Source organism: Rathayibacter sp. Leaf185 (genome assembly GCF_001423885.1).
GTDB lineage: Bacteria > Actinomycetota > Actinomycetes > Actinomycetales > Microbacteriaceae > Rathayibacter.
In genome coordinates this window covers 1,071,085-1,289,592 of the sequence record NZ_LMPP01000001.1, presented here as the reverse complement: position 1 = coordinate 1,289,592, position 218,508 = coordinate 1,071,085, and the positions used below count along the sequence as shown (strand labels likewise).

Below are 218,508 nucleotides of genomic sequence, written 5' to 3'. Positions count from 1 at the left end.
GGCGGCGGCCCCGACCCCCCTCAGCACCGACGACTCGCAGAACCGGATCCGCATCCCCGGACTCCGCCTGCACACCCGCGCCCCCGCCGCGCAGGGCCCCACCCACTTCGAGCCCGCCTCCGAGGACTACCTCGACGAGCTCATCGAGGAGGACCGCCGCCGGCACCTCCGCCGCCGCATCACCTGGCTGGTCGGGCTCTCGCTCGTGCTGATCGCCGGCTTCCTCGGCGTCCTGCTCGCCTACGACTGGACCCAGTCGCGCTTCTACGTCGGCACCGACGGCGACACCGTGATCATCTACCAGGGCATCCAGCAGACGGTCGGCCCGCTCTCGCTCTCCTCGGTCAAGGAGGACACCGGCATCCCGGTCGACTCCCTCCGCGAGTACGACGTCGAGCAGCTCGAGCAGACCATCAGCGCCGACTCCTACGCCGGCGCCGTCGACGTCGTCGAGCGCCTCACGGACGCGAACGGAGCACCGTGACCGCCGCCGTGACGACCGCCGCCCCGAAGCGCGAGCGCCCCCGCTTCCTCCGGCAGCGCCTGCGCAACCTCGAGCTGCTGCTCCTGATCGGCGCCTGCCTGATCGACGCGTCCGCGATCCTCTTGGTGCAGCTCGGCGCCCTCGGCGCGATCGACACCACGCTCGTCTCGCTCGGCGCCGGCCTGTCGGCGCTGGTGCTGATCGTGCACGTGGTGCTGCGGTTCGCTGCTCCGGAGGCGGATCCCTTCCTCCTCCCGATCGCCACGGTGCTCAACGGCCTCGGCGTCGCCGAGATCTACCGCATCGACATCGCCGACGGAGCGACCGGCTGGGAGTCGACCGCGGTGCGCCAGATCATCTGGAGCGCCCTGGCGATCGTCGCCGCGGTCACCGTGCTGCTCGTCATCCGCAATCACCGGATCCTGTTCCGCTACACGTACGTCGCGGGCTTCGTGGCGATCGTGCTGCTCCTGCTGCCGCTCCTGCCCTTCATCGGCAAGGAGGTCAGCGGCGCCCGCGTCTGGATCGGCATCGGCGACTTCTTCAGCTTCCAGCCCGGCGAGATCGCGAAGATCGCGCTCGCGGTGTTCTTCGCGGGCTATCTCGTGCGCAACCGCGACTCGCTCTCGATGGTCGGCAAGACGTTCCTCAGGATGCGCTTCCCGCGACTGCGCGACCTCGGACCGATCCTCGTGATCTGGGCCGTCTCGATGGCCGTCATCGTGTTCCAGCGCGACCTCGGCACGGCGCTGCTCTACTTCGGCCTGTTCCTGGTGATGATCTACGTCGCCACCGGGCGCACCAGCTGGGTCCTGATCGGCGTCGGCCTGTTCCTCGGTGGCGCGATCCTCGCGAGCCAGACGCTCGACTACGTCGGCAACCGCTTCGCCAACTGGCTCGACGCCTTCTCCCCCGACCGCTACGGCGCCGATCCCGGAGGCAGCTATCAGCTCGTGCAGGGCCTGTTCGGCCTCGCGCACGGCGGTCTGCTGGGCACCGGACTCGGTCAGGGCATGCCCGACATCACGCCGGTCCCCCAGTCGGACTACATCATCGCGAGCCTCGGCGAGGAGCTCGGCCTCGCCGGCCTCTTCGCGATCTTCGGCCTCTACCTCCTGCTCGTGTCGCGCGGCTTCCGCATCGGGTTCGCGGGGCAGGACGACTTCGGCCGCCTCCTGGGCGTCGGGCTCTCGTTCGTCATCGCCCTGCAGTGCTTCATCGTCATCGGAGGCGTCACCCGCGTCATCCCGCTCACCGGCCTGACCACCCCGTTCCTCGCCGCGGGCGGCTCGTCCCTCGTCGCCAACTGGATGATCGTGGCCGTGCTGCTGCGCCTGTCCGACACAGTGCGCAATCAGCCCCGTCTGGTGGTCTGACCCACCATGAATCGGGAGCCCGCATGAACAGAGAACTCAAGCGCGTGAGCCTCGTCGTCCTGACGATGTTCGTGGCCCTCTTCCTGTCGACGACGACGATCCAGATGCTGCAGGCCGACACCCTGTCCGAGGATTCGCGCAACACGCGCACCCTCTACGAGAGCTTCTCGACCGAGCGGGGCGCGATCCTCGCGGGCGGCCAGCCGATCGCCTCGTCGACGCCGTCCGACGACGTGTACAAGTTCCAGCGGCAGTACGCGAACGGGCCGCTGTACTCGGCCGTCACCGGCTACTTCACGCTCAACCAGGGCACGACGGGCATCGAGCGCTCGCTCAACGACTACCTCTCGGGCACCTCGAACTCGCAGTTCTTCGACGAGATCGACAATCTCGTCTCGGGGCAGGACCCGAAGGGCGCCTCCGTCGAGCTCTCGATCGACCCGGTCGCGCAGCAGGCCGCGTTCGACGCCCTCGGCGACTACACCGGAGCCGTCGTCGTCACCGAGCCCGCGACCGGCCGCATCCTCGCGATGGTCTCCAAGCCCACCTTCGATCCGACCGCGCTGGCCTCGCACGACACCGACGACGTCCTCGCCGCCTACGCCGCGCTGAACGACGACGCGACGGAGCCCCTCGTGAATCGCGCCATCGGCGGCTCGCTCAATCCGCCCGGCTCCGTCTTCAAGCTCGTCGTCGCCTCGGCGGCCCTCGAGTCCGGCCGGTTCACCCCCGACTCGAGCTTCCCGAACCAGCAGGCCTACACGCTGCCCGGCACGAGCACGCAGGTCACGAATTCCGGAGGCGGTCTCTGCGGTTCGGGAGACACGGTCACGCTCGCCACGGCCGTCTCGCTCTCGTGCAACGTCCCGATGGCCGAGATGGGCGTGCAGCTCGGCGCCGATGCGATCCGCGGGCAGGCCGAGAAGTTCGGCTTCGACACCGAGATCGAGATCCCGATGTCGGTCGAGGCGAGCACCTACCCCCAGACCACCGACGACGCCCAGACAGCGCTCACGGCCTTCGGACAGTACGAGGTGCGGGCGACTCCGCTGCAGATCGCCATGGTCTCCGCGGCCATCGCCAACGGAGGAGAAGTGATGCAGCCGAACCTGGTCGACGTCATCCGCTCGCAGGATCTCAGCGTGCTGCAGAAGTTCGAGGAGCGCTCGCTCGGGCGGGCCGTGAGCCAGCAGACGGCGGACGCCGTGAAGGCCATGATGGTCGCCAGCGTCCAAGGCGGCGCTGCGACGAATGCAACAATAGGTGGCGTCACCGTGGCCGGTAAGACCGGTACCGCCGAGAACGGCGGGGACGACCCTTACACCCTCTGGTTCACCGGATTCGCGCCTGCGGACGACCCGCAGTACGCCATCACCGTCCTCGTGGAGGACGGTGGGGGGCTCGGCCAGACCGGGTACGGCAACCTGATCGCCGCACCCATCGCACAACAGGTACTAGAGGCGGTGCTGAACAAATGAGACCCACTACAGGGCTCACCTTCGGGGGACGCTACGAGCTGCAGTCCCGGATCGCCATCGGCGGCATGGGAGAGGTGTGGCAGGCGACCGATCTGGTGATCGGCCGCACCATCGCGATCAAGATCCTGAAGGACGAGTACCTCGGCGACCCCGGCTTCCTCGAGCGCTTCCGCGCCGAGGCCCGTCATGCCGCGCTGGTCAACCACGAGGGCATCGCCAACGTCTACGACTACGGCGAGGAGGACGGCTCGGCCTACCTCGTGATGGAGCTGGTGCCCGGCGAGGCGCTGTCGACCGTCCTCGAGCGCGAGCGCGTGCTCTCGACCGACAAGGTGCTCGACATCGTCGCGCAGACCGCGCTGGCGCTGCACGCCGCGCACGCCGCCGGTCTGGTGCACCGCGACGTGAAGCCGGGCAACCTGCTGATCACTCCCGACGGTCGCGTCAAGATCACCGACTTCGGCATCGCCCGCATCGCCGACCAGGTCCCGCTGACGGCGACCGGCCAGGTCATGGGCACGGTCCAGTACCTCTCGCCCGAGCAGGCGAGCGGCCAGCCCGCCTCCCCCGCCACCGACATCTACTCGCTGGGCATCGTCGCGTACGAGTGCCTGGCCGGGCGCCGCCCCTTCACGGGCGAGTCGCAGGTCGCCATCGCCATGGCGCAGATCAACGACACCCCGCCCGAGCTGCCGGTGACGGTCGCCGAGCCGGTGCGCAACCTCGTCTACTCCTGCATCGCCAAGAAGCCGGCCGACCGCCCCGCAACCGCCGCTCACCTCGCGCGCGCCGCGCAGGCCCTCCGCTCGGGCGACGTCCGCGGTGCGGCCGTCGCCGTGCCCGCGGTACTCGGCGACCTGCCCGCCACCCAGGCCACGACGGTCCTCCCGTCGTCGGGCGGCACGACGCAGGCGACGACGGTGCTCCCCTCGAACGCAACGGCGGCTCTGGGTGCCGCGGGCGCAGGCGCCCTCATCGGAGTCGATGAGGCGCAGGACGTCGTCGACGAGCCGCGCAAGCGCAGCCCCTGGACCTGGCCGCTGATCGCCCTGATCGTCATCCTCGCTGTGGTGATCGCCGGCACGATCTTCGCGCTGACCACCGGTGACGATACGGAGGCCCAGCCGACGCCGAGCGTCTCGCAGAGCACTGCTCCGCCGACGACCCCGACACCGTCGCAGACCCCCACGCCGACGCAGACCTCGAACACCGAGGTCATCGAGCGGGCGGCCTACATCAACCGTCCGTTCGACGAGGTGCAGGCCGAGCTCACCGAGCTCGGGATGGGCGTCTCGAAGGAGGACGGCCCGAGCGCCCCCTCCGCCGACCAGGTCGGCTACGTGCAGGACGTGAACCCGACGGCCAACGTCGTCAAGGGCACCACGATCGTCGTCACCGTCTACACCGAGGTCGCGGTCCCGGATGCGCCCAGCGCCGTGCCGACCGTCACGCCCGCCGCGTCGTCCGTCGAGACCGGCGCCACGTTCAACGTCACGTGGAGCAACTACAACCAGTGCCCGAGCGGTACCTCGGTGACCGGCTACCGCGTCTCCGCCGCGGGTGACGGCGCGTCGGTGACGAGCACGAACCCGTCGACCTCGACGACCGCCACCATCCAGGCCGGAGCCGCGGCCGGCACGATCGACGTCACCTACACCGTCCTCTGCGGCGAGACGGAGTCGGCGGCCTCGCCCACCCTCACCGTCACCGTCGCGGCGCCGGCACCGGAGCCCACCGAGACTCCCTCCGCGACTCCCGGTGCCGGCTCCACCCCGAGGCCCACCGCCACCGACTGACGCCGGGCGCCGCGCCCCCGCAGGAACTCGCGGGGCCCGAATGTACACTTGCCGTGGCTCCCCGGGGGGTCGAGCCGAACGGATGGACAGGGGAGCGTGCGCGTGACGGATGAGGGTCGCCTGATCGCTGGTCGGTATCAGGTCGGACCCCGGCTGGGTCGCGGCGGGATGTCCGAGGTGTACCTCGGCACCGACAACCGCCTGGGTCGCACGGTCGCCATCAAGGAGCTGAAGCTCTCCCTCTCCTCCGATTCCGCGTTCCGCCTCCGGTTCCGCCAGGAGGCGCAGGCCGCCTCGCGCATGTCGCACCCGACGATCGTCCGCGTGTTCGACGCCGGCGAAGAGGTCACACTCGACGAGAGCGGCGCCGAGAGCCGCCGTCCGTTCATCGTGATGGAGCACATCGAGGGGCGCCTGCTCAAGGACGTCATCTCGGAGGGCCCCGTCGACCTCGACGAGGCCGTCCGCATCACCGAGGGCATCCTCACCGCCCTCGAGTACTCGCACCGCGCAGGAGTCGTGCACCGCGACATCAAGCCCGGCAACATCATGATCACCCCGGCGGGGCAGGTGAAGGTGATGGACTTCGGCATCGCCCGCGCCGTCTCCGATTCTGCCGCCACCGTCGCCCAGACGACGGCCATCCTCGGCACCGCGGCCTACTTCTCCCCCGAGCAGGCGAAGGGCGAGCAGGTCGACGCCCGCAGCGACCTCTACTCGGCGGGCATCGTCCTCTTCGAGCTCCTCACCGGCCGTGCTCCCTTCCGCGGAGCCACGCCCGTCGCGGTCGCGTACCAGCACGTCAGCGAGACCCCGCCGGCCCCCAGCTCGATCAACCCCGCCGTCACGCCCGCGCTCGACGCCGTCGTCGCCCGCGCCCTGTCGAAGGACCGCTACGAGCGGTTCCAGGGTGCTGCGGAGTTCCGCGACGATCTCCGCGACGCCGCGGCCGGCCGCCTCCCGGATCACCGCCCGATCGACGAGCTGACGACCTCGCTCTTCGCCGCGCGCAGCCAGGGTGGGATGAACGACTCAGAGCTCGCCCTGCGCCAGCTCGCCGAGGACAACTCGATCGTGCGCACTCAGCGCAGGCCCCCGGTGCTCTGGATCTGGTCGTCGATCGTGGTGCTCGCCGTGATCGTCGCCGCTCTGGTCATCTGGGTGCTGACGCTGCAGCCGACCACGACGCTCCCCTCGCAGTCGCGCGAGGTGCCCGCGCTGGTCGACACGAGCTACGACAGCGCCCAGTCGACGCTCACCGCCCTCGATCTCGTGCCCAGCCAGCTCACCGAGTACAGCGACTCCGTGCCCGCGGGCCAGGTGACGCGCACCGATCCCGGCTCGGGCACGATCGTCGCCCCCGACACGGTGATCCGGGTCTACGTCTCGCAGGGCCCCCAGCCCGTCGCCGTCCCCGCGACCGCCGGGACCGCTCTGGCCGATGCGGTCGCCGCCCTCACGGGCGCCGGGCTCGTCGAGGGCTCGCAGACCCGCCAGAACTCCCCGACCGTGCCCGCCGACGTCGTGATCTCGAGCACCCCCGCCGCCGCCCAGGAGGCCGCTCCCGGGACTCCGGTCGACCTCGTTGTCTCCTCGGGCAACGTCACGCTCCCCGATCTGGTCGGTCAGTCGCTGAGCACCGCGCTCGCGACCCTCGCGGGCGAGCAGCTCCAGCTCGTGGGCGAGGAGGCACCCGACGAGACCTGCGACTCGGTCCGCGCCAACCCGCCGATCACCACGCAGTCCGTCGCACCCGGAGACGTTCCCCAGGGCTCGACGATCGTCCTCGGCTACTGCGCGGGCTGACCGCCGAGCGGCAAGTCACCCGTCCGCCGGCCTGACGGCGGCTCCCGGGCCCGCTGGTCGAGCAGCCCCGCAAAGGCAGATCGAGACCCACCTCCCCACGGACGTGGACTCGTCCCCGGAACCAGCCTCCGCCGGCGGTGACCGACCGCTCTCAGGCGCGCTTCGCGTCGGACAGCGCCGGTGAGAGCCGCAGCACGTTGTCCTGCGCGCTGTGCTCGCCCGGCAGGGCCGTCCGGCCGCGGATGTCGCTCGGGGTGAGGCCCTCGCGGCGCTTCAGGGCCCGGCGCAGGTGGTCGGCCGAGGAGAAGCCGGACGCCGCCGCGATCGTCTCCAGCGAGATCTCCCGCGGCCGCCGACGCAGCAGCTCGACCGCGCTCGCCACCCGGGCGCGCTCGATCTCGCTCGCCACGGTCGTCCCCGCATCCTCGAACAATCGCTGCAGCGAGCGCGTCGACACGTTGACCGCGTCGGCCACCGCCTCCGGGGTGCACCGAGGAGTGCGGTGCGTCCGATCGATCACTGTCCGGGCTCGGCCGAGTGTCGCTGCGCGCACGCTCGTCGTGCCGGGCTGCGTACCCACTGCCGAGAGGAAGGCACCGACGAGCAGCTGCTTGACGACGTGCGCGAAGCCGCCGACCTCGCTGTCGCTGGGAAGCCCCGCTCCCGCATCGGCCGCCAGCGCGAAGGCGGTGGTGAAGGCGAAGGCGGCGCGGGTCGAGCGCGCGTCCGGATCGAGCGCGTACAGACCGGCCTCGGTGTCGAATCCGTAGCGGCGCATCTCCTCCCGCCGGAGCGAGAGCTGCAGCAGGGTCGCCGGAGTCGTCGACTCCGTCGTGAAGGTCGTCATGCCCGCCTGATACGAGATAGACCCCGGCCGCAGCAGGACCGTCCGCTCCGGTCCGACCATCCGCACGAAGCCGTCGATGAGGAAGCAGAAGTTCAGGACGGAGCAGTCGTCAGCACCCCAGGTCCCGCGGAGCACGCGCAGCGGGGAGGTGGAGATCAGGGTGGCGGTGAGGTCGCTCGACGAGAATCCGGCGCCCGACAGACGGGGGACAGTGCCTGGCTTCACGACGACGCGCGGCCCGAGAGTCTCGAGCTCTCTTATTCCCGAATAGGACCAGGAAATCGAGTCCACCATGCGATCTCCCGAAGAGTCTGTGTGCGCTCGACCCCCTGTCGACGCCCTTTGATTATGCATGGAGAGAGCGCTCTACTCTCCGCCAACTGTCCGTCATATCGCGACACCACCTTGGGGGGCTTCACTCGGGAGCAAATGTGTGTAGCCCCGTCACGGCGCCGATCCATCTCGGTTGCACCACCTGCATAGCGCTTTTCTGGCGCAATCCGCATCTACCCTGACGCGGATATCCTACCCCCGTTCGCGGTACAACGTGCGGGCGGACGACTCGTTGCTCTCGTCGGAAAAGGCCGGATGAGAATCGAAAGGATTAGCCGACGAGTCATCGGATGATAAGCAGAATCCCTCCTCCTCGGACATTGAGGGGAAGAGATCATGTGATGTTCTCGCCCACCTCGACGAGCCAGTTCGTGATGAGCCGGCGCCCGTTGTCGGTGAGCACCGACTCGGGGTGGAACTGCACGCCGAGGACCGGTGCGGTGCGGTGCCGGAGCCCCATCACCACGCCGTCCGCCGTGGCCGCGGTGACCACGAGCGCTTCGGGCAACGACGCCCGCTCGACGGCGAGCGAGTGGTAGCGCATGGCCGAGAAGCCCGAGGGGAGGCCGGTGAAGAGCGGATCTCCCTGGTGCAGGACGGCCGACGTGCGTCCGTGGACCAGTTCCGGCGCCTCCGACACTCTGCCGCCGAGCGCCTGCGCGATCACCTGATGACCGAGGCACACTCCGAGCAGCGGGCGACCGGTGGCGACAGCGTGGTGGACGAGCGCGATCGACGCTGCGACATCGCCCGGCCGCCCCGGACCCGGCGAGAGGAGCACGCCGTCGACCCCGTCGAGCACCTCGACATCGCCCACGACGAGGTCTGCCGCCTCGACGAGCTCCACCTCGGCGCCGAGCTCACGCAGATACGCGACCAGAGTGAAGACGAAGCTGTCGTAGTGATCGATCACGAGGATCCGGGTCATCCCGATCGACCCCCGATCACGCTCACTCCTGAACGGTGACGTTCTGATCGAGCACGATCGACTGCACCCACGGGAACACCCACTCGGCCAGTGCGGCGAGCACGAGAACGAGGAGCACCAGCAGGAGGATCAGCCGGACCCACCAGGGTCCGGGGAGGACACGCCACAGCGCCGCGTACACGATCAGCCCTCCTGTGCCAGCGAGGCCGCGATCTCAGCGGGAGGACCGGCCGATCGGGGCTGCCACGAGTCGAAGACGCCGTACGCGATGATGCGCTCGGCCGTCGAGTAGAGCGGATTGCAGCTCGTCAGGGTGATGAGCCGATCCGTGGGCACCACGTCCGTCGTCCACGGCACCGGGTCGATCACCTGCACGTCGGACGGCTGCACGTATTCGAGGTTGCGGAACCGGTAGGTGTACCAGCCGTCGGCCGTCTCGATGTAGATCGCGTCGCCCAGCTGCAGCTCGTCGATGAGGTGCATCCCGCCCCCGTACGCGCTCCGATGGGCGGCGAGCGCGAAGTTGCCGGCCTCGCCGGGCATCTGCGTGCCGGGGTAGTGGCCGATGCTGCCCTCGTCGAGGACGTTCGCGGCGTCGATCCCCTCGGCGATCGTCCGCACCCAGCCCTCGCCGTAGCGGGGGATGTAGAGGTTGCCGAAGGAGGTGTCGAGAGCGGCGGCCGAGGCGACCACCGGGGTGCCGAAGTCGGCCGGCGCCGCCTCGGCGGCCTCGGTCGGCGCGGGGACCGGATCGGAGGGGCCCCAGCTGTCGCGCAGCTCTGCCGCCTCCGAGGTCTGCTGCCCCGCGATCACCGCGTCGTTCCACCACAGCTGCCAGCCGAGGAAGAGCAGGACCAGAACGCCCGCCGTCGTGAGCAGCTCGCCGAGAACACCGAAGAACGAGAGTCGGGTTCGCGGACGCACGCGCCTGCGCGTCGAGCGCGGGCGGAGGGGAGCTGCCCCGGGCGGCTGGTCGGACATGCCCCGAGTCTAAGCGGGGGCCGTGAACCGCGGACCCGGCTGTGAAGGCTTGTGGACAGCTCTCCACAGGTCCCCCTCAGGCCGCGCGCTCCCGGTCCTCCGCCCTAGCCCGGTACAGTGGTCGGCATGGCACGAGCGACGAAGAGCCCGAAGCCCGAGCGCGAAGAAGCCCGTGCCGGTGAGCCCACTCCCAACCCGGTCTGGTTCAAGCCGGTGATGTTCGGCTTCATGCTGCTCGGACTCGCCTGGATCATCGTCTTCTACGTGAGCCAGGGAGTCCTGCCGATCCCCGATCTCGGCAACCTCAACATCCTGATCGGGTTCGGCATCGCGTTCATCGGCTTCCTGATGACGACCCGCTGGCGCTGATCCCCTCTCGTTCATGAACGACGCCCCGTCCGGCCCGCCGACGGGGCGTTCGTCGTCGGTGGCGAGGCTGCGCGCCGTCGGCTGCGTCTTCGCGGAGGAGGAGGCCGGCCTCCTCGAGGAGGCCGCCGTCGATGACGAGCCACTCGAGGCGCTCCTGCGCCGGCGCGAGGCCGGCGAGCCGCTCGAGCAGATCCTCGGCTGGGTCGCCTTCCGCGGGCTGCGCATTCCTGTGATGCCCAGTGTCTTCGTGCCGCGGGTGCGCACCGAGTTCGTCGTCGACGCGGCCCTCCCGCTCCTCCCCTCCCCCACCGCCGTCGTTCTCGACCTCTGCTGCGGAGCCGGCGCGATCGGCCGCTCCCTGCTCGAGGAGCGCCCGCGACTCCGGCTGCTCGCCGCCGACGTCTCCCCTGCGGCCGTCGCCTGCGCGCGCCGCACTCTCGACGGCCTCGCCCCCGTCTACGAGGGCGACCTCTTCTCCGCGCTGCCCGACTCGTTCCGGCACCGCATCGACTTCGTCGTCGTGAACGCCCCCTACGTGCCCACCGAGGCGATCGCTCTGATGCCTCCCGAGGCCCGGCTGCACGAGCCCGTCGAGTCGCTCGACGGCGGCGCCGACGGCCTCGAGCTGCACAGGAGGATCGCGCTCGAGTCGCGCGACTGGCTGGCTCCTCGGGGCGGAGTCGTCATCGAGTCGAGCCGTGAGCAGGCGGAGGCGAGCGGTGCAGCCTTCACCACCGCAGGCTTCGAGACCCGGATCCGCTACGACGACGAGCGGGAGGCGACGGTCGTGATCGCGCTCCTCGCGGGAACTACACGCGTGTAATTATCCCCAGGTGTGGAAACTCCTGTGGAGAACTCCCGAGCCGTCCCAGAACGGAGACTCGCAGCGGCCGCAGCGCCGCATCGGCGCCACGACTGCCGATCGGCAGCCCGGATCGTCCTGCTCCCGCGCGGCGTCCGAATCACACTGGCGTAGTTCTCCCCAGTGTTAACAACTCTGTGGATAACTCCGTCCACAGCTGTGAAGAGCCGTTGTGGACGGGGCAGCCGCCCCGGTGACGAGTAACCGAATCAGGAGGTGTCGGGAGTTGCGGCGCGTCTACGCGAGGACGTACGCCGCCGCGGTGACCGCGACGAGACCTGCGCCGATCAGCCCGACGAGGAGATTCTGGGTGCGGCGCTGCGACCTCTGCCGCGTGCGCGTGTAGACCAGCCCGATCAGCGCCCCGGCGACCAGGCCGCCGACGTGCGCCTGCCAGGCGACGTTCATGCCGGGCAGGAAGCCGATGACGAGGTTGAGCCCGACCAGCACGAGCAGCTGCGAGGCCTGACCGCCCAGGTGGCGCAGGATCACGAGGTACGCGCCCATCAGGCCGAAGATCGCTCCGGAGGCGCCGAGCACCGGGGTCAGCGGGTTCGACAGCAGTAGCACCCCGACCGATCCCGCGAAGCCGCTCAGGAGGAAGAGGGTGAGGTACCGCCCACGGCCGAGCATCCGCTCGAGAGCCATGCCGAACACCCACAGCGTGTACATGTTCAGCACGAGGTGGAACGGGATGACGAAGAAGAGGGACGTGCTGTGCAGGAACACCGAGGTCAGCATCCGCCACGGCTCGAACCCGGCACCGAAGCCGGGGAGCGTGTAGGCGGGGGCGTAGAGCAGCCCGCCGATGACGGTGTTGCCCACGAACGGGAGGATCTCGAGGATCCATACGACGATGCAGAGGGCGATGATCGCGTAGGTGACCGTCGGCTGGTCGGCCCGGGTCATCGCACGCACACGCGAGAGCAGTGGTCCGCGGGTGCGCGGGGCGGAGGCGCGCTGCTGCGCCATGTCGTCGGGGCAGATCACGCCGACAGGGGCCGGAGTCTGGCACTCGCCGCAGATGGTTCGGCCGCAGCGCTGGCAGCGCACGAAGCTCTGCCGGTCGGGGTGGCGGTAGCAGGCGTACGCGCTGCTCGGCGGGACCTGGGTCACGGACGTGCCTCCGGTGAGAACGAGGGCCGGGCCCTTCCGGACCCGGCCCTCGAGAGGATGGTGATGGACGAGGCGATCAGGCCTCGGTGATCTCGACGCTGTCGATCACGACGTCGTCGAGCGGCTTGTCGCGACCGTCGGTCGCCACGGTCGAGAGCGACTGCACGAGTTTCTTCGACTCCTCGTCGGCGACGGCACCGAAGATGGTGTGCTTGCCCTGCAGCCACGTCGTCGGAGCGACAGTGATGAAGAACTGCGAGCCGTTCGTGCCACGGCCCGCCTGCTTGCCGGCGTTGGCCATCGCGAGGATGTAGGGCTCGGTGAAGTCCAGCTCAGGGCTGATCTCGTCGTCGAACTGGAAGCCGGGGCCGCCGATGCCCTGGCCGAGCGGGTCGCCGCCCTGGAGCATGAAGTCGGGGATGACGCGGTGGAACACGGTGCCGTTGTAGAGCGGCTCGGTGGTCTTGGCGCCGGTGGCGGGGTGGGTCCACTCGATCTCGCCGGTCGCGAGACCGACGAAGTTGCGGACCGTCTTGGGAGCGTGATTCCCGTAGAGGTTGACGACGATGTCGCCCTTGTTGGTGTGGAACGTCGCAACTGCGGTGTGCAAAGGCATGGGTGGATTCTCGCACAGCGCGTATGTAGGGCTCCGCAACGCCCGGTGTCAATGCGCTGGGTGCGCGATGCGGACGCCTCGCGATGAGTGGCAGTATTGACGCGTTCGCTGCTCGTAGCCGATGGAGGACCAAGTGGGTCTGTCACGTAAGCACAAGAAGGATCTCAAGCGTCTCCGCAAGAACGCCGAGGCGGTCTGGAGCGAGCAGCAGGAAGTGCTGGCGCACGCCGCCTCTGTTCTCGAGAAGAGCCGCCGTCACGCGACCAAGTACGCGAAGAAGGAGGTCGTGCCCCTCGTCAAGGACACGTACCAGTCCCGCGTGCGGCCGGTCTACGACAACGGCGTCTCGGCGGTCGAGGGCACGTACTCCTCGGCTCGCGACGCCTACAAGCACAAGGTCCTGCCGACCTTCGCCGCTGTCGGCGGCACCGCCGCGGCCGCGTTCGAGGCCGCGAAGGACTCGAAGAACCGCGCGAAGCTCGCCGAGATCTCGAAGGCGCGCTGGGAGGAGCTGACCACTCCCCCGAAGAAGAAGAACAAGGCCGGCACGGTCTTCGCGATCGGCGCCGCTCTCGTCGCCGTCGGCGGGATCGGCTACGCCGTCTGGCAGACGTTCCGCGCCGACGACGAGCTGTGGGTCGCCGAGGACGAGCCGGCCAGCGCCGCGCAGTCCCCCGCGTCGACCGCCTCCTGATCGACGGACTCCCGGACCGGATCTCGCCCCGCGAGGTCCGGTCCTTCCGTCTGTCCGGAACCTCGCGGCTCCGGGGTTAGGCTTCTCCGATGGACATCCGGGTCGCCGCGTACGGCGTGATCATCGACGGCGACCGCATGCTCCTCGCTCACTGGAGCCAGGGACCGTGGGAGGCGTGGACGCTTCCCGGCGGCGGGATCGACGAGGGCGAGTCGCCCGCCGACGCCGCCGTCCGCGAGATCTTCGAGGAGACGGGCTTCCACGCCGAGCTCGAGGCCCTGATCGGGGTCGACTCGCACGTGATCCCCGCGCACCGCCGCAGCGTGCCCGAGGCCGGGCCCCTGCACGCGATCCGCGTCGTCTACCGCGCCCGTATCGTCGGCGGCGAGCTCACCCACGAGGTCGACGGCTCCACCGACGCGGCCGCCTGGTTCCCACTCGCCGAGGTCGAGGGTCTCGAGCGCGTCGAACTGGTCGACGTGGCGCTCGGGATGAACGAGGCGTGGCTCCTCCGCTGACCGTCCCGGGAATCACCGGGTCGCGCACGGCGTTGGCCCTCCCATGATCATCGAGCTGTACACCTCCGCCTTCTGCGGCGCCTGCAACGCCGCGCGCTCGGTGCTCGAGCGTGCAGCCGAGCTCGTCCCGTCGGCCGAGATCCGCGAGTCGGACGTCGCGTTCCACCCCGCCGAGGCCGAGGTCGCCGACATCCGCTCCACCCCGACCGTGATCGTGCGCAACGCGGAGGGAACGGCCGTGTTCCGGGCCGAGGGAGCGCCGTCGCTCCCCCAGGCACTCTCCGCCCTGGCTCTCGCCCTCCCGGCCGTAGGGTGACCTCGGGAGGTCCCATGCGCAACGGCATCGCTGCCACCGGAGTCGCGCTCGCGACGCTCGCCTCCCTCGCCCTGTCCGGATGCGCGACCGAGCCCGTCTCGAGCGCCGTCGTCGGCATCGGACGGGGCGGCCAGTACGGCCAGGTCCTCGGGGTCGTCGTGGTCTGCTCGGGGAGCGTGGACGGACTCGACCTCGCCACCGAGGACCGTGCTCCTCTGATCATCGGCGACGGGCAGCGGAGGATCACCCGCTGGGTCTCCCCCGAGGCCGTCACCGAGCTCGGTGCCACGGATCTGGTGGGCCGCACCGTGTGGCCGGCCGACACCGTGATCGACCGCTTCGCTCCGGGAATCGACTACTCGCTCGGCGCCTACGCCGACGGCCGCTCGATGTCGGTGCGTCCGGTGGTCTTCACCTCGGACCAGTTCGACACCCTCTCGGTCGGCGAGATCATCGTCGGCGACATCCGCGACGGCACATCCGAGACCCTCTCCGTCGAGAACTTCCTCGGCCTCGCCTGCCAGCCGGCCTGACGCCGAGCCATTCCAAGATCGTTCCGCGCCTTATTAAAGCTTAGATCTTCAAGCTTGAGTAACATGGCCGCATGGTGATGGAAGGCAAGGGGGAGCAGCGACAGCCTGCGTGGCCGCGCACGACCTTCGAGTCACGACCCTGGCAGCGAAGCGGAGACGAGGTCGCCTCCCGCCGGAGGATCCTCGCTGCCGCCGGACCGTACGAGGCGGCCGTCCCGGCCTTCATCGCGGAGCTCGATCTCTCACTGCCGGATGAACTCGTCGCACTCAGCGAGGACGCAGGACGGGAGCTCACCCGGTTCGACGCCGAAGTCGGCTCTCTGGCCGCTCCGTTCGCCTCGATCCTGCTCCGCACCGAGAGCGCCTCGAGCTCCGAGGTCGAGCACCTCACGTCCTCGGCCAAGCAGGTGGCGCTCGCGGAGCTCGGCGACTCGACTTCGGCGAATGCGAAGCTGGTGGTCCGCAACGTCGCAGCGATGGAGGCGGCGGTCGCGCTGTCTCACGACCTCGACACGGCCGCTGTCCTGACGATGCACAAGGCCCTTCTCGAGGAGTCGAACCCCGACATCGTCGGGCAGTGGCGTGACGATCAGGTCTGGATCGGCGGTGGCGGGCTCTCGCCCCACGCCGCCGCCTTCGTCCCACCCCACCACGATCGTGTTCCGGCTCTGATGGACGACGTGATGGCCTTCGCGCGACGAGTCGATCTGCCGCTGATGGCCCAGCTCGCCGTCGCGCACGCGCAGTTCGAGACGATCCACCCCTTCCCGGACGGGAACGGTCGCACCGGGAGAGCACTTGTGCAGGGCATGCTGCGCGCGAGCGGCGTGACGAGGAATGTCACCGTCCCCGTCTCCGCGGGTCTCCTCGGGGACACGGAGCGGTACTTCCGCGCTCTGAGCTCCTACCGGGAGGGAGACGTCCGGCCGATCGTCGAGACGATGTCGGAGGCGGCGTTCGCCGCTGTCTCGAACGGGCGCATCCTCGAGCAGGACATCACACGGATCGGATCCCGATGGGACGACGTGATCCACGCGCGCAGTGACTCCTCAGCACACCGACTGAAGCGGATGCTGCTGCGACAGCCCATCGTGACGGTGCCGATAGTCGCCCGCGAACTCGGGGTCAGCTTCCCCGCTGCTGACGCCTCCGTCCGGACTCTCGTTGAGGCGGAGGTACTGTCGCGCTGGGGTACGGGCCGCCGCAACCGCTACTTCCAGGCGACGGAGGTCCTGGTGGCACTCGACGCCTTCGGTGCACGTGCGAGGCGACGCAGCCCGAGACGCTGACGGCCGGCGTTCACCGATCAGCCGGCACGACGGCAGCCGCGGAGCGCTGCTGGACTATGTGGAGCCTGGGAGAATCGAACTCCCGACATCCTGCTTGCAAAGCAGGCGCTCTACCAACTGAGCTAAGGCCCCGGATCAGCGAGCCGATCAGGAGGGTTCTACCGCCGGATGAAGGCGGGAGGCGAGAATCGCGTTCCAGCGATTCTCGGCAGCCGACGCGACCCGCTCCATGGGAACGGGCCACCTCGACAAGCCGACCGCGGATCGCCGCGCGAGGAGCGGCGATCACAATCGGCACAGTGGGGGTACCAGGACTTGAACCTGGGACCTCTTCATTATCAGTGAAGCGCTCTAACCGCCTGAGCTATACCCCCGAAATGGCCAGAGGAGACGTTACCTGATCTTGCGTCAGAATCCCAATCGGCCGCTCCGTGCCGCCCTACTGGTTGGTGAAGCCGACCAGCAGACCGCCGGTGATCTTGACGCTGAGGTTGTACAGCAGCGCCACGATCGCTCCGAGGGCGGTGGTGACGATCGTGTTCAGCACCGCCACGACGACCGCGAAGCCCATGATCTGGGGCAGCGAGATGATCGTGTTGAGGTCGAACGCCTCTGCGCCGGCGATGTCCTGCACCAGGCCATTGACCTGGTCGAACACGCCCGTCTGCGCGAGCACCGTGTAGACGAGGTAGACGACCACGATCGTGATGATCGCGAGCGTCAGCCCCAGCAGGAACGACAGCTTCACGGACGACCAGAAGTCGACGTACACGAGCTTGAGTCGGACCTGCTTCGCCGCCGGGCTCTTCGCGGACTTCTTGGCGAGCTTCTCGGCGACGCTGCTACTCATCTACGGACCCATCCTCCTCCGACACCGGGCCGGATTCGGAGGACGCCGCTGCGGCGTCGGGATCCTCGTCCGGGGCGTCGAGATTGCGTTCGGTGTTCTTGGCGAGTGCGATGATGCGGTCGTCCTCTGCGAATCGTGCGAAGACGACTCCCATGGTGTCGCGACCCTTGGCCGGTACCTCGGCCACGGCAGAGCGTACCACCTTGCCGCTGGCGAGGACGACGAGGACCTCGTCGTCCTCTCCCGTGATGATCGCACCGACCAGGTCGCCGCGCTTCTCCTCGAGCTTGGCCACCTTGATGCCGAGCCCGCCGCGGCCCTGGAGGCGGTACTGGTCGACCGCGGTGCGCTTGGCGTAGCCGCCCTCGGTGACCACGAACACGTAGCCCTCGTCGCTGACGACGTTGGCGTCGAGCAGTCGGTCGTCGCCGCGGAACGACATGCCCATGACTCCGGAGGTCGACCGGCCCATCGGGCGCAGCGCCGCATCGGAGGCGGTGAAGCGGATCGACATGCCCTTGCGGGAGACGAGCAGCACGTCGCTGTCGTCCTCGACCAGCATCGCCGAGACCAGCTCGTCGCCCTCGCGGAGCTTGATCGCGATGATGCCGCCGGTGCGGTTGGTGTCGTACTCGAGCAGGGCCGTCTTCTTCACCAGTCCGTCGCGGGTGGCGAGCACGAGGTAGCGGGCCGCCTCGTAGTCGCGGATGTCGAGGATCTGCGCGATCTGCTCGCCGGGCTCGAGGGCGAGCAGGTTCGCGATGTGCTGGCCCTTCGCGTCGCGGCCGGCCTCCTGCAGCTCATAGGTCTTGGCGCGGTACACGCGTCCGGTGTTCGTGAAGAACAGCAGCCAGTGGTGCGTGGTGGTGACGAAGAAGTGCTCGACGATGTCGTCGGCCTTCAGCTGCGCACCGCGCACTCCCCGGCCGCCGCGGTGCTGCGCGCGGTAGGAGTCGCTCTTGGTGCGCTTGAGGTAGCCGCCGCGGGTGACGGTGACGACCATCTCCTCCTCGGGGATGAGGTCCTCGACGCTCATGTCGCCGTCGAACCCGAACAGGATCTCGGTGCGGCGGTCGTCACCGAAGCGCTCGACGATCTCGTCGAGCTCGTCGGAGATGATGGTGCGCTGGCGCTCCGGGCTCGCGAGGATCGACTTGTAGTCCTCGATCTCGGCCTGGATGCGGTCGTGCTCGTCGATGATCTTCTGGCGCTCGAGCGCGGCCAGGCGACGCAGCTGCATGTCGAGGATCGCGCGAGCCTGGACCTCGTCGATCTCGAGGAGCTCCATCAGGCCGTCGCGCGCCTCCTCGACGGTGGGGGAGCGGCGGATGAGGGCGATGACCTCGTCGAGCGCGTCGAGCGCCTTGAGGTAGCCGCGCAGGATGTGGATGCGCGCCTCGGCCTCGTCGAGGAGGTACTGGGTGCGGCGGACGATGACCTCGACCTGGTGGTCGACCCACGCGCGGATGAAGCCGTCGAGGGAGAGCGTGCGCGGGATGCCGTCGACGATCGCGAGCATGTTCGCGCCGAAGTTCTCCTGCAGCGGGGTGTGCTTGTAGAGGTTGTTCAGCACGACCTTGGCGACGGCGTCGCGCTTGAGCACGACGACGAGGCGCTGACCCGTGCGGCCGGAGGTCTCGTCGCGGATGTCGGCGATGCCCGAGACACGGCCGTCCTTCACGAGCTCGGCGATCTTGATCGCGAGGTTGTCGGGGTTCACCTGGTACGGCAGCTCGGTGACGACGAGGCAGGTGCGACCCTGGATCTCCTCGATCGAGACGACGGCGCGCATCGTGATCGAGCCGCGACCGGTGCGGTAGGCGTCCTGGATGCCGCGGACCCCGAGGATCTGCGCGCCGGTGGGGAAGTCGGGGCCCTTGATGCGCTGCAGCAGCGCGTCGAGGAGCTCCTCGCGCGACGCCTCCGGGTTCTCGAGCGCCCACTTGGCCCCGGCCGCCACCTCGCGCAGGTTGTGCGGCGGGATGTTCGTCGCCATGCCCACGGCGATGCCGACCGAGCCGTTGACGAGGAGATTGGGGAAGCGCGCGGGGAGGATCGCCGGCTCGCGGGTGCGGCCGTCGTAGTTGTCCTGGAAGTCGACAGTGTTCTTGTCGATGTCCTTGACCATCTCGAGGGCCAGGGGGGACATCTTCGTCTCGGTGTACCGGGGGGCCGCCGCGCCGTCGTTGCCGGGGGAGCCGAAGTTGCCCTGACCGAGCGCGAGCGGGTAGCGGAGGCTCCACGGCTGCACGAGACGCACGAGGGCGTCGTAGATGGCGGAGTCGCCGTGCGGGTGGAACTGGCCCATGACGTCGCCGACGACGCGCGAGCACTTCGAGAACGCCTTGTCGGGGCGGTAGCCGCCGTCGTACATGGCGTAGATCACGCGGCGGTGCACGGGCTTGAGCCCGTCGCGCACCTCGGGGAGGGCGCGGCCGACGATGACGCTCATCGCGTAGTCGAGGTACGAGCGCTGCATCTCGAGCTGCAGGTCGACGGGCTCGATCTTGTCGTGCCCGTGGATCACGACACCGGTCTCGGTGACGATGTCCTCGCCCTCGTCGGGTCCGGTGGGGGTGGTGGGTTCGTCTGCCATGAGTCTCTGTCTTCTCAGGTGGGCCAGGGCCTCGGGTGGTCATCGAGGGCGAGTGCGCTGGGTGTCAGTCGTTGTGGTGGACGGCGGGCCGGTGTCGGTGTTCTTGTCGGTGGTGCGGCCCATTGAGGGCCGCCGTCACGTTGTCGAAGTGGTTGCTTTCCGCGGCCGTGTGCCGCGGGGCTGCCGCCTTTCTCGACATCCGAGATCGCGATGCGATCTCAAATATCGAGGAACCTCACGTCCTTCGCATTCTTCTGGATGAAGGAGCGGCGGGATTCGACGTCCTCGCCCATCAGGGTCGAGAAGATCTCGTCTGCCGCGGCCGCATCGTCGAGCGTGACCTGGAGGAGGGTCCGCGTCGCGGGGTCCATCGTGGTCTCCCACAGCTCCTTGTAGTCCATCTCGCCGAGACCCTTGTAGCGCTGGATCCCGTTGTCCTTCGGCATCCGCTTGTTGGTCGCCGAGCCGTGCGCGAGCAGAGCGTCGCGCTCGCGGTCGCTGTAGACGTACTCGTGCGGCGAGTTCGACCACTTGAGGCGGTAGAGCGGCGGCTGTGCGAGGTAGACGTAGCCGAGATCGATCAGCGGACGCATGTAGCGGAAGAGCAGCGTCAGCAGCAGCGTCGTGATGTGCTGGCCGTCGACGTCGGCGTCGGCCATCAGGATGATCTTGTGGTACCGCGCCTTGTCGGGGTTGAAGTCCTCGCCGATGCCGGCTCCGAAGGCCGTGATCATCGCCTGGACCTCGTTGTTGCCGAGAGCCCTGTCGAGACGGGCCTTCTCGACGTTGAGGATCTTGCCGCGGAGGGGGAGGATCGCCTGCGTCTCGGGGTTGCGGCCCTGGACGGCCGAGCCGCCCGCCGAGTCGCCCTCGACGATGAAGATCTCGGAGATCGACGGGTCCTTCGACTGGCAGTCCTTGAGCTTGCCCGGCATGCCGCCGCCCTCGAGCAGCCCCTTGCGACGGGCGGTCTCGCGGGCCTTGCGGGCGGCCATCCGCGCGGACGCGGCCTGGATCGCCTTGCGGATGATGTCCTTGGCCTGGTTGGGGTTGCGATCGAACCAGTCGGCGAGCTGCTCGCCGGCCACCCGCTGCACGAACGCCTTGGCCTCGGTGTTGCCGAGCTTGGTCTTCGTCTGGCCCTCGAACTGCGGCTCTCCGAGCTTGATCGACACGACGGCGGTGAGGCCCTCGCGGATGTCGTCGCCGGAGAGGTTCTCGTCCTTCTCCTTCAGGAGGTTGTTCGCGCGGGCGTACTTGTTCACGAGGGTCGTGAGTGCCGCGCGGAAGCCCTCCTCGTGAGTGCCGCCCTCGTGGGTGTTGATGGTGTTTGCGTAGGTGTGCACGCTCTCCGTGTAGGCCGTGGTCCACTGCATCGCGACCTCGAGCGAGATGCGGCGCTCGGTGTCCTCGGACTCGAAGTCGATGATCTCGGAGTGCACGAGATCCGACTTCTTCAGTGAGTTGATGTACTCGACGTAGTCGACGAGACCCTTCTCGTAGAGGAACACGTCACTGCGCGGGCCGGACGTCTCGTCCTCGCCGACGCCGTCGAACTCGACCTCGTTCTCGTCGGTGAGCGCGATGCGCAGGCCCTTGTTGAGGAACGCCATCTGCTGGAACCGGGCGCGCAGCGTCTCGTAGTCGAACTCGACGGTCTCGAAGATCTCGGCGTTGGGCCAGAACGTGATGGTGGTGCCGGTCTCGTCGCTCGCCTCGTCCTGGCTGAGCGGCGCCTCCGGGACGCCGTCGGCGAAGGTCATGCGGTACACCGCGCCCTGGCGCTTGACCTCGACCTCGAGTCTGCTCGAGAGGGCGTTGACGACGGAGGAGCCGACGCCGTGGAGACCGCCCGAGACGGCGTAGCCGCCGCCGCCGAACTTGCCGCCGGCGTGCAGCACGGTGAGGACGAGCTCGACGGTCGAGATGCCCTCGGTCGGGTGCATGTCGACGGGGATGCCGCGGCCGTTGTCGGTGACCCGCACGCCTCCGTCGGCGCGCATGACGACCTCGATGTCGTCGCAGTAGCCCGCGAGCGCCTCGTCGACGGCGTTGTCGACGATCTCGTATACGAGGTGGTGCAGACCGCGCGGGCCCGTCGATCCGATGTACATGCCGGGGCGCTTGCGCACCGCCTCGAGGCCCTCGAGGACCTGGATCTGGTTGGCGCCGTAATCGCCGGAGGACTTCGTCGACATGCTCTCGTGGGGAGCGGTCTGTTCACCGGCACCGGGCTCGACGGCACCGGGCTCGACGGCACCGGGGCCCGAGGAGCCGGTCGCGTCCAGGTCGTTCGTGGCGGGTGACGTGGAGTCGGTCGGCTCGGGGGTCATAGCTGTGGAGTTCTCCTCTGACGGTCCGACACGACGCATCGATAGTCGGAAGATCTCGGCGCGCAAGATCTTGCGGACGGGGCGTCCCTAACGGTTCGGCGGCCCTCCATTCTACCTCGGAACCGGGTCGGCTCGAGGCGCTGAGCGGCGATCTGACGGCCGAACATCTCGTGGTCGACCTAAAATGCGTCCTCAGCCGTAGGTATCGCGCGGACCACGCCCTGGAATCGACCTGGGGCCCTTTTTCCAGTTCGGGACGTCGGGGCCCTGGAAACGGATCGCGGAGATGCCCGCGTCGGAGTAGTTGACCGCGATGTGATTCATGATCTCGATCCTCATCAGCCGCAGCTGCGTCGACCAGGCCGTCGACTCGCACGCGACGGTGAGCACGCCGTCGACGACACCGAGCGGAGTCGAGTGCTTGGCCGTCTCCTCGCCCGCGATCGCGGTCCACGACGAGATCAGGTCGCCCTGCGCCAGAGGAGCGGTCCAGCCGAGCTTCTTGGTGAGCCCGTCGAGGACGTCCCCGAGATCGTGCGGGTCGCGGCCCTTGCCGAACGGGATGGCATCGCCCCGGGGCTCCGCGCGCTCGACGGTCCTGCGGACGCGGCGCGGGCCGTCGCCTCCGAAGACCTCCTTGAGGTGCCGGTAGACGCGGGATGCCTCGGAGTCGGGGGCCGGGGCGCCGCGACGCGCGGAGTCAGCCACGGTCGGGCTCCTCGGCGGGGGACTCCGGCTCCTCGGCGTCGGGCTCGGTCTTCTCGGTCCGCCCGGTCTGCTCCTCGGGGACCACGATGCTGCCCGCCTCGATGCGCACGGTGTGCGCCGCCAGGTCGGCCGGCACGTCGTCGAGCACCGCGGCCGTGATCAGCACCTGCTCGTAGTCGGCGACCACGGAGGCGAGACGCTCGCGCCGGCGCGCATCCAGCTCGGCGAAGACGTCGTCGAGCATCAGCACCGGATCCCCCATGGGGGAGTCGCGGCGGAGCAGCTCGGCGGCCCCGAGCTTGAGCGCGAGCGCGAACGACCAGCTCTCGCCGTGGCTCGCGTAGCCCTTGGCGGGCAGGTCGTTGAGCTCGAACTGCACGTCGTCCCGGTGCGGGCCGACGAGCGAGACGCCGCGGTCGAGCTCGCGGCGGCGCACCGAGGCCAGCGCCGTCGCGAAACCGTCGGCGAGTGCCCGCCCGTCGGGTGCAGCGGGGGAGTCGGCGGCCTCGAGCGGCTCGCCGTCGTCGTCGACGGCCCCCTCGATGCTGAGCCGGGAGCGGAGGAGGGGCCGCTGGTCGGCGCCGGCCACCGCCTCGTAGGCTCCGCGGACCGGACCGCTGAGCTCGTCGACGAGCGTCAGACGCGACTGCATGATCTCGGAGCCGAGCGCGATCAGGCGCTCGTCCCAGATGTCGAGCGTGCCGAGCTTCGAGGTGTCGCGGATCCCGCTCGCCCGAGCCGACTTGAGCAGCGAGTTGCGCTGCCGGAGCACGCGCTCGTAGTCGGCCTGCACCGCGCTCATCCGCGGGGAGCGGAGGACGACGAGCTGATCGAGGAAGCGGCGGCGGGCGGAGGGATCGCCGCGGATCAGGAGGAGATCCTCCGGTGCGAAGAGCACGCTCGAGAAGAAGCGGGGCAGCTCGCGCGGCTTGATGCCGCCGCGGTTGATCTGCGCGCGGTTGGGGGAGGAGCGGTTGATCTGCACCTCGGCGAGCAGCTCGCGCTCGGCGTTGCGGAGCCGAGCCCGGATCACCGCGCTGTCGCGGCCCGCGCGGATGAGCGCCTGATCGGTCGAGACCCGGTGCGACCCGAGGGTGGAGAGGTAGCCGAGCGACTCGACGAGGTTCGTCTTGCCCTGCCCGTTGCGCCCGACGAACAGGTTCGGCCCCGGCACCAGCTCCACATCCACGGAGGCGTAGTTCCGGAAGTCGCTCAGCGCCAGCTGCACCACCTGCACGCCGCCACCTCCTCCACTCCTCCGCCGCCCGGCGACCTGCTGACTCCGGTGGGTCTCGATGTGCCCTCTGCGCGGCCTGCTCGACCAGCATGCAGTGCAAACGAGCCACCCCCGCGGAACTTTCCTGCCCGGTTCCAGCACTGAAGATGCGGCAGCCTCCTCAGAAGCTGGCGGCCGCAGGCTCACCACCGGAAGAAGTCGCGGCAGCCGCCGTAGGGAGCAGGCGGCCGTAGGCCCGCCGCCACCGTGAGAGCATCCTGTGCCTCACGGTGGCGGCGGGCCGCAGGTCGCCGTTCGCAACCGGCTCTACACGGCGCTACCGCTTCGAGAAGCCGACCGCCGCGAGGCCGGGCAGGGACCGGCCGAGCCCGTCGATTGAGCGCAGCTCAATCGACGGCTTTGACACTGTGCCCGCCGAACTGGTTGCGGAGCGCTGCGACCGCCTTCATCGCGGGGGAGTCCTCCTGACGCGACACGAAGCGGGCGAAGATCGACGCGCTGATCGTGGGCACCGGGACGGCGTTGTTGATCGCCTCCTCGATGGTCCAGCGGCCCTCTCCGGAGTCCTGGACGAAGCCCTCGATGTTCTTGAACTCCGGGTCCTGCTCGAGAGCGCGGACGAGGAGCTCCAGGAGCCAGGATCGGACGACCGTGCCGCGCTGCCACGCCTTGAAGGTGCCGGTGACGTCCTTGATGATGTCGTCGCGGGTCTCGAGCAGCTCGTAGCCTTCGGCGAACGCCTGCATCAGCGCGTACTCGATGCCGTTGTGGACCATCTTCGCGTAGTGGCCGGCTCCGACCTCTCCGACGTGGACGAAGCCCTCCTCGCGGGGGCCCTCGGGGCGCAGCGCGTCGAAGACGGGCATCGCGTACTCGACGAGCTCCTTCGGGCCGCCCACCATCAGGCCGTAGCCGTTCTGCAGGCCCCACACGCCACCGGAGACGCCGGCGTCGATGTAGTGGATGCCCTTGGGCTTGAGCAGGGCGTCGTGCTTGAAGTCCTCGGTGAAGCGGGAGTTGCCGCCGTCGATGACGAGGTCGCCCTCGCTGAGCTTCTCGGAGAGGTCCTTGACGACCGCATCCGTGATGTCGCCGGCGGGGACCATCACCCAGACCACGCGGGGCGCGGGGATCGCGGCGATCATCTCGTCGAGGGAGGCGGCGTCCGACACGTCCGGGTTGCGGTCGTAGCCGGTCACCTCCACTCCCTTCTCACGGAGGCGGGAGCGCATGTTGTCGCCCATCTTGCCGAGTCCGACGAGTCCGATGTGCATGGTGAACCTTCCTGGAGTTCGATCTCCGGCGGGCGGGCGCTCGTCGGCAGCGGTGCGGTCGCGACGGTGCGAGGGAGGGGTGGCCGGCGCCGGTCAGCGCAGCAGCAGGTTGGGCTGGAGCAGGTAGCGGTAGCTGTCCGTGCCCGGCTGGTCGCGCGACGTCTGCGCGGTGATCAGCACGGGGCCGGGCTTGTTGGGGTTCTCGGTCTTCGTGAAGGCGATGCGCACGAACTCCGAGTGCACGGCGGCGAGCCCGTCGAGCAGGAACTGCGGCTTCAGCGACACGACCACGTCGGTCCCGGTGACGATCGCGTCGATCGTCTCGGACGCCTGCGCCTGCTCCGACCCGATGGCCTCGAGGGTGAGGCCGTCGCTGCTGAAGCTGAAGCGCAGAGCGGCCTCGCGCTCGAGCACGAGCGATACGCGACGAGTGGCCTCGATGAGGTCGCTCGTCGACATGACCGCGTAGTTCTCGACGGAGGCGGGGAAGAGGCGCTTCACGGGAGGGAAGTTGCCCTTGATCAGCAGTGACGTCACCGTCTTGCGGTCGGCGGTGAAGGCGATCAGCTCGCGCTCGTCGCGGTTCGTGATCGAGACCGACACCGTGCCCGAGTGGCCGAAGGTCTTGCCGACCTCCTGCAGTGTGCGCGCGGGAACGAGAGCGGTCAGGGGCTGACTGGGTGCGGGGTTGTCGCCGTTGTCCCAGTCGATCTCGCGGACGGCGACGCGGTAGCGGTCGGTCGCGACGAGTCCGATCGTGTTGTCGGTGATCTCGAGCTGCACGCCGGTGATGACCGGAGTGACGTCGTCGCGCGAGGCGGCGACGGCGACCTGCGAGATCGCTGCAGAGAACGCGTCCGCCGGCACGAGACCGGTGGAAGCGTCGATCTCGGGGATGCTCGGATACTCCTCGACAGGCATCTGCAGCAGCGTGAAGTGAGCCGAACCCGCCGAGACGGAGACGCGCGACTCGTCGGTCGAGATGCGGACGGGCGCGTTGGGCAGACGGTTCGCGATGTCGGCGAGGAGCCGGCCCGAGACGAGGACAGTGCCGGTCTCCTCGACGTCGGCGGCGATCTTCGTCTGCGCCGAGACCTCGTAGTCGAACGACGAGAGGGTGAGGCCCTCGGTCGTGGCCTCGATGAGGACGCCCGAGAGGATCGGCAGTGTCGTCCGCTGCGGAAGCAGCTTGACCGCGAAGGACACCGCCTCGCTGAAGACATCGCGGTTGGCTTGGAACCTCACGAGTTACACCCCTGACGAGTCGTGGACGAAGACCGACGCCCATCGTACTCGTCAGCCTCGCCGTGCCCGGATGCGGGAACGGGCCGCCGTCCGATCCGAGCCCTGTGGAGAGGTTGTCGTTCGCCCCTCATTAAAGAGAGAACTGCGTTAACAGTGTTAACACGTGTGGAAACTGTGGAAAACCCTCGAGGCCCCTACTCCGGCCTGCGATGCGGACCTCCTCGCTCTGTGGAGGAGGTGTGAGCGCGTCGGTGGACGCCCTGGGGATGGATCGGCGCGACCCCTCGTCATTCCACAGGGGAGGCCGACGGGCGCACAGATCGGAGGCGGTTGTCCACAGTTATCCACAGGTTGCTCACACGTGTGGAAATCGTCCGGAATCGTTCGATCCGTCGAACGCGCGCGGCGCGGCGAAGCCTTCTGAGCGGGGGGATGTCGATACGCCCGCTGCGCGGGCCACTCGATCAGCACGGTGGGCTGCGGCGGGCAGCCCGACGCCCTAGCGGTTCGTCTTGATGCGGGTGGTCAGCTCGGTGACCTGGTTGTAGATGCTGCGGCGCTCCTTCATGAGCTCCGAGATCTTCTTGTTGGCGTACATCACGGTGGTGTGGTCGCGGTTGCCGAACAGCTGGCCGATCTTGGGCAGCGACAGGTTCGTCAGCTCGCGGCACAGGTACATCGCGATCTGGCGCGCCGTGGCCACCGCCTGCGAGCGCGAGGAGCCGTAGAGGTCGTCGACCGTCAGCTTGAAGTAGTCGGCGGTGTGGTTGATGATCTCGACCGGCGAGATGACGTTGTCCTCGTCGAGCGTGATCAGGTCCTTCAGCACCGTCTGCACCAGCGACATGTCGACCGGCGTGCGGTTCAGGCTCGCGAAGGCGGTGACGCGGATGAGCGTCCCCTCGAGCTCGCGGATGTTGCTCGACACCTTCGACGCCATGAACTCGAGGATGTCGTCGGGCACCAGCAGCTTCTCGCTCACGGCCTTCTTGCGGAGGATCGCGATGCGGGTCTCCAGGTCGGGTGCCTGCACATCCGTGATCAGGCCCCATTCGAATCGCGAGCGCATGCGGTCCTCGAAGCCGGTGAGGGCCTTGGGCGGCAGATCCGACGTGATCACGACCTGCTTGTTGTGGTCGTGCAGCTGGTTGAAGGTGTGGAAGAACGCCTCCTGCGTCTCGGCCTTGCCCTGCAGGAACTGGATGTCGTCGATGAGGAGGATGTCGACGTTGCGGTACCGCCCGTGGAAGGCGTTGCCGCGGTTGTTCGCGATCGAGTTGATGAAGTCGTTCGTGAACTCCTCGGAGGAGACGTAGCGCACCCGGATCCCGGGGTAGAGGCTCATCGCGTAGTGGCCGATGGCATGCAGGAGGTGTGTCTTGCCGAGTCCGGAGTCGCCGTAGACGAACAGCGGGTTGTAGGCCTTCGCGGGGGCCTCGGCCACGGCGACCGCGGCGGCGTGCGCGAAGCGGTTGGAGCCTCCGATGACGAAGTTGTCGAAGCTGTACTTGGGGTTGAGGCGGGTGTCGGTCGCGGGGACCGTCCGCAGCTCCTCGACGACGCGCGTCGGGGTGATCGCCGCGGAGGCGCCGGTGATCGGCTCGAACGGGTTCATCGACTCCGACTGCGAGGGCGAGGTCATCGGCTCGTGCTCGATGTCGGGGTTGACCACGAAGGCGAACGTCGTGACGCCGAACGAGTCGTCGAGAGTGCCGATCGCGCTCAGGAGCGGGACGCGGACACGCTGCTCGAGCATCCCGCGAGTGAACTCGTTGGGGACCTCGAGATAGAAGGTGCCGGCCATGATGCCCTTGGGCTCGACCAGCGAGACGAAGCCGTACAGGGGAGCGGTGATCCGCTCGTCCTGCGACAGAGCCCCGAGGATCACGTTCCACGCGTCGACCATCGACGTGTCGTCTGCCATCTGTCCTCGGTCCTCGTCGCTGTCTGCATCCCGGGTCTCGCCCGGTTCGTGGTGTCGCGGTGCCTGTCGTCGCCGTGCTCGATGTCGCCGTGCCTGCTGCCGCGGCGGGAGTCCTCGACGCCCGAGCGGTCGTCGGCCGCGGAGCTCCCGATCGGATCTCGTGCTCGACGCGGGCGGGCGCAGGGCTGCGCATCGTCGTGCTGACCGACCGGTTCGGGGCTCGATCCATGCACAGGGTTATCCACGGGCCTGAGCCGATACCAGCGCGGACGCGGGTCGTGGCCGTTCGTGCCTGTGGATAACTGCGGCTCAACACGGTAACGAACGGAGCCGATGGGAGACAAATCCACCACAGCGACACCCGCGTGTCAATGCGCGGAAGGCGCGGTGACGCGTGCAGAATCGAGGTTTCGCCCGCGCCACATTTGACCGACGGGAGTGCAGGCCGTAGTTTTAATCAGTTGACGCCTGCCCGGGGTCGCGCGCCCGGTCCTCGCGGATCGTGCCGAATCGGATTCGGGCACCCCCCTCTTCCCGGGAGACCGGAGCCCAGCGAGGCTCCGACTCACTCGCGGAACACGTACGTGGAGATTGAACTATGAGCAAGCGCACCTTCCAGCCGAACAACCGTCGTCGTGCCAAGAAGCACGGCTTCCGTCTGCGCATGCGCACGCGTGCCGGTCGCGGCATCCTGAGCGCTCGTCGCGCCAAGGGCCGCACCGAGCTCTCGGCGTAGAGCGCGCGATACCGTCCAGCGGTGCTGGCCAGAGCGAATCGCATCGTCCACGGAGGCGAGTACCGGACAGTCGTCCGTCGCGGTGTGCGGTCCACAGGACCGCACACCGTCACGTATGTCCGGAAGACCTCAGGGTCCTCTCCTGCGCGGTTCGGATTCATCGTGGCCAAGACCGTGGGATCGGCTGTCACCCGCAACACCGTTCGTCGCCGCCTCAAAGCGGTGGCGTTCGAGATGGTCGGAACCACCGCGCCGGGGACCGAGATCGTGATCCGCGCGCTGCCGAGCAGCGCCGATGCACCGTGGCCGGCGCTCCGCGAGGAGGTCGTGGCTGCGATGGCCCGGACCTCGCGCTCGGCGAAGGACCGATCATGACCACGGCCGCTGCTGCAGTGCAGTCCGCGTCGTGGCCCTCGCGCCTCGGCTGGGGCGTCCTCCTGATTCCCCGCAACGTCGGGATCGCGCTCCTCCTCGTGTACCGCGCCGTCGTGTCGCCTCTCTACGGTGACGTCTGCCGCTACTACCCCTCGTGCTCCGCGTACGCGCTGCAGGCGGTCCAGCTCCACGGGCTCGTCCTCGGCATCGTCCTCGCGGCCCGCCGGCTCCTCCGCTGCCACCCCTGGGCGGCCGGCGGCGTCGATGACGTACCGACCTCGATCCCCCTGCACCGACCGGCCCCCGGCCGAAACCGCTTCGCTGTGACGCGACTCGGATTCGTCGTCGGCCCTCGAAAGGACTGACCCCCTCCTATGGACCTCCTCGGCACGATTCTCTGGCCCCTCAAATGGGCGGTCGAGCTGATCCTCGTCGCCTTCCATCAGGTGCTCACCTTCACCGGCCTCGACGCGGCGGCGGGCATCACCTGGGTGCTGTCGATCGTCGGGCTCGTGCTGGTGATCCGTGCGGCTCTGATCCCGATCTTCGTCAAGCAGATCAAGAGCCAGCGCCGGATGATGGAGGTCGCTCCGCAGCTGAAGAAGATCCAGGACAAGTACAAGGGCAAGCGCGATCAGCTCTCCCGCGAGGCGATGTCCCGCGAGACCATGGAGCTCTACAAGCGGACGGGCACCAATCCGCTCGCCTCGTGCCTGCCTCTGCTGATCCAGATGCCGATCTTCTTCAGCCTCTTCTCGGTGCTGAACGACGCGCAGCGCAGCGAGCGCGGCGTCGGACCTCTCGATGCGAACCTCGCGCGCCAGTTCGGTGAGGCCAACCTCTTCGGCATCGCCCCGCTGCACCAGTCGATCCAGGGCGCGCTCCAGGAGGGCGGCCAGGAGCTCGTCGTGGTGATCGCCGTCATCATGGTGGTCCTGATGACCGCGTCGCAGTTCATCACTCAGCTGCAGATCGTCTCGAAGAACATGTCCCCCGAGGCGAAGGCCTCGCCGACGTTCAAGCAGCAGCGCATCCTGCTCTACATCCTCCCGCTGGTGTTCGCCTTCTCCGGCTTCGCCTTCCCGCTCGGCGTGATGTTCTACTGGCTCACCTCGAACGTCTGGACGATGGTCCAGCAGTTCATCGTCATCAGGAACATGCCCACCCCGGGCAGCGAGGCCGCCAAGGCCCGCGAGGAGCGCCTGCGCCGCAAGGGGAAGCTCGTCGAGGAGACCAATGTCGCCGGCGAGACCACCCTCGTCGAGAAGAAGGCGATACAGCGTCAGCAGCCCGTCAGCAAGAGCCGCGCCAAGAAGCAAGCCGGAAAGTAGAAGCACCGACATGACCGATCCGACGCAGACCTTCACCGACGAGTCCGAGCTCGCAGCAGTGCCCGCCGAGCAGCCCGAGGGCGCTCCCGAGTCGACTCTTTCGCAGCTCGAGGACGAGGGCGACGTCGCGGCCGACTACATCGAGGAGTTCCTCGACATCTGCGATCTCGACGGCGACATCGACATCGAGGTGCGCAACGGCCGCGTGTACCTGTCGGTCACGGCGTCGGGCGACACCAACCTCCGTGTGCTCTCGCGCCCCGACGCCGTGCAGGCTCTGCAGGAGCTCACGCGCCTCGCGGTGCAGACGAAGACGGGTGCTTTCTCGCGCCTCATCCTCGACATCGGCGGTTCGCGTGACGCGCGTGAAGCCGAGCTGGCGCAGCTGGTCGACCGCGCGATCGAGCGCATCGAGGAGGGCGCCACGTCGGCGTCCCTGCCTCCGATGTCGTCCTACGAGCGCAAGCTCGTGCACGACATGGTGGGCGAGCGCGGCTTCGTGTCGGAGTCGCGTGGCGAAGCCCGCGAGCGGCACACCGTCATCACGCGCGGCTGACTGTCGTGGAGCCGACTCTCGAGCCGGAACCCGCGGCCGCGGAGACGATCGCAGGCGACCGCCTCGAGGTTCTTCGGCGCTTCACGGCGTCACTGGCCGAGCAGGGCGAGGAGCGCGGTCTCATCGGGCCCCTCGAGCTGCCGCGCCTGTGGACCAGGCACGTGCTCAACAGCGCCCTGGTCGCCCCTCTGCTGCGCCCTGGGCTCGTCGGCGACGTGGGAAGCGGTGCGGGCCTCCCCGGGGTCGTCCTGGGCATCCTGCGGCCCGACGTGCGCTTCGTGCTGATCGAGCCGATGGAGCGCCGGGTCGTCTGGCTGCAGGAGCAGGTCGACGAGCTGGAACTCGACAATGTCTCAGTTCTCCGCGCTCGGGCGGAGGAGGCGAAGCTCGACGAGCCGCTCGATCAGGTCACGGCACGAGCGGTGAGCGCTCTGTCGAAACTGATCCCATTGACCGCGCCGCTGGTGCGCCGCGGGGGCGAGCTCGTGCTCCTGAAGGGGATCAACGCGGAGAAGGAGATCGGGGCTGCGGAGAAGCAGATCCGGCGCTTCCGGCTGTCGCCGCCGGAGGTCATCGTCCTGGGTGACGGCGTGCTCTCCGAGGTGACGAGAGTGGTCCGAGCTACAGTGGGTTGATCGCCTCGGCAGCCGTAGAGATCATCTGGATTCCTGGCGCCGGTCGTCGCGGTACTCCCTCTGACTGAACTGCCGAGCGAAGGTTTCACGTGAAACATCCCGATCCTGCTGGACTGCCCGGCGGATTCGACTCCTCGACTCCCCTCGCTCGCGAGATCGCCGAAATGACCCGTCGCCGCGCGTTGCTGAACGCACAGCCGCTGCCGAAGCCGGAGTCGACGCGCGTGATCACGATCTCGAACCAGAAGGGTGGGGTCGGCAAGACGACGACCACGGTCAACCTGGCGGCCGGGCTCGCGCGCGGCGCGGCGAAGGTGCTGGTGATCGATCTGGATCCCCAGGGCAATGCCTCCACCGCGCTCGGTATCGAACACCGCGCTGAAACGACGAGTGTCTACGACGTGATCGTCAACGACACCCCACTCGCCGACGTCGTGCAGAAGAGCCCGGAGTTCGACACGCTCTACGGGGTACCGGCAACGATCCATCTCGCCGGCGCCGAGATCGAGCTGGTGTCGCTCGTCGCTCGCGAGCAGCGGCTCCGTCGCGCACTCGACCGCATGCTTGAGGCGATGGACGAGCCGTTCGACTACGTGTTCATCGACTGCCCGCCGTCGCTCGGCCTTCTGACGATCAATGCCTTCGTCGCCGCGCGTGAAGTGCTGATCCCGATTCAGTGCGAGTACTACGCGCTGGAGGGGCTGAGTCAGCTGTTGAAGAACATCGATCTGATCGAGCGGCACCTCAACCCGAATCTCGGGGTCTCGACGATCCTCCTGACGATGTTCGACGGACGCACGAACCTGTCGCACCAGGTCGCAGCGGAGGTGCGCGAGCACTTCCCGAAGGAGGTGCTCAAGGCCGTGATCCCGCGTAATGTGCGCATCTCGGAGGCGCCGAGCTACGGGCAGAGCGTCATCAGCTACGACCCGCAGTCGTCGGGCTCGCTGGCCTATCTGGAGGCGGCTGCCGAGATCGCCCGACGAGGTGCACGATCGACAACAGAGACCGCGACCGAAGGGGAGGCCCGCTGATGGCTGCCAAGCGAACCGGACTGGGCCGAGGCATCGGCGCACTGATCCCCACCGGAGACGACACCCGTGCCCGGCCGGTAGACGTGTTCTTCCCCGACCAGAACGCAGGTACGTCGGAGTCGGACGCACTGCTCGAGGTTCCCGGAGCGCGGCTCGCCCGCCTGCCCCTCGGCGAGATCATCCCGAACGCTGCACAGCCGCGCTCGGTGTTCGATCAGGACGATCTGGCCGAACTGATCCACAGCATCAGCGAGTACGGAGTGCTGCAGCCGATCGTGGTGCGCCCGATCCAGGGCCGCGGCGCTGCGAAGTACGAGCTGGTGATGGGGGAGCGTCGGTTCCGAGCCTCCAAGGCCGCTGGTCTGGACACGATTCCTGCGGTCGTCAAGGACACCGCCGACGAGAACATGCTGCGGGATGCGCTCCTCGAGAATCTGCACCGCGCGGAGCTCAACCCGCTCGAAGAGGCGTCCGCGTATCAACAGCTCCTGAGCGACTTCGGCATCACGCAGGAAGCACTGGCGGCACGTCTCGGGCGGTCGCGTCCGCAGATCTCGAATACGCTCCGTCTGCTGAGACTTCCGGCTGATGTGCAGGCGCGCGTCGCTGCGGGCGTTCTCAGTGCTGGTCATGCGCGTGCAGTGCTCTCGCTCGAGAACGTCGATGCGATGCGGCGTCTCGCCGACAAGATCGTGAACGAGGACCTGTCGGTGCGGGCTGCGGAGGCGGCCGCGGCGCAGATGAAGGCACCGCGCGCGACGAAGCGAGACGCACCGGAGGAGCAGGGGGGACACGTCGGGCACCTGAGCTCGGTCGCGGATCATCTCGGAGACCGTCTCAATACCCGCGTGAAGGTGACCCTCGGCGCCCGGAAGGGGCAGATGGTCATCGATTTCGCCAGCATTCAGGACCTCAATCGCATCCTTGCGGAGATCGGCGAGCCTACCGAGGTCTCGCTGGCCCCGTAGCCTCGATGTTTCACGTGAAACATCACAAGCGTATCCAGTGCTCCGGTCCGGTCACCAGCTCGCTCTTCTGCGCGCGGAGCCGCCAGCGTTGATCGAGTTGCCCGCGAAGCGTTTCGCGATCGGCCGCTCCTACAACAGCCGATCAGCGCCATGATTCACTGAACGCGGTCGGTCTGGATACGCCGATGCATGGTGATTCGATCAGCAGGGGATGCGGCCGCAATCAGCCCGCGCCGAGTCTTCCGATACGCCGGATCCTGCTCGGCGGAGGCGAACGCCGATGATGGCCTGGTCTGTCGAGAACGTCCCTCGCAGTCGACATACGACAGCACGCCGGTCCGTTCGCCAGCGCGTGTGCAGTTCACGGGTAGCTCTACGCCCCTGCACGCTCAGTGACAGCGAAGGACTGCCGCGAGCGAGACGCTCCTTCGACGAACAGCGGCTTCCCGCCCACGGAATCGAGGGCGCGATGCCTCCGACGCGGCGATACCTCGCGGAACGCGACGGGACAACCGATCGCGCCACGTGCTGCGTCCTACTCGATGTTTCACGTGAAACATCGGCAGGAGGTCAGTGGGAGGAGGCAGCGAGCTTGGCGAGGTTGGAGTAGACATCGCCGAGGTAGCGGCCGGACGCCTCGATCGCCTGGGGGACCGTGGAGGTCTCGGTCATCCCGGGAAGCACGTTCGCGTCGAAGAACCAGGGGAGGCCGGCGGCGTCCACGATGAAGTCGATCCGCGAGAGGTGACGGAGTCCGAGGAGTTCGTGAACGGCCACAGCGACACGGGAGACCTCCGCGAGAACAGCCTCGTCCAGACGTGCCGGGGTGTAGAAGCGCGTCTCGCCTGCGTTGTAGCGTGCCTCGAAGGTGTATCGGCCCTCGACGGGCTCGATCTCGACCGGAGGCAGGGCGAAGGCGCCGTCACCCAGGTCGAGGACTCCTACGGCGACCTCGGTACCGACGATGAACTGCTCGATGAGCACGACCTCACCGTAGGTGTAGGCCTCGACCATCGCGCGGGGGAGCTGGTCGGACTCCGACACGATACTGACGCCCTGCGCAGATCCGCCCTGCGCCGGCTTCACCACGAGGGGACCCGGGAGGTGTGCCTCGACCTGACCGAGGATGCCTGCCGCACCGAGCTCACGGAATGTCTCTCGGGGGAGGGTCACTGACCGCGGGGTCGACAAGCCGGCACGGCCGACGAGTGTCTTGGCCGTCGGCTTGAACCAGGCGAGCCGCGCCGCATCCGTGCGCGAACCGACGTAGTCGAAACCCGCAGCCTCGAGGAGTCCGAGCAGAGCGCCGTCCTCGCCACTGGCCCCGTGTACCGCCGGCCAGACGACGTCGGGTCGGTGCTCGAGGAGGAAGGAGAGGAGCCCGGCGTCGGGCTCGCGCATCGAGACCCGGTGACCCATCGCCGAGAGTCGATCGGCCACGCGGCGGCCCGACCGGAGCGACACGTCGCGCTCGTGGCTGATCCCTCCGCTGATCACGACGATGTCGAGAGTGCGATCGAGGACAGAGAAATCAGTCATGACCAGGCCTTTTGTGAATCGAGCTTAGCGGAGGCGGGCAGGTCAGGCGATGTTCGGCGGAAGGGCGCTGTCGCGCTGCTCCACGTCGATGGAGGCCATGGACCCGGTGCCGGCGAAAGTCGACAGGAGGTCGAGCTCGCCGTTGATCACCGTGGCGAGGCGACGGATGCCGTCGCCGATCCGCTCGGGCGTCGGGTAGCAGAACGAGAGCCGGATGTTCTGGCGCCCATCGCCGTTGCCGTAGAAGGCCGTGCCGGGCGTGTAGGCGACGAGCTCTTTGACGGCGCGCGGGAGCATCGCCTTCGAGTCGAGGTTGTCGGGAAGCGTGAGCCAGACGTAGAAGCCGCCGTTGGGGTTGGTCCACGAGAGCGACGGGAGGTGGGTCTGCAGCCCGCGGATCATCGCCTCCTTGCGCTCGCGATAGACGCCGCGGAAGGTGTCGATCTGACCGCGCCAGTCGGCCGTCTCGAGGTACTTCGAGATGACCAGCTGACTGAACGAGGACGGGCTCAGCACAGCGGCCTCGTTGGCAAGGATCAGACGTTCACGTATCGCGTGGGGTGCGAGTGCCCAGCCGACCCGGAATCCGGGCGCCAGCGTCTTGGAGAACGTCCCGAGGTAGATGACGCCGTCCTCCTCGAGGGAGCGCATCGCCTTCGGCGGGACCTCCTCGAAGTACAGGAGACCGTACGGGTTGTCCTCGAGGACGAGGATCCCCTCGGACTTGCAGATCTCGAGGATCTCGACGCGGCGCTCCCAGGAGAGCGTCACTCCGGCCGGGTTGTGGAAGGTGGGGATCGTGTACAGGAACTTGATCGTCTTGCCGGCGGCGCGCACGCGAGTGATGTGCTCGCGGAGGGCGGCGGGGATCAGTCCGTGCTCGTCCATGGCGATGTGCTCGATCTGCGCCTGGTACGAGCGGAAGATGACCATCGCCGTGACATAGCTCGGCCCCTCCGACAGCACCACGTCGCCGGGGTCGAGGAACAGCTTGGAGACGAGCTCGAGAGCGTGCTGCGAGCCGGTGGTGACGACGACGTCGTCGGCGCTGGCCGAGATCCCCTCGAGCGCCATGACCTCGAGGATCTGCTCGCGCAGGACGGGGACTCCCTGACCGGAGCCGTACTGGAGGGCAACAGGGCCCTGCTCGCGCATGACCGACTCGATGGCGCCGGTCACGAGGTCCTGAGGGAGTGCGGCGACGAAGGGCATTCCTCCGGCCAGAGAGACGACCTCGGGGCGTGACGCTACGGCGAACAGGGCTCGGACCTCGCTGGCGGCCAGGCCGGCCGTGCGCTCCGCGTAGGAGTCGTACCAGGGGTCGAGATTGGTTCCGCGGTTGGTCACGATGGGGTCGCTTCGCTCGGAGGACGGGGAGGCCGGGAGGAAGGCCCGGGTCTGTCCACTGTACCGGCCGGGTCGGGGAGTGGGCGGGGAAGGGGGAGCCAGTCGGTGGTGGGTGGATCGGGCAGCGCGTAAGGGGGTGCGGGAATCTCCATACGCGCTGCGCGCTGCTCCCTCAGCGAGGGCGGAGGGGGAGCCGCGAGTGGTACGAGCCTCCACCGTTTCACGTGAAACGCCGCCGGATGCACGAAGCCCCCGCGACCCGGAGGGCGCAGGGGCTTCGTGTGCTGATCAGAGGATCAGAGGAAGGCGGCGAGGTCGGCCTCGAGAGCCGGCTTCGGCTTGGCGCCGATGACGGTCTTGACGACCTCACCCTTCTGGTAGACCTTCATCGCCGGGATCGAGGTGATCTGGTACTTGGCGGCGGTCTGCGGGTTCTCGTCGACGTTGAGCTTGACGATCTCGATCTTCTCGCCGTGCTCGGCCGAGATCTGGTCGAGGATCGGCGAGACCATGCGGCAGGGGCCGCACCACTCGGCCCAGAAGTCGACCAGGACGGTCTTCTCGGAGTCGAGGACGTCGGCCTGGAACGACGCGTCGGTGACGCTCTTCGCGGTGGACATGGCGATATTCTCCTTCGTGGGCCGGTCGTGCCGGCTCCAGTGGTGGGTGACTAGACGATCAGAGGGCGAGTAACTCGGCGTGTGGCGTGCCCTCGGTCGACGCGGTGCCGTCGGCGAGCGCGGCGAGGTAGTGCTCCGCGTCGAGGGCGGCGACCGTCCCGGAGGCGGCTGCGGTGACGGCCTGACGGTAGGTCGGGTCGATCACGTCGCCTGCCGCGAAGACGCCGGCCACAGAGGTCTGCGAGGAGCGGCCGACGACCGAGATGTTGCCCTCGGTGGTGAGGTCGAGCTTGCCGTGCACGATGTGCGTGCGCGGGTCGTTGCCGATCGCGATGAAGAGGCCGTCGAGCTCGAGGCGCGACTCGGTGCCGTCGACCGTGTCGCGCAGCTTCACTCCGTTGACGTGGCTCTCACCGGTGATTCCGATGACCTCGGAGTTGTAGACGAACTCGATCTTCTCGTTGTCGAAGGCGCGCTTCTGCATGACCTTCGAGGCGCGGAGCGTGTCCTTGCGGTGGATGATGTAGACCTTCGCCGCGTGCTTGGTGAGGAAGGTCGCCTCCTCCATCGCGGAGTCGCCGCCGCCCACCACGGCGATGGTCTTGCCCTTGAAGAAGAAGCCGTCGCAGGTGGCACACCATGAGACACCGTGTCCCGACAGGCGCTCCTCGTCGTGCAGACCGAGCTTGCGGTACGCGGAGCCGGTCGCGACCACGACGGTCTTGGCCTCGATGCTCTCGCCGGACCCGAGGTGGACCGTCTTGACCTCGCCCTCGAGATCGAGCGAGGTGACGTCGTCGTAGAACGTCTCGGCACCGAACTTCTCGGCCTGCGCCTGCATCGCCATCATCAGCTCGGGACCCATGATGCCGTCGGCGAAACCGGGGAAGTTCTCGACGTCGGTGGTGTTCATCAGGTCGCCGCCGATCTCGACGGAGGACGCCACGACCACCGGGTGCAGCTCGGCGCGTGCCGCGTAGATGGCGGCGGTCCAGCCGGCGGGGCCGGATCCGATGATGACGATGTCGCGCACGGCAACTCCTCGAGGTCTGTGCTGAGCGGTGGTGGGACGGTGTCGGACCACCTGTGGGTGATCTGCGGGGCGCGGACCGGTCGCTCGGTCCGTCCGCGGCTCCGAGGTCTACAACACATCCTAGGTGGGGGCTATTCCGCACGGCCCCGCGCACTCGGGTGGCGATCAGGGTCGGGAGGACGAGCCGGTGGCCGACTCGCCGAAAGATCCTCTGACCTGGGCTTCTTATCGAGTAGCGCCGAAGCGGCGTCTGCGCCGCGACACCCACACCGTCGCTGCGGCGACCGCGCCGAACACGGCGGTCAACCCGACGACGTAGAACACGACGGCGACCGTCCCCCCGGGGATGAGCGGCGGGTCGGCGAGGCGCGGGTCGAGGAAGGGGTACGGGTACCAGACCTGCTCGTGCTTCATCTGGTCGTAGACCAGCGGCGCGCGCACCGTCGTGTAGACGAACCAGGCGACCGGGAACACCAGGATCCCGGGGACCACCGCCCAGGAGAGTCGCCGACGGCCCGGCGCGAACAGCCAGTCGAGGATCAGGGCGAGTGGGGCGACGACGTGCATGACCTCGTTCGTCCACTCCTGGGGGGCGCCGGCGCCGGTGACCACGGTCCCGCGCAGGAGGAGGTTGTAGACGACTCCGATGACCACCATGCTGCTGACGGTGCCGGCACGCAGCCAGGCGTACCAGCGGGGCTCGGGGATCGCGCCCCGAGCGAGCACGACCGCGCCGATCAGCAGCACGATCGCGGCGATCAGACAGGTCTCGACGGTGATGTAGCTGAAGAAGTTCACCACCAGCGTCGTGCGGTCGCGGAAGCGGGCCTCGACCCAGAAGGCGTAGGAGTCGGCGAAGCTCGTGACGGTCGCCGCCAGCACGGCGATCGCGACGATCACGCGGAGCAGGATGAAGGTGGTGCGCATCATGCCTTCCGGTCGGCGGGTGGAGGGCGGCTCTGCCGGAGGACGCCCCCACCCTTCCACGTCGACCCGGCATTCGCACCTCGCTTCGGCGACGTCTCAGAGGCGCGCCACCGAGCGCTCAGGAACGCGCGGGCGACTCAGCGACCGAGACGGCGGAGGAGCGGGGCGGCCATCCTCCGCAGCTCCGGAACCCGGAGCAGCCAGAGTGCGCCGAAGTAGACGACCGCCATGACGACCCCGGTGAGCACCATCGAACCGAGCGCCACCGCCAGGATCGCGAAACGGTCCGCCGTGGCGTCGGGTCGGTACGGCGCCAGGAAGAACATCACGAGCACTCCGGCGCCGATCGCGGGAAGAGTCGCGGCAGCGTAGGTCGCGAAGCGGAACACGATGCGCGTCCCACCCCAGCCGCCGAGCTTGCGTCGGAGCATCAGGCAGGCCAGGAGCGCCTGCACGGCGACTCCGGCCGAGATCGACAACGCCACGAAGAACGTGGTCGAGTCCTCGGGCAGGAGGAAGGCGATACCGCAGCCCGAGACGATGATCACCGTCTGAACGACGGTGTAGAGGAACGGTGAGCGCCCGTCGTCGAGCGAGTAGAACGCGCGCTGCACGATCGACAGCGTCGAGAAGAGGGGCAGCACGATCACGTGCGCGATGATGATCATCGCCATCTGCTGGGCGGCGACCGGGTCGGTGGGGGCGAAGATCGTCGCGAACGACTCAGCGCAGACGACGAGCGCCGCGGCCGCGAAGAAGAGGAACAGGCCGACGATGCGGATGGACGTGGAGATGTCGCTCCGGAAGTCCTTCATCTCGTTGCGCGAGGCGTGACCGCTCATCTTCGTGTAGTAGGCGGTGGCGATCGAGACCGCGATCACCGAGTGCGGGAGCATGAAGACGAGCCAGGCCTTCTGCAGTGCCGTCGCCGACGCGTTGTCACCGGACGGCCCGCTCACCGTGCTGTTCTCGATGAAGCCGGCGGCGACCGTCAGCAGCAGCGTCGCGAAGGTCCATCCGGCGATACGGCCGGCTCGGCCGAGACCGACACCGCGCACCGAGAAGTCGGGGCGGTAGCGCAGGCCCACGCGCCTCCAGAAGAAGACGAGCAGGATCGCCTGCAGCGCGACTCCGAGCGTCGCGGATCCGGCGAGGACGGCGATCATCTCGGGCGTCCACGCCGTCGCCAGGCGCTCACCGCGGCCGTCCGAGCCGAAGAGCGCCTGGAAGGCGAAGAGGCCGCCGATCGTCACGACGTTGTTGACGACGGGGGTCCAGGTGAACGGTCCGAAGGAACCTCGGGCGTTGAGGACCTCGCCGAGGATGGTGTAGAGCCCGTAGAAGAAGACCTGGGGGAGGCACCAGTACGCGAAGGTGACCGCGAGTCGCGTCTGCTCGGGGCCGTACTGAGCGGCGTTCAGCTGCACCAGAAGGGGAGCCGCGAGCGTGGCGACGACCGTCGCGCCGAGGAGGACCAGGAGGGCGAGGGTCAGCAGCTTGTTGATGTAGCGCTGCCCGCCGTCCGCCTGCAGGCCGGCGCGGACGATCTGCGGCACGAGGACCGCGTTGAGCGCGCCTCCCGCGATGATCGCGTAGATCGTGTTCGGGAGGCCGTTCGCGACGGTGAACGCGTCCGCGCCCTGGCCCACGAGACCGATCGTCTGCGTGAAGACCAGCGACATCACGAATCCGAGGACTCGCGAGACCATCGTGCCGGAGGCGAGGACGGCGCTCGCGCGTCCCAGGGAGAAGCTAGCCACGCGGGTCCGTTCGTTCGTCGTCGAGGCCGGGCTGGACCGCGAGCGGTGCGTTCGGGTCCTCCTCCTCCTCGACAGGGTCACCGCGGCGGCGGCGCCGGATGTTGCGGAGGATGCCGGCGCCGAAGACGACGACGAGCACGATGCCGAGCAGGAGGGTCCCGACCGTCTCCCAGTCGGCGCGGACGCTCGTGAGCACGCTCGTCGGCGTGCCGATGGCCGTGCCGTCGAGGGAGGTGAGCTGCATCCGGAGGCTGGTCTCGCCGTTGCCGACGCGGGCCTTCACCGGGATGAGGACGCGGCCCTGCGAGCGGGCGTCGATCATGGTGGGCTCGACCGAGGCCTCGTCGATGTCGAGCACCGCGTTCGAGGTCGAGGCCTGGATGCGCACGGACACCGGCCACGGCAGGTCGTTGCGCACGTAGACCGGGATGCTCGAGTCGTGCGAGAGCTGCAGGATGCTGTCCGATGCCTCGATCGAGACGGAGGAGAGCGTCGAGACGGTGAGGTCCGCGCTCGCCGCGACGGCCTCGCCCCAGCCCGCCTCGTCCTCGCGCCAGGTGACGGCGAGCAGCGCCATGAGGTCGTTGCGCCGCTTGCCGCTCAGCAGCTCGGGCTCGGTCAGGACCGCCGAGAACGCCTCGACCCGGGCGGCGGCTGTGAGCAGGTCGGAGACGCTCCCCAGCCGCTGCTCCGACTCCGGTGCGTCGACGACGGTGACGCCCGGGGTCTGGGGGACGGTCAGCGCGACGGCGAGGGAGGTGCCCTCGGCCCAGGGCAGGGCGTCGATCGCGTCGAGGGTCTGCGAGAGCCGCGCGCCGTCGATCGCCGCGCCGCGGTCGAGCGCGAGGACGATGTCGGGAGTCTCGCCGTCGCGCTGCACCGCGGCGAGCCCGGCGGTGACAGTGGTCATCCGGGCGCGCCACTCGGAGTCGGTCGGCGATCCCACCGCGTCGTCGAGAGCGCTCGAGAGCGCGCTGTCGGCGACCACCACGTCGCGGCCGTCGATGCTCGCGGTCGTCGCGGTCGAGACGGAGGTGGGGAGCGCGAGGTTCGCTGACGAGATCACGGTGCGGTTCATACCGCTCGCGGCATAGACGGCGAGGTCGGCACCCCGCACGGTGAGGTCGTCGGGCCAGGCGAGCGAGCCGACGGTGGGCGACCAGTCGAAGGCGGTGAGCGACTCCGTCGTCGGCCGGGTCGGCAGCTCGTCGCCCTGCTCGGGTGCTGGGGCCGAGGTCGCCGGGCTCGGAGTCCCGGTGCTCGCCGGCTCGGCGAAGAGGGTGCTGTCGATCGCGTAGTCGAACGACGTCGGCGTCAGGAGCGTGGAGAGTCCCGACTGCGCCTGCGCGGCGACGTCGGCATCGGCGTAGGGCAGGGCGAAGACCTCGTTCGGCGCGGACTCGAGCCGGTCGAGCCACGCCAGGGCGGAGTCGGGAGCCGAGTCGCCGAGGATCCGGATCGACGCGAGGATGCGCGGATCGACTCCGATGGTCACGGCGCGGCCGATGACGGAGTCGAGCTGACGCGAGAGCGTGCCCGTGCTCTGCGTGTAGTCCTGCAGTGTCTCGACGGGGATGAGGCCGTCGGAGGTGTCGGGCACGGTGAGCGGGACGAGCACGCTGACGCCGGTCTCGCGCTCCTCGGGGACGCCGTCGGTGAGCTCGACGGCATTGCGGGCGGTGGCGATCGTGCCGCCGGGGCTCGTCACGGTGACGGCGACGGCGTGCGATCCGAGTGCGGAGGGGTCGGCCGAGAAGGGGATGGCGGCCGCGGGGATCGTCAGCGTGACCTGGGCTGAGCCGGAGGGGAGGAGGCGGAGGTCGGCGCCGTCGCCGGCCGGAGAGCCCTCGTCCTCGGACTCGCCGTCGAGCCAGTCGTCGAGCTCGTCGCGCGAGTCGAGGGTGCCGGAGTCGAGCGTGACCTCGACGCGGGCGCCGTCGATCGACTCCGTGGTGCCGTTGCGGACCGAGATCGAGAGCTGGAGGTCCTGCCCGGGGAGGAGGACGCCGTCGTTCGCGGCACCGACGGTGGCCGTGACGCTGCTGCTCGAGGCCTGAGGAGTCGCCTCAGGAGTCTCTGCGTGGGCGGGAGTCGCGAGGGCGATCAGAGCGATCGACAGAGCGGCAGCGCCGGTGGAGCGGAGGAGCTGCGGAACTGCGCGCCGTCGTCGCGGGCGTTCAGGAGGAGTGAGGACGCGCCGATGCATCGAACTCACTCGGCCTCCATGCGGGTGATTCTACGGGCAGGCCCCCGTCGGCCGAGGGGCGGGTCCTCCGAGGGTGTGCACCGAGTCGTAACTGCCGGATATGGTTACCGCGCCGTTCCGCGGATCGGAGCCGGTCGCGCGTCATGGGCGCCGACTAGGATCGTGCGAATGCACAGCGTCCAGACCGCTCTCGAGACCCTCCGCGCCCTCGCCGCGACGCCGACGGTCTCCCGCCTCGCGGAGGCGTTCGCCGCCCGGGGACACGAGCTCGCCCTGGTGGGTGGACCGGTGCGCGACGCCTTCCTCGGCCACGGGGTGCACGATCTCGACTTCACGACGTCGGCGCGTCCGGACGACATCGTGAGCATCGTCGCGCCGATCGCCGAGGCGCACTGGGACATCGGCCGCGCATTCGGGACGATCGGCGCCCGTCTCGCCGGCGAGACCGTCGAGATCACCACCTACCGCAGCGACAGCTACGACGGAGTGAGCAGGAAGCCGGAGGTGGAGTTCGGCGATTCGCTCGAGGGCGATCTCGTGCGCCGCGACTTCACGGTCAACGCCATGGCGCTCCGGCTGCCCGAGGTGGTGCTCGTGGATCCGTCGGGGGGAGTGGAGGACCTGCTGGCGGGTCGCCTGCGCACCCCCTCCTCGGCCGATCTGTCGTTCGGGGACGACCCGCTGAGGATGCTGCGCGCCGCGCGGTTCACCTCGCAGCTCGGCTTCCGGACGACCGACGAGGTCGAGTGGGCCATGGCCGAGCTCGCGGTCCGCATCCGGGACGTCTCGGCCGAGCGGGTGCAGGAGGAGCTGCGGAAGCTCCTCGCGACCCGGGCACCGCGGGCCGGGCTCGAGCTGCTGGTCGACACCGGTCTGGCCGGTTACTTCCTCCCCGAGCTGCCCGCCCTGCGGCTCGAGCAGGACGAGCACCACCATCACAAGGACGTCTACGTGCACAGCCTGACGGTGCTCGAGCAGGCGATCGCGCTCGAGGAGTCCCGCCACCCCGGCGCCGCACCGGACGTGGTGCTGCGCCTGGCCGCGCTGCTGCACGACATCGGCAAGCCGGCGACGCGGCGCCTGGAGCCGGGCGGCGCGGTCAGCTTCTACCACCACGACATCGTCGGCTCGAAGCTCGCGGTGCGGAGGCTGCGCGAGCTCAAGCTCGACAAGCAGACGATCACCGAGGTGGCTCGGCTGATCGAGCTCCACCTGCGGTTCTTCGGCTACACGGAGGGGGCGTGGACAGACTCCGCCGTGCGCCGCTACGTCACGGACGCGGGGCCGCTGCTGGAGCGGCTGCACATCCTTACCCGCGCCGACGTCACCACGCGCAACCGGCGCAAGGCCGACAGGCTGGCGCACGCCTACGACGACCTCGAGCACCGGATCGGGGAGCTCGCCTCGAGGGAGGAGCTCGCCTCGAAGCGGCCCGACCTCGACGGGACCCGGATCATGGAGATCCTGTCGCTGCCCCCCGGACCCGAGGTGGGACAGGCGTACCGGTTCCTGCTGGAGCTGCGGCTCGAGGAGGGCCCGCTCGGCGAGGAGGAGGCCGCGCGGCGGCTCCGGGAGTGGTGGGCCTCGCGCGCCTGATCTCGGTGGATCCCGGCGCGTCGAAGCCCTCGAATGGTAGGGTCGTCAGGTTGTCCACGACCAGACGCACTCGCGTCCGCGGGAGTGGGCAGATGCTACATACCCTCCTGTCACGGAAATACCGTGGCCGTTCAGTCCGAAGGAGGTGGGTTAGTGACGCATCAGTACGAACTCATGGTCATCCTGGATCCCGAGATCGATGAGCGCACCGTCGCTCCGAGTCTCGACAAGTTCCTCAACGTCATCCGCACCGATGGTGGATCCATCGACAAGGTCGACGTCTGGGGCCGCCGTCGTCTGGCGTACGAGATCAACAAGAAGTCCGAGGGCATCTACGCCGTCGTCGACTTCACGTCGACCTCGGCCGCCGCGAACGAGCTCGACCGTCAGCTGAAGCTGTCGGAGGCCGTCATGCGCACCAAGGTGCTGCGTGCCGAAGAGGGCATCGCCCAGGTCGCCGCCGCCAAGAAGCTCGCCGACGAGAAGGCCGCCCGCAAGGCTGCCAAGGCTCCGGCCGCTCCCAAGGCGTAGCGCTCATGGCCGGCGAGACGATCATCACCGTGGTGGGCAACCTCACGGCCGACCCCGAGCTGCGCTACACGCAGGGCGGGCTCGCGGTCGCGAACTTCACCATCGCCTCAACGCCCCGCACCTTCGACCGTCAGGCGAACGACTGGAAGGACGGCGAAGCGCTGTTCCTCCGGGCCTCCGTCTGGCGCGAGTTCGCCGAGAACGTCGCCGGAACGCTGACCAAGGGGAGCCGCGTCGTCGCGACCGGCCGCCTGAAGCAGCGCTCGTATGAGACGAAGGAAGGCGAGAAGCGCACCAGCATCGAGCTCGAGATCGACGAGATCGGCCCCTCGCTGCGCTACGCGACCGCACAGGTCACGCGTGCGAGCGGTGGCGGCGGAGCTGGTGGCGGACGCGGCCAGGTCGGCGGCGGTCAGGGCGCGAGCCAGGGCGGCTTCGGCGGCGGCAACCAGGGAGGCTCCGGCGGCAACGCGGGAGGCAACCGCGGTGGCCAGGCCGAGGAGCCGTGGGCCCCGAGCGCACCCGCCGGTGGCGACGTCTGGAGCACGCCGGGCAGCTACAACGACGAGACGCCGTTCTGAGCCTCAGGCTCGGACGCGCCCTCACCTGAATCACGCCTCGATCGCCCTGCGCTGTAGCGCCGGCCGATCAGGGGGCGAACCAGAATCTCAAAGGAAACCACTATGGCTGGAAAGAGCAGCGGCGACCGCCGCAAGCCGATCCGCGGCAAGGGCGCGAAGAACGCGGCCCCCGCGAAGTCGGTCCGCGTGGGCGTCATCGACTACAAGGACGTCCCGACCCTTCGCAAGTTCATCTCGGAGCGCGGGAAGATCCGTGCCCGTCGCATCACCGGCGTCTCCGTCCAGGAGCAGCGCCTCATCGCCCGTGCCGTCAAGAACGCCCGTGAGATGGCGCTCCTGCCCTACGCCGGCAGCGGAAGGTAGGTAACGGTATGTCCAAGGTCATCCTGACCCACGAGGTCGACGGTCTCGGCTCCGCCGGTGACGTCGTCGACGTCAAGAACGGGTACGCCCGCAACTACCTCATCCCGCAGGGCTTCGGCGTCGCGTGGAGCCGCGGTGGCGAGAAGCAGGTCGAGCAGATCAAGACCGCTCGTGCCGCTCGTGAGCACAAGACCATCGAAGAGGCCCAGCACACCAAGCAGGTCCTCGAGGCCAACCGCGTGAAGCTGACGGTCAAGGCCGGCAAGGACGGCCGTCTCTTCGGCTCGGTCAAGACCTCCGACGTCGCGAACGCGGTGGCGGCGGCCGGCTTCGGCGAGCTCGACAAGCGCAAGATCGTGATCGCCAACGCGATCAAGACGGTCGGCGAGCACGAGGCCGTGGTGCGTCTCCGCGACGACATCCAGGCCACCGTGAAGCTGCAGGTGGTCGCGGCCAAGTAAGGCCGCGAGAACGCCGCGAAGGGCGGTGCAGCAGGGCTTCCGGGCCCTGCCGCACCGCCCTTCGTCGTTCCGTTCTCCACAGCTTCATCCACATACACCCTTTCCGGCGGTCAACCTTCAATGTGGTCTGGAGACTCTTTTCCACACACACCTGTGGAGAGCGGGAAAGGCCTGATCAGGGCTACTAAAAAACTTCTGGAACGACCCCGTTCCCACAGGGTTGTCCACATGTTGCCCACAGTGGATGCGGCGTTTCCCGCGAGTTGTCCACAGCGCTCTCCACAGGCCGGTTTGACCCTGGCTCCCGGCGGTCCGTAGGGTGGCGCAGCGCCCCGCGAGGGGAGCGGGACGGGCGTTCGCGTGCGTTGTCGGAGGTCGCTGGTAGACCGGACCCGACAGCATCGCGGAGGCACTCCTCCGCTCTGCGAGGCACCCGACAGGAGGAGGCGAAGGCATGACTATCGCGCACCTGGCGGTACCCGGCTCGGACGGACGAGACGGTCGGGGCGATGCTCCGCGGACCAACGAGCGGACGCCTCCGCACGACCTGCTCGCCGAGCAGTCGGCCCTCGGCGGCATGCTGCTCTCGAAGGACGCCGTCGCCGATGTCGTCGAGAGCGTCAAGGCCAACGACTTCTACATCCCCAAGCACGAGATCGTCTTCGAGGCGATCCTCGCGCTCTACTCGCACGGCGAGCCCACCGACGTCATCGCCGTCACCGACGAGCTCACCAAGCAGGGCGAGCTGCAGCGCGCGGGCGGCGCCGACTACCTGCACTCGCTGACGGCGATGGTGCCGACGGCGGCGAACGCCGGCTACTACGCGTCGATCGTGGCCGAGCGGGCGCTGCTGCGCCGCCTCGTCGAGGCGGGCACGCGCATCGTGCAGATGGGCTACCAGGGCGAGGGCGAGGTCCTCGACCTGGTCAACACCGCCCAGGCCGAGATCTACAACGTCACCGGGTCCGAGACGGCGGAGGACTACGTCCCCCTGACCGACGCGGTGACCGTGGCCATCGACGAGATCGAGGCCGCCGCGCACAAGGACGGCGCCTTCACCGGAGTGCCCACCGGCTTCGCCGACCTCGACGACCTGACCAACGGTTTCCACCCCGGCCAGATGATCATCGTCGCGGCGCGGCCCGCGCTCGGCAAGTCGACGCTCGCGCTCGACTTCGCCCGAGCAGCCGCGATCAAGCACAACATGGCCACGATCTTCTTCTCGCTCGAGATGGGTCGCAGCGAGATCGCGATGCGCCTGCTGTCGGCCGAGGCCTCGGTGCCGCTGCAGCACATGCGCAAGGGCACGGTCGACCAGCGCGACTGGACGACCATCGCCTCCACCCGCGGTCGGATCAACGACGCGCCGCTCTACATCGACGACTCGCCGAACCTCACGCTCGTCGAGATCCGCGCCAAGTGCCGCCGGCTCAAGCAGCGCATCGGGCTCAAGATGGTCGTCATCGACTACCTGCAGCTGATGACCTCGGGCAAGAAGGTCGAGAGCCGCCAGCAGGAGGTCTCGGAGTTCTCACGTGCGCTGAAGCTGCTGGCGAAGGAGCTGCAGGTTCCGGTCATCGCGCTGTCGCAGCTGAACCGAGGGCCTGAGCAGCGCGCCGACAAGCTCCCCGCGATCTCCGACCTCCGCGAGTCGGGATCGATCGAGCAGGACGCCGACATGGTGATCCTCCTGCACCGCGAGAGCGCCTACGAGAAGGACAACCCGCGCGCGGGCGAGGCCGACCTGATCGTGGCGAAGCACCGCAACGGACCGACCCGCACGGTGACCGTGGGCTTCCACGGGCACTTCTCGCGGTTCGCCGACATCCCGGCGGTGTAGCTCCACGCTCGTTCCGTAAGTTGAGGAGACGAACACGTTTCGATGACGTGTAAAAAGTCCCCGTCTTTTTTGACACGTCGGACGAACCTGTCGTTCTTGTTTACACATCGGTGCGGTGTCACTCGGCAGACCGCCGCGAAGTAGTTGGGAATGCTGGCCCAGCGCGGCGTCGTCAGGGACCTCAAGGTCGGTCGCGAGAGGTTGTTCGTCAACGAGAAGTTCCTCTCCGTCCTGACGAGAGACGAGAAGCCGACCGGGGATGTGACGCTGTTCTAGGCACGGCGGGGGAGGAGGAGAGTGGATCCGTCCCGCCCCGCGACTAGCATTTCAGGATGGCTTCGCAGACTCCGATCGACGACGTCCCGCTCGACGGCGAGTCCATCCGTCTCGGTCAGTTCCTCAAGTTCGCGGGGATCCTCGACTCGGGTGGAGAGGTGAAGGAGGCCGTCGCGGAGGGTCTCGTCACCGTGAACGGCGAGGTCGACGATCGTCGCGGGCGGCAGCTGGTCGTCGGCGACGTCGTGGGGTTCCAGGGGCGCAGGTTCCGCGTCTCGGTGTGAGGTGCGCGGTACCGACACGGCGCCTCGTCCCTAGCGGCCGAGGCTCGCCTGCATCATGCCGACGCCGACGCCCCAGATGGCGAGGGCCAGGACGGCACCGAGGAGCGGCATCCACCACGACGTCCTCCTCCGGGCGATGCGGAGGAGCGTCCACACGGTGGCGCCGATGAAGACGACCGGCGGCGCCAGGAGGGCGATGAACCAGCCCACCGTCATGAGCCCGTAGTCGCACTGATCGAAGCAGCCGTCCGAGACCATCGCCAGCAGGAGCGAGACCATCGCGAGCAGCGCGAACCCGATGACGCCCGCCACGAGGAGGACCACCGAGACGGTGACGTCCGCGATCCGCGCACGGGAGGCGGGCGGCCGCATGGGAGCGGCACCCGGCGGTGGAAGGGGCGCCGCAGCATCCGGAGCGGTCATGCTGCGACTGTACCGGCGCGTCGGTTCAGCGGCCGAGCGCATCAACGCTGGATGTTCCGTCGTCCGGACTAGGCCCGGCCGTCGGCAGGGAAAGCTCTCAGGTCGTCGAGTCGCCGTGAGAGCGCGTGACAGGCTCGGAGGACACCGACGTCAGGAGCTCGCATGCAGGTAGGAATCCACTTCATGAACTTCACGCTGCCGGGCGGCAGTGCAGGGATCGCTCCGATCCTCGGGGCCACGGCGAAGACGGCGGAGGACATCGGCTGCGAGTGGTTCACGCTGATGGACCACTACTTCCAGATGGAGCAGTTCGCCACCAGCGAGGACCCGATGCTCGAGGGGTACACCTCGCTCGGCTTCGTCGCGGGGCGCACCGAGCGCCTCCGTCTGGGGCTCCTCGTGACCGGAGTGACGTACCGGCACCCGGGGCTGCTCGCGAAGATCGTCACGACGCTCGACGTGCTGTCGGGCGGGCGGGCGATGCTCGGGATCGGTGCGGCCTGGTACGAGCGCGAGCACCTCGGGCTCGGGGTGCCGTACCCGGCGCTGAAGGAGCGGTTCGAGCGGCTCGAGGAGACGCTGCAGATCTGCCGGCAGATGTGGAGCGAGAACGACGGCCCGTTCGACGGGACGCACTATCAGCTGGCCGAGACGCTGAACCACCCGGAGCCGATCCAGCAGCCCGGCCCGCCGATCCTGATCGGGGGCAGCGGCGAGAAGAAGACGCTGCGGCTGGTCGCCGAGTACGGCGACGCCTGCAACCTGTTCGCGATCGGGGCGGAGGGAATCGCGCACAAGCTCGACGTGCTGCGCGGGCACTGCGACGATCTCGGGCGCGACTACGACTCGATCACGAAGACGATCATCGGCGGCGGCGACCCGATCGGCGACCCCGACGGATTCGTGCGGGCGATGGAGGAGTACGCGGCGCTCGGGATCTCGCTGGTCGAGCTGGCGCCGCAGGGCCCGGACCCCGAGGGGTACGTGGCGCAGCTGGGCGAGAGCGTGATCGGGCGGCTCGCGGCCATCGGCTGACGCGGGGAGCCCATCGGCTGATGCGGGGCGGCCCTGGCGGCGCGGGGAGCGCCTCCGGAACGACCTTCGGCTCGTGAAATCGAGTTCGGCTCGCGGGAATCGGCGGTTTTCGCGAGCCGAACGTGTTTCTGCGAGCCGAAGGTGCCTCGAGTCGGAGGTGCGTCGAGGAGTGGGCAGCGCCGGGGGAACCAGTTCTCGGCGAGGTGCCGCGTTCTGGGCGGTGTCTCGGCGAGAACTGGTTCCGTCGCCGGACGGGTCAGGGGGTGGGTGGGCAGCCGCAGGTCTCGCCGACGACGAGGGTCGTGGGGAGGCGGACGTGGCGCGGAGCCGAGCCGGTGAAGGACTCATCGAGGAGCTCGAAGGCGATGCGGGCCATGTCGCGGACGGGGACGGCGACGGTCGTGACGCGGACGCCTCCGAGGAGCGCCTCGCGGATGCCGTCGAAGCCGACGACCGCCAGCTCGGAGGGGACGTCGATCCGCTCCTGGGACGCGGCACGCAGGAGCGCGAGTGCGTGCTCGTCGGTGGTGGCGAAGACCGCGCGGGGGCGCTCGGTGCGGAGGATGCGGCGCAGCTCCTGCTCGGCGGAGACGCGGTCCATCGGGACGCGGTGCAGGCGGGCGTCGACGGAGCGCCCGGCCTCGGTGACGGCCTCGGCCCAGTAGCGGGCGCGGAGTCCGGACGGGCCGAAGTCATCGGGTCCGGTCACGCAGTGCACGTCGTCGTAGCCGTGCGCGAGCAGGTGCTCGACGGCCGCCCGGGCGCCCTGCGCGTCGTCGAAGACGACACTCGGCTCGGCGTCGGTGGGTGGTGCGGAGTGCATGAAGACGCGGGGGGCGGAGTCGGCGGCGCTCGCCGGGTCGATGGTCACGAGGAGCGTGCCGGCAGTGCGGAGATCGGCGAAGGTGCGCTCGTAGCCGCGCTCCACCTCCGGGTCGTACTCGGTGTTGCCGAGCAGGGTCAGCAGCGAACGGCTGCGCGCCTCGTGCTCGACATGGCGCGCGAGTTCGCCGAAGAAGGCGTTGGAGGAGTCGGGGACGAGCAGGCCCACGAGGCTGGAACGGCCGACACTGAGGGCCTCGGCGAGGGAGTTGCGGCGGTAGCCGAGCTCGGAGATCGCGTCCTCGACGCGGGCGCGCAGTTCGTTCGACACCGGACGCGGGCCGTTGTTGACGACGTAGCTCACGACGGTGGCCGAGGTGCCCGCCGCGCGCGCGACATCGGCGAGGGTCGGGCGCCGGGGCCGGGGGGACATCCGGTCAGCCTAGGACACGGGTCGAGGCGGAGGAGCGGGGTGCGGGAGCATCGCGACAGACCCCCCGAAAGAGTCACTTCTCATCGCGAACCGGCGGAAAGCCGCGGATATCGAACAGGTGTCGGGCTGATGTTCCTGTACCTCGGAACCTGTGGGCGCTTACTCTGCGATCCACTCATCTCGGGTGTACGGGCTCACGCTGACGTGAGCAGATCGCTGGCCTTGCATGCCGCACATGTCCGAACGTCACCCGTCCGATCGCGCCAGTGAGCGCCGGCGGCTAGTGCACCGAGCGAGGGGTGCCGTCGCGGCGACCGCAGGGATCGCCGTCCTCGCCGTCGGCTTCATCGTCGGCTCGCCCGCTCAGGCGGCCACGAAGCCGGACCTCGGCACCGCGGGCGCCTTCTCGGTGCTGGGCGGCTCGACCGTGACCAACACCGGGCAGACCGTGCTGCCGGACGATCTGGGCGTCAGCCCGGGCACGGCCATCACCGGGTTCCCGCCCGGTGTCGTGAACGGGACGACGCACGCCGCGGACGCGGTCGCGATCCAGGCGCAGTCCGACCTCGTCATCGCCTACGACCAGCTCGCCTCCCAGGCGCCCGATGACGACATCGCCGGCGATCTCGTCGGACGGACGTTCCTGCCGGGCGTCTACAAGTCCTCGGGACCGATCGGGATCACCGGAACCGTGACCCTCGATGCGCAGAACGTGCCCGGATCGATCTTCGTCTTCCAGGTGGCGAGCGCTCTGACGACGGCGACCGCCAGCTCGGTCTCGCTCGTCAACGGGGCGCAGGCGTGCAATGTGTTCTGGCAGATCGGCAGCTCGGCGACACTCGGCACCGGCTCGAGCTTCTCGGGCTCGATCCTGGCGCTGGCCTCGATCACCGTGACGACGAGCACCACCGTCGACGGGCGCGCGCTCGCGAGGAACGGTGCGGTGACTCTCGACAACAACCTCTTCCGGACCTCCGCCTGCACGGCGGCGCCGGAGCCGACCGTGACGCCTACCGTGACTCCGACGGTGACGCCGACGGTGACGCCTACTGTCACTCCGACGGTGACGCCGACCGTGACGCCGACGGTCGCTCCGACCGTGACGCCGACGGTCACTCCGACGGTGACGCCTACTGTCACCCCGACCGTGACGCCGACGGTGACGCCTACTGTCACTCCGACGGTGACGCCGACTGTCACGCCGACGGTCACCCCGACGGTCACCCCGACGGTCACCCCGACGGTGACGCCGACGGTCACCCCGACCGTGACGCCGACGGTCACCCCGACGGTGACGCCTACCGTTACCCCGACGGTGACGCCCACGGTCACCCCGACCGTGACGCCTACCGTCACTCCGACGGTGACGCCCACGGTCACCCCGACCGTGACGCCCACTGTCACCCCGACCGTGACGCCTACCGCCACCCCGACGGTGACGCCCACGGTCACCCCGACCGTGACGCCGACGGTCACGCCGACCGTTACTCCGACGGTCACCCCGACGGTGACGCCCACGGTCACCCCGACCGTGACGCCTACCGTCACGCCTACGGTGACGCCTACCGTCACTCCGACCGTGACGCCTACCGTCACGCCGACGGTCACGCCGACCGTGACTCCGACCGTCACGCCCACCGCGACTCCCACGGTCACCCCGACCGCGACGCCCACGGTGACCCCGACGCCGCGGCCCACCGTGACACCGACGGCAACGCCGACGCCGACCGCCACGCCGACCGTGACGCCGACGCCGACCAGCACTCCGACGGCTGTGGCACCCGTGCCGACGACCCGACCCTCCGATTCGCCGTCGCCGACCGTCCCCGTTCGCGGCGGACACGGACCGCAGGGACCGCAGGCGAGTCTCGCCTCGACCGGCACCGACGGCGCGGCGATGGCGATGACGGGCTCGGCCGCTCTCCTGGTCCTGCTCGCCGGCGCGGGGATGCTGCTCCTCGCCCAGCACCGAGGACGTGAGAAGCACCTGAAGAGCTGATCGCAGATCCGACGGAGGCGATGCGCCGGCTCCCCGAGAGGGGGTCCGGCGCATCGCTGCGTGAGGGGGTCCCGTCGAGCGGAAGACCGACGTCCGCAGTGAGGTGGGTCTCGATGCGCCCCTACGGGGCTGCTCGACCAGAAGGTCGGTGCCGGGCCGCTCCCTGCCCTCGCCGAATGTTTCACGTCGTCGTAATAAACGAGCGTGCCACCGAAATACGACGCGACTATGGTCACACGCTAACCGCTTAGACCATCGCGCCGACCACGAGCGCGGGCCCCGACTCCTGGAGCGCCGATGACCGCCACCCTCACCCCGCCGCGCCGCGAGCGCGAGCGCGCGCTCCTGGACGCCGCCCCGCTCGCGGACGCCTCCGTCTCGCGCGTGGTCACGGCCGTCTCGCGCACCGCCTGGGCGCAGGCCGTCGTGCGGGCGACCGCGAGCGCGAGCAACCTCTCGTTCGCGCAGACCCGCATCGCGGTCCTCGGCACCGGACCCCTCGCCTCCGAGCTCGCCACCCGTCTCGGGGCGGTGGGCGCACGCGTGGTCGTCGTCGGCGACGATCCGGTGGCGCTGGTCGAGTTCGCGCAGCGCGGCGTGGCCATCGCGAGCACGGAGGCGCCTCGCCTCGGCGACGCGGTCCTCGCCTTCGCGACGGGGGAGCTCGCCGAGCCCATCACCGCGCGTGCCCTCGGCACCGGCGGTCCCCTCCTCCTCGTCGACGCGGCCGAGACCGAACCGGCGGTCGTCGCGCTCACCGATCCCTCCTCCGGACGCCCCGGTATCGCGCGGCTGACCGAGGCCGACCGCGAGGCCTTCGTGCTCGTCGCGCGCGAGATCGCCGACGGGTCGGCCCGCCGCACCCGCGAGGCCCTCACCGCGAGATTCGCGCGAGCCCTGCACCGGGCCACCGCGGAGGACCCGGCGGCATCGCCCGACGATCTGCACCGCCGCGCCGACCGCGCCCTCGCCGAGGAGCTCCTCCGATGAGCATCCGCGACGCGTCGCTCTGGCAGCAGGGCCGGGACAAGATCGAGTGGGCCTCCCGCTTCATGCCGGTGACCCGCGGAGTCGCCGGGCAGCTGCGCGAGAGCGGCAGCGTGCGGGGTCTGCGCATCGGGCTCGTCCTGGTGCTGGAGCCCAAGACCGCGACCCTGGCGCTGGAGCTCGCCGCGGCGGGCGCCGACGTGAGCGTGATGTGCGGAGCCTCCAACACCCACGACGACACGGCTGCGGCACTGCAGCATGCCGGGATCGCCGTCTTCGCGCGCTCCGACGCGACCGCCGCCGACGACCGCGGTTTCGCGCTCGCGCTGCTCGATCAGCAGCTCGACATCCTCGTCGACGACGGCTCCTCCGTGACCCGGCTCGCGCACACCGACCGGCCCGCCGTGTTCGACAGACTGCGCGGGGCGACGGAGGAGACCACCAGCGGTCTCCGTCCCCTCCGGGTGATGGAGCGCGAGGGCGCGCTGCGCATCCCCGTGCTCGCGGTCAACGACGCGCGCTGCAAGACGCTGTTCGACAACCGGCACGGCACGGGGCAGTCGACGCTCCTCACGATGCTCGATCTCCTGGCGACTCCGCTCGACCGCGCTCACGTCGTCGTCGCGGGCTTCGGGCCGGTGGGCCGCGGAGTCGCGCAGCACGCCCGCGCGCTCGGCGCCCGGGTGACGATCTCGGAGGTCGACTCGGTGCGCGCCCTCGAGGCCGTCTTCGCCGGCTACGACGTCGACACCCTCGAGAGCGCTGCCTCGACGGCGGATCTGCTGATCTCGGCGACCGGGATCGCGCACACGATCGACGTCGAGCACCTCCTGGCGCTGCCCGAGGGTGCGGCCGTGGCCGTCTCGGGCGGCGTCGCTCAGGAGATCGCGATCGACGCGGCGCTCGCCGCGGGCGCGACCCGCGAGAGCATCGGGCACGCGCTCGAGAGCTTCCGGCTGCCGAACGGCCGCTCGATCGTCGTCCTCGACGACGGCGGCTGCATCAACTGCACGGCCGGCGAGGGCAACCCGATCGAGATCATGGATCTGTCGTTCGGGGTGCAGGCCGCCGCGATCGACGTGCTGGCGCGCGAGTCGGGGAGCTTGGCGCCCGCGGTGCACCTGCTGCCTCCCGAGGTCGACGACCGCGTCGCGCGCATCAAGCTGGCGTCGCTCGGCGTCGCGATCGACCGCCCGAGCGTCGCGCAGCAGGAGTTCCTCGGCAGCTGGACGTCGACCGGCCGCCGCGCCGCTCCGCAGCGGGACGGAGCGCGCTCGTGACCGAGCTGCTCCGCCTCGAGGGCGTCGGGGTGACCTACCGCAACGCCCAGCGGCCGTCGCTGGTCGACGCGACGTTCTCGGTGTCGAGCGGCGAGATCGTGCTGGTCGCCGGCCCCTCCGGCTGCGGCAAGAGCACCCTGCTGCGCGTGCTCAACGGTCTGGTCCCGCGCTCGTACCGGGGCGAGGTGACCGGCCGCATCGAGATCGAGGGGCGCGAGGCGACTCCGCTCGCGCTGCGCGACATCTCGGAGGTGGTGGGCACCCTCCTCCAGGACCCGTCGAAGCAGGTGGTGGGCCACAGCGTGCTCGCCGAGATCGCGTTCGGCCTCGAGAACCGCGGGACCGCGCCCGCGGAGATCCGCGAACGCGCCCACCGTGTCGCCGAGCGGCTCGGGCTGACTCCCCTCTTGCAGACTCCGCCGCACGAGCTCTCGGGCGGGCAGCTGCAGCTGGTCGCCTTCGCAGGGATCCTGGTGCTCGAGCCGCGCGTGATCGTGATCGACGAGCCGCTGGCGAACCTCGATCCCGACGCGGCCGACGTGCTGCTGCGGGCGGTGCGCGACTACGTCGACGGAGGCGGTGCCGCCGTGATCGTCGAGCACCGGGTCGACGAGGTGCTCGCGCTCGCTCCCGACCGGGTGGTGTACCTCGAGGAGGGGCGGGTCGTCTTCTCGGGCGACGTCGCCGGGTTCCTCGAGGTGGCGTCTCCGGAGTCGGTGAAGCTGCCGTTCTCGGCGCTCCTCGCGCGCGATCACGGCGCGGAGGAGGCGGTGGGCGAGACCGCGCCGACTCTGCCGGGCGACGTCGCGCGCCTCCACTTCGAGGGCGCGGAGCTCGGCTACGGCGCCCGCACCATCGTCGCCGCCGTCGACCGCCGCTTCGAGGCGGGCGAGCGCGTCGCAATCCTCGGCCGGAACGGCGCGGGCAAGTCGACGCTGATGCGCGCCGCCGTCGGGCTGGTCGCCCCGCGCCGCGGCCGCGTGCTGATCGACGCGCGGCCGGTGCACGAGCTGAGCGCGGCCGAGCTCGTCTCGACCTGCGGCTACCTCTTTCAGAACCCCGGGCAGGCGCTCTTCAGCGAGTCGGTCGAGGCCGAGCTCGCCTTCGGTCCCCGCAATCTCGGGGTCCCGGAGGAGGAGATCCCGGCGATCGCGGCCGCCGCACTGCGTGCCGTCTCGCTCGACGACGTGCCCGACATCCTCACGCGCCCCCCGCGCACGCTCTCGTTCGGGCAGCAGCGCCGGCTCGCCGTTGCACTCGCGCTCACACTGCAGCCGCGGACGCTCATCCTCGACGAGCCGACGGCCGGGCAGGACGAGAGGTCGTCGCGCCACTTCCTCGACGCCGTCTGGGCGATCGACGGGATCGACAGCGTGTACTTCATCACCCACGACATCGACATGGCGCTCGCGCGGGCCGACCGCATCGTGGTCGTCGACGGCGGCGGGATCATCGCGGACGCGACTCCGGCCGAGATCGTGAACGACTCCGGCCTCTGGCACGTGCCGGGCGCCGAGGCGGAGCAGCCCCGTGCGGTGCTCCGCGAGACCGACTTCGTGCGCGCCGCCCGGCGCCACGGACCCCCGAGCGGACGCCTCCCCCGCCCGCTCGACCTCGCTCGGCGCCTCCGCCGTGCCGAGGAGACCCCCCTCGAAAGGACGCACCCGTGACCGCCTCCTCCACGACCGCCTCGAAGACGGGCCCCTGGGCCGTCTCGTCGCGCACCATCGTCTTCGGTGCCGTCGGCGCCGCCCTCTACGGCGCACTCGGCGCCCTGAGCTTCGTGATCCCCGGCACGATGATCTCGATCCGGCCCGCGATCGCGATCATCCCCTTCGTGGGCCTGCGCTTCGGACCGGTCGCCGGCTTCTTCACCGGCGCCGTCGGCAACGCGATCGTCGACCAGATCATGGGATACGGGTTCCTCACCTACTGGAACTGGAGCATCGCGAACGGTCTCGTCGGCCTGCTCGCGGGCCTGATCGGCTACTACGCGAAGGAGCCGCGCACCACCGGCCGTCAGGTCGTCTGGGCCGCCGCGATCGCGGTCAGTGCCGTCGTCGTGGGCCTGCTCTTCACGATCACCGACTGGGTGCTCCTCGGCCAGACCTTCGAGTACTGGTTCTTCGGCTCCTACCTGCTCGCGATCCTCGCGACCGGCATCACCGCGGTGATCCTCGTCCCCGTGCTCGATCGGGTCTGGAAGCCGCTCCAGAACCTCGCCGGACGCTGACGGGCGCGCGAGATGGAGGTATCGCCTCGATATCTCGGCGGTGACTCCTTCCTCGGGCGCCGGGATCCGCGCGTGCTGATCCTGGTCCCGGTGATGTTCGTCATCGCCGCGAGCCAGGTGCGCGATCTGCGGTGGATGGCGGCGCTGCTCGTCGTAGCGCTGGCGTACTACTTCAGCGCGCGGATCCCGTTCCGCGAGGTCCGGACGAACTGGGCGGTCGTCGCCGTGTTCGTCGTGGTCTTCGCGGGGATCAACGGACTGATCGTCGGAGCCACGAGCCCGGGCGATCCCGGCGCGACCCTGCTCACCGTGCCGCTGATCGGGCTGCCGATCACGGAGGGGGCGGTGTCGTACGCGGTGAACCTGCTGCTGCGCTTCATCACCCTGGTCGCGGTCGGCTTCCCGCTGGCGTTCGCGATCCGCCCGGGCGATCTGGCGGTCGCGTTCGCGCGGCTCGGGCTGCCGGCGCGCTTCGCGTACGGCATCGACCTCACCTTCAAGTTCCTGCCGAGCGCGGCGGCGAACCTGCAGGAGACGGCCGCGGCGCAGCGCCTGCGCGGCTACGAGCGGTCGGCGACGCGGAATCCGGTGCGACGCCTCCGCGAGATCGCGCCGCTGATGGTGCCGGTGACGATCACCTCGTTCGTCGATGCCGAGGACACGGTCGACGCGCTCGACCTGCGCGGCTTCGGCACGGCCAAGCGCACGTGGCTGCGCGAGATCCGGTACACCCCGACCGACTGGGTCGTCACCGGAGGCGCGGTGCTGCTGGCCGCGGCCGCGAGCGTCGCGAGCATCGCCGGCGTCATGCCCTCGGCGTGGCTGCCGTGAGCGCGGTGCTGCACCTTGCTCCGTGGGTGGTGCCCGTGCTCGGCGAGCCGATCCACCGCGGAGGCGTGCTCGTGCGCGGAGAGCGGATCGTCGCGGTCGGCACGGGCGACGAGCTGCGCGCGCTCGACCCCGACGCGACGGTGACGGAGTGGGACGGCGCGATCGTGCCGGGCCTCGTCAACGCGCACTCGCACCTCCAGTACACCTGCATGGCGTCGGTGGGCGCCGGGCGCTACGACGGCTTCGAGGACTGGTCGCGCGCGTTCCAGATCGTCTACGAGCAGCCGCACGACTGGGGCGCCTCGGCCGCCGACGGCCTCGAGATCGCGGTCTCGACCGGCACCACGGCCATCGCCGACATCGTCACCGACCTCGGCGCGCTGGGCGTGCTCGAGGCGGGCGGGGTGCACGGGATCGCCTACTGGGAGCTGATGAGCCTCCTCGAGGACGACTGGCGGGGGAGCGGGCGCGCGATCACCGCGGAGCTGGTGCGCACCTCCGGAGTCACCCGCATCGGCCTCTCGCCGCACGCGCCGTACTCGCTCGACACGCCTGTCTTGAGTGACCTGACCCCGCTGTCGCAGGAGCTCGGCGTGCGCCGGCACCTGCACCTCGCCGAGTCGGCGTGGGAGGCGGAGTACACGATGCACGGCCGCGGTGACCTCGCTGAGCAGTGGCGGCGCTGGGGCTACGACGGCTTCCACCTGCTGCGCAACGGCGGCAGCGCCCTGCGGCCGGTCGCCTACGCCGAGACGATCGGTGCGCTGGGCGACGATGTGCACATCGCGCACGGGATCTACGTCGACGCGGACGACCGGGCGACGCTGCGGCGCACCGGCACCTCGGTCGCGCTCTGTCCGCGCTCGAACGCGGTGATCGGCCTCGACGAGGCTCCGGTCGCCGACTACCTGCGCGAGGGCAACGCGATCGCGGTGGGCACGGACTCGCTGTCATCGACTCCGTCACTCGACCTGCTGGGCGACGTGGCGGAGTTGTACCGGATCGCGCGCTCGCAGGGGTACGCAGAGCACGATCTGCACCGGCGGCTGCTGACGGCGGCGACGCTCGGCGGGGCCGTGGCGATGGGGGAGGCGGAGTCGTTCGGCACGCTGGTGCCGGGACTGCTGGCCGACTTCGCGGTGCTGGGTGTCTCCGGTGCTGCTCCTGACGACGTGGTCGCCGCGATCGTCGAATCCGGCGAGGGAACCGCCCTCGCCACGATCATCTCGGGGGAGATCCGATGGCAGAGCTGATGAACGAGCTGGTCGACCGGCTGAGCGTCGACGGACGGGTGCTCGAGCGCGTACGCCGGCCCGAGCTCGCGGTGTCGATGGGGCTGGAGCCGCATCCGGAGGGCGGCTGGTATCGGCGGACGTGGACGTCGCCCGAGCGGGTGACGCTTCGTGACCCGGACGGCTCCTCGCGCGAGCGTCCGGCCGCGACGCTGATCGTCTTCCTGCTGCCGGCGGGAGAGTGCTCGGCCTGGCACCGGGTGTCGTCGGCCGAGACGTGGATCTGGAACGGGCCCGGACGGGTGGCGCTGCAGTACGGCGGCCTCGGAGCGGAGCCGGTGGACGGCGAGACGGTGGTGCTGGGGTCGGCTGTGGAGGGGCTGCCGGTGCAGGCGCTCGTGCCGGCGGACGTGTGGCAGCGGACGCTGCCGTCGGCGGAGGACGCGGTGGTGAGCTGCATGGTGTCGCCGGGGTTCGACTTCGCCGACTTCTCAATGCCGGAGTGACGGCTCAGCTAAACGATGGAACCAGTTCCGACGGTCGATGGGTACGACGCTGTGCAGGTCTCGACCAGTGATCGCATCCGACGCTGTGACCGACTTGATCAGCTAACACGGTGAGGTCGGGAAGGACCTCGGCGGGCAGCTGCAGCCATAACTGGAAGTTTCATCCACAACGCCACACGCCTCAACCCGTCCGCTTAGAACGCACGCAACCTCAGGTGTCGTGGGCCAGGTTTCCCGGCCGGGCCGTCTCAGTCCCGGCTCGATCGTCGATAGGCGCGGCTTTGGCCCGTTCGGGTGTGCCGCAGGCGAAGAGGCGCGAGGGTCAGCATCAACAGCGCCGCGCTTAGGACCAGCCACAGACCGAAGTGCACATTCGGTACTGCGAGACCCCCGACGATGAGAGCGGCGATCGACAGGGCCAAGCGCGAGGAGTTCATGACCAAAAGATGCGGCACGCTCCGACGTACGCGGACGACCGTGTCCGACGGAATGTTGAGCGCCTGCCGGACCGTCGGCGACACCCAGACGCGGAGGTGCGCGGGGGTCCTTAGCCGGGACTCGACGTGCGCCGACGGCGTGGACGCACGCACCTGCTGGCCAGTAGTCTCGGAGAACTGCTCCTCCATCCTGGCTCTGGTGAGTTCACTCTGTAGAAGCACCCGCGCGTGCACGCTTCGCGTCCCCCAGGTGACGACGACGGTCCCGCCCGATTCCACTCCGATGAAGTCGAGAGCTCCGGGATCGACCCGGATAACGGGTCGTCCCTCGTCGCCGACCAAGGCCTCAGTAGCTCGAAGAGCCATAGCCGGAGCGCCGAAGAGCCATTCGCCGGCGGTTCGGAAAGGAGTGAGCAGCCTCTCCGCCCAGTTGGCGGGCGCCGCCCGCATGCTCTGCACCTGAATGTCGCGTGCCTTGTCGTAGGCGAACAGGGTTCGGGCGGCGTAAGCGACCCTTATATTATCATCTGAAACGGACTTTCTGGCGACAACTCGGACAGGACCGACCACTCCCTCACTGATCAGCAGCGCCCACTTCCCGATATCAGTAGCGACGGCTATCGGGACGTGTATGACATCGCTGTCCGGAAGGTCCTCTGAAGCTCCGTTCTCCCGCTTGAAGGGACGGATGTATTCAATCTCGACGGCCAGAGGCCGCTGGGTTGGGTCGAGTTCAGGGTAAAGTTTCTTCAGCCTCCGATATGCCTGCGGACTAATGGTTGCGTCATTCGTATCCTCGAAAAATACCCAGACGGACACTTCGGCAAGACCTGCGTAAAGAGTCCCCTGAGCCATGTTGACGGAGGCCGCCGCGCCGCTGTAACGCTTCGGTATCGTGACGGAAGTGACGCCACGTGATTGCGTCGATGTCGTTAAGAGCCCGCTCCATCTGACGGAGCGCTCGGGTCGTGCATTAATCAGGGACCCGTTCCAACCAAGTCCTAGGGTGAGCGGATCAGGGATGTTATCGGATTGGCTAGGATCCAGCGTCAGTCCGGCTCGCACTCGGTCGAGGTAAGCCGCGGACGGTGGCGACATCTCGAGCAATCGCGAGGTTGTCAGCGTGTAGGCGGGTCGCGAGTCAGGACCGTCGGGCAAGCGCAGAAGCGCATTGTATTTTCCTTTGTATCCGTCGCTGTCCAATCCGACCGGCAATGGGGCCCATGCTCCGATTGAAATATCCAGTGTATTGATTGGATCGGGGATTTGATCGAGGCCGTTCTCGCGCCCGGCGATCTGGAACATTTGACGCACACTGATGAGGTAGGAGCGTCCTCTCGCCCGTTTAGATCCGGTAGCGCCGGTAAGAGACACGAAAGCGACAGGGCCCTTCCATGTCTTCGAGGCGCCGGCAAAATACAGTTCGTGCGGAATGTCGACCCATTCGGATGGAAGGTTCACACCTTCCAATTCCTCGGTGGCGTGCGCCAAGTGGCGTTCGCCGGTCGGATCGGTGAGATAGTGCCGCATCCCGGACAGCTCCATATTCGAGCCGTAGGCGACGTACCAAACTGGATCATCTAGCTGCATGGCGAAAGGGTACCCGCATCACGCAACTCCTCCTGGGTGTGGGGCCAGCTCGAAGGTTTGTGCTGGCCTGGACAGGTGATCATGGGGCGTCCCCACCTCAGCTGACCCGCGATCAGCGTCGGACCTTGCGCACCCTGGGTGGTATCGCCAGCTGAGACGTCGAATAGAACTCGTCCGATGGCGTGGCCGGCGATCTCCTTTGGGTAGCACGGTCGATGCCCTACGAGCGCTGCCGAGCCATGGAGTAAATTACGCGCCGTCACACCCTCCGAGAAGCACTCGGTAGAGCTCGCCGGAGGGGACTTCGAGCCTTAACGGGGGGTCCACGCCGCGCCAGCACCCTGTCACGCTGAGGCCGATACCCCGCGCCCTCGCGCGGGAGCACCTCCCCGGGAGTACACAGTGGCCCTGACGGCGATCCGCGGCACGTTCCTCGACTTCATCGACGACCCGTGGAAGCACGTGGGCGACGAGGAAGCGGCGACCAGGTTCCACGCCGACGGGCTGCTCGTGCTCGAGGACGGCATCATCGTCGACTTCGGCCCGTACGCCGAGCTGGCGAGCAAGCACTCCGGCGTGCCGGTCACCGAGATCCCCGACCGGATCATCGTGCCCGGCTTCATCGACGGCCACATCCACCTGCCGCAGACGCGGGTGCTCGGGGCGTACGGCGAGCAGCTTCTGCCGTGGCTGCAGAAGTGGGTGTTCCCGGAGGAGCACAAGTACGCCGACCGCGACTACGCGCTCGAGGGCACGACGCACTTCTTCGACAATCTGCTCGCCTCCGGAACCACCACCGCTCAGACCTTCACCACGGGCAGCCTCACCTGCAACGAGGTCTTCTTCGAGGAGGCGGCCAAGCGCAACATGCGCATGATCGGCGGTCTCACCGGCATCGACCGCCACGTGCCCGACTACTTCGCGAACACTCCCGAGCAGTTCTACGCCGACAGCACGGCGCTCATCGAGAAGCATCACAGGGTCGGCCGCAGCCTCTACGCCGTCACGCCCCGCTTCGGCTTCGGCGCCTCGGAGGAGCTGCTCGACGCGTGCCGGCGGCTCAAGGAGGAGCACCCCGACGTCTGGATCAACACCCACATCTCCGAGAACCCGGCCGAGATCCACGGCGTGCTCGCGCTGCACGAGGACTGCCACGACTACCTCGCCGTCTACGAGAAGTACGACCTCGTCGGCCCGAAGTTCACCGGCGGCCACGGAGTCTGGCTCTCGAACGACGAGTTCCGGCGCTTCTCGCAGTCGGGCGCGTCCGTCGCGTTCTGCCCGTCGTCGAACCTCTACCTCGGCTCCGGCCTGTTCCGCCTGGGCCGGGCGACCGACCCCGAGCACCGCGTACTGCTCAGCCTCGGAACCGACATGGGCGGCGGCAACCGCTTCAGCCTCCTCAACTCGCTCGAGGACGCCTACAAGGTGGGCATGCTCAACAACACGATCCTCGACGGCAGCATCGTGCCCAGCGAGATGGATCTCGCCGAGTCCGAGCGCAACAAGCTCTCGCCCTACCGCGCCTTCTACTCCGTGACGAAGGGCGGGGCGGAGGCGCTCTACATCGATGATCTCGTCGGCAGCTTCGACATCGGCAAGGAGGCGGACTTCGTCGCGCTGGACTGGACGGCCGGGCCTCCCGCCTCCGCCTGGCACCAGAGCCTCGCGCACGACGGCGGCGAGCTGACGCAGGACGCGGTCCGCGAGCTGCTGTTCGGGATCATGATGGTCGGCGACGAGCGCGCCGTCGACCAGACCTGGGTGATGGGCGAGCTCGCCTACCAGAAGGCCTGACGGTGACGGACGCCATCACCTCGGCTCCCGTCTCGCTGGTCGCGCACCGCCGCCTCGCCGAGGCCGACTACGCCCGGTACGAGGCGTGGCAGGAGTCGGTCGGCGAGCGGCTCGAGGGCCGGCCCGGCTTCCTCGGCCGCGAGGTCCTCCGCCCCGATCCTCCGCACCAGGTCGACTGGATCGTCGTCGAGCGCTTCCGCGACCGCGACGCGGCGCGCAGCTGGCTCCAGAGCCCGGAGCGCGCGGCCCTCCTCGAGGAGATGGACGGGGTGCTCGTCGGCAACGACTCGGTACACCTGTTCACCGAGGAGACGAGGCACTCCTCCGAGGCGGCATCGGTGCTGATCACCAGCCGGGTGGCACCGGAGGACGAGGCCGCGTTCCTGGCGTGGCAGCGCCGCATCTCGGCGGCGGAGTCGCACTTCGAGGGCTTCGTCGGGCACCGGGTCGAGCGTCCGATACCGGGTGTGCAGGACGACTGGGTCGTCGTGCTGAGCTTCGACACCGAGGCCGACCTGAACCGCTGGATCGAGTCGCCGGAGCGCACGGCGCTGCTCGCCGACGGGGCGGCCTACAACCAGCAGCTCTCGCTGACCCGGGCGAGCTACGGCTTCGGCTTCTGGGCCGGCCGCGACAAGCCGGTGCCGGATCCGGTGTTCAAGAGCAATCTGCTGGTGCTGCTGATGCTCTACCCGATCGTGTTCCTCTGGGGCTACTTCATCGCCGACCCTCTGTTCGCCGCGCACGGCGTGCCGTTCTGGCTGTCGCTGTTCATCGGCAACGTCGTGTCGACGCAGCTCCTCGGCTGGATCTTCGTGCCGTGGGCGTTCCGGCGCTTCAGCTGGTGGACCGCGCGGGGCCGCCCTGCACGCGTGTACGTCGCGGGCTACGCGATCATCGCCGGCTGCTACCTGCTGTCGATGGCGCTGTACGCCTGGCTGCTCGCGCTGCGGGGCTGAGCGGGGACGCCCGGACGGTGCGTCAGCGCGACTCCGTGCGCAGTGCCTCGCCGTCACGGGACGGTCGCGTGGTGATCCCCTTGATCCAGCGGGTGAGGCGGCCCCGCCGGACCTCGAGCACGAGGACGACGACGAGGATCAGGCCCTGGACGATCTGGTAGATGTACGGGCTGATCTGCAGGCCGTTGAAGCCGCTCGAGATGCACTGCAGGACCAGGGCGCCGATGCCGACCCCGACGATGGGCGCGCGGCCGCCGGTGGGGTTGGTCCCACCGAGCACGGCGATCGTGATCGCGAGCAGGAGGTAGGAGGATCCGTAGTCGGCGGTGGCGCTGGCCGAGCGCGCCGACATCATCACGCCGGCGATGGCGGCGACGGCGCCGCTCGTCGCGTAGGTGCTGAGCAGCACACGGCTGCGTCGGATGCCGGTGTAGTCGGCCGCCTCGGGGCTCGCTCCGACGAGGATGATCCGCAGGCCGAGACCCGTGCGGTTCATCACCGCCCACAGCAGGGCGACGGCGAGCACGAAGAGCCAGAAGGTGACCGGGACGATGGCGATCGTCGCGATGCCGAGATCGAGGATCGTGTCGGGGAGGCCGTAGACCGGCTCTCCGCGGGTCAGCACGAGTGCGGCCCCCGTGAAGACCGTCATGGTCGCGAGCGTCGCCAGGATCGGCGCGATCCGGAGGCGGGAGACGAGCAGGCCGTTGACGAGACCGCAGACCAGTCCGACGACGACGGCCACGGCGATGCCGGCGACAGCGGCCGTCGGATCGGGAGCTCCGCTCTGCAGGAGCGCGATCGACGTCGTCGCCATCGCGAGAGCCGCGAGGTTGGCGGTGGCGACGATCGACAGGTCGATCCCTCCGCTGGACATCGTGATCGCGACAGCGAGGGCCAGCAGCCCGACCTCGGGGACGGCGTACCCGATCGACTGCAGGTTCAGTGCCGTGGGGAAGATCGACGGGTTCAGGAGGCTGAACACGATGATGACGACGACGAGCAGGATGCCGAGGTTCCCGGTGTGCCCGGCGGAGTCGACCGCGCGGCGGAAGCCTGGTCCGGACAGGCGGCCGGCGGGCCGCTCGACGGTTCGTTCGGTGGTCATGCGACCGCTCCTTCGAGAACGCGGGAGCGCGCCTGCCGCAGTCGGCGGGTCTGCGCTTGGATGGCGACGCCGGCGAGGATCACGAGGCCGACGACGAGGGTGTGCCAGAAGCCCGGGATGCCGAGGCGCACGAGCGAGTTCTGGATGAGGGCGAGCAGGATCACGCCGAGTGCGACGCCCTGCACCGATCCGCGACCGCCGGTGTCGGCGGCTCCGCCGATCACCACCGCGGCGATGACGTTGAGCTCGGTGCCGACCAGTTCGAAGGGCGACGCGTGGCCCACGAGCGAGACGTGCACCATCCCCGCGAATCCGGACAGCGCGCCCGCGACGATGTAGATGATCGTCTGCACGCGACCCACGCGGATCCCCGCGCGACGGGCCGACTCGGGAGCTCCGCCGATCGCGTAGACCGAGCGCCCGAACATGGTCTTCCGCAGCACCAGCGCGAGGCCGACGGCGAGCAGCGCCACGGGGACGATGAGCACGCTGACCGCGGACCCGTCGACGGTCGCGAGCCGTGCGTTCCCGACCGCGGCGAGGGAGCCGGGCAGGGTCGACAGGTAGGTGGCCCCGACGAAGGCGAGCAGGGCGCCGCGCACGATGCCCTGCGTGCCGAGCGTCGCGATGAGGGTCTGCAGATGGAAGCCCGCGACGAGGACGGCGTTGAGGATCCCGACGACCGCGCCCACGGCGGTGGCGCCGGCGAACGCGAGGAGCGCGTTGTCGATCCCGCTCGACTGCATCACGACGACGGTCAGGTAGGCGGCGAAGATCGCGATCGCGGTGAAGGACACGTCGATGCCGCCCGAGACGATCACGAGCAGCAGCCCCAGCGCGAGCGCCATGTTGACGACGGCCCCGCGGAGGATGTCGGCGGCCATGCCGACGCTGAGCGTGCCCGGGCTGATGACGGCGATCACCAGCACGACGAGCACGATGATGCCGAGCAGGATGCCCTCGTTGTTGCGGCCGCGCAGGCGGGCCAGGGCGCTGGGCGCGTGGAAGGTCGTGGCGCTCACGCGATGCTCCGTTCTCGCACGGCCTCGACCGTGACGGTGTCCGAGGTGATCTCGTCGACGAGTCGGCCGCGCCGCACCACGAGGACGCGGTGGCACACGCTCACCAGCTCGGGGATGTCGTCCGAGATGAGGAGGACGGTCATCCCCGCCGCTGCGCGATCGCGCAGGATCTGGAGGATGGCCGACTTCGAGCCGATGTCGACGCCGACGGTGGGGCCGTTGAGGACGAGCACCTTGGGGTCGGTGGCGAGCCACTTCGCCAGGACGACGCGCTGCTGGTTGCCGCCGGAGAGGGTCGAGACGGGATCCGACGGCTGGCCGATCTTGAGCTCGAGGTCGGCCACGAGGCCGTCGACGCGGCGGGCGACCGTCTTCGGGCGGAGCCAGCCGAGGCGGCTGGTCACCCGTGAGATCGACGAGGCGATCATGTTGCGGCTGATCGGCTGCTCGAGGAACACGCCCTGCGTGAGGCGGTCGGCCGGGACGTAGGCGATACCGGCGTCCATCGCGCTGGCGACCGAGCCGCTGCGGACCCGGCGCCCGTCGACCTCGACCGATCCGCGGGTGAAGGGGATGATGCCGAAGACGGCATCGGCCACCTCGCTGCGGCCGGAACCCATGATGCCCGTCAGGCCCACGATCTCGCCGGGCGAGACGTCGAAGGAGACGTCCTCGAAGAGGCCGGGCGCGCTGAGGTTCTGCACGCGGAGTGCCGGACGGACGTCCGCGGGCAGATCGGCGACGATGCGCTCCTCGAGCTCCTGCCGGCCGATGAGCGCCTCGACGAGCGAGTCGCGGTCGAAGTCCGTCGCGTCGCCGGCGGCGACCATCCGCCCGTTGCGGAGGACGGTGATCCGGTCCGAGAGGGCGAAGACCTCCTCGGTCTTGTGACTGACGAAGACGATCGACACCCCGTCGCTCTTGAGGGTCCGCACGACCCCGAACAGCGTCTCGACCTCGTTCCAGGTGAGCGCCGTCGTCGGCTCGTCCATGAAGAGGACCTTCACGTCGTTGGCCAGCGCGCGGCAGATCGCGACGAGCTGGCGCTGGGCGACAGGGAGCTCCTCGAGGAGCGCATCGGGGTCGATCTGCAGTCCGAGACGCGCGGTGACGCGCTCGGTCAGCGCTCGGGCGGCGGAGGCGGAGACGATCTTCCGCCCGCCTGCGACGCGTGTGGTCATCGCCATGTTCTCGGCCACCGTGAGGTTGGGGAAGAGCGAGAGGTCCTGGTAGATGACCTGGATGCCGCGGGAGATGGCGTCGATCACGCTGAGACGACCGACCTCCTCGCCGCCGATCTCGATCACGCCCGCGTCGGCGGTCTCCACTCCGCTCAAGATCTTGATGAGCGTCGACTTGCCGGAGCCGTTGGCCCCGGCGAGGCAGTGCACCTCGCCCGCGCGGATCTCGAGGTCGACTCCGGACAGGGCGTGCACACCGCCGTAGGACTTCTTCACGGCGCTGGCTCTCAGCACCACAGGTGTGTTCGGCATCGTGCATGCCCCTCCTGGTGCGGCCGTCGTCGCGAACGGGACGGCCGCACCTGCTGTGTTCTCGGTGAGGTGGATGGATCAGAACGGGTAGTCGGCCGCGTTCTCCGCGGTCACGTCGACCCAGGCCGTCCCGTAGAACGTCGTGTCCGAGGTGTCGCTCTGGACGAGGGAGTCGTAGCCCTCGATCTCGAGGTCGTCACCCGCGGCGACGGTCTCGCCGTCGACGAGGCGCTGGGCGATGGTCAGCATCGCCTTGCCCGCCAGCGCCGGATCCCAGAACGTGATCGTGTCGATGGCGCCCGTGGTGAGCTGGTCTCCGGCGATCGAGGGCAGCGAGGTGCCGATCACGCAGACCTGGTCCTCCTTACCGGCCTCGGCGATCGCGCGTCCCGCGCCGACCACGTCGGTCGACGCCGAGCCGAGGATCCCGCGCAGGTCGGGGTAGGTGGCGAGGAGCTCCTTGGTGCGCTGGTAGGCCGTGTCCGCGCTCTCGTCCGTCGACAGCGGGTCGCCGATCGGAGTGACACCGGGATACTCGGCGGCGGCGCGTTCGGCCGCTGCCGTCACCCAGGTGTTGTGGCTCGTGACGGTCAGGCCGCCGACGAAGTGGGCGTAGGAGCCGCCCTCGTCGCCCATGCACGAGGCGAGCAGGTCCATCTGGTGCGCGCCGTACTCCTCGTCCTTGAACGCCTCGATGTCGAGGTCGGTGTTCTCGATGCCCGCGGCCTCGTGGGTGACGACGACGATGCCGGCGTCCTGCGCACGCTTGAGAACGGCCTCGATGCTCTCCGGGGCGTTCGGGACGACCGTGATGGCGGCCGGGCGCTGCGGGATCACGTCGCTGATGACGGCGATCTGCTTCTCGGGAGTGGAGTCGTCGCCCGCGGTCTGGGTGACCGTGAAGCCGGAGTCCTCCGCCCACTCCTGGTTGCCCGTCTCCATGCGGTTGAACCAGTCGCCGCCCGCCAGCTTGACGATGTTGACGAACGACGTCGAGGCGCTGCCGCTCGCATCGGCGCCGACGCCCGACCCGCAGCCCGCCAGAACGGCGGCGGCGGTGACGGCGAGGGCGGTCACGGGAAGGACCTTCTTGAGTCTGATCACGGGAGATCTCCTTACAACGTTGTGGGATCGGGGTGGTGGGTGATGCGGAAATGCTCGCGAGCCGTCTCGGCCCGGAGGTTCATTCGAGGTTGGTGTGGCGTGCGCGCATGTCGCCGATGCTCTCGGCGACACCGGCGCGCACGCGGTTGGTGATGAGGTCGACGAGGATGAGCTGCGCGATCTCGAACGCGCTGCCCATGGGGAGCACCGAGACGGAGCCGGAGTCGGACGCCATGGTCTGCGCGTCGATGACGACGACGTCGTCGAACAGGCCCTCCGGCACGAGTTCCGGCTCCGCCGTGAGGCACATCGTCCGCGCACCCGCCTCGTGAGCTATCCGCGCGAGCGTCTCGATCGTCGGCAGGCGTCCGGGGCCGAGGGACAGGATGGCCAGGTCGCCCTCGCCGACAGCGGGACAGGTCATGTCGCCGACGACGTGAGCGCTGACTCCGGCGTGGAACAGCCGCATGACCAGGGCCCGCATCATCAGGCCCTCGCGGCCCGCGCCTGCGCCGATGATCGTCCGGGCCTCCAGGATGCGGCCGGCGATCCGGTCGAGATCATCGTCGCTCACACTGTGGACGGCGACGTCGAGCTCTCGCAGCGCGATCGTCGCCTCCCGCGGTGCGGGCCGATGCTCACCGGCCGGGAGCGGGGCAGTGCTGGCGTTCATGGACGTCCTCCTTGACAAGAAATCACGCTATCACCATATATCGGCAAAAGGTTCGACTGGTGGGTAACCCGTTCGTGGGCGACAATGGGGACGTCCGGTCGGACGGGCTACGGGAGCACGAGGAGAGGCACGCGGTGGGGGAGCGATCGAGGACTCCCGCGGTGACGAACGCTGTCGCGGTGCTGTCGCTCCTCGGGGAGTGGCGGAAGCCGGCGACCGTGACCGCCATCGCCCGAGAACTCGACCTCCCGCGGACGAGCGTCGACCGCATCTGCGAGACGCTGAGCGCCGAACGCCTCCTGTCCCGCGGAGTCGACGGCACCTTCTGGCTGGGCCCCCAGGTCGCGGTCTTCGGAGCGGTCTCCCGCGGAGCCCGACCGCGCTCACTGCGGCTGGGCGTGCTGGTGCCGGACCTCGGCAACGCGTACTACGGCACCTTCATCACCGCGGTGGAAGCCGATGCACGGGCTGCCGGTGACGAGGTCACGGTGCACGATGCCCGGGACGACATCGAACGGCAGCGTCGGCAGTGGCAGGAGCTGCTCGATGACGATGTCGACGTGATCCTGGTCGACTCGGTCGCCACGCACGGCTTCGACGACCTCGTGCGAGCGTCGAGCGAGCAGGGAGTGCCCGTCATCGCCATCGGCACCCGGATCGCGGGCGTCGACGTCTCCGTGACCAGCGACAACACGCAGGCAGGCCTCCTCGCCGGGTTGGAGCTCGCGCAGCACCTCCCGCCGGGGTCGCGGCTCGCGATCGTCGACGGCCTGCAGAAGAACGCGAACGCCGAGCGGATCGCGGGGTTCCTCGACGCCCTGAGCGACTACCCCGAACACCATGTCGTCGCCCGCTACCGAGGCCGAGTGGAGGACGAGGAGTCCGGCCGCGACGCGGTCGAGCGCCTCCTGGCCGAGCACGGCCCCCTCGACGGGGTCTTCGCCGTCTGCGACCCTCTGGCGCTCGGCGTCGCCGACCATGTCAGAAGACTTCCGCACCGGACGGCCATCGCCTCCGTCGACGGACGGTCCCGAGCGGTCGAGCAGATCCTCGCCGGCGGCGCGCTTCTCGCGACCGTCGCGCAGGACCCGGCGAAGCTCGGTACGACCGCTCTGGCGTCCGCGCGCGACGTCTGCGAGGGATTCTGGCCGCACCAGCGGGTCATCTCCCTCCCCGTGCACCTGGTCACCCGGGCCGATGCAGAGAGGTACGAGGCCTGGGGATGACCGATCCGACTCTCGTCCCGGCCATCCGGCGCGCTGTGGCCATCGTCGACTTCGTCGCCTTCGTCGGCGTCGCCACCCCTGCCGCGATATCGGCACATCTCGGGCTCGCCAAGAGCTCCATCGCCGACATCGTCGGCACGATGCTCGACACCGGACTCCTGCAGAAGGTGGGCGAGGGCCTCATCGCCGGGCCGGCCTTCTCGCGACTCAGCGCCGGATTCGTCGGTGGGTCCGCTCCGATCGAGAACCTCCGACGACTGTGGCAGCGCCATCCTGTGCTGCACGAGCACACGATCAGCCTCCAGACCCTCATCGGAACCCGCAACCTCTGCGTCGATGTCAACCTCGGGATCCATCTGCTCCCGTACAACCCCCGGCCGGGGATGCGCACCACCGTCTGGAACGGCTCGGGTGGAGACCCCATCCTCCACAGCCTCAGCGCCGACGAGATCATCAGCGGGGTGGAGCGGTTCCACGCGTACACCTCACTGGCGCCGCAGGCCCGAGCCGATCTCGGCGACTGGGTGCAGGAGCACGCACGAGGAGCGCAGACGGAGCTGCTGCTGTCGCAGACGGGGAACCTCGAGATCAATGTCGCGCTGGCGGGCAGTGGAGCACCACCGCCGTCGGTCCTGACACTTCATCTGCCACGGGAGATGCATGCCGACTTCCCGTCCCTCCGGACCGCCCTGGCACAACTCGCGGGCAGGCTCGCGGAGGCGGCCCGGAACTCCTCCCCGGTAGCGAGGACCGGTCGGCTGGAGGATCCGCATCATCCTGGAGTTCCCGGCAGCGAGTAGCTCCGCCTCGATACGGACCGCGGCCTCCGAGGGACGAGCGAAGCGTCGGAAGACGTCGTCGACCCGGTGCTCGGCGATGCGATCGACGCCGCCGGCAGGAGCCGGACGGTCATCGGTGTGCGGAGACTCCTCCTCGTGGAGCCGCCTCAGCCCGACGACTCCCGCGGCACCAGCCGCACGGGCATCGAGCGGACGCCCGCCGTCGCGCGCCCGTGGATGGCGTGCGACAGCTCCTCCGCGGCGGCGCGGCCCAGCGTCTCGAGCTGCATGTCGATGCTGGTCAGCGGCGGGCGGGCGGCCTCGACGAGCAGGTCCCAGTTGTCGAAGCCGACGACCGCGACGTCGCGGGGGACCGACCGGCCGGTCTCGCGGAGGTGGTCGAGGGCGCCGCGCGCGATCTGGTCGCTCGCGCAGATCAGGGCATCGAGATCCGGATGCGCGTCGAGCAGCGTCTCGGCGCACTGGCGCCCCCAGCTCTCCGACCACTGGCCGTAGAGCACGTCGCCGCCGACGAGCGGCAGGCCCGCCTCGGTCAGCGCCTGCTCCACTCCGCGGGCGCGGTCGTGCGCGGCGGAGTAGCTGGGCTCGCCGTTGATCAGCGCGATGCGCCTCCGCCCCCGCTCGATCAGATGGCGGGCGGCCAGCACCCCGGCGAGCGTGTTGTCGGGGGTGAACGACGAGTCGCGGTCGTCCTCCGACGGCGCGTAGGCGTAGACGACCGGCACGGGGATCGTGGCGGTGATCGAGGGCCGCGGGTTGGTGGTGCGGCCGAGCACGACGATCCCGTCGACGCGCTTGGCCAGCAGGTTCTTGATGTGGTGCTGCTCGCGGATGGAGTCGCCGCGGGCGTCGCAGAGGAACACCGAGGTGGATCCGGCGCCGAACGCGTCCTCGGCGCCGAGCAGGACCGGCAGCACGAAGCGGTTGTCGAGATCGTTGGTGAGCATCCCGATCGTGCCGGTGCGGCGCGAGTTGAGGGCCTGGGCGAACGGGTTGGGCGTGAACGACAGCGCCGCAGCGGCATCGAGCACCCGCTGGCGCGTCTCGGCGCGCACCTGGTCGCGGCCGTTGAGGGCCTTGGAGGCGGTCGCGATCGAGACCCCCGCCTCGCGGGCGACGTCGGTCAGCGTGATCGTGCCCGTCGGCTTGCGTGCGGCGATGACGTCCTCCGGTCCGACGGCACCCTTCGCGCGTCAGTGCTGATCCTGGCACAGGAGTGGAGAGAACCGAAAGTCAACCGAAAATCTGGCTTCTCTTGACGCGAGATCCGCACCATGTCTACTTTGAACCCGCAGAAAGTAGTTTCGGTCCGGTGGACAACCCGGGCTCGGCACCATCACCCGTCAACGACGAAGGGAACATCCGCGATGAAGAGGAAGCACTCACGGGGCCTCGCCGCCGCCGTCCTGCTGGGCACGGCCGCGGCCGCGCTGACCGGCTGCGCGAGCGGTTCCGGAGGCGACTCCACCGACTCCGCCGGCGGCACCTACACGTTCTGGGATCCGTATCCCCAGTTCGACGAGACCTCCGACTGGTCGAAGCTCATCGACTCGTGCGGCACCGAGGCCGGCGTCACCATCGAGCGCACCGGCTACGACACCACCGACCTCACCAACAAGGCGCTGCTCGCCGGGCAGCAGGGCAACTCGCCCGATCTCCTGCTGGTCGACAACCCCGTGGTCTCGACGCTCGCCGAGTCGGGCATCCTGACCACCACCGCCGACAACGGCCTCGACACCGGCGACATCGACGCGAACATCCTCGCGGCGGGCGAGATCGGCGGCGACACCTACGGAGTCCCGATCGGCGCGAACACCCTCGCGCTCTACTACAACAAGACCGTCCTCGCGAAGGCCGGCGTCGACGTCTCGTCGATCACCGACTGGGCGAGCCTCACCGACGCGCTCGCGAAGGTCACCGCCTCCGGAGGCAAGGGGATCACGTTCTCGGGCATCGGGACGGAGGAGGGGAGCTTCCAGTTCCTCCCGTGGTTCTGGGGTTCGGGCGCCGACCTCACCGAGCTCGACTCGGCCGACGCCGTCGACGCGGTCTCGCTGTGGGCCGACTGGCTGAAGCAGGGCTACGCGCCCAACTCCGTCATCGGCAACACCCAGACCACGAGCTGGCAGGAGTTCGAGACCGGCGAGTACGCGTTCGGCGAGAACGGCACCTGGCAGCTCGCCAACGCGAAGGCGTCGGGCATCGACTACGGCATCCTCTCCATCCCCGCGAAGGACGGCGGTTCGGCGCCCGCACCGACCGGAGGCGAGTTCCTCACCCTCCCGGTGCAGAAGGACACGGCGCGCTACGAGACCTCGAAGGCGATCGCCGAGTGCCTCACCTCGACCGACAATCTGGTGACCACCGACAACACGCTGTCCTACATCGCTCCGACCGCCGACGCGCAGGAGGCGCAGGTCGCCGAGAACGCCGACCTCGAGCCGTGGGTCACCGCCGTGCAGGCCGCGAAGGGCCGCACCTCGGACGACCTCGGCACGAAGTACCCGAAGATCTCGGAGCAGCTCTGGGGCGCGGTGCAGAACGCGCTCAGCGGCTCGCAGTCGCCCGAGGACGCCCTGAAGGCCGCGCAATCGGCAGCCGCATCCGCCACGAAGTAGTCCCTGCCGCCTGGTCGGTGCCGAGCGCACCGGCCGGGCGCGACACGATCGCTTGCGCGGTCAGGAGAGACCATGACCACATCCCTCGAGACGCCGCGGCTGCCCCGCCGCGACCCGTCCGCCTCGGCGCCGGCGATCGAGACGCCCCGCAGACGGAGGCGGCCCGAGGCGGGGCAGCTCATCGCGTGGGCCTTCCTCGCCCCGCTCGTCGTCTACCTGCTCGTCTTCTACGCGTTCCCGCTCTACCGCAACCTCGAGCTGAGCCTGAAGGACTACACGGTCCGCTCGTTCGTGCAGGGCGACGCTGCGTTCATCTGGTTCGACAACTACATCCGGGTGTTCCAGGATGCGACGTTCGGCCCGGCGCTGCTGCACACGGCGGTGTTCACCGGGGTGTCGATCGCCTTCCAGTTCACGCTCGGGCTGGCGCTTGCGGTGTTCTTCTACCGCAGGTTCCCGCTCGCGACGACGCTCCGCGCGCTGTTCCTCGTGCCGTGGCTCCTGCCCCTGATCGTGTCGGCGTCGACCTGGTCGTGGATGCTGAACAGCGACTCCGGGATCGTGAACGCTTTTCTCGAATCGTTCGGGATCGGCCAGATCAACTGGCTCACCTCCCCCTCGACCTCCCTGATCGCGGTGCTCATCGCGAACATCTGGATCGGGATCCCGTTCAACCTCGTCATCCTCTACTCCGGTCTGCAGAACATCTCGCAGGAGCTCTACGAGGCCGCCTCGCTCGACGGCGCGACCGGCGCCCAGCAGTTCTGGCGCATCACGCTGCCGCTGCTGCGCCCGGTCTCGGCGATCACGATCCTGCTCGGCCTCGTCTACACGCTGAAGGTGTTCGACATCATCTGGATCATGACGAAGGGCGGTCCGGCCGACTCGTCGACCACGCTCGCGACCTGGACCTACCAGCTCGGCTTCGGCTCGATGCTGCCCGACTTCGGACCGGCGGCGGCGGTCGGCAATCTGCTGATCATCCTCGCGCTGGTCTTCGGCCTCGTGTACATCCGCGTCCAGCGCAAGCAGGCCGACTCGTGACCGCGCGGCGCCCCTGGTGGCTGACCCTCGTGGGCATCGTCCTCACTGCGATCATGCTGTTCCCCGTCTACTGGATGATCAACGTCTCCCTCACGCCGACCGGGTCGATGCGCAAGGATCCGCCCGACTGGTTCCCCTTCTCGCCGACCTTCGCGGGCTACCAGGCCGTCGTCAGCGAGCAGCTGCCCTACCTCGGCACGAGCCTGATCGTGGGCCTGGGCACCGTGCTTCTGACCGTCGCGATCGCGGCGCCGGCCGCCTACTCGCTCGCCAAGCTGCGGCCGCGCGGCGGGCAGGGGCTCTCGTTCGTGCTCCTGATCGCGCAGATGATCCCGGCGATCATCATGGCGATGGGGTTCTACGCGATCTACCTCAACCTCGGGCTGCTCAACTCGATCCCGGGCCTGATCGTCGCCGACTCGACCATCGCGGTGCCGTTCGGCGTGCTGATCTTCACCGCGTTCATGTCGGGGATCCCCGACGAGCTGACCCAGGCCGCGCGGATGGACGGCGCGAGCGCCTGGCGCACCTTCACCTCGGTGATCATGCCGATCAGCCGCAACTCGGTCGTGACGGTGTCGCTGTTCGCGTTCCTCTGGGCCTGGTCGGACTTCATCTTCGCCTCGACCCTCGACAGCGGAGGGAAGCTTCAGCCGATCACGCTCGGCATCTACAAGTACATCGGCAACAACAACCAGGAGTGGAACTCGATCATGGCGACCGCCGTGGTCGCCTCCATCCCGGCCGCCGTCCTCCTCGTCGTCGCCCAGCGGTACGTCTCGGCGGGTGTCACCGCCGGTGCCGTCAAGGACTGACCCCCCTCATTAGGAGACCCCTGTGACCATGACCGTCACCACCGCCCTCGGCGGACCCGTCGCCCCGTCGACGAGCGCCCTCCGGCCGCTGCGGCAGGACGAGATCCGCCTGACCGGCGGATTCTGGAAACACCACCAGGACCTCAACGCGCACGCGGTGATCAGCCACTGCCTCTCGTGGATCGAGCGGGTGGGCTGGGCGGGCAACTTCGACCGCGCCTCCGCCGGCACTCTCTCGACCGAGACGGGAGGCGACCAGCACGTGGGCATCGAGTTCGTCGACTCGGAGGTCTACAAGCTGCTCGAGGCGATGGCGTGGGAGCTCGGCCGCTCGGGCGACCCGGAGCTCTCCGGGCAGTACGAGGCGATCGTCGCGCGCGTCGCCTCCGCCCAGGAGGCGGACGGCTACCTGCACACGAGCTTCGGCCGGCCGGGGCAGCCCGCGCGCTACTCGAACCTCGAGTGGGGGCACGAGCTGTACTGCTTCGGGCACCTCATCCAGGCGGCGGTGGCCCGGCTGCGCACCGGGCACGACGACCTGCTGCCGGCGGTCGCGCGGCGTCTGGCCGACCACGTCTACCGCGAGTTCGGACCGGAGGGGCGCGTCGCGGTCTGCGGGCACCCCGAGATCGAGCCGGCGCTCGCCGAGTTCGCGCGGGCCACGGGGGAGGGGCGGTACCTCGAGCTCGCCCGGCTGTTCGTCGAGCGACGTGGGACCGGCACGCTCGGGCCCGTTCAGTACGGGCCCGAGTACTTCCAGGACGACGTGCCGGTGCGCGACGCGGAGGTGCTGCGCGGGCACGCGGTGCGGGCGCTCTACCTCGCGTCGGGCGCGCTCGACGTGGCGGTCGAGACGGGCGACGCGGCGCTGTCGGAGGCGGTCACCCGGCAGTGGGCGGCGACCGTCGCGCGCCGAACCTACGTCACCGGCGGGATGGGCTCGCACCACCAGGACGAGGCCTTCGGCGCCGACTACGAGCTGCCGCCCGACCGCGCCTACGCCGAGACCTGCGCGGCGATCGCCTCGAACATGCTCAGCTGGCGCCTCCTGCTCGGCTCGAACGATGCGCAGTACGCCGACCTGATCGAGCGGACGCTGCTGAACGCGGTGCTGCCCTCGACCCGCGAGGACGGCCGTGCCTTCTTCTACACGAACACCCTGCAGCAGCGGGTCGACGGAGTCGCGCCCGACGAGTCGGTCGAGACCGATCGCGCGCAGTCGAGCCTCCGGGCGCCGTGGTTCTGGGTGTCGTGCTGCCCGACGAACATGGCGCGCACGCTCGCGAGCGTCGAGCTGGGCTTCGCCACGGCGACGGAGCAGGGCGTGCAGCTGCACCAGTACGGGTCCTACCGCGTGAACGCGAACGGCGTCTCGCTCGAGGTCGAGTCGGAGTATCCGAGCGACGGCGAGATCGTGGTGCGGGTGCTCGAGGGAGCGTTCGACCTCTCGCTGCGGATCCCTCCGTTCGCGCGCGGCGTGGCAGTGCTCGATGGAGCGCCCGTCGACCCGGCGCTGTCGGTGGTGACCGTCGAGGTCGCGGCGGGTGACGTCGTGCGGCTGTCGCTGCCGATGACGGCACGGTTCGTGACTCCGCACCCCCGGATCGACGCGGTGCGCGGCCAGGTCGCGGTGGAGCGCGGGCCGTTCGTGCTGGCGCTGGAGTCGGTCGACCTGCCGGACGGACTCGACACGGAGCACGTCGTGGTCGACGCCTCGGTCGAGCCGGTGGCGACCGTGGAGGGCGCCACGGTGAGGCTGGTGCGCCGCGATGCCTCCGCTGACGGCTGGCCCTACGACGTCCCCGCGCAGGCCGGCGAGCGGTTCGACGCCGAGTTCCGCCCCTACTACCGGTGGGCGAACCGCGGCCCGTCGACGATGCGGATCTGGACGCCGACGAGCTGAGGCGCTCCCTCGTCGTCAAATTACTGTCCTGCAAGACAGTAATCTGCTACTCTCGTCGTGAGGAGACCCGCTCGGGACTGCGGGACCGGACTCGCGGAGGCGCTCGCCGTCCGGCTCCGCCTCCTCTTCGACGAGAGAAGAGACGAACCATGACCACCCTCACCCTGCCCACGGCCGTCGACGCCTTCGTCGCGGCGACCAACGCCCACGACGGCGACGCTCTGTTCGCCGTCTTCGCACGCGACGCCGTCGTCGTCGACGACGGAGCCACCTACTCCACGCCCGACCGGGTGCGCGAGTGGCTCACGGTGCACCAGATCGAGCCGAGGGTCGTCATCACGCCGTCCTCGTTCGAGGACGGACGACTGGTGGCGTCGGTCGACGGCGACTTCCCCGGCGGCCCGCTGGCGTTCGTCTTCCGCTTCGCCACCCGCGACGGCCTCGTCACCGAGCTGACGATCGAGCAGGCATGACCGAGGTGCCGGCGGGCGAGCCGGTCGCGACTCGCGCTCATCCCCTCGCCGGACGCCGCGCGGTCGTCGTCGGAGGCACGAGAGGGCTCGGCGCCGCCGTCGTGACGCGACTCGCCGAGTCCGGGGCCCGCGTCGTGGCGGTCGGGCGATCGACGCCCGAGCACACCGACGCCGCCCGAGTGGTGCTGTCGGACGTGACCCGACCGGAGGCGGCGGGCGTCATCGCGGAGGCGGTGGCGGACGAGGGCGGCATCGACATCCTGGTGCACGTCACCGGCGGATCGTCAGCGCCGGCCGGTGGCCACGCGACGATGACCGATGAGCACTGGGCGGCCGAGCTCGAGCTCAACCTGCTCGCCGCCGTGCGGATCGATCGGGCACTGACTCCGTCGATGCTCGAGCGGGGCCGCGGCGCGATCGTCCACGTGGGGTCGATCCAGAGCCGGATGCCGCTGCACGACGGGACGCTGGGCTACGCGGCGGCGAAGGCCGCGCTCCGCGCCTACGGCAAAGGGCTGGCGAGCGAGCTGGCACCCCGCGGCGTGCGCGTCAACACGGTCTCGCCGGGAGGGATCCGGAGCGAGGGCGCGCTCGGCCTCGCGGCGCGCCTGGCCGAGCGGCACGCTCTGACGCAGGAGGAGGGCATGGAGCGCCTCCTCGACTCGCTCGGCGGTGTCCCACTCGGACGACTCTCCACCGCCCGGGAGGTCGCCGAGGCGATCGCCTTCCTTGTCTCCGACGCGGCGGCGGCGATCGTGGGCTCCGATCTGACCGTCGACGGCGGGACGGTCAGGACGACCTGAGGCTCGTCTCCCCCGTGGTCCGCTCGGGCGGATCCGATCAGAGGGGAATATCTCGGAGGGCGCTGGCCTTCTTCTGCCTGCATGCAATATATTGCATGCAAAGATCGCAACCTCGAGGAGAGACCATGTCCGCTACCGCTTTCGCCCCCACGAGCAATGAACCCACCGTCGTCCTCGTCCACGGCGCCTTCGCCGAGTCGTCCAGCTGGAACGGCGTGATCCCGCGCCTGCTCGCCGAGGGCCTCCCCGTCGTGTCCGTCGCGAACCCGCTGCGCGGGCTCGCTGCCGATGCGGAGTACCTCCGCACGGTGATCGACGCGATCGACGGCCCCGTGGTCGTCGCCGGCCACTCCTACGGCGGCTCCGTCGCGAGCCAGGCCACGGCCGGCGCCGCCGACGTGCGCGCGCTGGTCTATGTCGCGAGCTTCCTCCTCGAGCCGGGTGAGAGCACGGGGGACCTGGCGGGGAAGTTCCCCGGCGGAGAACTCGGCCCCGCCCTCACGCCCGTGCCGTTCACCGCGGGCTCCTTCTCGGGCGACGACCTCTACATCCAGCAGGACCGCTTCCGGGAGGTCTTCGCGGCCGACGTGGATGAGGCGACGGCAGCGCTGATGGCGGCGACGCAGCGGCCGATCGCCGCGGCAGCGCTCGAGGACCAGGCGACCGAGGCCGGCTGGCGGAGCATCCCCTCGTGGACGCTCGTGACCCGCCAGGACCTCGCCGTGCCCGCCGAGTCGCAGCGGTTCATGGCCACCCGTGCCGGCTCGCACGCGGTCGAGATCGACGCGTCGCACGCGGTCACGGTGTCGGAGCCCGACGCCGTGGCCGAGCTGATCCTCGACGCGGTCCGCGCCACCCGCCCGTGAGCAGCGGTCGACCGGCTCGTCGTGAGGCGGCGAGCCGGCCGTCCCACCGGAGGGGCGGCCTCTGATGCCCGTCGGAGTCTTCGGCGTCCCGCTCTGGGCGGAGCTCGCCGCTGCCGGCCTCGGCGGGCTCCAGGGGGCGCTCTTCGCGGCGACGATCCGCGAGCGGCGCATCGACGTCCTCGGCGTGATGATCCTCGGTCTCGCCGTCGCGCTCGGCGGGAGTCTGATGCGCGACGTGATGCTGAACCAGCCGCCGGTCGTCGTCTGGAGCAGCTGGTACCTCGTCGTGGCGGCGCTCGCCGCTCTGCTCGGTATGGCCGTCGAGCCGTTCCTGCGTCATCTCGACAGCGTGGTGCTGGTCCTCGACGCGGTGGTGATCGGCACCTTCGGAGCGATCGGCACGTCGAAGGCCCTCGCCCTGGGGGTCGGCGAGGTCGGCGCCCTCCTGATCGGGATCGTCGGCGGGGTCGGCGGGTCGATCGTGCGCGACCTCCTGCTCGGCCGACCGGTCGAGCTCCTGCACGTCGGGTCGCTCTTCGCGGTCGCCGCGGGTGCAGGCTCCAGTGCCCTGCTGGTCCTCGACGCCCTCGGCGTCCCGGTGATGATCGCGGGCCCGGTCTGCATCGCGGTCACCGCCGCGGTGCGGCTGGGCGCCGTCCGGTTCGGCTGGACGTTCCCGGAGCAGCGCTCGCTGATCCGGCCACGGGTCTGAGGCGTGCCGCACCGGGCTCCGCCGTCCCGTCGTCATCCCCCGCCCACGCCTCCTCCGGAGGAGGAATCATGACTTGCCGCCCCTTGCCGACTGCTGCCCCCGAGCACCCCCTTCGAGGTGTCGGAATCGGGCAGGGTGGCGGTGCTGCAATGGCGACCGTCACTGGGTTTTCATGTATGCAATATATCGCACGGTGGTATCGTCTCCGCATGCCCATCCCCAGGACCACCGCCGTCACCCCTCGTTCCCTACTCCGCGACGACGTCTACCAGGCCCTGCGCGACGCGATCGTCGACGGCACCTTCGAGCCGGGGGAGCGCTTGCGCGACCAGGAGCTGGAGACCTGGCTCGGGGTGAGCAGGACGCCGATCCGCGAGGCTCTGCTCCGGCTCGCGCGGGTGGGCCTCGTCTCGGCCAAGCCGGGGCGGGCCACGATCGTGACGCCGTCGACGAGCAAGAGCGTCAGCGATGCGCAGCAGATCGCGGCATCGATGCACGAGCTCGCGACCCGCCTCGCCGGTCCGTCGATCACTCCCGACGCGCTCGCGGAGATGGAGACCGCCAACGCCGACTTCGCCCGTGCGCTCGACGGCGGAGACGTCGAGCTGGCCCTGCGATCGGACGACGCGTTCCACGGGGTGCTGACCGGGCTCAGCGGAAACCCGATGATCGACGACGTGCTCGAGCAGGCCACTCCGCTCATCCGCCGCGCGGAGCGGCTTCGCTTCGCCTCGCTGGCCGCCCGCGAGTCGGTGGAGCAGCATCGAGCGATCGTCGCGCGGCTCCGTGACGGCGACGTCGACGGTGCCGCTCGTCTCGGGCGCGAGAACTGGATGACGCTCGACAGGCACCTTCACGTCGAGGAGGACGAGTGACGATCGCCGAGACCCTCGCCGAGCTGCGGACGGCCTCCGTCGTGACCGCGGCGCTCGCGTCGGCGCTCGGCGACTCCTGCGAGCACTCCCTCGGAGGCGCTCCGGATCGACCCCGCTCGGGCGGCAGTCCTCGCCGCCCTGCCCGATCCGGAGTCCGCGCTGCAGGAGCTGTGGGAGACCCGCCGGCCGAGGAGCAGCAGCCTGATCAGCGGTCCGAGTCAGGCCGCCGCCGCGGCGGGCGGGACGATGCGCCCCCGGTCTGACGCTGGTGACGACGCCATGATCGCGCAGGGTCGCTCCTCGGCCCTGATGGCCCGCGTGCTGCTCAGTGCGGTGACACCCGCGTACGGACTCGTGGGAGATGACGCTCCTTCGCAGCTGCTCGACGCACCGGTGTGGAGCGATCGCGACCGCCCTCGCCGAGGCGCCGCCGGCCGCCGTGATCGTCGGGATCGACATCGCAGAGCGCCCGCTCGAGATCGCCGGGGACCTCCTCCTCGAGGCCGATCCGCGGATCGCCGCGCGCATCGTCCTGCGGCGAGGACGTGACCGAGCTCACCGAGCATGACCGCTGCGACCTCGTCTGGTTGCCGCTGCCGTTTCTCCCCGATGAGATCGTCGATCGCGCGCTCGACAGGGTCGTGGCCGCCCTGCGGACCGGGGGCCTGCTGGTCGTGGGGACGAGCCCCGCCGTCGTGGACCTCCTGATCCGGCGCGGGCTGCACCGTCTGGAGAGGTTCGACACGGTGCCGGGAGGTCCGGTCCTGGTGGGAGCCGTGGTCCCGCTGCTCTGAAGGCCCGCTCGCTCCGCGCTCAGGGGAGGAGGCCGCGCTCGCGCATCCGGGCGGCCGAGGCGATCGCGTCGGCGACGAAGCGCTCGGTCAGGCCGGTGTAGCGGCGGACGTCGTCCTCGGACCAGTCCTCGAGAACCTCGGCGATCATCCGGTCGCCGAGCGCGTAGACACCTCGGGCGGCGGACTCGCCGACCTCGGTGAGGCTGATCAGGGTGGCGCGACGGTCGGCCGGGTCGGTCGTCCGGCGGACCAGCCCGTCGCTCTCGAGTCGGCCGACGATCTTGCTGATGTAGGAGGCGCCGGTGCCGAGCGCCTCGGCGAGGGCCGTCGGGCGCAGGGGTCCCCACGCCAGGAGGTGGCGGAGGGTCTGGTGGGACGGCTGATCGAGCGTCTCGCCGCTCCTGGCCAGGATCTGGCCCTGCAGAGTCGGCGACTCCCACAGGAGGATCAGGGCGCTGAGGTTCGCGAGCAGCTCGGAGCGGTAGGGGAAGTCGCCGGGGGAGGGGGTCGTGCCCCCCTGGACTGCGCGCTCCTGATCCACGCGAGAACTCTATTCGGCTCGCCGCGGCCGACCGCTCCGAGAGACCGTCGGAGACGTCCCTGCAGAACGTCCACGAGCGCTGCGTCGATCGAGCCTGATCCCCGCCGCCGCACGCTCTCACGCCGATGTCTCGTCGATCTGACAGCGCTCGATCGCCCCGACGCAGTAGTTCGCTGTTCAGATCTCAACTGAACGAGGAGGGTCCGATGTTGAAGATCACACGCCAACGGCACGGTCTCGGCGTGCGCGAGCTGGCTCGCCGGGCGGGGGTCGCGCCGAGTGCGGTGACGCAGTGGGAGCAGTCGGAGGCGCGAGGCGTTCTGCGTCCAGCGACTCTCGAGAGAGCTCTCGCGGTGATGGGGACCTCGATCGCCGCGGAGGAGTTGTCGCAGCACGCTCCTCGGCGGCTCGAGCGACGCGAGGATCGCGCGGCACAGGAGCTCCATCGCGCGGTGGCCGGGCGCTTGATCGTCGATCCTGATGCCGTGCTCGCTCTCGTCCCCGAGAACGCCCGGCGCCTGCGGGCTCGAGTCCGCGGAGGGGCGACCACGTTGCTCGACGTATGGGAGGAGCTGGCGGCGGAGAGGGAGATCGGTCGACTCGTCGACGTGATGCTGTCCACCTCCGCGCGGGCGATCGAGATGCGTCAGGTCTCTCCGTTCGCGGGTGTGCTGAACGACGAGGAGCGCGTGCGCGCATCGAGCGGGCCGCCGCGTGAACCGCGACGAGCTCGCCAAGCTCGGACGGAACGACATCAAGGACCGCGAGTTCGTCGATGCGCTCATCAAGGCGTCCTTGATAGATCCGAGGCTTCTTCTCGAGCGGTTCGATGCGATCAAGGACGAGAGGCTCGAGGACGCTCGAAGAGTCGCGGTGCGCGCGTTCCTGCGCAGCTGCGGCGCAGGAGACTGATCCTTCCAGTCGGCTCGCCCCGGGCGCACATCAGCGCCGCTCCAGAGAATCTCCAGAGCGGCGCCGGTGTGGCTCGGGCTATGCGTCCGAGCGGGACTCGGCGTCGGCCGGCGTCTCGATCGGCGCGCCCTCGACCGTGGCGCGGTCGGACTTGCCGCGGTCGCCGCGGGTCTTCAGGAGGCTCGCGATGGTCGCGACGGCGATCGTCGAGCCGATGAAGGTCAGCGAGAACCAGATCGGGATCTCGGGGACCCAGAGCAGCGGCTCGCCACCGTTGATGAAGGGGACCTCGTTGACGTGCAGGGCGTGGAACACGAGCTTCACGGCGATGAACGCGAGGATCACGGCCAGGCCCTGGCTGAGGTAGACGAGGCGCTCGAGCAGGCCGCCGATGAGGAAGAACAGCTGGCGCAGACCCATGAGGGCGAACGCGTTGGCGGTGAAGACGATGTACGCCTCGCTCGTCAGACCGTAGATCGCGGGGATCGAGTCGAGCGCGAAGACCAGGTCGATGAAGCCGATGGCGACGATCGTCAGCAGCATCGGGGTGACGAAGCGGCGGCCGTCCTTCTTCACGGTCAGCTTGTCGCCGTGGTACTCGTCGGTGACGGGGAGGATGCGGCGCACGAGGCGCATGAAGGCGTTGTTCGAGGGGTCGCCGTGGTCGCCCTTGATCTGCTGGTACGCGAGCACGAAGAGCAGGGCGCCGAAGAGGTAGAAGACCCACGAGAAGTTCTCGATCAGCGCCGCACCGACGGCGATGAAGGCGCCGCGCATGACCAGGGCGATGACGATGCCGATCATCAGCACCTTCTGCTGGTACTTCTTCGGCACCGCGAAGCCGCTCATGATGATGAGGAAGATGAACAGGTTGTCGAGCGAGAGCGCCTTCTCGGTGAGATAGCCGGCGAAGTACTCGCCGCCGTAGCGCCAGCCGGAGACGATGCCGATCCCGACGCCGAAGAGCAGCGCGAGACCGATGTAGAACGCCGACCAGCGCGCGGATTCGCCGATGGTCGGTTCGTGGGGCTTGCGCACGTGAGCGAAGAACTCGTAGACGAAGAAGGCGATCGTCACGGCGATGGTGATCAGCCAGATGGCGGGGGTGACCTGCACGGGGTGCTCCAAGGGGTGGTCGAGACGGGACCAAGGTCTCCTCCACTCCGGCCGACGACCTCGTGGAGGTGGTGGCGGAGCCGATGGCCCGGGACGCTCTGTCGCATCCGTAATGACGGGCTCACCGCAGACGGGAGTACTCCCCTTGCTGGCTTCGAGTGTACTCAGGCCGGCGAGGGCGCTGCCTGAGAGAGGCCCGAGACTGCTTTCCGGCGAGTGACCACTGCCCCGTGGTTCCCTCGGCGGAGGGACGCGTCACACGGGTACGCACGGCGGCGGTCGCGCGGCGGGCGTGGGTAGCGTGAGGCCATGTCAGTCGACCGCATCCCCACCTCCCACGCCGGCAGCCTGCCGCGCACGCCCGCGCTGATCGCCGCCAACGAGGCCCGCCGCATCGCCGAGGACGGCTTCACGCTCGAGCGCACGCCCGAGTTCGACGAGCTGCTCGCGGGCGCCGTCGACGAGCTCGTGCAGAAGCAGGACGCGGTCGGCATCACGATCCCGGGCGACGGCGAGTTCGGCAAGGCGATGTCGAGCGCGGTCGACTACGGGGCGTGGTGGTCGTACTCGTTCCAGCGCGTCGCCGGCCTCTCGGTCACCGAGGAGTCGATCTTCAGCTCGCAGCCCGTCCGCTCGGAGCCGGGACACGTGCGCCTGACCTCGTTCCCGGACCGCCGCGACTGGACGATCTTCCGCGACGCCTACTCCGACCCCGACAGCGGCATCTCGACGGGGAAGAACGCGACCGCGTTCCCCTCCACCACCGGCCCCCTGAGCTACATCGGCCAGGAGGCGGTGGCGACCGATGCGCAGAACCTCCGCCGAGCGCTGGACGACGCCGGCATCGCCGACGGCTTCATCACCTCGCTCTCGCCCGGCAGCGGCGCGCGCATCCACAACGCGCACTACGCCAGCGAGGAGGAGCACATCTGGGCGTGGGCCGACGTGCTGCGCGAGGAGTACCGCGCGGTGATCGACGCGGGCCTGATCCTGCAGATCGACGACCCCTCGATCGCCGAGAACTGGGACCAGATCAACCCCGAGCCCTCCCTCGAGGACTACCGCGCCTTCACTCGCATCCGCGTCGAGGCGCTCAACCACGCGCTGCGCGGACTGCCGCAGGACCGCATCCGCTTCCACCTCTGCTGGGGCAGCTGGCACGGACCGCACACGACCGACATCGAGTTCCGGCACATCGTCGACCTGATGCTCGAGATCGACGCCGGCTCCTACTCCTTCGAGGCCGCGAACGCGCGCCACGAGCACGAGTGGACGGTCTGGGAGGACGTGGCGCTGCCCGACGGCAAGGTGATCGTGCCCGGAGTCGTGGGGCACGCCACCAACGTGGTGGAGCACCCGGAGCTCGTCGCGCAGCGCCTCGAGCGCTTCGCCTCGGTGGTAGGCCGCGAGCGCGTCGTCGCCGCGACCGACTGCGGACTCGGCGGGCGCATCCATCCGCAGATCGCCTGGGCGAAGCTCGAGTCGCTGGCCCGCGGCGCGGAGATCGCGTCGGCGCGGCTCTGGCGCTGAGCACTGGTTCCCGACGCGCGCCAGGTGCACTGGGCCGTGAGGTTGGTGACGTTCCTGAACGAACGGCGTCGCAGTAGCGGCAGCATCCTCGGCAGTCGGTCAGGCCGCCGTACGGGCGGCCGTCAAGTTCTCGATATTGATGGCCAGCTGGTGGCGGAGTTCCGCAGGAACGTGATCGCCGAACCGCTTGAAGAATTCGTCGACGCGGCGGCTCTCCTCCAGCCAGCTGTCGGGACTGATGGTGAACAGCTCGTCGAGTGCTGAGCGGTCGAGGTTCAGGCCCTCGAGATCGAGGTCGGCGAGATGGGGGATGGATCCGGTCGCCACCGGATCGACGCCGACCGCGTTCTCGACTCGGCGGACGATCCACTCGATGACGCGCGAGTTCTCCGCGAACCCGGGCCAGAGGAAACGGCCATCGGCGTCCTTCCGGAACCAGTTGACCTGGAACATGCGCGGTGCGCGGTCGGCGAGGATCCCGCCCATGTCGAGCCAGTGCGCCCAGTAGTCGGCCATGTTGTAGCCGCAGAAGGGAAGCATCGCGAACGGGTCGTGGCGCAACTCCCCGACAGTGCCCTCGGCGGCTGCTGTCTGCTCGGAGGAGATGGTCGCTCCGATGTACACGCCGTGGTTCCAGTCGCGCGCTTCGAGAACCAGCGGAACGTTGGTCGCGCGGCGCCCGCCGAAGAGGATCGCGTCGATGATGACGCCGTCGGGTGCGTCCCAATCGTCCGCGATGGTGGGGCACTGATCTGCAGCGACGGTGAAACGTGCATTGGGATGAGCAGCGGGTGTGGCGGAGCCGGGGGTCCAGTCATCGCCCTGCCAGTCGATCAGGTGCGCCGGCTTCTCCTCTGTGAGTCCCTCCCACCAGATGTCGTGGTCGTCGGTGAGGGCGACGTTGGTGAAGAGGGTTCTGCCCCAGAGCGTCTGGATCGCGGCGGGATTCGTCTTCTCCCCGGTGCCGGGAGCGACTCCGAAGAAGCCTCGTTCGGGATTGATCGCGCGCAGACGACCGTCTGCGTCAGGACGCATCCAGGCGATGTCGTCCCCGATCGTCTCGACCTTCCATCCGGGGATCGAGGGGGTCATCATCGCGAGGTTGGTCTTGCCGCAGGCGGAGGGGAACGCGGCGGCGAGGTGGTACGCCTGGTCCTCAGGGCTGGTGACCTTGATGAGCAGCATGTGCTCGGCGAGCCAGCCCTCGTCACGGGCCACGGCGGAGGCGATCCGGAGCGAGAAGCACTTCTTCCCCAGGAGCGCGTTGCCGCCGTAGCCGGATCCGAAGGACCAGATCTCGCGAGTGTCGGGGAAGTGGGAGATGTACTTGGTGGGGTTGTGCGGCCAGGCGACATCGGGGCGAGTGGTGTCAGTGCCGACGATGAGGGGGTAGCCGACGCTGTGCACGGCGGGGACCCAGGGCGTGCCGGCGGCGATCTGCTCGAGGGCGGCGGTGCCGCTGCGGGTCATCAGGGCCATGCTGAGCACGACGTAGGGGGAGTCGGTGATCTCGATGCCGAGCTGTGAGATCGCTCCGCCGACGGGGCCCATCGAGAAGGGGACGACGTACATCGTGCGGCCGCGCATGGATCCGTCGAAGAGGTCGCGCAGTTGCGTCTTCATGACGGCCGGATCGCGCCAGTTGTTGGTGGGGCCGGCGTCGCGTTCGTTCTTGGAGCAGATGAAGGTGCGGTCTTCGACGCGGGCGACGTCCTCGGCAGCGGAGCGGGCGAGGAAGCTGTCGGGTCGCTTCTCCTCGTTGAGTCGGATGAGGGTTCCAGCGTCGACCATCTCGGTCGTGATGCGGTCCCATTCCTCGCGGCTGCCATCGGACCAGATGATGCGGTCAGGCCGGGTGAGGGCGGCGATGTCCTCGACCCACGAGCGGACGTCGTCGGGCAGGACGAGTTCACCCAGGCCGAGGGGTGCGTGTGTGGTGGGCGTGGCAGTCATGCGGGTTCCTTTCGGGCGAGCACGTCGCGGTGGAGCCGCTCGAGTCGCAGCGTGCGGGAGGTGCGCTGGAGGGAGTCGGCTGCGCGGCGCCGATCGGTGAGGAGCGGCTGGCTGAGCGAGGGGACGAGGCGGTTCAGCTCGTTCGTGCAGCCGGGACAGCGGGAGGGGAAGCAGGTGCGGAGGACGTCGATCATCGCGGCGACCGCGATCGAGGCGCCGAGGGAGGCGCCGAGAAGCCCGGCGATGCTGCCGTCAGCGGCAGAGACGATCTCGGTACCGAACTGCAGTACGCCGCCGCGCTGGGCGACGGGCTCCATGACCTGACCACGTTGACCGGGCGTGATGAGCTCCCGGTCATCGCTCTCGGCGTCGGGGACGAAGTCGCGCAGCGCGTTGACACGAGAGCGGCGGCCGGCGACGCCTCCTCCGAGGAGGAGGACGTCCGTGCTGACGGACACAGGGGTCCGCCGGGCCTAGAACGCGGTGAGCACGGTGCGCACGTGCTCGACCTGGGGCGTGCCGACGAGGTGTTCGCCGATGAGGGCGCGCCAGGCCTGGAACTGCTCGGATTCCCGGAAGCCGACCATGTGGTCCTCCACGGTCTCCCATCCCACGATGAGGCGGTACCGCAGGGGGAACTCGTCCGAGCGTTCGAGCTGAAAGGTGCGGGCGCCCTTGGCCCGCTGGAACAGCGGGGCTGCCTCGGCAACGGCTTTCTCGAATTGCTCGTCGTGGCCGGGGAGGACGTCGATCTGGGCGATCTCCCGCACGATCCGCACGTCGTGGGCTGCTCCGGCGTGCTCGCCGTCGATCCGACCGTGCTCGCCCGTGGCGACCATCGTCCGGGTGGAGTCGAGCGAGCCGTATGTCCAGAAGATCGCCATCGGCTCGGTGTCGGAGGCGTTGGTGAAGTGGTGCGGGATGTTGGCGGGGACGAAGGTGGTGTCGAAGGTCGAGAGCGGGGTCTCGGCCCCGTCGATGTCGACGATCGCGTGACCTCGGATGACGATGACCGATTCGGCGACGTTGTGGGTGTGGTGGCCGATGGCCGCGCCGGGCTGGAACTGGGTGATGCCGTTGAGGTAGCTGGTTCCGCCACGCGCGGCGGTGACCAGAGGTGTGGTCTTGGCTCCCGCGCCGCGGTCCTTCGAGGGGAGGTCGGCGAGGCGGAGGATGCGCGGAGAGTAGCTGGAGATCGGAGACGTTTCGGGCATGATCAGTCGCCTCCGACGGTGATGAGGTCCGCTTCGGTGTCAGCGTTGGCCGCGCTGAGCGTGGCGGGGGCGACCGCGTAGCCGATGGAGAGGGTCTTCACGTTCACGAACTCTCGGATGCCGTTGACCCCGAGCTCGCGGCCGTAGCCGGACTTCTTGATGCCGCCGAACGGCAGGCGCGGATCGGAGGCGACGATGCTGTTGATGAAGACGGCGCCGGCGTCGACGTCGCGGGCGAGCTGGTCCGCGCGATCGAGGTCGCTCGTCCAGATCGCGGCACCGAGCCCGAAGTCGGTGGTGTTGGCGAGGGCGATCGCTTCGTCGACGTCGGCGACGCGGATGATCGCGGCGACGGGGCCGAAGGTCTCCTCGGTGAACGCGGCGTGCTGAGGGGTGACGTGGTCGAGGATCGTGGGCTGGTAGTAGAAGCCCTCCCCCTCGACCACGTCGCCGCCGATGGTGACGACGGCGCCGGCGGCGATGGAGCGCTCGACCTGATCGTGGAGGGTCGCACGGAGGTTCGCGCGGGCCATCGGGCCGACGGAGGTGCGACGGTCGAAGGGGTCGCCGACGGTGAGCGCGCGCACGTTCTCCGTGAAGGCGGCGACGAACTCGTCCGCGACGCTGTTCTCGACGATGAACCGCTTGGCGTTGACGCAGCTCTGCCCGTTGTTGGTGAAGCGGGCCTTGACGGCGGCGGTCGCGGCGGCGGAGATGTCGGCGTCCGCGAGGACGATGAACGGGTCGGAACCGCCGAGCTCGAGGACCTGCTTCTTCAGGGCCGCTCCGGCCTGTGCGGCGACGATCTCGCCGACCTCGGTGGAGCCGGTGAGGGTCACGGCGGCGATGCGGTCATCGGCGATGAGTCCGGCGACTTCGCTGGAGTTGATCATGACCGTGCGGAACAGGCCCTTCGGGGCGCCGGCTGTGAGGAAGATCTTCTCCACTTCGAGCGCGGATCCGGGGACGTTGTTGGCGTGCTTGAGGATCGCGCCGTTACCGGCTGCGAGGGCGGGTGCTGCGAAGCGGAAGAACTGCCAGAAGGGGTAGTTCCAGGGCATGATCGCCAGCACGACGCCCAGCGGGTCGTACACGATGCGGCTGTCTGCGGCGCCGGAGGGGACGACGGTGTCGGCGAGGAATTCGGCGGCGTGGTCGGCGTAGTAGTCGAGAGTGAGCGCGCACTTCTCGACTTCGGCTTCCGCCTCGACGACGGGCTTGCCCATCTCGCCGGTCATGAGGTGTGCGTACTCCTCGGCACCGGAACGGAGGACGGCGGCGGTGCGGCGCAGCAGTGCGCTGCGCTCGGAGAGGGGGGTCTTTCGCCAGAGCCTCTGTGCTGCCACGGACTCGTCGAGGATGGTCTGCACCTGGTCTGGAGTGTGTGCCTCGTACCGGGCGATTTCGTGACCGTTACGCGGGTCGATCGCTGTGATCATGGGTGGTTCTCCTTGCAGGTCGCAGTGGAAGGGAGGGTCAGAAGAGGGGGTAGGCGAGGGTCAGCCCGCCGACGACGAGCATCACCAGGGCGACGATCGTGCCGCGCCAGATGACCTTTTTGAAGTGGTCTCCGAGGCTCACGTTCGCCAGGCCGATCAGCAGCAGGAAGGACGCCACGAGCGGGCTGGACTGGTGCAGCGACTGGCCGACGAGGGAGGCACGTGCCATCTCGACCGGATCGAGACCGAAGGTCGAGGCGGTCGCGGACAAGATCGGCAGGACTCCGAAGTAGAACGCGTCATTGGTCATCACGAAGGTCAGGGGGATCGAGAGGATTCCGGCGATGACGGCCATGAACGGGCCGAGTTCGCTGGGGATCACGGAGACGAGCCATTCGGCCATCGCTTCCACCATGCCGGTGCCGTTGAGGATGCCGGTGAGGACGGTGGCGGCGAAGACCATGCCGACGACGCTGATGACGCTGTCCGCGTGGGCTTTGATCTGCGCGGACTGCTCCTTGATCTTCGGGAAGTTCACCACCAGAGCGATCGCCGCGGCGGCCATGAAGATCACGGCGGGAAGGACGACGTCCATGACGAGGATCGTCATCACGGCGAGCGTGAGGACGAGGTTGAACCAGATCAGTCGCGGGCGCGCGTTCGGGCGGACGGCGATTCCGCCGGTGAGGGACAGGTCGGGGGTGAAGTTGTTCGTGATGACGACGCTGGAACCGCTGGCGGGGGAGGAGCTGCTGGTGCCGCCTCGCTCACCGTGGCGGGCGGCGCCGGTGGTGTGGGACTGGGCGGCCGCGTTCTCGTTGACGAACGTCTCATGGGACTCGTTGGAGAGGTCCGGGCGCTTCAGGAAGCCCTGCGAAGGACGCAGCTCGAGCGTGCCGATGCGCTTGCGTTCGCCACGGCCGAGGAAGTAGGCCAGCACGATGACTGCGACGAGGCCGGCTGCGATCGCGGGGATCATCGGGACGAAGATGTCGATCGGCGAGACGCCCAGTGCGGCTGCCGCGCGGGCGGTGGATCCACCCCAGGGCACGGTGTTCAGGACGCCGTTGGACATCGCAGCGACCACGGTGAGGGTGACGGGACTCATTCCGAGGCGCAGGTAGAGCGGGAGGAACGCGGACGTGACGATGATGAAGGTCGTCGACCCATCGCCGTCGAGGGAGACGATCGAGGTGAGCAGTGCCGTTCCGACGACGAGCTTCACGGGGTCGTCGCCGACGAAGCGCAGGATCAGCCGGATCAGCGGGTCGAAGAGGCCGACGTCGATCATCGTGCCGAAGAAGATGATGGCGAAGAACAGCAGTGCCGCCGTGGGCGCGAGCTTGAGGATGGACTCCTCGATCATGTCGCCCATGCCCAGGCCGGCGCCGGTGAAGGCGCCGAAGATCAGCGGCACGAGGATGAGGGTGGCGATCGGGGTCGCCTTCTTGGCCATGACGAGATACAAGAACACGGCGATCATGCCGAAGCCGAGAATGACGAGCATCGTTGCTCCCTAAGTTGGGTGGCCGTCACGTTGCAGAGGGCGACGGCGGAGGTCGGTGGCTCTAGTTATACCCGCAGGTATACCTCTTTGCAAACTAAACTGGCGGTATGACGAACCAACGCGCGCAGCTGACCGTGGTGAGGGACCCCTCCGTCCTCGGCAGCAAGCTCGGCAAGACCGAGATCGTGTACCGCCAGATCAAGGCCGACATCGAGAGCGGCGTGTACCAGCCGGGGGAGCAGCTGCCCGAGGTGATGCTCGTCGAGCGAACCGGCGCCTCGCGCACCCCGGTTCGCGAAGCACTGCGCCGTCTCGCCGCCGAGCAGCTGGTCGACATCGCGCCCAGGAAGGCGCCGACGGTGTCGCGGCTCTCTCTGAAGGGAGCTCGTGCGCTGTTCGACTACCGGCGCCTCCTCGAGCCGGCGGCACTGCGCGAGGTCGCTCGCCGCAGCAGTCAGGATCCTGCCGTTTCCGCCACGTTCCGGGCGCTGGCAGAGAGATTCGAGGCGATCAACGGCGTGGAGTACTCCTCCGACTTCGCCACGACCTTCGCTGCTCTGGCGACCGGATTCGATGACGCAGTCGTGGCGACGACTCCGAACGAGTACCTCGCTCGTGCGATCGACGAGCTCCGGCCGCACACCGCACGCCTGCGCCTGATCGCGCACGCCGACGTCGGGCGCCTCGCCGAATCGGTCAGGGAGCACCTCGAGATGTGCCACGCCGTGATCTCCGGCGACGCCGATCGCGCGGCCGTCGCCTGCACGCAGCACCTCTTCCACGTCGACCAGGGGATCTTCAACACCCTGCTCTCCTCGACCCGTGTCAGCAGCGCCCTCGTCGACCTCGCGAACTGACTCACTCGGACCACCCACAGCTCTTGCTCTTTAGGAATACGCTAAGGTATACAGAGATCCGGACGGCCAACGGGGTCACGTCCGCCGAGAGGTTCGAACATGGTTGAGACCACCACCGAGCGCGACCGCATCGCCCCGGCACCGTTGCGCGACTTCGGACGCGAGGTACTCGAGTACTTCGGTGTCCCCACTGACGATGCCGCACTGGTGTCCGACTCGCTCGTCCAGGCCGATCTGTGGGGTCACCAGTCTCACGGCCTGCTGCGACTGCCGTGGTACATCGACCGGCTGCGCACCGGAGCGATGAAGGCGGTCACTGAGCCGACCACTCTGATCGATACCGGCTCGCTCCTCCTGCTGGACGGGCACGACGGAATCGGTCAGGTGCTGACCGACAGGGCTCGATCCGAGGCCGTCCGCCGCGCGCGCCTGCACGGGATCGGCGCGGTGGGAGTGCGCAACTCCAACCACTTCGGAACGGCGATGTACTTCACCCGCCGCGCAGCCGCCGAGGGATGCACAGCGATCCTCACCACCAACGCCTCGCCCGCCATGGCCCCGTGGGGCGGCCGCGAGAAGAGCGTCGGCACCAACCCCTGGTCGATCGCCGCTCCCTACGGCGAGAAGGTCGTCGCACTCGACATCGCGAACACCGCCGTCGCACGAGGCAAGATCTACCTCGCCCGCCAGAGAGGCGTCCCCATCCCTTCGACATGGGCGCTGACCCCGGACGGGCACGAGACCACCGACGCGGAGCAGGCCGTGCACGGAGTGATCCTGCCCATGGCAGGGCACAAGGGCTACGCGATCAGCTTCATGATGGACGTGCTCTCCGGAGCGCTCACCGGATCGCAGGTCGGCCGCGGCGTGCACGGGCCCTATGAAGCCGACAGGCCCAGCGGCGCCGGCCACCTCTTCATCGCCATCGACGTCGCCGCCATGGGCGACCCGGAGGACTTCGCAGGTCGAGTGCACCAGATGGTCGACGAAGTGAAACAGACCCCGCTGGCTCCCGGCTACGACGAGATCTTCTACCCCGGCGAGCTCGAAGATCGCGCAGAGATCGCGAACCGCGCCTCCGGAATCCTGCTGCCGGAGAACACCTGGCTGGATCTGGAGAAGCTCGCCGCCGAGACAGGCCTCGACCTTCCGCGGGAGCGATGATGAACCTGACCGACCACCTCCTGCGCGCCTCGTCCTGGGAGGACCGCCAGGCTGCTGCGGAGATGATGATCCCCCTCATCGGCGAGCTGTACCGCCGCCGCAACGTCATCACCTCGCTGCACGGCCGCAGTCTCATCAATCAGTCCGCCGTCGAGCTGCTCAAGGCTCACCGCTTCGCTCGTCATATCGATGAAGTCGAGCTGCCCCTCGCCGAGACCCTGCCCATCGTCAGAGCCCTCGGCGACCTCGACCTCGCCGCATCGTCCATCGACGTCGGCCATCTCGCCTACCTCTACCGCAGCCACGGTGCCGGTCAGGACCTCGCTGAGTTCCTCCGCACCGAGCTCGCCCCCGTCGTCGGCGCAACACTTCCGCGCCACGCGCCCCGCGACGTCGTCCTCTACGGCTTCGGCCGGATCGGGCGCCTCATCGCCCGCATCCTGATCGAGCACGGCGATACCGCCTCCGGAACGCGGCTGAGCGCCATCGTCGTCCGGAAGGGCTCAGCCAACGACCTCGTCAAGAGGGCGAGCCTGCTGCGCCGCGACTCCGTGCACGGGCCTTTCAACGGCACCATCTCCATCGACGAGGAGCACGACACCATCCTCGCCAACGGCACCCTCATCCAGGTGATCTACTCCGACTCGCCCGCGAGCGTCGACTACACCCAGTACGGCATCACCGACGCCATCGTCATCGACAACACCGGCCGGTGGCGGGACGAGGAGGGCCTGCGACAGCACCTGCACTCACGCGGCGTCGCACGCGTGCTGCTGACCGCTCCCGGCAAGGGAGAGTTGAAGAACGTCGTCTACGGCATCAACCACGACAGCATCACCGACTCCGACCGCATCGTCACCGCCGCCTCGTGCACCACCAACGCCATCACTCCGGTCCTCAAGATGATCGACGACTACTGCGGCGTGGACAGCGGTCACATCGAGACGGTCCACTCCTTCACCAACGACCAGAACCTCATCGACAACTTCCACGCCGGTGACCGCCGAGGACGCGCCGCGACCCTCAACATGGTCATCACCGAGACCGGCGCGGCGAAGGCCGTCGCCAAAGCCCTCCCCGGCATGGCGGGGAAGCTCACCGGCAGCGCCATCCGCGTCCCCACCCCCAACGTGTCCCTCGCGATCCTGAACCTCCGCACCACGAGGCCCGTCACTCGCGAGGAGATCAACCGCCACCTGCGCACCGCATCCCTCGATTCGCCCCTTCGACGCCAGATCGACTACCTCGAATCGCCGGAGATCGTCTCCAGCGACATCCTCGGTTCCCGTCACGCCGGCGTCGTCGACGGCCTCGCGACCATCGCGACCGAGGACCACCTCGTGCTCTACGTCTGGTACGACAACGAAGTCGGATACAGCTGCCAAGTCGTCCGCGTCCTCGAGGAGATGGCCGGCGGACGCCTCCCCGCTTTCCCTACGCCCCGCCACCTCATCGACGCCACTCCCGTTCTCGCCTGACACCCTCGAAAGCAGCGCCATGCTCACCCTCACCGTCGCCCTCGACGTCCGCCCCGGCCACCTCGACGACTTCCTCACCGCGATCACCGAGAACGCCACACGAACCTTCACCGACGAGCCCGGCTGCCTCTACTTCGACGTCTGCCAAGACGTCACCGACGAGCTGCACTTCGTCTTCCACGAGGTCTACACCGACCAGAACGCGATCGACGCGCACCGGAGAGCGCCCCACTTCGCGGCCTGGCGCTCGGCCGCCGACCAGCACGTCGTCCCGGGCAGCCAGATCAACACCATCGCCCGGCGTCTCGCTCACCACAGCTGACCCATCGTGCGCTCCGTCAGCTCGTACCTGCCGCGCAGCAGATCACCGGACGGCGGACCTCCGCTCGAGAGCGTCATCGCGCCAGCCGGCATCAGCGCGCAACGCGTAGGCGAACTCCAACTCTCAGGAGCCGCTTGGACAAACGGATCCGACGCCACTGTTCGTCAGCGCCGGCATCATGACGGTCCTGCTCGTCGCCGTCGCCGTCGCCTCCGCCTCGCAGGTCATCGGATCGGTCGGATCGCGCTTCCCACACTGCTGGGGGCGTGGCCACCGCAGCAGGAGCCGGCGGGGTACTTCTCGGGACCGGCATCGTCGTCGCCTCCACGGTGCTACTGCTGCGCGGGGTCCGCCTGGACTGATGCTGGTGTGCCATCAGCTCCAGACTGCGGCAACCGTCAGCCCGGCCTGCGCCGCGAGCAAGGCGGGCCTTCATGCCCTCGGCCAGTCGCTCGCCGTCGCCCTCGCGCCACACGCCATCTCGGTCACGACCGTCGCACCCGGCTTCGTCGCTACTGAACGCCAGCTCGCCAAGCTCAACAGTGCTGACGGGGATGCCCTCCGCGCGCAAAGCCCGTTCGGTCGAGTCGGTGCCCCCGAGGAGATCGCCGCAGCCGTGTTCTGGCTCGCGTCCACCGAGGCCACCTGGTCGTCTGGAGCGATACTCGACGCCAACGGCGCCTCCTACCTGCGCACCTGACGAACCCTTGGTGCCGCTTCGACAGCGCCGGCGTCCTGCTCGAAGCGGCAGTCATGCCGACCGGGCCTCCAGCGATCGACGAGCCACGACGGAGAGATGTCGGTCGCCCTCAGCGCCCACGGGTGGTCCGTCCGCCACCCGTGGCCGCTCAGCTCGCTCAGGGCCGTTCGCGTCCCGCTCGGAGAGTTCTCGGCAGCTACCGCGACTGTGCCAGCAGCCGTTCCGATACCTCCCAGAGCCGATCTGCCGCGGCAGGATCCAGCGCGTGCGGGAGAACCCCGTGAACTCCTCCCTGGATCGCCGCCACGACCTCCGCCGGGTGGCAGTCCTCGTAGTAGCCGGGAGTCCCGACCCCCAGCACAGCCCGCGTGGCGACGTAGACGCTCGTGGCAGCACCTTGCTCCACGGTCTTCGTCCGGTACCGCCGCTTCATGTCCACGAGCACGGCTGGGTCCCAGTGGCGTTGCAGGTTGGTCCAGATGCCGCCGGGCATGACTGCGGATCCTGCGATCCCATCGTCCTGCCATCGCCGGGTCGCCTCCAGGGCGAAGAGCACGTCGGCCGTTTTGGACTGCCCGTAGGCGAGCCCCGGGTCGTAGGGGTCTCTCTCGAAGAACAGGTCGTCGAAACGGAGAGCCGAGGATGCGTGCCCACTGGAACTCAGCGACACGATCCTCGCGCCACCCGCCGAGCGCATCGCCGGGTGCATGCCGTGCGCGAGCGCGAAATGGCCGAGGTGATTGACGGCAAAATGCAGTTCCCACCCCTCCGGAGTGCGTTGCTCGGGTAGATCCATGACGCCGGCGTTGTTCACCAGCAGATGGAGTGGCCCCGACCACGAGTCGACGAACGATCGGATGGATCCGACATCGGCCAAGTCGACGAACGCAGCATGGACAGCATCGTTGCCCGTGCTCGCTCGAATGTCTGCCGCGACTCGGTTCCCCGTCGTGACGTCGCGGACGGCGAGGGTCACGGCTGCGCCGGCAGCAGCCAGGGCGCGGGCCGTTTCGACGCCGATGCCGGATCCTGCGCCGGTGACGACTGCTGTTCTGTTGCGGAGGTCGATTCCGTCGACGACCTCGAGGGCGGTCGACTCGGCGCCGAACGGTCCTCGCGGGTCGGGCATCAGCCGAGCCGCGTCTGGGCGATTCCGCCGTCGACGTCGACGATCGAGCCGTGCAGGAACAGGGCCTCGTCCGAAACGGCGAACCGGACGGCGTAGGCGACGTCGACGGGCCGTACCGGGCGTCCTGCGACGGTCACGGCGGTCATCGCCGCCAGGACGTCTGCGCTCTCGGCGTTGCCCGGAGTGCTCGTCGCGCCAGGAGCGACCGTGTTCACATGAACCCCTCGAGGGCCGTACTCGGCGGCCCAGGTGCGCGTCATCTGCTCGAGTGCCGCCTTCGACGCTGTGTACATCGCGCCGAAGGGCAGGCCCACGCGAGCCATCCACGACCCGATATTGACGATCGACCCGCGGCCGCGCTCCGCCATGGCCGGTGCGAGGGCCGCCACGAGCACGTGCGGGGCACGGATATTGATGCCGAGAACCGCGTCGAGGTCGTCCTCAGCGAGATCGGCGGTCGCGGTCGCCGGATAGATTCCGGCGTTGTTCACCAGGATGTCGATCCGGCCGCCGGCGAGAGCCACGGCGTCAGCGGCGAACCGGCGGACATCGGAGGCCGATGTCCCGAGATCGGCGACGAGCGGGGAGGCCTTGCCGCCCGCACGCTCGATCATCGTGACGACAGCCTGCGTGCGCTCGGCATCACGACCGTTGACGATGACATGGGCGCCGGACGCGGCGAGCACACGGGCGATGGCTTCGCCGATGCCACTGCTGGAGCCGGTGACGAGCGCGGTCTGACCGGCGAGCCGGTCATCGGACGGGACTGAGACGAGTTCTTCTTCGTTGGACTTCACGGTCCATTCCTAGCACGGAGTGGACCGCGGGGTCCACTGGAGTAGTCTGAATTCATGCAGGCCGCGACAATCACCGAACGTGGTCGAGCCACTCGTCAACGCATCATCGAGGCGACCGGTCGAGAGATTCTCGCCTCCGGCATCGGCGGGACCACTCTCGACACCGTCCGTGCAGCGACGCTCACGAGCAAGAGCCAGCTCTTCCATTACTTCCCCGGCGGCAAAGCGGAGCTCGTCCGTGAAGTCGCCGTCTGGGAGGGCGGCGAGCTTCTCGCCGCTCAGAAGCCGCACATCGACGACCTCTCGAGCTGGGAGTCCTGGCACGCCTGGCGTGATGCCCTGGTCGATTACTACATCGGTCTCGGCAGGTGGGCCTGCCCGATCGGATCGATGGCGACGCAGGCAGCCATGACGGATCCCGAGCTGGCTCGCATCATCACGGACAGCATGACGAGCTGGCGGCTGTCACTCGCGTCGGGGGTCGCCAAGATGCAGAGCGCAGGCAGGGTCGACTCGGATGCCGACCCGCAACGGATCGCCGTCGCCATCCTCGCCGCCCTCCAAGGAGGTCTCATCCTGAGCCAGCCGGAGAAAGCATCCTGGCCCCTGGAAGCCGCGATCGATGCCGCGCTCGACGTCCTTCACAAGGTCGCCCACACGAGCTGACTCTGCGACGTTGCGAGAACAGGGCGAGGCTCGTGATGGTCGAGCGTCCTGATGGCCGATCGGCTGGTGACCGGCGGCGGCGGTGCTGCTCGTGTGCGTTCTCCTCGTGGGCGATGCGGGTGGTGGTGCGCTATCGGGCGAGTTCGTCTTCGACGAGCCTGGGGCTAGGAGGCGAGCGGGTAGCGGGTGGCGTCGGCGGCCGCGAAGGCGAACCAGACGGGGTCGCCGACCGCGAGGTCGAGGGTGGCGACTGCACCCGGAGCGAGGTCGGCGGCGAGCTCGGCCGAGCGCACGCGCACGACGTCGCCGCGGGGCTCGATGTCGGTCACGACTCCGGGCAGCACGTTGTCACCGGAGGGGCGCGTCGTCGCCACGCTCACGCGGCCGGGGCTGACAGCGATCGCCGAGCGGCGACCCTCCGTGATCGGCTCGCCGGATAAGGCGGTCACGAGACCGAATGCGGTGAGCACGCCGGTCGCGCCGTGCGCGGTGCCTCTGAGCAGATCGAGGGCCACCAGGTTCGCGGTGAACGGGGTCGTCGGGCGGTCGAGGACAGCGCGGGTCGGGCCCGAGTCGACGACGCGGCCGCGCTCGAGCACGATGACCCGATCGGCCAGGGTGTAGGCGTCGAGCACGTCGTGGGTGACGATCACGGCGGTGCGGTCGGCGAGGACCTCGCGCAGCAGCCTCCGGAGCGCGGGCGCGACCGAGACGTCGAGGGCGGCCATCGGCTCATCGAGCAGGAGGAGCGCGGGGTCGGCGGCGAGGGCCCGCGCGACCGCGATCCGCTGCGCCTGGCCGCCCGAGAGCTGCGCCGGCCGTCGGGCGGCGAGGTCGGAGGCGCCGACGCGCGCCAGCCAGTCGTCGGCCCGGGCTCCGGCGGTCGTCCGCGACGCTCCGCTGCTCCGAGGTCCGAAGGCGACGTTGTCGCGGGCGCTGAGGTGCGGGAACAGCAGGGCGTCCTGGGCGAGCAGCGCGACTCCGCGGTCGTGCGGCGGACGCCACCGGCTCGGGCCGCGGGCGGCGAGGTCGAAGAGCACCCGGCCGTTCAGCGTCGCGCGCCCGGCATCGGGCACCAGCAGTCCGGCGAGCACGCTCAGGAGGGTCGACTTGCCGGCTCCGTTCGGCCCGAGGACCGCGACGGTCTCGCCCTCGTCGATCGAGAGCTCGACGTCGAAGCCGCGCGCTATCAGGGCCGCGGTGAACTCGAGCATCACGGGTGGATCCGGCTCTCGCCGACCCGGTGGGCGAGGGCGACGACCGCCACGGCGAACACGACGAGCACCAGCGACAGCGCGACCGCGGTGTCGGGGCTGGTCTCGCGCTGCAGGTAGATCTCGAGCGGGAGCGTGCGGGTGACTCCCTGCAGCGAACCGGCGAAGGTGAGGGTCGCGCCGAACTCGCCGAGCGCCCGCGCGAACGACAGCACGGCACCCGAGACGAGGGCCGGCAGCACTAGAGGGAGCGTGACGCGGCGCAACACGGTCGTCGGCCGCGCGCCGAGCGTGGCTCCGACGGCCTCGTACCGGGTGCCGACCGTGCGCAGCGCGCCCTCGAGGCTGAGCACCAGGAACGGAAGCGCGACGAAGGTCTGCGCGAGCACCACCGCGGTGGTCGAGAACGCGATGCTCACGCCGAGCACCTCCAGCGACTGCCCGAGCAGACCGCGGCGGCCGAACGTGTAGAGCAGCGCGATGCCTCCGACGACCGGCGGCAGCACGAGGGGCAGCAGCACGAGCGCGCGCAGGATCCGCTGCCCGCGGAAGCGCGTGCGGGCCAGCACGATCGCCATCGGCACGCCGAGCAGCAGGCAGAGGAGGGTCGCGGTCAGCGAGGTGCGCAGGCTCAGCCCGAACGCGTCGAGCGAGGCCTCGGAGGTGATCAGGGGGAGGAACTCGGCCCAGTTCACCCGGGTGATCATCGCGACGAGCGGCAGCACCACGAAGGCGCCGCCGACGACCGCGACGGCGATCACCCAGCGGGGCACGCCGGGCGTCACGGCGCGCCGAAGCCCGCGGATCCGAGCACGCCCTGCCCGACCTCACCGGTCACGAAGTCGACGAACGCCTGCGCCGTGTCACTGGATCCGGCGAGCGGCGCGATCGGGTAGGTGGTGATCGCCTCCGACGATTCGGCGAACTCGATGCCCTCGACGGCGTCGCCCGCGGCGAGCACATCGGTGACGTAGACGAGACCCGCGTCGGCCTCGCCGCTGGTCACCTTGCCGAGCACGTCGGTGACCGACGACTCCTCGCTCACGGGCGCGATGTCGACTCCGGTCGCCGTCTCGACCGCGGCGGTCGCGGCGCCGCACGGCACCTGGGGTGCGCAGACCACGGTCGTCACGCCCGCTCGGGCGAGGTCGGCGAAGGAGGCGATGCCGGCCGGATTGCCCGGGGGCACCGCGATCTCGAGGGTGTTGGTCGCGAAGTCGACCGGGGCGGAGGCGTCGATCAGGCCGCCGTCGGTCAGCTTCGCCATGTTCTTCTCGTCGGCCGAGGCGAAGACGTCGGCGGGGGCCCCCTCTGTGATCTGGGTGACGAGATCGGAGGAGCCGGCGAAGGTGAGCTCGACGGTTACGCCGGGGTTCGCTGCGTCGAACTCGTCGGCGAGCTCGGTGAACGCGTTCTTCAGCGACGCGGCGGCGAAGACGGTGATCGAGCCGGTGAGAGCGCCGGTCGTGGCTGCGGTGGTCGCCGGGGTGCTCGAGCAGGCGGCCAGTCCGAGTACGGCGGCCCCTGCGAGCAGGGCGGGGGCGAGGCGGCGGGGGGCGCTCATGTCACGCCTTCCCCGCGGGGGTCTCGATCATGACGGTCGTCGCCTTGACGACGGCGATCGCGATCGAGCCGGGTTCGAGGCCGAGCTCGCGGACGGCCTCGCTGCTCATCAGCGAGACGATGCGGTGCGGGCCGCACTGCAGCTCGACCTGCGCCATGACGGTGTCGGTGACGACCCCGGTCACGACTCCGACGAGCCGGTTGCGCGCCGAGCGGCCGATCTCGGACGGGTCGGCGGGGAGGACCGCGTTCTTGCGCGCGAGCTCGGCGACGGCCAGCGCGTCGACGACGCCGCGGCCGGCTCCGTCCTTCTCGCTCCCGAGCAGTCCCGAGTCGATCCAGCGACGGACGGTGTCGTCGCTGACTCCGAGGAAGTGCGCGGCGTCCCGGATCCTCAACTGCGTCATGCGGGAGAGTCTAAGCGCGCATCCGCGGAGTCAGGACGCGTCCAGAGAGCGCTTGAACTTCTCGGCCATCAGCTTCTCCTGGCCGCGCACGCTGAGCTGGGGGTCGTGCGCGACGTCGAAGCGGACCGAGCCGGTCTTCGGGTCGACCTCGACCTTCACGACGGCGCCCGCGTCGGGCGGCCAGAAGTCGGTGACCCAGCGAGGCTCGTCGATCCTGGCTCGCGCCACCGATCCGTCGGCCCGCCTCACGTCGGCCGACCACTCCCGCGTCGGAGTCAGGCCGTCGCTCGAGACCCGTTTGATGTGCACCAGCACGATCGTCGCGACCGCGGGCTCCCAGACTCGTCTCCCGAACACGCTGCACTCCTCCGTCGGATGCGCCATCGTCCCGCGGTATCCCCCGGGCGTCGAGGCCCCGATCGGGAGCATCGCGTGATCGATCCGTCGCGGGGGTCGCCCGGCGGCGTTCGAGGGAGCGACGGATCGGCGCACCGGGCGTTCCCGCACCGGATGCGCCGTGTTCGCCCGGGCCGCCTAGAGTCGGCGGCGTGCAGCAGACGGTGGAGCGCGAGCAGGCCGCAGAGCACGGGACCGTCGCCGTGCCGGTCGCCGCCCTCGTGCTGGCGTGCGGGTCGGCGGTGGCGCTCGGAGTCGCGCCGCGGATCGTGGACGCCGAGCTGCTGTTCTCGCTCGCCTGGCTGATCGGCTGGATGCTCGTGGTCTGGTCGGCCGCACTCGGCGGGGGCTGCGCAGTGCGCCTCCTGCGGTGCGCGTGGACGCGCGAGCCGGTGCTGCGCCTCGAGATCACGATCACCGCGGCCGCACTGGTGCTGGTCGCGGCGGTCGTCGCGGTGCACCCGCTCGCCGGGAGCGGGAGCGGCTCCGCCTAGGGGCGGTGCTAGGCGGCGACGCGCTCGTTCGCGTCGGCGAGCAGCGCGACCGAGCGGAGCCGCGCCTCCGTCACGAGGGACGCGTGGGCGACGATGACCTCGTCGACGTCGGCGGTGCGCGCGAAGTCGGCGACGTAGTCGGCCACCTGCTCGCCCGTGCCGACGCCGGTGTAGGTCGTCATGCTCGCCACGTGCGCACCGATCGGGGCGCTCAGCAGCGCGTCGAGCTCCTCGTCGTCGAAGGTGCGGTCGAGGGGGATCTGCCCGCTCTGGCGCAGCAGCATCATCAGGCGCGCGCGCTTCATCTGCGCGAACTGCTCGTGCGCGTCGTCGACGCTGTCGGAGGCGATCGCGTTCACTCCGGCGATCACGTAGGGCGCATCGAGCTGCTCGGAGGGGCGGAAGCCGCGGCGGTAGGCGGCGACGGCCTGGTGCAGCGCGTCGGGCGCGAAGTGCGAGGCGAAGGCGTAGGGCAGGCCGAGCGCGGCGGCGAGCTGCGCGCCGAAGAGCGAGGAGCCGAGGATGTAGAGGGGCACACGCGTGCCGGCGCCGGGGGTGGCGCTCACGCCGGCGACGCTCGACTGGCCGGCGAGGAACGCCTGGAGCTCGAGGACGTCCTCCGGGAAGCGGTCGGACGACTCCGGGTCGCGGCGCAGCGCACGGAAGGTGGCCTGGTCGCTGCCGGGCGCTCGGCCGAGGCCGAGATCGATGCGGCCCGGGTGCAGGGTCTCGAGGGTGCCGAACTGCTCGGCGATCTGCAGGGGCGAATGGTTCGGCAGCATGATGCCGCCGGACCCGAGCCGGATCGTCGAGGTCTGCGAGGCGACGTGCGCGATCAGCACCGAGGTGGCGCTCGAGGCGATCGAGGCCATGTTGTGGTGCTCCGCGTACCAGACGCGGCGGTAGCCGCTCCGCTCGGCCTGCTGCGCCAGGGCCACGGACGCGGCGAAGCTGTCGCGCGCGGTCTCTCCGGGAGCGATGGGGGCGAGGTCGAGTATCGAGAGGGGAACCGTCATGTCAGAGGCAACGCGCGGGAGGCGCGTCGTGTTCCCCGGCGCGTCGTGGATCTCCGCACTCGGTCGACCTCGACCACTGCGACGTCGGAGGAATCGGGGCTCCGTCGACGGCCGTGTCTCCTGCAGACTGAGCGGGTTCCCGGCCTCGATTCGATGCGAGGGTGACGCGGACGCGAGTGATGAGGAGCCGTCGATGGCTGAGTTCCACCCCGATCTGCGCGTCGCGCGCCTGCTTCCGACGTTCTCGTTCGGCCCGCGGATCGTGCGGCTGATGAACCGGCTGCCCGCCCCCGACCGGCGCGCCCCCGAGGATCTGCGTGTCGACGACCTGCGGGTTCCCGGCCCCGCCGGGGCGCCACCGGTCCGCATCCGGATCTACCGTCCGCGGTCGGTGCGCGGAGCCGCCCCGGCTCTCGTCTGGGTCCACGGCGGCGGCATGGTGAGCGGCCACCACCTCATCGACGAGGCGTCGAGCATCGATTTCGCGCGAACGCTGGGCATCACCGTCGTGACCGTCGACTACCGGCTGTCACCCCAGCACGTGGCCCCGGCGGCGGTGGAGGACGTCCACGCCGTCGTCCTGTGGCTCCTCGCCCACGCGGAGGAGCGCGGCGTGGATCCCGCGCGGATCGCGATCGGCGGGGCGAGCGCGGGAGGCGGGCTGGCGGCGGGAGTCGCGCAGCTCGCGCGCGACCGCGGCGAGAACGTCCTCGTGTTCCAGCTGCTCGTTTACCCGATGCTCGACGACCGCACGGTACTGCGCACCGACCTGTCGACCGACGGCGTCCGGATGTGGACTCCCGGAAGCAACCGGTTCGGCTGGACGTCCTACCTCGGGCACGCACCGGGACCGATCCCCGCGTCGCCGTACGCGGCACCCGCCCGCCGCGACGACCTGACGGGCCTGCCTCCGGCATGGATCGGGGTCGGCAGCCTCGACCTGTTCCTCGACGAGGACGTCCGCTACGCCGAGCGGCTCCGGGAGGCGGGGGTCGCGTGCGAGCTCGAGATCGTCCCGGGCGCCTTCCACGGCTTCGACGCGGTCCTGCGCACCAAGGAGGTCTCGCGGCGGTTCTGGCGGAGTCAGGCCGCCGCCCTCTCGTGCGCGTTCGGTCTCGCTGCGGGCTGAGAACGCGAGAGTTGTCGTACTCGCGGGTCGACTACGACAACTCTCGAGGAGTCGCGGGCGCTCAGCGGCGGTGCAGCAGCTTCGCGCTGATGCCCGCGAGCGCGGCGCCCGCGATCGGCGCCAGGAGGAACACCCACACCTGCCCGAGTGCGTCCGACCCCGCGAAGACGGCCGCCGCGATCGAGCGGGCCGGGTTCACCGAGGTGTTGCTGATCGGGATGCTGATCAGGTGGATCAGCGTGAGGGTGAGCCCGATCGCGAGCGGCGCGATGGCCTTGTACTCGCTCTTCGCGGTCACCGAGAGGATCACTCCGACGAACACGGCCGTCAGCACGACCTCGGCGAGGATCACCGCGCCCAGCCCGAACCCGCCCGGTGAGAACGCGCCGTAGCCGTTCGACGCGAATCCGGAGTCGCGCGCCGCGGCGAGGTAGCCGGCCGGCCCGTCGGCCGCGATCAGCGCGACGGCGCCCGCCCCCGCGACTCCGCCCACGAGCTGCGCGACGATGTAACCCGGGATGTGCCGCCATTCGGTGCGCCCCGCGAGGGCGAAGCCGATCGACACCGCCGGGTTGAAGTGCCCGCCCGAGATGTGGCCGACGGCGTAGATGCCCGTCATGACGGTGAGCCCGAAGGCCAGCGCGACCCCGAGGAACCCGACGCCGAGTGCGTTGGCCGAGTCGGGGAACGCGGAGGCGAAGACCGCGGTGCCGACGCCTCCCGCGACCAGGAGGAACGTGCCGAACGCCTCCGAGGCGTAGCGGGCGGCCGCCGAGTACTGCTCGGCGTGCTCGGTGCGCTGCTCGCTCGTAGTGCGGCTGGCGGGTGTGGCGGGCATGGCTGTTCCTTCGGGAGAGGGGGGCGTCCGGCGACGCGCGCGGGCACCGGGACACTCCAGCACCGCTGCCGACCGCGGTCCCGCGCGCCCAGACGCCTCCCGGCAGGGCCGCGCCGGAGCGTCGCTCTCCGGCCACCCCCCGCTCGCTCATCGGCCAGGTTCGCGGAGGCGGGACCGCCCGAGGGCTCGCACGGGCGTTCGGAGAGAGCGCTCTCACAAAATCCTTGACCTCTGTGCACACCGCTCCGTATGCTCGCAGCACACCGTGTGAGAGCGCTCTCACGGATACGACGCAGCCGTGTGAGAGCGCTCTACGACGTGCCTTGCCACCCATCACGAAGGAGTGACCGTGCCCACATCACGACGCACCAGGATCGCCGCCGCGATCGCCGGCGCCTCGACTCTCGCCCTGCTCGTCACCGGATGCTCGTCCGGATCCGACGCCGCAGAGGGCGGAGACGTCGAACTGACCGTCACCACGTTCAACGCCATGGGGTTCGACGACCTCTACGCCGAGTACGAGGAGGCGAACCCCGGGATCACCATCGTCCCGAACAACATCGACACGGGTGGCAACGCCCGCACCGACGCCTTCACCAAGCTCGCCGCCGGATCCGGCCTCGCCGACGTCGTCGCGATCGAGGAGGGCTGGCTCGGCTCGATCATGGAGGTCTCGGACCAGTTCGTCGATCTGCGCGACCACGGCATCGAGGACCGCAAGGCCGACTGGGTCGACTGGAAGTACGAGCAGGCCACCGACCCCGAGGGCCGCGTCATCGGCTACGGCACCGACATCGGCCCCGAGGGCCTCTGCTACAACACGGCGGCCTTCGAGGCGGCTGGACTCCCCACCGATCGCGCGGCCGTCGCCGAGCTGCTCGGCGGCTCCGACGCCACCTGGGAGGACTACTTCGCGGCCGGCAAGCAGTACCACGACACCACGGGCAAGGCCTGGTACGACCACTCCGGATTCGTCTGGAACGCCATGGTCAATCAGCTGCCCGAGGGCTACTACACGGCCGACGGCGAGCTGAACATCGAGGGCAACCCCGAGCTCGAGGAGCGCTGGGGCCAGCTGACCGACGCCGCCGGATCCGGACTCTCGGCCGCGCAGAAGGCCTGGGACTGGAACAAAGGCAAGTCGTTCACCGACGAGACCTTCGCCACCTTCGTCTGCCCCGCGTGGATGTTCGGGACTCTGAAGAGCAATGTCGAGGCCGGCGGCGGCGACGCCGCGGACACCGGCTGGGATTTCGCCGACGTCTTCCCCGGAGGCGCAGCCAACTGGGGCGGCTCGTTCCTGTCGGTCCCGACCCAGTCGAAGCACCCTGCTGAGGCCGCGGCTCTCGCCTCGTGGCTCAGCGAGCCCGAGCAGCAGCTGAAGGCGTTCGAGGCGGCCGGTCCGTTCCCGAGCACGATCGCCGCACAGGAGGAGCTCGCCTCCGCCGCCACTCCCGACCCGTCGCTGAACGACTCGCCGACCGGCGAGATCCTCGCGAAGCGCGCCGAGGGGGTCGTGGCCCAGTACAAGGGCCCCGACGACTCGCTGATCCAGGAGAACGTGTTCGGCCCGGTCCTGCAGAAGGTCGACCGCGGCGAGCTCGACGGCGACGCCGCGTGGGCCGAGGCGCTCACCCTGCTCGACGAGCTCGTCGACTGACCCACTCCCTCCGCTCAGCGGGCCCCGGTCGCGACACCGACCGGGGCCCGCTGGGTCTCTCCGACTCGAGGAAGGCACCGTCGCCATGACGAGCACTCTCACTCCGCCGGTCACGGCGACACCCCCGGCGGGCAAGCGTCCAGCGCCCCGCCTCCCGCTGACCTTCCGTCAGCGCGCGAGCCGATTCGACGTCAAGGCGTCGCCCTACCTCTACATCTCGCCGTTCTTCCTGCTCTTCGCGATCACGGGGGCGTTCCCGCTCGTCTACACGCTGGTCGTCTCGCTCTACGACTGGCAGCTGCTGCAGGGCCAGGGCGACTTCGTCGGCCTCGGCAACTTCGCGGCCGTGCTGGGCGACCGCTTCTTCTGGAACTCGATCGGCAACACCCTCAGCATCTTCCTGCTGTCCACGATCCCGCAGCTCGCGGTGGCCCTCCTGCTCGCGGCCGCTCTCGACCAGTCGTTGCGCGCCCGCACCTTCTGGCGGATGAGCGTGCTGCTGCCCTACGTCGTCTCGCCCGTGGCCGTCGCGCTGATCTTCTCGAGCATCTTCGGCGATCAGGACGGGCTCGTGAACAACCTCCTCGGCGTCGTCGGGATCGCCCCGATCGAGTGGACGAACGACCGGCTCGCGAGCCACGTCGCGATCGCGTCGATGGTCAACTGGCGCTGGACCGGCTACAACGCCCTCATCCTCCTCGCCGCGATGCAGGCCGTTCCGCGCGACCTGCACGAGTCGGCGGCGCTCGACGGCGCGGGCTCGTTCCGCCGCTTCGTCTCGATCACGATCCCGAACATCCGCCCGACCCTGATCTTCGTGATCATCACCGCCACCATCGGCGGCCTGCAGATCTTCGCCGAGCCGCGCCTCTTCGACGTGTCGAACGCCGGTGGCATCGGAGGCTCCGACCGCCAGTTCCAGACCACCGTCCTCTATCTCTGGGAGATGGCGTTCTTCCGCCAGAACTTCGGCGAGGCCGCGGCCGTCGCCTGGCTCCTCTTCCTCCTGATCGTCCTGATCGGACTCGTCAACTTCGCGATCTCGCGGCGGATCGCCTCCGTCGAGAACCGCGTCGTCTCGAAGCGGAGGCGTCGCACGGCGACCGCGGACGAGATCGCGGCCACCGACCCCCTGCTGACCTCGACCGGCCTCGGCCAGAACGCGAGCGAGCGATGACCGCCCCCGCCACCACCGCGCCCTTCCCCGTCCGACGCGGCCTGCGCCGCCGCGGAGCCGGCCGCGTCGACCGCCCCGGGTTCCTCACGTACGGGCTGCTGAGCGCCTTCATCCTGGGCTCGACCTACCCCCTGTGGTGGTCGTTCGTCGTCGCGAGCGGCTCCAACTCGACCCGCGGAGAGACTCTGCCGCTGATCCCGGGCGGCAACTTCCTCGCCAACGCCGCCACGGTGTTCACGGCGATCCCGTTCTGGACCGCGCTGCTGAACAGCGTCATCGTCTCGGGCATCATCACCCTCTCGGTCGTGTCGTTCTCGACCCTGGCCGGCTACGCGTTCGCGAAGCTGCGGTTCCGCGGGCGCGACGGCCTGATGATCACGGTCGTCGCCACGATGGCGATCCCGACGCAGCTGGGCATCATCCCGCTGTTCATCCTGATGCGGCAGCTCGGCTGGACGGGCACGCTCGGCGCCGTGATCGTGCCGACGCTGGTCACGGCCTTCGGCGTGTTCTTCATGCGGCAGTACCTGGTCGACGTCATCCCCGACGAGCTGATCGAGGCGGCGCGGGTCGACGGAGCGAACCAGTTCCGCACCTTCCTCACGGTGGCCGTGCCGGCCGCCCGGCCGGCGATGGCGATCCTGGCGCTGTTCACGTTCATGATGGCCTGGACCGACTTCCTCTGGCCGCTGATCGTGCTGAGCCCGACGAACCCGACGCTGCAGACGGCGCTCGCGCAGCTGCAATCGGGCTACTACGTCGACTACTCGGTGGTGCTCGCGGGGGCGGTGCTGTCGATCGTGCCGCTGCTGGTGCTGTTCGTGCTGGCGGGGAAGCAGCTGATCGCGGGGATCATGGGCGGGGCCGTCAAGGGCTGATCGCCGGGGCACCTCCGGCTCGTCGTCTCAGCTTCGGCTCGTGAGACCTCGTTCGGCTCGCAGGAACCACTCGTTCCTGCGAGCCGGACTCGTTCCTGCGAGCCGGAGGTGCGCCCGCGACTCGGAAGCCGGCCAGCACGCCGCGCCCCCTCGGCTACCCTCGGCCTCGGATCCACTCGATCGAGAGGCACGCATGAGCAACGACACCGCACCGGCCGTACCGACCCTGGAGGCGGTCGCCGCCCTCGCCGGAGTCTCGCGCGCCACCGTCAGCCGGGTCGTCAACAACTCCCCGCGCGTCAAGGAGGAGGCGGTCCGCGCCGTCCGCAGCGCCATCGACGAGCTCGGCTACGTGCCCAACCTCGCCGCGCGCTCGCTCGCCAGCCGTCGCACCCGCGCGATCGCCCTCGTGGTGCCGGAGTCGACCGCCAAGGTGTTCGCCGACCCGTTCTTCGCCTCGGTGGTCCAGGGCGCCGCGCTGCGCCTGGCCGAGACCGAGTACACCCTCAACATCGTCATCGCGTCGGAGTCGACGCCCGAGAAGACCCGGCGCTACCTGCTCGGCGGCAACGTCGACGGCGCCCTCGTGGTCTCGCACCACAGCGGCGACCACTCCTACCCGCGCACGGCGTCGGCCCTGCCGATCGTCTTCGCGGGCAGGCCGCTCGACGACGAGAGCGACGGCTACGTCGTCGACGTCGACAACGTCGCCTCGGCCCGGTCGATGACCGAGCACCTGCTCGGTCTCGGGAGGCGCCACCCGGCGATGATCGCGAGCCGCCAGGACATGCCGGCGGCCATCGACCGCCTCGCGGGCTGGCGCGCGGCCGTGATCGCGGCGGGCCTCGACGATGCGCTCGTCGAGTACGGCGACTACACCGTCGACGACGGAGCCTCCGCGATGACGCGACTGCTCGACTCCGGCCGCCCGATCGACGCCGTCTTCGCCTCGAACGACCAGATGGCCGCGGGCGCTCTGACCGTGCTGCGGGCCCGGGGTCTCGCGGTGCCGACGGAGGTGGCGCTCGCCGGGTTCGACGGCGACAGCTTCGCGCAGGCCGGCGATCCGCCGATCACCACGATGCGCCAGCCCACCAGCGGCTTCGGCGAGACGATGGCGTCGGTGCTCGTGCGCGTCCTGGCCGGCGAGGACGTCCCCCGGACGACCATCCTGCCGACCGAGCTGCTGGTGCGCGGCTCGACGGTCGCGGGGGCCTGAGGGCGCCTCCCGTACGAGCGCAGTTCAGCGCTCGTACACGTCGCGACGGTGTCCGAGCGTCACGACCACGACGACGAGCACTCCGTCGTCGACGGTGTAGAGGATGCGATAGTCGCCGACCCGGACCCGGAGGCCCGGTCGCCCCTGAAGCGCTCTCGCTCCCGGCGGTCGCGGTTCCTCGCCCAGAAGGGCGATGGCTCCCTGGATGCGCTTCCGATCCTGGGGGTCGATCCGGCGCAGTGCCTTCAGGGCCGCGGGACGGAGCTCGATCCGGTAGCGGCTCATTCCCAGCCGAGATCGGCCTTGGCCTGAGCCCACGGGATGTTCTCGCCCTCCTCCGCCAGAGCCGCGTCGAAGGCACGCGCGTCCTCCGCGTCCTCGAGGGCGTCCATCATCCGCTCGTACTGCTCGGGACTGACGACGACCGCTTCCGCGCGACCGTGGCGCTCGACGAACACGGCCTCGGAGTGGGAGCGCTCGATCAGCTCGGAGAAGTTGGCGCGTGCTTCTGTGACAGTGACGGAGGTCATGGTTCAGATTGTACATTTCACGCGGACTTCTGTACTGAAGCGGGTCGCTCAGCGGCCGGCGCGTCAGTCGGGACGCGACGACGAGTCGGTCGGCCACTCCGCGTACCACTCGCTGTCCTCGGCGATCTGCTGGTCCTCGAGGCGGACGGGGTGCGAGAGCAGCCTGCTGCGGCGCGACTCCATCTCGGCGATCGTGGCCTCGTCGTCGGGGAGCGACTCCGGACCCTCGGCGGTGTCGGCGAAGAGCTGGCTCGACGGGCCGATCAGCATCTCGGCCTCGTCGCGGGCACCGTCCTCGGTCAGCCCTATGAGCATCACGGTGTCGGAGGCGCTCGCGAGCGCGAGATCGCGGGCGTAGGCGAGCAGGGCGTGAGCGACCGAGTCTCCGACGAGGAGGCTGCCGCCGGCGTATCGGAGACGTTTCATGTGCCCAGCCTCCGTCGCGCTCCTCGCCGGTGGCGAGGGGGTTCCGCTCGCACCACGGCAGGGGTACGGAACGTCAGATCACCGCGGCCGCGTCGGGCGGGCCGCCGCGCGGAGGCTCCTCGCTGATCCGCAGCCCCGCGGCCGAGTGCGAGTCGAAGAGCAGGCGCCGCACCCACTCCGCATTGATCGCCGGCGGCCTGCTGCCGTGGTACTTGAAGCGCAGGGGGATCGCCGGATGCAGCCAGATCGAGGTCCGTCCGTCCCCGCTGCCCGCCGAATCCCGCCACGAGAAGTAGAACGATTCACCTCGGCTCAGCTTCGAGCCGATGACGATCTGGAGGTGGGCCAGCAGCCGGTCGTCGAAGTCGGCCTCGAGCGTGGAGTCGTACACGAGCCGTCCCATGGGTGTCCTGCCGTCGGGCGCACCGCACGCGATGCCGTTGGCCACGCGAAGAGGGATCCGGATGGTGCTGCCGAGGCTACGCGCGGATGGCCACCGAGCGAGTGCTTCCTGGGAGGAGCTTTGGAGCTTGACGGGAATGGCTGGGCGTGCAGCGACTCGGGTCTACCCGCGAAGACCGTGAAGGAGCGGCGCTCGTACCAGTGGGCGGGGGCTCGTCGGCGCGGACGACGTTCTTGTCGGAGGCTAGGGTGCGACGGGCTTCGGGGTCCTTGCCGCGGAGGTGAGGAGGGACGCGCCGGCGACTACGACGAGGACGACGATCATGGCGCCGCGCAGGCCGTAGTGCTCGCCGAGGAAGCCGAGCAGCGGCGGCCCGACGAGGAACGCGACGTAGCCCGCCGCGGCGACCGCGCCCACCGTGGTCGTCGGGTCGTCGCTCTCTCCCGCTGCCGAGAGGGTGACCGGGAAGCCGAGCGCGGCACCGAGCCCCCAGAGCAGCACCGCGAGACCGGCGACGACGACGCTGTCGGAGAAGACGACGAGCGCGATCCCCGCCGCCGAGACGAGGGCGCTGACGCACAGCACGGCGGGCTTGCCGAAGCGGGCGAGGAGGGGTTCGCCCGAGAACCGCCCGATCGTCATCGCGAGCGCGAAGCCGGCGAAGACGAGCGAGCCGACCGTCGCGCTGGCGCCGTGGCCGTCGACCATGATCAGCGGCAGCCAGTCGCCCGCCGACCCCTCGGCGAGAGCGAGCGCGAGGACGATGAGGCCGAGGAACACGATGCGCCGCTGCTTCCAGACGGCGAGCTGAGCGCCGAGCCCGGGGGAGCCGGCGCCGCCCGCCTCCTGCCGGCCCGTCTCGGAGGGGATCTTCGGCACCGCCCAGAGCATCGCGGCCAGAGCGAGCGCGGAGACGACGAGCAGGTGGATCCAGACGGGGAACGCGATCGCCGTCATGGCGATGCCGGCGAGGGCGCCGATCACCGAGCCGAGGCTGTAGCAGCCGTGCAGGACGGGCAGGATCGACCGGCCCGACACCTGCTCGATCGCCGCGCCCTCGATGTTGATCGCGATCTCGGCCAGGCCGAAGCCGGCGCCGACGCCGACGAGCCCGATGAAGACTCCGATGCCCTGGCCCAGCCCGGCCGAGCCGGCGAGGAGGGCGAGGCCCGTGACGAAGGAGGCGCCTCCGATGATGATCGGGCGACGGGCCCCGAACCGGCGCACCAGAGCGGCCGAGCAGAGGATGCCCGTCATCGAGCCGACCGAGATGCCGAAGAGGATGAGGCCCATCTCGGCGGTGCTGGCCTGCACCAGATCGCGCACGGCGGGGGTGCGCACGATGAACGACGCGAGGCCGATGCCGATGGTGAGCATGAAGGCGAAGATCGCGGCCCGGCGCACGCGCAACGGAGCCGACAGCGGCGCTCGGGTGGTGGTCCGGGCGGCGTCGACACTCATGCTCCGAGCCTACGGGGAGCCTCCGACACCGCAGGTGTAGGTTCTGCTCTCGATGAACGAGCGCCTGCCGGAGACGACACCCGGAACGTCCGACCTGCTGGAGCGGCTCCGCGCCGCTCTCCGCCCCGATCTCGTCGTGACCGACTCCGACGAGCTCGACCGCTGCAGCCACGACGACGCCGAATGGGCCCCCTACGCGCGTCCGCTCGCAGTGGTCTTCGCCGAGAGTGCGGACGACGTGGTGCAGACCGTGCGGATCGCGGCGTCGGCCGCCGTGCCGGTCGTCGCCCGCGGTGCCGGGACGGGCCTCTCCGGGGGTGCGAACGCCGTCGCCGGCTGCGTCGTCGTCTCGCTCGAGCGGATGACCGCCGTGCTCGAGATCGACACCGCCGAGCGGTACGTCGTCGCGCAGCCCGGGATCATCAACGACCACCTCCGCGCGGCCGTCGCCGAGCACGGGCTCTGGTACCCGCCCGACCCCGCCAGCTCGGCGATCTCGACGATCGGCGGCAATGCGGCGACCAACGCGGGCGGCATCTGCTGCGTCAAGTACGGCGTCACCCGCGACTACGTGCTCGGCATGACGGTGGTGCTGGCCGACGGATCGCTCGTGCGCCTCGGCCGTCGCACCGCCAAGGGCGTCGTCGGCTACGACCTGACCGGCCTGATGGTCGGGTCGGAGGGGACCCTCGGCATCATCGTCGAGCTCACCCTGCGCCTTCTGCCGCTGGGCGGGCGGGAGGAGCGCGCGATCGTCGGCTCCTTCGCCTCGCTCGAGGACGCCGGAGTCGCGGTGGCCGCGATCTCGGCGGCCGGAGTGATCCCCTCCGCGCTCGAGATCATCGACCGGACGTGCCTGCGCGCGGTCGACGAGTGGCAGCACCTCGGGCTGCCGCACGAGGTCGACACGATGCTGCTGGCCAAGGTCGACGAGGCGGGAGCCGCCGGTGCGGAGCTCGCCGAGCGGGTGGCGGCGCTGATGACGCAGTCGGGTGCGCGCTCGGTCGAGCAGGCGACCGACCGGGCAGAGGTCGACCGGCTGTTCCTCGCGCGCAGGCTCGCCTACCCGGCGCTCGAGCGCCTCGGCCCGGTGCTCACCGAGGACATCTGCGTGCCGCGCGGAGCCGTCCCCGAGATGCTCGCGCGGATCCAGTCGGCGGCCGCCGACCACGACGTCGTCATCGCCAACATCGCCCACGCGGGCGACGGCAACCTGCATCCGCTCATCATCGCGCCCGAGGGCGACGACGCGGCCAAGATCCGGGCGAAGCACGCCTTCGACCGGATCGTCGCCGACTGCCTGGCTCTCGGCGGCACGGTGACCGGCGAGCACGGCGTCGGGCTGCTGAAGCTCCCCGGCGCGGCCGCGGAGCTCGGACCGCGGGTCGTCGGGATGCACCGGTCGATCAAGGCGGCGCTCGATCCCGCGGGGATCCTCAACCCGGGCAAGGCGTTCCCGGCCTAGCCCCGGAGGAACTCCAGCAGCGCCTCGTTGAAACGGGCCGGCTGCTCGATGTTCGCGGCGTGCCCGTCCTTCTCGAGCACCAGCGACGAACCGTGCGGAGCGAGGGCCGCGGCCGCCGCGGCGTGCTCGGCCGGCCAGAACTCGCTCTCGCGGCCGGCGACGAAGAGGACCGGCACCCGGGTGGCCGCGATGACGGGCCGCCAGTCGGCGCGCGCGTGGTCGGCGAGCAGCGCCTTCTCGGGATCGGTGAGCTCGCGGCGCTCGCCGCCGCCGAGCGCCTTCAGGAGTCGCGCGATGCGGACCGGGCCCTTGGAGGCGATGCTCACGCGACCCGGATCGGGGACGGTGGTCGCGAAGAGCGTGTCGCGATTCGCCTCCGTGTAGTCGTAGAAGCCGTAGGGCCAGTCACTGGTGTTGAGCATCGTCGGCGTCTGGTCGACGATGACCACCGTGCGGATCCGCTCCTCGCCGACGGCCGCGATCATCGACCAGACGGTGTTGCCTCCCATCGACCCGCCGACCAGTGCGACCTCGCGCAGGTCGAGCTGCTCGAGGAGCGCCGCGAGGTCGGCGCCGTGGCGGGCCATGGTCGCTCCGTGGGCCGGCCGCTCCGAGAGGCCGTGCCCGCGCCGGTCGAACGAGACCACCCGGTAGCCGGCCTTCGCGAGCGCGGCCTGCTGCGGCTTCCAGCTCGTGGCAGGCGCCTTGAAGCCCGCGACCAGCACGACGACGGGGCCGGACGGATCGCCCTGATCGGTGTAGCTGAGGCGGACGCCGTCGTCCGTCGTGATGTCCGGCATCGTCGCCCTCCGTTCGCGCCCCGCGGAGGGTGCCCCGCCACGGTAGCAAGCGGCGGCGGGGGCTCGACGTGCTCCGCAGCGACTGCTCGACGGTCGTCCTGTCGGCCAGGGGGCGGCTCAGAACTCTTCGTAGTTGTACGGCGCCGGGTCGTCGTCGATGACCGGGCGGGCGATCGTCGGGCGGTTGCTCTTGATGCGCGAGCGGATGTCGTCGATCGCGGTGTCGAGGGCCGCCTGCGCGGCGTCCTCGTCGGCGACGTCGAGATCGACGGGGATCGCGACGATCTCGCTGCTCGCGTCGAGGGTCATCATCGTCTCGATCAGCCGTCCGTCATCCGTGAACGCGGGGACGGTCACCGCCTCCGAGTGCTCCTGCCGGTCGATCGCCGTCACCAGGTCGAGGAGCGCCTCGGTCACGGCGTCGGTGGTGACGAAGCTCTTGGAGGCGTAGGTCAGCTGCTTCATGCCTCCATTGTGTTCGGACGCTTCCGGCTCCCGCTCGGGCTTGCGGGGCCCCGTCCCCACCGATAACGGCGTCGCACCCGATGACGGCGTCGCACCCGATGACGGATCGATCCGCCGCGATCGGTCGCCTCGATCCGCTCGCAGCGACCACTCGCGACGGGTCGGTCCCTCAGGTCGTGCGCGCGCGGGGAGCGAATGCCCCCGCGCCGTACGCGACGAGGATCACCGCCATCACGACTCCCGAGGTGACGGCGGCTCCACGAGCCGCGCTCCCGCTCGCGAGCAGGAGGCCCGCGCCACCCAGCGCGACGAGGGCGCAGCCGAGCACGACGAACATGCGCTCGGCGAACGCCCACGCGAACGGGAGGAAGTGCAGCCCCACGACCGCCGCGATGAGGGCGGGTCGCAGGTCGGAGCGTCCCGCCGACTCGAGCAGGCCGGTCCCGATCGCGATGAGCGCGAACTCCGCGACGACGCAGCAGACGTAGACGATGATCCGCGATCGGGGCGGCGGCACGAACGGCCCGAGGAACCGCGGCCGCGCGAACAGCAGCCAGAGCGCCGCGCCGATCGCCGCGATCGTGACGACGCGCACACTGATCGACAGCGGATCGGTGAACCCCGGCGTGTACGAGAAGACGAAGACCGCCGCCCCGACCAGCCCGATCACCGCCCCGAACCGCCGAGGATCGGCGAGCGGAGGCGGCGTCGAGCCGGTGCGGGGATCGGGACTGCGGTCGGCGGTCATGCTGGCAGCCTCGCAGACGCCCGAAGCCGGGATCGGCGGCCCGCAGGTCGATCGGCAGCGCGGCCCACCTCGACGCCCGTGCTCTGCTGCGATTCATCTGATGAAAGTCACTGCGATGACGGGTGAAATCACGCCCACCAGGGGTGAATGACCTTCTCTGGTCCGTCATTCTGCGCGGTACAGAACTCTGCCCCCTTCCCCACACGGATGAATTACCGCTTCCGGCGGGTGAATGATCTGCGGATTCCCGTCCTTCCGCGCCACGCTGGGCGTCTCGTGTCACCCGAACCGGCGCGAGGCGGACAGCAGGGAGTCGACGTGAGAGTCATCGCGCCTAGTGAGAGGTCGTCGTTCGTCCGAGGAGGAGAGCGCGGGGATCTGTCGGCCGCGGCCTGGCTGAGCGACGTCGGCCTGCAGGGTCGTCCGTCCGCTCCGCTGCGGATCGTGGCCGATGTGCTGCGCCACGACGGGCTCGAGGTGCTGCGGATCTGGCACACTCCCGGACGGTTCTCGCGGCGCCCGGACGCCGGCGAGGGCATCCGGATGCTGATCCCGCTCGACGGAACGCTGGCCGTGCTGCCCGACGACCCGGCCGAGGCCGAGGTGCGGGTCGGCGTGGGTGGCGTCGCGTTCCTCCGTCGCGAGACCGCCTTCACCGTGGTGACGGAGGCGCGGACCGCGCGGATCGAGATCGAGCTCGCCCGCCCCCTGATCGCCGCCCCCGAGAACGCCGGCGCGCTCGACGCCCCGGCCGACGCCGCTGCCCGCAGGATCCTGGTCGCGATGACCAACGCGGTCTTCGGTGCACGGCCCGATCCCGAGTGCGCCTCGTTCCCCCTCCTGGGCGCGGCTCTCGAGCAGCTCGCCGGCGCTCTCCTCCTGACATCACTGCCGCGAGAAGAAGGGGGCGACGCGTACACCGCCGCGCTCGCCCTGATCTCGGCGATGTCGGCGGACCCGGCGCTGTCGGTGCACGAGCTCAGCACCCGGCTGGAGGTGCCGAAGCGGACCCTGCAGAGGATGTTCGCGCGGCACGGGACGACGGTCTTCGGCGAGATCCGGCGGGCCAGGCTCGCCAGAGCGCAGGCGCTGCTCGCGGGAGACGATGCGCCCGCGGACCACGCGCTGGCCGACTACGCGGGCTCGCGGAGGCTGCAGCGCGATGCGTCGTACGCGGCGGGAGCGCTCCGAGGCTGACGCTCCTGGCGCGACGAGGGTCCTGTTCATCTTCCCGGCATTGCGGGGGACCCGTTCCGGCCGCAGGCTGGAGGCATGCAGCGCAGCGCAGGAGAGATCGCGGGCACGTTCGTCGTCGTCGTCGCGGCCATCGGGCTCCTCGTCGCCGCCTTCGCCTTCGGCGCGGGCCACGACATCGCCTTCGTCGGAGTGATCACGGCGTTCGCCGTCGGCGTGACGGGCATCGGCGTGCACATCGCCGGCCGCGAGTCCCGTTTCCGCCGCGATAAGCGCTGAGCCGTCGGGTTCCCCCGGAAAGACGCCCCGCAGGCGGGGTCTTCGCGGAAATCCGATGACCCGCGTGCGCGCCGCAACCCCCCTCCGGTGACCCGGCGACGCCTCCGTAGGCTCGGGTGCATGCTGCTCATCTTCGGAACCCGCTCCGTCGAGGACGTCCTGCGCGTCCTCGTCTCCGTCTGCCGGGTCTGCGGAGTGCGCGCCGAGCAGCGCGTCCTGCGCAGCCGCACCCGGCTCTCGCTCTTCTTCGTGCCCCTGCTCACGGTCTCGACCCGCTATCTGCTCGAGTGCTCGCACTGCTGCGCCGTCACGCGCGTCGGCAAGGAGGAGGCGCACGCCGTGGACGCGCGCCCGCAGGACGCCTGACGCGTTCGACACCCCCCTTCTCGGTCAGGCATCGAGCAGCGGCACCTGCGTCAGAACAGAGACTCGCCGAGTGGCTCAGCCCTCGCGGCGCCCCGAGTCCTCGATCAGGCGCACCTTCACGTTGACGGCGAACGGGCCCGACAGTTCGGCCTCGAGCATGCCGCGCACCAGCTCGCCCACGGCGCGCAGGGTGTCGGGGGCGGGCAGCGCCGCGACCGTCGAGATGTGCGCGCTCACCGTGGTGAATCCGTCAGAGCGGTCGATGTCGACCAGCACGTCGGGCTGCCGCAGCGCGAGCTTCACGGCGATCGCGTCGGCCGCCGCCTCGAGCACGGGCTGCGCCGGATACACGCCGGCCACTCCCTCCGTGTCGCGGATCGCGGCGGTGAGCCGCTGCGAGAGCTCGGTGTCGTCGGTCACGCTCGGTCCTCTCGGCGGGGGTAGACGTCGTCGACGGTGACGTCGATCGCGCCGACGACGAGCTCGGTGTGGCGTTCGAGGGCGTAGCGGATGCGCTCGCGCAGCCTGTCGGCGACGTTTGCGACGGCCAGTCCGAACTCGAGCGCGAAGGTCACGTCGACCCGGATGACCGCGCCGGGAGTCGCGACGTCGCCGTCGAGCGTGCAGCGGCCCATGATGACGCCGCCCATCGTGTCGCCGGCGCGGCGGATCATGCCGCGGACCGCCGCCTCCGTCAGCGCGAGCCGCAGAGTCGGGTCGGGGTGCCGGACGGGCACGTCGCGCCCGGAACGGACCTCGGCGCGGATCGCGTCGAGCAGTCCGGCGATCCACACCTCGTCGCGATCGGGCTCGCGCTCGGATTCGCGCCGCAGCGCCCGCGCCGAGAGCTCGTTGAGGCGGGTGAGGTTCGCCAGGGCGAGGCGGCACGCGGCCGAGTCCTCGATCGACGGGTCGTACGGCTGCCGCCCGCGGTCGAGGTAGTCGCTCAGCTCGTCCAGCGTGTGGCCGTCGAGGTCGTCGTCGGTCGCGGAGCCGTCGCCGGCGTCGGCCCCCGCGTCATCGAGCGGCGGAGCGCCGTCCACCGGCACCCTCGGCACAGCGTCGTCCCTCGGCACAGCGTCGTCATCGGGCGTCATCGCCATGCCTCCAGTTCGTGGAGCAGGAATCGCCGGGCCCGCGCGAGGAGTCCGCGGACGGTCGAGACGGGGAGGTCGAGAGCGTCGGCGATCTCCTGGTAGCTGTAGCCGGCGGTCTCTCGGAGTAGCCAACAGCGTCGCTGATCGGCGGGCAATCGGTCCAGCGCTTCCCAGACGGCGTCCAGCTGGAGGCGGGCTTCGACGACGCGCTCGGGCGAGTACTCGGCGGGAGCGGGCGGGTCCCAGTCGTCGATGTCGTCGTGGCGGCGGCGGACGCGGATCCGGTCGATCGCCTTGTGCGACACGATCCGCATCAGCCAGTTGCGGATGTGGGCCGGGCTGTCGAGGTCCGAGAGCTGCCGCCAGCCGGTGAGGAACGCCTCCTGGACGACGTCGTCCGACTCGATCTCGGACCCCAGGAGCTTGGCGGCGTAGACCCGCATCAGCGAGCCGTGTCGGCGCGCCAGCTGCTCGAACGCCACCACATCGCCGTCGACGGCACGGGAGGCGAGGGTCGCGTCCGAGGCGTTGAGGAGGGGATCGTCGTCGTCGATGATCGCCTCCTGTCGCCCGCGGTCCGTCGATCCGCGCCGCTGCCGATCTCAGTCTGACCGCCGCTCCGAATGACTACCAGCCTTGACACTCGACCGCCGGAGCGGATGGCCGCTGTGCGAGAGAGCCGCCCTCCGTCGACGACGCTGTCACCCGAGCGAGGGTCGAATCCTGGTCGAATCCGTGACGATTCGCCCTCCGGACTCGTCTGAACTGCAACCGCCCTCCGTCCGACGCCCGCCGGTGTCCGCGCGACAGGGCCTTGATACGAGAGAAGCACGGTCATGCACTCCTTCCTCCTCCGCCGGCTCGAGCAGTCGTCATGAGCGGGTCGACCTTCACGATGGGGAGCCCCTTCGCCTCCGACGCGGCGCCGAACGACGGCGCCGAGCGGCGCTTCGAGGCCTCGGGTGAGAATCCCGACCAGGCCTCCGCCGTCTACGCCGACGCCTACGGAGGCGGGACCTTCCGCGTCTCCCCCGCCTCGCGCGATTTCTCCTTCCGCTACGCCTACCGCGGCAGCGAGCGCGTGACGCTGCGCACCTCCGACTGCGCCGGCGAGCTGATCGGCGAGGTCCCGCACCTGCGCGAGTACGTCGTGGGCTGGTTCCGCGCCGGCGGGGGAGTCCTCAACCTCCGGCCGTTCACCCGGACCGGTGCCTCATCGGCGCCGTTCCTGTTCCCGGCGGAGCGGCAGTTCGGCCTCGATTTCCGGCCCCACCGCCAGAATCTGATCCACTTCGGGCCCGGTTTCCTCGAGGACGTCGCGACCGAGTCGCACGCCGGCCCCCGGCAGCCCGTCTCCTTCGACCACGAGGCCGACCCCGATCCGAGCGTGCTCGTCCGGTGGCGCGCCGCGGTGTCGGAGGCGAGTGCCGCGCTCGCGACGGCCGCCATCGCCCCGCTCGTCCGCTTCACCGCCGAGCTCAACCTCGCCCGCGCGCTGCTCCTGCTGTTCCCCTGGCGCGCGTGGGACGTGCCCGCCGTCCTCCGCCGCCCGTCCGCGTCGCGGACCAGGGTCGCCCTCGACTTCCTCCAGCACCACGCCCACGAGCCGATCACCCCGGCCGACGCGGCGCGGGCCGCCGGGCTGCACACGCGCACCCTGCAGCAGGCCACGCAGCGCCACCTCGGAGTCTCGCCCTCGGTCTATCTGCGCGACATCCGGCTCGATCGGGCCCGCAACGACCTCGTGGCCGGCGACCCCTACTCGACCACCGTCGCCGCCGTGGCACGCGAGTGGGGCTTCGGCAATCTCGGCCGCTTCGCGAGCTCGTACCAGGCCCGATTCGCCGAGAAGCCGAGTCACACCCTGCGCGCCTGAGTGCTCTGGCCGCTCGACGAACAGCCTCGCTATGGGCTCTCGCGGCGACTGGCCGCGAAGCGCGTCGTCCCCCGACGTTGCCTGCACTTCGGCTGAACCGGCGGGACGACGGCGGCCCTGAGCACGTCTGATCCATGTGCCGCGAAACGTCGGCACCGCGGCACACACCGCGCCCCTCCTCATCACGACATCGGAGAAGACCATGACCAACGTCACCCCCGCCACCACCCTCGCCTCGGGCTCCTCGGCCAAGCACGGCACCTCGACCTCGACCGGCAAGAACACGATCGCCGACGGCGTCGTCGAGAAGGTCGCCGGCATCGCCGCCCGCGAGGTCGCCGGCGTCCACGACCTCGGTGGCGGAGCCGCCCGCGCCATCGGCGCCATCCGCAACGCGATCAACGCGCAGGACCGCGGCCAGGGCATCTCCGTCGAGGTCGGCGAGAAGCAGGTCGCCGCCGACATCACCGTCGTCGCCGAGTACCCCGTCGCGCTGCAGAAGCTCGCCGACAGCATCCGCTCCGCCGTCTCCGAGGCCATCTCCTCGGTCGTCGGCATGGAGGTCACCGAGGTCAACGTGACCGTCGCCGACGTCTACATCCCCTCGGACGACAAGGACGAGGACACCGAGAGCCGCGTCAAGTGACTCCGTCCCGTTCAGGGCTCGTCCTCGGCGCCGTCCTCGCGTTCGCGGCCCTCGCCTTCGGCTTCTGGGCGATGATCTTCGTCGCCCTGGCCATGGCGATCGGCTTCGGTGTCGGTCGGGTGATCGAGGGCAAGCTCGATCTGCGCTCGCTGGCCGACACCCTCCGCGGGCGGCGGACCTCGTGACCGCGGCGGTGATGGCCGACCAGGCCCGCCACGGCCGCACGACGATCACCTCGCGCGCCGTGCGCCGGGTCGTGTCGGCCGTCACCGCGGAGGCGCTGAACGTCACAGCGTCCGACGTGTCCGTCGAGCTCGATGACGACGGAGGACACCTCCACGTCACCGCGCACGCCCCCATCCACGTCACGCCCCTCGGCGAGACGGATCGGCGCTCCTCAGGGACGCTGCTCTCCCGCCTGAGCACGGCGCAGACCACCATCCGCTCCCAGTGCCTGGAGCTCACCGGCTCCACCATCGGCCGGGTCGACCTCCGCATCACGGGCGCCGACCTCCGAGAACGAAGGAGGGTGTCGTGACGACCCCCACCACCACCGCCGGGTCGCTGTACCCGCGCATCCTCCGTCGCGAGACGCACTCGTCGCGCTCCGGCTCGGCGATCGTCCTCGCCGTCGTGCTGATCGTGCTGTTCGCATGGCTCGGCACGGAGGCGGTGCTCGCTGCTCTCGGGCAGCCCGCGCTGCTCGTGGCCCCGGAGGACGGCGCGACCGCCCTCCTCGGGGCCGCCAGCGCCCCCATCGCGCTGACCGCCGCCGCGGGAGCCGTCGCGGCCGTGATCGGGCTCGTCCTGCTCGTCCTGTCGGTCGCCCCCGGGCGTCGCGGACGTCGGACCGCCGGCTCCGGCCGCACCGCCACCGTGGTCGACGACCGCGTGATCGCCCAGAGCGTCGCCCGCACCGCCGCCTACGCCAGCGACGTCGATCCCGACCAGGTGTCGGTGTCGATCGGCAAGAGCACGGTCGGCGTCACCGTGGCCCGCACGTCGGGCCGCAGCACCGACATCGGCAGCATCCGCGAGGCCGTCGACGCCGAACTGGCGACCTACGACTACAGCCCCCGCCTGCGCGCCCGCGTGCGCCTCTCCGAGAAGGGGACGGTCCGATGACCACCACGAATCGATTCCTCAACCGGCTGCTGCTGTTCGTCGTGGGGCTCGTGCTCCTCGTCGTCGGCGGTGCCGTCGCGGCGGGGTCGCTCCTCCCGGACGTGCAGCAGACCGTCTCGACGGCCGCCGACGACGCGACGCAGCCGACGACCGACGCTCTGAACGGCCAGCCCTGGATCCTGTGGGTGAGCGCGGTCGTCGCGCTCGTCCTGATCCTCCTGCTGGTGCGCTTCATCGTGCGCCAGGGCCGCGGCCGCACCTCGACGCTGCTGCGCGTCGGGTCGGGCTCGGGAGCGGGCACCCCGACCGGCGGGTCGGTGACCATCGACGCGAAGGTCGCCGAGCAGGTCCTCGAGGAGGCGCTGTCGCACGACTCCGCCATCGTCTCCGTCGACGTCACCGCGTTCGAGATCCGTCAGCAGAACGTCCTCCGCGTCACCGCGCACACCCGCCGCGGCGTCTCGCCGGTGCAGGTGCGTCGCAGCATCGACACGGCCGTCCGCCGCTGGGACGCGCTGCTCGGAGAGGAGACCCCCGTCGTCATCCAGATCGTCGGGGGACTCCGCAGCCGCGCGAGCAGCCCCGCCCGCGTGAGCTGACCGGGCACCACCGTCCGGCCCTCCTGTTCGGGAGGGCCGGAGAGCGCCCGCCATCGCGGGTCGAGAACTACTAGGAGCACCCCATGACCGATACCGACCGCACGATCGACCTCGGTGCCGTAGACCGCGGCCACCCCGAGGGCGAGTCGATCGAGCACCTCGTGGCGACCGCCGCGGCCGAGACCGCTGCCGGCGTCACCGGTGTCCACCACCTCGGCGGCACCGCCGCCCGCAGCCTCGACCGCGCCTCGCGCGCCGTGCTGGGCACCAGCACGAGCCCCGGAGTCACGGTCAGCCGCGCCGACGGCGTCACCACGGTCGACCTCGACCTGGTCGTCGAGTACCCCCACAGGGTGAAGGCCGTGATCGACGAGACCCGCGAGCAGGTGTCCCGCTCCGCTGCTCCGCTCACCGACGACTCCGTCGTCGTCAACGTCACCGTCACCGACGTGCACGGCCCGTTCGACCCGATCGAGGCGCCCGACGACGAGCGCGAGTACGGCGAGCCCCTCGTCGACAAGGCGCGCGACGCGGCCTCGACCGCCGCGACCGCTGCGGGTGATGCGCTCGACACGGCGCGCGAGTCGGCGGGAGACGCGCTCGATACGGCGCGCGAGTCGACCCGCACCGCGCTCGACTCGGCTCGCGACGCGGTCGACGCCGCGCGTGAGCAGACGGCGGACGCGCTCGACTCGGCCGCCGACGCGCTGGACGAGGAGCGCGAGGCCGGCGACACCCAGACCGCTGCACACGACGGCTCCGTCGCCGATCGCACGGTCGAGGTCGAGGCGCCTGCCGCCGCCGAGTTCGTCGTTCGCGTCGAGGTCGAGCGCGCCGACGGAGGATCGGACAGCACCGCGACGCCGGTCGCCGTCGAGATCGAGCCGGTCGAGAGCAAATCGTCCTCCTCCGACGCCACCTCGCACCGCGCCGGGCAGGAGTAGTCCGATGAGGACACGCTCCTTCGGCGGTTCGCGCCGGAAGCCCCGGGCCGCCTGGATCGCCTTCGCGACCGGCGTGGTGGTCAGCGCGATCGTCGTCCTCGCCGTCCTGCTGCCCGTGCTCGGGCTGATCGGCGCTGCTGACGCCACGACCGTCGGCGTCCTCGACGTCCCGGTCGGCGCCATCACGCTCTCGATCGTGATCAGCTTCGTGATCGGCCTCGCCGCCCTCGCCCTCGCCTTCGTGTCGCGCAAGGCGGCACTCGCCTGGGTGGCGGCCGTCGCCGCCGTCGTCGCGACCCTGATCGGCTCGATCTGGCCCCTGTTCGCCACGGCGTTCGCCAGCGTCGACCAGGCCCAGGACATCGTCCCCTTCATCCAGGACCTCATCGGCCAGGTCACCGGGAACTGACCGCCGCCCCCCTCGCTGATCGAGTAGCCCGCGGAGCGGGCGCGGGCGTGTCGAGATCCACCTGCTCCCGAAGCGGAGCCCTCAGAGTCACCGTGCTGACGGTGGTGGGTCTCGATGTGCCGCCTGCGGCGCCTACTCGACCAGCGGGCAGGGCGTCAGCCGCGCAGCCGGGTTCAGTCGCGCAGCGGCGACCCGACGACGTCGAAGCGGAAGCCGCCGAACTCGCCGCTGAGCAGCGGGCGCGCGGCGGCGATCGCCGCCTGCACCTCGGGCAGCTCGAGCGAGGCGCGGTGAGCCTCGGCGCTCGTCCACAGCTCGACCACGAACACCGTGTCGGCCGTGTCGTCGGAGACACCCACCTCGTAGGCGAGGCAGCCGACGCGCTCGAGCGCGTCGTTGCGGGCGGTGAGCAGGGCGACGAGGTCGCCGCGGCGTCCGGGCAGGGCACCGAGGGTGCCGACATTCGCGAAGGTCATGCCGAGACCGTAGCGGCGGGCACCGACATCGAGACGCCTCCCGTAGCGTGGGGCAGATGATCACCGAGTACCTGAACGCCTACGACGACCAGCTGCGCACCGATGCCGAGACGCCGAGCGCCGTCGCGGTGACGCGGGTCGGCCCCCTCCGCCTGGTCACCTTCGCCGGCGGTCGCGGCTTCGTGACCTACCGCGACCTCGGTGGCGCGGGGGCGCAGGCGATCCGCGACCTGGTCGCGGCCGCTCGCGAGCACTTCGCCGCCGACCGCGCGATCCGCAAGGTCGAGTGGAAGACCCGCGGCCACGACCGCGCACCGGGCCTCCACGAGGCCCTCCTCGACCACGGCTTCGCGCCGGAGGAGACGGAGTCGATCATGATCGGCCCGCTCGAGGCGCTCACCCGCGACGCTCCCGTTCCCGACGGTGTGACCCTCCGCCGAGTCGTGGACGAGCCCGACGTCCGCGCCTTCAGCGCGATGATCGACGCCGCGTTCGGCGAGGACGTCGACGTCGCGATCGCCGACTCGCTCGTGGCCCGGCTCGCCCGCCGCGACGGCATGGAGCTGTGGGTCGCCGAGGCCGACGGCCGCATGGTCAGCGGCGGACGCCTGGAGCCCGTCCCCGGCAGCGACTTCGTCGGCATCTGGGGCGGCGCGACGCTCGAGGAGTACCGCGGACGCGGGATCTACCGCGCGCTCACGGCCGTGCGGGCCCGCTCGGCTCTGGATCTCGGCCGGACGCTCGTGCACAGCGACTCGACCGAGTACTCGCGCCCGATCCTCGAGCGCTCGGGCCTCGTGAAGGTGTCGACGACGACTCCGTACCTCTGGCGGCCCTGACCGCCTCGCGCGCGGCGCACACCATCAGCTGAGGCGGGGTCCCTCCCGAGTGGGCGGAGGCCGACCGCTCTCAGCTGAGGGTGTGCAGCCGGAACGGAGCTCAGTTCGTCGCGGAGATCTCGAGCGCGATGTTGTCGGGGTCGCGGAACTCGAGGATGCTCTGCCCGCCGGCGTCCTTGATCGGCTCGTGCGCGATGCCGAGCTCGTCGAGGACGGCCGCGGCCGCCGTCAGCTCGTCGGTGCTGCCCACGGTGAAGCTCAGGTGGTCGAGTCCGACGCGGTCCTCGTCGAAGCGGTCGCCGCCCTCGGCGACGGGGCGCAGGCCCAGGAGCCCGCCGGCGAACTGGTAGATCACGCCGCCGAACAGGAACGCGAGCTGCTCCTTCTCCTCCGCGGAGGCGTCGGCGGGCGGTGCCTCGAAGGCGACGTCGAACCCGAAGACGGAGTCGTAGAACGCGCGCGAGACGGCGATGTCCCGGACGGTCAGGCGGATGTGGGCGTAGTCGACGGCGGAGATCGGCACGGGGTTCCTCTCAGGACGGCGGGCGGAGTGCCCGCTCCTCATCATTCGGAGGCGCCGCCGTGCACCGATGGGGCTGGCGTCCCACCGCCGGATCGGCTAGTCGAGCTCGGTCGGTCGCGCCGGCTCGGCCAGGAGCGCCCGCGCCGCCATCCCGATGACCGCGCTGTAGGTCGGATAGGCGAACCGCACGTTCGCGAGGGTCGCCACGTCGACTCCGGCCGCCATCGCCGTCGTCACCGACTGCACCACCTCGATCGCGTTCTCGCCGACCGCGTGCGCGCCGAGCAGCAGCTCGCGGCGGCGGTCGGCGATCAACGTCAGGAACCCGCTCTCGCGGTCGTCGATCACGGCGCGGTCCAGCCCCGAGAACGGCACGGACGCGACGACGCACTGCGCGTCCCGCTCGCGCGCCTGCTCGATCGTGAACCCGACGCCCGCGTAGTCCGGGTCCGTGAATCCGCCCGCCGGGAGCAGGTGCTGGGGGCTCCTGCGGTTGGCGCCGAGCACCGCGTTCTCGGCCGCCGCCTCCGCCTCGAACTGCGCCGCCTGCACGAGCATGTCGCGCCCGTTGGCGTCGCCGACCGCGAAGACGTGCGGCACGATCGTGCGGAAGTACTGATCGGCCGGGATCGCCGAGCGCACCACCTCGATGCCGGCGTTCTCGAGCCCGAGGTCGTCGACGTCGGCGGGCCAGCCGGTCGCCATGATCACCGCGTCCATCCGCTCGGTGCGCGTCTCGTCGCCGTCGCGCCAGCGGATGTCGATCGCCCCGTCGTTCGCGCGGTCGAGGCGCTCCACCGTCTCGATGCCGGTGTGCACGTGCACGCCCTGCCGCTCGAAGGCCGCGGCGACGTACTCCGAGATGCTGGCGTCCGAGGTGGTGAGGATGCGCGGCGCCAGGTCGAGCAGCGTCACCTCCGAGCCGAAGGCGTTGAAGACGGTGACGAGCTGGGCGCCCGTGTTGCCGCCTCCGATGACCGCGACGCGTCGCGGCAGCGCCGGCAGATCGAGCACGTCCTCGGGAACTGTCGCCAGATCGGCGCCGGGGATCGGGAGGCGACGCGAGTGGCCGCCGACGCAGATCAGGATCGAGCGGGCGGTGATGCGACGGCCGCTGTCGAGCACGAGCGTGCTCTCGTCGGCGAAGCGCGCGCGACCCTCGTGCACCAGCTCGACGCCCGCCTCGGCGAACCGCTCGGCCTCGCGCTTGATCGAGCGCACCTTGTCGACGCGCTCGTGCACGTGGCGGACGGTCGCGGGCCAGTCGATCTCGGGGGTGCCGACGTCGACGCCGTAGTCGGAGGCGGTGCGCGCCTCGCGGATGATCCGCGCGGTCTTCGCGAGCACGCGGGTCGGCACGCAGCCGGTGTTCACGCAGGTGCCGCCGACGCGGGCTGCTTCGAGGACGACGACGCTCGCGCCGAGCTCGGCGGCCCGCAGAGCGGCGGCGGTTCCGGCGGGCCCGGCTCCGATCACGGCGACGTCGTAGTCGTGGGTCTGGGTGCTGGCGGGCACGGGGCCTCCCGATCGAGTGGTGGTCACCGCAATCCTGGCGCGCGCGCCCCGGCATCCGCTGTGCGCGCGGCTCCCGTCCGCGAGATGCCACTTCGGTACGCGACACGCCGACGATCGTGTACTCAAGTGGCATCTCGCGGGGGAACCAGAGAGCCCCCCCGAGCGATCCACATCCGAAGCTGGGAGAATGCGGCGCGTCGTCGGACTCGCCCGCGCGCAGAACGGCCGGCCGGCCGGAGACGGAGCGTCCCATGGGACTGCTGAACTACCCCGGAGGCATCGAGGCCCCGTTCGAGGACCGCGTCCTCGCCCATCTCGAGATCGTCATCACCGCCAAGCTGCGGCGCGACGAGTCGTTCGCCTTCTCGTGGTCGCAGGGCCAGGAGATGGGCGGCGGACGGATGAAGATCTGGCTGCATCCGGCGGTGCCGATCTCGTACCGGTTCCACGGCGGGCGGCAGCCGTCGATCAACCGCGACTGGATCGAGGCGATGATGATCACCGCCAGCTCGCAGAGCGGCCTCCAGCTCGTCCCGGAGCCGGGCGGCCCGCGCCCCGCCTAGGCGGCGGGCTCGGGCAGAACGCGCAGCCCGGCGGGTGTCGCCGCGGCCCGGAGGAGCAGATCGATCCAGGCGCGGTTCAGCGGCTCGGTCGAGTACTCGTCGTAGCTGAAGTAGAGCGATGAGCTCTTCGACACCCAGATGCTTCCGTGCGTGCCGCGGCGCTCGATCGCGACGTCCTCGCCCACATCCGGCTCGCCGTCCCAGTGGAACGAGAAGCTCTCGTTGCGGCGCAGCTTCGAGATGATGACCGCCTCGGTGTGCCGGAGGGCCCGGTCGTCGATCTCGATGGCGGGAGCTATCCCGTAGATCAGCTGGCCCATTGGACATCCCTCTCGCCGCCGTGGGTCGATCATGTCACGGTCGCGCCGGGCAGTCGGGGCGGGAGTCCGCGCCTCAGTCGGAGCCCGGATCGTCACCGACGAGCTGGAACCCGCCCTCGATGCTCCCGTCGGGGTTCAGCGTCACCCGCGTGTACACGGGTGCGTCCTCGCCGAGCGCGGTGCCGACCACCTGCAGCGGGTTGCCCTCGAAGAAGTCGGCCAGCCCGGTGCATCCCGCCGAGAACGTCGCGTCGGACCGCTCGAGCGCGAGGCACAGCGACGTCCCGTTCGGTGCGGTGAGCAGGAGCCGGTCGTTCTGAGTCGTCTCGAAGCCGGGGGTGTACACCTCGGCGCCGGCCGCGATCAGGGCGAGACCGGCCGGCAGATCCGCCGTCGTCTCCCAGCCCGAGACGAGCTCCTCGAACCGGTCGGCCGGGCGGGCGGTCGCAGCGGGGCTCGCGGTCGGTGCCGTGGCCGGCGGTTGGTCGAGGGCGACGGAGGCGGCGGCCGCGCCCAGCGCGAGCCCTGCAGCGAGGGCTCCCGCGGCGATCAGGGCGGCCCGACGCCTGGGCGTGCGCGTCGCCGCGGGCTCGGCACGGTCGCGCCGGCCGGGGGAGGCGCGCTCGGTCGGGGGCCCGGAGGCACCACCCTCGTGCGGCGGTCCGGAGGCGCCATCGACGGCCCGGCCTTCTGCGCCGAGCCCGTCCCGTGGGTCGCCCGCGGCGTCCTCCGAGGCGATCCGGAGGCGCCGCGCGGCCTCGCGTCGCCGCATGTCGGCCTCGGGGTCCCCGTCGGGCCGCGCGTAGAGCGCACGTTCGAGATCCCGGCGCTCGTCGTCACCGCGCTCGTCGTCGTCGGCCTGCACGTCGCCAGTATGTCCCACCCGCTGAGCGAACCAGTCCGGCCGAGACACCGCGGCATCGCGCAGAACGGTTCCTCCGGCGCGGACGGCTCAGGCCTCCACGACTCCCACGGCGGGTGTCCCGTCGAGGCGCTCGTAGCGCAGCCGCACGACTCCGCGCGGCGACGTGACCACCGGCTCGAGCAGCCGCAGGTTCGACGGCACCGCGCCCTGCGCGAACACCTTCTTGCCGTCGCCGAGCAGGATCGGGTGCACCCACAGCGTCAGTCGATCGAAGAGCCGCTCGGAGAGCAGGGTCTGCACGAGGTCGAGGCTCCCGATGACGTGGATCTTCTCGTGACGCTCGCGCACCTCCGCGACGGCCGAGGGGAGGTCGGGGCCGAGCTGGGCGGATCCGCTCCAGCGGAGCGAGGCGGTCCCTCGCGAGGCGACGTACTTCGGGATGCGGTTGAACAGCTCGGCGATCGGGCCGCTCTGCTCGGGCCAGTACGAGGAGAAGAGGTCGAAGGTGCGTCGTCCGAGCATCAGCGCGTCCATGCCCTGCATCCCGTCGAGCACCTGCTCGCCCACGGTCTCGTCGACGAGCGGAGCCTGCCAGCCGCCGAACGCGAAGCCGCCCTCGAGGTCCTCCTCGGGTCCGCCGGGCGCCTGCCCGACTCCGTCGACGGTGCTGAACAGATCGATGTGGACGAGCCCCACGGTGCGCTCCTTCGTCTCGTCGGATCCGGTGCCTCCGACGGTGGCACACGGCGCCGTCTCGCGCCACGGCGGGCATCGTGCTCCCACTCCGTTCGGCGGGGAGAGACCGTCGGCGCTCGCGGCAGGGGACTCGGGATCACCGCGGTGGCGGCTCGACCAGCAGCGGAGTGTGGCGCGAATCGGAGGAAGATAGTGGCAGAGGTCGCGGCCTTAAGCCATAGAACGCACGGTAAAAAGCGCGTTTGTCGCATATCGTCGACTGCGTGACCTGTTTGGGGTACTTTTCAGGTCCACTCACCTTGGGTGTCCCGAGCCCGCGCTGTCGTGGGCGGAAGCTGCGTCACCATGCTGCACAGCCCCACATCCACCGCCCGATCACGTCGCTCGCGACGAAGACTGGGGATCGCCGCGTCTGCCGGCGTCCTCGTCCTCTCGGCGGGGTTCCTCTTCGCGAACTCCGCTCAAGCGGCGACCGCCCCCGACCTCGGCCGCGCCGGCTCCTATTCGGTGCTCGGAGGATCGACCGTCACCAACACGGGTGCCACGATCCTGCCGGAGGATCTGGGCGTCAGCCCCGGGACCGCGATCACCGGTTTCCCGCCGGGTGAGGTCCGCGGCACCATCCACGCCGCCGACGCCGAGGCGATCGGCGCCCAGGCCGACCTCGTGACCGCCTACAACGCGCTCGCCTCGCAGCCCGCGACGGCGACCGTGTCCGGCGATCTCGTCGGGCAGACCTTCCAGCCGGGCGTCTACAGCGCTCCCGGCCCGATCGGCATCACGGGGACGGTCACGCTCGACGCGGCGAACGATCCGGCCGCGGTCTTCGTCTTCCAGGCCGGCTCGACCCTGATCACCGGCTCGTCCAGCGCGGTCGACCTGATCAACGGCGCGCAGGCCTGCAACGTCTACTGGCAGGTCGGCAGCTCGGCCACGCTCGGCACCGACTCCTCCTTCGCCGGCTCGATCCTCGCCCTCGCGTCGATCACTGTGACGACCGACGCCGTCGTCGACGGCCGCGCACTCGCCCGGAACGGCGCCGTCACCCTCGACAGCAACCTGTTCCGCTCCTCCACCTGCTCGCCGGGCTCGACGCCCGTTCCGACGACGGAGCCGACGGCCGAGCCGACTGCGGAGCCGACGGCGGAGCCCACTGCGGAGCCGACGGCGGAGCCGACTGCTGAGCCCACGGCCGAGCCGACCGCGGAGCCCACGACGGAGCCGACCGCGCCGCCCACCACCGAGCCGACGACCCCGCCTGTGATCCCGCCCACCACGCCTCCGACGACGCCCCCGGTGATCCCGCCGGTGATCCCGCCGACGACCCCGCCGACGACGCCGCCCGTGATTCCCCCGGTGACGCCTCCGGTGACGCCGCCGACCACGCCTCCGGTGATCCCTCCGGTGATCCCGCCGACCACGCCGCCCACGACTCCTCCGGTCATCCCGCCCGTGACTCCGCCGACGACGCCGCCGGTGACGCCGACCCCGACGATGACTCCGACGGTGAAGCCGACTCCGACGATGACTCCGACGGTGAAGCCCACTCCGACGGTGACTCCGACGGTGAAGCCGACCCCGACGGTGACTCCGACGGTGAAGCCCACTCCGACGGTGACTCCGACGGTGAAGCCCACTCCGACGGTGACTCCGACGGTGAAGCCGACGCCGACGATGACTCCGACGGTGAAGCCCACGCCCACTCCGACGGTGACTCCGACGGTGAAGCCCACTCCGACGGTGACTCCGACGGTGAAGCCGACCCCGACGGTGACTCCGACGGTGAAGCCGACTCCGACGGTCACTCCGACGGCGACGCCCGCTCCGACGGTGACTCCGACGGTGAAGCCGACGCCGACGATGACTCCGACGGTGACGCCGACCCCGACGATGACTCCGACCGTGAAGCCCACGCCCACGATGACTCCGACGGTGACGCCCACGCCCACGGCGACCCCGACCGTGACGCCGACGGCGACGCCGACTCCGACCGCGACGCCCACCACCACGCCGACGCCCACCGCACCCGCGGTGATCCCGACGGCGGGACCGACCCCGACCTCGAGCGCCCCCGCGGACGTTCCTGACTCGGACGGCCCTCCCGGTGGTCTCGCCTCCACCGGAGTCGACGGCCTCGCGGCTACCCTCGCCGGAGCCTTCGTGGTCCTCGGCGCCGGGTTCCTGCTGATGCTGCTCCACCGTCGCACCAGGCGACTCCGGAGCTGACCCGACAGGAGCGGGTGACGCGCCGACCCCCGCGTCACCCGCCCCGCCCCCTCCGCCCTCGGCGGAGGATCCGCTCCACCCCTCTCCGAGACCCCGGGAGGGACTGCACCCCGGTGCAGCCGACGGCCCGCCCCGCGCACCAGCGCCCGCGGATGCCGCACCCGTCTTCCGCTCCCGTCCCCGCCTCCCGCGCCGACAACCTCGATGACCCTGCTCTCGTCATCGCCGCGTCCTCCTCCGGGCACTGCGATCGACCGGCCCGGGGCGTCACCGCGTCGATCTCGTCGACGACACCCTCTCGGTCAGGACAGCGGATGACTCACCAGCACGCCGGCATCCGGCGCGACGCGCCCACCACTCACGACAGCACCCTCCGTACGACGGCCCGCGCTCTCTGCGCGCAGCTCGCCGAGGGGCGTCCCCGTTCGAGCTCGACCCATGATCCCGAGGGCGGTGTCTCCGTCCGCGGGATCCTCTTCGCGATCGCCTTCTCGGCGCTCTTCTACGCCGGAGCAGCGGTGGTCGTCGTTCTCTACCTGTGGCTCGGACCCCTGGCGCCGTGCCCCGCCGAGGCGCAGGCCGTCACCCCTGGGACCGCGGTGCAGCAGTGCCCGTGACCGCGGCCGAGAGACCCCGTTCTCGCTCGGACATCGCGCAGCACGGGGCGCCTCGCCGAGAACAGGTTCCCCCGGCTCAGCCCGAGTGCGTCGTGACCAGCAGGTAGCGCGCCGCCCCCGCGGCCTCGGCCGGCACCGACCAGCGGTGCGGCCGGCCGGTGTCGATCGTGATCGACTCGCCCGCGGTCACCGCGCGATTCGCGCCGTCGGCGTAGCTCAGCACCGCCGTCCCCTCGATCACGAACACGAACTCCTCGCCCGGGTGCGCGAAGTCGACGTCGTCGGAGTCGCCGGGCCGGGCCGTGAAGAGATAGGCCTCGGTGGTCCGGCCGGGGCCGCCGACGACGAGCCGCGCGCGTGGGGCGTTCGGTGCGTCGCTGGCGCGCAGGTGCGCCTCCGGTGTCGTGTCGTCGGAGGAGGCGACCGCCGGCACCAGCTCGGCCGGCGGCACCTCGAGCGCCGCGGCCAGTGCGTAGAGCGTGGACAGGCTGGGCAGGAGCTTGCCGTTCTCGACCTTCGACAGGAACGGCTGCGACACCCCGGCGGCCGTGGCGAGCGAGCGCATCGAGAGCCCGCGCGCCCGGCGCAGGCCGTGGACCAGCGTCCCGATCTCGGCGGCGAGCGCGGGGGGCTGCTCCGGTTCCATCGTGTCTCCCTTGCACAAGATGATTCCTGCTGGTTATCATCTCCACGTTGATAACTCGAGGTTATCAGCCCTCCGATCGGGAGCGACCGATCGCTCCGCGCAGCGAAGGGCACCACCCTGACCAAGCAGATCTTCCTCGGCGCGTTCGAGGAGTTCACGCCGAACTTCATCAGCAACGCCTGGCACCACCCTCGCGGCGACACCAGTGGCTTCGCGACCCTCGAGTACTGGCAGGACCTCTCGCGCAAGCTCGAGGACGCCGGCTTCGACTTCCTCTTCCTCGCCGAGGCGCTCGGCTACCCGATGAGCGGCGACGACGTCCCCGAGGTCGTCATCCGCGAGGCTGTCCAGGTGCCCGTGCACGACCCGATGGTGCTCATCAGCGGGCTCGCGGCCACCGTCGACCGGCTCGGCTTCGTCGTCACGGCCTCGACCACCGCGCAGCAGCCCTACCTCAACGCCCGCACCTTCACGACGCTCGACCACCTCACCAAGGGCCGCATCGCCTGGAACATCGTCACCTCCGACAACCAGGTCGCCCTCACCAAGCTGCTCGGCCTGGAGGGAGTGACGCCCCACGACGAGCGCTACCGCCGCGCCGCGGAATTCGTAGAGCTCTGCCTCACCCTCTGGGAGGGCGCGTGGGAGGACGACGCCGTCGTCTACGACAAGGCGACCCGCACCTTCGCCGACCCCGCCAAGGTGCACCGCATCACCCACCGCGGCGAGTACTTCTCGTACGACGGCTACTTCCCGGCGGTCCCCTCGGTGCAGCGCACGCCGCTGCTGCTGCAGGCGGGCGCCTCCTCGGCCGGCCGGGCCTTCGCCGGCCGCTACGCCGAGTGCGTCTTCATCCAGGACCGCGACCTCGGCAAGGCGGCGGCGACCGTGGCCGATCTGCGCGCGAGGGCGGAGGCGAACGGCCGCGATCCCCGCGACATCACGGTGATCCCCTCCGTCGCGATCATCGTCGGCGACACCGAGGAGGAGGCCCTGCGGCTCCGCGCGGAGCTCGACGAGACCCCGTCCCGCGAGGCCGCTGCAGCCCTCTTCATGGGCTGGAGCGGCGTCGACCTGATGTCGTTCCCGCTCGAGGCGACCCTCGCCGAGGTCACGACCGAGGTCGGCCAGACCATGCTCGCGATGTTCCAGCAGCCCGATTCGAGCCCCACCGTCGCCGAGATCCTCGATGTCATCACGTCGTCCATCGGAGGCATGCGCGTCACCGGCACCGCGGAGTCGGTCGCCGACCAGCTGCAGGAGATCGTCGACCGCACCGACGTCGACGGATTCCTCATCGAGTACACCTACGGCGGCTACGAGACCTACCGCGACTTCGTCGAGCAGGTGATGCCGCTCCTCCGCGAGCGCGGGATGCTGCCCGCCGAGCCGCGCGCCGGTTCCCTGCGCGAGCGCATCCTCGGCCACGATGCGCCGACGCTGCCGGCCACGCACCCCGGCTCGGCGCACCGCGTCGGCACCCCGCGCTGACGTCGACCCTGGAACGACCGAGGGAACCGGTTCTCGCCGGGACTCCGCGCAGTACGCGGTGTCTCGTGCAGAACCGGTTCCCTCGATGCGAGCCGTCGCTCGGGGCGTCCGAGCTCAGCCGGACGGGTTCTCGACCGGGTCGCCCTCGGGGTCGGTAGCGGTGTCGGGGTCGACGGTCTCGGGATCGACGGGCTCGGGAATGCTCTTCTCGGTCATGTGATCCTCCTTCTCGGTCGGAGCGGATGGTGCGGTCGCGGGCCACGGTACGGGGCCTCGCCACTCGGGCGCTCCCCGGTTGACGCAACAGTGCGGAGGGTGTCACCCTCCTGTCGGTGCCGCGCCTCCTGCCAGGCTCGCGACTCGACCGCAAGGCCTGGAGGAGCGCTCTGCTCGCTCCGTAGTGTGGTCGGACCGACGCGAGGAGCAGGCACCCCATGATCCGCACCACCGTGACCATCGAGGGCAAGTCCTACGGCCTCTCCCAGGGCGAGGACGTCACCGCCCTCAAGGAGGCGAGCACCCGGGCCGCGCAGGTCGGCGGTGGCCTCATCGATTTCGTCGTCGTCGGCAACCGCTCCGTGAGCGCCCTGGTCTCGCCGGGTGTCCCGGTGATCTTCGAGGAGATCGAGGTGCCCGACGACGAGCGCGACACCGGCGACGTGCACGAGCCGTGGGACGACATCGAGTACCTCGACTGACGCTTCCCGCGGGTCGGAACCCTCCGGGTCCGCGGGTACTCGACGCCTGAGGGGTGCCGCCGGCTCGACCCGGCGCCTCTCGGGCCCCCTCTCCGGGCGGGCGGGTCTACTCCCCGTCCGCCTCGGCCAGCTCGCCCTCGACGAGGGTGGTGGCCGCGGAGGCGAGAGCCGCCCGCACCTGCTCCGGAGTGATCCGGAGGAGGTCGGCGATCACCGCGGGATCGTGGCCGCCTGTGTGCCGCAGCAGCCAGCACTGCCGCTCGCGGGTCGGCAGCGCGTGCAGCCGGCGGTGGAACCCCGTGGGGACGAGGTCGTCCTCGCGCAGCACGGCGGAGCCGGCGGCGACCGCCTGCTCCTGACGTCCGACGCTCCTCCGGCCGATCTCGGTGCGGGCCGCCTCGAGGGCGGTCTGCTCGTCGAGCACGCGCGGCGATCCGCTCCGGAGGGTGACGGCCGCGTGGCGCAGAGCGGCGGTGGCCGCGGCGTCCGACAGCGTGAGCCGGTACGCGTAGGCGTAGAGCCCGGCGCCGCGGGTCGAAAGGACCCGGCTGACGAGCAGCTCGCCCTGCTGCTGCGCCTGCGTCATGCCGATGGCCGCGACGGGTCTCTCGTACGCGGCCGTGTCGTACGTGTTCACGGGCACTCCTCGCTCCGGGCGACCCCCGGCGGGCTCGCGTCGCAGCTGATCGTAGGGGTGTGAGAACGATCGTTCTACCCTTGACTTCTCAGCCTTCTCCTCGATGCATGCGCATCGGAGCGCGGATCAGTCGCGCGCCGACAGGATGCAGAACTCGTTGCCCTCGGGGTCGGCGAGCACCACCCAGGACTGCTCGCCCTGCCCGACGTCGATGCGCGACGCACCGAGCCCGACGAGCCGCGCCACTTCGACGTCCTGATCGTCGGGCACGAAATCGAGGTGGAGCCTGTTCTTCACGGTCTTGCGCTCCGGAACGTCGAGGAACAGCAGGCTCGGACCGCGGCCCGAGGGAGCCAGCAGCTCGATCCCCTCGTCGTCCTCGTCGACGACGTCCCAGCCCAGCGCCTCCTGCCACCAGTGGCCGAGTGCGCGGAAGTCGGTGCAGTCGACGATGATCTCTTCGAGTCGCAGTCCCATGCCCCGACGCTAATCGGCGCACGCCGTGTCGCGGAAGGCCCCGGCTGCTGGTCACCGCGCCCTGCCCCTCGGCCGAGCAGCCTCGCGGCACCGGGACCCGCCCCGCCCGTGCCGTTCCGGCACGCCCGCTGGCCTCCGCGACCAGAACACGCCATCCTCGTCCCGACCCCGAGCGAAGGACGCACCATGCCGACAGCACGCGAGCACTGGGAGGAGCGCTACGGCGACTCCGCCATCTGGTCGGGCCGCCCCAATGCGACCCTCGTCGATCTCGTCGGCGACCTGCCGCCCGCCCGCGCGCTCGACCTCGGGTCGGGAGAGGGCGGTGACGCCCTCTGGCTCGCCTCCCTCGGCTGGAGCGTCACCGGCCTCGATCTCTCGGAGACGGCTCTGGCCCGGGCCCGCGCCGGAGCCGACGAGCGCGGTCTCGCCGTCGACTTCCGCCAGGCCGACCTGTCCGAGGAGTGGCCGGCCACCGGCCCGTTCGAGCTCGTCACCGCCTCCTTCCTGCACTCCATGGTCGAGTTCCCGCGCGTCGAGGTCCTCCGGCGCGCTGCCGGCCTCGTCGCCGCCGGCGGGCACCTGGCCGTCGTCTCGCACGCGGCCCCGCCGCCGTGGTCGGGCCACCGCGGCCACATGGGCGAGGAGCTGCCCACCGCCGAGCAGGAGCTGGCCGAGCTCGCCCTCGACCCGCTCGAGTGGACCACCGTCGTCGTCGGCACCCGCGAGCGCCTCGCGACCGGCCCCGACGGACACGAGGCCCCGCTGCTCGACGCCGTGCTCCTCCTGCAGCACCGCTGACCGGCCGGGCCGCGACGCCGGTAGCGTGGGCGCCGTCCCCACCCCGCCAGGAGGCGCCGATGCCGCTCGATCCCTACCTCGCCGCCAGGCTCCCGTACCTCGACGGGCTCGCCTACCCGCTCGACGCCGCGCAGGCGGCGCGCGTCGCCGCCTTCGAGCAGGACCCGAGCCCGTGGTCGCTCCCCGAGGGCGTGAGCGTCTCCGACGCCGCCGTCGACGGCCCGCACGGACCGATCCCGCTCCGCGTCTACGACCCCGCCGACGCGACCGGGCCTGCGCTGCTCTGGGTGCACGGCGGCGGGTTCCAGGCGGGCGACCTCGACATGCGGGAGTCGCACGTCGTCTCGGCCGAGCTCGCGGCCCGCGCGGGTACCCGCGTCGTCTCGGTCGGCTACCGCCTGGCGACCGCGAGCGTCCGCTACCCCGTCCCGCTCGACGACGTCCACGCCGCGTGGCTGGAACTGCGGGCCGAGACTCCGGAGGCGACTCCCGTGGCCATCGGCGGGGCCAGCGCCGGCGCCGCACTCGCCCTCGCGACCGCCCTGCGCCTCCGTGACGCCGGTGCGCGCCCGCCCGAGCACGTGCTGCTCGCCTACCCGTTCGCGCACTTCCCCAACCCGGCCGTCGACGACGACGTGCTGCGCGAGCTGATGACCCTGCCCGCGCTCCTCCGCTTCCCCACCGTGGGCATCGAGGGGATGGTGCGCACCTACGTCGGCCGGCTCTCCGATCTGCCCGCCGACGCCCTCCCCGGCGCCGCGCCGCTCGCGGGCCTCCCGCCGATGTCGGTGATGGTGAACGAGTTCGACGAGCTGCGCGGCTCGGCCGAGCTGCTGCTGCGGCAGCTGGCGGAGGCGGGGGTCGCCGCGACCGGGTACCTCGCCCGCGGCATGCCCCACGGCCACCTCAACCGCACCCCCGCACTGCCCGAGGTCGACCGCTCGCTGGCCTTCTTCGCGGCGCAGCTCCGCGCGCTCGTCTAGCTGACGCCGAGCAGGATTCCGCGACGCTCCGGCGATCGGAGCACGAGGTCGATCTCCGACCGATCGTCGTCGTCCGACCACGAGAGGGCGAGCAGGTACGGGCTCGAGCCGAGCAGCGAGACCCGCACGACGTCGTTCTCGTCGCGGCTGCGGTGCTCCTCGGCGTACCCCCGCGCGGTCAGGTCGGCCAGCGCCTGCTCGGGGGTGAAGCCGTCTCGGGAGTAGCGCAGCGACCAGATCCCGCCGCCCCCGGACGACGACACGAGGACCCCGCCCAGGCGCGGAGCATCGACGGGCAGATCGCCCGGATACCGCACCGAGCCCGCGGGGTCGCCCGAGGGGGTCACGGCATCGGTCTCGATCACGGCGCCGACGACGACTCCGGCGGCGACCAGACCGACGAGGCCGATCGCGAGGAGGCGTCGCTTCGCCCACCGCATCCCTCCGGTCACACCTGCCTCCTCGTCGTCGTGCTCGCGCCCGTGAAGGCGCGCTCTGGAATGCGGTGAGATCCCCGAACCCGCCCTCGGCGACCCGGCCAGCACGTGGTGATGAGGTGTCCTGTCTGCGCGGTCACCGGTCGTCGGTGCTGGGCTGTGAGTGAGGGCCGAAGCCGTACGCTGCCCACCGCGTGACAGAGGGCCGGATTGACCGCCGACCCGACGGTGTGTGCTCGCTCCGAGTCGCCTACCGACTCACCGCTCCTTCTGTCAGCTCTGCAGATCGACCTCCCAGTTGGTGCGCTGGATCGACGCGTCGAGTTCGCGCAGCTCGCGCGCCACGGCATCGGCTCGCTCGCGGAGTTCCTTCACCGGGAGGGCGGTGAGGCGGCGCAGCTCGCTCCGCAGCTGCCGGTAGCCCCGCTCGCCCGAGGCCGCATCGGCGGCGCGCACCAGGATGCTGTGCTGGCCGCGCAGCGACTCGCGCCGGGCCAGCGCCGCCGTCAGCACGACGCCGTCGGGCGTCGTCGCCGAGGTGTTCGTCAGGTTCACGGCGGTGACGAGCCGCTCGAGCGCCTCGTGAGCGCGGAGGCACTCGCTCAGCAGCTCGGCCGGATCCTCCGCGGGCTCCTCGCCCTCCTGGTAGGAGGCGTTCTGGAGGATCCGGGACTGGAGGGCCTCGATCCGCTTCTGCAGATCGGCCCGCTCGAGCAGTGCTTCGGCGAGTTTCATGGCGCTACCCAAGCACAGACGACCGACAGCGAACCCGGAGGGCCGGCGCCGAGCACGGACGACCTCCGACCGGGTGCCCGCCCCCGTCTAGGCTGCGAGCGTGCCGCTGCAGAATCACCCCGGAGACGTCGAGTTCCCCGTGCGTCCCCGGTTGCGCTACGCGCGCCTCGCGGATGCCCGGCGCCGGGGCCCCGGCGGCAGGATCGGGCGGCGGGCTCTGCTCGTGACCGCCGTGGCCGTGCCGTTCGGCCTCGTCGGATTCGTCGTCGGCCTGTCCTCGGGATCCGGCAGCACGGCTCTGCCGCTGTTCACCTTCGCGTTCGGCATGGCGTTCGGCCTGCTCGTCGCCTCGATCGTGTTCCAGCAGTGGGATGCGCGGGCGCCCCGCCGCGAGCAGCTGGCGTACCTGGGTGCCGCGGCGGCGCCTCCGACGACCGAGCACCAGCAGCAGCTGCTCGCCCTCGACGCCGTGAGCGACTTCTCGTTCGGAGGCTGGAACTCCTCGCTGGCCTTCCAGCCCACCTGGGCCGAGCTGCCGGCCGCGATGCGCAGCCGCTACGCCGACGGCGCCAAGGGCTCGCCGTGGGACCAGCTGCCGCTGCCCCCGCTCAGCGAGCAGAGGGTGGCGCTCGATCGCGACTTCAGGATCGCGGCGCGCGACGACGTCGAGCTGCTGGTCGCCGACGCCCTCGAGCGGGGACCGCTGTCTGCGCGGTTCGCCGAGGTCTCGGCATCATCGGAGGCCGAGCGGATGCGCGCCCGCGTCGCCGCGCTCACCGGCGGCAGCGAGTTCCACCTCCTCGAGCTCTCGCAGAACCTCGACGGGCGGCCCCCGGTCCTGCTGCTGGCGGGCGACGCCGAGCGCACGATCGGAGCGATCCGCTACTCCTACGTGGCGGGCTACCTTCCCGCCGAGCGGGCCTGGGAGCTGATCGGGGCGGTCGGCGACCGGGTGTTCGCGCGGTACTCCGGCTGGGACGCCTACTGGGCCGACGCCGCGACCGCGATCGCCTTCCGCACCGACTCGCTCGGCGCGGTGCAGCACCATCACCGCCTGCGCGCCGAGCTCGCGGCGTCGGGCTGGCCCGCCGCTTCCGCGGTCTATCCCGGTCGCTGACTCCGGCGCTGGCCGACTCCGGCGCTGGCCGACTCTCGCGCTGGCCGACTCAGGCGCTGCGGGGGTGCTCGTCCGGCTCCGTACGCGACGGGTCGAGGTGCCGCAGGTCGCGCTGGAGTCTCTGGGAGCGGACGTAGCCGCTCAGAGCGTGGCCGGGCGCGGGCGGGACGTCGGTGCTGCCGAGCAGTGCACGGGCCGTGGTCAGGCGGGCGCGCCGGATCTCGTTGAACACCGTGGTGCCGTTGGTTGCGAAGACCCGCTGCAGCGTGCGCTTGGGTACGCCGAGCCGCAGGCAGATCTCGTGCACCGACAGCCGCGGATCCGCCGACATGCCTGCGATGAGGGCGAGGGCGCGCGTGAAGACGGTCTCGCTCGACTCGTGCGGCAGCGAGGTCGTGAGCACCGCGTTGGCGAGCTGCTCGACGGCCGATCTGACCAGGGGGAACGCCGCGGAGTCGGAGTCGAGCGACGCGCCGAAGAAGGCGTTGACGGTCGAGAGCAGCACGCTGCGGCTCGCCGGGTCGGCACGCGTCACGAGGGCGCCGGTCGCCTGGGAGCCGGTGAACCCGAGGAGGGGCCGGCCGAGCATGATCTCGAGACGCGCGGACGGCCCGTCGGTGACCACTGTCGCGCCCTCCGAGCAGCGGAGGAAGGCGACCTCGCCGGGCCCGAGCGTCACCTCGTCGTCGGACGGTTCGTCGGGTTGCACGACGAGAGCGCCCTCGAGCGGGATCAGCAGGCGGAGGCCCGCCCCGGGCCGAGCGGGCCGGCGCAGTCGGCCCGGGGTGTGCCAGAGCCGGATCACCTCGAAGTCATCGCCTCGGAAGGCGTCCGCGACGACCCGGAACGCTCCGCTCGGTCTCGTCTCCAGGCCGACACCGGCCAGCCATGCGGCCGCGGCCGTGTCCCGGCGCGACACTCCGCGCTCGATCGACGGATTGACGCCTGCAGTCATGCTCATCACGTTCTCCACATCCCCTCGATGCCCACGACGCGCCCTTCGGGAGGCGCGACAGCCCAAGAGTGACGGATTCTCGGGTTCTGAGGGATGTTTTCACCCTAATTGGGCGCAGAAATCACCTCGACGGCCCTGTGGGAGGCGATCAGAAGGCGTCGGCGCCGATCAGAAGAGGCGACCGACCTCGCCGTCGGTCGGATCGACCGCCACGACTGACCGCGAGCGGGTCGCTCCGAGCTGCAGGAGGCTGCTGACCGCCAGCACTCCGAGGAGGGCGGCGGCCCAGCTCAGGTCGCGGAGATCGAAACGCGACAGGTGAGCGGCGACACCGCCGAATCCCAGGAGCCCCTCCAGTGCGGTGACGGTGGCGAAGGTGAGGAGGGCGGCGGCGCCCGCGAGCCGGGCGGCTCCCGCCGATGGTGCGCGGGTGCGCCCGTAGGTGCTGAACGCGACGACGAGGGCGGTGGTGCAGAGGGCGACGGCGCCGAGTGCGGCGACGGTGAAGGCGGCTCCGCCCGCCAGCAGCAGTGCGGCACCCGTCGCGATCCGCAGCGAGGGGGGAAGGGGGCCGCCCCCTCGCGCGGGCGATCGCAGTGCCGCGATGCCGCCGACGAGGAGGGCGAGGCCGACCGTCAGGGGGAAGACGAGGGCGGTGACGGGGATCAGCGTCTCCGGTGCGGCAGGTGGCACGGCCGAGCTCCTCTCGTCGACATCGGCGCTCCGCCTCGGGACGGGCTCGCCACGTCGATGATCGCGGCGGGGAGGGCCGGTGGGGCGGCCCGGCGCGAAGGCCGGACGGGAAGGCGCGCAGCGGTCGTTGCGCGCCAGTGGCAGGGGGATCCCGTGCCACCGGTGCCCGCCGCGCAGGCAGAAGGCGAAAATGAGTGAATCTCAGTTCACCGTGGGCGCTGCCGTACCCGAAGCGACAGTGCCCTGTTCTGCTTCGTGCTCGCGCGGCGGCGAGCGGTGCTCTGAGATCGACACCGTCGCGCCACCCCGACCGGCGGTGACCGCTGGACTCGAAGGCGAGCGACACGATGACAAGGACCCCTGTGCCCGGAGCTGCCCCTGCGGCGGGCGCCGCACTGATGACTCGATCCTGCGGGCCCCACGATCGGGGCGATCTCGACGAGCGCATCGACCGGTCCCTCGTGCAGCTGCACGCCCTCCCCGGGCTCGACGCCCGGGCGATCGGCCGCGCGATCGGCGTCCCACCGATCCGAGTGCGCGTGAACCACTGGCTGCACCGCCACAGCACCGTCCGCGCCTCCGTCTCCCGCGTCCGCGTCGAGGTGGCGGAGCGCCTGTTCCGCGAGCAGCCGGTGACGCTCGCAACGGTGGTCGTGCTGGCGCGCACGGCCGACGCCGCCGGCTTCCACTCGACCGACGAGATGAACCGCGCCTTCCTCCGCTACCGCCACCGGTCCGGCTTCGAGGTGCTGCTCGCAGGGCGCGTCGGCGTCGCGCGCGCCGCGGCATAGGGGCCGGCTGCGCGCTCGTACGCTCGACGTCATGACCGATGAGGTGGTGGCGGAGGCGTACGGCGCGCGGGCGAGCGAGTATGCGGCGCTGCTCGGCTCGGTCGAGGACTCCGACGAGCGGGACCGCGCGCTGATCGCCTCCTGGGCCGCCTCGCTCGAGGGCCCGGTGCTCGACGCGGGCTGCGGACCCGGCCACTGGACCGCGTTCGTGCACGGGCTCGGCCTCGACGTGGTCGGCCTCGATCTCGTCCCGGAGTTCCTCGCTCTCGCGCGGAGTCGGTTCCCCGAGGTGCCGTTCCGCTGCGGGTCGCTCCGGGATCCCGGCGTCGCGCACGGATCGCTCGGCGGCATCCTCGCCTGGTACTCGCTCATCCACCTGCCCCCGCAGGATCTGCCCGGGGCCGTGGCGGAGTTCGGCCGGTGCCTCGCTCCGGGCGGGCGCCTCCTGATCGGCTTCTTCGAGGGGCCGCGGGTCGAGGCCTTCGACCACGCGGTCACCACCGCCTGGTTCCACCCGCTCGACGACCTGCAGGCGGCTGTCGAGAGGGCGGGCCTCGACGTCGTGCACCGCTCGCGCCGGACCGCCCCGGGCGCGCGCGACCACGGCGAGCTCCTCGCGGTGCGGCGCTGACCCGGCGGCCTACTCCTCCAGCTGAGCCCGGCGCCGGAGGTGGCGGGCGACGGCCACGCTCGCGAGCGTCACCACCACGAGCACGATGCCCCAGCGCGGCAGGAGCGGCACCCCGAGCACGCGGTCGAGGAGCAGATTCAGCGAGATCGCGAGCACCGCGAACGCGACCGACAGGCCGATGCCGAGCGCGCTGCTCCTCACGCCTGCCCGCCCGTCTCGATGCGGTCGCTCCGCCACTCCGTCGCGATGTCCTCGCCACGGCCGAACGCCGCCTCCTCGCGCTCGCGCAGCTCGACGCGGCGGATCTTGCCCGAGATCGTCTTGGGCAGCGGGTGGAACTCGAGGCGGCGCACCCGCTCGAACGCCGACAGCTGGACCCGGGTGTGGGCGAAGATCGAGGCCGCGGTCTCCTCGGACGGCTCCCACCCCTCCGCTAGCTCGATGTAGGCCTTGACGATGCTGTGCCGGGTCGCGTCGGGCGCCGGCACGACTGCCGACTCGGCGACGGCGGGGTGCTGCAGCAGCACGCTCTCGACCTCGAACGGCGAGATCTTGAAGTCGGACGACTTGAAGATGTCGTCGGTGCGGCCGATGAAGGTGATCGTGCCGTCGACTCCGCGCACGGCGACGTCTCCGGTGTGGAAGTATCCGTCGGCGCGGGCGCGGTCGGTGCGCTCGTCGTCGCCGAGGTAGCCCGACATCAGGTTCACGGGCTCGACGGACAGGTCGAGGCAGATCTCGCCGGTCGAGGCGGACTCGCCGGTGACCGGGTCGATCAGCGCGATCGCGACGCCGGGGAGCGGCCGGCCCATCGCTCCGGGCACGATCTCGGCGCCGGGAGGGTTGGCGATGATCGCCGTGGTCTCGGTCTGGCCGTAGCCGTCGCGGATGGTGAGACTCCACTCCCGCTCGATCGTGGCGATCACCTCGGGGTTGAGCGGCTCGCCCGCCGAGAGGATCTCGGTGAGGGCTCGCGGCTTCGCGCCGAGCTCCGACTGGATCAGCATCCGCCAGACCGTCGGCGGCGCGCAGAACGTGGTCACGCCGGCACGGTCGAGCTGGTGGCGGAGCGCCGCGGGAGCGAAGCGGCTGTAGTCGTAGACGAAGACCGTCGCCTCGGCGTTCCACGGCGCGAAGAAGCAGCTCCAGGCGTGCTTGCCCCAGCCGGGCGAGCTGATCGCCATGTGCACGTCGTCGGGGCGGACGCCGAGCCAGTACATGGTGCTGAGGTGGCCGACCGGGTACGACTCCTGGGTGTGCACGACCATCTTGGGCTTCGACGTCGTGCCCGACGTGAAGTAGACGAGGCAGGGGTCGTCGGTGTCGACGACGACGGTCGGGCTGATCCCGACGGCGTCGACCGAGTCGGCGAAGTCGAGCCAGCCCTCGACCGGGCCGCCGACGGCGATGCGGCCGAAGTCGCCCGGCAGTCCGTCGAACTTCGCGGTCTCGGAGGCGTCCACGATCACGTGCGCGACCTCGCCGCGCTCGAGGCGGTCGGCCAGGTCGGCGGGTGAGAGCAGGGTGGTGGTGGGCAGGATGACCGCGCCGAGCTTCATGATCGCGAGCATCGCCTCCCACAGCTCGAGCCGGTTGCCGAGCATGAGCAGCACGTGATCGCCCTGCTCGACGCCGACCGAGTGCAGCCAGGCGGCGACCTCGTCGGAGCGCCAGCGCATCCGGTCGAACGAGACCTTCTGCTCCGAGCCGTCCTCCTCGACGATCCAGAGCGCGGTCTTCTCGTTGCCGATGGCGATCTCGTCGAACCAGTCGACGGCCCAGTTGAAGTGCGGGCCGACGTCGGGCCACTCGAAGGCGGCAGTGGCGGCGGCCGCGTCGGTGCGGTGCTCGAGCAGGGTGTCGCGGGCGGCGCGGAAGCTGCCGGTGGGGTTCATGCCTCCCATTCTCCCTCCCGCGCCGCGGGACCCTCAGTACTTGATCGACTGGCCGCCGTCGATCGGGAGGACGACCGCGTTCACGTAGGCGGCGTCGTCCGAGAGCAGGAACGCGACGACGGAGGCGATCTCGGCCGCCTCTCCGTAGCGCTTGGTCGGGTTGATCTGGATGAACTCCTCGGCGGCCCTGCGCGGGTTCTCGGCGTCGAGCTGCTTCATCGAGTTCTCGACCATCGGGGTCCAGATGGCGCCGGGTGCGATCGCGTTGATGCGGATGCCGTACTGGCCGTACTCGATGCCGGAGTTGCGGGTCAGGCCGACGACGCCGTGCTTCGCGGCCGCGTAGCCCGACTGGTTGCCGATGCCGGTGATGCCTCCGACGCTCGCGGTGTTGACGACCATGCCGGAGCCCTGCTCGCGCATGACCTTCAGCACCTTCTCGAGGCCCAGGAACACCCCGCGCAGGTTGATCGCGACGACCTTGTCGAACTCCTCCGCAGTGAAGTCCTCGGTGAGGTTCTGGCGGCCCTCGATGCCCGCGTTGTTGAAGAAGCCGTCGATGCGGCCGAAGCGCTCGAGGGTCTGCGCGACATAGGCGTCGACGTCGGCCTCCTTCGACACGTCGGCGATGACGGTGAGCACGTCGGTGCCCTCGGGGAGCGCCTCGACGGTCGCGGCGAGGCCCTGCTCCGAGACGTCGACGAGGGCGAGCTTCGCGCCCTCCTCGGCGAGACGGACGGCGCTGGCGCGGCCGAGGCCGGAGCCGCCTCCGGTGATGAGGACGACGCGGTCGCCGAAGCGACTGTTCATTCGGGTGCTGGTGCTCATGGTGAACCTCCTGCTCGTGACGGAAGGGCTCGGGGGCCGTGTGCTCGGCGAGTCCGCGTCCATGCGGTCGCATGGACTTGCTCTACCGTATACCTAGCGTTACTCGGGATTCTGAGTGCGCGGTCAGGCGGCCGGTGACCCTGGCAACCGCCGCAGAGTGCCTCCCATGCGCCGCAGCTGTCGGGTAGACCGGAGGGACCGACACAGGCAGGGGGAGCCGTGATGGCACCGAGAATCGTGAGGGCACCGAGCGGACGGGCTCAGGGACGGCGGTCGGAGGCAAGGCCGATGGCGGCGGCGGTCGTGGCTGTTCTGACCGGCCTCGTGCTGAGCGCCTGCACGGCACCGGCATCGGACGAGGCCGAGGCGACCCCGGTTGCGACGGCGACGGCGACGGCGACGGAGAGGCCGATCGGCCCGGTCGACCTGCCCGATGACGCGACCGCCGTCGTCGAGTGGGTCGACGAGGTGGGCCCGGTCGAGCCGCAGACGGTCCGGCTCGTCGGCGAGCCGCTGCACGTGACCGTGTCCGTCGTCTGCGACACCGCCGACGCCACGGTCACCGTCGCGATCGACGGTCTGATGACCACGGGATCCTCCTGCATCTACGACCCGGCCACCACCCGCACGACCAGCAACGGAGGGGGCAACACAGGCTCGATGCAGATCGCCGTCGATCAGGACGCACTCGTCACGGTGACGACCGAGCCCGCCGACGCGCACTGGTCGGGCGCGATCTCGACGGGCCCGCTGACGGTACCCGCGGGCTGAGCAGGCGTCAGCCCAGCGGCACCCCGAGCGCCTCCATGAACGGCACAGCGTCGACCGCCTCGCCGTCGACGCGGGTCTCGAAGTGCAGGTGGCAGCCCGTCGAGGCGCCGGTCGAGCCGCGGGTCGCGATCTGCTGACCGGCGGTGACGTAGTCGCCGACATCGACGAGCAGATCGGTGTTGTGCGCGTAGCCGGTCTCGATGCCGCCGCCGTTGTCCAGCAGGATCCAGTTGCCGTAGCTGCCGGAGTACATCGACTCCTCGACCGTTCCGCTCGCCGCGGCGAGGACGGGGGTGCCGCAGGCGCCGGCGAGGTCGGTGCCCTTGTGGAAGAGGTTCACGCCGGCGACGGGGGCGTCGGGACGCGGGCCGTAGCCGCTGCTGATGTGTCCCGAGATGGGGAGGACCCACGTGCCCGAGACTCCGGCGGCCGCATCGGTCGACTCGCCGGCGGTCGCGGTGATCGCGTCGAGGGAGGCGGTGGGCACGAGCACCTCGGGCTTCGCCTCCGCGGCGAAGGCGTCGCGGGTGACGCTCTGCTGCACGACTCCCGCAGCGACGAAGCTCTGCGGGCGGGCGGCGGCGACGGCCGTCTCGGTGTCGCGGGCCACGGCGGAGTCGGCGGTGCCGCCGACTGCGAAGGCCGGCATCGTCGAGGTGACTGCGATCCCGACCACGAAGGTCATGGCGGCCAGGGCGGAGGCTCGGGGCCTCGACGGTCGCCGGGCCGCAGTGCTCTCCGCGGTGCGCTGGGCACGGAGGGAGCGACGGGTCGGAAGAGCGGTCTGCTCGACTCCCTCGGGGGCGGGAGTCGAAGCGCGAACAGCATGGTGCATAGGGTGAGGCGTTCTCCGGATCGCCCGCCGCCCGTGGGGGCAGGTGGCGGGATGGGGCAGTGGGGCAGGGGGTCTCGTCGCTCGGGCGGACTCGACCCTCCAAGCTACCCGCGATCCGCGGAGATGCACCTGAGAAGATCCTCCGCGGTCAAGGGGTTGCCGCTCGCGGATGCGATGTCGCGTGCAGGGCATGCCGTCCCCCAGCACCGCCGGGCTGCCCCCGACCCATCAGAAGGGTGGTGGTCCGTTCTCGGAACGCGGTCGTGGATCGGGTGGTCGCCCGGGAAGGCCGGGTGGTCGGGTGGTGAGGAGGCGTCCCGTGGGGGTGGACCAGTCAGCGGTGCCGTCGGGGTGGAGGACATAGGTCCAGCGGTCGCCGTGGCGGACGTGGTGGTGTCCGGTGCACAGCGACGCGAGGTTGTCGAGGGAGGTCTCGCCTCCGTTGCGCCACTCGATCGTGTGATCGGCTTCGCCGGTGGAGGCCGGTCGGGTGCAGCCCGGGAATCGGCAGGTCTGATCGCGCAGCTGCAGATGGAGGCGCATCCGCGGCCGAGGTACGCGGTGGGTGAGGCCCACGGAGGCGACCGCTCCTGTCTCCGGGTCGGTCAGGATTCGCGTGAAGGAGGCTCCGACTCCGACGAGTTCTCTCGCGGTGCCCGCGGGGATCAGCACGTACCCGTCGAGGGCGGCGGGGGCATCATCGGCTCCGGTGGCGGTGCTCGCCGCGAGTGTCAGTCGCACCTCGGCGCGCGCTCCCGGGACGAAAGTCGGAGGTGCTGTCGGGCCGTCGCCGACCGGAGTGGTGCCGGCGATGTCACCGTCGCAGAGCAGGTCGACGAGGGCGTCGGCGCGCAGCTGAGCGAGCGTGCGCTCGTCGCCCGCGCTGTCCGCAGTGCTGTCGTCGTCGCGGCCGTCTCGGAGATTCCGCGCGATGCGGTCGATCCGGTTCAACGCGCCCATCGCTGCCGCGGCAGGCAGCAGCGCTCCGAGTGTGGCCATCCCGTCGATCTCCGGAGTCACCCAGACACCCCGGTCGGCACGAGCCCGCACATGCCGTGCGGCGAGGGGTTCATCGTGCAGCTGGTCCCGCATCCGCGCGACGGCCCGCTGCAGTTGCGTCGGGGTCGCGGTGAGGGCGAGCTCGGCGGCGCGCTCGTCGAGAGCGGCGCGCGACTCCTGGGGGAGCGTGGCTGCTGCGTCGCAGACCACTTGGCTCGCTTCCCACAGGATCGCGCCGTCCGCGAGCGCCGCCCTGGTCCGCGGGAGGTCTTCGATCAGCAGCCGGCCGTGCTGGAGGAGGCGGGCGAGCCTGCGTTCCGTGGTCCGCATCGAGACCGCGAGCTCGGCCCGGATGGACCGCTCGAACAGATCCCGGGAGTCGCTGCGGGAGAGGCTGCCGCCCCGGACGAACGCCTCTGGGATCAGCCGCGCCGCCCGATACGCCGCGTACACGGCGGTCGCCTTGGTGAGCTGCGCGAGGGAGGAGGTGACGTCTGCGCCCGCGGCGATGTCGGTGAGCGCCCTGACCGTGTCAGGCGTCACCACCGCTGCTGTTTCCGCATCCGTTCTCTCCATACCGATATTGAATCAGCGACCACCGACATCCCACCGGCCAGGGCGCTCGAACGGGACAAGTGACCGCGTGATCCCGCCTGTGGAGGAACACCGTCCTGGCAGGAGGTGCGCCTCCCGCCCGGGAACGGGCGTCCGTCAGGCGTCGTCGCCCGCCGGCTCCCACAGCTGGACGCGGTTGCCCTCCGGGTCGCGCAGGTCGGCGAACCGGCCGTTCGGGTACTGCTCGGGGTCGACCTCGACCGCGATGCTCGCCTCCTGCAGCTGCGCGACCATCGCGTCGAGCGAGCGGACGCGGAAGTTCACGGCCCAGCCGGTCGAGCCCAGGTGCGGCGACCCCGCTGCCATCGGCGCGAGCACCGTCGTCCCGGCCTCCTGCCGCCACGAGGGGGCGCCGTACTCGGTCGGTACCTCGTCGATGCCGAGGTGCTGCGAGTACCAGCGCGCGAGCGCCTGCGGATCCTGCGCGGCGAAGAAGAACCCGCCGATACCCGTGACCATCTCCATGTCCGAAGGGTAGGCAGCCGAGACCGTCTTGTCAGCAGTGGAGGATCAGCGGCCGGCCGTGAAGATCAGCAGCGCGACGAGTCCGGCGACGGTGGCCGCGACTCCGGAGCCGAGGCGCCACCACATCCAGCGGTCGCGCCTGGGGCCGCGCATCGGCCGGCGCTGGGCGGACGTGCCGAGGAATCCGTTCGTCGGAGGTGTCAGGGCCATGCCTCCAGCGTGCCGAGGATCGCCCTCGCGCGGTGCGACTCGCCCGTGATTCCCAGATCGGGACAGCAGGCACGGACCGCGGGCGCGGTCGGGCGGCGCCGCGCTCAGGCCTTCCACTCGCTGTCGTCGCGCCAGGGCGCGAGGTCGACCTCGTTGCCCTCCGGGTCGGCGAGGGTCCACCACTCCGGTGCGTTCTCGTCGTTGACGACGCGTCCGCCGGCGGCCAGCGCGGCGTCGATGCGGGCCTCGACCTGGTCGCGAGGGAGGTAGAGGTCGAGGTGGATCGTGTTGCGGTCCGTCCGCGATTCGTCGATCCGCTGGATCCAGATGTTCGGGCCGAGGCCCTGCCGGTCGGCCAGGTCGGCGTCCTCGACGGGGGAGTAGCCGAGCGCGGCCTGCCAGAAGCGGCGGACGGCGGCGACGTCGACGGCGTCGATAGCGATCTGCAGGCTCTGGACGCGGGAGGGATCGGCGGCGATCCCCAGAGCGCGGGCCGCGGCCGAGATGCGCAGCGCGAGCGCGACGTCCCTCTCGCTGATGTCGCCGACGTCGTGGCTGATCAGGCGCACGCCGACACCTCCGTAGCGCAGGTCGACGTCGGGGTGGTGCCCCGCCTTCTCCGCGACGGAGGCGATGGCCGCCACGAGAGCCGCGCCGACGTCGAACGAACCGGTCGCGAACCAGGCGCGGGCGCCGTCGCCGACCACCCGCCAGTCCTCGGTGCCGGCGATCGCCCGGAAGGCGCGGGGAGAGATCGAATCGGTCATGCCGCAGTTGTACGCCGAACCGGGCGCCGCCACCACCCAGGCCGCTGTCGGTGGTCGTCGGTACGGTGGAGGCCGGCCAGTCGGGCCGACGAGCGGAGGATCCCCATGGCATCGAAGAACGACGGCAAGGCGGCGCAGAAGCGCGCGAAGAAGGCTCTGGCCAAGGCCGAGAAGTCGGTCCGCGCGGCACACGAGGCCGTTCGCGACTCGAGCAAGAAGCTGCGCAAGAAGGCCAGGAAGCTCGCCGAGCAGACCGAGAAGCTGAAGGCCAAGCAGGCGAAGGCCGCACGCCGGCTCGGGGTCGCCGAGGCGACGGCGAGCGTCGGGCGCCACGTGACCCCCGACCTGACGCCGCCGCTCCCGAGCGCGCCCGTCGCGGATGCGCCCGTCGCCGACGAGCCCGTCGTCGACGCGGACCCGGGCCACGTGCCCGACCTCACGCCTCCGCTGCCGCACACCGAGCGCTGACACCGGCGTCGAGCGACCGACCGACGGGACGACGGGGTCTGAGAAAACACACAGGGTAACCGAGCGAGTCGCCGAGCAAGATGAACAGCCGGTGAATGCATCCGACGATCGTTCCCCGAGCCGTCCCCAGGGCGGAGGATCTCCTGCGTGGATCCCTTCATCCTTCTCGTCCTCGTCGTCGTCACCGCACTCGCGTTCGACTTCACCAACGGCTTCCATGACACGGCCAACGCCATGGCGACGTCGATCGCGACGGGTGCCCTGAAGCCCAAGGTCGCCGTCGCGCTGTCGGCGTCGCTGAACCTCGTCGGCGCATTCCTCAGCATCGAGGTCGCGCTCACCGTCACCAACGCTGTCGTGAAGATCCAGGACTCGTCCGGCGCTCCCGACCCGGCGCTGCTCGAGGGCGGCGGATCCGCTCTGCTGCTGATCGTGCTGGCCGGACTCATCGGCGGCATCATCTGGAACCTGCTCACCTGGCTGCTCGGCCTGCCCTCGAGCTCGTCGCACGCGCTCTTCGGCGGACTGATCGGCTCGGCGCTGGCCGGGCTCGGTGTCAACGGCGTGAACTGGGCCGGCGACGGATCCAAGCTCGACGGCGTCGTGGGCAAGGTGATCCTCCCCGCGCTGATGTCCCCGGTGCTCGCCGGAGCGGTCGCTGCGATCGGCACCTGGCTCGTCTTCCGCGTGATCGGCAACGTCGCCGAGAAGAAGCTCCACCACGGCTTCCGCATCGGCCAGATCGGCAGCGCCTCCCTCGTCTCGCTCGCCCACGGCACCAACGACGCGCAGAAGACGATGGGCGTCATCACGCTCGCGCTCATCGCCGCCGGCGGCTGGGACGACACCGGGTCGGTGCCGTTCTGGGTCAAGCTCGCCTGCGCGCTCGCCATCTCGCTCGGCACCTACATCGGCGGCTGGCGGATCATCCGCACCGTCGGCAAGGGCCTCGTCGAGATCAACACCCCGCAGGGCATGGCGGCCGAGAGCTCCTCCGCCGCGGTCATCCTCGCCTCCAGCCACCTCGGCTTCGCCCTCTCGACCACGCACGTCGCGACGGGCTCGATCCTCGGCTCCGGCGTCGGCCGCCCCGGCGCCCAGGTGCGCTGGCGCGTCGCCCTGCGCATGGTGATCGCCTGGGTGATCACCCTCCCGGCCGCCGCACTCGTCGGTGCCGTCATGTGGTGGATCGGCCACCTCGTCGGAGGCGCGGGGGGCGGCCTGCTCATGGCCGCGATCCTCGTCGCGGTCGCCGGGTACATCTACCTCCGCTCGCGCCGCGACAGCATCGGCGCGCACAACGTCAATGACGAGTGGGAGGACGCGAAGGCGCCCGCCCGCCCGACCGCCGACTCCCGCACCTCGTAGACAGGATCGACGCCGTGTTCTCCCTCTTCCTCGCCGCAGCCGGTCAGGTGGCGCTCGTCGCCGTGCTCCTCGGGGCGGGCCTGCCCGCACTCTTCGCCATCGGCGTCCGCTCGTTCGCGGCGGCAGGCGACCCCGCTCCCGTCGAGCGCCGGCTCCCCGCGCCGCTGATGCGCACGATCGGAGTCGCCTGCTTCGTGCTCGTGATCGCGGCGGTCGCCATCGGCCTCAGCATCATCATCGCGACCGGGCTCGGGCAGACGGTCAGCTTCGAGCACGTCTTCCCGACCTTCACGCCCAAGGGCTGAGCATGGCCGCCCTCGAGCCCGGCACGGCCGACGGACCTGTGGCGCGCGTGGTCGGCTGGCTCCGCGCCGGATACCCGGGTGGCGTGCCGGAGCAGGACTACGTGCCGCTGCTGGGGATCCTCCGCCGCAGCCTCACCTCGGACGAGCTCGAGCAGGTCGTCGGGCAGCTGCTGTCCGACGCGGCGCGGGCGGATGCGGCGGGGCAGGAGCTCGACTCCGCCCGGCTGCGCGAGCGCGTGGAGCAGATGCTGCTCGGACCGGCGCTGCCGGAGGACCTCGTGCGCGTCTCGGTGCGCCTGGCGAGTGCGGGCTGGCCGCTCGGCGACCCGACGGCGTTCGCCGATCCCGCCCCTGAGGAGCGCGAGGGCCTCGTGACCCGCGTGGTGCGGTGGCTGCGCGCGGGGTACCCGACGGGTCTGCCCGAGCAGGACTTCGTGCCGCTGCTCGCTCTGCTGCGCCGGCGCCTGACCGACGCGGAGGTGACGGAGGTGGGCTCGCAGCTCGCCGCGGACGCGAGCCGGGTCGATGTGGGCGCTGCGATCGCGCGCGTGACGTCGGAGCTCCCCTCCGACGAGGACATCGAGCGGGTGCGCGGCTACCTCGCCGCCCACGGCTGGCCGGAGGACTTCCCGGTCTGACGATCGCGGCGTCTGCAGAAGCAAGGCTGAGAAGGCCGGGCTGCCGCAGAATCCGCTGATCGGGGCGTTCAGCCTTCGTTGTGCAGACCCGCGCCGCCTCAGGGCAGCAGCACCCGCTCCGGGTAGGCGTCGTGGCTGAAGCAGAGGGTGAGGCCGGCCGCCTCGAGGCGTTCGAGCTCCGACGCCGTGGCGTGGTGCGCCTCCGGATCGTCGCTGATGAGGCGGGGCAGCGGGCGGAGGCGGTCGGACCACGCGAGCACATCGCGGCCCCACGCGGCGTCACCCGCGAGGAGCACACGACCCTCGACGAGGGCGCCGAGGTGGCCGAGCGCGTGACCCGGGAGCGGGGTCACCACGAAGGTGCCGTCGCCGAAGAGGTCGAAGCCGCTCACGCCCGACACCGTCACGGCCGGCTGCTCGTCGACCACGAGCGTCGGCGCCGACGCGACCCACGCGGGGATCAGGGCGCCGAAGATCCCGTCGGTGACGCGGCTCCTGCGCATCTTCGCCCGCTGCCCCGCCGAGAGCACGAGGGTCGCGTCGGGGAAGTGCCGCAGACCGCCGACGTGGTCGGGATGCAGGTGCGACAGCACGACGACATCGATGTCGCCGGGCACGAGGCCCTCGCGCCGCAGTTGCGCGTCGATGGTCTCGGCCGGAGTGATCCGCGCCGGCAGGATCCGCCGGTAGAGCGCGCCGACCGGTCCCGTCCCGCGCAGGGTCGGCGGGTAGCCGGTGTCGAAGAGCACGCGGCGCCCGCTCGGATGCGTGTAGAGGAACACGTTCGAGGGGAAGGTGCGGCGCGGCAGCCCCTCTCCGCGGAACACCTGCGACAGCGGGAAGGTCGTGTCGCCGCACGCGAACACCCGCAGCGCCGGCTCAGCCACGGCTGCTCCGGTAGTGCTCGCCGACGCGGCGGATCCCCTCGGCCAGCGGCACCGTCGGCTCGTAGCCGAGCTCGGCGCGCGCCCGCGAGATGTCGAGAGTCTGCGCATAGGCGAGCGTCGCGACGGTGTACCGCGTGAACGGAGGCTCCGTGCCCCGGGGGAGCAGCGCGTAGACCCTCTCGAGCAGCACGGCCAGGGCGCTGAGGAGCCGTAGGTCGACGGTGAGGTAGCGCGGCGTCTCACCCATCGCGTCGAAGAAGCGGTCGAGGAGGTCGCCGAAGGGCTGCGGCTCGCCGTTCGTGATGTTGTAGACGCTCCCGGGGGCGACCGGGGCCGACGCGGCGAGCACCAGCGCGTGTGCCGCGTTCTCGACGCAGGTCACGTCGACGATGGTGCGCCCGCCGTCGAACAGCGGGATCCCTCGGCGCCGCGACGCCGCGATGAAGCGCGGGATGAGGCTCGGGTCGCCCACTCCGATCAGCCCGCGCGGGCGCAGGATCACCAGCTCCTCGATCCGCCCGGCCGCGAGGGCCGCCTGCAGCAGCCGCTCGGCCTCGATCTTGCTGCGGATGTAGAGGCTCATCCGGCTGTCGGGGTCGAAGTCCTCCTCGCGCACGCCGATCTGGTGCCGCCGCGCCGAGTAGATGCTGGGCGACGACACGAAGACGACGCGCCGGATCCGCGAGCGCTGGGCGAGGTCGATCATCGCCTCCGTGCCTGCCACGTTCGCCTCGTGGAACTCGCTCCACCGACCCCACGGGCTCGACAGGGCGGCGGCGTGGACCAGCACGTCGGCCTGCACCGGCATCGCCGCGAGCTGCGTCAGGTCGGCCTCGACCGTCTCGGCCCCCTGAGCACGCAACCGCGCGAGGGCAGCGGAGTTGCGGCCGCTCGCGATCACCTCGTCGCCCGCCGCGAGGAACTCCCGTACCGCGTAGCCGCCGAGGAACCCCGTCGCCCCGGTGACCAGCACGCGCTGCCGCTCAGCGGACATCGACGACCGCCGTGGTCTTCTTGCGGTCCCAGTACCAGAGCAGGATCCCCAGGTAGCCGAGCGCCTTGCCCTTGCGGATCGACATGCTGACGACGGCGCGCCGGTTCAGCCGCGCCTGCTCGCCCGGGATCACCCGGCACACCTTCAGGTGCAGCTCCAGATCCTCGTCGGTGTCGTCGATGCTCGAGCGCGGGAAGCCGCCGACCTCGAGATAGAGCCTGGAGTCGATCGCCATGTTCGATCCCGCCACCATGAACAGCGGATAGCGCTGCCCCGGTCGCCGGTAGAAGACGGCGGGAGCCCGCTCCATCAGCCGGATCATCGCGGTGCCGATGACGCCGTCGTACCAGCGGTAGATCGGCTCGTCGGTGCGCGGGCGCAGACGGCCGCCGACCAGCCGGGCGCCGCTCGCGAAGTCGGCCTTGAGCAGCGCGACCCAGTCGCGGCTCGGCAGGCAGTCGGCGTCGGTCCGGGCCACGACCGTGGCTCCGTGCGCGATGGCGTAGCGGAACCCGGTGTCGGACGCGGCGCCCGTGCCCTTCTGCGGTTCGTCGATCGTCGTCACGTCGACGTCAGGATGCCGGGCGACGAAGGCGTCGATGATCTGGCGCGAGCGGTCGGTGCTGCCGTTGTCGACGAGGAGGAGCGCGAACTCCGGATCGCTCTGGGCGGCGAGCGCCTCGAGTGCTCCGTCGAGCAGCTTCTCCTCGTCGAAGAGGGGGACGACGACCCAGAAGTCCTGGTCACGCATCCGTTACCCCCTCCGCCGATCGACCCGGTGACGCGCACCGAGCTGCCGCTCGAGCGCGGGAAGGCACGTCCATAGTGTCGGCGGAGCCGCGGAACCGTCAATCCGCGCCCCGGCGTCCCGGCCGACAGACGTCGCTCATCGACGGTATACAGGGAGCGCCCGGATCGACGGTCGATCCCGGGCAGGAGGGGGCGCGATCGTGTCCGATGTACTCCCGATCCGCATCCTCGGCACCGCTGAGGCACTGCCCGAGCGCGTCGTCACGACCGCCGAGGTCGCCGCCCTCTGCGGCATCGATCCCGATGAGGCCGCGCGCCGCAGCGGAGTCCTGACCCGGCACTGGATCGCCGACGACGAGGACCCGCTCGAGCTCGGGCTCACCGCCGCCCGGCGCGCCCTCGACGCGGCCGGGGTCGACGCGCGCGACGTGGACGTCGTGCTGAACGCCTCCGGCACGCAGCTGCAGGCGATCCCCGACGGGGGAGCCCTCCTCGCCGCCGGGCTCGGGCTCGAGGACGTCTCGGCCTACAGCCTCAACGCCACCTGCCTCTCGTTCCTGTTCGCGCTGCAGGAGGCGGGGTTCCTGATCGCGACTCACCGCGCCGAGCGGGTGCTCATCGTGTCGACGGAGGGAGGCAGCCGCGGCATCGACCTCGGCCAGCCCGAGAGCGCGCTGCTGTTCGGCGACGCGGCGGCCGCCGTCGTGGTCGGGCGCGCCTCCGAGCCGGGCCAGGGGATCGTGGCCTCCCGCTTCCTGACGCGGCCCAGCGGCGTGAAGCACGCCGAGATCCGGGGCTTCGGCTCGCGCATCCGCATCGAGGAGGCGGCGGGACGACTCTCGGACTTCCGGTTCGACATGCACGGAGGCGCGCTGCTCGTCGACGCTCTCCGGCACTTCCCGGCGTTCCTCGACAGCGTCCGGCCCGGACTCTCGACCGGCACGCCCGGCATCGACCGCGTCGTCCCGCACCAGACGAGCAAGGCCGGGCTCGAGGGCATGGCGCGCCTCTGGGGTCGGGGGAAGATGGTCGTGACCCTGCCCGAGGTGGGCAACACGATCGGTGCGGCGATCCCGCTGGCGCTGCACCGGGCGCGCATCGAGCCGGGCGAGTCGGTGCTGCTGGTGGGCACGGGGGCGGGCACCCACTACGGCGCGGTGATCCTGCAGGCCTGAGGCACGCCCTCCCGCGGGCGGACGGCGGCCTGCACGCAGAACGGGCCGGCCACTCCGCAGGGGAGGGCCGGCCCGTCGCGGGTGCCGTCGCTACCTCAGCGTCACCGTCGTCGGCGTGCTCACAGAGACGTTCCCCGCCGTATCGGTCGCTCGGGCGGTGAGCGGGAAGGTCCCGCGCATGCCGGCCGTGCTCGTGGTCAGCGACCAGGTGGACGTGCCGGTCCGGGTGGCATCGCCGACCTTGAGGCTGCCGAGGTAGAACGCGACACCGGTCACGGCGGTGTCGTCGGTGGCGGTGGCGGTGGCGGTCGACGTGCCGCTGAGCACGGCGCCGGGCTGCGGTGAGGTGATCTCGACCGTCGGAGCGGTGGTGTCGGCGACGGGGGCCTCCGGCAGGGTCGGCGCTTCGTCGTCGGGAGCGGTCGGAGCCGCAGTCGGCGCGGGCGCGGCCGTCGCGATCGGGGTGGGCGTCGCCGTGGCCGTGGGAGTCGGCGTGGGCGTGGGCGTGGCCGTCGCGATCGGAGTGGCCGTCGGAGTGGCCGTCGGGGTCGGCGCCGGGCCGCTCGGGATCGTGACGTCGTCCCAGCTGGCGACGAGATGCGCCGTGGTCGGCGGCGTGCTCACCGCGTCGAGATCGTCCGACGTCATCGAGGTCAGCGTCGCGTCGACCGTGAAGCCACCGCTCCTCGCCACCCGGTTGGTGAGGTTCGTGCGGGTGTTCGAGACGGTGTCCCACGTCGGCTGGAGGGAGCCGAGGAAGATCGAGTCGGACGCGTCGACGTTGCCGCCGCCCGAGCCCTGGATGGCGCTGAGGCTGCCCGCGCCGCTGAGGGCTCCTGCCGATCCGGCGCCGCCGTCGAGGAACGGGTAGCGCTCGGTCGTGACGGAGCCGCCCACGATGAGCGACCGATCGAACGCGATGTTCCTCACGCCCCCGATGATGACGGCGCTGTTGTTCGAGCCGAACACGGCGGTGTCCCTGACGGTGATCTGGCCGGTCACGCCCGAGCCCTCGATCTGGAGGCTGTCGGTGTGGGGCCGCGCGGGGTTCGAGCCGCCGTACACCGCATCGACGTAGTACGACGGGGCGAAGTAGCTGCCCTCGATCAGCACGTCGCTCATCACGTTCGGCGAGTAGGCCTTGATCTGCGCCGAGTCGCTGCTCTTCAGCCGCGACTCGGGCTCGACGACCTCCATGAGCTCGACGTCCCGCACGGGAACACTTGCCGAGGCGGCGAGGCCCACCCAGTTCTCGTTGACGCGCAGCCAGGCGAACGAGGAGTGCGTCGCCCCCTTCACGTCGATCGAGTCGATGTCGAAGCGCAGGAGGGTGATGCCCGTGACCGCCCTCAGAGCCCAGTCGCCGCCGGTCACCGACCGGAAGCCGTCGCGCGCCGTGATCAGCACCTTGGTGCGTCCGGCGTTCTTGTAGCCGTTGAGCGCCGACAGGTCGGCGATGTGCCCCGGCGCCACGGCGATGACGGCCCCTGCCGCGATCTCGGCCTTCGTCAGAGCGTCGAGAGCCTTCCGGATCGCCGGGCCTGTGGCCGCGACCTCCACGACCGTGTACTCGGCGTCCTCGGAACGGATGTCGGGGGTGTCCGAGGGGTAGTGGGAGCCGTCCGGTCCGTAGGTCGTGGTCTCGGCGGCCGAGGCGGCCGGCGCCTCCAGGATCGAGGTGGCCGTGAGGACGATCCCCAGGGCGGCCGTGATCGCCAGGACCCGCTTCAGGTCCGTCCTCGATCGCCGCACCGCGCCTCCTGGAGTCCGCATCCGCAGCGGCCGCGACTCGGGTGCGGTGCGGGGCGGTGAGGTGCTGGAGGGGGTGTCTCGGGTCATGCGGTGTCGTCCGATCGTCTCGTGCGGCGGGAGGAGATCGCCCGGAGCACGTCGCGGCGGAACCTCGACGCGCGCACGGGACCGGGCTCGTCCCGGGAGGGGAGGAGCCCGGGTGTACGCGTCGCTGCGGTCCGGGCGGTTGGTGCGGGAAGGCAGCCGAACCACCACCAGGACGCGTCTCGGAGTGGAGCGGAAGCGCTGCGGACGCTCGGATCGAGATGCTCCTGGGGGAGGGAGGCGCAGGGGCGGGCACGCCGATGAGGAGTCGGTGTGAGAGTTTCTTCAGAGTAGGGACAACCGGGTCCCGGCCCTGTGCCTCCTCTCGGGGCCCTGCTGTCGGAGGGCCGCTCAGCTTCCCGTCGGACGCGAGGGGTCGTTCCCGGCGCGGTACGGGGCTCGCGCCGGGTCCTGGGGCGGGAGCACTGCGGATCGCGGACAGCGGTCCCGCGTCGCGGACGGCGTCACCAGGTCGTGACGACCGTGCGGGTGATCGTCCACTCGCCGTCGCGGGCGACGAGGCGGCTCGTCAGCTGCAGGCGCCAGGTGGCATGCAGGCCGCCGATGGTCGCCTCGGTCAGGGTGCGCGAGGTCAGGATCGGGTGCGCCGCGCATCCCGACACGGCACTCTCGACGTGGTCGACCGCGTGGTAGGCCTTGCGCTCGTCGTCGATGTCGGCGAGCCACTCCGCCTTCGACTGCACGAGCCCGGTCGGGTGCTCGATCACGAAGCGCTCGTCGAGCAGCGCCTCGAGCACGGGCAGGTCGCTCAGCTCCAGCGCGTCGAAGAGCTCGTCATGGACGGCCCGCAGCTCGCCCCGCAGTGCGTCGGAGTCGCTCACAGCGGCGGCGCCGTCGTCGCGCGGCGCACGAGCTGCGTCGGCAGCTGCACGTGCAGCGAGCGCGGAGTCTCGCCCGCCATCAGGGCGATCAGCATCTCGGCTGCGGTGGCGCCGAGGGTCTGCATCGGCTGGCGGACGGTCGTGAGCGGCGGATCGAAGCGGGACGCCTCCGGGACGTCGTCGAAGCCGACGACCGAGAGGTCGCGCGGCACGGCGAGGCCGAGGTGCGCGGCCGTCTCGATGATCGCGAGGGCCGAGACGTCGTTCGCGGCGAAGACCGCGGTCGGGCGGTCGGGGAGCGACAGCATCGTGGACGCGGGCAGTCGCGCCGTGTCGTGGTGGTAGCTGCCCACGCGCAGGAGGCGCTCGTCGAACACGATGCCCGCCTCCGACAGCGCCGCGCGGTAGCCCGCTTCGCGCAGGCGTGCCGAGCGCAGGTCGACTCTGCCGGCGACGAAGCCGATGCGGCGGTGGCCGAGACCGATCAGGTGACGGGTGGCCTGCAGGGCGCCGCCGAAGCTGTCGGACTCGACGGTGGGCAGATCGGCGCGTCCGGTGTGCGGGTCGACGGCGACGAGCGGGATGTCGGACCGCGCGCTGACCACTGTGGGCGTGACCATGATCGCTCCGTCGATGAGCGTGCCGCTCAGCCGGCTGAGCGAGCGCCGCTCCCAGCCCTCGTGCTCGCCGTCGTGCGAGCCGCTGTAGGCGAGCAGGTCGAACCGCGACTCCTTGAGCACCGATCCGACTCCCTTGAGGATCTCGGCGCTGAACGGCTCGAACCCCGCGACCAGCACTCCGATCACCCCGGTGCGCCGCGAGCGCATGCTGCTCGCGACGAGGCTCGACTCGTAGCCCAGCTCGCGCACGATCTCGAGCACGCGCGAGGCCGTGGCGGGAGCCACGCCGTAGCGGCCGTTGACCGCCTTCGACACCGTGGCGACCGAGACTCCGGCGGCCGCGGCGACGTCGTGGATCGAGGGTCGGAGGGACATGCGACCGACTCTAACCCGCCCCGTCGAAACTGATTTCGAAAACGTTTGTCGATCCCCGAGCCCCCTCTGAGACTGAGCAGGCCCGCTCCCCGCGGGCGCACCCTTCGGCGTCGCACTCCCTGGCGGCGCCTCTCAGCGAAGAGAACGGTTCGAACGATGAAGTTCAGAAAGATCGCAGTGGCCACAGTCGCCCTGCTCGGCGCGGCCGCGGCCCTCAGCGGCTGCTCGGCCCAGGACGCGGGGTCCTCCGACGGCTCCGTCTCGATGACCCTCTGGCAGAACTCCACCACCGGCCCCGGCCAGGCGTTCTGGGAGAAGACCATCGCCGACTTCGAGGCGGCGAACCCCGGCGTCACGATCGATTCGCAGGCGATCCAGAACGAGGACCTCGACGGCAAGCTGCAGACGGCGCTGAACTCCGGCGACGCGCCCGACATCTTCCTCCAGCGCGGAGGCGGCAAGCTCGCCGCCATGGTCGCGGGCGGCCAGGTCAAGGACATCACGAGCGGCATCTCGGACGAGGCGCGCAGCGAGATCCCCGAGGGCTCCTTCTCGGCGAACACCCTCGACGACAAGGTGTGGGCGATGCCCGTCGCCGTGCTCCCCGGCGGCGTGTTCTACAGCCAGGACCTCTTCGCGGACGCCGGCATCACCGAGACCCCGAAGACGATCGACGAGCTCGATGCGGCCGTGACGGCGCTGAAGGGCAGCGGCACGCAGGCCGTCGCGCTCGGCGGCAAGGACGCCTGGCCCGCCGCGCACTGGTTCTACTTCTTCGCGCTGCGCGAGTGCAGCGCCGACACCATGGCCGAGGCGGCCGACTCCAAGGACTTCTCGGACGACTGCTGGCTGAAGGCCGGCGAGGACCTGCAGTCCTTCGCCGACACCGAGCCGTTCAACGAGGGCTTCCTGACCACCGCCGCCCAGCAGGGCGCCGGCAGCTCGGCGGGCCTGCTCGCCAACCACCAGGCCTCGATGGAGCTCATGGGCGCCTGGAACCCCGGAGTCATCGCCTCCCTCACCCCCGACGAGAAGCCCCTGCCCGACCTGGGCTGGTTCCCGTTCCCCGAGATCGACGGCGGAGAGGGCGAGCCCGGCTCGATCATGGGCGGTGTCGACGGCTACTCCTGCTCGGTCGACGCTCCCGACGCGTGCGTCGACTTCCTGAACTACCTCGCGACCTCGGACGTGCAGAAGGAGTACTACGCCGCCTTCAATGCGCCGCCGGTGAACACCGTCGCGCAGGAGGCCGTCACCGAGCCGTACCTGAAGGACATCCTCGCCGCCTACAACTCGGCTCCCTACGTCTCGCAGTGGCTCGACACCGTCTACGGCCTCAACGTCGGCAACGCGCTGAACGTCGGAGTCGTCGACCTGCTCGCCGGCAAGAGCGACCCGGAGCAGCTCGTCGAGGCCGTCAACGCCGCAGCGGCCAAGGCCTAGACCGTGGCGCTCCGCGAGAGCCCGCTCCTCGGAGCGGACCAGCCCCGCGAGCGCCCGACGACCGGGGGTGCCGTCGCGGCGCCCCCGGTCCGCCGGCGTCGCAGGGGCCTGGGCTGGGCGGGACGCCTCGAGGTCGCGATCCTCGTCGGCCCGGCCCTGATCGTCTTCCTCGCCTTCGTGATCTTCCCGGTCGTGATGGCGGCGTACTACGGCTTCTTCAGCTGGCAGGGCTACGGGGTCCCCACCGACTTCGTGGGCTTCAAGAACTACCTCACGATCCTCCAGGACCCGACCTTCCACGAGGCGCTCACCCACAACGGCACGATCGTGATCCTCTCGCTCGTGCTCCAGGGGCCGGCCGCGATCCTGATCGCGCTGCTGCTGAACCGCAAGCTGCGCGGGCAGTCCTTCATCCGCGTCCTGATCTTCGTGCCCTACGTCATCTCCGAGGTCGTCGTCGGCACAGGCTGGAGCCTGATGCTCCAGACCAGCGGAGCCGTCAACGGGTTCCTCGAGAAGGTCGGGCTCGGCGCGCTGAAGCAGGACTGGCTGTCGGATCCGGCGATCGCCATCTGGACCCTGATGCTGATCATCACGTGGAAGTACATCGGCTTCGCCGTGATCCTCTTCCTCGCCGGGCTCCAGGGCATCCCGGAGGAGCTGTCGGAGGCGGCCGCCATCGACGGCGCCTCGTACTGGCAGGTCCAGCGGAGGATCACCCTCCCGCTGCTCGCACCCACTCTGCGCATCTGGGCGTTCCTGTCGATCATCGGCGCGCTGCAGCTGTTCGACCTCGTCTACATCATCTGGGGGCAGTACGTGTCCTCGACCGCCGGCACCTCGACGATGGCGACCTACCTCGTCACCAACGGACGCAACGCCGGCAACTACGGCTACGGCAACGCCGTCGCCGTCGTCCTGTTCCTCATCTCCCTCGTCGTCGCCCTGCTCTACCAGCGCTTCGTGCTGCGGCGGGACACCGAGGGCGCGCTCACGGGAGACAAGCGATGACCACTCTGACCGCCGTACCGCCCGGTACCGCATCGCCGATCACGGTGAACCGGCAGAAGCCGCGGAGGCGACCGCTCGGTCGCGGCACGATCATCGCCTACGTGGTGGCGATCGTCGTGATCGCGCTGATGCTCGCCCCTGTGGCGTACATCATCATCGGCGGCTTCCGCACGAACGCGCAGATCACGACCGATCCGTCGGGCTTCCCCGCGCCGTGGAACGTGCAGAACTACCTCGACGTGATCACCGGAGGCATCTTCTGGCGCGAGGTGGGCAACTCCGCCATCGCCGCGCTCGCGACGACGCTCGGCGTCGTGGTGCTGGGGCTGATGGCGAGCTACGTGCTCGCCCGCTACTCCTTCAGCGGTCGCGGTGTGTTCTACGCGCTCTTCGCGGCGGGTCTGATGTTCCCGATGACCGTCGCGATCACTCCGCTGTACCTGGTGATCAAGAGCCTCGGCCTGATGAACTCGCTCGCCGGAGTCGTGCTGCCGCAGATCGCGTTCGGCCTGCCGACCACGATCATCATCCTGGTGCCGTTCCTGCGCGCGATCCCGGACGAGATCCAGGAGGCGGCGTTCATCGACGGCTGCAGCCGCATCGGCTTCTTCTGGCGCATGGTCGTGCGCCTGGCGATGCCCGGTGTCATCACGACGGGCATCCTCGCGTTCATCGCGAGCTGGAACAGCTACCTGCTGCCGCTGTTCATCCTCAACGACGAGAACTCGTTCACCCTGCCGCTGGGCGTGCAGGCGTTCTCGTCGCAGTACTCCGTCGACACGGCGAAGGTGCTCGCCTTCGTATCGCTGTCGATGATCCCGGCGCTGATCTTCTTCAGCGTCTTCGAGCGCCGCATCGTCGGCGGGCTCACCGGGGCGGTGAAGGGATGACCGGCACGCGCTCCGCAGACTCTCGAGAGGACCTTCCGATGACCGGAGCAGAGACTCCCTCGGCCCGCGTCAGCGCGCTGATCGGCCGCATGACGCTCGAGGAGAAGCTGACGCAGCTCGTCGGGTACTGGGTCGACCAGGGCGGCGAGGTCGTCGCTCCGCTCGCCGGCGAGATGGCCACCTCGACCCGCTACGAGGATGCGACGCGGGAGGGGATCGGCCAGCTCACGCGGGTCTACGGCACCCGCCCCGTCGATCCGGTCGAGCGCGCCCACTGGCTGTGGGCCGAGCAGCGACGCCTCGTCGACGAGACGCGCCTGGGCATCCCGGCGATCGTGCACGAGGAGTGCCTGACGGGGCTGGCGGCGTGGAAGGCCGCGACGTTCCCGACTCCGCTCGCCTGGGGCGCCTCCTTCGACCCCGGCCTCGTCGAGGAGATGGCCGCCGCGATCGGCGGCTCGATGCGCGAGCTCGGGATCCACCAGGGCCTCGCTCCCGTGCTCGACGTGATCCGCGACCCGCGCTGGGGGCGCGTGGACGAGTGCATCGCCGAGGACCCGTACGTCGTCGGCACCATCGGCACCGCCTACGTGAAGGGCCTGCAGTCGGCGGGAGTCGACGCGACGCTCAAGCACTTCATCGGCTACTCGGCCTCGCGCGGCGGCCGCAACCACGCGCCGGTGCACGCCGGCCCGCGCGAGATCGCGGACGTGCTGCTGCCTCCGTTCGAGATGGCGATCCGCGACGGCGGCGCCCGCTCGGTGATGAACTCGTACGCCGAGATCGACGGCGACCCCGTCGGCGCCACGCCCGCCTACCTGACCGGGGTGCTCCGCGAGCGCTGGGGCTTCGACGGGGTCGTGGTCGCCGACTACTTCGCGGTCGCGTTCCTGCACCTGATGCACGCCGTGGCGGCCGATCTCGGCGAGGCGGCGCAGCTGGCCCTCGAGGCGGGGATCGACGTGGAGCTGCCCACCGGCGACGCGTTCCTCGCGCCGCTGGCCGCGCGGATCCGCTCGGGCGAGGCCGACGAGGCGCTCGTCGATCGGGCGCTGCTGCGGGTGCTCGCGCAGAAGGAGCGCCTCGGGCTGCTCGACGAGCGCTTCGACGACCCTCCCGAGTCGATCGACCTCGACTCGCCCGCGCACCGCGACATCGCGCGGCGCCTGGCCGAGGAGTCGATCGTGCTGCTCTCGAACGACGGCCTCCTGCCGCTCGCGACGCCGCGGAGGATCGCGCTGATCGGCCCCAACGCCGCCAGTGCGCCCGCCCTGATGGGCTGCTACTCCTTCGCCAACCACGTGCTCGCCCACCACGAGGGCGTGCCGCTCGGCTTCGAGATCCCGACGGTGCAGGAGGCGCTCGCCGCGGAGTTCCCGGGCAGTGCGTTCGTCACGGCCGAGGGCTGCGCGGTCGAGGGCGACGACGCCTCGGGGATCCCGTCCGCCGTGGCGGCCGCTCATGAGGCCGACGTCGCTGTCGTCGTGGTCGGCGACCGCGCGGGGCTCTTCGGACGCGGAACCGTCGGCGAGGGCAACGACGTCGAGAGCCTCGAGCTGCCGGGGCGCCAGCGCGAGCTCGTCGAGGCGGTGCTCGCGACCGGAACCCCGGTCGTGCTCGTGCTGCTGACCGGCCGCCCCTATGCCGTGGGCTGGGCGCTCGAGGGTCCGGCCGCGGTGCTGCAGGCGTTCTTCCCGGGGGAGGAGGGGGCCGGCGCGATCGCTGGTGTCGTCTCGGGGCGGGTCGTCCCCTCCGGGCGCCTGCCCGTCTCGTTGCCGCGCTCGGCGGGCGCGCAGCCGTTCTCGTACCTGCACCCGATCCTCGGCGGGCCGTCGGAGGTGACCAGCGCCGACAGCACTCCGGTGCTGCCGTTCGGGCACGGGCTGTCGTACACGACGTTCGCGCACGAGGGCCTGTCGCTCGAGTCGGCCGAGGCGCCGACTTCCGGAGCCTTCACGACCGCGGTCCGCGTGCGCAACACGGGTGGTCGCGCCGGCGTCGACGTGGTGCAGCTCTACGCCCGCGACGTCTACGCGTCGGTGACGCGGCCGGTCGCGCAGCTTCTCGGCTACGCGCGGGTCGAGCTGGGGGCGGGGGAGGAGGCTCTCGTGCGCTTCGACGTGCCGTCGGCCCGCCTCGCCTTCACCGACCGCCGCGGTGTGCGCGTGGTCGAGCCGGGCGCGGTCGAGCTGTGGGTCGGGCCGAGCTGCGCCGCGAAGGAGACGACCGCCGCGGTGACCCTGGTCGGCGACGCCTCGCCGGTGGGCGCCGAGACGCGTCGCCTCGTCGGCGTCGAGGTGCTGCGCGAGGAGGCGCGCGTGCCGGTCGGCTGACGTGGTGCCGCTCTCGCGCACAACGTCAGCTGAGATCACTCGTCGCGCACGATGGTGCGCGAGAGGCCGTCTCAGCTGACGTTGCGCGCAGCATCTCCCTCGGACATCCGTCCCCTGCGACGGCGTCAGCGCGCGGCGCGCGCCACCAGCTCGGCGAGCCGCGCCGCTCCCGCGTCATCGAGGTGGTCGAGTGCGTACGACGTCGGCCAGAGGCCGCCCGGCTCGTCGAGCTGCGCGTCGACGCTGAAGCCGATCGTCGAGTAGCGCGCCTTGTCGACCAGGCCGCTGCGGAAGAACACGACGATCCGGCCGTCCTTCGCCCAGCCGGGCTGCCCGTAGTACAGCTTCGGCAGCAGCGCGGGCGCCGCCTCCGTCACGAGCTCGTGGAGGCGCTCGGCCAGCGCACGGTCGGGCTCGGGCATCTCCGCGATCTTGTCGAACATCGTCGCGCGGTCGGCGGCCGCCTTGTCCGCCGCCCTGCCGCGCCGCGCCTCCGCCTTCAGCTCGGCCGCGCGGGCCTTCATCGCGGCCTTCTCCTCGGCGGAGAACCCGCCCTTCTCGTCGGTGCTCATCTGCTGTCCTCTCGTCGTGCCCCCACGGTAGGGGCTGAGCGCCCGCGCCCGCTTCTCCGTTCCTGCTCGGCCCTGGCGTCCCGGTCGGCGGAGGGTCCAGGCTGGGGCGATGGATGCCTCCGACCTGAACACCTCTGACCTGAACGACCCGAAGCAGACCCTCCTCCGCTACCTGCAGGAGGGGCGCGAGGCGCTGCTCGGCAAGCTCGACGGCCTCTCGGAGTACGACGTGCGGCGGCCGCTCGTCCCCACGGGCACCAACCTGCTCGGGCTGGTCAAGCACGTCGCCGGGACCGAGGCCGGCTACCTCGGCGCCACGTTCGGCCGCCCGTTCCCGGAGCCGATGCCGTGGATGGAGGACGAGTCGGAGCCCAACTCCGACATGTGGGCCACCGCCGACGAGTCGCGCGACGCCGTGATCGCGCAGTACCGGCGGGTCTGGGCGCACTCCGACGCCACCGTGGCCCCCCTCCCCCTCGGCGCCCCCGGCTTCGTGCCCTGGTGGACGAACCGCGACGTGACGCTGCACCGGATCCTCGTGCACATCACCGTCGAGACGCACCGGCACGCGGGTCACGCCGACATCGTCCGCGAGCTGATCGACGGTGGCGTCGGCCTCCGGACGCCTGGTGACAACCTGCCGGAGGTCCCCGCGGAGTGGTGGGCCGCCTACGTCGCCCGGCTCGAGGCTGTGGCGCGCGACGCGGCTTAGAGCGCACCCTCCAGTCCGGCAGGCACCCACCGCACGGCCGAGACGAGCGCCGCGAGCAGGAGGCTCGTGCCCATCGTCACGCCGATCGCGAAGCTCGGCGTCGCCCCTCGGCGCCGCGCGACGATCACCGCGGCCACCACCAGGGCGAGTTGAACGACCCCGAACACGACGAGCGCCGGATCCCGGAGCATCACGCCCAGCGGCACGAAGTGCGCCGCGACGACCACCGCGACTCCGGCGGCGAACCAGCGCTTCAGCCCTCGCGCGGCGAGGATCGCGCAGGCGACGCCCGCGAGCACCACCTCGGCGGCCACGAGCACCCCGAACCAGGCGTACTGCCCGTCGAGCGCCGAGGGCGTGTCCCACGAGCGCCAGACCAGGAGCCCGCCTCCGACCGCCGCGGCGATGCCGATCACGCTGCCGATCCCGAGCAGCGCCGGCGCCCGCTTCGGCGGCGCCTCCTGAGCCCACCCGAGCCACACGCACGTCATCAACCCGAACCAGGCCGTCACGAAGAGCCCGTCCCGCAGGAATTCGGTCGTCATCTGTCATCCCCCGATGCCCGGAGCAGCGGTGCCCCGCTTCGAGGCTAACGGGACGGCGCGGGCCACGCCGGAGTCGTCCTCAGGCTGATCGACGGTGTCGTCCGCCTCTGCACGCCCCGCTCAGGATCGCTCGGACTCGGCGACGTGGTGGAGGTGGCGGAGCTCGGTGCGGGAGGTGATGCCGAGCTTGCGGTAGACGGTGCGCAGCTGGGTCTTCACGGTGTTGACGCTGACGGAGAGCGAGGCCGCGATCTCGGCGCTGCTCTCGCCGTCGGCCGCGTGCTCCGCGACGATGCGCTCGCGTGCGGTCAGCGAGTCGGGCAGCGAGCGTCGGGGCTCGTCCGCGGCGACGGTGAGGCGCTCGGCGATGGCGGTCTCCCCGAGAGCCGCGAGAAGGAGTGCCGCCTCGAGGCGGAGATCCGCCGGGAGGATCGCGAAGGTGGTGAAGTACCGGTGAGCATGACCGATCGTGACGGCTTCGAGGAGCAGGTCGCTGCGGCGGGCGGGGTCGTCGGTGGCGATCGCAGTCGCGAGCAGGGCGGGCACGACCACTTGCGGGCGGGAGCGGTCGACGTGGAGCAGCGGTGCGGCGATCTGGAGTGCGGTGCGACTCCTGCCGGCATGGGCGAGCCCGAGAGCACGGATCACGGCGGGGACCTGGCGAAGGAGGTGCGCGGTCGCGAGGGGCCGGTCGAGCGAGTCCGTGCGTCCGAGTTCTCGCACTCGAACGGCGAACAGCAGTCTCGCGATGTCGACCAGTGCGGCGTTGACCGGGTCCTTCCTCTGCCCGGCGGGCAGAGTCGCCACGAAGGTGTCGAGCTCGGTGCGGAGCCGGCGTGTGGCGCGAGCGTCTCGGACGGCGATCGCGCGGACGAGGAAGTAGGGGGCCCAGTGCTTGATCAGCTCGTTCGCGCTGATGTCCTCCCGCAGGTCCTCGTCGGAGGTGACGTCGAGGTGCGCTGAGCGGATGAGGGACTCCGCGAGACGCGCCTGGGTGGAGAAGTCCGGCTCCCACCAGTCCTCCGGTCGGGGGGTGGGGAGCTTGTCGATCCAGGTCTGCGCGGTCACGATGCGGCCGTGGAGGGCGTGGAGGTAGGCGATGGCGCCGGCGGAGGCGCGCTGCATCATCCGGTGTCCGACGGTCACAGCCCAGTCGAAGCTCTCGACGTAGTCGAGCAGTGCTCCGTCGAAGTCCCCGGAGCGCTCGAGCGCGAGGCCCCACTGGTAGTGCATCTCGGGCAGGGCGGCCGCGAGCGTGGGCGTCGACTCGACCGGCTGCCGCCCGCGCAGCTCGTGGGCAGCAGCGACCAGTGCTGCGACGTCCGCGCCGGCGGAACGAGCGGCGGCGATCCGTGCGGTGAGCAGGGCGAGCTGATCGGAGCTGTCCGTCGGCACGGAGGCGTCGATGATGAGGCGGTAGGTGGACGCGTGGGCCTCGCCCTCGAGCAGTCGCGCGAGATGCTCGCGGGCGAGCCGCAGCCGGGGCCTGCCGCTCAGGACCGCACCCGGCATCCGGTCGAGAACCGTCAGCAGCTCCCGAGGCGAACCCTGGAGCAGCCGGACCCAGCCGTGGTCGATCAGCGAGAGGGCGTCGTCCCAGTCCGCACTCGACGCTGCGCGCTGCAACCGGGCCGCTATCGAGGATCGGTCACCCAGGTGCACCCGCCAAGTGTCACCCGCAGGGGCCACCTACACCAGGAGCAGTGCGTTCGTCAGTACTCCCAGTTGAGGGGCTTGCAATCGAGTTCGCCCTCTGCCGCTGCGGTTGCAGCGAAGCCGGAGCAGAGAGGTGTCCGTCGACTCTCGACGACGGTCGAGTCGCCCGGGCCGGTCGGAGGGTGAATTCATGCACGACCACTTGGAGATCGTCGTTCCTCTTCCCGGGATTCACCCCCGGCTCGATTCCACGCTCCACGTTCCCCGACACTCGGGTCCACCTCGCTCGGCACGGCCCAGCTCCCGAGAGAAGGAGGCCGGTTGTGCATCGATCACCTCGGCGCTGGCCGGCTTCACGCAGGAGTCGTCGGCGGCGGCAGCGCGGACGACGCGGCTCGTCAGGAGCCCGCAGCCTAGGCTGGCGTGCATGCGGGGGCGTGCGGTGATCCTGGCCGGTCTCTGCGGAGTCGGACTGACGATGCTCGGCTGCGCGCGCGCCGAGGCGCCGACGCTGCCGACGTTCGGCGAGACGGAGCCCGCCCCGGAAGGCGCCGTCTACCGCTCCTTCTATCGGGGCGCCGTGGAGGCGTACATGGAGAGCCGGGCGCGCTGGCTCGAGGACGGCACGGGCTTCGAGCTGACGATCACCGCCAGTGGCAACTGCCCCCTGGCGCCGGCCGCGCTCGAGGTCACCGCGGTCGACCACCTGCGCATCGAGACGCAGCACGTGCCCGGAACGCAGGGCTGCACGGAGGACGCCGCGCTCTGGAGCTACGTGTTCGACACCCCGAGCGGGCTCGACGCCGACCTGCCGATCCAGGTCGACATCGTCCTCGAACGCGGGACGGCGACCGAGGTGCTGGAACCGGTCGAGGCGCGGAGGCAACGGCTGCTCGAGTGAGGCCGGAACGCCGGAACACGTGCGGATTCCGCCGTTTCGTGTGCTCAGCCTCAGTTGTGAGCCGCTACGACTCGAGTGTCGTGCTCGGCCGCTCCCCGAAGCGGTGCGCGTAGGTCGCCGAGAAGCGGCCCAGGTGCGCGAAGCCCCAGCGGCGTGCGACCTCCGAGACGCTGACCACTCCGGAGTCGCCGGCGCGCAGCTCCTTGCGGACGGCGTCGAGGCGGATGCGGCGCAGGTAGTCGACCGCGGTGAAGCCGAACTCGCGGCGGAACTCGGACTGCAGGGTGCGCAGGCTGACGCCCGCCGCCTCCGCGACGGCCTCGGTGCGCAGCGGCAGGTGCGCGTTCGCGTACATGAACTCGACCGCCTGTCGCAGGCGCCCGCTGCGGGGCACGAGCAGGTCGCCGGGCGCGCTGAGCGCCTCGTGCGGGAACGTGTCGAGGAGCGCGACGGCGACAGCGCGGTTCGCCTCCTGCCGGAGGAGCGCGGAGCTGTCGGCGTCGTAGATGACGCGGGCGACCGTCGCGACGGTGGCCGACCAGCGGCGCAGCTTCTCGCCCTCGGGGCGCGACGTGGTGTCGAAGAGCAGAGAGCCCCCTCCGCTGCCCTCGACCTCGTCGGCGATGCGCTCGAGGTAGGAGCCGTTGAAGTGGATGAGGTTCTGGCGGTAGTCGTGCACCTCGAAGGCCGCCGGGCGGTCGTTGGCCCAGACGGTGGGCTGCCCGGAGAGCATGCGCATCGGGTCGCCGTCGAGGTCGCTGACCCCCTCGCCGGCGGTGAGCCAGGCGACGACGTACTCGCCCTCGGTCTGGACGCGGCCCTTCACCGAGCCGGCGAAGTGACTCCCACGCAGGGTGACGTCCGAATCGCCGACCGCGGTGTAGCGGTAGGAGAAGTCGGCGCTCGGCTCGACGACGAAGCGGTGGCCGTTGTAGACGTCCTCGAACAGCGCTCGTGCGTCCTCGATGTCCCGCCCCGCGATCTCCGAGCGGATGACGTCGCCGTTCCTACCGTCCATCGCGGATCAGAATCTCACGCAGCGCCGCGAGAGGTCGAGAGTCGGAACGACGCAGTTCGTTAAGCGGATAAACCATCCAGCGGTCGGCGAGGGCCGAACGCCCGCGTCATCGCGTGCACGGTGGCTCCGCGGAACTCGGACAGCAGCACGAGCGTGTGCCGCGCGCCGGTCTCGATCGCGAGCGAGAACGTGGTGCCGGAGGAGGTGTCCCACCAGCCGAGCACATCGCGGGCACGGAAGCTCATCGTCGAGCCGACGCGGGTGAGCACCAGGCGTCCGTCGGTGACGCTCAGGCCGCCGGCGACGCCTCCGCGGGTCGTCGAGCATTCGAAGCTCGGCGTCGCGTGGTCGTACCCGCCGAGCTCCAGGAAGTCGGGAGCCTGGTCGCTCCCGCTCCGGGATCGTTCCTTCGTGCGCGTCATCGTGTCCCCGTCCGACTCGCCGCCCCCCTGATGACTCGCACCGAGGGGATCGCTGTCATGCGGCGTGGGTCAGCCCGACGGTCTCGGGCTTCAGCGCGGGCTCGGGGAGGATGCGCAGGCCTCGGCCGCTGTTGGCCTCGTCCATCAGCGCGCGGACCCACTCGGGGTTGATCGACGGCATGCGGCTGCCGTTGAACGAGAACTGGAGCGGGATCGAGGGGTGCAGCCAGATGGTCTGGCGGCCGGTCCCGTGCGCGCTCGAGGCGTCGAGCTGGAAGGCGAAGGCCTCGTTGCGGCGGAACTTGTTGACCATGACGATCTGGAGGTGCGCGAGCGCGCGGTCGTCGATGTCGTGCGAGGTGGCAGGAGTGCCGTAGAGGAGTGCGCCCATGTGCGGAGCCGCCGTTCTGTGAGGGACGCCGCGGGATCTTCCGCGACTGGGGGTGCCGGCGGGTGCCGGTCGTGAGGCTGAGCGGGCCGGATGCGCCGGCCTCGTGAGGCGCCCGGGATGCGGGCGGCGGTGCTCCCGATGCCGCGTGCCGGGCGGTCGCGGGGAGCAGGGTGGCCGGCTGGTCGTCCGGCCGTGGTGAGAACGTATGCCCCCCTGCTCGGGGGCCGGAAGCAGCTATCCGGTTTGCGAAGGCTGCTGGGGAGAGGCTGAACGGACACCGTCCCGGCACCGGTCCGCGGATCAGGCGGAGGCGTCCCGGGTGAAGTCGTCCTCGAGGCGCTGCTCGGCCGAGGTCAGGTGGCGGCGGATCGCGTCGCCGAGCCCCGTCGCGTCGCGCGCCTCGATCGCGTCCACCATCGCGCGGTGGTCGTCGTCGGCCTGGGCGCGGCCACCGAGCTCGCCGATGTTGCGCCGCGAGTAGGGCTGGGCGGCTGAGAGCAGCGAGCTGAGGATCTCGGTGGTCCGCGGTCGGTCGGCGAGCTCGTAGAGCGCCTCGTGGAACTCGAAGTTCAGGTTCATCCAGGTGCGCTGGTCGGTCTCGTGCTCCATGCTGTCGGTCAGCCGGCGGAGGCGGAGGACGGCTCGCGAGGTCGCGCCGTCGACGACCGGCTCGGCGATGAGGGGCTCGAGCGCGGTGCGGAGTGCGTACAGCTCGACCAGATCGCCCTCGGAGAGGACGCGGACCGTCGCGCCGCCGCCGCCTCTGATCGTCACCAGGCCGCGCGCCTCGAGCAGCCTCAGAGCCTCCCGCACCGGATTCCGGCTGACGCCGTACTTCTTCGCGATCTCCTCCTGGACGAGCTGTGCCCCACTGGGAAACGTGCAGTCGCGGATGTCCTGAGCGATTCGATCGGCGATGACGTCGGGGGTCACGGCACTCCTTCGGCTGCGGAACCCTCCGAGTGTAGGGCGATCCGCGGGTTGACCGCGTCTACTGCGGACTCTGTACGCACTGTACGCAGTGTGTACAATCGCTCACGGGCCGCTCGAGAGCCGGTCCGGATCAGGCGAGGACGCCGATCGACCGATCGATGAGGATGAGGTGCCCGACCATGACGACCAGACGGAACTACGCGTGGATGATCTTCGCGACGACGTGCGTGCTCTCGTTCGTCGGCTTCGGGCTGACGCTGAACACGGCCTCGATCTACTGGAGCTCGCTCAGCGCAGACCTCGGCGTCGACCTCGCGCAGGTGTCGTTGATGAGTTCGCTCTCCGGGATCGCGAGCGCGATCGCACTCGGCGTCGCGGCTCCGCTGTTCACGAGGATCAACCTCAAGGTGTTCCTCTCGGCGATGGTCGTCCTGATGGCGGCGATGTACCTGCTCTCGGCGACCGCGACCGACATCGCGACCCTCTACGTCGCCAACATCGTGCTCGGAGCGGCCAAGGCCGTCGCCGTGATGCTGCCCGTGCCGATCCTGCTGGGCAACTGGTTCGAGAAGCACCTCGGGACCGTGACCGGCATCGCCGGAGCGATGACCGCGGTCGGCGGCGCCGTGTTCAGCCCTCTGATCGGGTCGATCATCTCGGAGCAGGGCTGGCGGACGGCCTACGTCGTCACGGCGATCGTCGTGCTCGTCGTGCTCCTCCCCTTCACTCTCTTCGTCGCGAAGCTGCGCCCGACCGGCGAGCAGCGCCCCTTCGGACACGATCCGGCGCGACAGGCCGAGACGGCGTCGATCGCGATGTCGGGAGTCTCGGCTCGGCGCGCCTTCCGCAGCCTGCCGTTCGCCTGCTTCGCCCTGGCGGGCATCGCGCTGCAGTTCGCCGGGTCGCTCGTCCAGCACCTGCCCACTTACCTGGCGGCGACCGGGCTCTCGCTGACGATCGCGTCGTCGATCTACTCGGTGCTCCTGATCGGCGCCTCCGTCGGCAAGTTCGCGATGGGCGCCGCGATCGACCATCTCCGTCCCGGTGTCGCGGTCGGCCTGTTCACCCTGATCGCGGTCGCCGGCTGGGGAGGGCTCCAGCTGTTCCCCGGCGAGCTCGCCCTGAGCATCTCGAGCTTCGCCGCCGGCATGGCGCAGGCGATCAACCTCGTCGCCGTCGTCGTGCTCGTCCGCAACACCTTCGGCGCGCGCGAGTACAGCACGATCCTCGGGCCCCTCCTGATGCTCGGCTCGCTGGCCAACGCGGGCGGCGTCTACGTGCACGGCGCCCTCTTCACCGCGACGGGCAGCTACCTCGCATCGTTCGTCGTCAACGTCCTGCTCTTCGTGGTCTCCTTCGCGCTGCTGTCGCTCGCGATGCGCAGCGGTCGCGGGCTGGCCCACGAGACGCTCGCTGCGCGGCCGGCTGCCGGACCCGCCGCCGCAGAGGTCGCCGACGCGCAGGTGGCGACGACCCGATGAGCGCAGCGGTCCGACCGGCGGGAGGCGTCCGCCGCGGCGGCGCGAAGGCCTGGCTGGGCATCCCCTTCGCCGCGGCGGCCCGCTTCGCCGCGCCGCGCGTCCTTCCCTTCGAGGAGGCGGCGCACGACGCGTACGGTGCCGCGCCGTTCCAGATCGAGGACCCGAACCAGCCCCTCGGCGCCGACCCGGCTGAGGACAGCGCGTTCCTCAACGTCTGGGCGCCGGCCGAGCCGGGCTCGGGGCCGTTGCCGGTGCTCGTCACCGTGTACGGCGGGGGCTTCGAGCACGGCGCCGGGTCGAGCTGGGCGGCCGACGGTGCCGCGCTCGCTGCGTCCGGGCGACTGGTCGTCGTGTCGTTCAACTACCGCGTAGGAGCCCTCGGCTTCGCGACGGTGAGCGCGATCGATCCGCGCTTCCCCGAGGCGAGCAACCTGGGCCTGCGCGACGTGATCGCCGCTCTGCAGTGGGTTCACGACGAGATCGAGCGCTTCGGAGGCGACCCCGCCCACGTGACGGTGCTCGGCGAGAGCGCCGGCGGGTTCCTCGCGGCGGCACTCGCTGCCGCCCCCTCGGCGGACGGTCTCTACTCGCGGCTGGCCGTGCACTCGGCCGGGGCCTCCCGCATCCTCCCTCCGGCACGCGCCGAGTCCATGGCGCGCGGCTTGATCGAGGCGCTGGCCGCCTCCGGACACCCGGACCCGGCGACCGCCGATCCCCTGGAGCTGGTGCGCGCCCAGAGCACCGTCGTCGCCACCGACATCGGCGTGCGCAACGGGCCGTCACCGCAGGCCTTCGGCGTCGTCGACGACTCCCTGGCGCCGTCGCCCGTCCTCACCGGGCATCCGGCGGAGGCGATCCGCGGCGGTCGCATTCTGAGCGTTCCGATCCTGGTCAGCACGACCCTCGACGAGATCGCGCTGTTCCGCTCGTCCGCCCCCGACCTGTTCGACCCGCCGTCGCTCGACGCGGTCATCGCCGAGGTCGAGGGCTTCGGAGTCGCGCGGGAGCGGGCCGAGGAGATCGTCGCCGCTTACGGTGACCCGGCCGACGACTCACCCGGCGCCGTGCGGGCGCGCCTGCTGACCGACTACATCTACCGGCTGCCGGCCCTCCGGCTCGCCGAGACCCAGGCCTCAGCGGGAGGCGAGGCGCACCTGTTCCTCGTCGGCCGCGCTGACGGCGCGCCCGCCGGGCACGCGGTCGACGTCGCCGGGCTGATCGGCGGGCACTGGCCGGTGTCGACACCCGCGGCCGACGAGCGCGACCGCGCGATCACCGCGATCGTCCTCGACTTCGCGACCGGCTCGCCGCTCGGCTGGGAGGCCGTGTCGCCGGGGTCGCCGGTCGCCGGCCGGGTCGGCGAGCTCGCCGAGGAGCCCGTCGAGACCTTCGCGCGCATCGCCCGCCTCTGGGACGGGGTGCCCCGGCCCTGAGGCGTCACGCGGTGGAGACCACGGGCAGGATGGTCGGATGGGAGACACCGCCGACTGGTACCGCCGCGCCGCCGTCGAGCTCGCGCAGACCTCGGAGCTGCAGGTCGAGTGGGCGCTCGCCGTCGCCGCTGACGAGGCGCTGATCGCTCTCATCGACGAGCTGCCGCGGGCGCACCGGCAGCCGTCGCTGATCTTCTCCGTGGCGCGGCTGCTCGGGGCGCCGGCCGACCTCGTCGGGTGGCTGAGGGAGGAGTGGCCGCGCGTGGCGCCGATCGCGGCCGAGCGGCTCACGCAGACGAACGAGGCGCTCCGCTCGGCCCCGCTCGTCGCGGCGCTCGAGCGGATCACCGAGCCCGACGAGCCGATCGCGCTGATCGAGGTGGGTGCCTCCGCGGGGCTGTGCCTCGTGCCGGAGCGGTACTCGTACGCGTTCGCGGCCGACGGGGTCGAGACGCGGCTGGGCCGGGGCGGGCCGCTGCTGCGCTGCGAGGTGACCGGCGGAGGCGCTCCCACGCGCCTCCCGACCATCGTCTGGCGCCGCGGGGTGGATCTGCGGCCGCTCGACGTGGGCTCGTCGGATGACCGCGCGTGGCTCGAGGCGCTGCTGCCGCCCGATCGGCCGGAGCGGACCGCCCGGCTGCGGGCGGCCGTCGAGGTGGTGCGGGAGGATCCTCCGCCGATCGTCGCGGGGGATGCGGTCGACGCGCTGCCGGCGCTTCTCGATGCGGTGCCGCGCGGGCTGCGGGCGGTCGTGGTGTCGCTCGGCACGCTCGTGTACCTGCCGCGGGCGTCGCGCGAGCGGGTGCTGGCGGCGGTCGTGGCGGGCGGGGCGAGCCTGGTCACGCTCGAGGCGGAGGCGCTGCTGCCGCAGGTCGCGGCCGCGCGGGCCGGCCTCTCGGCGCCGGTGCCGACTCCGTTCGTGCTCGCCGCCGACGGCGTGCCGCTCGCGTGCGCGGCCCCGCACGGCGGCGCACTCTCGTGGCTGAGCTGACGCGCCCGCTCCGGGACGCCGCGTCGAGCCTCCAAGAGTTGTCGTACTCGACCACCGAGTGCGACAACTCTTGAGGAGTGGCGGCGACGGAGCGGGCCGAGGCGCGCGCCGCCCTACAGCGCGTCGACGAAGAGCTGCGTCGCGCGGGGCACGTAGGACGCGTTCGTCGACGGGTCCCAGCCGACCAGCGCGACCACGTCGCCGCCGACACGCGCCGTGATGCCGACCAGCGTGAACGGCGAGCCGCCGACGTCGCCGGTGACCGTCCAGCCGAGGGAGTCGTCGGTGCCGGTCAGCGCCGGCTGCGTCTGCTCGACGGTCGTCTCGACCGGGACGCCCTGCATCGCGAACAGCTCCGAGCCGTCCGCGCAGCGCTCGAGCGCGTCCTCGGCGTCGCCGACCAGGGCGGAGGCGGTGTCGGCGTCGCCGGTGCTCGCCACGACCGCGGTCATCGAGCGGTCGCTGCTGGTGCCGAACGTGACGACGGAGTCGCTCGTCGCGTCGTCCGTGTCCCAGCCGGCACCGAAGGGCGCCAGGCACGAGAGGTCGGTCGCGGTGAGCCCGGGGTAGATCGAGTCGATCATCGCGGCGGTGCCGGCGAACTGGTCGGGCACGAACTGGATGCCGTCGAAGATCGTCGTCAGCTCGGCCGCGGTGTGCTGCGGCAGCGCCTCCGAGGTCGGCTCCGGGTCGGCGCCGGTGCAGCCGGTGAGCGCCAGGAGCATCGCCCCCGCGAGCGCCACGCCCGCCCGTGTCGTCGTCGTCCTCGTCATGTCGTCCCCCTCCGCCCGGCGATGCGTCGCCGCGAGCCGGTCGAGGCTAGCAGGGCCGGGCGCGCGCAGGGGCGCCCCTCAGACCTCCGTGTGGCCCAGCTCGGCCGAGGCGAGCAGCCGGATCTCGGGCTCCGCGATCGATTCGAGCTCGAGCACGACGACGTCGTTGCGACCCGCGCGGGTCACCGGCGTCGGCACGATCAGCGTGCGCTGCGGCCCGCGGCGCCAGTAGCGGCCGAGGAGGAAGCCGTTGACCCAGACGAGGCCCTTCCCCCAGTGCAGCGTGTCGACGTAGAGGTCGGCGGGGGCGTCGAGGTCGAAGGTCCCGGAGGCGAGACCCGGGCCCGCGGCGAAGTCGGAGGCGTGCGCCGCGATCTCGGGCACGCACGGCAGCGCGAGCGGTCGCGCGGTCCATCCGGTGAGCTCGGTTCCGTCGAGCCGGACGCCGCCGATCAGGCCCTTGTGCTCGCCGATCCGCGTGCCGTAGTTCACCCGGCCCTGGTTCTCGACCAGGATCGCGAGCTCGCCGTGCCCGCTCGGCAGCGTCAGTGCGCGCTCGTGGTTGTCGCGCGCGAGCACGCCGATCGGCACGCCGTCGAGCAGCACCCACGCGCGGTCGCGCACCTCCTCGCCGATGACGAGGCGGGCGGGAGCCGCGCCGGAGGACAGCGTCGTCTGGAACAGCACGAAGCCGTCGTCGTGCCCGAGGTCGTCGAAGCTCGCCATCCGCTCGATCCGCGCGGCGGGCCCGAAGGCCGCGTCGAGCCCGAGCAGCGCGGGTCCGGGGACGAGGGGCGCGGTCAGAGTGGGCGCGGGCGCCTTCGCGGCCGGCACCTCGGCCGGGACCGGCGCGTAGCGGGCGATGACGTCGCGGAACGCCCAGAACTTGGCCGTCGGGTCGCCGCCCTCATCGAGCGGCGCGTCGTAGTCGTAGCTCGTCGTGATGGCGGCGTAGCGGCCCTTGTCGTTCGCGCCGCTCGTGAGGCCGAAGTTGGTGCCTCCGTGGAACATGTAGATGTTGACCGACCCGCCCACCGCGAGCAGTGCGTCGAGCTCGCGGGCGGAGGCGTCGGCGTCGGTCGTGTGGTGCTGCGTGCCCCAGTCGTCGAACCAGCCGCACCAGAACTCCATGCACATCAGCGGCCCGGTCGGCTGGAACTCGCGGAGGGTCGCGAGGCGCTCGGGGGTGCGCGAGCCGAACGATCCCGTCAGGTGCAGGCCCGGCAGGCTGCCGTCGGCGAGCATCTGCGGCGTCGGCTGGTCGATCGTCGTGAGCGGCACGGTGATGCCGGCGTCGCGCGTCACGCGGACCAGCTCGGCGAGGTACTCCTTGTCACTGCCGTAGGCGCCGTACTCGTTCTCGATCTGCACGAGCACGACCGGCCCGCCGACGTCGATCTGCCGCGGCGCGACGATCGCGTAGACCCGGCGGAGGTACTCGCTGACGGCCGCGAGGTAGTGCGGCTCCGAGCGGCGCACGCCCACCTCGGGGTCGCGGAGCAGCCAGGCGGGGAGACCGCCGTTGTCCCACTCCGCGCAGATGTAGGGCCCGGGGCGGACCACCGCGTGCATCCCCTCGGCGGCGACGAGGTCGAGGAACCGGCCGAGGTCGAGCCCGTCGTCGGCACGCCAGGAGCCGCGCTGGGGCTCGTGGGCGTTCCACGCGACGTAGGTCTCGATCGTGTTGAGCCCCATCAGCCGCGCCTTGTGGATGCGGTCGGCCCAGAGATCCGGGTGGATGCGGAAGTAGTGCAGCGCCCCCGACAGGATGCGGTGCGGGCGGCCGTCGAGCTCGAAATCGGTGGCGCCGATGGCGAAGCGAGCGGTGGTCATGCGGGATCCCCCCTGGGAGTCGGTGCGCTCGGGTCGCCGAGCGGCGGGACGCGAAGAGGCCGGCCGGAGCGGATCCGGCCGGCCTCGTCGACGTGAGTGCTACTCGGAGACCGTGAAGCCCTGAGCGTTGCCGTACTCGACGAGCTGGCTCTGCCAGGCCGCGAGGCCGTCGTCGAGGCTGGTCTGGTTGGCGTACGCCTGGCCGACGGTATCGCCGAACACGCTGTTCGCGTAGACCTGGTAGGGCAGGTACGACCAGCCGGAGCGGACGTCCTTCGAGGCCTGGGTCAGCACCTCGTTGATCTTCTGACCGCCGAAGTACTCGGACTCGGCGCCGGTGAAGTCGGGGTCGCTGAGGTCGGCCGAGGTCGCCGGGAATCCGCCGCTCTCGAGGAACACGTCCACCGAGGCCTGGTCGCTGTTCAGCCAGCGCAGGAACGCGGCGGCCAGCGCCGGGTTCTCGCTCTGCGAGGTGACCGACTGGCCGCCTCCGCCGTTCTCGGCGCTGACGGCGGTGCCGTCGTAGGTCGGGATGGGCGCGACGGCCCAGTCTCCGGAGGCGTCGGGGACGCTGGACTCGAGGACGCCGGGCATCCACGCGCCGGTGATCAGCGACGCGATCGAGCCGTCACCGAGGCCCTTGTACCACTCGTCGCCCCAGCCGGGGGTGTCGGAGAGGAGGCCGCCCTCGACGAGCTGGTTCCAGACGCCGGTCCACTTCTTGGTGCCCTCGTCCTCGAGGTTCACGGTGATGTCTGTGCCGTCGGTGCTGAACGGCTCGCCGCCCGCCTGCCAGATCATGCTGGTCGCGAAGCCGGCGTCGCCGGTGTCGGCGGTGATGTACTTCGACGGGTCGGCGGTGTGCAGCTTCTCGGCCGCAGCGACGTACTCGTCCCAGGTGGTCGGGACCGCGATGCCGTACTGGTCGAAGACCGTCTTGTTGTAGAACAGCGCCATGGGGCCCGAGTCCTGGGGGAGGCCGACGAGCTTGCCGTCGATGGTGACGCTGCCCCAGGTGGACGCGGAGTACTTGTCCTCGAGGTCGCCCATGCCGTACTGCGAGAGGTCGAGCAGCGAGTCCGACAGCGCGAACTGCGGCATGGCGTAGTACTCGATCTGCACGACGTCGGGGGCGCCCGAGCCGGCCTTGAGAGCGTTCTCGAGCTTGGTGTACTCGTCCTTGTTCGTGCCGGCGTTGACCAGCTCGACGTCGACCTTCGGGTAGGCCTTCTCGAACGCGGCGACCTGGGCCTCGGCGCTCGGCGTCCAGCTCCAGTAGGTGATCGTGCCGCCGGCCTCGAGGGCGGCGTCGAGGTCGGCGGCGGTGCCGGATCCGGCTGCGGCGCCGCCTCCGGAGTCGGAGGAGCAGGCGGCGAGCGAGCCGGCGGTGAGTGCCGCGGCCGCCACGACCGTCAGGGTCCGCCGGAGGGCGGAGCGGGCGATCTTCATGGGTGTGTTCCCTTCACTTCTTCGTGCTGTGGGTGGTGCGGGGCAGGACGCTCCGACGCGGGGGAGGAGGGCCTCAGCCCTTGACGCTTCCGGCGCTCAGCCCGGACTGCCAGAAGCGCTGGAGTCCGAGGAAGGCGACGACGATGGGGATGATCGTGAGCAGGGAGCCCGTGATCACGAGGTTGTAGATCGGCTGCGCGCTGACGCCGGTGGCCTGCGCGTTCCACTGGTTGAGGCCCACCGTCAGCGGGTACCAGGAGGGGTCGCTCAGCATGATCAGCGGCAGGAAGTAGTTGTTCCAGGTCGCGACGACCGAGAACAGCAGCACCGTCACGATGCCGGGGGCGAGCAGGCGGATCGAGATGGTGAAGAAGGTGCGGAACTCGCCCGCTCCGTCCATCCGCGCCGCTTCGAGCAGCTCGGTGGGCACCGACTCGACGGCGTAGACCCACACCAGGTACAGCCCGAAGGGGCTGATCAGCGAGGGGATGATGATCGCCCACGGGGTGTTGGTGAGGCCGAGCTGGCTGAACATCAGGAACGTCGGGACGGCGAGTGCGGTGCCGGGGACGGCGATCGCGCCGAGGACGACCGCGAAGACCGCCTTGCGGCCGGCGAAGCGGAACTTCGCGAGACCGTAGCCGGCGAGCGTGGCGAGCAGCGTCGCGCCTCCGGCCCCGACCACGACGTAGAGGAGGGTGTTGCCGAGCCAGCGGAGGAAGATGCCGTCGCGGTAGGTCAGCGTCTCGGCGATGTTCTGGAAGAACACGAAGTCGCCGTCGAACCAGAGGCCGAAGCTCGAGAACAGGCCCGCCTGCGTCTTCGTGGCGTTGATGACCAGCCAGGCCAGCGGGACGAGGCTGTAGAGGATGAACGCCGACATCAGGAGGGTGAAGGCGATCGACTTCCTCGGCTGGACCGAGGAGCCGCGGCGGGGCGTGCTCTTCGGTGCGGAGGCGCGCTGGGGCGCGGAGGCGCGGGGTGCGGTCGCGAGGGCCATCAGTTCTCCTTCCGCGAGCCACGGAGCTGAACGACGTAGGCGATCACGGCGGTGATCACTCCCATGACGATCGCGACGGTGGCGGACGCGTTGTACTGCTGACCGGCGAAGGACAGGTTGTAGGCGTACATGTTCGGTGTGAAGTAGGTGGTGATGATGTTCGGCGCCAGCGTCCGGAGGATGTTGGGCTCGTTGAACAGCTGGAAGCTGCCGATGATCGAGAAGATCGTGGCGATGACGATCGCGCCGCGCAGGGCAGGCAGCTTGATCGCGGTGATGACGCGCATCGGGCCCGCACCGTCGATCTCGGCGGCCTCGTAGAGCTCGCCGGGGATCGTCTTCAGCGCGGAGTAGAAGATGAGCATGTTGTAGCCCACGAACTCCCACGTGACGATGTTGCCGATGGAGGCGAGGATCCAGTCGCGCGAGAACGGCTGGACGACGTCGGAGCCGAGCAGGTCGTTGACGTTGGCGGCGAGACCGAAGTTGTCGCCGTAGATGAAGCCCCACATCAGGACGGCCACCACGGCGGGCACCGCGTAGGGGAGGAAGACGACGATGCGGAAGAAGCCGGTGCCGTGCAGGCGCCCGCTGTCGATCGCGAGGGCCGCGACCAGCGCGAGGACCAGCATGATCGGGACCTGGACGACCAGGAAGAGCAGGACGCGTCCGAAGCCCTCCCAGAAGTTGGAGTCGCCGAACAGGGTGATGTAGTTCTGCAGGCCGACGAAGGCGTTGCCGCCGACGAGCTGCTCGCGGAACAGGCTGAGGTAGATCGAGTAGACGACCGGCGCGATGAAGACCAGCACGAACACGACCAGGAAGGGCGCCACGAAGGCGAGGCCCTTCCACTCGCTCTTCGCACGCGAGCGCGGGACGGCGAGGGGATCCGCGGGCGGGGAGACCTCGCTCAGCGGCACAGGGGGAGACGTCGTCGTCATCTGGGATTCCGTTCGGGAGGGGCACCATGTTCACGTCAACATGGCAGAACGTCACCGTAGCATGATGACGTCAACATCCGCGACCGGCGCCGCGCCGACCACTATGTTGTGCGACGCGCTATAAAGGGGCCATGGCCATCGAGACGAACGCCGCAGTCCCGCGCCGCCGCGGCGTGTCCATGGCGGACGTCGCGCGCCGCGCCGGCGTCTCGGGCCAGACGGTCTCGCGCGTGTCGAACGGCAGGCAGAACGTCGACACCGAGACCCGCGAACGCGTGCTCGAGGCGATGCGGGCCCTCGGCTACCGGCCCAACAGCGCCGCCCGGGCCCTGCGGACCGGCCGCTTCCACAGCATCGGCGTGATCATGTTCACGCTGTCGTCCTTCGGCAACATGCGCACTCTCGATGCGATCGCGATCGCGGCAGCGGATGCGGGCTACTCCATCACCCTCATCCCCGTCCCGCACCCGACGCAGGGCGAGGTCTCGGTCGCCTTCCACCGATTGAGCGAGGAGGCGGTCGACGGCGTGATCATCGTCGTCGAGGCGCACCTGCTCGACGAGACCGACATCGTGCTGCCGCCCGAGTTGCCGGTGGTCGTCGTGGACTCGGCCGGAGGCGACAGGTACCCGGTCGTCGACACCGACCAGGTGTCGGGCGCGCGGCAGGCCGTCGAGCACCTGCTCGAGCTGGGGCACCGGACCGTCTGGCACATCGCCGGCCCCGAGCGCTCGTACTCGGCCGAGCGCCGCCGCGAGACCTGGGAGTCGACGCTGCGGGCGGCGGGCGCCCCGGTGCCCGAGGTCCTCGTCGGCGACTGGTCGAGCGCCTCCGGATACCGCCTCGGCCGGACGCTGGCCGCGGACCCCTCGGTGACCGCGATCTTCGCCGCGAACGACCAGATGGCCCTCGGCGTGCTGCGGGCGCTGCACGAGGCGGGGCGCGCGGTGCCGGGAGACGTGAGCGTGGTCGGCTTCGACGACATGGAGGAGTCGGCGAGCTTCTGGCCGCCGCTCACCACGGTGCGGCAGTTCTTCGGCGACACGGGGCGGCGCTCGGTCGACACCCTGCTGCGCGAGCTCGAGTCGGGCGAGCGCTCGGGCGTCTCGCTCATCCCGACGGGGCTCGTCGTGCGCGAGAGCACGGGGCCGGCGCGCGGCTGACGCGCCTCGCCGCACCGGGCCGTTCGCGCGCCCGGTGCCTCCTCGGCGACCCTTGCCGCAGCCGGTACTCAGCGTTACTATCTACCAGTAGCTAGTGACACTGAGTACGACCGGAGGCGGCACGTGGGCAAGCAGGCGACCGAGATGCTCAAGGGCACGCTCGAGGGCATCGTGCTCGCGATCCTCGCGACGCGCTCGGCCTACGGGTACGAGATCACCGCGAAGCTGCGCGACGACGGCTTCGCCGACATCGCCGAGGGCACCGTCTACGCGCTGCTCGTGCGGATCGAGCAGCGCGACCTCGTCGACGTCGAGAAGGTGCCGTCCGAGAAGGGCCCGCCCCGCAAGGTGTACTCGCTCAACGCCCGGGGTCGCGACTACCTCGACGAGTTCTGGAGGACCTGGAGCTTCCTCGCAGAACGACTGGAGCAGCTCCGCGACGAAGGAGGACGGCCATGCTGATCGAGAAGCTCATCGGCGACCTGGGAGACAAGAAGAGGTACCGGGCGTTCGCCGCCCGCACGAAGAGGCTGCCCGCCGAGTACCGCTCGGTGCTCGAGGCGGTGGAGCACTACGTCTACTACTTCGCGTCGTCGAGGCCCGAGCACCTGCTCGCCCTGCTCGACGACCTCGCCGACGTGGTCGAGGAGGCCGCCGCGGCGGGCACCCCGATCCGCAGCCTCGTGGGCGAGGACCCGGTCGAGTTCGCGGAGGCCTTCCTCCGCAACTACCCCGAGGGGTCGTGGATCGGCAAGGAGCGAGCCCGGCTGACCGACGCGGTCGACCGCGCCGTGGCGAGCCAGGCCGACGGCGGCCCCCGATGAGCGAGCCGGTGATCCGGCTGGCGGGGCTCCGCACGTCGTTCGGCGCCGTCGAGGTGCTGCGCGGAGTCGACCTCGAGGTCGACCGCGGGAGCATCGTCGCCCTGCTCGGCTCGAACGGGGCGGGCAAGACGACGGTGATGCGCATCCTCTCGACGCTGCTGCGGCCCGACGGAGGCACGGCGGTCGTCGCCGGGGCCGACGTCGTCGCCGATCCCGCCGCGGTCCGTGCGTCGATCAGCTCGACGGGTCAGTTCACCGCGGTCGACGAGCGGCTGAGCGGGCGCGAGAACCTCGTGCTCATCGCGCGCCTCCGGCACCTCGCCGACCCGGGCGGCGTCGCCGACCGACTTCTAGCTCGGTTCTCGCTGACCGAGGCGGGCGGGCGGCTCGCCTCGATCTGGCGATGAGCCTCGTCGGCGACCCCGACGTGATCCTGCTCGACGAGCCGACGACCGGGCTCGACCCCTCGGCACGGCTCGAGGTGTGGGAGGCGGTCGAGCAGCTGGCGAGGCAGGGCACCACGATCCTGCTCACCACCCAGTACCTCGACGAGGCCGAGCGCCTCGCCGACCGCATCGCGATCCTGCACGAGGGGCGGATCGTGCACGGCGGCACGCTCGAGGAGCTGCAGCGGCTGCTGCCGCCCGTCGAGACGGTGCTCGTCGAGAAGCGGCCGACGCTCGAGGACGTGTTCCTGGCCTTGACCGGGCCGGCCCGCCGGGAGGGGGAGTCGCGATGACCGTGCAGACGCGCTCGTCCGCCCTCGGCGACACGGCCGTGCTGACCGGGCGCTCGCTCCGGCACATCCTCCGCAGCCCCGACACCGTCGTCACGACGGCGCTGATGCCGATCGCGCTGCTGCTGCTCTTCGTCTACGTCTTCGGCGGCGCGGTCGACGCCGGCGGCGCGCCGGGCTCGTACGTCGACTACCTTCTGCCGGGCATCCTGCTGATCACGATCGCCTCCGGCATCTCGTACACCGCGTACCGGTTGTTCCTCGATCTGCAGAGCGGCTTCTTCGACCGCCTGCACACGCTGCCGATCGCCCGCTCGTCGGTGCTCTGGGCGCAGGTGCTCACCTCGGTCGTCGCGAACGCGATCTCGCTCGTCGTGGTCGTGCTGGTGGCGCTCGTGATCGGGTTCCGCTCCTCCGCGGGGCTGCTCGCGTGGCTGGGAGTGGCGGGAGTGCTCCTCCTCTTCACGCTCGCCCTGACCTGGGTCGCGGTGATCGCGGGGCTGAGCGCGAAGACGGTCGATGGAGCGAGCGCCTTCTCGTACCCGCTGATCCTGCTGCCGTTCGTCAGCTCGGCCTTCGTGCCGACCGAGGGGATGCCCGGTCCGGTGCGCTTCTTCGCCGAGAACCAGCCGGTGACGGCGATCGTCGACGCCCTGCGCCGGCTCCTGGCGGGCCGGGAGGCGGAGGCGTCGCTGTGGATCGCGCTCGGGTGGTGCGCCGCGATCCTGGTGGTCGCCTCCGCGGTCGCGAACCTGCTGCACCGTCGCCGGCAGGGCTGACGGGCGCGCTCAGCGCTCCAGGTGGGAGTAGTCGGGCAGGTCGATCGCGTCGGCCGGCGGAGTCGCGAAGCGCGCGGCCAGCCGTGAGCCGAGCGGCGAGGCCCCCAGCTTCACGGCGAGGCCGAAGGCGGTGACTCCGGGCCGCGACACGGGGTGGGCCAGGCGCGGGGTGCCCGGCGGCAGCTTCTGCGCCTGGTCGACGTACGGACGCATCCGGCGCTCGTAGCCGGCGAGGGCGTCGCGGTGGTCGACGTGCGCCGCGAGCTCGCCGGCGAGGACGTAGGCGCCCGCGATCGAGAGGCTCGTGCCCATCCCGCTGACGGGCGAGGCGCAGTAGGCCGCGTCGCCGACGAGCGCCACGCGTCCGCTCGACCAGCGCGGTGCGTGCACCTGGCCGATCGACTCGAAGTAGAGGTCGTCGGAGGCGTCGATGCCCGCGAGGACGCGCGGCGCCTCCCAGCCCGCGTCGGCGAAGACCTCGCGCAGTCTGGTCCGCTGCTCGTCGACGGAGCGGCGCTCGGCGCTGCGCTCGGTCAGGTACGAGAGCGCGACGCGCAGGGTGCCGTGCGAGTCGGGGCGGAGGGTGATGCTGCGCCCGCGGTCGGCGGTGTACCAGCGCCACCAGTCGTCGTCGGCGGCGGTGCGTGGGAGGGTCGCGTAGGAGGTCTCGAGGCCGAGCGAGCGGATCTCGGGCTCGTCGCCGAAGACGAGGCGGCGGGTGCTCGACCCGATGCCGTCTGCGGCGATCACCAGGTCGAAGCGCTCGTCGGGGGCGGTCTCGAAGGAGGCGGTGACGCCGTCGCCGTCATCGTCGAGGGCGGTGATGCGGTCGCCGAAGCGGTACTCGGTGGTCTCGGCGGTACGGTCGACGAGGAGCCGGGCGAGATCGCCGCGCAGGATCTCGAGCTCGGCGGTCGCGCCTCCGGAGTCGGAGGTGCCGGCCGGGAACTCGGCGAGCGTCTGCCCGTGGCGGCCGATGAAGCGGGTGCCGACCTCGCCGGTCGTGGCGGCGCGGATGTCGTCCTCGATGCCCATGCGGCGGGCGACCTCGCGGCCGGCGCCGCGGACGTCGACGTTCTGCCCGCCGGGGCGCAGCTCGGGAGCCCGCTCGACGATCGTCGTCTCGCAGCCGTAGCGCTGCAGCCAGAACGCGAGGGCGGGCCCGGCGATGCTGGCGCCGGAGATGAGGATGCGCGGCATTGTCGCCTCCGTTGATAATCAATGAGATTGGCAATATACACGGGTACTCTGGCGGGATGACCGACACCGCCGCCTCTGACGACCACGGCATCCGCACCCGGGTGCGCCAGGTGACGGAGCGGCAGCGCGACTTCGAGCGCTCGCTCTCGCGGACGCTCGCGGTGGACCCGGTCGGGCTCGGAGCGATGACGCACCTGCTCGGGGCGGGACCGCTGACACCGACCGAGCTCGCGCGGAGGCTCGACATCTCGACGGCCGCCACCACGCTGGTGCTCAACCGGCTCGAGGCGGCGGGCCACGTGCGGCGCGACCGGCACCCGTTCGACGGGCGGAAGCTCGTCGTCACCGCGTCCGAGAGCTCGGCGGCGCTGGCGCAGGAGCGAGTGGCGCCGCTGATCGAGGGCGTCGAGTATCTGGTCGCGAGCCTCGACGAGGGCGAGCGGGCGACGGTGCTCGCGTTCCTCGACCGGCTGCTGGCGGTGTACGACGCGGCGACGGAGTGACGGGCCGCTTCGCGTCTCGGTGGCGAGGGAAGAGGGCGGCAAGGAGCCGCTGATGGAGGCGGGGTCTCACTACACCGCCGCCGGCGGCTACTCGACCAGCAGGCTTGCAGCGGGGGCCTTCCCAGTGGGCCTGCTCGCTCAGGCGGAGGAGGAGCCTGACCGGGGGCCTTTTCTTGGCGCTCCGAACGACGGCGTGGCGTCGTCGAAGCGTGGAGGTGGTGCGGGCGGGCGTCCGGGGAGTGCAGGTGGTCGGGCGGTGACGTGGCGGCAGGTGGGGGTGGTCCAGTCGGCTGTCCCGTCGGGATGGAGGCGATAGGTCCAGCGGTCGCCGTGGCGGACGTGGTGGTGGGCGGTGCAGAGCGAGGCGAGATTGTGGAGGGAGGTGTCACCTCCGTTGCGCCACTCGATCGTGTGGTCGGCTTCGGTGGTGGAGGCGGGTCGGGTGCAGCCGGGGAAGCGGCAGGTCTGATCTCGCAGCTGCAGGTGGAGGCGCATCTGCGGTGGTGGGACGCGGTGTGTGCGTCCGACGGAGGTGACGGTGCCGGTGTCGCGGTCTGTGAGGACGCGGGTGAACGTGGCGGCGACGCCGACGAGTTCTCGAGCGACAGCGGCAGGGATCGCCCCGAAGCCGTCGAGGTCGGCGAGTGCATCGTCGAGACCGGCGGCGGTGCTCGCAGCCAGCGTCAGCCGCACGTCCGCGCGGATTCCGGGGACGAAGGTCGGCGGAGCCTCCGTGCCGTCGCTGACCGGGGTGGTGCCGGCGATGTCGCCGTCGCAGAGCAGATCGGTGAGCGCATCGGCGCGCAGCTGCGCGAGGGTCCGCTCGTCTCCGTCAGTACCGTCGCCGTCGCGGAGGGCCCGCGCGATCCGGTCGAGGCGGTTGTACACGCCGACCGCGACCGGCGCCGGAAGGTACGCGGACAGGGTCGCCATCCCGTCGATCTCCGGCGTCAGCCACACGCCGCGGTCCTCCATGGCGTGCGCGTGCCGCTTCTCGAGGGGCTCGTCGTGCAGCTCGTCGCGGAGGCGGTCGACGGCGCGTCGCAGCTGCGTCGGGGTCGTCGAGAGCGCCAGCTCCGCGGCGCGTTCGTCGAACTCGGGGAGCGACTCCTTCGGCAGCAGTGCGGCGACCGAGCAGATCACCTCGGCCGCCCGCCACCGGATGCGTGCGGCCGCGAGAGCCGCCCGGGTCGACGGCAGGTCTTCGACCAGCAGATGAGCGCGTTCGAGCTCGCGGGACAGCTCCCGCTCCGACACCCCCGATCCGACCGCGAGCTCGGCGCGGATCGAGCGCTCGACGAGATCGTGGGACTCGCTGCTCGACAGGCCACCGCGCGCGAACGCGAGCGGGATCGAGAGCGCGGCCCGGTACACCTCGTAGAGCCGCTCGGCGGCAGCGAGGAGGTCTCGGGACGCGTTCCGGGCGAGCCGGCCGACGTCATCGGCGCCCTCGCGGATCGCGTCGAGTGACGCCTCCGCCGGTCGTTCATCTGCTGCAACTGCCATACGAACAGTGAAGCGGGGAGCACCGACACCGACCCGGCAAGTGCGCCAGAACGGGACGACCCGCGCCCCGGAGGGGCTGTGGAGGAACAACCCGCGGGCCGCTCGACCAGCAGGCTCGGGCAGGGCAGGGCGGCACGAGAGTCATGACGGGCGTCGACCCTCCCTCCTGATCGAGCCCGCAGCCCGAGATCCCTGCACGCCCGCAGGCCGGGCCCCGCACCGGTGAAGCCACGCGCCCGCGATACTGTGAGCCCTCTCACCCGGACGAATACAAGGAGACGAACATGTCGGTCGGCCTGCTCGCGGTTGTCGATGACATCCTCACCGCCGCTCTGAAGGCGAGCGCGAAGACGGCGGGTGTCGTCATCGACGACGCGGCCGTCACTCCGCAGTACGTGCAGGGGCTCACCCCCGCGCGTGAGCTGCCCGTGGTGTGGAGGATCGCGCTCGGCAGCCTCTTCAACAAGTTCGTCATCATCATCCCGCTGGCGCTGCTGCTCTCGTCGTTCGCGCCCTGGGTGCTGCCGTACCTGCTGATCATCGGCGGCACGTTCCTCTGCTTCGAGGGCGCCGAGAAGGTGATGGAGTGGTTCGGGATGCACCACCAGGCCGGTGAGACGGAGTCGCGGGACGAGAAGAAGCTCGTCTTCGGGGCCATCCGCACCGACCTCATCCTGAGCACCGAGATCATGCTCATCGCGCTCGACGGCCTCGACACCGACCTCGGTTTCGGCGGCACGCTCGGCGCGCTCGCGGTGGTGGGCCTCGGGATGACGCTGCTCGTCTACGGAGCCGTCGCCCTGCTCGTGAAGATCGACGACGTGGGCCTTCGCCTGATGAAGAACGCGGCGCGCGGAGTCCGCCGCACCGGTGCGCGCATCGTCGCGTCGATGCCCGCCGTCTTCCGCGGCATCAGCATCATCGGCACGCTCGCCATGCTCTGGGTCGGCGGTCACCTCGTGATCTCGAACCTGGCCGAGACGTTCTGGCACGCGCCCGAGGACGTCGTGCACGTTGTGACGCACGCGGTGGAGGGTGCCGGCCCGATCGTGGTGTGGCTCGCGGACACCGCCGTCTCGATGGTGTTCGGGCTCGTGCTCGGGCTGATCGTCGTCGCCGTGATCACGGGCGTCTCGCGGCTGCTCAAGCGCGGCGAGCCTGTCGAGGCGCACTGACGCGGAGGGTCCAGGGCTCAGAGAGAGAAGTCCGGGCGCACTTCGGCGAAGGAGCCGACTTCGTCCTGCAGCAGTGCGTGCAGGCGCCATCCCTCGGCGACGTGGTCACCTCCACCACTCGCGTCGCGGTGCTCGGAGACCCAGGCATGGAGGCGATCACCGAGAGGCTCGCTGAGGCCCAGTTCATCGGGCGTCCGGTTGTACTCGGCTGTGAAGCTCTCCCAGAGCGGCCACTCGGCTCCGTGGTCGCAGAAGAGCCGGATGACGCGCTTCCCGCCGGGGAGCGCCGGTGAGCCCTCGGGCTTCGGCGCGGTGCTCAGGTACCGGTCCTGCATCTCGGCGCGGGCGCGCCACTCGGCGGGGGAGGACGGGCGGTCGTGATAGTCCATTCCCGACATCCAGACGAGACCGCGGCCCAGCATCGTGTCGTCGATGACGAGCGCGAGAGACCAGAGCAGACCTGAGCGGCCGGCGACCTCACCGGACCAGAGGGCGTCCTGCAGTGCGGCATCGATGATGTCGACGGTGCTGGTGACCCCTCCGGCATCGAAGGTGTAGAGACGGTAGCGGGCGTCGTGCCGCTCCCAGCGCGAGTCCCTTTCATCGACGGCGGAGGCCTGCATACTCCGACGCTAGCCGCAGTGCTGGGGCCGTCGACAACTCAGGATGGATCCCTTCCCGATGGCCGACCGCGGCGGGTCGGGCGACGTCTCGGGACATCCGTCCTGAATTCTTCACACACCTCCGCAACGACGTGACCGCCCCCGGCCCGGAGGGCGGAGGCGGTCACGAGGCGCACAGCGTCAGTTGCAGCTGCGCGCGGTGTACGCGGCGGGGATCACCGTGGTGACGGCCGTGCCGTCGACGGTTCCCGTCGCGGTGACGGTCGCCTCGCCGGCGGGCACCGAGGCGGCGCGCGTCGAGAAGGCGGCGCTGGCGTTCTTGCCGGGGGCGACTCCGGTGAACTCCTTCGACCCGTAGGCGGAGGCGATCGTCATCGACACCGGCACGGCCGCGTTGTTCTGCGCCGTCACCGTGAGCGTCACCTTGCCGGCGATGCAGCGGGTCGTCGCGGTGACCGCGACGGCGAGGGCGGCGGGCTGCTTCAGCGTCACCGTCACCGTCGTCGTGGTGGTCGCCGAGCCGTCGGCCGCGGTGACGGCGATGGAGGCGACTCCGCCGTTCGCGCTGGTCGGCTGAGTGACGCGCACCCGGGCCGCCGAATCGGTGGCCACCGCGGTGATCACCGGCATCGTCGTGCCCTCGAGGGTCACCGCGTACGAGGTGCGGGCGGGGTCGAAGCCGGCGACGCCGACTCCGTTCACGCGCAGCGCCCCGAGGGAGCTGACCGCGGCGGGCGACGCGACCGACTCGAACAGCTTCACCTCGGACACGATGAGGTGCGTGTTCGCGTAGGCGTTCATCACGACGCGGAACGCCTTGGCCGTGACCGGGGCGAACGTGACCGAGATCATCGGAGCAGTGCCGTCGGCGGGCGAGGCCAGCGCGACCGCCGACTCGTAGCCGGGGACCGAGGTCCACGCGCCTCCGTCGGCACCCTGGTACTGCAGCTGGTAGCTCTGCGCCCAGCTGGTGCCTCCGTCGCGCTGGAACTGCACCGACGCCTGCTGCACCTGACGCGCCGCGGGGAAGGTGTAGGTCAGGGTGCTCTGCGCGGCCTTCGTGCCGCTGACCCAGTTCGACCAGCCCTTGTCGCCGTCGACGCCGTTGCGGGTGCGCTCCGGACCGAAGCCCGACTCGGCCGACGTCGCGGTGGCGACGATGCCCGCATCGGGGTTGAAGTTGCGGAGCGTGCCCGCGGTGACGAGCACCGTGAGGGTGGCCGGCAGGGTGGCGCCGTCGGCGGTCGCGGTGCCCGAGATCGTCACGGAGCCGGGCTGGGCGAGGGCGGCCGTGGTGAGCGGCGTCCAGTCCCAGGTGACCGGCACCGCGAAGGTGCTGGTCGAGGCGCCGACGCGGGCGGGCACGGCGCTGGGCGCGGCGGCCTTCACTCCGGCGACGCTCGCTCCGGAGGCGACGGTGATCGAGACCGGGTCGGCGGCGGTGAGTCCACCGACGTCGACGAGCGCGGTGACGGGGATCGACTGGCCGAACAGGTCGGTCGCGGTGCCCTTCACGTCGACGCGCCCGGCGGTGGCGTAGGCCGAGTCGGCGGGACGCTGCCAGGTGACGGCGATCGGCGAGCCGGCGCCCCACGAGTACTGCGGGGTCACCGAGGCGGGCAGGGCCGGAGCGACGCCCACGGTCGTGCGGACGGCGACCGTCTGCGACGCGGCCGGGGCCAGATCGCGCAGGGTCCACGACTGGTTCGCTCCGCCGTTGGACCCGTAGACGCCGACCGCGGTGTTCTCGGCGCTCGACTGGCCGTTGACGTCGAGCGACTGGGCGATCGACTCGTTGACGAGGGTGAAGCTCACGCCGTCGGTCGAGTTGACGATCCAGCGCGTCGCGGCGGTGGTCTTGGCGGAGTCGACCGAGACCGAACGCAGGTCGGTCCCGGCGGTGGTCGCGCCGAGGACGCGTCCGTCGGTGGTCTGCAGCACCACGCGGCGGGTCGCCTCGCGCTCGCCGGCCGGCACCTCGTGCACCGTCCAGTTCTGCTTCGCGGCGGCGGCGGAGTCGGTGGCGAGCGTCGTGATCGTCGTCGCGGCTCCGGTCGTCGTCGCGGTCAGGGCCTTGCCGCTCTGCGAGCCGACCAGCTGGTAGTGGTGTCCGTCGCGCAGGGCGGGGGCGGAGTCGGCGACACCCGATACTCCGTCGATCGCGAAGGTGGTGACCGACTTGGCGGGCACGGTGACCGTCGCGGTGCGCGCCTCCCTGTCGATGACGACCGCCGACTTCTGCACGAGCGCGTTGCCGGTGGGCGCGGCGGCCGAGGAGGCCTGGGTCGTGACGTAGGGGGTGACCGTCGCGCCGTCGGCGATGGTGCCGAAGCGCGAGAGGTCGAGCGTGATCGTCTGCGAGGTCGCGGCGCTGTTGGTGTGCACGACCGTGGCGCCCGTGCCGTCGGCGCGGACGGCGGCGGTGCTGGCGGTGTCGTTCACCGACATCAGGCGGTCGCCCTCGTGGATGAACTTCGTGAAGTTGCGGATCGTGTTGAACTTCGAGTTGGTCTCGACGCCGCAGACCGGGGCCTTCGTGGAGTCGCCCCCGGCGTCGGCGACGCGGCGGGCCGACTTCCAGACCTCGGCGCCCGCCTCCTGGTACGGCTTGCAGTCGAGGTCGATGAAGATCGAGCCCCAGTTGAGGTTCTCGCCCTTCGGGCTCATGTTGTAGAGGTCCTCGACCGGCTGCCAGAGCACCCAGGCCTTCGGCTCGAGCTCGCGCAGGTCGTCGTGGATGCGTCCGGCGATGCCGAGGCCGTTCTCGATGTTGACGGGGTTGTAGCCCTGGACCCAGTTGCCCTCGATCTCGCTCATCCAGAGGTCGGTGTCGGCCTGCTTCGAGAGGTCGCGGACGGCGAGGCGGTCGGAGGTGCCGTAGGTGTGCACGTTCATCCGGTCGACCTGGGCGCGGATCTCGGGGGAGTAGGCGGCCCAGTTCGTCTTGAAGATGCTGGGGTTGGTCTCATCCATCGCGGCGATGCCGGCATCGGTGGTGGAGGCGTCGAGCGCGGCGGTGACGTCGGGGATCAGGTCGGTCTGGCGAGTGGGGCCCATGTGCATGCCCTCCTGCCGTCCGCCGGTGGGGACGCCGTTGGTGAGCTGCGTGCCCCAGTAGTTGGTGTTCGGCTCGTTGAAGGGGTCGAGCGTGTCGAACTCGATGCCGTACTCGTCCTCCATGTGCTCGGTGACGTTCACGAGGTACTTCGCGAACTGCTGCTCGGCGGCGGGCTTGAGCTGCTCGCTCGTGGCGGTGAAGCCTCCGGAGACGTAACCGCTCTCGGTCATGAAGTAGGGGGCGGAGTTGGCGAACGCCTCCCAGTGCGAGATCTGCTGCTCGGCGGCGAGCTTCTCGACCCACCAGCGCTGCGTCTCATCGGCGGTCCAGTCGTAGGAGGCGGGGTCGTCGGCGTTCCACTTCGCGAGCAGGGCCGCGCGGTCGGCGTAGTTCGTGGTGGTGCCGCTGTACTGGGCGCCGGTCGTGTCCGGCTTCCACCAGCCCTCGACCGCGCCGCCGGGGCGCAGGTAGTCCTTCACGTCGGAGGCGTTGCCGCCGCCGATGTTGTAGCGCGCGATGTTGAGGTCGAGGCCGTCCTCGCCGAACACCTTCTGGTAGAGCTCCTCGCGGAGGGCCTCGGGGTAGTTGCCGGTCGCGTTGGCGAACCAGACGAGGCTGGTGCCCCAGCCCTCGTAGGCCTCGCCGGCGGTGGCGGGGTTGGGCGTGATCCGGAACGCGTCGGCCGCCTGAGCGGGGGCGGCGGCCGGGACGGCGAGCAGTGCTCCGGCGGCCAGGGCGGCGCTCGTGGCGAGCGCGGCGAGTCTTCTCGAGGACGGTCTTCTCGCGGACATCGACATTGATGCGTTCTCTCTTTCGCCTGTGAAAGTCGAGTGTGTTCACGTGAACACGCTCAGGGGGCCGACCTTACATGTTCACGTCAACAAGCGGAAGGCGCGCGCGGGGTGCGCTGAATCCAGTGCGCCTCCGGACGAGCGCCCGGCCGAGAACGCAGGAGTTGTCGTACTGGGCGATCGAGTACGACAACTTTCGAGGAGTGGAGGGCGGGGCGGGTCAGGGGTGCGCGGGCGGGTCGCACGCCTCCGGGGTCGCGTCGGGAGTGGCGACGGTGTGCACGAGGACGGTGTGGCCGACGTGGGCCAGGCCGAGCTCGAGGAAGTCGCGGACGTGCTCGTCGGCGAGGGCGTACTCGGCGGTGCGGCCCTCGCGGTGCGCCTCCACGACGCGGTGCGAGCGCAGGAGGCGCAGGGCGTGCGAGGTCGCGGACGGGCTGAGTCCGCTGCGGTCCGAGAGCTCGTTCACCCGGAGGGGGCCGCCGAGCAGCGCGAGCAGGATCCGCATCCGCCCCGGGTCGCCGAGCAGCCCGAAGACGTCGGCCAGGTCGGCGATCACGGCGTCGGACGGGAGCCCGGACGGGAGCTCGGAGCGCGCCGGGTCGCCGTGGCGGTGGGGGGTGTCGGCTGGCATGACGGCTCCGGAGGCGAGGGTGGACGGGGCGAGGGGGCTGAGAGCGAACGGCGGACGAGAAGGGACGGCGGTGGGGAGGCGGCGCGGCGCCTCAGACCCGGTGCGTCTGCTCCGGGAACTCCTCCGGCTCGCACTGGATGGTCGCGTGGTCGATGCCATGATCCTCCCGCAGAACCGCCAGCACCGAGGCGAGCGCCGTGCGGTAGTCGGCGTCGGGGGCGACCACGATGTGGCCGCTCGCGCTCTCCATGCCGGAGGTGATCGTCCAGACGTGCAGATCGTGCAGCGCCAGCACGCCGGGCACCGCGCAGACGTCGCGCTCGACCGCCGCGAGGTCGATGTGCGGGGGAGCCGACTCCATCAGGATGCCGAGCGCCTGGCGGGTCAGCGACCAGGTGCGCGGCAGGATCAGCAGCCCGATCAGCACGCCCACGATCGGGTCGGCCCAGGCCCAGCCGGTCGTGAGGAGCAGGATCGCGGCGACGATGACGCCGACCGAGCCGAGCGCGTCGCCCAGCACCTCGAGCGAGGCTCCGCGGAGGGTGATGCTCTCCTTCGCGCCGGCCGACAGCAGGCGGAAGCTGATCAGGTTGATCAGCAGGCCGACGACGGCGGTGATCAGGAGGGGGAGGCCGGGGACCGCGGGCGGCTCGGCGAAGCGGCGCACCGCCTCCACGATCACGAAGCCGGCGACGGCGAAGAGGAGCAGGCCGTTGGCGAGGGCGGCGAGCACTTCGAGGCGGTAGGAGCCGTAGGTGCGGCCCTTCGCGGCGGGGCGGGCGGCGAGCGAGATCGCGGCGATCGACATGCCGAGCGCGAGGACGTCGGTGCCCATGTGCGCGGCGTCCGAGATGAGCGCGAGGGAGCCGGTGCTGAAGCCGACGACGAACTCGACAATCATGTAGGCCGCGGTCAGGGCGAAGGCGATGACGAGGGGGCGCCGATGACGCGAGGCCGCGGATCCGGCGTGGCCGCCGACTCCGTGCGAGTGTCCTGCGCCCATGGCTACCGCTCCTCTGAACGCTTGTTCATATGAACAGTCTTGCACATGTCGCAGGTCCCGCACGCCTCTCCGCGCGTCGAGAACGCAGGAGTCGTCGCACTGGATGCCGAGTGCGACAACTCTCGGAGTCTCGGCGCAGGGGTCCGGCGCGTCAGGCGCGCGGGTCGGCGGAGTGCGACTCCTCCGCGTCCCAGAGGGTCTGCAGCGGATCCTCCGCATCGACGCGGCTCTGGTGCAGGTCCCGCCGCCGCGCCGCCTCGGCCGGAGTGATCTCGCCGAGGCTCTCGGACGCGCTGATCGCGGCGGGAACGCCTCCGTCGCGGGTGAGGAACGGGTACGAGGGCGTCGCCATCCGCAGACCGTCGCGCGGGTCGTAGGGGTACGCGACGATCCCCGTCACATCGGCCGACGAGGCCAGCAGCGCCATCGCCGTGCGGTCCGCGGCCTGCCAGGCGGTGGCGGAGGAGCGGCGCTCGACGCCGATCGGCCCGTGCGGACTCGAGAGGGTCACGCGCTCGATCCCGGGGAGGAGGCGGAGGATCCGGACGGCGGCCTCGAGCGTCTCGCGGGGCACCGCGTCGACCGATCCCGAGAAGACCGGTGACCACTCCTCGACGGGGACGGAATCGCGCCGTTCGTTCATCGCGGTCCTCTTCTCGGATGCGTCGCCTGTGAGGGCTCCGTCACCGGGGTCAAGGGTGGTCAGGTGGAGCGACTGCGCCCAGGCTATGTCGAATGACTCAGAGAGGTGGGTTTCGGCTCGACCCCTTGCGCAACGGCGACCGCCCCACTTCGGGCGACCTGTCGAGAAGTGCGGGCTGTGAGCCGCGCGGAGCGCGGGCGGTTGCCTGCGGCGTGATGCCTGGTCGGTCTGCGTGCCCCGGGGTGACCCCGGAGAGGACGGTGCGACGCGCGCCCCGTCCGCCTCGCCCGAAGGGAGCGGTCGACCTCAGCCTAGGCTGGACGGCGACTCCGGGGGGAGGTGCCGCTGTGCAGGGTCGGGACGTGCTCGTCGAGGCGCTCGCACACGCGTTCCTCGGGGCGGAGTGGACGCGCGATTCGCTGCGCGTGGCGGCCGCCGACTCCCTCGGCGCTCGCCGCCGCTGGCTGGGACCGCTCGTGACGGGGGTGCTCGTCGCGTTCCCGCATCCGCCGCTCGACGCGCCCCGGGAGCTCGCGCGCTGCATCGCGGGGCTGCTGCCGGAGCGGGCCCAGCCGGTGGTCGCGCACCTCGCGCCGGTCGCGGCGCGGGCGGTCCCCAGCGCCTCCCCGGTGCCGCTGATCGACGGGCGCGACGACCTCGCGCGCCTCCTGCAGGTCACTCCCGCGCAGCTCGACGGATTCGCGGACCTCGGCGGCTGGAACCGGCGCGCCTCCGAGGGCGCCGTGCAGCACTACGACCACGTCTGGCGGGAGCGGCCGGGCCGCACGCCGAGGCTGCTCGAGGTGCCGCGATCCCGGCTGAAGGCGGTGCAGCGGGGTGTGCTCGACGAGATCGTCGGACTCGCGCCGGTGCACGCGGCGGCGCACGGCTTCGTGCCCGGGCGCAGCGCCGTCACCGGTGCGCGGGTGCACACGGGCGCGGCGATGGTGGTGACGCTCGATCTGCAGCGGTTCTTCGCGCAGGTGACGGCGCCGCGCGTGTTCGGGCTGCTCCGCGGTGAGGGGATGACGGAGGCGGTCGCCTACGCGCTCACGGGGCTCTGCACCCACGCGGTGCCCGTCGCGGTGCTGCGGAGGATGCCCGCGGGCGGCGACGTCGACGAGCGCGCGGCGCTGCGCCGGTCGCTGACCCTGCCGCACCTGCCGCAGGGCGCGCCGACCTCGCCGGCGCTCGCGAACCTCGCGCTGCGGCGGCTCGATGCACGGCTCACCGGGTACGCCGAGGCGGCGGGCGCCCGCTACACGCGCTACGCCGACGACCTCGCGTTCAGCGGCGGCGAGCGCTTCGCGCGGCGGGCGGAGGCGTTCGCCCGCGGCGCCGAGCGGATCGTCGCGGACGCGGGGTACGCCGTGAACCCGCGCAAGACGCGCCTCCGCTCGGCGTCGGTGCGGCAGAGCGTCACCGGAGTCGTGGTCAACGCGCACCCGAACGTGCGGCGCGCCGACGTCGACCGGCTGCACGCGATCCTGCACAACTGCGTCGCGCACGGCCCGGCGGGGCAGAACCGCGCGGGTGTGCCCGACTTCGGCGCGCACCTGCTCGGGCGGATCGCGTGGGTGGCGGCGGTGAATCCGGCGCGCGGTGCCGCGCTGCGGGCGCTGTTCGACGCGATCGACTGGTCACGGGCGTGAGCACGCGGCGCGGGACGCCACCTGCGCCGGCCGGCGCGATCCGAGGGCGACGGTGGCGGACGCGGCTCAGGCGCACCAGTCGCGCGAGATCCCGTTGACGCTGCGGGTCGTGTCGCCGCTGTCGAGGTCGACCAGCACGGTCGAGGTGGCGCTGAAGCCCGGGACGTCCGGGTACCCGTCGGCCACCCCCTCCTCCGACACCGCCTGCACGGCGACGAACTGCCCGTTGGGTGAGAGGCAGATGCTGCGGATGCGTCCTGTCGGCGACGTCCGGAAGACCTCGGTCGTCCCCGAGGCATCGACGCGCACCACGGAGTACTGCGTCGTGCCGTCGGCGGCCGTGTACTCCGCCTCGAGTTCGAGGTAGCTGCCGGAGTCGAGCAGCACCACCTGCACCGGCGAGGCGGTCGGCGCGACATCGGCAGTGGGCAGCGCGAGCGTCTCGACCGACCCGTCGGCGAGGTCGATCAGCGACCCGGACTCGGGATCAGCCACCACGAGGGCGTTCGCTCCCGGGACGAAGCCGCGCAGCTCGGCGTGCTGCCCGAGCGGGCTGATCGAATCGGGGTTCAGCAGGTCGATCAGCAGCACGGTGTCGTCGGGCGAGTGGGTGACCGCAGAGGTGGTCCCCGGTACGACGAGCCAGTCGCGGGCGCGCAGCGGCCCGCCGTCGATGCCGGTGACCGCCACCGCCTCGCTCTTCTGGTCGGTGAGGTCGTAGGAGTAGAGCGCTCTGTCGAGGGGCCCGGTCGGGGTGTTCCCGCTGAAGGTCCATCCGAGCACGCCCTTCTCGGGAGACGCGTGCAGCTCGCGCACGACTCCCCGGCCGGGCAGCGGGATGACCCCCTCCGAGCCGGTGTCGAGCGCGACCGTGCGGAGGAGGGTCGTGTCGTCGGGTTCGAGTGTCGCCATCACGAGCACCGGACCGACGACGACGTAGTCCTGGATGCGGTCGGCGGTCGCGACGACGCGGGCCTCGCCTCCCGCGAGAGGGCGCACCCGGATCGAGTCCGGCTCGGCTGGATCGGGGGTCCGGTCGAGTGTGAAGAGGTCGGGGTTCTTGGTCGTGAAGGAGGCGCTGACCTCGGCCGCGGAGGCTGTCGTGACGCCGCGGGCCCTGTCGATCGAGATGTCGTAGGTGGTGGCGTAGCGGAGGGTGTCGGCGAACGTGACGGTCAGCACACCCCCGTCGAGCTCGGCGGTGTGCGGTGTCTCGGGGGCGACCCGCACGCGATCGAGGGCGTCCGGCTCGAGCGGCTGGTCGAAGTGGATCCTGACGCGGCCGCCGTCGCGCTCGACGACTCCGTCGCGGCTCACCTCGACCGCGGTGACCCTCGGGCCCTGCCCGATCGTCGCGGCGGTGAGTGCGCCGACCGCCAGCACGAGAGCGGTCGTCGCGCCCCAGAAGGTGCGCGCGAACGCTCGCGACGTGCGCTGCTCGGGCCGGGAGCGGCGCTCGTCGCGGCCCTGGTACCGGGTCCCGGCTCCGGCCGCCCCCTCGTCAGTAGACATAGGGCATCGCGGGCTCGTCGATCGGGACGACCGAGTCGGGCTCGAGCACGACCGTCTCGGCGCTCGTGACGCTAGGGTTCGCGCCGAAACCGCCGGTCGCCTCCAGCCACTCGCCCTCGGTGTAGATCGACGCCCAATCGGGCTGATGGATCGGCACGCCGACAGGCTGCGCGTCCACGGCGCAGCAGGTGACGATGAAGCGGGCGATGTAGAAGACGTTCTCGGGGTCGGAGGCGTCGGGCGTGACGAATCCGCTGACGGTGGCCGTCCGCCCCGCGAGGAACTGCTCGCTCGCGCCCTGGCGCAGCAGCGTCGCCCAATCGCGCACGCTGAAGTCGGCGGTGTCTCCGGTGGGTGCGGCCACGGCGGCCGAGGCGTCGACGGCGCTCGTGTTCACCTCGCGCTGCGTCGCGGTCGACGCGGTGAGCGACGAGGGCGGCACCACGAGCAGCGCGACGGCCGCGGAGGCGATGACCGCGACCGAGGCGACGACCGCGAGCCGCGCGCGCCAGGGCCGGCCAGGCGCATGGTCGTGCAGATGACCGTGGGCGTCCGCCTCCTCGACGCCCCCGTGCGGATCCTCGTCGTCGGCACCCGGCACGATCGCGAGAGCGAGCAGCAGCAGGATCGCGGCCAGCACCGCGAGCACCACCGAGAACTCGAAGTAGCGGGGGTGGATGTAGAGGCCGAGGCGTCCGGTCGCGGCGAGCCAGAGCGTCGAGACCACGCCGATGAGGCTCAGCGCGATCCCCTTCCACCGGGTCAGCAGACGTTCAGAGCGCATAGTTGACCGCCAACCCGAGCACCGCGGAGGCGAGGCCCACCAGCACCGTCACGCGCGCGAGCGTCTGCACCGAGAAGGTGGTGCGCAGCAGCGCGAGCATCTTGATGTCGATCATCGGCCCGAACACCAGGAACGCGATGATGCCTCCCGGCAGGAAGGTCGATCCGAAGGAGAGGACGAAGAACGCGTCGACGTTCGAGCAGATCGAGATGACGAAGGCGAGCACCATCATGGCGAGCACCGACCAGAGCGGATCGCCGCCGAGCGCGGTCAGCACGTCGCGCGAGACGCCGACCTGGATGAGACCGGCGAGCGCGGCGCCGACGAAGAGGGCGGGCATCATCGCGCCGGTCTCCTCGGCGAAGAGCAGCACGCTGCGGCGCGCGCGGTCGCGCAGGGAGCGCGACGGCCGCTCGCCCGCCTCGCACGCCGCGCGGAACCGGTCGGTCAGCAGCGCCATCGGGTCGCTGTGGCGGCTGAAGATCCAGCCGACGAGATTGGCGATGACGAAGCCGCCGACGATCCGCCAGACGAGGATCCCGTCGGCCCAGCCGAACGCCTGGTAGGTCGTGATGATCGTGATCGGATTCACGATCGGCGCGGCGAGCAGGAACGTCATCGACTCCGAGACCGACAACCCCTTCACGATCAGTCCGCGGGCGAGCGGCACGTTGCCGCACTCGCAGACCGGGAGGAGCACGCCGAGCAGCGAGATCACCATCCGGCGCGGCAGAGCGCGCTTCGGCAGGATCCTGACGAGCACCGCCTCGGGCACCCACAGCTGCACGGCGATCGAGAGCACGATGCCGAGGAACACGAACGGCAGCGACTCGATGACGACGCTGATCGAGAGCGTCAGGAAGTCGCGCACCGCGTCCGACAGAGCATCGCCGGTCGAGTCGGGGGAGAGGACGCGCACGGCCACTGCCGCGGCGACCAGCGCGAGCCCTCCTGTCAGTCGCCGACCGAGGCGCGGAGCGCTGCGGGCAGGGGCCGGAGCCCGCTCGATCGTCATCGCGGTCCATCGTAGGCGGCGCGCGGCGAGCGACGCATCGCATGCACATCCGCTTAGATGAGCAGATGAGCGAGGATCTCGGACCCGCGGCCGAGCTGTTCAAAGTCCTCTCCTCCGCGTCGCGGCTGCGCCTGCTGCGGACGCTGGCCGAGGAGCGGTCGACGGTCGGACACCTCGCCGAGAGGACCGGGCTCTCGCAGCCGCTCGTCTCCCAGCACCTGCGCACACTGCGTGCCGCCGGCCTCGTCGCCGTCGACCGGATCGGTCGAGAGGCGTACTACTCCGTCGCCGACACTCACGTCACGCACATCGTCGACGACGCTGTGCGCCACGCTCTCGAGGACTGAGCCCCCGGCCGCGATCATGATCATCGGTCTCAATAATAGAGACGTATTGCAATTGATTTATGCGTGTGGTCGACTGGCTGCAGACGCGGACTCCGGTTCCGGCGTCGTCCAGACATCACGAGAGGCAGCGCCATGAGCACCACCGACATCCACGCCGAGCACGCCGTCACCGAGCACCAGCACGGTGACGACTGCGGCCATCAGGCCGTCCCGCACGGCGACCACGTCGACTACGTGCACGGCACCCATCACCACGCGCTGCACGACGATCACTACGACGAGCACGAGTCGCAGGCCGAGCACACGGTCACCGACCACGCGCACGGCGCCGACTGCGGCCACGAGAGCGTGGGTCACGACGACCACGTCGACTTCGTCCACGACGGTCACAAGCACGCCGAGCACGCCGGCCACTACGACGAGCACTGAGCGGCCCACTCCACGAGCACTGAGCGGCCCGCTCCGCGAGCACCGAGGGGCGCCGTCCTTCGAGACGGCGCCCTCTCTGCGCGCTGGGTCAGCCCTGGCGGGCCTTGAAGCGCGGGTTCAGCTTGTTGATCACGAAGACGCGACCGCGGCGTCGGACGACCTGCGACCCGGGCATCGCCTTCATCGACTTCAACGAGTTCCGTACTTTCACGGGATCTCCTCCTACTGTTGAGAATGGTTCTCGATAGAGTAGCTCGTCATGGAGCCCTTCTCGACGCCGCATCGCGTCCCCGTCCTCGCCGTCACGCTCGTCAGCGCCACGGACGGCGGTGACGGCGCCTCGATCGCTGCAGCGCTCGCCGGTCGCGCGGTGCAGAACACGGACTGGGTCTTCGCACGCCCTGAAGCCGACAGCGCGGCGTTCGCCGGTGAGCTGTTCGATGAACTCGCCCGCCGGGCGGACGACGGCGAGACCGGCGTCGTCGTCCTCGCCCTGGACCCCGCCGCGGATCCGTGGGAGGTGGGCCTCGTCCTCGAGCGCCTCTGCGAGCAGCGTCACCCGGCGGACACCCGCATCGGCATTCTCGAGGTCGTCGCGGTCACCTCCCTCGCCGAGGTGGCACGCGTTCTTCTCGGGCGGCCGGCTGCGACCACCTCGACGAGCGCCGAGGTCGACTTCGACGCGGCGGAGAGACTGGCGGGCCGGCTCGAATTCACGGACGTCATCGTCCTGACCGACGCGGACAGTGGAGCGGTCGACGGCGAGGCGACGGATCTGCTGCGAGCGATGGCGCCGTCGGCAGAGATCCTCGCGCCCTCCGATCTCGAGAGGCGCCGGTGCCGTCCTGCTCGCCTGAGTCCGGGCCACGCGCACCGGCTGGCGTCGAGCCTCGGATGGCAGCGCGTGCTCACCGGGAACGCGTCCGTTCGGGACGGTGACCCGGGGCGGGTGCGCAGTCACCTGTTCCGCGATCCTCTTCCCTTCCACCCCGGACGCTTGAACGACGCGATCGTCACGGAGCTCGTTCCCGCGCGAGTCGGACGCATCCTGCGCTCACGGGGGCTCGTCCGCCTGGCCACCCGTCCCGACCGCGTCGGGTCGTGGTCGATCGCCGGCGACATCGTCGCACTGGACCCGACGAGCATGCGCTCCTGGGACCCCGACGCCCCCATCGGTCAAGAGCTCGCCTTCTTCGGCACCGACCTCGACCGCGACGAGCTCACGCGGGTCCTCGACCGCTGCCTCCTCACCCCGGAGGAGCTGCTCGCCGGCCCCCGGGCCTGGGCGCGGTTCCCCGATCCGTTTCCCCGTTGGGAGAACGAGCACCACCAGTGACGCGGCGGGGCGGGCCGACGGGTCGAGATCCGCGGGCTGCTCGAGGGTCCGGCCGTGTCGGTGCGCTACGCGTGGTGGCGCTGGCGGTGCACCAGGGTCAGGCCGGCGCCCGCGGGGAGCAGGAACGCGAAGGGTGCGACGTCGGCGCGTCGATCACCTGACCGGGTGACGTGCAGGGTGCGGCTATCCGCAGGCCGCTCCGGGTCGTTGCGGAGGACGTCCGTCGCCGGGGGAACTGGTTCCTTCGAGGGGCACAGGCTCGGCAGAGGGGCACAGGCTCGGCGGCGGGGCAGGATGGGCGGATGCGGAGGGCGACGGCGGTGGCGGGCGCGGCGGGGCTGCTCCTCCTGCTGGGCGGCTGTGCGGAGCCGGCGCCGTGCACGGCGATCGGCTGGAGCACCTCGCTGACGATCGCGATCGACGGGCCGGGGCGCGCCTCCGTCGCCGATGTGCGGATCTGCGCGGGCGGAGTGTGTTCGCGGCCGGGAGACCTCGCCTCCGACGGCTCGCGCTCGTTCCCGGTGCTGCGGAGCGACGACGACCGCTGGGTGTTCGACCTCGGCACCGCGGCGCCCGACCCGATCGCCGTGACGCTGATCGATCAGCAGGGCGAGGTTCTGCTCACGCGCGAGCAGCTGATCGACTGGCGGCTGATCGATGAGCCGAACGGGCCGGGCTGCGGGTGGCGGGCCGAGTCGAAGGAGCTGTCGATCCGGGCTCCGGAGCCGCGGGGCTCGGTGTTCGGGTCGCGCTGAGCGTCGGCCTCCGAGTCTCGATGAGCGTCGGCGTCCGGGTCTCGCCGGGGTGCCGCGCAGAGGGGCAGGCGGCGCGCCACACGGGCGCGACCGGCTGCTAGGGTCGCGCCCGACGCGCTCCTGCCCGGGGAGAAGCGCTAGTTGAAGGCGAGACCATGCCCGTGACGCTCCCAGAACCGCGAACGATCGACCCCGCCTCCGTGCCCGTGCTGCGCTGGGGCGTGATCGGCACCGGCATCGCCGAGCAGTTCGTGTCCGCCCTGCACGTCCGTTCGACGCAGCGCGCCGTCGCGGTGACCGCCCGCGACGTCGAGAAGACGCGCGAGTTCGCCGAGCGGCACGGCATCCCGACGGTCCACGACTCGATCGAGGCGCTCGTGAACGACCCGGGCGTCGACGTCGTCTACATCTCGACTCCCCACACCCTGCACCGCGCCCAGGCACTCGCGGCGATCGCGGCGGGCAAGCACGTGCTGATCGAGAAGCCCATCGCGATGTCGGCGGCGGAGGCGCGTGAGATCACCGAGGCGGGTCGCGCGGCCGGGGTCCTCGTGATGGAGGCGATGTGGTCGCGCTACCTGCCGCAGGCCGACATCATCCGCCAGGTCGTCGAGAGCGGGGTGCTGGGCGAGCTGCGTCTCGTGCGCGCCGACTTCGGCTTCACGATCCCGTTCGACCCCGAGCACCGGCTCTGGAAGGCCTCGCTCGGCGGCGGCGCCCTGCTCGACGCGGGCGTCTACCCGATCTCGTTCGCCTCCTCCGTGATCGGCGCCCCCTCCCGCGTGCACGCCTCGGGCGCGACGCACCCCGAGACCGGAGTCGACTCGCGGGCCGACCTGCTGCTCAGCACCGACGGCGGGCCGCAGGCGCTGCTGTCGACCTCGCTCGAGACGTCGCTGCCGGTCGAGGCGATGATCCTCGGCTCCGAGGGGCGGCTCGAGGTGCACAGCCCCTTCTTCGGACCGAGCGGGCTGACGCTCACGCTCGGCAGCCTGAGCACCTCGCAGGAGTCGGACACCTGGATCGACGACGGGCCGTGGCCGTACGGCAACCTCGCGTTCCAGGCGACGGCGTTCGCGTCGTACGTGGCGCAGGGACTGCTCGAGTCGCCGGTGCACCCGCACCACGAGGTGGTGTCGGTGATGGCGACCATCGACGAGGCGCGGCGGCAGATCGCGGGGGCCGGTGCCCAGGTGCAGCACACCGTGGCGTTCTCGCTCATGCATGAGGCGGGGTCGGAGGCGGAGGCGGAGTTCCTGGCGCACGCGCGGCGGGTGCTCACGGCGATCCCCGGAGTGACGGACTTCACCGTGAACCGGCAGGTGAGCGCGAAGAGCACCCTGGACTGGCAGTTCTCGATGGTGTTCGCCGACCGTGCGGCGTTCGCTGCGTACGACGCGCACCCGGATCACGTGGAGTTCGTGCAGTCGCGCTGGGTTCCCGAGGTGGCGGAGTTCCAGGAGAACGACTTCGAGGTGCTGCCGGGCTGATCCGGCACGCGTCTCCGGCTCGCAGAAGCCCGTTCGGCTCGCAGAAACCGGTTCGGCTCGCAGAATCGCGCGGTTTCTGCGAGCCGAACGCGGTTTCACGAGCCGGGGGTCCACCCGGCCGCCGCGCGTGAGGGATCCGGGTCGCAGAACGCGCCGATCCCTGCGAGCCTGGGGCGACTCCGCCCCCGACCCCGAAGGCCCCGCGATGCGCATCCTCACCTGCCTGCACACCATGGAGGTCGGCGGCAGCCAGATCAACGGCATCGAGCTGGCCGGCCGGATGGCGTCGCTCGGGCACGAGGCCGTCGTCTACGGTCCGCGCGGCGATCTGACGCCGCTCGTCGCCGAGCTCGGGCTCGACTGGGAGGAGGCGCCCGAGAAGGGGCCGCACGTCTCCGTCCGCAGCATGGCGCGTTTGCACCGCATCGTGCGCGAGCGCGGCATCGACCTGATCCACGCCTACGAGTGGGCGCCGACGATGGACGCGGCGTTCGGGCCGTACCTCGTCGACGGGGCGCCGGTGGTGACCACGGTGCTCTCGCCCGAGGTGCCCGACTTCGTGCCGACCGTGTTCCCCCTGGTGGTCGGAGTCGTCGAGCTGCTCGAGGAGGAGCGCGCGCGACGGAGCGAGCTGCACCTGATCGAGCCGCCCGTCGACACCGATCTGAACGCGCCGGTGGCCGACGTCGCGGCGCTGCGCGACCGTTTCGACGTGCTGCCCGACGAGATCGCGGTGGTGACGGTCGCGCGGCTCGTCGCCGACCTCAAGCGCGAGGGGATCCTGGCCGCGATCGAGGCGGTCGGGCGGATCGGCGACGAGCACCGCCTCCGTCTGGTGATCGTCGGCGACGGAGCCGTGCGGGACGAGCTGCAGGCCGCGGCCGACCGGGTGAACGCCGGGCGTGCTCGGCCGCTCGTGACGCTGACCGGGCAGATGCTCGACCCGCGCGACGCCTACGCCGCGGCCGACATCGTGCTCGGCATGGGCAGCAGCGCGCTGCGGGGGATGGCGTTCGCGAAGCCGCTCGTCGTGCAGGGCGAGCGCGCGTTCTGGCGGCTGCTGACTCCGGAGTCGCTCCCCTTCTTCCTGGAGGGCGGCTGGTACTCGCGCGGCGACGGGGTCGACGGCGCGGGGCGGCTGGCGGGGATCCTCGGTCCGCTCGCGGGCGACGCGCAGCTGCGGCGGAGGCTCGGCGAGCTCGGCCGCGAGGTGGTCGTCGAGCGGTTCAGCCTCGCGGCGGCGGCGCGGACCCAGGCGGCGATCTACGAGGAGGTGGCGGCGGTGCGGGCGCCGCTGCCCGCGCGGGTGCGGGCCCTCGCGCGGCCGGCGCTGCGGTACGCGGCGTACCGGGCGTACCTGCTGCGGGCGCGGGTGCGGCGGCTGGTGCGGCGCTGACGCCGGGAAGGGTGTCCGCGCGCGCTGGCCGCCGAGCGCGTCGTCCGGCGCGGCTGCGTGGGAGTGCGCTGGGAGGTGTCGCAGACGCGGGCGGGATAGTCAACGCCCTGCTCCAACCGACTCGTGTCGATTTACAGTCCTCGTACCCGGAGAGAACCCGGGGGATCGAGGGAGTGGAGATGTCGAGAGAAGACGTGACGCCGGGGCGCTTCGCCCGCTTCGTGAAGTGGGTGCCGCGGGCCGACGGCTGGGAGCCGGAGTACCTCCGCGGGCGCGTTCTCGCGAAGAACGACGGCGAGTGGATCGTCGAGGTGCTGGGCGAGGAGAAGCACGTCGAGAAGGCCGTCTGGAGCGTCTACCGCTGACGCAGCCTCAGCGGTGCTGCGCCGCGCGCTGCACACCGACGACGGTGATGCTCAGCGTGCTCGAGGTGCCCTGCGCGCCGGTCGGCGCCGACTCCGGCAGCCGCAGCGTCAGCCGGAGGTGATCGGTCGCTCCGATCGCGAGAGCGGGCGAGCCGGGCAGCCCGATCCGCGCGGTGGCGGGGCGATCGGAGGCGACGACCGTCACGGTCCCGCCGCAGGTCGCGCCGTCGGCCGACCAGGGCTGCGAGCAGCGGTCGAGCGCGAGCTGCACCCCGTCCGACAGGCTGACCCCCGCCGACGACTCGAGCTGCAGCGCCGACATCGCCACCGTGCCGGCGTTGCTGAGGTCGAGGAGCCGCCGGGCGGTCCCGCCGGGGAGGAGCCCGGTCACGGGAACGGCGACGTTCGTGACTCCGGTCGCGTCGAACTCGGCGATGACGACTCCGGAGCCGACGCCCGCGCCCGCGCTGGCGCGATCGGTGAAGACGGCCGCGGCCCCGCCCAGCGCGCCGAGCAGCAGTGCAGAGACGGCAGTGATCGTGAGCGCGAGACGGGCACTGTGCCGAGCGGCGGACGGAATGCGGGCCGCGCGGGCCCGATGACGGGCGTGGAGGCGCGAGGTGCGCTGCGGCACCTCCGTCGCCCGGTGCGCGCCGGCGGTCACGAGCGGGCCTCCGTCGGCCGACGCCAGATCGCGACGAGGACGGCGCCGACGACGCTCGCGCCGCCGACCGCGAAGAGCACGAACCGCGCCTCGGGCCGCGAGAGCGCGATGCTCGGCCAGCCCAGCAGGGGCACGATGCTCTGCTCGCGCCAGATGCGCTGATCGGCGATCGTCACGATCCACGGGTCGGCGGCGGGGTTGTTGTCGCCCTTCGTGGTGAGCGCGAGCTCTCCGGGTTCGCGGCCGCGCAGCTCGGCCGCCTCGGCCTCGGGGTAGACGAAGGTGACGCGGTGGATCACGCGGCGCTCCGGCACATCCGGATCGGTGAAGACGACGACGTCGCCCGCGCGGATCTCGGAGGGAGCGACGGGAAGGGTGATCGCGAGCGAGCCGACGGGCATGCCGGGCGCCATCGAGTTCGAGAGCACGGGGACGAGGCGCACGAGGCCGAGGGCCGAGAGGACGAAGACGCCGATGCCGACGACGGCGAGGAGGCCGACCGCGATGCCGAGGACGGCGCGGAGGAGCTTCATGCGTGCTCCTCCTCGTCGCGTCGTCGTCGGCCGGCCGCGACGATCAGCGCGCCGGTGCCGAGCGCGATCAGGCCACCGAGGAGGGCGGCTCCGACGTCGCGACCGGTGACGGCCAGACCTCCGGGGAGCGTCAGGCCGCCGGGAAGCGCCGGACCGCCGGGGAGCAGGACGTCGCCGGGGACCGGGACCCCGCCGCCCGCGATCGGCCCGTTCCCGGTGTCGACCGGAGCGTCGGCCTCGGTCACGACGACGCGCAGCCCCGCATCCGTGTCCTCGAGCGCGTTGCCGGCCGAGGCCGGGAAGGCCACCCGCACCCGCACCCCGATCGTGGTCCCGCTGGCGACGGGCCGAGACCCCTCGAGGCGGCCGAGGACGGCGGCCGGTCCCGCGCCGAGCGGGACGGTGTCGTCGGGGCAGTCGTAGCGCTCGATGTCGCGGCCGTCGGCGAGGCGCCGGTCGACGACGGTGAAGGCCGACGGGCAGAGGTCGACGACCAGCTGGAGCCCGTCGCGGGGGTCGGTGGCGAGGTCGTCGGGTCCGTCGACGACGAAGGCCACCGAGAGGTCGTGCGGCGAGGTGCCGATGTTGGTCACCTCGGCCGCCCACTCGGCGGTGTCGCCGGGGGCGAGTCCCGACAGCGCGGCCGGGGCGCTGAGCTCGCGGACGTCGATGACGCGCTGCGGCGCGGCGCTCGCCGCCGGCCCGAGCAGGACGGGGACCGGCGCGACGAGGACCGCCGCGAGGGCGGTGCCGATCGCGCGTGCGTGGTGCATGGGGCTCCGGGGAGTGCAGGAGGTTCCCGCCCCGCCCAGGCGGGGGCAGGACGGGAAGAGGGACCCGCTCCGCCCGGGGGGACGGACGGAGCGGGAGCGGGCTACTTCTGGATGCCGGCGCGCTGGATGGCGGCGGCGGTGAAGGTGATCGTCGCCGAGGCGTTCTCGTAGTCGTTGTCGGCCGCGGTGGGCAGCACGAGCTCGATCAGAGTGTTCAGCGTCACGTCACCGGCGTCCGAGGGGAAGGTCCCGGTCGCGGTGGGGGTGATGCCGAAGCTGGCGGGCGTGAAGTCGACGGCGTTCGCGACTCCGCCGATCGTCGACAGCTTGCCGGTGCCGGTGACGGTGGTGGTGCCGGCGCAGTCGTAGGGGCCGGCCGGGGCGGTCGTCGTGGTCCACGCGACGGAGCAGGTGAGCAGGCGGTAGGTGAGCCCGTCGGTGCCCGTGACGAGCGACTCGCCCGGTCCGGTGAGGGCCGGGTCGTCGGTGCCGACCGACTGCGCGGTCACGTCCTGGTAGAAGCGCACCGTCGAGACGAGGTTGCCGTCGTTGGTCGCGTTCGGCAGCGTGAGGTTCAGCGGGCGCTGGACCGTGTCGCCGGGTGCGATGTCGGTGACGACGAAGTCTCCGGTCACGGTGATGTCGGTCTGGCCGGCGTCGACGGTGCCGACCGCGGTTCCGGAGTCGGTGAAGACGGCGAAGGCGCCGGCGCCGGCGAGGGCGCCCGCGGCCAGGAGGACACCGCCCGTGAGGGCGATCTTCTTCCAGGGGGTGCGGCGCTTCGGGGCGGATTCGGGTGCTGTGATGGTCATGAGACCGTTCCTCTCTGGTGGGTGCCCGGGTCGGGCGTGGTCTTCCCGGCACGGGCGTGTGCGGGTCGAGTGCGGGGCGGGAGGCGCATCAGCAGCCCCTCGCGGTGGTGACGGCCGGCTGCGTGGCCGCCGTCGAGGCGGCCGAGGCGACGCCGAGCCAGCGCTGCAGATCGGGTCGCACCCGCCACTGGTAGCTGCGGCCCTCGCCGAGCCGGTCGTCGGTGAAGCTCGTGGCCGCCGCGCTGGGAGTCGCCACCACGGTCCACGCGGTCGCCCCGGTGAGACGCCGCTCGAGCACGTAGCCCGTGGTGCCGGGCACGGCGGCCCAGGTCACGAGGGTGCTCGGGCGGTTCGCCGTGCAGCCGGCGACCGGGGTGGCCACGGCGGAGGAGCGGGTCCAGGTGCCGAGCCCGATCGTGCCGCCGGTCGTGTCGGTGTCGTGGAAGCCGCGGCGGGTGAGCGGGGCGGGGTCGACGAACACCGTGATGGTGCTGCTCGCCGTGAGCGCTCCGTCGGTCACGGTGTAGGCGACCGGGAACGAGCCGGTGACCGCGCCGGGGGTGTAGCTGCAGGTCGCTCCCGCGCAGGTGAAGGCTCCGCTGCTGACCGTGCCGACGGAGGAGAGCGTGAGCGTCGCGCCCGCGTCCTCGTCGGTGTCGTTCGCGAGCGGCGTGACGGTGACGGAGGAGCCTCCGGCCGTGGCGACCGCGCGGTCGGGCCGGGCGACGGGCGCGTGGTTCACGGCGGTCACGGTGACCGTGACGCGCACGTTCCAGGTGCCGTAGGTGCCCGACAGCGCGTAGTCGAAGACGTCGGTGCCGACGTGGGCGGCGATGGGCCGGTAGGTGCACTGGCCCCGGGTGGCGCCGCTGTCGACGCAGGTGACCGACCCCATGACCGGGGTGGCGGGGGCGGGCGACGCCGCGCCTCCGATGACCTTGGGGGTCGCCGAGAGCTGCGCCCGCGAGAACGTCGAGCCGGTGGCCGCTGCGCCGTCGTTGGCGAGCACGTCGATCACGACCGAGCCGCCCTGCACCACCGTGGCCGAGTCGGCCTGCGGGTCGGGGATCACCGAGATGCTCACCGAGGCGGTGCGGGCGAGCGCGCCGCCCGTCGGCGGTGTGCCGGTGGCGGTCGCGGTGTTCGAGATCGTGCCCGCGGTGACGTCGGCCGCGGTGGTCGTGTAGGTGGCGGTCGCGGTGACGACCTGGCCCGGAGCGAGCCGGCCGGCCGTGCCCGGCCAGGTGAAGGCGAGCGCCGAGAGGCCGCTCTTGGGGTCGGTGATGCCGACGCTGGTGAGCGTGGTGTTGCCCGTGTTCGTCGCGCGGAACGTGTAGGTCACGACGGTGCCGGC

General features: G+C 70.7%; 229 protein-coding genes, 2 tRNA genes and 2 pseudogenes (2 of these 233 cut by a window edge). 119 read left to right on the top strand and 114 right to left on the bottom strand.

Annotated elements, in window-relative coordinates:
- From ASG06_RS06210 to pknB, 5 genes are all read left to right on the top strand, one after another.
- A protein-coding gene (locus ASG06_RS06210; RefSeq protein ID WP_056039888.1) for a Stp1/IreP family PP2C-type Ser/Thr phosphatase crosses the window boundary here: on the top strand, positions 1–484 show its 3' portion. 809 nt of this gene lie to the left of the window's left edge; the window shows 484 of its 1,293 coding nt (coding positions 810–1,293); its start codon lies off the left edge, out of view; it ends in the stop codon at positions 482–484.
- Positions 481–1,860, top strand: a complete 1,380-nt coding sequence (locus tag ASG06_RS06205) for an FtsW/RodA/SpoVE family cell cycle protein (protein WP_056039886.1) — start codon at positions 481–483, stop codon at positions 1,858–1,860. The genes ASG06_RS06210 and ASG06_RS06205 overlap by 4 nt, the downstream gene beginning before the upstream one ends.
- Positions 1,861–1,883: 23 nt before the next feature.
- Positions 1,884–3,338 (top strand): peptidoglycan D,D-transpeptidase FtsI family protein, encoded by a 1,455-nt coding sequence (locus tag ASG06_RS06200; RefSeq protein WP_056039883.1) that lies wholly within the window; start codon positions 1,884–1,886, stop codon positions 3,336–3,338.
- Positions 3,335–5,134, top strand: a complete 1,800-nt coding sequence (locus ASG06_RS06195; RefSeq protein WP_056039881.1) for a protein kinase domain-containing protein — start codon at positions 3,335–3,337, stop codon at positions 5,132–5,134. Before ASG06_RS06200 ends, ASG06_RS06195 begins: the two co-directional genes overlap by 4 nt.
- A gap of 102 nt (positions 5,135–5,236) precedes the next feature.
- Positions 5,237–6,940, top strand: coding sequence for a Stk1 family PASTA domain-containing Ser/Thr kinase (pknB, locus tag ASG06_RS06190; RefSeq protein WP_056040554.1), 1,704 nt, complete (start codon positions 5,237–5,239; stop codon positions 6,938–6,940).
- Positions 6,941–7,091: 151 nt separating this feature from the next.
- On the opposite strand, the gene ASG06_RS06185 is transcribed toward pknB, so the two are convergent.
- From ASG06_RS06185 to ASG06_RS06175, 4 genes are all read right to left on the bottom strand, one after another.
- Positions 7,092–8,081 carry a helix-turn-helix domain-containing protein gene (locus ASG06_RS06185; RefSeq protein ID WP_162239006.1) on the bottom strand — a complete coding sequence of 330 codons (990 nt, stop codon included), beginning with the start codon at positions 8,079–8,081 and terminating at the stop codon, positions 7,092–7,094.
- A 373-nt stretch (positions 8,082–8,454) separates the two neighbouring features.
- Entirely contained in the window at positions 8,455–9,048 is a 594-nt protein-coding gene (locus ASG06_RS06180) for an anthranilate synthase component II (protein WP_056039877.1), read from the bottom strand.
- Positions 9,049–9,070: 22 nt separating this feature from the next.
- Positions 9,071–9,229 (bottom strand): hypothetical protein, encoded by a 159-nt coding sequence (locus ASG06_RS20200; protein WP_197409363.1) that lies wholly within the window; start codon positions 9,227–9,229, stop codon positions 9,071–9,073.
- A gap of 2 nt (positions 9,230–9,231) precedes the next feature.
- Positions 9,232–10,029 (bottom strand): class E sortase, encoded by a 798-nt coding sequence (locus ASG06_RS06175; protein WP_056039875.1) that lies wholly within the window; start codon positions 10,027–10,029, stop codon positions 9,232–9,234.
- Between the two features lie 126 nt (positions 10,030–10,155).
- Here ASG06_RS06175 and ASG06_RS06170 point away from each other — a divergent pair, with 126 nt between their 5' ends.
- The gene (locus tag ASG06_RS06170) at positions 10,156–10,398 is read left to right on the top strand and encodes a cell division protein CrgA (protein WP_056039872.1); all 243 of its coding nucleotides are present in this window, start codon (positions 10,156–10,158) and stop codon (positions 10,396–10,398) included.
- Positions 10,399–10,411: 13 nt separating this feature from the next.
- Positions 10,412–11,221 (top strand): putative protein N(5)-glutamine methyltransferase, encoded by an 810-nt coding sequence (locus ASG06_RS06165; RefSeq protein WP_056039870.1) that lies wholly within the window; start codon positions 10,412–10,414, stop codon positions 11,219–11,221.
- 276 nt (positions 11,222–11,497) lie between these two features.
- On the opposite strand, the gene ASG06_RS06160 is transcribed toward ASG06_RS06165, so the two are convergent.
- Together ASG06_RS06160 and ASG06_RS06155 are read right to left on the bottom strand one after the other, a co-directional pair.
- A complete protein-coding gene (locus tag ASG06_RS06160) occupies positions 11,498–12,376 on the bottom strand; it encodes a rhomboid family intramembrane serine protease (RefSeq protein WP_056039868.1) in 879 nt (292 codons plus the stop codon).
- Between the two features lie 76 nt (positions 12,377–12,452).
- On the bottom strand, positions 12,453–12,992 hold the full coding sequence (locus ASG06_RS06155) for a peptidylprolyl isomerase (RefSeq protein ID WP_056039865.1): 540 nt from the start codon (positions 12,990–12,992) through the stop codon (positions 12,453–12,455).
- Between the two features lie 133 nt (positions 12,993–13,125).
- Between ASG06_RS06155 and ASG06_RS06150 the strand changes: the two genes are divergently transcribed.
- The 5 genes from ASG06_RS06150 to ASG06_RS06130 all read left to right on the top strand — a co-directional run bounded on the left by ASG06_RS06150 (position 13,126) and on the right by ASG06_RS06130 (position 16,342).
- Positions 13,126–13,686: a hypothetical protein gene (locus tag ASG06_RS06150; protein ID WP_056039863.1), complete on the top strand. Its 561-nt coding sequence runs from the start codon at positions 13,126–13,128 to the stop codon at positions 13,684–13,686.
- A gap of 89 nt (positions 13,687–13,775) precedes the next feature.
- Positions 13,776–14,204, top strand: coding sequence for an NUDIX hydrolase (locus ASG06_RS06145; RefSeq protein ID WP_056039861.1), 429 nt, complete (start codon positions 13,776–13,778; stop codon positions 14,202–14,204).
- A 43-nt stretch (positions 14,205–14,247) separates the two neighbouring features.
- Complete coding sequence (locus ASG06_RS06140) at positions 14,248–14,520, top strand: glutaredoxin family protein (RefSeq protein WP_056039859.1); 273 nt, start codon at positions 14,248–14,250, stop codon at positions 14,518–14,520.
- A gap of 14 nt (positions 14,521–14,534) precedes the next feature.
- Positions 14,535–15,053: a hypothetical protein gene (locus tag ASG06_RS06135; protein ID WP_056039856.1), complete on the top strand. Its 519-nt coding sequence runs from the start codon at positions 14,535–14,537 to the stop codon at positions 15,051–15,053.
- 71 nt (positions 15,054–15,124) lie between these two features.
- Positions 15,125–16,342 carry a Fic family protein gene (locus ASG06_RS06130; protein ID WP_231727627.1) on the top strand — a complete coding sequence of 406 codons (1,218 nt, stop codon included), beginning with the start codon at positions 15,125–15,127 and terminating at the stop codon, positions 16,340–16,342.
- A 59-nt stretch (positions 16,343–16,401) separates the two neighbouring features.
- Here ASG06_RS06130 and ASG06_RS06125 read toward each other — a convergent pair.
- From ASG06_RS06125 to dnaA, 10 genes are all read right to left on the bottom strand, one after another.
- Positions 16,402–16,474 (bottom strand) — tRNA-Ala (locus ASG06_RS06125).
- A 168-nt stretch (positions 16,475–16,642) separates the two neighbouring features.
- Positions 16,643–16,716, bottom strand: a tRNA-Ile gene (locus tag ASG06_RS06120).
- A 65-nt stretch (positions 16,717–16,781) separates the two neighbouring features.
- Entirely contained in the window at positions 16,782–17,192 is a 411-nt protein-coding gene (locus ASG06_RS06115; protein ID WP_056039854.1) for a DUF3566 domain-containing protein, read from the bottom strand.
- Complete coding sequence (gyrA, locus tag ASG06_RS06110) at positions 17,185–19,788, bottom strand: DNA gyrase subunit A (protein ID WP_082498973.1); 2,604 nt, start codon at positions 19,786–19,788, stop codon at positions 17,185–17,187. Before gyrA ends, ASG06_RS06115 begins: the two co-directional genes overlap by 8 nt.
- A 218-nt stretch (positions 19,789–20,006) precedes the next feature.
- Positions 20,007–21,986 (bottom strand): DNA topoisomerase (ATP-hydrolyzing) subunit B, encoded by a 1,980-nt coding sequence (gene gyrB, locus ASG06_RS06105; protein WP_056040548.1) that lies wholly within the window; start codon positions 21,984–21,986, stop codon positions 20,007–20,009.
- A 327-nt stretch (positions 21,987–22,313) separates the two neighbouring features.
- Complete coding sequence (locus tag ASG06_RS06100; protein WP_056039852.1) at positions 22,314–22,829, bottom strand: DUF721 domain-containing protein; 516 nt, start codon at positions 22,827–22,829, stop codon at positions 22,314–22,316.
- Complete coding sequence (recF, locus tag ASG06_RS06095) at positions 22,822–24,066, bottom strand: DNA replication/repair protein RecF (RefSeq protein ID WP_056039851.1); 1,245 nt, start codon at positions 24,064–24,066, stop codon at positions 22,822–22,824. The genes ASG06_RS06100 and recF overlap by 8 nt, the downstream gene beginning before the upstream one ends.
- Positions 24,067–24,452: 386 nt before the next feature.
- Positions 24,453–25,340 carry a phosphogluconate dehydrogenase (NAD(+)-dependent, decarboxylating) gene (gene gnd / locus ASG06_RS06090; RefSeq protein WP_056039849.1) on the bottom strand — a complete coding sequence of 296 codons (888 nt, stop codon included), beginning with the start codon at positions 25,338–25,340 and terminating at the stop codon, positions 24,453–24,455.
- A gap of 93 nt (positions 25,341–25,433) precedes the next feature.
- Positions 25,434–26,585: a DNA polymerase III subunit beta gene (gene dnaN / locus ASG06_RS06085; protein ID WP_056039847.1), complete on the bottom strand. Its 1,152-nt coding sequence runs from the start codon at positions 26,583–26,585 to the stop codon at positions 25,434–25,436.
- A gap of 499 nt (positions 26,586–27,084) precedes the next feature.
- Positions 27,085–28,389: a chromosomal replication initiator protein DnaA gene (gene dnaA / locus ASG06_RS06080; protein WP_442965600.1), complete on the bottom strand. Its 1,305-nt coding sequence runs from the start codon at positions 28,387–28,389 to the stop codon at positions 27,085–27,087.
- A 718-nt stretch (positions 28,390–29,107) separates the two neighbouring features.
- Here dnaA and rpmH point away from each other — a divergent pair.
- From rpmH to ASG06_RS06040, 8 genes are all read left to right on the top strand, one after another.
- Positions 29,108–29,245 carry a 50S ribosomal protein L34 gene (gene rpmH / locus ASG06_RS06075; RefSeq protein ID WP_056010217.1) on the top strand — a complete coding sequence of 46 codons (138 nt, stop codon included), beginning with the start codon at positions 29,108–29,110 and terminating at the stop codon, positions 29,243–29,245.
- 21 nt (positions 29,246–29,266) lie between these two features.
- A complete protein-coding gene (gene rnpA / locus ASG06_RS06070) occupies positions 29,267–29,620 on the top strand; it encodes a ribonuclease P protein component (protein ID WP_056039842.1) in 354 nt (117 codons plus the stop codon).
- Positions 29,617–29,985: a membrane protein insertion efficiency factor YidD gene (gene yidD, locus ASG06_RS06065; protein WP_056039840.1), complete on the top strand. Its 369-nt coding sequence runs from the start codon at positions 29,617–29,619 to the stop codon at positions 29,983–29,985. The genes rnpA and yidD overlap by 4 nt, the downstream gene beginning before the upstream one ends.
- Before the next feature lie 9 nt (positions 29,986–29,994).
- Positions 29,995–30,951: a membrane protein insertase YidC gene (gene yidC / locus ASG06_RS06060; protein ID WP_056039839.1), complete on the top strand. Its 957-nt coding sequence runs from the start codon at positions 29,995–29,997 to the stop codon at positions 30,949–30,951.
- 10 nt (positions 30,952–30,961) lie between these two features.
- Positions 30,962–31,507: a Jag family protein gene (locus tag ASG06_RS06055; RefSeq protein ID WP_056039837.1), complete on the top strand. Its 546-nt coding sequence runs from the start codon at positions 30,962–30,964 to the stop codon at positions 31,505–31,507.
- A gap of 5 nt (positions 31,508–31,512) precedes the next feature.
- Positions 31,513–32,142 carry a 16S rRNA (guanine(527)-N(7))-methyltransferase RsmG gene (gene rsmG / locus ASG06_RS06050; RefSeq protein WP_156465881.1) on the top strand — a complete coding sequence of 210 codons (630 nt, stop codon included), beginning with the start codon at positions 31,513–31,515 and terminating at the stop codon, positions 32,140–32,142.
- 164 nt (positions 32,143–32,306) lie between these two features.
- Complete coding sequence (locus ASG06_RS06045; protein ID WP_156465880.1) at positions 32,307–33,176, top strand: ParA family protein; 870 nt, start codon at positions 32,307–32,309, stop codon at positions 33,174–33,176.
- The gene (locus tag ASG06_RS06040; protein WP_056039831.1) at positions 33,176–34,144 is read left to right on the top strand and encodes a ParB/RepB/Spo0J family partition protein; all 969 of its coding nucleotides are present in this window, start codon (positions 33,176–33,178) and stop codon (positions 34,142–34,144) included. Before ASG06_RS06045 ends, ASG06_RS06040 begins: the two co-directional genes overlap by 1 nt.
- A gap of 570 nt (positions 34,145–34,714) precedes the next feature.
- Here the strand turns inward: ASG06_RS06040 and ASG06_RS06035 are convergent.
- The 7 genes from ASG06_RS06035 to ASG06_RS06005 all read right to left on the bottom strand — a co-directional run bounded on the left by ASG06_RS06035 (position 34,715) and on the right by ASG06_RS06005 (position 43,576).
- Positions 34,715–35,683, bottom strand: a complete 969-nt coding sequence (locus ASG06_RS06035; protein WP_056039830.1) for a D-alanine--D-alanine ligase family protein — start codon at positions 35,681–35,683, stop codon at positions 34,715–34,717.
- Positions 35,684–35,725: 42 nt separating this feature from the next.
- Positions 35,726–37,030 (bottom strand): aminotransferase-like domain-containing protein, encoded by a 1,305-nt coding sequence (locus ASG06_RS06030; RefSeq protein WP_082498972.1) that lies wholly within the window; start codon positions 37,028–37,030, stop codon positions 35,726–35,728.
- A gap of 296 nt (positions 37,031–37,326) precedes the next feature.
- Positions 37,327–37,650, bottom strand: a complete 324-nt coding sequence (gene trxA / locus ASG06_RS06025) for a thioredoxin (RefSeq protein ID WP_056039828.1) — start codon at positions 37,648–37,650, stop codon at positions 37,327–37,329.
- Positions 37,651–37,708: 58 nt separating this feature from the next.
- Complete coding sequence (gene trxB, locus ASG06_RS06020; protein WP_056039825.1) at positions 37,709–38,683, bottom strand: thioredoxin-disulfide reductase; 975 nt, start codon at positions 38,681–38,683, stop codon at positions 37,709–37,711.
- 225 nt (positions 38,684–38,908) lie between these two features.
- The gene (locus ASG06_RS06015; protein ID WP_056039823.1) at positions 38,909–39,613 is read right to left on the bottom strand and encodes a Pr6Pr family membrane protein; all 705 of its coding nucleotides are present in this window, start codon (positions 39,611–39,613) and stop codon (positions 38,909–38,911) included.
- Positions 39,614–39,747: 134 nt separating this feature from the next.
- On the bottom strand, positions 39,748–41,370 hold the full coding sequence (gene murJ, locus ASG06_RS06010) for a murein biosynthesis integral membrane protein MurJ (protein ID WP_231727626.1): 1,623 nt from the start codon (positions 41,368–41,370) through the stop codon (positions 39,748–39,750).
- The gene (locus ASG06_RS06005; RefSeq protein WP_056039821.1) at positions 41,363–43,576 is read right to left on the bottom strand and encodes a DUF6049 family protein; all 2,214 of its coding nucleotides are present in this window, start codon (positions 43,574–43,576) and stop codon (positions 41,363–41,365) included. The genes murJ and ASG06_RS06005 overlap by 8 nt, the downstream gene beginning before the upstream one ends.
- 168 nt (positions 43,577–43,744) lie before the next feature.
- On the opposite strand from ASG06_RS06005, the gene ASG06_RS06000 reads away from it, so the two are divergent.
- The 8 genes from ASG06_RS06000 (at position 43,745) to ASG06_RS05970 (ending at position 49,508) form a co-directional block, all read left to right on the top strand.
- Positions 43,745–45,172, top strand: a complete 1,428-nt coding sequence (locus tag ASG06_RS06000; protein WP_056039819.1) for a CCA tRNA nucleotidyltransferase — start codon at positions 43,745–43,747, stop codon at positions 45,170–45,172.
- 153 nt (positions 45,173–45,325) lie between these two features.
- Positions 45,326–45,703 carry a 30S ribosomal protein S6 gene (rpsF, locus tag ASG06_RS05995; RefSeq protein WP_056039816.1) on the top strand — a complete coding sequence of 126 codons (378 nt, stop codon included), beginning with the start codon at positions 45,326–45,328 and terminating at the stop codon, positions 45,701–45,703.
- A 5-nt stretch (positions 45,704–45,708) separates the two neighbouring features.
- Positions 45,709–46,284 carry a single-stranded DNA-binding protein gene (locus tag ASG06_RS05990; RefSeq protein WP_056039814.1) on the top strand — a complete coding sequence of 192 codons (576 nt, stop codon included), beginning with the start codon at positions 45,709–45,711 and terminating at the stop codon, positions 46,282–46,284.
- Positions 46,285–46,386: 102 nt separating this feature from the next.
- Positions 46,387–46,647 (top strand): 30S ribosomal protein S18, encoded by a 261-nt coding sequence (gene rpsR, locus ASG06_RS05985; protein ID WP_056039813.1) that lies wholly within the window; start codon positions 46,387–46,389, stop codon positions 46,645–46,647.
- Between the two features lie 8 nt (positions 46,648–46,655).
- Complete coding sequence (rplI, locus tag ASG06_RS05980) at positions 46,656–47,108, top strand: 50S ribosomal protein L9 (RefSeq protein ID WP_056039811.1); 453 nt, start codon at positions 46,656–46,658, stop codon at positions 47,106–47,108.
- A 454-nt stretch (positions 47,109–47,562) separates the two neighbouring features.
- Positions 47,563–48,948, top strand: a complete 1,386-nt coding sequence (gene dnaB, locus ASG06_RS05975; RefSeq protein ID WP_056039808.1) for a replicative DNA helicase — start codon at positions 47,563–47,565, stop codon at positions 48,946–48,948.
- A 150-nt stretch (positions 48,949–49,098) separates the two neighbouring features.
- Positions 49,099–49,224 carry a hypothetical protein gene (locus ASG06_RS20585; RefSeq protein WP_268788309.1) on the top strand — a complete coding sequence of 42 codons (126 nt, stop codon included), beginning with the start codon at positions 49,099–49,101 and terminating at the stop codon, positions 49,222–49,224.
- Between the two features lie 56 nt (positions 49,225–49,280).
- Positions 49,281–49,508, top strand: coding sequence for an RNA-binding S4 domain-containing protein (locus ASG06_RS05970; RefSeq protein WP_056039806.1), 228 nt, complete (start codon positions 49,281–49,283; stop codon positions 49,506–49,508).
- Between the two features lie 30 nt (positions 49,509–49,538).
- On the opposite strand, the gene ASG06_RS05965 is transcribed toward ASG06_RS05970, so the two are convergent.
- Positions 49,539–49,973: a DUF6264 family protein gene (locus tag ASG06_RS05965; RefSeq protein ID WP_231727625.1), complete on the bottom strand. Its 435-nt coding sequence runs from the start codon at positions 49,971–49,973 to the stop codon at positions 49,539–49,541.
- Between the two features lie 120 nt (positions 49,974–50,093).
- Between ASG06_RS05965 and ASG06_RS05960 the strand changes: the two genes are divergently transcribed.
- Positions 50,094–50,966, top strand: a complete 873-nt coding sequence (locus ASG06_RS05960) for an LLM class F420-dependent oxidoreductase (RefSeq protein WP_056039802.1) — start codon at positions 50,094–50,096, stop codon at positions 50,964–50,966.
- Between the two features lie 256 nt (positions 50,967–51,222).
- Here ASG06_RS05960 and ASG06_RS05955 read toward each other — a convergent pair whose 3' ends face one another.
- Complete coding sequence (locus ASG06_RS05955) at positions 51,223–52,221, bottom strand: LacI family DNA-binding transcriptional regulator (protein WP_056039800.1); 999 nt, start codon at positions 52,219–52,221, stop codon at positions 51,223–51,225.
- Between the two features lie 235 nt (positions 52,222–52,456).
- Between ASG06_RS05955 and ASG06_RS20465 the strand changes: the two genes are divergently transcribed.
- From ASG06_RS20465 to ASG06_RS05915, 8 genes are all read left to right on the top strand, one after another.
- Positions 52,457–54,220: an ice-binding family protein gene (locus ASG06_RS20465; RefSeq protein ID WP_231727624.1), complete on the top strand. Its 1,764-nt coding sequence runs from the start codon at positions 52,457–52,459 to the stop codon at positions 54,218–54,220.
- A 297-nt stretch (positions 54,221–54,517) separates the two neighbouring features.
- Positions 54,518–55,210 (top strand): hypothetical protein, encoded by a 693-nt coding sequence (locus tag ASG06_RS05945; protein ID WP_056039795.1) that lies wholly within the window; start codon positions 54,518–54,520, stop codon positions 55,208–55,210.
- On the top strand, positions 55,207–56,487 hold the full coding sequence (locus ASG06_RS05940) for an adenosylhomocysteinase (protein ID WP_056039792.1): 1,281 nt from the start codon (positions 55,207–55,209) through the stop codon (positions 56,485–56,487). Before ASG06_RS05945 ends, ASG06_RS05940 begins: the two co-directional genes overlap by 4 nt.
- Positions 56,484–58,157: an ABC transporter ATP-binding protein gene (locus ASG06_RS05935; RefSeq protein ID WP_056039791.1), complete on the top strand. Its 1,674-nt coding sequence runs from the start codon at positions 56,484–56,486 to the stop codon at positions 58,155–58,157. Before ASG06_RS05940 ends, ASG06_RS05935 begins: the two co-directional genes overlap by 4 nt.
- Positions 58,154–58,720, top strand: coding sequence for an ECF transporter S component (locus ASG06_RS19880; protein ID WP_056039789.1), 567 nt, complete (start codon positions 58,154–58,156; stop codon positions 58,718–58,720). The genes ASG06_RS05935 and ASG06_RS19880 overlap by 4 nt, the downstream gene beginning before the upstream one ends.
- Positions 58,721–58,792: 72 nt before the next feature.
- Positions 58,793–59,551 (top strand): energy-coupling factor transporter transmembrane component T family protein, encoded by a 759-nt coding sequence (locus ASG06_RS05925; RefSeq protein WP_056039786.1) that lies wholly within the window; start codon positions 58,793–58,795, stop codon positions 59,549–59,551.
- Complete coding sequence (locus ASG06_RS05920; RefSeq protein ID WP_231727623.1) at positions 59,539–60,804, top strand: amidohydrolase family protein; 1,266 nt, start codon at positions 59,539–59,541, stop codon at positions 60,802–60,804. The genes ASG06_RS05925 and ASG06_RS05920 overlap by 13 nt, the downstream gene beginning before the upstream one ends.
- Positions 60,792–61,289, top strand: coding sequence for a cupin domain-containing protein (locus ASG06_RS05915; RefSeq protein ID WP_231727622.1), 498 nt, complete (start codon positions 60,792–60,794; stop codon positions 61,287–61,289). Before ASG06_RS05920 ends, ASG06_RS05915 begins: the two co-directional genes overlap by 13 nt.
- A gap of 248 nt (positions 61,290–61,537) precedes the next feature.
- On the opposite strand, the gene ASG06_RS19875 is transcribed toward ASG06_RS05915, so the two are convergent.
- Positions 61,538–63,316, bottom strand: a complete 1,779-nt coding sequence (locus tag ASG06_RS19875; RefSeq protein WP_156465876.1) for a hypothetical protein — start codon at positions 63,314–63,316, stop codon at positions 61,538–61,540.
- Between the two features lie 402 nt (positions 63,317–63,718).
- Between ASG06_RS19875 and guaD the strand changes: the two genes are divergently transcribed.
- The gene (guaD, locus tag ASG06_RS05905; protein ID WP_056039782.1) at positions 63,719–65,113 is read left to right on the top strand and encodes a guanine deaminase; all 1,395 of its coding nucleotides are present in this window, start codon (positions 63,719–63,721) and stop codon (positions 65,111–65,113) included.
- 2 nt (positions 65,114–65,115) lie between these two features.
- Positions 65,116–66,072, top strand: coding sequence for an antibiotic biosynthesis monooxygenase (locus tag ASG06_RS05900; protein WP_197409362.1), 957 nt, complete (start codon positions 65,116–65,118; stop codon positions 66,070–66,072).
- 22 nt (positions 66,073–66,094) lie between these two features.
- Here ASG06_RS05900 and ASG06_RS05895 read toward each other — a convergent pair whose 3' ends face one another.
- From ASG06_RS05895 to ASG06_RS05875, 5 genes are all read right to left on the bottom strand, one after another.
- On the bottom strand, positions 66,095–67,180 hold the full coding sequence (locus ASG06_RS05895) for an ABC transporter permease (protein ID WP_056039778.1): 1,086 nt from the start codon (positions 67,178–67,180) through the stop codon (positions 66,095–66,097).
- Positions 67,177–68,202, bottom strand: coding sequence for an ABC transporter permease (locus ASG06_RS05890; RefSeq protein WP_082498969.1), 1,026 nt, complete (start codon positions 68,200–68,202; stop codon positions 67,177–67,179). The genes ASG06_RS05895 and ASG06_RS05890 overlap by 4 nt, the downstream gene beginning before the upstream one ends.
- Entirely contained in the window at positions 68,199–69,695 is a 1,497-nt protein-coding gene (locus tag ASG06_RS05885; protein ID WP_056039776.1) for a sugar ABC transporter ATP-binding protein, read from the bottom strand. The genes ASG06_RS05890 and ASG06_RS05885 overlap by 4 nt, the downstream gene beginning before the upstream one ends.
- A gap of 78 nt (positions 69,696–69,773) precedes the next feature.
- Entirely contained in the window at positions 69,774–70,799 is a 1,026-nt protein-coding gene (locus tag ASG06_RS05880; protein WP_056039774.1) for a substrate-binding domain-containing protein, read from the bottom strand.
- Between the two features lie 79 nt (positions 70,800–70,878).
- Entirely contained in the window at positions 70,879–71,472 is a 594-nt protein-coding gene (locus ASG06_RS05875) for a hypothetical protein (protein WP_056039772.1), read from the bottom strand.
- A 161-nt stretch (positions 71,473–71,633) separates the two neighbouring features.
- Between ASG06_RS05875 and ASG06_RS05870 the strand changes: the two genes are divergently transcribed.
- Entirely contained in the window at positions 71,634–72,698 is a 1,065-nt protein-coding gene (locus ASG06_RS05870) for a substrate-binding domain-containing protein (protein ID WP_056039770.1), read from the top strand.
- The gene (locus ASG06_RS05865; RefSeq protein ID WP_056039768.1) at positions 72,695–73,498 is read left to right on the top strand and encodes a hypothetical protein; all 804 of its coding nucleotides are present in this window, start codon (positions 72,695–72,697) and stop codon (positions 73,496–73,498) included. The genes ASG06_RS05870 and ASG06_RS05865 overlap by 4 nt, the downstream gene beginning before the upstream one ends.
- A 146-nt stretch (positions 73,499–73,644) precedes the next feature.
- Here the strand turns inward: ASG06_RS05865 and ASG06_RS05860 are convergent, their stop codons facing one another.
- Positions 73,645–74,625 carry a LacI family DNA-binding transcriptional regulator gene (locus ASG06_RS05860; protein ID WP_327205485.1) on the bottom strand — a complete coding sequence of 327 codons (981 nt, stop codon included), beginning with the start codon at positions 74,623–74,625 and terminating at the stop codon, positions 73,645–73,647.
- A 240-nt stretch (positions 74,626–74,865) separates the two neighbouring features.
- On the opposite strand from ASG06_RS05860, the gene ASG06_RS05855 reads away from it, so the two are divergent.
- The 10 genes from ASG06_RS05855 to ASG06_RS05800 all read left to right on the top strand — a co-directional run bounded on the left by ASG06_RS05855 (position 74,866) and on the right by ASG06_RS05800 (position 84,401).
- Positions 74,866–76,116 carry a sugar ABC transporter substrate-binding protein gene (locus tag ASG06_RS05855; protein ID WP_082498966.1) on the top strand — a complete coding sequence of 417 codons (1,251 nt, stop codon included), beginning with the start codon at positions 74,866–74,868 and terminating at the stop codon, positions 76,114–76,116.
- Positions 76,117–76,188: 72 nt separating this feature from the next.
- Positions 76,189–77,160: a carbohydrate ABC transporter permease gene (locus ASG06_RS05850; RefSeq protein ID WP_056039763.1), complete on the top strand. Its 972-nt coding sequence runs from the start codon at positions 76,189–76,191 to the stop codon at positions 77,158–77,160.
- Entirely contained in the window at positions 77,157–77,975 is an 819-nt protein-coding gene (locus ASG06_RS05845; RefSeq protein WP_156465874.1) for a carbohydrate ABC transporter permease, read from the top strand. Before ASG06_RS05850 ends, ASG06_RS05845 begins: the two co-directional genes overlap by 4 nt.
- A 28-nt stretch (positions 77,976–78,003) precedes the next feature.
- A complete protein-coding gene (locus tag ASG06_RS05840) occupies positions 78,004–79,878 on the top strand; it encodes a glycoside hydrolase family 127 protein (protein WP_197409384.1) in 1,875 nt (624 codons plus the stop codon).
- Between the two features lie 149 nt (positions 79,879–80,027).
- Positions 80,028–80,351 carry a nuclear transport factor 2 family protein gene (locus ASG06_RS05835; RefSeq protein ID WP_056039759.1) on the top strand — a complete coding sequence of 108 codons (324 nt, stop codon included), beginning with the start codon at positions 80,028–80,030 and terminating at the stop codon, positions 80,349–80,351.
- Positions 80,348–81,154 (top strand): SDR family oxidoreductase, encoded by an 807-nt coding sequence (locus ASG06_RS05830; protein WP_082498965.1) that lies wholly within the window; start codon positions 80,348–80,350, stop codon positions 81,152–81,154. The genes ASG06_RS05835 and ASG06_RS05830 overlap by 4 nt, the downstream gene beginning before the upstream one ends.
- A 125-nt stretch (positions 81,155–81,279) precedes the next feature.
- Positions 81,280–82,020: an alpha/beta fold hydrolase gene (locus tag ASG06_RS05825; protein WP_056039757.1), complete on the top strand. Its 741-nt coding sequence runs from the start codon at positions 81,280–81,282 to the stop codon at positions 82,018–82,020.
- A gap of 64 nt (positions 82,021–82,084) precedes the next feature.
- Positions 82,085–82,732, top strand: a complete 648-nt coding sequence (locus ASG06_RS05820) for a trimeric intracellular cation channel family protein (protein WP_197409361.1) — start codon at positions 82,085–82,087, stop codon at positions 82,730–82,732.
- Positions 82,733–82,941: 209 nt separating this feature from the next.
- Positions 82,942–83,607, top strand: coding sequence for a GntR family transcriptional regulator (locus ASG06_RS05815; protein ID WP_056039752.1), 666 nt, complete (start codon positions 82,942–82,944; stop codon positions 83,605–83,607).
- Positions 83,608–84,152: 545 nt separating this feature from the next.
- Positions 84,153–84,401, top strand: coding sequence for a hypothetical protein (locus ASG06_RS05800; protein ID WP_056039746.1), 249 nt, complete (start codon positions 84,153–84,155; stop codon positions 84,399–84,401).
- Positions 84,402–84,420: 19 nt separating this feature from the next.
- Here ASG06_RS05800 and ASG06_RS05795 read toward each other — a convergent pair whose 3' ends face one another.
- Positions 84,421–84,942 (bottom strand): MarR family winged helix-turn-helix transcriptional regulator, encoded by a 522-nt coding sequence (locus ASG06_RS05795; protein WP_056039744.1) that lies wholly within the window; start codon positions 84,940–84,942, stop codon positions 84,421–84,423.
- 125 nt (positions 84,943–85,067) lie between these two features.
- On the opposite strand from ASG06_RS05795, the pseudogene ASG06_RS20680 reads away from it, so the two are divergent.
- Both ASG06_RS20680 and ASG06_RS20190 read left to right on the top strand, forming a co-directional pair.
- Positions 85,068–85,304, top strand: a pseudogene (locus ASG06_RS20680) (helix-turn-helix domain-containing protein); the annotation flags it as partial.
- 352 nt (positions 85,305–85,656) lie between these two features.
- Positions 85,657–85,854, top strand: a complete 198-nt coding sequence (locus ASG06_RS20190; RefSeq protein WP_056039743.1) for a hypothetical protein — start codon at positions 85,657–85,659, stop codon at positions 85,852–85,854.
- A 78-nt stretch (positions 85,855–85,932) separates the two neighbouring features.
- On the opposite strand, the gene ASG06_RS05785 is transcribed toward ASG06_RS20190, so the two are convergent.
- The gene (locus ASG06_RS05785) at positions 85,933–86,970 is read right to left on the bottom strand and encodes a TerC family protein (protein WP_056039741.1); all 1,038 of its coding nucleotides are present in this window, start codon (positions 86,968–86,970) and stop codon (positions 85,933–85,935) included.
- Between the two features lie 309 nt (positions 86,971–87,279).
- On the opposite strand from ASG06_RS05785, the gene ASG06_RS05780 reads away from it, so the two are divergent.
- Positions 87,280–88,500 carry a cobalamin-independent methionine synthase II family protein gene (locus ASG06_RS05780; protein ID WP_056039739.1) on the top strand — a complete coding sequence of 407 codons (1,221 nt, stop codon included), beginning with the start codon at positions 87,280–87,282 and terminating at the stop codon, positions 88,498–88,500.
- Between the two features lie 99 nt (positions 88,501–88,599).
- Here ASG06_RS05780 and ASG06_RS05775 read toward each other — a convergent pair whose 3' ends face one another.
- The 5 genes from ASG06_RS05775 to ASG06_RS05755 are packed head-to-tail and all read right to left on the bottom strand — an operon-like array spanning position 88,600 to position 94,613.
- On the bottom strand, positions 88,600–90,453 hold the full coding sequence (locus ASG06_RS05775) for a phosphoenolpyruvate carboxykinase (GTP) (RefSeq protein WP_082498963.1): 1,854 nt from the start codon (positions 90,451–90,453) through the stop codon (positions 88,600–88,602).
- Positions 90,450–90,911, bottom strand: coding sequence for a malate:quinone oxidoreductase (locus ASG06_RS05770; RefSeq protein WP_056039736.1), 462 nt, complete (start codon positions 90,909–90,911; stop codon positions 90,450–90,452). Before ASG06_RS05770 ends, ASG06_RS05775 begins: the two co-directional genes overlap by 4 nt.
- 15 nt (positions 90,912–90,926) lie before the next feature.
- The gene (locus ASG06_RS20460) at positions 90,927–91,667 is read right to left on the bottom strand and encodes a cupin domain-containing protein (protein ID WP_231727621.1); all 741 of its coding nucleotides are present in this window, start codon (positions 91,665–91,667) and stop codon (positions 90,927–90,929) included.
- A 2-nt stretch (positions 91,668–91,669) separates the two neighbouring features.
- Entirely contained in the window at positions 91,670–93,106 is a 1,437-nt protein-coding gene (locus ASG06_RS05760) for an NAD-dependent succinate-semialdehyde dehydrogenase (protein WP_056039734.1), read from the bottom strand.
- Positions 93,107–93,143: 37 nt separating this feature from the next.
- Complete coding sequence (locus ASG06_RS05755; RefSeq protein WP_056039731.1) at positions 93,144–94,613, bottom strand: CitMHS family transporter; 1,470 nt, start codon at positions 94,611–94,613, stop codon at positions 93,144–93,146.
- A 107-nt stretch (positions 94,614–94,720) separates the two neighbouring features.
- On the opposite strand from ASG06_RS05755, the gene ASG06_RS05750 reads away from it, so the two are divergent.
- The 5 genes from ASG06_RS05750 to ASG06_RS19870 all read left to right on the top strand — a co-directional run bounded on the left by ASG06_RS05750 (position 94,721) and on the right by ASG06_RS19870 (position 99,134).
- A complete protein-coding gene (locus ASG06_RS05750) occupies positions 94,721–95,470 on the top strand; it encodes a GntR family transcriptional regulator (protein WP_082498962.1) in 750 nt (249 codons plus the stop codon).
- 99 nt (positions 95,471–95,569) lie between these two features.
- The gene (locus tag ASG06_RS05745; protein ID WP_056039727.1) at positions 95,570–96,634 is read left to right on the top strand and encodes an Ldh family oxidoreductase; all 1,065 of its coding nucleotides are present in this window, start codon (positions 95,570–95,572) and stop codon (positions 96,632–96,634) included.
- Positions 96,631–98,112 (top strand): glyceraldehyde-3-phosphate dehydrogenase, encoded by a 1,482-nt coding sequence (locus tag ASG06_RS05740; RefSeq protein ID WP_056039725.1) that lies wholly within the window; start codon positions 96,631–96,633, stop codon positions 98,110–98,112. Before ASG06_RS05745 ends, ASG06_RS05740 begins: the two co-directional genes overlap by 4 nt.
- A 19-nt stretch (positions 98,113–98,131) precedes the next feature.
- Positions 98,132–98,434 (top strand): putative quinol monooxygenase, encoded by a 303-nt coding sequence (locus ASG06_RS05735; RefSeq protein ID WP_056039723.1) that lies wholly within the window; start codon positions 98,132–98,134, stop codon positions 98,432–98,434.
- A 361-nt stretch (positions 98,435–98,795) separates the two neighbouring features.
- The gene (locus tag ASG06_RS19870) at positions 98,796–99,134 is read left to right on the top strand and encodes an SDR family NAD(P)-dependent oxidoreductase (protein ID WP_156465872.1); all 339 of its coding nucleotides are present in this window, start codon (positions 98,796–98,798) and stop codon (positions 99,132–99,134) included.
- Positions 99,135–99,330: 196 nt separating this feature from the next.
- On the opposite strand, the gene ASG06_RS05725 is transcribed toward ASG06_RS19870, so the two are convergent.
- Together ASG06_RS05725 and ASG06_RS05720 are read right to left on the bottom strand one after the other, a co-directional pair.
- Positions 99,331–100,263 (bottom strand): SDR family NAD(P)-dependent oxidoreductase, encoded by a 933-nt coding sequence (locus tag ASG06_RS05725; RefSeq protein ID WP_056039721.1) that lies wholly within the window; start codon positions 100,261–100,263, stop codon positions 99,331–99,333.
- Positions 100,263–101,060 (bottom strand): SDR family NAD(P)-dependent oxidoreductase, encoded by a 798-nt coding sequence (locus ASG06_RS05720; RefSeq protein ID WP_056039719.1) that lies wholly within the window; start codon positions 101,058–101,060, stop codon positions 100,263–100,265. The genes ASG06_RS05725 and ASG06_RS05720 overlap by 1 nt, the downstream gene beginning before the upstream one ends.
- 54 nt (positions 101,061–101,114) lie before the next feature.
- Between ASG06_RS05720 and ASG06_RS05715 the strand changes: the two genes are divergently transcribed.
- The gene (locus tag ASG06_RS05715) at positions 101,115–101,726 is read left to right on the top strand and encodes a TetR/AcrR family transcriptional regulator (protein WP_056039716.1); all 612 of its coding nucleotides are present in this window, start codon (positions 101,115–101,117) and stop codon (positions 101,724–101,726) included.
- Positions 101,727–101,890: 164 nt separating this feature from the next.
- Here ASG06_RS05715 and ASG06_RS05710 read toward each other — a convergent pair whose 3' ends face one another.
- From ASG06_RS05710 to ASG06_RS05690, 5 genes are read right to left on the bottom strand one after another with little or no spacing between them, the layout of a single operon-like run.
- The gene (locus ASG06_RS05710; protein ID WP_056039713.1) at positions 101,891–102,940 is read right to left on the bottom strand and encodes a sulfate/molybdate ABC transporter ATP-binding protein; all 1,050 of its coding nucleotides are present in this window, start codon (positions 102,938–102,940) and stop codon (positions 101,891–101,893) included.
- The gene (locus ASG06_RS05705; protein ID WP_231727620.1) at positions 102,940–103,725 is read right to left on the bottom strand and encodes an ABC transporter permease; all 786 of its coding nucleotides are present in this window, start codon (positions 103,723–103,725) and stop codon (positions 102,940–102,942) included. The genes ASG06_RS05710 and ASG06_RS05705 overlap by 1 nt, the downstream gene beginning before the upstream one ends.
- Positions 103,722–104,504 carry a molybdate ABC transporter substrate-binding protein gene (gene modA, locus ASG06_RS05700; protein WP_056039709.1) on the bottom strand — a complete coding sequence of 261 codons (783 nt, stop codon included), beginning with the start codon at positions 104,502–104,504 and terminating at the stop codon, positions 103,722–103,724. Before modA ends, ASG06_RS05705 begins: the two co-directional genes overlap by 4 nt.
- A 1-nt stretch (position 104,505) precedes the next feature.
- Positions 104,506–104,910 (bottom strand): TOBE domain-containing protein, encoded by a 405-nt coding sequence (locus ASG06_RS05695; protein WP_056039707.1) that lies wholly within the window; start codon positions 104,908–104,910, stop codon positions 104,506–104,508.
- Between the two features lie 30 nt (positions 104,911–104,940).
- Positions 104,941–105,267, bottom strand: coding sequence for a hypothetical protein (locus ASG06_RS05690; RefSeq protein ID WP_156465871.1), 327 nt, complete (start codon positions 105,265–105,267; stop codon positions 104,941–104,943).
- A 191-nt stretch (positions 105,268–105,458) separates the two neighbouring features.
- On the opposite strand from ASG06_RS05690, the gene ASG06_RS05685 reads away from it, so the two are divergent.
- Positions 105,459–105,800 carry a hypothetical protein gene (locus tag ASG06_RS05685; RefSeq protein ID WP_056039703.1) on the top strand — a complete coding sequence of 114 codons (342 nt, stop codon included), beginning with the start codon at positions 105,459–105,461 and terminating at the stop codon, positions 105,798–105,800.
- Positions 105,801–105,808: 8 nt separating this feature from the next.
- On the opposite strand, the gene ASG06_RS05680 is transcribed toward ASG06_RS05685, so the two are convergent.
- Positions 105,809–106,816, bottom strand: a complete 1,008-nt coding sequence (locus ASG06_RS05680; protein WP_056039701.1) for an LLM class flavin-dependent oxidoreductase — start codon at positions 106,814–106,816, stop codon at positions 105,809–105,811.
- A gap of 193 nt (positions 106,817–107,009) precedes the next feature.
- On the opposite strand from ASG06_RS05680, the gene ASG06_RS05675 reads away from it, so the two are divergent.
- Positions 107,010–107,945 (top strand): alpha/beta hydrolase, encoded by a 936-nt coding sequence (locus ASG06_RS05675; RefSeq protein WP_056039700.1) that lies wholly within the window; start codon positions 107,010–107,012, stop codon positions 107,943–107,945.
- A gap of 61 nt (positions 107,946–108,006) precedes the next feature.
- Here ASG06_RS05675 and aqpZ read toward each other — a convergent pair whose 3' ends face one another.
- A complete protein-coding gene (gene aqpZ / locus ASG06_RS05670; RefSeq protein WP_082498960.1) occupies positions 108,007–108,783 on the bottom strand; it encodes an aquaporin Z in 777 nt (258 codons plus the stop codon).
- A gap of 349 nt (positions 108,784–109,132) precedes the next feature.
- Here aqpZ and ASG06_RS05665 point away from each other — a divergent pair, with 349 nt between their 5' ends.
- The 4 genes from ASG06_RS05665 (at position 109,133) to ASG06_RS05650 (ending at position 113,717) form a co-directional block, all read left to right on the top strand.
- Complete coding sequence (locus ASG06_RS05665) at positions 109,133–110,443, top strand: ABC transporter substrate-binding protein (RefSeq protein ID WP_056040529.1); 1,311 nt, start codon at positions 109,133–109,135, stop codon at positions 110,441–110,443.
- Between the two features lie 85 nt (positions 110,444–110,528).
- Complete coding sequence (locus ASG06_RS05660) at positions 110,529–111,620, top strand: carbohydrate ABC transporter permease (RefSeq protein ID WP_082498959.1); 1,092 nt, start codon at positions 110,529–110,531, stop codon at positions 111,618–111,620.
- Entirely contained in the window at positions 111,617–112,498 is an 882-nt protein-coding gene (locus ASG06_RS05655) for a carbohydrate ABC transporter permease (RefSeq protein WP_056039696.1), read from the top strand. The genes ASG06_RS05660 and ASG06_RS05655 overlap by 4 nt, the downstream gene beginning before the upstream one ends.
- 193 nt (positions 112,499–112,691) lie before the next feature.
- Positions 112,692–113,717 (top strand): LacI family DNA-binding transcriptional regulator, encoded by a 1,026-nt coding sequence (locus ASG06_RS05650; RefSeq protein ID WP_056039694.1) that lies wholly within the window; start codon positions 112,692–112,694, stop codon positions 113,715–113,717.
- A gap of 24 nt (positions 113,718–113,741) precedes the next feature.
- Here the strand turns inward: ASG06_RS05650 and ASG06_RS05645 are convergent, their stop codons facing one another.
- The 5 genes from ASG06_RS05645 to ASG06_RS05625 form a co-directional block, all read right to left on the bottom strand.
- Entirely contained in the window at positions 113,742–114,002 is a 261-nt protein-coding gene (locus ASG06_RS05645; RefSeq protein WP_056039691.1) for a type II toxin-antitoxin system RelE family toxin, read from the bottom strand.
- Entirely contained in the window at positions 113,999–114,247 is a 249-nt protein-coding gene (locus ASG06_RS05640) for a type II toxin-antitoxin system Phd/YefM family antitoxin (RefSeq protein WP_056039689.1), read from the bottom strand. The genes ASG06_RS05645 and ASG06_RS05640 overlap by 4 nt, the downstream gene beginning before the upstream one ends.
- 63 nt (positions 114,248–114,310) lie before the next feature.
- Positions 114,311–114,673, bottom strand: a complete 363-nt coding sequence (locus ASG06_RS05635) for a hypothetical protein (RefSeq protein ID WP_056039687.1) — start codon at positions 114,671–114,673, stop codon at positions 114,311–114,313.
- Positions 114,674–114,746: 73 nt separating this feature from the next.
- Positions 114,747–115,076: a DUF7882 family protein gene (locus tag ASG06_RS05630; RefSeq protein WP_056039684.1), complete on the bottom strand. Its 330-nt coding sequence runs from the start codon at positions 115,074–115,076 to the stop codon at positions 114,747–114,749.
- Positions 115,077–115,319: 243 nt separating this feature from the next.
- The gene (locus ASG06_RS05625; protein ID WP_056039681.1) at positions 115,320–116,537 is read right to left on the bottom strand and encodes an MFS transporter; all 1,218 of its coding nucleotides are present in this window, start codon (positions 116,535–116,537) and stop codon (positions 115,320–115,322) included.
- A gap of 52 nt (positions 116,538–116,589) precedes the next feature.
- Here ASG06_RS05625 and ASG06_RS05620 point away from each other — a divergent pair, with 52 nt between their 5' ends.
- Positions 116,590–118,002, top strand: coding sequence for an FAD-binding oxidoreductase (locus tag ASG06_RS05620; protein ID WP_056039678.1), 1,413 nt, complete (start codon positions 116,590–116,592; stop codon positions 118,000–118,002).
- Here the strand turns inward: ASG06_RS05620 and ASG06_RS05615 are convergent.
- From ASG06_RS05615 to ASG06_RS05605, 3 genes are all read right to left on the bottom strand, one after another.
- On the bottom strand, positions 117,999–118,802 hold the full coding sequence (locus ASG06_RS05615) for an alpha/beta fold hydrolase (RefSeq protein ID WP_056039676.1): 804 nt from the start codon (positions 118,800–118,802) through the stop codon (positions 117,999–118,001). The genes ASG06_RS05620 and ASG06_RS05615 overlap by 4 nt on opposite strands.
- Positions 118,803–118,919: 117 nt before the next feature.
- Positions 118,920–119,267: a hypothetical protein gene (locus ASG06_RS05610; protein WP_056039669.1), complete on the bottom strand. Its 348-nt coding sequence runs from the start codon at positions 119,265–119,267 to the stop codon at positions 118,920–118,922.
- Positions 119,268–119,436: 169 nt separating this feature from the next.
- Positions 119,437–120,015: a hypothetical protein gene (locus tag ASG06_RS05605; protein WP_056039666.1), complete on the bottom strand. Its 579-nt coding sequence runs from the start codon at positions 120,013–120,015 to the stop codon at positions 119,437–119,439.
- A gap of 318 nt (positions 120,016–120,333) precedes the next feature.
- Between ASG06_RS05605 and ASG06_RS05600 the strand changes: the two genes are divergently transcribed.
- The 3 genes from ASG06_RS05600 to ASG06_RS05590 all read left to right on the top strand — a co-directional run bounded on the left by ASG06_RS05600 (position 120,334) and on the right by ASG06_RS05590 (position 121,854).
- On the top strand, positions 120,334–121,212 hold the full coding sequence (locus ASG06_RS05600; protein ID WP_056039664.1) for a hypothetical protein: 879 nt from the start codon (positions 120,334–120,336) through the stop codon (positions 121,210–121,212).
- 75 nt (positions 121,213–121,287) lie between these two features.
- Entirely contained in the window at positions 121,288–121,488 is a 201-nt protein-coding gene (locus tag ASG06_RS05595; protein WP_056039662.1) for a hypothetical protein, read from the top strand.
- Positions 121,489–121,608: 120 nt separating this feature from the next.
- Positions 121,609–121,854 (top strand): zinc-ribbon domain-containing protein, encoded by a 246-nt coding sequence (locus ASG06_RS05590; protein WP_056039656.1) that lies wholly within the window; start codon positions 121,609–121,611, stop codon positions 121,852–121,854.
- 75 nt (positions 121,855–121,929) lie between these two features.
- Here the strand turns inward: ASG06_RS05590 and ASG06_RS05585 are convergent, their stop codons facing one another.
- The 3 genes from ASG06_RS05585 to ASG06_RS05575 are packed head-to-tail and all read right to left on the bottom strand — an operon-like array spanning position 121,930 to position 123,433.
- The gene (locus tag ASG06_RS05585; protein ID WP_056039653.1) at positions 121,930–122,274 is read right to left on the bottom strand and encodes a hypothetical protein; all 345 of its coding nucleotides are present in this window, start codon (positions 122,272–122,274) and stop codon (positions 121,930–121,932) included.
- Positions 122,271–122,951 (bottom strand): Asp23/Gls24 family envelope stress response protein, encoded by a 681-nt coding sequence (locus ASG06_RS05580; RefSeq protein ID WP_162239004.1) that lies wholly within the window; start codon positions 122,949–122,951, stop codon positions 122,271–122,273. The genes ASG06_RS05585 and ASG06_RS05580 overlap by 4 nt, the downstream gene beginning before the upstream one ends.
- Positions 122,948–123,433, bottom strand: a complete 486-nt coding sequence (locus ASG06_RS05575; RefSeq protein WP_231727619.1) for an RNA polymerase sigma factor — start codon at positions 123,431–123,433, stop codon at positions 122,948–122,950. Before ASG06_RS05575 ends, ASG06_RS05580 begins: the two co-directional genes overlap by 4 nt.
- Positions 123,434–123,825: 392 nt before the next feature.
- Between ASG06_RS05575 and ASG06_RS05570 the strand changes: the two genes are divergently transcribed.
- The 8 genes from ASG06_RS05570 (at position 123,826) to ASG06_RS05535 (ending at position 128,550) form a co-directional block, all read left to right on the top strand.
- Positions 123,826–124,827 (top strand): helix-turn-helix transcriptional regulator, encoded by a 1,002-nt coding sequence (locus ASG06_RS05570; protein WP_056039648.1) that lies wholly within the window; start codon positions 123,826–123,828, stop codon positions 124,825–124,827.
- Between the two features lie 202 nt (positions 124,828–125,029).
- Positions 125,030–125,473 carry an Asp23/Gls24 family envelope stress response protein gene (locus ASG06_RS05565; RefSeq protein ID WP_056040525.1) on the top strand — a complete coding sequence of 148 codons (444 nt, stop codon included), beginning with the start codon at positions 125,030–125,032 and terminating at the stop codon, positions 125,471–125,473.
- Positions 125,470–125,658: a DUF2273 domain-containing protein gene (locus ASG06_RS05560; RefSeq protein ID WP_056039645.1), complete on the top strand. Its 189-nt coding sequence runs from the start codon at positions 125,470–125,472 to the stop codon at positions 125,656–125,658. Before ASG06_RS05565 ends, ASG06_RS05560 begins: the two co-directional genes overlap by 4 nt.
- Positions 125,655–126,011, top strand: coding sequence for a hypothetical protein (locus ASG06_RS05555; protein WP_231727618.1), 357 nt, complete (start codon positions 125,655–125,657; stop codon positions 126,009–126,011). Before ASG06_RS05560 ends, ASG06_RS05555 begins: the two co-directional genes overlap by 4 nt.
- Positions 126,008–126,598 (top strand): DUF6286 domain-containing protein, encoded by a 591-nt coding sequence (locus ASG06_RS05550; RefSeq protein ID WP_056039642.1) that lies wholly within the window; start codon positions 126,008–126,010, stop codon positions 126,596–126,598. The genes ASG06_RS05555 and ASG06_RS05550 overlap by 4 nt, the downstream gene beginning before the upstream one ends.
- Positions 126,595–127,197 (top strand): hypothetical protein, encoded by a 603-nt coding sequence (locus tag ASG06_RS05545; protein WP_056039638.1) that lies wholly within the window; start codon positions 126,595–126,597, stop codon positions 127,195–127,197. The genes ASG06_RS05550 and ASG06_RS05545 overlap by 4 nt, the downstream gene beginning before the upstream one ends.
- Before the next feature lie 83 nt (positions 127,198–127,280).
- Positions 127,281–128,141 carry an Asp23/Gls24 family envelope stress response protein gene (locus ASG06_RS05540; protein ID WP_056039634.1) on the top strand — a complete coding sequence of 287 codons (861 nt, stop codon included), beginning with the start codon at positions 127,281–127,283 and terminating at the stop codon, positions 128,139–128,141.
- Positions 128,142–128,145: 4 nt separating this feature from the next.
- On the top strand, positions 128,146–128,550 hold the full coding sequence (locus tag ASG06_RS05535) for a hypothetical protein (protein WP_056039631.1): 405 nt from the start codon (positions 128,146–128,148) through the stop codon (positions 128,548–128,550).
- A 173-nt stretch (positions 128,551–128,723) separates the two neighbouring features.
- Here the strand turns inward: ASG06_RS05535 and ASG06_RS05530 are convergent, their stop codons facing one another.
- Positions 128,724–129,026 carry a putative quinol monooxygenase gene (locus ASG06_RS05530; RefSeq protein ID WP_056039624.1) on the bottom strand — a complete coding sequence of 101 codons (303 nt, stop codon included), beginning with the start codon at positions 129,024–129,026 and terminating at the stop codon, positions 128,724–128,726.
- A 56-nt stretch (positions 129,027–129,082) separates the two neighbouring features.
- Here ASG06_RS05530 and ASG06_RS05525 point away from each other — a divergent pair, with 56 nt between their 5' ends.
- On the top strand, positions 129,083–129,865 hold the full coding sequence (locus ASG06_RS05525; protein ID WP_056039621.1) for a GNAT family N-acetyltransferase: 783 nt from the start codon (positions 129,083–129,085) through the stop codon (positions 129,863–129,865).
- Positions 129,866–129,965: 100 nt separating this feature from the next.
- On the opposite strand, the gene ASG06_RS05520 is transcribed toward ASG06_RS05525, so the two are convergent.
- Positions 129,966–130,388, bottom strand: coding sequence for a VOC family protein (locus ASG06_RS05520; RefSeq protein ID WP_056039618.1), 423 nt, complete (start codon positions 130,386–130,388; stop codon positions 129,966–129,968).
- Positions 130,389–130,484: 96 nt separating this feature from the next.
- A complete protein-coding gene (locus ASG06_RS05515) occupies positions 130,485–131,930 on the bottom strand; it encodes a dihydrolipoyl dehydrogenase family protein (RefSeq protein ID WP_231727617.1) in 1,446 nt (481 codons plus the stop codon).
- 224 nt (positions 131,931–132,154) lie between these two features.
- Between ASG06_RS05515 and ASG06_RS05510 the strand changes: the two genes are divergently transcribed.
- Entirely contained in the window at positions 132,155–132,466 is a 312-nt protein-coding gene (locus tag ASG06_RS05510) for a DUF7882 family protein (RefSeq protein WP_056039615.1), read from the top strand.
- Here ASG06_RS05510 and ASG06_RS05505 read toward each other — a convergent pair.
- From ASG06_RS05505 to ASG06_RS05495, 3 genes are all read right to left on the bottom strand, one after another.
- The gene (locus tag ASG06_RS05505) at positions 132,463–132,786 is read right to left on the bottom strand and encodes a DUF7882 family protein (protein ID WP_056039612.1); all 324 of its coding nucleotides are present in this window, start codon (positions 132,784–132,786) and stop codon (positions 132,463–132,465) included. The two genes, ASG06_RS05510 and ASG06_RS05505, sit on opposite strands and share 4 nt — an antisense overlap.
- 73 nt (positions 132,787–132,859) lie before the next feature.
- Positions 132,860–133,651, bottom strand: coding sequence for a hypothetical protein (locus ASG06_RS05500; RefSeq protein ID WP_056039609.1), 792 nt, complete (start codon positions 133,649–133,651; stop codon positions 132,860–132,862).
- A gap of 87 nt (positions 133,652–133,738) precedes the next feature.
- Positions 133,739–134,347 (bottom strand): dihydrofolate reductase family protein, encoded by a 609-nt coding sequence (locus ASG06_RS05495; RefSeq protein WP_056039607.1) that lies wholly within the window; start codon positions 134,345–134,347, stop codon positions 133,739–133,741.
- Positions 134,348–134,692: 345 nt separating this feature from the next.
- On the opposite strand from ASG06_RS05495, the gene ASG06_RS20455 reads away from it, so the two are divergent.
- Both ASG06_RS20455 and ASG06_RS05480 read left to right on the top strand, forming a co-directional pair.
- Positions 134,693–136,573, top strand: a complete 1,881-nt coding sequence (locus ASG06_RS20455) for an ice-binding family protein (protein ID WP_082498957.1) — start codon at positions 134,693–134,695, stop codon at positions 136,571–136,573.
- A 314-nt stretch (positions 136,574–136,887) separates the two neighbouring features.
- Positions 136,888–137,190, top strand: a complete 303-nt coding sequence (locus ASG06_RS05480; RefSeq protein ID WP_056039601.1) for a hypothetical protein — start codon at positions 136,888–136,890, stop codon at positions 137,188–137,190.
- A gap of 76 nt (positions 137,191–137,266) precedes the next feature.
- Here the strand turns inward: ASG06_RS05480 and ASG06_RS05475 are convergent, their stop codons facing one another.
- Positions 137,267–137,836, bottom strand: a complete 570-nt coding sequence (locus tag ASG06_RS05475) for a helix-turn-helix domain-containing protein (RefSeq protein WP_056039598.1) — start codon at positions 137,834–137,836, stop codon at positions 137,267–137,269.
- Between the two features lie 63 nt (positions 137,837–137,899).
- On the opposite strand from ASG06_RS05475, the gene ASG06_RS05470 reads away from it, so the two are divergent.
- Both ASG06_RS05470 and ASG06_RS05465 read left to right on the top strand, forming a co-directional pair.
- Complete coding sequence (locus tag ASG06_RS05470) at positions 137,900–139,327, top strand: NtaA/DmoA family FMN-dependent monooxygenase (protein ID WP_082498956.1); 1,428 nt, start codon at positions 137,900–137,902, stop codon at positions 139,325–139,327.
- A 434-nt stretch (positions 139,328–139,761) separates the two neighbouring features.
- Positions 139,762–140,025 (top strand): hypothetical protein, encoded by a 264-nt coding sequence (locus tag ASG06_RS05465; RefSeq protein WP_056039591.1) that lies wholly within the window; start codon positions 139,762–139,764, stop codon positions 140,023–140,025.
- A 106-nt stretch (positions 140,026–140,131) separates the two neighbouring features.
- Here the strand turns inward: ASG06_RS05465 and ASG06_RS05460 are convergent, their stop codons facing one another.
- Positions 140,132–140,662 carry a hypothetical protein gene (locus tag ASG06_RS05460; RefSeq protein WP_056039588.1) on the bottom strand — a complete coding sequence of 177 codons (531 nt, stop codon included), beginning with the start codon at positions 140,660–140,662 and terminating at the stop codon, positions 140,132–140,134.
- A gap of 126 nt (positions 140,663–140,788) precedes the next feature.
- Complete coding sequence (locus ASG06_RS05455) at positions 140,789–141,139, bottom strand: VOC family protein (RefSeq protein ID WP_056039585.1); 351 nt, start codon at positions 141,137–141,139, stop codon at positions 140,789–140,791.
- A gap of 186 nt (positions 141,140–141,325) precedes the next feature.
- Between ASG06_RS05455 and ASG06_RS05450 the strand changes: the two genes are divergently transcribed.
- Complete coding sequence (locus ASG06_RS05450) at positions 141,326–141,940, top strand: class I SAM-dependent methyltransferase (protein ID WP_056039582.1); 615 nt, start codon at positions 141,326–141,328, stop codon at positions 141,938–141,940.
- Between the two features lie 59 nt (positions 141,941–141,999).
- The gene (locus ASG06_RS05445) at positions 142,000–142,923 is read left to right on the top strand and encodes an alpha/beta hydrolase (RefSeq protein ID WP_056039578.1); all 924 of its coding nucleotides are present in this window, start codon (positions 142,000–142,002) and stop codon (positions 142,921–142,923) included.
- Here ASG06_RS05445 and ASG06_RS05440 read toward each other — a convergent pair.
- Both ASG06_RS05440 and ASG06_RS05435 read right to left on the bottom strand, forming a co-directional pair.
- Entirely contained in the window at positions 142,920–143,375 is a 456-nt protein-coding gene (locus ASG06_RS05440) for a hypothetical protein (RefSeq protein WP_056039575.1), read from the bottom strand. The genes ASG06_RS05445 and ASG06_RS05440 overlap by 4 nt on opposite strands.
- Before the next feature lie 258 nt (positions 143,376–143,633).
- Positions 143,634–144,095: a DIP1984 family protein gene (locus tag ASG06_RS05435; RefSeq protein WP_056039572.1), complete on the bottom strand. Its 462-nt coding sequence runs from the start codon at positions 144,093–144,095 to the stop codon at positions 143,634–143,636.
- Between the two features lie 100 nt (positions 144,096–144,195).
- On the opposite strand from ASG06_RS05435, the gene ASG06_RS05430 reads away from it, so the two are divergent.
- Positions 144,196–145,212, top strand: a complete 1,017-nt coding sequence (locus ASG06_RS05430; RefSeq protein WP_056039569.1) for a DUF1266 domain-containing protein — start codon at positions 144,196–144,198, stop codon at positions 145,210–145,212.
- Between the two features lie 49 nt (positions 145,213–145,261).
- Here the strand turns inward: ASG06_RS05430 and ASG06_RS05425 are convergent, their stop codons facing one another.
- Entirely contained in the window at positions 145,262–146,173 is a 912-nt protein-coding gene (locus tag ASG06_RS05425; protein ID WP_156465870.1) for a hypothetical protein, read from the bottom strand.
- Positions 146,174–146,335: 162 nt separating this feature from the next.
- Positions 146,336–146,860, bottom strand: a complete 525-nt coding sequence (locus ASG06_RS05420; RefSeq protein ID WP_056039562.1) for a hypothetical protein — start codon at positions 146,858–146,860, stop codon at positions 146,336–146,338.
- A gap of 398 nt (positions 146,861–147,258) precedes the next feature.
- Here ASG06_RS05420 and ASG06_RS05415 point away from each other — a divergent pair, with 398 nt between their 5' ends.
- Both ASG06_RS05415 and ASG06_RS05410 read left to right on the top strand, forming a co-directional pair.
- Positions 147,259–147,651 (top strand): hypothetical protein, encoded by a 393-nt coding sequence (locus tag ASG06_RS05415; protein ID WP_056039560.1) that lies wholly within the window; start codon positions 147,259–147,261, stop codon positions 147,649–147,651.
- 31 nt (positions 147,652–147,682) lie between these two features.
- On the top strand, positions 147,683–148,282 hold the full coding sequence (locus ASG06_RS05410; protein WP_056039557.1) for a class I SAM-dependent methyltransferase: 600 nt from the start codon (positions 147,683–147,685) through the stop codon (positions 148,280–148,282).
- A 9-nt stretch (positions 148,283–148,291) separates the two neighbouring features.
- On the opposite strand, the gene ASG06_RS05405 is transcribed toward ASG06_RS05410, so the two are convergent.
- The 3 genes from ASG06_RS05405 to ASG06_RS05395 are packed head-to-tail and all read right to left on the bottom strand — an operon-like array spanning position 148,292 to position 151,005.
- On the bottom strand, positions 148,292–148,483 hold the full coding sequence (locus tag ASG06_RS05405) for a hypothetical protein (protein ID WP_056039555.1): 192 nt from the start codon (positions 148,481–148,483) through the stop codon (positions 148,292–148,294).
- Positions 148,480–150,177 carry an AMP-binding protein gene (locus ASG06_RS05400; RefSeq protein WP_056040519.1) on the bottom strand — a complete coding sequence of 566 codons (1,698 nt, stop codon included), beginning with the start codon at positions 150,175–150,177 and terminating at the stop codon, positions 148,480–148,482. The genes ASG06_RS05405 and ASG06_RS05400 overlap by 4 nt, the downstream gene beginning before the upstream one ends.
- A 33-nt stretch (positions 150,178–150,210) precedes the next feature.
- The gene (locus ASG06_RS05395) at positions 150,211–151,005 is read right to left on the bottom strand and encodes a glucose 1-dehydrogenase (RefSeq protein ID WP_197409359.1); all 795 of its coding nucleotides are present in this window, start codon (positions 151,003–151,005) and stop codon (positions 150,211–150,213) included.
- A 303-nt stretch (positions 151,006–151,308) separates the two neighbouring features.
- Between ASG06_RS05395 and ASG06_RS05390 the strand changes: the two genes are divergently transcribed.
- Positions 151,309–151,776 carry a hypothetical protein gene (locus tag ASG06_RS05390; protein WP_156465869.1) on the top strand — a complete coding sequence of 156 codons (468 nt, stop codon included), beginning with the start codon at positions 151,309–151,311 and terminating at the stop codon, positions 151,774–151,776.
- Positions 151,777–151,783: 7 nt separating this feature from the next.
- Here ASG06_RS05390 and ASG06_RS05385 read toward each other — a convergent pair whose 3' ends face one another.
- The 5 genes from ASG06_RS05385 to ASG06_RS05370 all read right to left on the bottom strand — a co-directional run bounded on the left by ASG06_RS05385 (position 151,784) and on the right by ASG06_RS05370 (position 155,667).
- Positions 151,784–152,461: a M23 family metallopeptidase gene (locus ASG06_RS05385; RefSeq protein ID WP_056039543.1), complete on the bottom strand. Its 678-nt coding sequence runs from the start codon at positions 152,459–152,461 to the stop codon at positions 151,784–151,786.
- A gap of 378 nt (positions 152,462–152,839) precedes the next feature.
- Complete coding sequence (locus ASG06_RS05380) at positions 152,840–154,153, bottom strand: HNH endonuclease signature motif containing protein (protein WP_162239003.1); 1,314 nt, start codon at positions 154,151–154,153, stop codon at positions 152,840–152,842.
- Between the two features lie 168 nt (positions 154,154–154,321).
- On the bottom strand, positions 154,322–154,690 hold the full coding sequence (locus ASG06_RS05375) for a VOC family protein (protein WP_056039537.1): 369 nt from the start codon (positions 154,688–154,690) through the stop codon (positions 154,322–154,324).
- Between the two features lie 45 nt (positions 154,691–154,735).
- The gene (locus tag ASG06_RS19860; RefSeq protein ID WP_156465867.1) at positions 154,736–154,900 is read right to left on the bottom strand and encodes a hypothetical protein; all 165 of its coding nucleotides are present in this window, start codon (positions 154,898–154,900) and stop codon (positions 154,736–154,738) included.
- Between the two features lie 104 nt (positions 154,901–155,004).
- Positions 155,005–155,667 (bottom strand): VOC family protein, encoded by a 663-nt coding sequence (locus ASG06_RS05370; protein ID WP_056040517.1) that lies wholly within the window; start codon positions 155,665–155,667, stop codon positions 155,005–155,007.
- 105 nt (positions 155,668–155,772) lie between these two features.
- On the opposite strand from ASG06_RS05370, the gene ASG06_RS05365 reads away from it, so the two are divergent.
- From ASG06_RS05365 to ASG06_RS05350, 4 genes are all read left to right on the top strand, one after another.
- Positions 155,773–156,135, top strand: coding sequence for a hypothetical protein (locus ASG06_RS05365; RefSeq protein ID WP_056039536.1), 363 nt, complete (start codon positions 155,773–155,775; stop codon positions 156,133–156,135).
- A 147-nt stretch (positions 156,136–156,282) separates the two neighbouring features.
- Positions 156,283–157,503 carry an inorganic phosphate transporter gene (locus tag ASG06_RS05360; RefSeq protein WP_056039533.1) on the top strand — a complete coding sequence of 407 codons (1,221 nt, stop codon included), beginning with the start codon at positions 156,283–156,285 and terminating at the stop codon, positions 157,501–157,503.
- Between the two features lie 14 nt (positions 157,504–157,517).
- A complete protein-coding gene (locus tag ASG06_RS05355) occupies positions 157,518–157,808 on the top strand; it encodes a hypothetical protein (protein ID WP_056039531.1) in 291 nt (96 codons plus the stop codon).
- 2 nt (positions 157,809–157,810) lie between these two features.
- Positions 157,811–158,446: a DUF3349 domain-containing protein gene (locus tag ASG06_RS05350; protein WP_056039527.1), complete on the top strand. Its 636-nt coding sequence runs from the start codon at positions 157,811–157,813 to the stop codon at positions 158,444–158,446.
- A 98-nt stretch (positions 158,447–158,544) separates the two neighbouring features.
- Here the strand turns inward: ASG06_RS05350 and ASG06_RS05345 are convergent, their stop codons facing one another.
- From ASG06_RS05345 to ASG06_RS05335, 3 genes are read right to left on the bottom strand one after another with little or no spacing between them, the layout of a single operon-like run.
- Positions 158,545–159,333, bottom strand: coding sequence for an MBL fold metallo-hydrolase (locus tag ASG06_RS05345; protein WP_056039524.1), 789 nt, complete (start codon positions 159,331–159,333; stop codon positions 158,545–158,547).
- Positions 159,326–160,327 (bottom strand): NAD-dependent epimerase/dehydratase family protein, encoded by a 1,002-nt coding sequence (locus ASG06_RS05340; protein ID WP_056039521.1) that lies wholly within the window; start codon positions 160,325–160,327, stop codon positions 159,326–159,328. The genes ASG06_RS05345 and ASG06_RS05340 overlap by 8 nt, the downstream gene beginning before the upstream one ends.
- A complete protein-coding gene (locus tag ASG06_RS05335) occupies positions 160,317–161,078 on the bottom strand; it encodes a glycosyltransferase (protein ID WP_056039518.1) in 762 nt (253 codons plus the stop codon). The genes ASG06_RS05340 and ASG06_RS05335 overlap by 11 nt, the downstream gene beginning before the upstream one ends.
- 199 nt (positions 161,079–161,277) lie before the next feature.
- Here ASG06_RS05335 and ASG06_RS05330 point away from each other — a divergent pair, with 199 nt between their 5' ends.
- Positions 161,278–162,252: a 3-oxoacyl-ACP synthase III family protein gene (locus tag ASG06_RS05330; RefSeq protein WP_197409358.1), complete on the top strand. Its 975-nt coding sequence runs from the start codon at positions 161,278–161,280 to the stop codon at positions 162,250–162,252.
- Positions 162,253–162,342: 90 nt separating this feature from the next.
- Here the strand turns inward: ASG06_RS05330 and ASG06_RS19855 are convergent, their stop codons facing one another.
- The 3 genes from ASG06_RS19855 to ASG06_RS05315 form a co-directional block, all read right to left on the bottom strand.
- Positions 162,343–164,091 (bottom strand): Ig-like domain-containing protein, encoded by a 1,749-nt coding sequence (locus tag ASG06_RS19855; protein ID WP_156465866.1) that lies wholly within the window; start codon positions 164,089–164,091, stop codon positions 162,343–162,345.
- A 461-nt stretch (positions 164,092–164,552) separates the two neighbouring features.
- The gene (locus tag ASG06_RS05320; RefSeq protein WP_056039507.1) at positions 164,553–164,930 is read right to left on the bottom strand and encodes a nuclear transport factor 2 family protein; all 378 of its coding nucleotides are present in this window, start codon (positions 164,928–164,930) and stop codon (positions 164,553–164,555) included.
- Entirely contained in the window at positions 164,927–165,925 is a 999-nt protein-coding gene (locus tag ASG06_RS05315; RefSeq protein ID WP_056039504.1) for a LacI family DNA-binding transcriptional regulator, read from the bottom strand. Before ASG06_RS05315 ends, ASG06_RS05320 begins: the two co-directional genes overlap by 4 nt.
- A 156-nt stretch (positions 165,926–166,081) precedes the next feature.
- Between ASG06_RS05315 and ASG06_RS05310 the strand changes: the two genes are divergently transcribed.
- Genes ASG06_RS05310 through ASG06_RS05295 form a run of 4 tightly spaced genes read left to right on the top strand, consistent with a single transcriptional unit; the run spans position 166,082 to position 171,602 of the window.
- Positions 166,082–167,368, top strand: coding sequence for an extracellular solute-binding protein (locus tag ASG06_RS05310; RefSeq protein WP_056039500.1), 1,287 nt, complete (start codon positions 166,082–166,084; stop codon positions 167,366–167,368).
- Between the two features lie 3 nt (positions 167,369–167,371).
- Complete coding sequence (locus tag ASG06_RS05305; RefSeq protein WP_056039497.1) at positions 167,372–168,379, top strand: carbohydrate ABC transporter permease; 1,008 nt, start codon at positions 167,372–167,374, stop codon at positions 168,377–168,379.
- A complete protein-coding gene (locus ASG06_RS05300; protein WP_056039494.1) occupies positions 168,376–169,269 on the top strand; it encodes a carbohydrate ABC transporter permease in 894 nt (297 codons plus the stop codon). Before ASG06_RS05305 ends, ASG06_RS05300 begins: the two co-directional genes overlap by 4 nt.
- Before the next feature lie 38 nt (positions 169,270–169,307).
- The gene (locus tag ASG06_RS05295; protein ID WP_056039492.1) at positions 169,308–171,602 is read left to right on the top strand and encodes a glycoside hydrolase family 3 N-terminal domain-containing protein; all 2,295 of its coding nucleotides are present in this window, start codon (positions 169,308–169,310) and stop codon (positions 171,600–171,602) included.
- A 125-nt stretch (positions 171,603–171,727) separates the two neighbouring features.
- On the opposite strand, the gene ASG06_RS05290 is transcribed toward ASG06_RS05295, so the two are convergent.
- Positions 171,728–172,174 (bottom strand): hypothetical protein, encoded by a 447-nt coding sequence (locus ASG06_RS05290; RefSeq protein ID WP_056039489.1) that lies wholly within the window; start codon positions 172,172–172,174, stop codon positions 171,728–171,730.
- A 109-nt stretch (positions 172,175–172,283) separates the two neighbouring features.
- Between ASG06_RS05290 and ASG06_RS05285 the strand changes: the two genes are divergently transcribed.
- On the top strand, positions 172,284–172,886 hold the full coding sequence (locus ASG06_RS05285) for a DinB family protein (protein ID WP_056039486.1): 603 nt from the start codon (positions 172,284–172,286) through the stop codon (positions 172,884–172,886).
- Here the strand turns inward: ASG06_RS05285 and ASG06_RS05280 are convergent.
- Positions 172,883–173,431 carry a hypothetical protein gene (locus tag ASG06_RS05280; RefSeq protein WP_056039483.1) on the bottom strand — a complete coding sequence of 183 codons (549 nt, stop codon included), beginning with the start codon at positions 173,429–173,431 and terminating at the stop codon, positions 172,883–172,885. The genes ASG06_RS05285 and ASG06_RS05280 overlap by 4 nt on opposite strands.
- A 120-nt stretch (positions 173,432–173,551) precedes the next feature.
- Entirely contained in the window at positions 173,552–175,093 is a 1,542-nt protein-coding gene (locus ASG06_RS05275; RefSeq protein WP_162239002.1) for a helix-turn-helix transcriptional regulator, read from the bottom strand.
- A 421-nt stretch (positions 175,094–175,514) separates the two neighbouring features.
- On the opposite strand from ASG06_RS05275, the gene ASG06_RS05270 reads away from it, so the two are divergent.
- Positions 175,515–175,988, top strand: a complete 474-nt coding sequence (locus tag ASG06_RS05270) for a hypothetical protein (protein ID WP_056039477.1) — start codon at positions 175,515–175,517, stop codon at positions 175,986–175,988.
- Positions 175,989–176,052: 64 nt separating this feature from the next.
- Here the strand turns inward: ASG06_RS05270 and ASG06_RS05265 are convergent, their stop codons facing one another.
- The 4 genes from ASG06_RS05265 to ASG06_RS05250 all read right to left on the bottom strand — a co-directional run bounded on the left by ASG06_RS05265 (position 176,053) and on the right by ASG06_RS05250 (position 178,752).
- Complete coding sequence (locus tag ASG06_RS05265) at positions 176,053–177,006, bottom strand: helix-turn-helix transcriptional regulator (protein WP_056039474.1); 954 nt, start codon at positions 177,004–177,006, stop codon at positions 176,053–176,055.
- A gap of 59 nt (positions 177,007–177,065) precedes the next feature.
- Positions 177,066–177,428 (bottom strand): hypothetical protein, encoded by a 363-nt coding sequence (locus tag ASG06_RS05260; protein ID WP_056039471.1) that lies wholly within the window; start codon positions 177,426–177,428, stop codon positions 177,066–177,068.
- A 55-nt stretch (positions 177,429–177,483) separates the two neighbouring features.
- On the bottom strand, positions 177,484–177,819 hold the full coding sequence (locus ASG06_RS05255; protein ID WP_056039468.1) for a DUF7882 family protein: 336 nt from the start codon (positions 177,817–177,819) through the stop codon (positions 177,484–177,486).
- A 300-nt stretch (positions 177,820–178,119) separates the two neighbouring features.
- Positions 178,120–178,752 (bottom strand): GntR family transcriptional regulator, encoded by a 633-nt coding sequence (locus ASG06_RS05250; protein ID WP_056039465.1) that lies wholly within the window; start codon positions 178,750–178,752, stop codon positions 178,120–178,122.
- Between the two features lie 179 nt (positions 178,753–178,931).
- On the opposite strand from ASG06_RS05250, the gene ASG06_RS05245 reads away from it, so the two are divergent.
- Genes ASG06_RS05245 through ASG06_RS05235 form a run of 3 tightly spaced genes read left to right on the top strand, consistent with a single transcriptional unit; the run spans position 178,932 to position 182,657 of the window.
- Positions 178,932–180,233, top strand: a complete 1,302-nt coding sequence (locus tag ASG06_RS05245; protein WP_056039462.1) for an MFS transporter — start codon at positions 178,932–178,934, stop codon at positions 180,231–180,233.
- Positions 180,230–181,666 carry a carboxylesterase family protein gene (locus ASG06_RS05240; RefSeq protein WP_056039459.1) on the top strand — a complete coding sequence of 479 codons (1,437 nt, stop codon included), beginning with the start codon at positions 180,230–180,232 and terminating at the stop codon, positions 181,664–181,666. Before ASG06_RS05245 ends, ASG06_RS05240 begins: the two co-directional genes overlap by 4 nt.
- Positions 181,667–181,703: 37 nt before the next feature.
- The gene (locus ASG06_RS05235) at positions 181,704–182,657 is read left to right on the top strand and encodes a DUF2332 domain-containing protein (RefSeq protein ID WP_056039455.1); all 954 of its coding nucleotides are present in this window, start codon (positions 181,704–181,706) and stop codon (positions 182,655–182,657) included.
- A 113-nt stretch (positions 182,658–182,770) separates the two neighbouring features.
- On the opposite strand, the gene ASG06_RS05230 is transcribed toward ASG06_RS05235, so the two are convergent.
- The 5 genes from ASG06_RS05230 to ASG06_RS05210 form a co-directional block, all read right to left on the bottom strand.
- On the bottom strand, positions 182,771–183,430 hold the full coding sequence (locus ASG06_RS05230; protein ID WP_156465865.1) for a hypothetical protein: 660 nt from the start codon (positions 183,428–183,430) through the stop codon (positions 182,771–182,773).
- A gap of 78 nt (positions 183,431–183,508) precedes the next feature.
- The gene (locus ASG06_RS05225; RefSeq protein ID WP_056039450.1) at positions 183,509–185,263 is read right to left on the bottom strand and encodes a glycoside hydrolase family 35 protein; all 1,755 of its coding nucleotides are present in this window, start codon (positions 185,261–185,263) and stop codon (positions 183,509–183,511) included.
- 99 nt (positions 185,264–185,362) lie between these two features.
- Positions 185,363–186,712, bottom strand: coding sequence for an ABC transporter substrate-binding protein (locus ASG06_RS05220; RefSeq protein ID WP_056039447.1), 1,350 nt, complete (start codon positions 186,710–186,712; stop codon positions 185,363–185,365).
- A 73-nt stretch (positions 186,713–186,785) separates the two neighbouring features.
- Positions 186,786–187,712 (bottom strand): carbohydrate ABC transporter permease, encoded by a 927-nt coding sequence (locus ASG06_RS05215; protein ID WP_056039444.1) that lies wholly within the window; start codon positions 187,710–187,712, stop codon positions 186,786–186,788.
- A complete protein-coding gene (locus ASG06_RS05210; protein ID WP_056039439.1) occupies positions 187,712–188,653 on the bottom strand; it encodes a carbohydrate ABC transporter permease in 942 nt (313 codons plus the stop codon). The genes ASG06_RS05215 and ASG06_RS05210 overlap by 1 nt, the downstream gene beginning before the upstream one ends.
- A gap of 131 nt (positions 188,654–188,784) precedes the next feature.
- Between ASG06_RS05210 and ASG06_RS05205 the strand changes: the two genes are divergently transcribed.
- From ASG06_RS05205 to ASG06_RS05185, 5 genes and pseudogenes are all read left to right on the top strand, one after another.
- Positions 188,785–189,816: a LacI family DNA-binding transcriptional regulator gene (locus ASG06_RS05205; protein WP_056039436.1), complete on the top strand. Its 1,032-nt coding sequence runs from the start codon at positions 188,785–188,787 to the stop codon at positions 189,814–189,816.
- 123 nt (positions 189,817–189,939) lie between these two features.
- A complete protein-coding gene (locus ASG06_RS05200) occupies positions 189,940–190,278 on the top strand; it encodes a PadR family transcriptional regulator (protein ID WP_056039432.1) in 339 nt (112 codons plus the stop codon).
- Complete coding sequence (locus ASG06_RS05195; RefSeq protein WP_056039428.1) at positions 190,272–190,640, top strand: DUF1048 domain-containing protein; 369 nt, start codon at positions 190,272–190,274, stop codon at positions 190,638–190,640. Before ASG06_RS05200 ends, ASG06_RS05195 begins: the two co-directional genes overlap by 7 nt.
- Positions 190,637–191,379 (top strand): annotated as a pseudogene (locus ASG06_RS05190) (ABC transporter ATP-binding protein). The gene ASG06_RS05195 and the pseudogene ASG06_RS05190 overlap by 4 nt, the downstream one beginning before the upstream one ends.
- Complete coding sequence (locus ASG06_RS05185) at positions 191,376–192,155, top strand: ABC transporter permease (protein WP_056039423.1); 780 nt, start codon at positions 191,376–191,378, stop codon at positions 192,153–192,155. Before ASG06_RS05190 ends, ASG06_RS05185 begins: the two are co-directional and overlap by 4 nt.
- A gap of 9 nt (positions 192,156–192,164) precedes the next feature.
- Here ASG06_RS05185 and ASG06_RS05180 read toward each other — a convergent pair whose 3' ends face one another.
- Positions 192,165–193,355 carry an FAD-dependent monooxygenase gene (locus tag ASG06_RS05180; RefSeq protein WP_056039420.1) on the bottom strand — a complete coding sequence of 397 codons (1,191 nt, stop codon included), beginning with the start codon at positions 193,353–193,355 and terminating at the stop codon, positions 192,165–192,167.
- 56 nt (positions 193,356–193,411) lie between these two features.
- Between ASG06_RS05180 and ASG06_RS05175 the strand changes: the two genes are divergently transcribed.
- Complete coding sequence (locus ASG06_RS05175) at positions 193,412–193,858, top strand: MarR family winged helix-turn-helix transcriptional regulator (protein WP_056039417.1); 447 nt, start codon at positions 193,412–193,414, stop codon at positions 193,856–193,858.
- Between the two features lie 138 nt (positions 193,859–193,996).
- Here the strand turns inward: ASG06_RS05175 and ASG06_RS05170 are convergent, their stop codons facing one another.
- Positions 193,997–195,364 (bottom strand): HNH endonuclease signature motif containing protein, encoded by a 1,368-nt coding sequence (locus ASG06_RS05170; RefSeq protein WP_056039413.1) that lies wholly within the window; start codon positions 195,362–195,364, stop codon positions 193,997–193,999.
- Positions 195,365–195,648: 284 nt separating this feature from the next.
- Between ASG06_RS05170 and ASG06_RS05165 the strand changes: the two genes are divergently transcribed.
- A complete protein-coding gene (locus tag ASG06_RS05165; protein WP_056039410.1) occupies positions 195,649–196,539 on the top strand; it encodes a DUF808 domain-containing protein in 891 nt (296 codons plus the stop codon).
- A 17-nt stretch (positions 196,540–196,556) separates the two neighbouring features.
- Here the strand turns inward: ASG06_RS05165 and ASG06_RS05160 are convergent, their stop codons facing one another.
- From ASG06_RS05160 to ASG06_RS05140, 5 genes are all read right to left on the bottom strand, one after another.
- Positions 196,557–197,162, bottom strand: a complete 606-nt coding sequence (locus ASG06_RS05160; RefSeq protein ID WP_056039407.1) for a hypothetical protein — start codon at positions 197,160–197,162, stop codon at positions 196,557–196,559.
- Positions 197,163–197,342: 180 nt separating this feature from the next.
- Positions 197,343–201,017, bottom strand: coding sequence for a glycoside hydrolase (locus tag ASG06_RS05155; protein ID WP_056039404.1), 3,675 nt, complete (start codon positions 201,015–201,017; stop codon positions 197,343–197,345).
- Positions 201,018–201,231: 214 nt separating this feature from the next.
- Positions 201,232–201,645 (bottom strand): ArsR/SmtB family transcription factor, encoded by a 414-nt coding sequence (locus ASG06_RS05150; RefSeq protein WP_056039400.1) that lies wholly within the window; start codon positions 201,643–201,645, stop codon positions 201,232–201,234.
- A gap of 91 nt (positions 201,646–201,736) precedes the next feature.
- Positions 201,737–202,648, bottom strand: coding sequence for a cation diffusion facilitator family transporter (locus tag ASG06_RS05145; RefSeq protein ID WP_056039397.1), 912 nt, complete (start codon positions 202,646–202,648; stop codon positions 201,737–201,739).
- 151 nt (positions 202,649–202,799) lie between these two features.
- On the bottom strand, positions 202,800–203,291 hold the full coding sequence (locus ASG06_RS05140; RefSeq protein ID WP_056039395.1) for a hypothetical protein: 492 nt from the start codon (positions 203,289–203,291) through the stop codon (positions 202,800–202,802).
- A gap of 347 nt (positions 203,292–203,638) precedes the next feature.
- Between ASG06_RS05140 and ASG06_RS05135 the strand changes: the two genes are divergently transcribed.
- Positions 203,639–204,943 carry a reverse transcriptase family protein gene (locus ASG06_RS05135; protein WP_056039392.1) on the top strand — a complete coding sequence of 435 codons (1,305 nt, stop codon included), beginning with the start codon at positions 203,639–203,641 and terminating at the stop codon, positions 204,941–204,943.
- Positions 204,944–205,009: 66 nt separating this feature from the next.
- On the opposite strand, the gene ASG06_RS05130 is transcribed toward ASG06_RS05135, so the two are convergent.
- From ASG06_RS05130 to ASG06_RS05120, 3 genes are read right to left on the bottom strand one after another with little or no spacing between them, the layout of a single operon-like run.
- The gene (locus ASG06_RS05130) at positions 205,010–206,455 is read right to left on the bottom strand and encodes a hypothetical protein (RefSeq protein ID WP_056039389.1); all 1,446 of its coding nucleotides are present in this window, start codon (positions 206,453–206,455) and stop codon (positions 205,010–205,012) included.
- On the bottom strand, positions 206,445–207,239 hold the full coding sequence (locus ASG06_RS05125) for a TIGR03943 family putative permease subunit (RefSeq protein WP_056039386.1): 795 nt from the start codon (positions 207,237–207,239) through the stop codon (positions 206,445–206,447). The genes ASG06_RS05130 and ASG06_RS05125 overlap by 11 nt, the downstream gene beginning before the upstream one ends.
- On the bottom strand, positions 207,229–208,254 hold the full coding sequence (locus ASG06_RS05120) for a permease (RefSeq protein ID WP_056039384.1): 1,026 nt from the start codon (positions 208,252–208,254) through the stop codon (positions 207,229–207,231). The genes ASG06_RS05125 and ASG06_RS05120 overlap by 11 nt, the downstream gene beginning before the upstream one ends.
- A gap of 65 nt (positions 208,255–208,319) precedes the next feature.
- On the opposite strand from ASG06_RS05120, the gene ASG06_RS05115 reads away from it, so the two are divergent.
- On the top strand, positions 208,320–208,601 hold the full coding sequence (locus ASG06_RS05115) for an ArsR/SmtB family transcription factor (protein WP_056039381.1): 282 nt from the start codon (positions 208,320–208,322) through the stop codon (positions 208,599–208,601).
- A gap of 132 nt (positions 208,602–208,733) precedes the next feature.
- Entirely contained in the window at positions 208,734–209,030 is a 297-nt protein-coding gene (locus ASG06_RS20450) for a hypothetical protein (protein WP_056039378.1), read from the top strand.
- Between the two features lie 88 nt (positions 209,031–209,118).
- On the opposite strand, the gene ykgO is transcribed toward ASG06_RS20450, so the two are convergent.
- Positions 209,119–209,241, bottom strand: a complete 123-nt coding sequence (ykgO, locus tag ASG06_RS05105; protein ID WP_056039375.1) for a type B 50S ribosomal protein L36 — start codon at positions 209,239–209,241, stop codon at positions 209,119–209,121.
- A gap of 48 nt (positions 209,242–209,289) precedes the next feature.
- On the opposite strand from ykgO, the gene ASG06_RS05100 reads away from it, so the two are divergent.
- The 5 genes from ASG06_RS05100 to ASG06_RS19850 all read left to right on the top strand — a co-directional run bounded on the left by ASG06_RS05100 (position 209,290) and on the right by ASG06_RS19850 (position 214,372).
- Positions 209,290–210,366: a GTP-binding protein gene (locus tag ASG06_RS05100; protein WP_056039372.1), complete on the top strand. Its 1,077-nt coding sequence runs from the start codon at positions 209,290–209,292 to the stop codon at positions 210,364–210,366.
- 302 nt (positions 210,367–210,668) lie between these two features.
- On the top strand, positions 210,669–211,121 hold the full coding sequence (locus ASG06_RS05095) for a hypothetical protein (protein WP_056039369.1): 453 nt from the start codon (positions 210,669–210,671) through the stop codon (positions 211,119–211,121).
- A gap of 155 nt (positions 211,122–211,276) precedes the next feature.
- A complete protein-coding gene (locus tag ASG06_RS05090; RefSeq protein WP_082498953.1) occupies positions 211,277–212,611 on the top strand; it encodes a Gfo/Idh/MocA family oxidoreductase in 1,335 nt (444 codons plus the stop codon).
- A 205-nt stretch (positions 212,612–212,816) separates the two neighbouring features.
- Positions 212,817–214,007: a glycosyltransferase family 4 protein gene (locus ASG06_RS05085; RefSeq protein WP_056039366.1), complete on the top strand. Its 1,191-nt coding sequence runs from the start codon at positions 212,817–212,819 to the stop codon at positions 214,005–214,007.
- 179 nt (positions 214,008–214,186) lie between these two features.
- On the top strand, positions 214,187–214,372 hold the full coding sequence (locus ASG06_RS19850) for a hypothetical protein (RefSeq protein WP_156465863.1): 186 nt from the start codon (positions 214,187–214,189) through the stop codon (positions 214,370–214,372).
- 7 nt (positions 214,373–214,379) lie between these two features.
- Here ASG06_RS19850 and ASG06_RS05080 read toward each other — a convergent pair whose 3' ends face one another.
- The 5 genes from ASG06_RS05080 to ASG06_RS05060 all read right to left on the bottom strand — a co-directional run.
- Complete coding sequence (locus ASG06_RS05080) at positions 214,380–215,036, bottom strand: hypothetical protein (protein ID WP_056039362.1); 657 nt, start codon at positions 215,034–215,036, stop codon at positions 214,380–214,382.
- A complete protein-coding gene (locus tag ASG06_RS05075; protein WP_056039358.1) occupies positions 215,033–215,569 on the bottom strand; it encodes a signal peptidase I in 537 nt (178 codons plus the stop codon). Before ASG06_RS05075 ends, ASG06_RS05080 begins: the two co-directional genes overlap by 4 nt.
- The gene (locus tag ASG06_RS05070; RefSeq protein WP_056039355.1) at positions 215,566–216,342 is read right to left on the bottom strand and encodes a hypothetical protein; all 777 of its coding nucleotides are present in this window, start codon (positions 216,340–216,342) and stop codon (positions 215,566–215,568) included. The genes ASG06_RS05075 and ASG06_RS05070 overlap by 4 nt, the downstream gene beginning before the upstream one ends.
- 101 nt (positions 216,343–216,443) lie before the next feature.
- Positions 216,444–217,154 (bottom strand): TasA family protein, encoded by a 711-nt coding sequence (locus ASG06_RS05065; RefSeq protein WP_056039353.1) that lies wholly within the window; start codon positions 217,152–217,154, stop codon positions 216,444–216,446.
- An 88-nt stretch (positions 217,155–217,242) separates the two neighbouring features.
- A protein-coding gene (locus ASG06_RS05060; RefSeq protein ID WP_056039350.1) for a DUF7507 domain-containing protein crosses the window boundary here: on the bottom strand, positions 217,243–218,508 show its end. The gene runs 2,097 nt beyond the window's last position; only the last 1,266 of its 3,363 coding nucleotides appear in the window; its start codon lies beyond the right edge, outside the window — the gene reads right to left on this strand; its stop codon occupies positions 217,243–217,245.

What these genes read in the sequence shown, in the direction of transcription:
- ASG06_RS06200 (WP_056039883.1), top strand. Translation starts at nt 1,884, where the DNA reads ATGAACAGAGAACTCAAGCGCGTGAGCCTCGTCGTCCTGACGATGTTC.
- ASG06_RS06195 (WP_056039881.1), top strand. Translation starts at nt 3,335, where the DNA reads ATGAGACCCACTACAGGGCTCACCTTCGGGGGACGCTACGAGCTGCAG.
- ASG06_RS06185 (WP_162239006.1), bottom strand. Translation starts at nt 8,081, where the DNA reads ATGGTGGACTCGATTTCCTGGTCCTATTCGGGAATAAGAGAGCTCGAG.
- ASG06_RS06180 (WP_056039877.1), bottom strand. Translation starts at nt 9,048, where the DNA reads ATGACCCGGATCCTCGTGATCGATCACTACGACAGCTTCGTCTTCACT.
- ASG06_RS06175 (WP_056039875.1), bottom strand. Translation starts at nt 10,029, where the DNA reads ATGTCCGACCAGCCGCCCGGGGCAGCTCCCCTCCGCCCGCGCTCGACG.
- ASG06_RS06170 (WP_056039872.1), top strand. Translation starts at nt 10,156, where the DNA reads ATGGCACGAGCGACGAAGAGCCCGAAGCCCGAGCGCGAAGAAGCCCGT.
- ASG06_RS06165 (WP_056039870.1), top strand. Translation starts at nt 10,412, where the DNA reads ATGAACGACGCCCCGTCCGGCCCGCCGACGGGGCGTTCGTCGTCGGTG.
- ASG06_RS06155 (WP_056039865.1), bottom strand. Translation starts at nt 12,992, where the DNA reads ATGCCTTTGCACACCGCAGTTGCGACGTTCCACACCAACAAGGGCGAC.
- ASG06_RS06145 (WP_056039861.1), top strand. Translation starts at nt 13,776, where the DNA reads ATGGACATCCGGGTCGCCGCGTACGGCGTGATCATCGACGGCGACCGC.
- ASG06_RS06140 (WP_056039859.1), top strand. Translation starts at nt 14,248, where the DNA reads ATGATCATCGAGCTGTACACCTCCGCCTTCTGCGGCGCCTGCAACGCC.
- ASG06_RS06135 (WP_056039856.1), top strand. Translation starts at nt 14,535, where the DNA reads ATGCGCAACGGCATCGCTGCCACCGGAGTCGCGCTCGCGACGCTCGCC.
- ASG06_RS06130 (WP_231727627.1), top strand. Translation starts at nt 15,125, where the DNA reads ATGGTGATGGAAGGCAAGGGGGAGCAGCGACAGCCTGCGTGGCCGCGC.
- ASG06_RS06115 (WP_056039854.1), bottom strand. Translation starts at nt 17,192, where the DNA reads ATGAGTAGCAGCGTCGCCGAGAAGCTCGCCAAGAAGTCCGCGAAGAGC.
- gyrA (WP_082498973.1), bottom strand. Translation starts at nt 19,788, where the DNA reads ATGGCAGACGAACCCACCACCCCCACCGGACCCGACGAGGGCGAGGAC.
- gyrB (WP_056040548.1), bottom strand. Translation starts at nt 21,986, where the DNA reads ATGTCGACGAAGTCCTCCGGCGATTACGGCGCCAACCAGATCCAGGTC.
- gnd (WP_056039849.1), bottom strand. Translation starts at nt 25,340, where the DNA reads ATGCACATCGGACTCGTCGGACTCGGCAAGATGGGCGACAACATGCGC.
- dnaA (WP_442965600.1), bottom strand. Translation starts at nt 28,389, where the DNA reads ATGGCCGGCACCTTCTATCTCGAGGTCCCCAACGAGTTCACTCGCGGG.
- rpmH (WP_056010217.1), top strand. Translation starts at nt 29,108, where the DNA reads ATGAGCAAGCGCACCTTCCAGCCGAACAACCGTCGTCGTGCCAAGAAG.
- yidD (WP_056039840.1), top strand. Translation starts at nt 29,617, where the DNA reads ATGACCACGGCCGCTGCTGCAGTGCAGTCCGCGTCGTGGCCCTCGCGC.
- yidC (WP_056039839.1), top strand. Translation starts at nt 29,995, where the DNA reads ATGGACCTCCTCGGCACGATTCTCTGGCCCCTCAAATGGGCGGTCGAG.
- ASG06_RS06055 (WP_056039837.1), top strand. Translation starts at nt 30,962, where the DNA reads ATGACCGATCCGACGCAGACCTTCACCGACGAGTCCGAGCTCGCAGCA.
- ASG06_RS06045 (WP_156465880.1), top strand. Translation starts at nt 32,307, where the DNA reads ATGACCCGTCGCCGCGCGTTGCTGAACGCACAGCCGCTGCCGAAGCCG.
- ASG06_RS06040 (WP_056039831.1), top strand. Translation starts at nt 33,176, where the DNA reads ATGGCTGCCAAGCGAACCGGACTGGGCCGAGGCATCGGCGCACTGATC.
- ASG06_RS06035 (WP_056039830.1), bottom strand. Translation starts at nt 35,683, where the DNA reads ATGACTGATTTCTCTGTCCTCGATCGCACTCTCGACATCGTCGTGATC.
- trxA (WP_056039828.1), bottom strand. Translation starts at nt 37,650, where the DNA reads ATGTCCACCGCGAAGAGCGTCACCGACGCGTCGTTCCAGGCCGACGTC.
- ASG06_RS06015 (WP_056039823.1), bottom strand. Translation starts at nt 39,613, where the DNA reads ATGATGCGCACCACCTTCATCCTGCTCCGCGTGATCGTCGCGATCGCC.
- ASG06_RS06005 (WP_056039821.1), bottom strand. Translation starts at nt 43,576, where the DNA reads ATGCATCGGCGCGTCCTCACTCCTCCTGAACGCCCGCGACGACGGCGC.
- ASG06_RS06000 (WP_056039819.1), top strand. Translation starts at nt 43,745, where the DNA reads ATGCACAGCGTCCAGACCGCTCTCGAGACCCTCCGCGCCCTCGCCGCG.
- ASG06_RS05990 (WP_056039814.1), top strand. Translation starts at nt 45,709, where the DNA reads ATGGCCGGCGAGACGATCATCACCGTGGTGGGCAACCTCACGGCCGAC.
- rpsR (WP_056039813.1), top strand. Translation starts at nt 46,387, where the DNA reads ATGGCTGGAAAGAGCAGCGGCGACCGCCGCAAGCCGATCCGCGGCAAG.
- rplI (WP_056039811.1), top strand. Translation starts at nt 46,656, where the DNA reads ATGTCCAAGGTCATCCTGACCCACGAGGTCGACGGTCTCGGCTCCGCC.
- dnaB (WP_056039808.1), top strand. Translation starts at nt 47,563, where the DNA reads ATGACTATCGCGCACCTGGCGGTACCCGGCTCGGACGGACGAGACGGT.
- ASG06_RS20585 (WP_268788309.1), top strand. Translation starts at nt 49,099, where the DNA reads ATGCTGGCCCAGCGCGGCGTCGTCAGGGACCTCAAGGTCGGTCGCGAG.
- ASG06_RS05970 (WP_056039806.1), top strand. Translation starts at nt 49,281, where the DNA reads ATGGCTTCGCAGACTCCGATCGACGACGTCCCGCTCGACGGCGAGTCC.
- ASG06_RS05965 (WP_231727625.1), bottom strand. Translation starts at nt 49,973, where the DNA reads ATGCGCTCGGCCGCTGAACCGACGCGCCGGTACAGTCGCAGCATGACC.
- ASG06_RS05960 (WP_056039802.1), top strand. Translation starts at nt 50,094, where the DNA reads ATGCAGGTAGGAATCCACTTCATGAACTTCACGCTGCCGGGCGGCAGT.
- ASG06_RS05955 (WP_056039800.1), bottom strand. Translation starts at nt 52,221, where the DNA reads ATGTCCCCCCGGCCCCGGCGCCCGACCCTCGCCGATGTCGCGCGCGCG.
- ASG06_RS20465 (WP_231727624.1), top strand. Translation starts at nt 52,457, where the DNA reads ATGTCCGAACGTCACCCGTCCGATCGCGCCAGTGAGCGCCGGCGGCTA.
- ASG06_RS05945 (WP_056039795.1), top strand. Translation starts at nt 54,518, where the DNA reads ATGACCGCCACCCTCACCCCGCCGCGCCGCGAGCGCGAGCGCGCGCTC.
- ASG06_RS05940 (WP_056039792.1), top strand. Translation starts at nt 55,207, where the DNA reads ATGAGCATCCGCGACGCGTCGCTCTGGCAGCAGGGCCGGGACAAGATC.
- ASG06_RS05915 (WP_231727622.1), top strand. Translation starts at nt 60,792, where the DNA reads ATGGCAGAGCTGATGAACGAGCTGGTCGACCGGCTGAGCGTCGACGGA.
- ASG06_RS19875 (WP_156465876.1), bottom strand. Translation starts at nt 63,316, where the DNA reads ATGCAGCTAGATGATCCAGTTTGGTACGTCGCCTACGGCTCGAATATG.
- ASG06_RS05895 (WP_056039778.1), bottom strand. Translation starts at nt 67,180, where the DNA reads ATGACCACCGAACGAACCGTCGAGCGGCCCGCCGGCCGCCTGTCCGGA.
- ASG06_RS05885 (WP_056039776.1), bottom strand. Translation starts at nt 69,695, where the DNA reads ATGCCGAACACACCTGTGGTGCTGAGAGCCAGCGCCGTGAAGAAGTCC.
- ASG06_RS05875 (WP_056039772.1), bottom strand. Translation starts at nt 71,472, where the DNA reads ATGAACGCCAGCACTGCCCCGCTCCCGGCCGGTGAGCATCGGCCCGCA.
- ASG06_RS05865 (WP_056039768.1), top strand. Translation starts at nt 72,695, where the DNA reads ATGACCGATCCGACTCTCGTCCCGGCCATCCGGCGCGCTGTGGCCATC.
- ASG06_RS05855 (WP_082498966.1), top strand. Translation starts at nt 74,866, where the DNA reads ATGAAGAGGAAGCACTCACGGGGCCTCGCCGCCGCCGTCCTGCTGGGC.
- ASG06_RS05850 (WP_056039763.1), top strand. Translation starts at nt 76,189, where the DNA reads ATGACCACATCCCTCGAGACGCCGCGGCTGCCCCGCCGCGACCCGTCC.
- ASG06_RS05840 (WP_197409384.1), top strand. Translation starts at nt 78,004, where the DNA reads ATGACCGTCACCACCGCCCTCGGCGGACCCGTCGCCCCGTCGACGAGC.
- ASG06_RS05835 (WP_056039759.1), top strand. Translation starts at nt 80,028, where the DNA reads ATGACCACCCTCACCCTGCCCACGGCCGTCGACGCCTTCGTCGCGGCG.
- ASG06_RS05830 (WP_082498965.1), top strand. Translation starts at nt 80,348, where the DNA reads ATGACCGAGGTGCCGGCGGGCGAGCCGGTCGCGACTCGCGCTCATCCC.
- ASG06_RS05825 (WP_056039757.1), top strand. Translation starts at nt 81,280, where the DNA reads ATGTCCGCTACCGCTTTCGCCCCCACGAGCAATGAACCCACCGTCGTC.
- ASG06_RS05820 (WP_197409361.1), top strand. Translation starts at nt 82,085, where the DNA reads ATGCCCGTCGGAGTCTTCGGCGTCCCGCTCTGGGCGGAGCTCGCCGCT.
- ASG06_RS05815 (WP_056039752.1), top strand. Translation starts at nt 82,942, where the DNA reads ATGCCCATCCCCAGGACCACCGCCGTCACCCCTCGTTCCCTACTCCGC.
- ASG06_RS05780 (WP_056039739.1), top strand. Translation starts at nt 87,280, where the DNA reads ATGTCAGTCGACCGCATCCCCACCTCCCACGCCGGCAGCCTGCCGCGC.
- ASG06_RS05775 (WP_082498963.1), bottom strand. Translation starts at nt 90,453, where the DNA reads ATGACTGCCACGCCCACCACACACGCACCCCTCGGCCTGGGTGAACTC.
- ASG06_RS20460 (WP_231727621.1), bottom strand. Translation starts at nt 91,667, where the DNA reads ATGCCCGAAACGTCTCCGATCTCCAGCTACTCTCCGCGCATCCTCCGC.
- ASG06_RS05760 (WP_056039734.1), bottom strand. Translation starts at nt 93,106, where the DNA reads ATGATCACAGCGATCGACCCGCGTAACGGTCACGAAATCGCCCGGTAC.
- ASG06_RS05755 (WP_056039731.1), bottom strand. Translation starts at nt 94,613, where the DNA reads ATGCTCGTCATTCTCGGCTTCGGCATGATCGCCGTGTTCTTGTATCTC.
- ASG06_RS05750 (WP_082498962.1), top strand. Translation starts at nt 94,721, where the DNA reads ATGACGAACCAACGCGCGCAGCTGACCGTGGTGAGGGACCCCTCCGTC.
- ASG06_RS05745 (WP_056039727.1), top strand. Translation starts at nt 95,570, where the DNA reads ATGGTTGAGACCACCACCGAGCGCGACCGCATCGCCCCGGCACCGTTG.
- ASG06_RS05740 (WP_056039725.1), top strand. Translation starts at nt 96,631, where the DNA reads ATGATGAACCTGACCGACCACCTCCTGCGCGCCTCGTCCTGGGAGGAC.
- ASG06_RS05735 (WP_056039723.1), top strand. Translation starts at nt 98,132, where the DNA reads ATGCTCACCCTCACCGTCGCCCTCGACGTCCGCCCCGGCCACCTCGAC.
- ASG06_RS19870 (WP_156465872.1), top strand. Translation starts at nt 98,796, where the DNA reads ATGCTGGTGTGCCATCAGCTCCAGACTGCGGCAACCGTCAGCCCGGCC.
- ASG06_RS05725 (WP_056039721.1), bottom strand. Translation starts at nt 100,263, where the DNA reads ATGCCCGACCCGCGAGGACCGTTCGGCGCCGAGTCGACCGCCCTCGAG.
- ASG06_RS05715 (WP_056039716.1), top strand. Translation starts at nt 101,115, where the DNA reads ATGCAGGCCGCGACAATCACCGAACGTGGTCGAGCCACTCGTCAACGC.
- ASG06_RS05710 (WP_056039713.1), bottom strand. Translation starts at nt 102,940, where the DNA reads ATGCTCGAGTTCACCGCGGCCCTGATAGCGCGCGGCTTCGACGTCGAG.
- modA (WP_056039709.1), bottom strand. Translation starts at nt 104,504, where the DNA reads ATGAGCGCCCCCCGCCGCCTCGCCCCCGCCCTGCTCGCAGGGGCCGCC.
- ASG06_RS05695 (WP_056039707.1), bottom strand. Translation starts at nt 104,910, where the DNA reads ATGACGCAGTTGAGGATCCGGGACGCCGCGCACTTCCTCGGAGTCAGC.
- ASG06_RS05680 (WP_056039701.1), bottom strand. Translation starts at nt 106,816, where the DNA reads ATGACGGTTCCCCTCTCGATACTCGACCTCGCCCCCATCGCTCCCGGA.
- ASG06_RS05675 (WP_056039700.1), top strand. Translation starts at nt 107,010, where the DNA reads ATGGCTGAGTTCCACCCCGATCTGCGCGTCGCGCGCCTGCTTCCGACG.
- aqpZ (WP_082498960.1), bottom strand. Translation starts at nt 108,783, where the DNA reads ATGCCCGCCACACCCGCCAGCCGCACTACGAGCGAGCAGCGCACCGAG.
- ASG06_RS05660 (WP_082498959.1), top strand. Translation starts at nt 110,529, where the DNA reads ATGACGAGCACTCTCACTCCGCCGGTCACGGCGACACCCCCGGCGGGC.
- ASG06_RS05655 (WP_056039696.1), top strand. Translation starts at nt 111,617, where the DNA reads ATGACCGCCCCCGCCACCACCGCGCCCTTCCCCGTCCGACGCGGCCTG.
- ASG06_RS05650 (WP_056039694.1), top strand. Translation starts at nt 112,692, where the DNA reads ATGAGCAACGACACCGCACCGGCCGTACCGACCCTGGAGGCGGTCGCC.
- ASG06_RS05645 (WP_056039691.1), bottom strand. Translation starts at nt 114,002, where the DNA reads ATGAGCCGCTACCGGATCGAGCTCCGTCCCGCGGCCCTGAAGGCACTG.
- ASG06_RS05640 (WP_056039689.1), bottom strand. Translation starts at nt 114,247, where the DNA reads ATGACCTCCGTCACTGTCACAGAAGCACGCGCCAACTTCTCCGAGCTG.
- ASG06_RS05635 (WP_056039687.1), bottom strand. Translation starts at nt 114,673, where the DNA reads ATGAAACGTCTCCGATACGCCGGCGGCAGCCTCCTCGTCGGAGACTCG.
- ASG06_RS05630 (WP_056039684.1), bottom strand. Translation starts at nt 115,076, where the DNA reads ATGGGACGGCTCGTGTACGACTCCACGCTCGAGGCCGACTTCGACGAC.
- ASG06_RS05625 (WP_056039681.1), bottom strand. Translation starts at nt 116,537, where the DNA reads ATGAGTGTCGACGCCGCCCGGACCACCACCCGAGCGCCGCTGTCGGCT.
- ASG06_RS05620 (WP_056039678.1), top strand. Translation starts at nt 116,590, where the DNA reads ATGAACGAGCGCCTGCCGGAGACGACACCCGGAACGTCCGACCTGCTG.
- ASG06_RS05615 (WP_056039676.1), bottom strand. Translation starts at nt 118,802, where the DNA reads ATGCCGGACATCACGACGGACGACGGCGTCCGCCTCAGCTACACCGAT.
- ASG06_RS05610 (WP_056039669.1), bottom strand. Translation starts at nt 119,267, where the DNA reads ATGAAGCAGCTGACCTACGCCTCCAAGAGCTTCGTCACCACCGACGCC.
- ASG06_RS05605 (WP_056039666.1), bottom strand. Translation starts at nt 120,015, where the DNA reads ATGACCGCCGACCGCAGTCCCGATCCCCGCACCGGCTCGACGCCGCCT.
- ASG06_RS05595 (WP_056039662.1), top strand. Translation starts at nt 121,288, where the DNA reads ATGCAGCGCAGCGCAGGAGAGATCGCGGGCACGTTCGTCGTCGTCGTC.
- ASG06_RS05590 (WP_056039656.1), top strand. Translation starts at nt 121,609, where the DNA reads ATGCTGCTCATCTTCGGAACCCGCTCCGTCGAGGACGTCCTGCGCGTC.
- ASG06_RS05580 (WP_162239004.1), bottom strand. Translation starts at nt 122,951, where the DNA reads ATGACGCCCGATGACGACGCTGTGCCGAGGGACGACGCTGTGCCGAGG.
- ASG06_RS05570 (WP_056039648.1), top strand. Translation starts at nt 123,826, where the DNA reads ATGAGCGGGTCGACCTTCACGATGGGGAGCCCCTTCGCCTCCGACGCG.
- ASG06_RS05565 (WP_056040525.1), top strand. Translation starts at nt 125,030, where the DNA reads ATGACCAACGTCACCCCCGCCACCACCCTCGCCTCGGGCTCCTCGGCC.
- ASG06_RS05545 (WP_056039638.1), top strand. Translation starts at nt 126,595, where the DNA reads ATGACCACCACGAATCGATTCCTCAACCGGCTGCTGCTGTTCGTCGTG.
- ASG06_RS05540 (WP_056039634.1), top strand. Translation starts at nt 127,281, where the DNA reads ATGACCGATACCGACCGCACGATCGACCTCGGTGCCGTAGACCGCGGC.
- ASG06_RS05535 (WP_056039631.1), top strand. Translation starts at nt 128,146, where the DNA reads ATGAGGACACGCTCCTTCGGCGGTTCGCGCCGGAAGCCCCGGGCCGCC.
- ASG06_RS05530 (WP_056039624.1), bottom strand. Translation starts at nt 129,026, where the DNA reads ATGACCTTCGCGAATGTCGGCACCCTCGGTGCCCTGCCCGGACGCCGC.
- ASG06_RS05525 (WP_056039621.1), top strand. Translation starts at nt 129,083, where the DNA reads ATGATCACCGAGTACCTGAACGCCTACGACGACCAGCTGCGCACCGAT.
- ASG06_RS05510 (WP_056039615.1), top strand. Translation starts at nt 132,155, where the DNA reads ATGGGACTGCTGAACTACCCCGGAGGCATCGAGGCCCCGTTCGAGGAC.
- ASG06_RS05505 (WP_056039612.1), bottom strand. Translation starts at nt 132,786, where the DNA reads ATGGGCCAGCTGATCTACGGGATAGCTCCCGCCATCGAGATCGACGAC.
- ASG06_RS20455 (WP_082498957.1), top strand. Translation starts at nt 134,693, where the DNA reads ATGCTGCACAGCCCCACATCCACCGCCCGATCACGTCGCTCGCGACGA.
- ASG06_RS05480 (WP_056039601.1), top strand. Translation starts at nt 136,888, where the DNA reads ATGACTCACCAGCACGCCGGCATCCGGCGCGACGCGCCCACCACTCAC.
- ASG06_RS05475 (WP_056039598.1), bottom strand. Translation starts at nt 137,836, where the DNA reads ATGGAACCGGAGCAGCCCCCCGCGCTCGCCGCCGAGATCGGGACGCTG.
- ASG06_RS05465 (WP_056039591.1), top strand. Translation starts at nt 139,762, where the DNA reads ATGATCCGCACCACCGTGACCATCGAGGGCAAGTCCTACGGCCTCTCC.
- ASG06_RS05455 (WP_056039585.1), bottom strand. Translation starts at nt 141,139, where the DNA reads ATGGGACTGCGACTCGAAGAGATCATCGTCGACTGCACCGACTTCCGC.
- ASG06_RS05450 (WP_056039582.1), top strand. Translation starts at nt 141,326, where the DNA reads ATGCCGACAGCACGCGAGCACTGGGAGGAGCGCTACGGCGACTCCGCC.
- ASG06_RS05445 (WP_056039578.1), top strand. Translation starts at nt 142,000, where the DNA reads ATGCCGCTCGATCCCTACCTCGCCGCCAGGCTCCCGTACCTCGACGGG.
- ASG06_RS05435 (WP_056039572.1), bottom strand. Translation starts at nt 144,095, where the DNA reads ATGAAACTCGCCGAAGCACTGCTCGAGCGGGCCGATCTGCAGAAGCGG.
- ASG06_RS05425 (WP_156465870.1), bottom strand. Translation starts at nt 146,173, where the DNA reads ATGAGCATGACTGCAGGCGTCAATCCGTCGATCGAGCGCGGAGTGTCG.
- ASG06_RS05415 (WP_056039560.1), top strand. Translation starts at nt 147,259, where the DNA reads ATGACTCGATCCTGCGGGCCCCACGATCGGGGCGATCTCGACGAGCGC.
- ASG06_RS05410 (WP_056039557.1), top strand. Translation starts at nt 147,683, where the DNA reads ATGACCGATGAGGTGGTGGCGGAGGCGTACGGCGCGCGGGCGAGCGAG.
- ASG06_RS05400 (WP_056040519.1), bottom strand. Translation starts at nt 150,177, where the DNA reads ATGAACCCCACCGGCAGCTTCCGCGCCGCCCGCGACACCCTGCTCGAG.
- ASG06_RS05395 (WP_197409359.1), bottom strand. Translation starts at nt 151,005, where the DNA reads ATGAGCACCAGCACCCGAATGAACAGTCGCTTCGGCGACCGCGTCGTC.
- ASG06_RS05385 (WP_056039543.1), bottom strand. Translation starts at nt 152,461, where the DNA reads ATGACCTTCGTGGTCGGGATCGCAGTCACCTCGACGATGCCGGCCTTC.
- ASG06_RS05375 (WP_056039537.1), bottom strand. Translation starts at nt 154,690, where the DNA reads ATGGAGATGGTCACGGGTATCGGCGGGTTCTTCTTCGCCGCGCAGGAT.
- ASG06_RS19860 (WP_156465867.1), bottom strand. Translation starts at nt 154,900, where the DNA reads ATGGCCCTGACACCTCCGACGAACGGATTCCTCGGCACGTCCGCCCAG.
- ASG06_RS05370 (WP_056040517.1), bottom strand. Translation starts at nt 155,667, where the DNA reads ATGACCGATTCGATCTCTCCCCGCGCCTTCCGGGCGATCGCCGGCACC.
- ASG06_RS05365 (WP_056039536.1), top strand. Translation starts at nt 155,773, where the DNA reads ATGGCATCGAAGAACGACGGCAAGGCGGCGCAGAAGCGCGCGAAGAAG.
- ASG06_RS05350 (WP_056039527.1), top strand. Translation starts at nt 157,811, where the DNA reads ATGGCCGCCCTCGAGCCCGGCACGGCCGACGGACCTGTGGCGCGCGTG.
- ASG06_RS05340 (WP_056039521.1), bottom strand. Translation starts at nt 160,327, where the DNA reads ATGTCCGCTGAGCGGCAGCGCGTGCTGGTCACCGGGGCGACGGGGTTC.
- ASG06_RS05335 (WP_056039518.1), bottom strand. Translation starts at nt 161,078, where the DNA reads ATGCGTGACCAGGACTTCTGGGTCGTCGTCCCCCTCTTCGACGAGGAG.
- ASG06_RS19855 (WP_156465866.1), bottom strand. Translation starts at nt 164,091, where the DNA reads ATGACCCGAGACACCCCCTCCAGCACCTCACCGCCCCGCACCGCACCC.
- ASG06_RS05315 (WP_056039504.1), bottom strand. Translation starts at nt 165,925, where the DNA reads ATGTCCCTCCGACCCTCGATCCACGACGTCGCCGCGGCCGCCGGAGTC.
- ASG06_RS05310 (WP_056039500.1), top strand. Translation starts at nt 166,082, where the DNA reads ATGAAGTTCAGAAAGATCGCAGTGGCCACAGTCGCCCTGCTCGGCGCG.
- ASG06_RS05300 (WP_056039494.1), top strand. Translation starts at nt 168,376, where the DNA reads ATGACCACTCTGACCGCCGTACCGCCCGGTACCGCATCGCCGATCACG.
- ASG06_RS05295 (WP_056039492.1), top strand. Translation starts at nt 169,308, where the DNA reads ATGACCGGAGCAGAGACTCCCTCGGCCCGCGTCAGCGCGCTGATCGGC.
- ASG06_RS05290 (WP_056039489.1), bottom strand. Translation starts at nt 172,174, where the DNA reads ATGAGCACCGACGAGAAGGGCGGGTTCTCCGCCGAGGAGAAGGCCGCG.
- ASG06_RS05285 (WP_056039486.1), top strand. Translation starts at nt 172,284, where the DNA reads ATGGATGCCTCCGACCTGAACACCTCTGACCTGAACGACCCGAAGCAG.
- ASG06_RS05280 (WP_056039483.1), bottom strand. Translation starts at nt 173,431, where the DNA reads ATGACGACCGAATTCCTGCGGGACGGGCTCTTCGTGACGGCCTGGTTC.
- ASG06_RS05270 (WP_056039477.1), top strand. Translation starts at nt 175,515, where the DNA reads ATGCGGGGGCGTGCGGTGATCCTGGCCGGTCTCTGCGGAGTCGGACTG.
- ASG06_RS05265 (WP_056039474.1), bottom strand. Translation starts at nt 177,006, where the DNA reads ATGGACGGTAGGAACGGCGACGTCATCCGCTCGGAGATCGCGGGGCGG.
- ASG06_RS05260 (WP_056039471.1), bottom strand. Translation starts at nt 177,428, where the DNA reads ATGACGCGCACGAAGGAACGATCCCGGAGCGGGAGCGACCAGGCTCCC.
- ASG06_RS05255 (WP_056039468.1), bottom strand. Translation starts at nt 177,819, where the DNA reads ATGGGCGCACTCCTCTACGGCACTCCTGCCACCTCGCACGACATCGAC.
- ASG06_RS05245 (WP_056039462.1), top strand. Translation starts at nt 178,932, where the DNA reads ATGACGACCAGACGGAACTACGCGTGGATGATCTTCGCGACGACGTGC.
- ASG06_RS05240 (WP_056039459.1), top strand. Translation starts at nt 180,230, where the DNA reads ATGAGCGCAGCGGTCCGACCGGCGGGAGGCGTCCGCCGCGGCGGCGCG.
- ASG06_RS05235 (WP_056039455.1), top strand. Translation starts at nt 181,704, where the DNA reads ATGGGAGACACCGCCGACTGGTACCGCCGCGCCGCCGTCGAGCTCGCG.
- ASG06_RS05230 (WP_156465865.1), bottom strand. Translation starts at nt 183,430, where the DNA reads ATGACGAGGACGACGACGACACGGGCGGGCGTGGCGCTCGCGGGGGCG.
- ASG06_RS05225 (WP_056039450.1), bottom strand. Translation starts at nt 185,263, where the DNA reads ATGACCACCGCTCGCTTCGCCATCGGCGCCACCGATTTCGAGCTCGAC.
- ASG06_RS05220 (WP_056039447.1), bottom strand. Translation starts at nt 186,712, where the DNA reads ATGAAGATCGCCCGCTCCGCCCTCCGGCGGACCCTGACGGTCGTGGCG.
- ASG06_RS05215 (WP_056039444.1), bottom strand. Translation starts at nt 187,712, where the DNA reads ATGGCCCTCGCGACCGCACCCCGCGCCTCCGCGCCCCAGCGCGCCTCC.
- ASG06_RS05210 (WP_056039439.1), bottom strand. Translation starts at nt 188,653, where the DNA reads ATGACGACGACGTCTCCCCCTGTGCCGCTGAGCGAGGTCTCCCCGCCC.
- ASG06_RS05205 (WP_056039436.1), top strand. Translation starts at nt 188,785, where the DNA reads ATGGCCATCGAGACGAACGCCGCAGTCCCGCGCCGCCGCGGCGTGTCC.
- ASG06_RS05195 (WP_056039428.1), top strand. Translation starts at nt 190,272, where the DNA reads ATGCTGATCGAGAAGCTCATCGGCGACCTGGGAGACAAGAAGAGGTAC.
- ASG06_RS05185 (WP_056039423.1), top strand. Translation starts at nt 191,376, where the DNA reads ATGACCGTGCAGACGCGCTCGTCCGCCCTCGGCGACACGGCCGTGCTG.
- ASG06_RS05180 (WP_056039420.1), bottom strand. Translation starts at nt 193,355, where the DNA reads ATGCCGCGCATCCTCATCTCCGGCGCCAGCATCGCCGGGCCCGCCCTC.
- ASG06_RS05175 (WP_056039417.1), top strand. Translation starts at nt 193,412, where the DNA reads ATGACCGACACCGCCGCCTCTGACGACCACGGCATCCGCACCCGGGTG.
- ASG06_RS05170 (WP_056039413.1), bottom strand. Translation starts at nt 195,364, where the DNA reads ATGGCAGTTGCAGCAGATGAACGACCGGCGGAGGCGTCACTCGACGCG.
- ASG06_RS05165 (WP_056039410.1), top strand. Translation starts at nt 195,649, where the DNA reads ATGTCGGTCGGCCTGCTCGCGGTTGTCGATGACATCCTCACCGCCGCT.
- ASG06_RS05160 (WP_056039407.1), bottom strand. Translation starts at nt 197,162, where the DNA reads ATGCAGGCCTCCGCCGTCGATGAAAGGGACTCGCGCTGGGAGCGGCAC.
- ASG06_RS05155 (WP_056039404.1), bottom strand. Translation starts at nt 201,017, where the DNA reads ATGTCGATGTCCGCGAGAAGACCGTCCTCGAGAAGACTCGCCGCGCTC.
- ASG06_RS05150 (WP_056039400.1), bottom strand. Translation starts at nt 201,645, where the DNA reads ATGCCAGCCGACACCCCCCACCGCCACGGCGACCCGGCGCGCTCCGAG.
- ASG06_RS05145 (WP_056039397.1), bottom strand. Translation starts at nt 202,648, where the DNA reads ATGGGCGCAGGACACTCGCACGGAGTCGGCGGCCACGCCGGATCCGCG.
- ASG06_RS05140 (WP_056039395.1), bottom strand. Translation starts at nt 203,291, where the DNA reads ATGAACGAACGGCGCGATTCCGTCCCCGTCGAGGAGTGGTCACCGGTC.
- ASG06_RS05130 (WP_056039389.1), bottom strand. Translation starts at nt 206,455, where the DNA reads ATGTCTACTGACGAGGGGGCGGCCGGAGCCGGGACCCGGTACCAGGGC.
- ASG06_RS05125 (WP_056039386.1), bottom strand. Translation starts at nt 207,239, where the DNA reads ATGCGCTCTGAACGTCTGCTGACCCGGTGGAAGGGGATCGCGCTGAGC.
- ASG06_RS05120 (WP_056039384.1), bottom strand. Translation starts at nt 208,254, where the DNA reads ATGACGATCGAGCGGGCTCCGGCCCCTGCCCGCAGCGCTCCGCGCCTC.
- ASG06_RS05115 (WP_056039381.1), top strand. Translation starts at nt 208,320, where the DNA reads ATGAGCGAGGATCTCGGACCCGCGGCCGAGCTGTTCAAAGTCCTCTCC.
- ASG06_RS20450 (WP_056039378.1), top strand. Translation starts at nt 208,734, where the DNA reads ATGAGCACCACCGACATCCACGCCGAGCACGCCGTCACCGAGCACCAG.
- ASG06_RS05100 (WP_056039372.1), top strand. Translation starts at nt 209,290, where the DNA reads ATGGAGCCCTTCTCGACGCCGCATCGCGTCCCCGTCCTCGCCGTCACG.
- ASG06_RS05095 (WP_056039369.1), top strand. Translation starts at nt 210,669, where the DNA reads ATGCGGAGGGCGACGGCGGTGGCGGGCGCGGCGGGGCTGCTCCTCCTG.
- ASG06_RS05090 (WP_082498953.1), top strand. Translation starts at nt 211,277, where the DNA reads ATGCCCGTGACGCTCCCAGAACCGCGAACGATCGACCCCGCCTCCGTG.
- ASG06_RS05085 (WP_056039366.1), top strand. Translation starts at nt 212,817, where the DNA reads ATGCGCATCCTCACCTGCCTGCACACCATGGAGGTCGGCGGCAGCCAG.
- ASG06_RS19850 (WP_156465863.1), top strand. Translation starts at nt 214,187, where the DNA reads ATGTCGAGAGAAGACGTGACGCCGGGGCGCTTCGCCCGCTTCGTGAAG.
- ASG06_RS05075 (WP_056039358.1), bottom strand. Translation starts at nt 215,569, where the DNA reads ATGAAGCTCCTCCGCGCCGTCCTCGGCATCGCGGTCGGCCTCCTCGCC.
- ASG06_RS05070 (WP_056039355.1), bottom strand. Translation starts at nt 216,342, where the DNA reads ATGCACCACGCACGCGCGATCGGCACCGCCCTCGCGGCGGTCCTCGTC.
- ASG06_RS05065 (WP_056039353.1), bottom strand. Translation starts at nt 217,154, where the DNA reads ATGACCATCACAGCACCCGAATCCGCCCCGAAGCGCCGCACCCCCTGG.